We start from the raw sequence: 227,234 nt of genomic DNA on the forward strand, positions 1-227,234 counted from the left end.
ATGGCTGAAGCCATCCCAGCCAAGATAGCTTCTTCGAGTTCGTGCGCATTGAGATTCGGATAGCGATGTGCAAAATGTCGATCGTGAGTGGGCCTCTCATCACTGTCATAAGCCGTTGCTTCCATTACACGGAGCATGTAGGGCAGCAGTAGGCTGGCAAACGAATCAGGAGCGCCCTCGGCCCCGAGCCGCGCTAGTTCAATTGCGCTGTGCTCTCCACTTAGGAGGGCCGCAACCTTGTCATTCGAGCCCAGGGCCATAGAATTTGGACGATCAGCAAGGTAGGCGGCTAGGAGTTCAACCGCCCAAGCAGGCTGATGCTGCGCAAGGTCGTGGGATGAAAGCCAAAGATCGTGCTCTGCATCTCCGTCATAGTGTCCGTTGCGAACGGCATGCAGAACCAGATCGAATAGGGGGCGACTTTCGTGGATGTCAGAAAATCGAGTTACCCATCGCAGCCAGGCAGGAAAATCACTTTCAGTAATATGGGTCTGAAGGAGTGCGGCTAGACGGTCTGGGTTTGATTTCGCTGCCCCTCCCATTATTTCGAGCGCATGCCCCTTTTCGGCATCATTACCGCTGGTCAGCCATTCCCCAATGAGGCCTTCCGAATCGATGCGTTCAAACCACTCAGCCTTACGCAACGAGTGCCATAGCCGCTCCTCGAACGAGGGGTTTGTTTCTAGTACTTCAGTCACCATCTCCCATTCTTGCGACGTCGGTTGTGTTAGCGCACTCAAAAGAGTCAGGATGACGTCCTTGATATGAAACCGGACGTCGGGGCTTGTCAACGCCTCCGCTACTTCATTCGCAAACCGATCTGGCTCAAGTTCACGCAAGTGATTCAGGACCTGCCGCACTTGTGCGCGTCGGAATAGTTCCTGCTCTCCGCTCTTTAGGAAGTCGACGAGGGATTCGTTGCGATCGACCCATCCACGCGCGAATGCATAGTCGAAAAATGCCTCATGGAAGAATGCGATCTCTTGGCCGTCTCGAACCAACATGTGCTCCGATACCAGCACGCCAGCATCGATAGCAAGATTTGCCCGGTCAAGAACAGTCACGGGAACGGACAAGCGTTGCCGAGTACTAATCGCCTCTGCGAGCGTTGAAATTACCTCGGCAAATCTTACCGACTCCCGCCTTTGTGTACAGTCGGTCAGTTTGCGTTGCCAGAAAGCGTCGAATAGATTCTTGGTCGTCTGGAATGTGAGGGCCGCAGAATCAGCACCGGCCCCTCGCAACAAGACGAGGTTCAATGGTGATCGGAGGAGGTTCTTTTGGTGGGTGCTGAGAGCAGCCGCGTCCAGCCCCATAGCCTTGACAGCCTCAGTGACTTGAGTCTCGGAAAGCTCCTGGACTTCGACACGTTCACACCGCTTAGCGTCGACCAGCTCCCGAATGCGGTGATCATTCTCGACATCGAATTTCCGGCAGACCAGCAGTACCCGCATCTTCGGAAAGGCAGACGCCTCACGGACAAGGTCAGCCACTGAGTCAAAGTTTCTTGGCATACGTCCTGATACCAGGCTGACGGCATCAACCTGGTCCACGATAAGTACGCAGGGGCGTTCCCCAGCTACAGATGCCAGTGCTGCCACGGGTGAAATATCTAGCCCGATCCGCTGACCTAGCTCTGTGGTTGATGCAAAGGGCTCAAGTCTGTCAAGCCGAAAACTCAGGAGGGAGGTTTCTCGCTCCTTAAGGGTTTGAACGGCCTGAAGCAGAGTGGCGCTCTTTCCACCTCCTGCTGCCCCCATCAGAAGCGTCAGCTTGTCCGATTCCGTATCGAGAAGCTCAACAAGTTTGTCTGCTTCAGCACGGTGGATCGCAGGTTGAAGAAGCTCGCGCTCGACGCTGGCAGCCCATGCCGTTGTAATCTCACGAACCTTGTCGGAGATTGTATTGCCAAAGAGAATTGCTGAGCGGCGAAGGCCATACTCTTCTAGTCGAGATTCGATGGTTGCGGAATCTAGAGTAGAGCCAAGACCGTAGTAGTTATTAGCTAGATCCCCAAGTCCGACAGCTGCGAGACGTCCGGTCGCGCCGCTTAGAAGAAGCTCCGCAAGGGCCGCGTTCCCACGGACGAGATCATATTCGTCGGGCCAGGAAACCCAAAGACCTCGCAGTACTTTCCATGCGACCTGAGCCGAGCCGTAGATATTGGGAGAAGACAGTTCGGTAAACGGCCCTCTAAGCCCTTCAGTTAGCCAATCATTGATGAACTCGGCGAAATTATCCGCACTTCGTGCCCTCTCGGCCAGTTCCTGAATGGGGCGAACGGGGACCACCGAAACGAAATGGAAATTCCGCCCTTGCTCCACATGGAAGCGAGCGTTCTCCCAGATCTCCTTTTTGTGGAGCGACTTCACATTCCAGCTGTTGGCATTACCGTTTTGACGTTTAACCTGATGCACCTCGACGGTATCGCCGTGGCGGTATGTAAACTCGGCACCCTTGCCTAGGGCATCGATATCTTCAATCCTGATGGATTGGCCATTCCCAAGTAGTACATACAGCAAGTGTCGGACTGTCCAGACACCCTCGTATCTGTTGCCGAACTTGTCGGTTTCTCCTCCTGGGCGAGGGCTCACATTGTTCTCCCGTTTTTGTGGTGCACTACAAGGGCGGTCGTCGATTCTCTTCTACGGTGCGCCTCGCTTGATCGCCATGGTACTACTTGGCGTCGCTCGATGGCTACATGCTGTGAGGTCGTTGATGGAGCACTAGCTCGCTTAATCTGCGTCATGCGCCAACCACAATGAACGCCACCAGCCCGAGACGGATCCCAGCAGCTAAAAAGAAGTCCTCGGCTAGTCGTGGAGCTACGGTGATCGTCTGAATGGGAACGCGGCGCACGCTTACCTGACCGCCTTGCTTGTAAGTCCGCTTCGGTCGCCCCCAAATCAGTTGTGGAAGTAGTGGTTTTCGTGCTCGTCGTGCCATTTTCGTTTCCCTGTTTAATTCTATTTCTATTATAAATCTTCCACCCCTGTTTTCCTATACCTCCCACCTCTGTCGTCGCCGTACTAAACACAACGGCTCTAAAGCTCCAAAAGTCGGGGGATAAGCTCCGCGAACATGACCACCCTGACCATCTCCTGTTGCTCCTCGGGAAGCCGCTGGAAGATGCGCGTCAGCTCGGCCTTACGGGCCTGCTGAGCGACCACAAACACCACGTAGGGGAAGATGTCTTCCCTGCTCTGCTCGGCGACCTGCCAGTAGCCAACCAGCTTCTCCGCGATCCGCACCGGCCGTTCCGTGGCCAGGTCGATTTCCAAGAAATACTGACCGCTTCGGCGTTGAGTCGGATAGTCCACCACCACGAACAGATCAGCCCGCACCGGAGGAACGGAAAGCTCCACGTCCCACCGTGCCAGTGTGAGGACACCGAGCCTCTCAGCCCGCCGCAACTCCAAGTAGGTGTCAGCAATCATGAGGGCGTGGTTGTTGACGTTGGGCGACGGCCGCCCCTCGACACCTCGAAGAATCCGGCCGTATCTTCCGAGTTGGTAGGCGTACGCTCCCGCCCCGCCCTTTTCACCGCTCACCCGCCGCCCAACGCGCGAAAGGTAGCCACGGCGCACCAACCGGCCAAGAACGCGGTCCGGCACGCTATGCGACCTATCCGCAAAAACCAGTTCGCTTAGATGAGTCGAAGCAAGCTGAGAGAAGGTGTCGACAAGGGTGATGATTTCAAAGTCTCGGGTGGTGAGTTCCATGGTGCACGGCTCCTCGTGCTCACGCGGTTATAGCTACCGGTCTTCCAGCTGGTCAGAGGGTGCGTGGGTGTAGGTGTACGCCTACGGTCGGCCTACAGCTGACCTACGGGGTTCACCTACACCCGATGACTACTCGTTCCAGGCCCGACCACCGAACCGACGACGTCGGGTAGAAGGCTCCGGGGCCGGCTGCGTTCCGCGGCGCCGCTTGATCTCCGCTTCCACCTCGGCGACCGGTCGCCCATAGGTCTGACGGGAAAGCCGTCGAGCCTCGTCCCCAAAGCCACTCGGTTCTACTGGCGGCAGCGAAGTTGGGCTCGCTGAGCTTCGCCCGCAGGTCGTTGATCCGGTCGCGGTCGGGCCTGGACGCGAACCGTCGTCCGGGAAGAACCAACTCGCCCGCCTGCTGCGGTGGACGCTGCCGAAGTGCCGGTGACACGACCCATTGGAGAAGCAGCGCTTCACCCCGGCCGAGGCCGTGAAACGACGCGAGCAGGCTTGCGCTGGTGGCTTCGGCGTTCACGGTGCCGAGGCTGCGCCGTGGGTTCGTCTGGCCCAGCTCGACCGCGGCTGTCCATTGATTCGCACGGTCATCCGCGCCCGCCGGCGTGGCCGAAGAACCGGGCACCAACGCGCGCAGCTGGCCCGTCAGGAAGTCGGCCGTTTCATCCGGCACGACGAGCCGGTACGAGATGCCCAGCTCTCCGGCCTCGACCTCGAACACCATGGACGAGACGTCCAACAGCCGCCGCGGTCCGGTGGTAAGCGTGCCGGAACAAGCGCGCAGCCACGTTGCTACTTGGTCGGCGTCGAGGTCCGACGGGAAGTTGAGGCGGTAGGTGCGGGTGTTCATCGTCACCACCTCGTCATGCGGTGGTAGATAAATCCCAGGACGAGCAGCACCGCCAGGCCGCTGACGAGATAAGGAAGGATCGGCTCAACGGCCAGCCAGAGCACGCGAATCGTCAGCGCGGCCAGCAGCAGGAGCAGCAACAAATTCCGGGCCTTCGCCACGGTCGAACTCCTCGGGATGGTGCCGCCGACCTACGGGCCGTGGCCGGCGGAGGGTTGGTGGAGCGGTTCTACGACGCGGCCCCCTGCCGCGTGGAGCTGTCCGGCCGGGGTGGCCGTGGCCGAGCGAAGGTCTCGGCTGTCTTCCCCGGAGGACGTGCGGAGGGGGCCGGTCGGAATCAGCGGCGACGAGCGCGGCGCGTATACAGGTCGTCCAGCACTTCGCCGAACAGCTCGGCGTCAACGGAGTGCATGAGCACGGCCGTTTCAATCTGCCGCTTGCGCTTCTTGCGCAGCATGGCCGGGCCGTACCGCTTGCTGAGCCATGCCACGAGGACGATCGGCACTCCGAAGAAGATCAGGAGATAGATGCCGCCAAGGGTGGCGCTCTGGTCTTCGGCGATCGCTTGGTACACGAGGGTCACCTCCATTTCATTTGTTCGCGCCGAATCTCAGCGCGGGACCGGTCCGGTTTGACGGAGTGGGGATCGCGGGCGATCCGCCGTAGTTCCTGCTCGACGCGGCGCTTCCGCCGCCGCATGACGAGCCGCTGTTCAAAGGCGCTGCGCTTCCCCGGGGAGCTGAGCCGGGTATCAATCGCCGCGAACAGAAGAAGCGCGGCGTACATCCCCAGTGCGACGAGGATTCCGAGAAGCCACCCGGGCACTTAGAACCCGCGCCCGAACTCCCGGACGTCGCGCGCCGTAGTGCGCCCGAACTCCTGGACGATGGGGAGCAGTAGGCTCGCGATGAAAGCGTCACCGTTCGCCAGTTCGCGCGCTCGGTCGCCAAGGTAGGCCGCATCGGCCATGCCTTCTTCTGCGATATGGCGACGGATCATCCCTCGGGCCTCCGCCAGCCTGCCCGAGTTGGCAAGCTGCATGAGGTCGAGTTCGCCGCGCTCCTGAGTCCTCCGCGCTGCGCGGGAAGGACGACGGGCGACGGACCCGCGTCCTCCGCCGTCGTACCTGTCGAGTTCGCTCATCTTGACGTCCCTGTTCTTCCGTTGGTCGGCGCGTCAGGTGATCGCGCATGTCAACCGTCGGCCGACGAGGGGCATCTCGTCACTGCAAAAGTGCTGCTCACTTTGGGTGCAGCACTTTTGCAGTGGATGGGCCGGGCATACTGCTGTGCAGCGAACGGCGAGGAGGGCGAACGAGCGTGGGCCGCGAAGCGGAAGTGACCAAAGCCGTCATGGCAGTACGCAGCGATGAACTCGGTCTGCACTGGACGACGCTAGCCAAGCGATCGAAGCTCCTGGACGAGCTAGGTACTGATGATCCGCATGAGGGTGTAGCGCTGCTGACTGCACTGCTTCAACGGCTCGACGACGACGCAACCCCGAGACAGCAGCAGGACGCCACTGTTCTTCGCTGGGTTATGGCCGTTGACTGCCCGCCGATCAAGAACGTCACCGCGCGCCGTGAAGCGGTCGGTGCGCACCTCTTCATGAAGTCTCACAACACCGTGCTAGACGCAGAGAAACGAGCCATCTCACGACTAGTCGCGCTGATCCTTGAGGCAGCCGACAAACGCAATGTGAGTCGGGCGCAAGCCGACCCATTCACTGCCGCCTCCCCGGATGATCTTCTGCAATCACCCGTCATCACCCTGCCACCGGAACCCGACTGGTACGCGCTCGCCTTTGAGATGAATGGCAAGCGACTGAGTAGGCGGATGCAATGCGGCATGGCCGCCCAAACCTTAGTCATGCTTATCTGTTACGTGCTCACTGTCACTTACGTTCCGCATACTGCTTCGGATTATTTCTGGTTCTCCGCGCTAACAATCATCACCGAGGCATTTTTCATCGCGGTCATCATCGACTTGGGACGCTTGCCTGAAAGGCCGAGCCTGATTACTGCCGAACTGTTCACGATGTTCGGTGGGGTTCCCTCGTGGAAGTCGCCAGAATTGACCAAATCGTCGGTCAATGTTTAAATAGGTACGAATTTCCCGTTCGGAACGTACCTCGCCACTGCTCTTCGGATGCGGCACCCTGCTTGATTGACCTCAACCGGTGGTGTGCCCCACCCGAATCGAGAAAGAGGCACACCAATGTCGCAAGAGACTGGCGGCGGCTTGTCCGCCGACGAGAAGGTCGAACGCTTCAAGCGAATGCTCCGCGACCTCAAGAAGGGCGCTGGTCTCACACCGGAACGTGCGGGCGGTAATACCTTGCGGTTCATGCGCAGTCTGGGCGCACCCACGGCGAACGCCTCGTATAGGTTGCTTCGCTCCGCCCTGGATTCAATGGACGAGAACTACGACTACGTGAGGGCACTCCAGAACGCCTATGGCGGTGAAGGGCTGGCGGACGATCTCAACGCCCGTCGCGGAGTCTTCGCCGCTGAGCACGGGATCACCATGTCCCGGGTGAAGGATCTTGAAGAAGTCGGAATCCAAGAGTTCTACCACCTCCTGGTGACACCCACACAGGCGACCGAACCGACGACATCTGACGCCGACGCATCCATCAAGGAACTGCTGCTCGGTCTTACTGAGGCCGTCAAGGAGCACACAGCGGTTCTACGGGAGATCAGCGCCAAGCTCGATCGCCAGTAGTACCTATTGAACTTGAACTCGTGATGTCGGCCTGACCTCGGGTGTCGGCCGACATCAATCAACTTGCAGTAGCTGACTCGGCTTACCAGGCGGGGCGCTTGTCCTGACGGTCCGTCGAGAAGCCGGTGGGCACGGTCGCTTCGGTCCGCAACAGCAGGCCCGGGTCGGGCGGAAATTCATCGGTTGTCGGCGCTGGGCCGTGCAGGCGCCTATGGCCCGGGACCGGCAATTCGACCAGCACACCGTCGCGCATCATCCACAGCCCGAAGCAGTCATCTTCCTCGTCATGGATCAGCACCTGCACGCTCGCCGGATACGGCCACGCCAGGGATTCCAAGTGCCGCAGCAGACCTGACCGCGGACGCACGCGGTTGAACTCGATCATCCACCCGTCAACAAACATGTCCAGCCGCTCGAAGTGGCCCCGCCAGCTGCGCGAGTCATCCGGCCGTGTCAGTGGCTCCATCACATCGTCCGCGTACGGCGCCAGCACGATGACCTGCGCAATTCTGCTCATGCCGAAGTATCAGCGCACTCCATGGGCCGGTGGCAATCGAATTCCGAGGCGACGGGCGAGGGAGAAGACCCGCCTGGGCAGCGGCAGCACCCAGTAAGCCGACGGGACCACATCCGCGAAGCCGATCACTTGCTGAGGGTCAGGCCCGTGCCGGCCAGGCAGCCGTCGATGACCTCCGGCCGGTACTGAAGCATCTTGAGCTTGCGTTTCACGGCGCGGGTGATCTGACTGAGGTCCGCAGCGGCAAGGTTGCCGATGTCGCGTTTGACCAGCGACCAGATGCCCTCCTGCGGGTTCAGGTCCGGGGCATACGTCGGCAGCTGGAAGACGGTGAGCCAGTCGGCATTGGCCTCGAAGAACTCCCGCAACGGCGCGACCAGATGCATGCGCAGGTTGTCCCACACGAGGACGATCGGGCCGCCCAACTGCGTGCGGGCGCGGAGAATCAGGTCGCGGTAGTCCTTCCAGCCGAAGCCCTTCGGTTCGTCCTTGCGGCCCCGGTACTCACGGATCGCGTAGATCAGCCGGGACCGCTCACCGGGCTTGTAGCAGGTCATGCCCGCCATCGACACCCGGCCCGAGCCACGTCCACGCACGCGGACAACTGGGGTACTGCCTTGGCGGCCCCAGGTCCTGGCACGCGGCGGCGTCATCGACTGGCCGGCTTCGTCCTCGAAGACCACCCAGGCGCTGTTCGCCGCCGCGGTGCTCTTACCCGCGGCCAGACCTCCCGCTTCCACAGCTCCACCGCGTCGCCATCGCGCTCGATCGCGCGCCGAGCAGGCTGCTGCCAGGACCAGCCGTGCCTCCTCAGCAGCCGCCACGTGCCCTCCACGGTGTACGAGACGTGGAACAGCCGGCCGATCATCGTCTTCACCCGGGCCAGCGTCCACCGCTGATCGGTCCACCCATGGGCCAGCGGGCCACGCTCCAACTCCCGCTCCAGCCTGGCCATCTGCGTCTCCGACAGGCGAGGCCGCCCCGGCGATCCCTTCGACGCCACACCGGCCAGGCCCTCCTCGCGCCACTGGCGCCGCCAGCGTTCCACCGACCGCTCCGAGACCCGCAACGCGGCAGCAATCTCCCGATTCTTCTCCCTGCCCTCGAAGCACGCCACGGCCTGGACCCGGACCCGCTCCCGCGCGGCCCTCTCGGCGTCGGTCAAGCCACCACCCTGCGGATATCTCACCTCACCAGGGCTACCGAGCCCACCTGCACGCTGTCCGGCGAACAGCCCGACATCACCCGATCAAGTTCAGTAGCAGCACTCCGACAACCCCGCCCCGCCCCCCAACAGCGAAGAACGCCCCCGCGTCCGCGTCGGGGGCGTTCTTCATGCTCGGGATTTTTTTCTGTAGTTCAGCCACCGCAAGGAGGCTGCGCGACCAACTCTCCGACCCTGTCGGGGTGGGAACTGCAACTGCTCCAGTGGCCAGGCCCGACGCCTCAGTGCGAACCAATGCGACTGCTGCATCCGGAAGATGCACAGATGACAGGCGTACAGCGGTGACGGCTTGTCCTGCACGGTCATCTCTCCAACTACCGCCACGGGGACCCCGACCGCTTCGCAGCGAAAGCACGACCCGCGGAACCAGTCGAACAAGTCCCATATTCGCTCTGGCCTCATCGGGCGCCGACCGGCTCTTGGTCGGCACGTTCTACCGTCAGCCGGCCGCGGTGCTCAGATCGCATCGGTCATCCGCGCTGCCGAGTCCGCCAAGGTGGTCGTGGTCAGAAGACGGTCGAGGAGCGCACGGCGTGCTTGGTGTTCGTCTGCGCTGTACTTCGCTCGAAGTCCACGCGGCAGGATCAAGGGCGCGTGCTCGTAGATACAAGCGGACGGTTCCAGGGGGAAGCCGAGCGGAAGTTCAGCCCACACGATCTTGCCACCGACGCTCGGGCGGTAGACATTCCACTGCTTCGCCAACACATCGACGAGCAGCAGGCCGCGCCCGCCCTCGGCGTCTTGGTCGGGGTTCCTTCGTACAGGTGCCGCGCTTGTTCTGTCGTAGACCTCGACGAACAGGCTGGCTTCGATGGCACGGATCTGCGCTCCGATGACCACCTCGTCGGTGGTTTCCTCCGTCCCCGCCTGTGCGTCGGTGATGCTCGCCAGGACAGCATTCGTGGCCAGTTCGCTCATGATGAGCGCCACCGTTTCCACGTGCTCTTCCAGATCCCAGAGCGTCAAGGTGTGCCGTACGAACAACCGCGTCGCAGCGACGGCTTGAGGGATGGCGTTCAAGCGGACCGAGGATGCCAGCAGAGGAATCGGGGTCACGTCGGCGGCGCTCATGACGCGGTGCTCCTCTGCTGCGTGATCTTGTTTTGGATGACCCACAGCCGCGCACCGATCTCGCGCTCGATGTGGTCGCGCATGGCAGCTTGCAGACCGGGGAGTCGGGCGAAGTGCCAGAGAGACGGCACGATGACGTGCTTGACCTCAGCGGTCTTCAGGGCATCGACGAGGGCGAAGAAGGCGGATTCATCGCTGGCACCGAGCCGTTCGATAAACAACCGCTCCAACTCGAATCCTTCGCTGAGGGTGTAGCGCCTCAACTCCCCCTCGATTGCCGCGTTTTCATCTGGATCATCGCTTGCGGCGAGTCGCATGTATCCGAACATGAGCGGTCGCATCCGTTCCTCCTGGGGGACTGGAACGGCTGGCGAGCAGCGGCACGGGGATTCCATCTGCTCGCCAACCTGCCAGCTAGAGAAGCGGTTTGACCTGCAAAGACACCACAGCAAACGTGCGGCACTCTTGCCGCATCCATGGGGGATTCCTGGCGCTGGCCTGCACGGATGCCACCTGCACCGTTATGGTGAAGGCTCGCCCCCGCACGGAGGGATGGGCGATGGCAGCGAAGCGGATGAAGCTCGTCCGGCGTCGTAAAGCGGCAGGCCACACCCAAGAGAGCCTGGCCGAGTTTCTTGGTGTCGAGCGCTCGACAGTAGGACGTTGGGAGTCTGCCGAGACGGAGCCGCAAGCCTGGTTACGGCCAAAACTTGCTCGCGCGCTCAAGGTGTCGAACGAGGAGCTTCAAGCGCTGCTCGATGACATCATCGTCACCGACTCACGCCCCAGCGAGCGGATGACCTATGCCCTGGAGAATCCGGCGTCGGCCGATCTCATGGTGGTTGCCTACATCCATGAACGGCTGCGGAAGCTAGATGAGTTGTACGACCAAGAAGCATCGACGGCGCTGCTTGGTCGAGCCGGTCAACTGCACGGCCAGGTGCGCTTCCTCCGAGAGAACGCCGCCAACCCACGCGTGCGCCGAGCGCTGTACGAAATCGAAGCTGATTCAGCGATGATCATGGGGCAACTGGTCTGGGACGTTTCTCAACGCCGTGACCACCACGCGCCGGTTCAGTACTTCAAGGAAGCCGTCGAGGCTGCCCGTCATGCCCGCGACCCATCGACGGAGGCGTACGCCACTCTGCGAATGAGCTTCGTGGCGCTGTACGGAGAGAAGAACGCGGTTCGCGGTGTGACGCTCGCTGAACAAGCAGCCGACGCCGCCCGCATGGTCAGTCCGTCACTCACTGGGTTGAGCCTGCTTCACGTTGCCGAGGGGCACGCCATGACCGGCGCGCTCACCGACTGCGAAGCGGCGCTCAGGAAGGCGGAGGCCCAGTTCGACCGTGTCCACCCCGATGATCTGGCTGCGCCCTTCTACACGGTGAACGAGTTCAACCGGCTGGCAGGCTCGTGTTACTTGGCCCTCGACCTGCCTGAGCGCGCCGAGCCCATCTTGCGTATGACTTCACGGGCGTTGGCCAGCAAGAAGAAATCTCAGGCCATCACCCTCGGGAACCTCACCTTGGCGCTCATCCGTCAAGGAAAGCTCGACGAAGCCGCTGCAACCATGCACCGCACCATTGATGCCGTGGAGCTGACGCGTGGCGGGGGTGGTCTTAATCTGGCCTTCTCTGCCGGACGCGAGTTGCGGCAGTGGAGGACGGAGCCATGGGCGCAGGAGATCAACGATCGCTTGCTTGCCCTGATGTAGAACGGGTGAGGCGTTGACGGACATCGACCAGGCGAAGCAGGCCGTACGCGAGCGGGTGTGGCGGCGACTCATCGACGGCGGCGGTGCACCGGCCGATTCGTACGGGAAGATTCCGGGCTTCTACGGAGCTGAGGCGACAGCCGAGCAGCTGGCAACTCTGGATGAGTGGCAACGAGCAACCACCGTCAAGGCCAACCCGGATTGGGCGCAGCTTCCCGTCCGCGTCCGTGCCTTGAAGGACGGCAAGCGCGTCTACATGGCGGTTCCGAGGATGGCCAGTCCCGAACCCTTCTACCTGCTCGATCCCAAGAACCTGACGCTCTCGCCCGAGGAGGCCGCCGAGAAGAAGGGTGCGGCTCAGGTTGCCCGCCGCGTCGGCGTTGAAGAGGTCGAGCCGATCGACATCGTGGTGTGCGGCAGCGTGGCCGTGAACCGGTCGGGTGCCCGCATTGGGAAGGGCGCCGGGTACTCCGACCTTGAAGTCGCGCTTCTGATCGAAGCCGGCCTCGTCACTGAGTCGACCGTGATTGTCGCGCCCGTCCACGCGCTCCAGGTGATCGAGGACGACATCCCCGAGACCGAGCACGATTTCTCGGTGGACTACATCGTCACGCCCGACGAGGTGATCCCCTGCCCCAACCGCCGACGGCCGAGCGGCCTGGTGTGGGAGGACCTCACGGCCGAGAAGATCGCGGCGATTCCGGTGCTAGCGCGGCGGAGGGCTGCGCGGTAAGCGCAGCCCGTCACCCGTTCAGGCAGTCTTCCCCATGGAACGCTCGTCGAGCATGGGGTCTGCCTGCTTCGGCAAGGTGGTCACCTGCTTCAAGCGAGGGTCCTTGCCGAAGAATTTGCGGTACTTGTCGACCGTGCCGATCTCCTTGACGATCTTCGCTACCCAGGCATCGGTGTACAGGTAGGTGTTGACCGGCTCGTCGTAGATGCAGTAGCGCGCATCGGTGATGCACGGGTCGGCACTTCCCACAGCCGGACGGACGCCGAGTCGTCGCCACATCTCGGTGTGCTCACCATGGACACTGAAGCAGAACGGCAGCTTGGCCTCGACGCGCTCGGCGACGACCGATGCCCGGAGCTTCGCCGGGTTCATCGTCTCGACGTGCTTCACCTTGGTGATGACCGTCCCGGTACGCCCCGCCTTGGTCATGACCGCGCGCTCGCTGTCGGTCAACGCGTCCAAGTTGACGAAGTTGACCGCTAGGTCGGCATCGGTTTTCTTGCCGACGATGGGCACCAGCCGCACCCGGTAGTCGTACTTCAGATCATCCAGTACGTCCGAGTCGATGGCCGCCTCGAACTTCGCCACCAGGTCGCGGGTTTTCTTCGGCAGCTTCTTCGCCGCATCCTGGAGTTGCTCGCGACCTTCGGCGGTGAGCGTCTGGAGAGCGATCGGGAAGCGTAGCTGATCAGCGAGGCTGAAGGCGGGGCCGAAGTGGTCCACCATCTCCTGCTCGTAGTTCATGACGAGCGCCTGCGCCTTGCCGCCGGTCACGATCTTCAGGTTGTGCTCGTACCGGTGCTCCACCTTGTTGCGGAGCGCCACGAAGAGCTCGGCGTTCAAGCGCACCGGGTCGGCACTGTTGGTGTAGCGCTGCTTCAAGCACCACTCCAGATCCCACGCCTTCGGCTCGCCGTCGATCAGCTTGTACTGACCGGTCTGGGCGTCCTTGTAGTGGTAGTCGATCTTGGCCTCGTGGAACTCCGCATGAAGCAGGTAGTGCCACGCCTTGTGCATGTGGGTGAGGAAGTCGCTGTAGTTGCCGCTTGAACAGTTCCACTCGTCAACTGCTTTGAGGGCGTGCCGCTGCGACTCGATGAGGATGTGCTTCCAACGGGCGTATGCCATGTCGTGCGTCCTTCGCGTTCATAGGAAGGATCACACTTACGGCCACCTCAGGACAAGCGGGATTCCCACGACGCGTTAGGAGAGGCAGGGGCATCATGTGCCACAAGATCACTCGCGTGAACGAGCCGATCGCCCCTTGTGGTCGGACGCTTCTAACTTGCAAGATCACCCGATTGGATCGGCCACATTTTTCTGCGGCCCTGCGGGCTGCTCCTGGTGGTCGCTGGCCGAGTGGCGATCCGTGCGCCGTATGGCTCTGAGCTGCGGTTTTAGCGCTTCGTGCGCCCCTACTGCTGCCCTGGCGGCAGGGGTAGACTGGGGGCTGTCCCACTACTTCGTGGGTGCATTCGCTGCCCGAACACCGCGCCGATGTTACGGGCGTTGCGTTCGCGGTACGGGACGGTGCCGACGACCGAGGCCTCACCGGAGGTGGGGGTGAGGATGCCGGTCAGCATCTTGATCGTGGTCGACTTGCCGGCGCCGTTGGGGCCGAGCAGGGCCAGGAGTTGGCCCGCGGCGACGCTGAAGGAGACATCCCGGACGGCGGTGACCGTCACCCGCTCGGGGTCGACGAGCGAGCGCAGGGTGCCGCGAAGTCCGGGCCGCCGCTTGGTGGTCTGGAAGGTCCTGGTCAGTCCCCGGGCTTCGATCGCGGCCATACGGACGAGCCTGACGCGCCGCGCCGGGCCACTGCAAGCGATTTCTCCGGGGCCGGCCGCCCCACCCGGGCCCGGACGAGGGTCACTTGAGGGCGTCGTCGACCTTGAACCGTCCGGTGGTGCCGTCCTTGGCCCGCACGAGTACGACGGCGCTGTCCTTCGCCCGGCTCCCCAGACCGAGCCGCAGGCCGGTGTCGGACTTGCACACCACCACGGTGTAGCCGGCCCGCGGGTAGACCTTCAGCAGCCACATCTGGCTCTGCTCGCCGATCGCGCAGGGTCGCTGGACGACGGCGGTGCCCTTCTTGGGAGTCCGGCCGATGTCCAGGCACAGGCTGCTGGCCGCGTTGCGCAGCTTCACCGCGTCCCCCTCCACGTCGAGCACCTTCCACTGCTGTACCGCGGAGGAGTCGCAGCCGGCCTGGACCGGAATGGCGCCGAGGACGCCGGAGCCGCCGGTGATCTCCAGGCAGCGCTTCGTCGCCGAGCTGACCAGGGTGATCGTGGTGTCGGCCGTGACGGTGGACGGGCTCTCGGCCGGGGTGACGCCGGCCGGTGCCGCCGGGGCGGACCTGCTCGCGGCGCTCCGCCCGGTGGTGGCCACCGCGGTGGATCCGGCGCCGTCGGCCGCCCGGTCGTCGGACAGGGCCGGCACGATCGCGGCGGCCACCCCCGCCACGGCCGCCGTCGCCAGCACCGCCACCACCGCGACGGCGCCCGCCGGGAACCGCCGCCGCCGCGGCTCGTCGCGGCCCTGCCCGGAGACGTCGGCGTCGTCCTGCGGCCCGATCGGTACCGGCAGCGCCGAACGCAGCCGGGCGCACTCGGTGAGATAGGCGCGGTGGCCCCACATCAGCAGCCGGGCGGCCAGCGCGCCGCTGCGGCCGCCCTCGGCCCGGGTGATCAGCTGGAGGTCGCGGTAGCCGGCCGAGCAGGACGGGCAGATCGCCAGATGCTGTTCCAGGTCCTCACTGGTGCGCTGGTTGGTGCCCCGGACCACGGCCCCGAGCATCCGGCTGTAGTGGTGGCAGTCCGGTCCCGGCGCACGGTCCGTCAGCCGCCGCAGGCAGCTGTCGCGCAGCGCGTCGACGGCGGCCACCGCCTCGTCGTCGGGGCCCGGCTCGCCCTCGACGACCTGGTGCCACAGGGTGTGCCGGGCCCGGTCCGGCAGGGCGTTGAAGGCCTGGAGCACCAGGGAGGCCTCCTCGGCCCGGCGCATCGTCTCCACCGGGCCGAAGGAGGCGGTCAACTGCTCGTACCAGAGCCGGAAGTCCGGTGCCAGCGCCGCCGCCCGGTGGCCGGCCGCCCAGTCGGCGGCCGTGCGGCGCACCTCGGCCAGCAGGAAGGGCCGCCACGCGGTCTCGGGACGCTCGCCGTAGTACAGGCTCGACCGCCCGGCGCTGGCCAGTGCCTCCGTCACCAGGTCGGCGGCGGCCTCCGGGCCGGGGCAGCAGAGCCGCGCGTAGCTGTCCACCGCTGCCCGATGCTGCTGGACGACCGCATCGGTCTCGGCGTGGCTCATTTCGTTCTCCCCCAGGGCTGCGCGTGTGCTGTCACCTCGCAATGGGTTCATAACAGTCTGTTACTGACTAGTACCGCACGAATCCTGAAACATTCACAGCAGATTCTCATGAGGAGTGGAGAATGCCGGACCTGGACGTGGGGTAATCCAATGCGCCCGTCCGGCCCCGCTCGATCCTGTCCGCCCCCTGTCCGCCCCTGCCCGACCTCCCGGATCCCCGGCCGCGCGCGAGGAGTTCGGTGGGGCGATCCCCGGAGCCGCCCGCCCCCCGGTGGAACGGGGAGTTTCCCGCCCGGCACGGCGTCGCGGGCGTCGGGCGTAGATCATCCGCACCCCGGCGCACGCCGGAGCGCCCCCGCGCCGTAAGCTGGCACGGTACTCAATCGCCGCTTCTCGGGTGATACGTCCAGCCCTCTTCGGCTGATCGAACGAGCGGCGTGTCCGAAATAGTGTGTTATGGCCAATCGGTGTAGAACGGGGGATGTGACGGCAATGGCGGAGTGGACCCCTGGGAGACACGGTGCGCATGCCGCCCGTGTGCCGGGAAGCACCCGGTGACGGCCGCGCCAGACGCGCAGTCGCGCGCCGTGCTCGACAAGGCCGCGCGTGAGAACTTCCCCGTCGCGCCGTTCTTCGTGCCCCGCGCCTGGCGCGCCGACCTGATGGCGGTCTACGGCTTCGCCCGTCTCGTCGACGACATCGGCGACGGCGACCTCGCCGGCGGCGGCCGCGAGGACGCGATCCGCCTGGGCCTGCCGGCGGACGCCGCCGAGGACCGGCTCACCATGCTCGACGCCTTCGAGGCCGACCTGCGCAGGGTCTTCGGGGGCCCCGGCGGCGACCCCCGGCACCCCCTGCTCCGGGCCCTGGAGCCCACCGTACGGCGCTGCGGGCTCACCCCCGCGCCCTTCCTCGGCCTGATCGAGGCCAACCGCCAGGACCAGAGGGTGCGCCGCTACGCCACGTACGACGACCTGCTGGCCTACTGCGAGCTGTCGGCCAACCCGGTCGGCCGGCTCGTGCTCGGGATCACCGGCACCGCCACGCCGGACCGGATCCGCCGGTCCGACGCGGTCTGCACCGCACTGCAGATCGTCGAGCACCTCCAGGACGTGACCGAGGACCTCGGCCGCGACCGCGTCTATCTGCCCGCCGAGGACATGAAGCGTTTCGGCGTCTCCGAAACCGATCTCACCGCCCCGACCGCAGGCGCACCGGTGCGCGCGCTGGTGGCATTCGAAGCAGAACGCGCCCGTGACCTGTTGAATGAAGGCGCCCCCCTGGTGGGCAGCGTCCGCGGCAGACTCAGGCTGCTGCTGGCCGGCTTCGTGGGGGGAGGCCGTGCCGCTCTGCGAGCGGTCGCGGACGCGGGCCACGACGTGCTGCCCGGACCGCCGAAGGCCACCAGGTTCAGCCTGCTGCGTGAGGTGGGGTCGACATTGCGAAGAGAGGGGTGAGCCGTACGTGAACGGCTCCGACCACACGTCCGGCGCGGTGCTCGCCGCCTACCGTTACTGCGAGACCGTCACCGGCCACGAGGCCCGCAACTTCGCCTATGGAATCCGGCTCCTGTCCACCCCCAAGCGCCAGGCCATGTCGGCGCTGTACGCGTTCTCGCGCCGCGTCGACGACATCGGCGACGGCGACCTGGAACCCGCGGTCAAGCAGGACCGGCTCGACGGCATGCGCGCCTCGCTCTCCCGGATCCGGGCCGGCGAGGTGGCCGAGGACGACACCGACCCGGTGGCCGTCGCCCTCTCCGACGCCGCCCGGCGCTTCCCGATCCCCCTGGAGGGGCTCGACGAGCTCATCGACGGCGTCCAGATGGACCTGAGCGGTGACACGTACGAGACCTGGGACGACCTCGCCGCCTACTGCCGCTGCGTCGCCGGAGCCATCGGCCGGCTCTCGCTCGGCGTCTTCGGCACGGTGCGCGGAGCGCGGGACGCCGAACGGGCCCCGGAGTACGCCGACACCCTCGGCCTCGCCCTGCAACTCACCAACATCCTCCGCGACATCCGCGAGGACGCCGCCGACGGTCGCACCTACCTGCCCGCCAACGACCTTGCCAAGTTCGGCTGTTCGGCCGGTTTCCACGGGCCGGTCCCGCCGGCCGGCTCCGACTTCACGGGTCTGATGGAGTTCGAGATCCGGCGCGCCCGGTCCCTGTTCGCCACCGGCTACCGGCTGTTGCCCCTGCTCGACCGGCGCAGCGGCGCCTGTGTCGCCGCCATGGCCGGCATCTACCGCCGGCTGCTCGACCGGATCGCCGCCGACCCCCGGGCCGTGCTGCGCGGCCGGGTGTCGCTGCCCGGCCACGAGAAGGCGTACGTCGCCGCGCGGGGCCTGGCCGGTGTGGACTCCCGCCGGGTCGCCAGGGGGCGGGCGTGACCCGGGGCCCCGAATCGGCCGCACGGGCAACCATGCCCGCGCTGTGGGCGTCCCTCCCTGCGACGGTGCGTGGTGATATGCGTACCGCCGGTGGGGTTCCGCAGGCCAGAGGCTTGGGTAGGGAGGGCGCATGAACGTGCACGACGCCGCGGGCCGCCCCCAGGGGGCGGCCGCTGTGGTGGTGGGGGGTGGCCTGGCCGGCACGACCGCCGCCCTCGCCCTCTCCGACGCCGGCCTGCGGGTCACCCTGCTCGAAGGGCGGCCCCGCCTCGGCGGGCTCGCCTTCTCCTTCAACAGAGGCGGGCTGACCGTCGACAACGGCCAGCATGTCTTCCTCCGCTGCTGCGTCGCCTATCTGCGGTTCCTCGACCGTATCGGCGCCGCCGACCTCGTCACCCTCCAGGACCGGCTGGACGTCCCCGTACTCGACGCCGGACGTGCCAGGGGGCCGCGACTGGGCCGGCTGCGCCGCACCGCGCTGCCCGTGCCGCTGCATCTGGCGGCCGGTCTGGCCACGTATCCGCATCTGTCGCTGCGGGAACGGGCCTCGGTCGGCCGGGCCGCCCTGGCGCTGCGCGCCCTGGATCCCCGGGACCCGGCACTGGACGGCGTCGACTTCGGCAGCTGGCTGGGCCGGCACGGCCAGTCACCGCGTACCGTCGAGGCGCTGTGGGACCTGGTCGGCATCGCCACCCTCAACGCGAGGGCCGCCGACGCCTCGCTCGGCCTGGCCGCCATGGTCTTCAAGACCGGCCTGCTGTCCGACCCCGGCGCCGCCGACATCGGCTGGGCCCGCGCCCCGCTGGGCGAACTGCACGACGCCAGGGCCCGCGAAGCCCTGGACAAGGCGGGTGTACGCACCCTGCTGCGGGCCCGTGCGACGCGCGTCGCACGCGAGGGCGACGGCCCCTGGCAGGTCGAGGCCGAGACCGGTCCCGGCCGGGGCGAGCGCCTCACCGCCGACGTCGTCGTACTGGCCGTGCCGCAGCGCGAGACGTACGACCTGCTGCCCCCGGGCGCCCTGGCGGACCCGGAGGCGCTGCTGCGCATCGGCACCGCCCCGATCCTCAACGTCCATGTGGTCTACGACCGCAAGGTCCTGCGCCGGCCGTTCTTCGCCGCGATCGGCAGCCCCGTGCAGTGGGTCTTCGACCGCACCGGGCACTCCGGGGCGGCGGCGGTCGGCGAGGGCCAGTACCTCGCGCTGTCCCAGTCGGCCGCGCAGGACGAGATCGACCTCCCGGTCGCCGAGCTGCGCGACCGCTACCTCCCGGAGCTGGAGCGTCTGCTGCCCGCCGCGCGCGGCGCGACCGTACGGGACTTCTTCGTCACCCGGGAGCGGACGGCGACCTTCGCCCCCGCCCCGGGGGTCGGCGCCCTGCGCCCGGGTCCTGGCACCCGCGCGGACGGCGTGTACCTGGCGGGCGCGTGGACCGCCACCGGCTGGCCCGCGACCATGGAAAGCGCGGTGCGCAGCGGTCTGCAGGCCTCCCGGGCAGCTCTGACCGCGCTGGGCCGTCCCTACCTTCCCTTCGATCATCATCCCTTCGGCATCGAAGGTCTGGAGCCGGCATGAGCACCACCAGCGCAACGAGCACTACCAGCACCACCAGTTCGATCCAAGGAGAGAAAGTGACCGCTGCCAAGGAGCAGGCGAACGCGGGCGTCGACAAGGCGAGCGTCACCGCGCTGCTGGAGCGCGGCCGCACGCTGTCCACGCCCGTGCTGCGCGCGGCCGTGGACCGACTGGCACCCCCGATGGACACCGTCGCCGCCTACCACTTCGGCTGGATCGACGCCGAGGGCAACCCGACCGCGGGCGACGGCGGCAAGGCCGTACGTCCCGCGCTGGCGCTGCTGTCCGCCGAGGCGGCGGGCGCCCCGCCCGAGACCGGCATCCCCGGCGCGGTCGCGGTGGAGCTGGTGCACAACTTCTCCCTGCTGCACGACGACCTGATGGACGGCGACGAGCAGCGCCGCCACCGCGACACCGTCTGGAAGGTGCACGGCCCCGCCCAGGCCATCCTGGTCGGCGACGCGCTGTTCGCCCTCGGCAACGAGATCCTGCTGGAGCAGGGCACCGTGGAGGCCGGCCGGGCCACCCGGCGGCTGACCACCGCGACCCGCAGACTGATCGACGGTCAGGCCCAGGACATCTCCTTCGAGCACCGCGAGCGGGTCACCGTCGAGGAGTGCCTGGAGATGGAGGGCAACAAGACCGGCGCCCTGCTGGCCTGCGCCTCCTCCATCGGCGCGGTGCTCGGCGGCGCGTCGGAGGCCGACGCCGACGCCCTGGAGGAGTACGGCTACCACCTGGGCCTGGCCTTTCAGGCCATCGACGACCTGCTGGGCATCTGGGGCGACCCGGCCTCGACCGGCAAGCAGACCTGGAGCGACCTGCGGCAGCGCAAGAAGTCCCTCCCCGTGGTCGCGGCCCTCGCGGCCGGCGGTGAGGCCTCGGAGCGGCTGGCGGAGCTGCTCGCAGCGGATGCGAAGGCCGCCGATCCGTCGGACCGTAATGGTATCGAGTCCTTCGACGAGGAAGAGTTCGCGACAAGGGCCGCGTTGATCGAAGCGGCGGGCGGCCGGGAGTGGACCTCCCGGGAAGCCCGCCGGCAGTACGCCACCGCCATCGCCGCGCTCGACAAAGTGGACATGCGGGACGAAGTTCGCCGTAAGCTCGTGGGTCTGGCGGATTTTGTGGTGGTTCGCGAGAAGTAGCGAGAGCAGGACGTGGAGCGCAGTACGTCGCCGGCCGTGAGCGTGTAGCGGCCGACGGCAGCCCCAACACCGCAGACACAACGACTGTGCAAAGGGGAAGCCATGACAGCGACGACCGACGGAGGTCCCGGGGCGGGAGCCCACGGGACACCCTCGGCCAGCAGCACGACGACCACACCGTCACCCGACTCCGACGCGCCGAGCGCACCCCGTACGACCAGGCAGGCGGCACAGCGCGCCGCGCGCCGCGCCGCCGACCACCTGCTGGCCCGTCAGCACCCCGACGGCTGGTGGAAGGGCGACCTGGAGACCAATGTCACCATGGACGCCGAGGACCTGCTGCTCCGTCAGTTCCTCGGCATCCAGGACGACCGCACCACCGCGGCCGCCGCCCGCTGGATCAGATCCCAGCAGCGCGACGACGGCGCCTGGGCCACCTTCCACGGCGGCCCCGGTGACCTCTCGGCCACCGTCGAGGCCTATGTCGCGCTGCGGCTGGCCGGTGACACGCCCGAGGCGCCCTGGATGGCCGCGGCCTCCGCCTGGGTCCGCGAACGGGGCGGCATCGCGCGGGCCAGGGTCTTCACCCGGATCTGGCTGGCCCTGTTCGGCTGGTGGCTGTGGGAGGACCTGCCCGAACTGCCACCCGAGATGATCTTCCTGCCCAAGTGGGTCCCGCTCAACATCTACGACTTCGCCCAGTGGGCCCGCCAGACCATCGTGCCGCTGACCGTGGTCGCGGCCCACCGGCCGGTACGGCCCGCGTCCTTCGACCTCGACGAGCTGCACACCGACCCCGCCCGCCCCAACCCGCCCGCCGGGCGCGCCTCGCCCACCAGCTGGGACGGCTTCTTCCAGCGGCTGGACCGCGTCCTGCACGCCTACCGCAGGGTCCAGTTCAAACCGCTGCGCCGGGCCGCCCTCAAGGCGGGCGCCCGCTGGATCATCGAACGCCAGGAGGCCGACGGCTGCTGGGGCGGCATCCAGCCGCCCGCCGTCTACTCCGTCATCGCCCTGCATCTGCTCGGCTACGACCTCGACCACCCCGTGCTGCGGGCCGGACTCGCGTCGCTGGACCGCTTCGCGGTGTGGCCCGACGAGGACACCCGGATGATCGAGGCCTGCCAGTCCCCGGTCTGGGACACCTGTCTGGCCACCATCGCCCTCGCCGACGCCGGGCTCCCGGCCGCCCATCCGGCGCTGGTCAAGGCCGCCGGCTGGATGCTGGACCAGCAGATCACCCGCAGCGGCGACTGGGCCGTGCAGCGGCCGGGGCTGCCCCCGGGCGGCTGGGCCTTCGAGTTCCAGAACGACACCTACCCCGACATCGACGACACCGCCGAGGTCGTCCTGGCCCTGCTGCGTGTCGACCACCCCGACCCCGGCCGCCTCAAGGGCGCGGTCGAGCGCGGGGTCCGCTGGAACATCGGCATGCAGTCCAAGAACGGCGCCTGGGGGGCCTTCGACGCCGACAACACCAGCCCCTTCCCCAACCGGCTGCCGTTCTGCGACTTCGGCGAGGTCATCGATCCGCCGTCGGCCGACGTCACCGCCCATGTCGTGGAGATGCTGGCCGCGCTCGGCCTGCAGCACGACCCGCACGCCCGGCGCGGCATCGACTGGCTGCTCGCCGAACAGGAGCCCGGCGGCGCCTGGTTCGGCCGCTGGGGTGTCAATTACATCTACGGCACCGGCTCCGTCGTCCCCGCCCTCGTCACCGCCGGGCTGCCCGCCTCCCACCCGGCGATCCGACGGGCCGTCAACTGGCTGGAGTCGGTGCAGAACGAGGACGGCGGCTGGGGCGAGGACCTGCGCTCGTACTCCTCCCACGACTGGATCGGGCGCGGTGCCTCCACCGCCTCGCAGACCGCCTGGGCGCTGCTCGCCCTGCTGGCGGCGGGGGAGCGGGACGGCGCCGCCGCCGAACGAGGGGTGCGCTGGCTGACCACGACCCAGAAGGAGGACGGGTCCTGGGACGAGCCGTACTTCACCGGTACCGGCTTCCCCCGCGACTTCTCCATCAACTACCACCTCTACCGGATGGTCTTCCCGCTCACGGCGCTCGGGCGCTATGTGTACGGCGAGCCCTTCGGCGGAGCGGGGAAGGGGGACTGATGGGCCGCTCCGGCCCACCGCTGCTCATCGTCTGCGCCCTGCGCTTCGAGCGGTTCGCCCTGCGCTCGGGCCGCCGCACCGACGCGGGCGGCCCGGTGCGGGTGATCCGTACGGGCATGGGGGCGCAGGCCGCCCGGCGTGCCGTCACCGAGGCACTGCGCGCCCCGGAGCTGACCGGCGCCGCGGTCCTGACCACCGGCTTCTGCGCCGGGCTGGCGCCCGGCATGCGGCCCGGTGACGTCGTGGTCGCCGACGACCCCGCCGGGGAGCACGGCGACAGCCTGGCCGCCGCGCTCAAGGCGGCCGGGCACACCGTGCACTTCGGGCGGCTGGCCCAGTCCGACCATGTCGTACGAGGTGCCGAGCGGGCGGCGCTCCGCGCCACCGGTGCCATCGCGGTCGACATGGAGTCGGCCGCGATGATGCGCGCCGCCCTCGCGCGCGGCGCGCGCCCCGTCGCGGCAGCCCGCGTAGTGGTCGACACCCCGGAGCACGAACTGTTGCGTGTCGGCACGCTGCGCACCGGGATCACCGCCTTCCGCGTGCTAAAGGATCTTCTTCCTGCCTTTCTCGATTGGCACCGTTGCAACACGCTCCCCCGGAGGTGAGCCAGATGGCCATGCCGCTTCGTCAGACCATTCGGGTCGGTACCTATCTCGTCGAACAGAAGCTCCGCAAGCGCGAGAAGTTCCCGCTCATCGTGGAGCTGGAACCGCTCTTCGCCTGCAATCTCAAGTGCGAGGGATGCGGGAAGATCCAGCATCCCGCCGGTGTGCTCAAGCAGCGCATGCCGGTCGCGCAGGCGGTCGGCGCGGTCCTGGAGTCGGGGGCGCCGATGGTCTCCATCGCCGGTGGCGAACCGCTGATGCACCCTCAGATCCACGAGATCGTGCGGCAGCTGGTGGCGAGGAGGAAGTACGTCTTCCTGTGCACCAACGCGATGCTGCTGCGCAAGAAGCTCGCCGACTTCACCCCGTCGCCGTACTTCGCCTTCGCCGTGCACATCGACGGGCTGCGCGAGCGGCATGACGCGTCGGTCGCCAAGGAGGGCGTCTTCGACGAGGCGGTCGAGGCCATCAAGGAGGCCAAGAGGCGCGGATTCCGGGTCACGACCAACTCGACGTTCTTCAATACCGACACCCCGCAGACCATCATCGAGGTGCTCAACTTCCTCAACGACGACCTCCAGGTCGACGAGATGATGATCTCGCCCGCCTACGCCTACGAGAAGGCCCCCGACCAGGAGCACTTCCTCGGCGTGGAGCAGACCCGCGAGCTGTTCCGGAAGTCCTTCGCGGGCGGCAACCGCAAGAAGTGGCGGCTCAACCACTCGCCGCTCTTCCTGGACTTCCTGGAGGGCAAGGCCGACTTCCCCTGCACCGCGTGGGCCATCCCCAACTACTCGCTCTTCGGCTGGCAGCGCCCCTGCTACCTGATGAGCGACGGCTATGTGCCGACGTACCGGGAGCTCATCGAGGAGACCGACTGGGACAAGTACGGCCGCGGCAAGGACCCGCGCTGCGCCAACTGCATGGCGCACTGCGGCTACGAGCCGACCGCCGTCCTGGCCACCATGGGTTCGCTCAAGGAGTCCATCCGGGCCGCCCGCGAGACGATCTCCGGGAACCGGGCCAGGTAGCCATGGCCGCGGTGGACCTGGGCACCCCCGGGGTGCCCCTGACACTCGCCCCCCGCCGCCGGTCCCGGCAGATCCAGGTCGGGCCGGTCGCGGTGGGCGGCGGCGCCCCCGTCTCGGTGCAGTCGATGACGACCACACCGACCGCGGATGTCAACGCCACCCTGCGGCAGATCGCCGAACTGACGGCCTCGGGCTGTCAGATCGTGCGCGTCGCCTGCCCCACGCAGGACGACGCCGACGCGCTCGCCACGATCGCGCGCAAGTCGCAGATCCCGGTGATCGCGGACATCCACTTCCAGCCGAAGTACGTCTTCGCCGCCATCGACGCGGGCTGCGCCGCGGTCCGGGTCAACCCGGGCAACATCAAGCAGTTCGACGACAAGGTGAAGGAGATCGCCCGCGCCGCCTCGGCGGCCGGCACCCCGATCCGGATCGGCGTCAACGCCGGGTCGCTCGACAAGCGGCTGCTGGAGAAGTACGGCAAGGCCACCCCCGAGGCGCTGGTGGAGTCGGCGCTGTGGGAGTGCTCGCTGTTCGAGGAGCACGGCTTCCGCGACATCAAGATCTCGGTCAAGCACAACGACCCGGTCGTGATGGTCAACGCCTACCGCCGGCTCGCCGCCAAGTGCGACTACCCGCTGCACCTGGGGGTGACCGAGGCGGGTCCGGCGTTCCAGGGCACCATCAAGTCCGCGGTGGCCTTCGGCGCGCTGCTGAGCGAGGGCATCGGTGACACGATCCGGGTCTCGCTTTCGGCGCCGCCGGCCGAGGAGGTCAAGGTCGGCATCCAGATCCTGGAGTCGCTCAACCTGCGGCAGCGGCGTCTGGAGATCGTCTCCTGCCCCTCCTGCGGGCGGGCGCAGGTCGATGTGTACAAGCTGGCCGACCAGGTCACCGCCGGTCTGGAGGGCATGGAGGTGCCGCTGCGGGTGGCGGTCATGGGCTGTGTCGTCAACGGTCCGGGCGAGGCCCGCGAGGCGGACCTCGGGGTCGCCTCCGGAAACGGCAAGGGACAGATCTTCGTCAAGGGCGAGGTCATCAAGACCGTCCCCGAGTCCAGGATCGTCGAGACCCTCATCGAGGAGGCCATGAAGATCGCGGAGGAGATGGAAGCAGGGGGAACCGCATCCGGTGAGCCCCAGGTCACCGTGGGCTGAACCGGTGAGCTGAACCGAGCAAATCCCGGCAGGGGGAACGAGGTCCCAGCGTGTCGATGCTTGAGAACATCCGAGGCCCGAGAGATCTGAAGGCGCTGCCCGAGGAGCGGCTGCCCGAACTCGCCGGCGAACTCCGCCACTTCCTGGTCCACGCCGTCGCCCGTACCGGCGGCCACCTGGGCCCGAACCTCGGCGTGGTCGAACTGACCATCGCCCTCCACCGGGTCTTCGACTCCCCGGCCGACCGCATCCTGTGGGACACCGGCCACCAGTCCTATGTGCACAAACTGCTGACCGGCCGTCAGGACTTCTCCAAGCTGCGCCGCAAGGGCGGGCTGTCCGGCTACCCCTCCCGGGCCGAGTCCGAGCACGACGTCATCGAGAACAGCCACGCCTCCACCGTGCTGGGCTGGGCCGACGGCCTGGCCAAGGCCAACCAGGTCCTCGGTCGCGACGACCACGTGGTCGCCGTCATCGGCGACGGGGCGCTGACCGGCGGCATGGCCTGGGAGGCGCTGAACAACATCGCCGCCGCCAGGGACCGGCCGCTGGTCATCGTCGTCAACGACAACGAACGCTCCTACGCGCCCACCATCGGCGGGCTGGCCAACCACCTGGCCACCCTGCGCACCACCGACGGCTACGAACGCTTCCTGGACTGGGGCAAACAGGTGCTCCAGCACACCCCCGTCGTGGGCCGCCCGCTCTACGAGTCCCTGCACGGCGCGAAGAAGGGCTTCAAGGACGCCTTCGCCCCGCAGGGCATGTTCGAGGACCTCGGCCTGAAGTACGTCGGCCCGATCGACGGCCACGACATCGCCGCCGTCGAGTCGGCGCTGCGGCGCGCCCGGCGCTTCCACGGCCCGGTGCTCGTCCACTGCCTCACGCAGAAGGGGCGCGGCTACGCCTTCGCCGAGCAGGACGAGGCCGACCGGTTCCACGCCGTCGGCGCCATGGACCCGCTGACCTGTGAACCGCTCGCCCCGTCGGGCGGCCCCAAGTGGACCTCGGTCTTCGGCGACGAGATGCTCAAAATCGGCTCCGAGCGGCGCGATGTCGTGGCCGTCACCGCGGCGATGCTGCAGCCGGTCGGCCTGGAGAAGTTCGCCGGGGCGTTCCCCGACCGGGTCTACGACGTGGGCATCGCCGAGCAGCACGCGGCGGTCTCGGCGGCCGGTCTGGCCACCGGCGGACTGCACCCGGTCGTGGCGGTGTACGCGACGTTCCTCAACCGCGCCTTCGACCAGGTGCTGATGGATGTCGCCCTGCACAGGTGCGGGGTGACCTTCGTCCTGGACCGGGCCGGGGTGACCGGCGACGACGGTGCCTCGCACAACGGCATGTGGGACCTGTCGATCCTCCAGGTCGTCCCCGGCCTGCGCATCGCCGCCCCGCGCGACGCGGACGCGCTGCGCGCGCAGCTGCGGGAGGCGCTGGACGTGGACGACGCCCCCACCGTCATCCGTTTCCCCAAGGAGAGCGTCGGCGACCCGCTGCCCGCCGTCGGCCGGGTCGGCGGCTGCGATGTCCTCGCCCGCGGCGACCGTCCGGACGTCCTCCTGGTCTCCGTCGGCGCCCTCGCCCCCGTCTGTCTGGCCACCGCGGCCCTGCTGCGCGAACGCGGGGTCGGCGTCACCGTCGTCGACCCGCGCTGGGTCAAGCCCGTGGACGACGCGCTGCCACCGCTGGCGGCCGGCCACCGCATGGTCGCCGTCGTCGAGGACAACGGACGGGCCGGGGGCGTCGGCTCCACCATCGCCCAGGCGCTGCGCGACGCGGAAGTCGACGTACCCGTACGGGACTTCGGGATCCCCCAGCAGTTCCTGGCGCACGCCAAGCGCGGCGAGGTGCTGGCCGACATCGGACTCACCCCGGCCGAGATCGCCGGCCGGATCAGCGCCACGCTCGCCCGGATCGGCCCGGCATGAGCGAAGCCCTCGGCCGTGCGGCAGGCCCTCCCACCACCCGAAGGGAATCCCCCACCATGACAGCGGCGGAGCCGAAGGGCTTTGACCTCGGACGGCTGCTCGCGCAGCGCGGCGCGGAGCGTTACGAGCTGCACGCCAGGTACCTCAACCACCAGCTGCCGCGGATGCTGCGAACCATCGGCTTCGACAAGGTCTACGAGCGGGCCGAGGGCGCCTACTTCTGGGACGCCGAGGGCCAGGACTACCTGGACATGCTGGCCGGCTTCGGGGTGATGGGCCTGGGCCGGCACCATCCCGTCGTGCGCAAGGCGCTGCACGACGTCCTGGACGCCGGGCTCGCCGACCTCACCCGGTTCGACTGCCAGCCGCTGCCCGGACTGCTGGCCGAGAAGCTGCTCACGTACGCCCCGCACCTGGACCGGGTGTTCTTCGGGAGCAGCGGTACCGAGGCGGTGGAGACAGCCCTGAAGTTCGCGCGCTACGCGACGGGCAGACCGCGGGTGCTGTACTGCTCGCACGCGTTCCACGGGCTGACCACCGGCTCGCTGTCGGTCAACGGCGAGGACGGCTTCCGGGACGGCTTCGCCCCGCTGCTGCCCGACACCGCCGTAGAGCTGGGTGATCTGGCCGCCCTGGAAAGGGAGTTGAGGCGCGGGGATGTGGCGGCCCTGATCGTGGAGCCGATCCAGGGCAAGGGGGTGCACGCCGCGCCCCCCGGCTATCTGCTCGCCGCGCAGGAACTGCTGCACCGGCACAAGGCGTTGCTCATCGCGGACGAGGTGCAGACCGGGATCGGCCGGACCGGTGACTTCTTCGCCTACGCCCACGAGGCCGGCGTCGAACCGGACCTGGTGTGCGTGGCGAAGGCGCTCTCCGGCGGCTATGTGCCGGTGGGGGCCACCCTCGGCAAGGAGTGGATCTTCAAGAAGGTCTACTCGTCGATGGACCGGGTGCTGGTCCACTCGGCGAGCTTCGGCTCGAACGCGCAGGCCATGGCGGCGGGCCTGGCGACGCTGTCGGTCATGGAGGACGAGCGGGTGGTCGCCAACGCCCGCCGCACCGGCGACCTCCTGCGCACCCGGCTCGCGGCCCTCGTGGACCGCTACGAGCTGCTGCACGAGGTGCGCGGCCGGGGGCTGATGATCGGGATCGAGTTCGGCCGGCCGAGGTCGCTGGGGCTGCGCAGCCGCTGGACGGTGCTCCAGGCGGCCCGGAAGGGGCTGTTCGCGCAGATGGTGGTGGTGCCGCTGCTGCAACGGCACCGGATCCTCACCCAGGTCTCCGGCGACCGGCTGGAGGTGATCAAGCTCATCCCGCCACTGGTGATCGGGGAACCGGAGGTGGACCGCTTCGTGTCGGCGTTCACCGCCGTGATGGACGACGCGCACGAGGGCGGCGGGCTGATGTGGGACTTCGGGAGGACCCTGGTGAAGCAGGCGGTGGCCGACCGCTGACCGGGACCCGGTCCCGGAGCGGACCCGGTCCCGCACACGGACCGGGACCGGGACGGTTCACCGGGGCGCGTCCTCCAGGAACAGTTCGCGCAGCCGCTCGCGTCGCTCGGCGGTCAGGCCCAGGCCGTCCGTGAGGTAGGCGTCGACCGAGCCCCAGTGGCCCTCGATGGTGTCGAGGGCGCTGCGCAGGTACTCGGCGCGGGCCTCGAAGAGCGGGCTCAGCAGCTCCATGACCTCGGGGGTGGCGGCGGGCTCGGCGTGGGCCCCGCGGGTGACGCGGTAGCGGCGGTGGGCGGCGTTGCTGGCGAGGTAGTCGGCCTCGATGGCGTCGCGTTCCACGCCGAGGGCGAGCAGGATGATGGCGATCGCGGTGCCGGCCCGGTCCTTGCCCGCCGCGCAGTGCAGCAGCACGGGGGCCGACTCCTCGTCCGTCAGCAGCTCCAGCATCCGGGTGTGCTCCGCGGTGCGGTCCCGGATGATGCGTACGTAGGAGTGCTTCATGCGCTCGGCGGCCTTGCCGTCGCCGAGGATCTCGCGCAGCGCGTCGAGGTCGCCGTTGCGCACCACGCCCCAGAACTCCGCGCCGGAGGCCGGGTCGCTGAGCGGCATGTTGATGTTGCGCACGCCGGGGAGTGTGACGTCGGGGCCTTCGAGCCCGATGTCGGAGGCGTTGCGGAAGTCCAGGACGGTGTGCAGCCCCAGCGAGGCCAGGAACTCGGCGTCGCCGTCCGTGGTGTGCGCCAGGTGTCCGCTGCGGTAGAGCCGCCCGTTGCGCACCCGCCGGCCGTCGGCCGTCGGGAGTCCGCCCACGTCACGGAAGTTCCGTACGCCGGTGAGCGCGGGCTCGGTCGAGTCGGTCTGCGGCGTCTGCTGGGTCACCGGGGGGCTCCTTGGGATCGGGTCGGGCTCTGCCGACGATACGACAGGCCGCCGGCCGACGTACCGGCCGGTATGTGTCCGGGAGAGCATTGCCATCGGGGCCCGGCCCACGGATGATGTTCGGGCATGATCGGAAAAGGGGTATTTTGATGATTGACGTTGGTAGTGGTGGCCGGGTCTGGCTGCTCTCGGGTGCCGGCAGCAGCTACGCGCTGCACCTCACCGAACGGGACGAACTGCTGCATCTGCACTGGGGCCCGCGGATCACCCTCGCCGACGCCGAGGCGCTCGCCGCCCTGCCGGTGACCGGCGACCGGGGCTTCGAGTCGCTGCTCGACGGCCGGGAGGAGTACCCGGTCGAGGGCGGCCCCCGCTTCGCCCGCCCGGCGCTGAGCACCCGCACCCAGGCCGTGCGCGGCACCGAGTGGGTCTTCGAGGAGTACGAGATCCACGCCGGCGGCACCGGCACCGGCACCGACTCCGGGGCCGCGGGGCAGGAGCTGCGGCTGCACTTCCACGACTCCGTCCACCACCTCGACATCACGCTGCACTACCGGGTCCGCGAGGACACCGACGTCATCGAGCGCTGGACCACCCTCGCCCACGACGGCGGCGCCGGCACCGAGCCCGTCGAGCTGCTGCGCGCCGACGCCGCGGCCTGGTCCCTTCCGGTACGCGACACCTGGCGGCTGTCGCACCTGCACGGCCGCTGGGCCGGCGAGTCACAGCTCGCCCGCACCGACCTCAGCCACGGGGAGCACGTCCTCGGCAGCCGCCGCGGCCACACCAGCCACGCCCACCTGCCCTGGATCGCCCTGGACGACGGCGACGCGGGGGAGGAGCAGGGCCAGGTCTGGTCCGCCGCGCTGGCCTGGTCCGGGTCCTGGCGCATCGCCGTACAGCTGCTGACCGGCGGGCTGGTGCAGGCCACCGGCGGCGCCGGCCACGACGACGCCGGCCTGGTGCTGCTGGCCCCCGGCGAGTCCTACACCACCCCGGTCTTCGCCGGACTCTGGACCGACGGCGGCTTCGGCGCCTCCAGCCGGGCCTGGCACGCCTACCAGCTCGCCCATGTCATCCCCGGCGCCGAGCAGTCCCGGCCGGTGCTCTACAACTCCTGGGAGGCCACCTACTTCGAGGTCAGCGAGGCCGGGCAGAGCGCCCTCGCCCGCCGCGCCGCCGATGTGGGCGTCGAGCTGTTCGTCGTGGACGACGGCTGGTTCGGGGAACGTACGCACGACGCGGCCGGGCTCGGCGACTGGACACCCAACCCCGACCGCTTCCCGAACGGGCTCAAGCCGCTCGCCGACGACGTGCACGCCCTCGGCATGCAGTTCGGCATCTGGGTCGAGCCGGAGATGGTCAACCCCGACAGCGACCTGTACCGGGCCCACCCCGACTGGGTGCAGCACCACCCCGGCCGCCGCCGTACCGAGTTCCGCAACCAGCTGATCCTCAACCTGGCCCGCGAGGACGTCCGCGACTACCTCTGGGAGCGGCTGGACACCCTGCTCAACAGCGCGCCCGTCGACTACGTCAAGTGGGACTTCAACCGCTGCTTCACCGACGCCGGCTGGCCCGGCGAGGCCTATCCGCAGCGGCTGTGGGTCGACCACGTCACGGGGCTGTACACGCTGCTCGACCGGCTGCGCGCCGCCCACCCCGGGGTGGCCTTCGAGTCATGCTCGGGCGGCGGCGGCCGGATCGACCTCGGCGTCCTGTCCCGCACCGACCAGGTGTGGACCTCCGACAACACCGACCCGCTGGACCGCCTGGCCATCCAGGAGGGCTTCAGCCAGATCCACCCGGCCCGCGTGATGGCCGCCTGGGTCACCGACAGCCCCAACGAGCAGCTCAACGGCCGCGTCAGCTCGCTGCGCTACCGCTTCGTGTCCTCGATGGCCGGCGTGCTGGGGCTCGGCGGCGACCTGGTGAAGTGGAGCGAGGACGAACTCGCCGAGGCCCGCGAGTGGGTCGCCCGCTACAAGACGATCCGCCCTGTCGTCCAGCACGGCGAGCTGTACCGGCTCCGGCCGGCGAGCGAGGAGCTCAGCGCCGTCCAGTACGTCAGGGGGGACGAGACGGTGGTGCTGGCCTGGCTGCGGCACCAGCGGCACGGCGAGCACCAGCCCGCCCTGCGGCTGCGCGGCCTCGACCCGTCGGCGACCTACACCGACGTGGCCACCGGCGAGGTGCACCGCGGGGCGGTGCTGCTGCACCACGGACTGCGTACCGGACTCAAGGGCGATCTTGACGCCGCCGTATTCCACCTTCGCCGGAACTGACCGAGTGGGATACGTCACGGCACGTCAACCCCTGGTTACGGTGGCGTAGGTCACTTACCGAGGTGAAAGATGTGGTCCCGTGGCAGACGATTCGAAATCAAACAACACGGGTGCGATCGGGTCGTACGCGGCGATCGGTGACAGCTTCACCGAGGGGGTCGGCGACCCCGGTCCCGACGGCGCGTTCGTGGGCTGGGCCGACCGGCTGGCGGTGCTGCTCTCCGACCGCAGGCCCGAGCTCGACTTCCGCTACGCCAACCTCGCCGTGCGCGGCCGGCTCCTCGACCAGGTCGTCGAGGAGCAGGTCCCGCGGGCCAGGGAGCTCGCCCCGGATTTGGTGACCTTCTGCGCGGGCGGCAACGACATCCTGCGGCCCGGCAGCGACCCGGACGCCGTCGCGGAGCGCTTCGAGGCCGCCGTGGCCGACCTGACCTCCGCCGTCGGCACGGTGCTGGTCACCACCGGCTTCGACACCCGGGGCACCCCGGTGCTCGGCCTGCTGCGCGGCAAGATCGCCACGTACAGCGTGCATGTCCGGGCCATCGCCGACCGCTACGGGTGCCCGGTCCTCGACCTGTGGTCGCTGCGCTCGATCCAGGACCGCCGCGCCTGGGACGCCGACCGGCTCCATCTGTCACCCGAGGGCCACACCCGGGTCGCGCTGCGGGCCGGCCAGGTGCTCGGCGTGGACGTGCCCGCCGACCCCGACCAGCCCTGGCCCCCGGTGCCGGTCCGGGCCCCGGCCGCGGTGCGCCGCGACAACATCCAGTGGGCGCGCGAGTACCTCGTGCCCTGGATCGGCCGGCGGCTGCGCGGCGAGTCCTCCGGCGACCACGTCGAGGCCAAGCGCCCGGACCTGCTGCCGCTGGACTGAGCTTGTTCTTTATGGTCTGGCCTCGAACGATGCCCCGAATGTGATCGCTCGTACGGGGATTCCGGGGACGTGAACACTGAACCGCCCCGGCTCGAATGGAGACTCGATTTCATGAAAGGATCGAGTCATGGCACGACCTTCCCGTTACCCCCTTGAGCTCCGCCGTCGTGCGGTGCGCATGGTCGCCGAGGTGCGCGACGACCACGCGAACGAGACGGCCGCTTTGCAGGCGGTGACCGAGAAGCTCGGCATCGGGTCCGCGAGACGCTGCGGAACTGGGTGAAGCAGCACGAGATCGACGCGGGGACGCGACCGGGGACGACGACGGAGGAGTCCGCCCAGCTCAAGGCGTTGAAGAAGGAGAACGCCGAGCTGAAGCGGGCCAACGAGATCCTGAAGGCCGCGGCAAGTTTCTTCGCGGCCGAGCTCGACCGGCCACACACACGCTCGTAGCGTTCATCGACGAGCACCGGGACCGCTTCGGCGGCGTCGAGCCGATCTGCAGGACGCTCACCGAGCACGACTGCCAGATCGCCCCTTCCACGTACTACGCCCACAGGAAACGCCTGCAAACTCCCTCGGCCCGTTCCGTGCGCGACGAGGAACTCAAGGAGCGCATCAGGGAAATCCACACGTCCAACTACCGCGTTTACGGAGCCCGGAAGATCTGGCGCGAGCTGAACCGGCAGGAACACGCCGTGGCCCGCTGCACCGTCGAGCGCCTCATGCGCGAGATCGGCATCACTGGAGCCGTCCGCGGCAGGAAGGTGATCACGACGATCACCGATCCGGCCGCCGGGCGGGCCCCGGACCTCCTCGACCGCAAGTTCGTCGCCAGTGCCCCCAACCGCTGCTGGGTCGCCGACTTCACGCACGTCGCGACCTGGAGCGGGGTCGTCTACGTCGCCTTCGTAGTGGACACCTTCTCCCGTCGCATCGTCGGCTGGTCCGCCGCCACCACCAAGGAGACCAGGCTCGTCCTGGACGCCCTGGAGATGGCCCTGTGGCAACGCGACCGGGACGGATTCCCGTATGCACAGGGCGAGTTGATACATCACTCGGACGCGGGGTCGCAGTACACATCGTTCGCGCTGGCCGAGCATCTGGACCGAGCAGGTATCGCGGCATCGATCGGCTCGGTCGGCGACGCCTACGACAACGCCCTGATGGAATCGACGATCGGCCTGTTCAAGACCGAGCTGATCAAACCCGGCCGGCCCTGGAAGACGCTCTCCCAGGTCGAGCTCGCCACCGCCGAGTGGATCGACTGGTACTGCCACCGCCGACTCCACGGTGAAATAGGCCACGTCCCACCCGTCGAGTACGAGACCAACCACTACATGAAATCCACGAAACCCCAGGTCAAAACCACAATCTGAGATCTCTACCGAACCCGGGGCGGTTCAATATCGACCGCACCGGCAACACAGAAGCCAGCGTGCAGACCTACGCGCAGGGCAGGAAAACCACCGTCGCGAGCGGCAAGCTCACTGCGATGAACCTGCGCCAGGGCACCGACGGCACCGTCTATCTCACCGGAAAGGCCAGCCACGGCAAGGGTTTTGCGGCCAGCGGCATCAAGGCGCTGGCCGTGTCCCCCGACGCGGACCTGTCCACGCGTGGCCGCCTGGCCGTCGACCCGGTCGTCTCGCCAGCGGTGCAGTCAGGCGTCGCCACCATCAAGAACGCCGGCCGCGGCTTCACCGGTACCGCGACCAAAGAACCGGCGGCGGAGCCGACCACTGGCCGCACCAGCCATGCCCTGACCATCACCGGCTCGGTGCCGGGCACGGGCAAGCACACAAATCAGAAGGCCGCCGAGCCGGGCACCACCGCGGGCGGCAAGCCGTCGCCGGCGCTGACCGGTTCCCCGAAGCCGCAGATATCGACGACGAGTATGGCGACCACGGCCGACGACGACTCCAGGGCCAACGACCCTTTCGACACCGACCGTTGGTGTTCCGTGCCGCGCAACGACGTCGCCACCCAGGCTCTTCAGCCGACGCCGAACCAGGTCGAGTGGGCTGTGGACATGGCGGTGCAGGGAAAGCTGCGCTCCAATTACCTCACGCAGGGCGGCTGGCGGTCACAGACCGGGATCTCCACGATCGACCCGCAGGGCTTGTTCCCGAAGCCTGCGTTGACCGGTGGCGGAAGCATTCCCGCACAGGTCCAACTGGGCATCCTGGCCCAGGAGTCCAACCTGTGGCAGGCCGAATCCGGGGCCATCCCCGGCCAGATGGGTAGTCCGCTCGCGGCCGTCGACGGCTTCTACGGCCACCAGACCGGCGGCACCCTCGACGACTTCTGGACCATCCACTGGGACAAGTCCGACTGCGGTTACGGCGTCGGACAGGTCACCGACGGCATGCGCCTGGCGGGCCACGAGAAGGAGGGCGAGACTTCCCTCCCGGTCAGCACGCAGCGCGCGGTCGCCATCGACTACGCCACCAACATCGCCGCGTCGCTCTACATCCTCGCCGACAAGTGGAACGAGGTGCACGAGTCAGGCCAGACGATCGCCGTGAACAACGACGACTCGGCCAAGCCCGAGAACTGGTTCACGGCCGTGTGGAACTACAACCTCGGCTTCAACACGAAGGCGGACGAGGCAGCCAACGGCAACTGGGGCCTTGGCTGGTACAACAACCCCGCCAACCCCATCTACCCCGCATCCCGACTGGCCTTCATGAACACCGACCTCGACCCCCTGGCCAACAAGGACGCCGCTCACCCCCAGAACTGGCCGTACGAGGAGAAGGTGATGGGCTGGGCCTCCTGGTCCCAGGACACCGGCCACTCCTACGCCACCTCCGGCCGCCAGGACTGGCCAGGCGAGTCCGGCTTCTCCTCCGCCGGCTTCCGCCCCGCGTACTGGAACGGCACCACCGGGACCGTCATAGACCCGGCCAGCGCGAAATATCGCCGGGCCCACGCCACGCCGCCGCTCGACGCGTTCTGCAACACCAAGAACAACTGCGACACAGCCAACCCGCCCGACGCGGGCTGCTACACCCAGTACTGGTGGCACGAGTCCAACACCACATGGAAGTCCGACTGCTCCACCAGTTGCGGCTTCGAGAACATCAAGTACCAGACCGTGATCAGTGAGCCTGGACGCGGCACCCGCCTCCAGTACGGCACGCCCGTCTGCTCCGGCGCGCCCTCGGGTGCGAAGGTCGTCGAGTCCGTACCGGCAGGAACCAACACCTGGAGCGATTGCGGAACGACCGCGACAGACGGCTCGTTCCAGTTCACCTTCTACCCCGACCCGAACGCCACCGGACCGGGCCTGGGCCAGTACGACGCCAAGGCCGACCTGCACCAGATCGGCGGCGGCTACGACGGCCACTTCTGGTACACCCACACACGCGATGCCGACCACCTGGGCGGTGACGGTGGACGCATGACCATCCTCGGTGACTGGAAGCTCAGCAGCGCGATCGAGGGTGGCCAGGGCAAGGTCTACGTGCACATCCCCGATACCGGAGCGAACACCACGAAAGCTACTTATCAGGTCGTCACTAAGTACGGCACGTTCGACAGGACGGTCTCGCAGGACGCCAACGAGTCGAACACCTGGGTGTCCCTGGGCGGTTACCGGTTCGGTGACACGCCACCGGAGGTGAGGCTGTCCAACGCCACCAGCGACGGCACCGGGGACGACGACATCGCCTGGGACGCCATCGCGGTACTTCCCGGCGACTTCAGCGGCATGCCGGAGGTCGACTTCGCGGCGGAGAACCCGGACGCCCCGGACCCCGACGACATCGCCGTCCAGGAACCCGAGGACGCCCCGGCGCCCACAGACGAAGGCATCTCCGCCGCCATCGCCAAGAACACCGCACAGACCACCGACACAGCCGGTGACTCTGGTGGTTGCACCACGACCAGTGACGGAGTCCAGCTCTGCGCGGGCCCCTACAAGCCGTGGAGCGAGTTGTCGAAGAGCTCAGCCACAGCCGCCTCACCGAAATCCGTCGGCAGCCTCGCGGCAAGCTCCCAGCCGGTCCCCTGGTGCAAGACCGCTCCAGGATCAGACTTCCAGTACACCCGCACCCAGGGATGTCTGCGAGGCGGGTACGCCCTCTACGTCAGAGACAGCCACGGCGACGTCATCGGCGGCGGAAACGTCAAGATCGTCCAGGAGATCAAGCTCGAAACGAACTCGCAGCAGTTCACGACCTGGACGGAATTCTCCCTGCCGGACCTGACCGGCGTGGCCACCGCGACCCTGGACAACTACTTCGAGGACTGCTGGGCGATGAGCGACTGTACTGCGGACCCGCCAGGCGCCTGGGCCGGGAGCACCACCTGGACACAGGGGGACCAGCACACCGCCACCCGGACCGACACCTACAGCTGGAACAAGGTCGCCGGCGGCGAGGCCACGCTCGGCCTGGACTGGAACACCAGCTGGAGCTCTCCCGGGACCACCACCACAGCGAACAACCAATGGAAGGACACGGCCTTCGCCATCCGCTGCGACAACAAGGTCGGCGGCAACACCGGGTGTGTCTTCCCCAAGGCCACCCCGACCCTGCAGCTCACCAGGGCCAAGTACCCGGCCGCCGCGGCCTATTACTGGATCCTGATGGAGAAGCTGGCCTCCCACCCGGGGAGCAAGAAGTACAACTCGCCACTTCATCGCCTCGCGGACGCCGTGAAGGTGACGGACAACCGAAACAAGATGTGCGTACTTGCGGTGGCCGAGTGGGATCCGGTCCCGAACGCGATCGGGGCGAGCTGCGACGAGTACCCCTTCGCCAGGTCACGTGAAAGCGGCGGAATGACGCTGGCCTCGGGCAAATCGTGTGCGCAGATGTATGCGGTACAAAACGCCGACGACACCTACACGCTCAAGCTCGACCCGAACTACGCCTACCCGACCTGGAACGAGGTCTGCGGGCGTGCCGCCATCACAAGCAGCCAGAACTCGGCGGCCGGCGGCGCGTTGGGCCGGTTCACGACAAATGTGAGGCTGCTGGACAACGACGCGTACTACGTCCAGACCGGATACGAGTCCTGCGATCTCAGCGAGGTCTGCGACTTCAGCTGACCTGCTGTGGGGGGCGGATGTGCCACTCAAGCATCCGTCCCTCATACAGCACGGGGACTCGCGGCACGGAGGTCACCGGAGCGCCGGTCTCTACCGAGTAGCAGAGGTCAACGAGCATAAGATCCATGCGCGGCCACAGCATGCGGTACTCGGAATCGCCGAACGATATCTCCCCGATTTCTCCCGAGTGATGATGCCGGTGGTCGACGAACAGCAGATCACCGGAGATATTCTGAGCGAGGGGAACCCATCGCGTGTCGGCGATGCAGCCGATGACTAGGTCCTCCTCGCCCTCCTCGCGGGCATCTTCCACCATCGAGACGAGATCTCGGTGAGCTTCCAGGATTCCGTCGACACCAAGGAGGCTGTAGCCGAGGAGAAAGGCTCCCGGCTCTGCGCTGGCCCTCCGCATGGTGACGCCGTTGTGCAGTTCGAGGGTTGTACGCACGTCCTCATGGAGAGAGAAGCCCAGGCCGTCTTCCAGGCGCTTGATATCGCCACCCGGACAACCCTGCCTCAAGGACCCGTAGTCTCCGGGGGCATGCTCGGCCAACCAGTTCTCAAAACGGGACCACAACTCGGTGAGACCAGGTACTCCGGTAGTCATGAGGGCTTCCCTATCACGTGGAGGTTAACTCGACTCTGGACGCTCTGACTGGCCATCATGGCAAATCCACGCCGGCTGCGGCACAGGCCCGTGGACCGCGCGGATTCCTGGTGTCGGCGTACACCTGAAGATCCCCACCCGCGTACGGATGAACGTGGCCGGTTCCTGAGGCGGTGAGGAACGTTGGTCGGCACTCTGCTGCGTAGTCGGTGTGTGGCGGCAGGGGGTGGTCGGCGGTGGTCTTGGATCCGCGTCGCTGGTTGGAACTACGGCGGTTTCGGGGCTTGTTGGAGTCCGGGGCGATGAGTTTGTCGGAGATCGCCCGGGAGACGGGGCTGGACCGCAAGACGGTCCGCAAGTACCTCGCGGGTCCGGCGACTCCGCCGCGTCGCTCGGCCAGTGGGCAGGTGGTGCCCAGGAAGATCGACGAGTTCGCGCCGCTGGTTGATGCGATGTTGCGGGCCGAGATCCTGATGAAGGCGTCGGTGATCCACGAGCGGCTGGCCGCGGAGTACGGGTTCACCGGCAACTATCAGCGCGTCAAGCTCTACGTCCAGCAGGCCCGTCCGAGGATCGCCGAGGAACTCGGCATCACGCCCAAGGAGCTGGCGGGGCTGCACCGCCGCTTCGAGGTCGTCCCGGGAGCCCAGGCCCAGGTCGACTGGGGCGGTGCGACACGAGGTCGCGTATATGAGTGAACTCGCAGATTGGAGGCCGGTTATGCCGGTTGCGTAGTTCTCGGTCAGTGTTCGAGACCGATCTCCGCTCTGACGTGCGTTCGCGGGTCTTGCCCATGGAAGGTGCGAAGCTCAGCTTGTTCTTTATGGTCTGGCCTCGAACGATGCCCCGAACGTGATCGCTCGTACGGGGATTCCGGGGACGTGAACACGGCCTCCGTCTGATCCTGTGCTCCGACCAAAGAGGCACTTGACCAGCACGAAGGCCGTGGGGGAATGAGTCTGCTGCATCACGATGTCCGGCGGGAAGCGTTCGCTGTGGCGTCACACTTCCGGGACGACTTCTACGGATGTCTGACCGCTCGGCGTGACGAATTGTTCGAGCTGACCGACGCCTTGCTCTGTGCCGACGGGCCGGTGAGGACGCCGGTGGATCTGACGCTGCTGGCCGAGCACCGCCGCGGGCATGGCGCGCTCTATACTCCAGCTGTAGATGGTGATCTTCAGGCTTGAACGGCTTGTCGCCGGTAGTGGTTGGCCTGGGATCGGGCCTGGTGGCGCCGTCGCCAGTCGGACCAGCCGAGCTGATGGGCGGCATCGTGGACGGGCCGAATGACGAGGGCGATGAACAGGCGCTGGATCTCGTTGCAGGTGAGCGGTATGAGGCCGTTCGGTGCCGACTGCCGGGCGTGTTCATCGGCTCGGACGACAGCGAGGAAGGCATGGGCGAGCATGGCGAGGGTGACCCAGCGGGACCAGGACGCGTAGCGGCGGACCTGGTGCTCGTCCAGAGCGGCCAGGCCTTTTCCTGACTGAAAGAACTCCTCCACCCGCCACCTTGATCCAGCGACTCGCACCAACTCGGCCAGCGGCACTGCGGCGGGCGAGTAACAGCGGTAGTAGGCGAGTTCGCCAGTGCTGCGATTGCGGCGGATCAGCAGCTGGCTGCTTCCGGGGCGGGGGGCGGCGAGGTCGATGACGGCCCAGTCGTAGAAGCGGTGACCCTTCGCCCCGGTCCCAGCCGTCAGCTTCTGCCAAGCACGCTTGGGAACCTTCTTGGCCAGGGCATCCGCGCGGAACGTGCCAGCCCCCGTGGCGGCTTCGTGCGAGCAAGCCACCGCGAGGACGTAGCTGGTGCCGCGTTCCTCCAGCACAGCCCGAAGTTTCGGGTTGCCGCCGTAGACCTCGTCGCCCGCTACCCATGCAGCCCGGTGGCCAGCGTCCAGGAACCGGGCGACCATGCGCGCAGCCAGTTCCGGCTTGGTGGCGAAAGCGGTCTGCTCGCCGAGCCCGGCGGCGCGGCAGCGGTCAGGGTCAGCGGTCCAGGAGCGCGGGATGTACAACTCCCGGTCCACCGCGGCGTGCCCGCGCCGACCGGCGTAGACCATGTAGACGGCAACCTGGGCGTTCTCGATCCGGCCGGCAGTCCCGGTGTACTGGCGCTGGACGCCGACCGTGCCGACGCCCTTCTTCACGTCGCCGGTCTCGTCGACCACCAGCACCGCCCGCTCGTCGTGCAGATGTTCCACTACGTAGCCCCGCAGGGCGTCACGGACCGCGTCAGCGTCCCACTTGGCCCGGCTGAGCAAGTGCTGCATGCCGTCCGGGGTGGACTCCCCGGCCCACTCGGCGATGGTCCAGCAGTTCTTGCGAGGCAAGTCCGACAACAGTCCGAGCACCAACCGCCGGACCCGGCGTCGGGGTTCGACCCGGGCGAAATGGCCTGCGATCCGCGCCATCAGGCCCTCGAATGCCTCCTGCCAGTGGGCAGGATCTAGGCTGTGACCTGCGGCCATCGCGTGATCTTCAGTCTTCACACACCGATGATCAGCGGTGGCCGTACCCATTCCCGCACCGGCCCCTGCCAGTACGAACGCGGCTTGGGGTGATAGCACTGACCACTCACGAGCTGAACCAGCGCAGCCAGATGGGCACGTCCGTCCCTGCGTGCCAGCGGTCGCTTGCCGCACGACGCAGTTCCGGGGTTGTCAGCGGCTCCTCGCGGGTGAGCCAGTCCAGGTACCACTCGCCGAAGGAGGCGGGCTGTCCGTCGTCGTTCAAGAGCGGGTTGAGGCGATCGCAGGTCGCGCGTCCGTCGAACCACATGGCACCACGCATGGGTCCGCTGACCACGAGGAGGGTGTAGAAGCCGCAGCCGTCATCGCAGAGAGGAACGGCCCCGGAAGTCCGCGCGTCCTCGGCGGCATCGGCCGTCTCCAGCCACGCGTCGTGATCGGCTTGGTAGGCCGCAACAGAGGCGTAGTCCCCCTCCTGGGGTTCGGTCAGACAAAGATCTTCGCTCGCTGCGAGAGCGGTGTCGTGGTCCGGGAACGGCACATGCAGGTTCGCACGGTCCACAGGCTGGTCGCCGTCCCAGCGCCAGCCACGCTGATCGACCCGAAGCGTGCGAACCCGCCCGCCGGCACTGACGCGCAGCAGGTACTGGCGATAGTCGTCAGGGAACACCACACCGAACTGTTCCTCGGCCTGACGCACCTGAGCCTCACTTAGAACCGGCGGGAGAACGGCGCTGGCCTTCGATCCCCGCCGTGCGTAGAGAGCGATTGTCCGCTCCCGGACACCGCTCCAGTCCATAGTCTGCATGCCCGGCAAGATAGCCCGTCGGCCAAGGACCATTCAGGCGGCCCTTGTCGGATTCGCCGAGTTGCAGCTGGGGTGTCCCCGCAGTTGACCTCCCATCTCGCGGCGACAGGGAGATCACTGGAAAGCCCAAGATCACGATCTACGACTGGAGTATCTACGAGGCTCTCAACCGTGGCCGGATCGACGCCGGTCGGCTGCGGCGGACGCTGGCCGCGCTGCCCCAGCCGAAGGCGGCCGGCGGGCGGCTCGTGCTGGCCGTGGACGTGTCCAACTGGCTGCGGCCGGACGCAGAGTGCAGCGCGGACAGGTTGTTCTGCCACACCTACGGCCGTAGTAAGGATCAGCACCTGATGATTCCCGGCTGGCCGTACTCGTTCGTTGCCGCGCTTGAATCCGGGCGCACGTCGTGGTGCCAGCTGCTGGACGCGGTTCGCCTCGGGCCCGCCGACGACGTCGCCGAGGTCACCGCAGTCCAGGTCCGCCGCGTGGTGCAGGACCTGATCGCGGGCGGGCGGTGGTGCCGGGGCGATGCGGACATCCTCGTCGTCTTCGACGCCGGCTACGACGCCCCGCGCATGGCCCACCTCCTGCACGGCCTGCCTGTCGAGGTGCTCGGCCGGATGCGGTCGGACCGGGTGATGCGCAAACGCGTTCCGGTGCCGTGGATCTCACCGCCGCAGGGCGGTCGGCCCCCGAAGCACGGCAAGGAGTTCCGCTTCGCCAAACCGGAGTCCTGGGGTGAGCCGGACACGGCCACCACTCAGGTCACCGACCGCTACGGCACCGCGCAGACGATGGCCTGGGACAAGATCCACCCCCGGCTCACCACCCGTTCGGCCTGGATCGGACATGACGCTGAACTCCCCATCCTTGAGGGGACGTTGATCCGCCTGAAGGTCGACCACCTGCCCGGTGGCGGAGACCCGCTGCCGGTCTGGCTGTGGTCCTCGAAGACCGGGATGACCGGCCAGGACGTCGATCTGCGCTGGCAGGCATTCCTGCGCAGATTCGATCTGGAGCACACCTTCCGCATGATCAAGCAGACGCTCGGCTGGACCCGCCCGAAGGTCCGCACCCCCGAGGCGGCGGACCGCTGGACATGGCTGGTCATCACCGCTCACACCCAACTCCGGCTCACCCGCCCCCTCGCCGTGGACCTCCGCCGCCCCTGGGAGAAGCCCGCGGAACCCGGCCGGCTCACCCCAGCCCGGGTCCGCCGCGGGTTCAGAAACCTCCGCCCTGCCCTGAGCTGCCCCGCCCGTGCGCCGAAACCCACCCGGCCGGGCCCCGGCAGACCGCTCGGCTCCAAGAACCGGCAGCCCGCCACCCGCTACGACGTGGGCAAAACCGTGAAACGCCCCGAGACGATCACCGAACGAGACCAGGCCAGACCATAAAGAACAAGCTAAGCTTGTTCTTTATCTGCCGGCCTCGAACAGCACCTCGAACTGAGTCGCTCACCTGGGGATTCGCCGGACGTGCGGGCGGCCTTCGTCTGATCGTGTGTTCCGACCAAGGAATGCACGTGACCAAGACGAAGGCCGTGAGGGTGAGTCTGCTGCCTGATGCTGTCCGGCGGGAAGCGTTCGCGGAGGCGTCACGCTTCCGGGGTGAGTTCTACGAGTGTCTGACCGCTCGGCGCGATGAGTTGTTCGAGTTGGTGGACGCGGTGCTGTGTGCGGACGGTGCGGTGAAGTCCCCGGTGGACCTGACCCTGTTGCCCGAGCATCGTCGTGGGCACGGAGCGATGTACGGCGGCCTGAATCGCGGCCGGATCGACGTCGATCGGCTGCGGACGGTGCTGGCCGGGCTGCCGCTGCCGCGTTTCGAGGGCGGGCGCCTGGTCCTGGCGGTCGATGTGTCACCGTGGCTTCGTTCGGACGCGCCGTGCTCGGCCGAGCGGCTGTTCTGCCACGTCTACGGCAGGGCGAAGACGGCGTCGCAGTTCATTCCGGGCTGGCCCTACTCCTTCGTCGCCGTGTTGGAGTCCGGCGCCACGTCATGGACCGCGATCCTGGACGTGGTCCGGCTCGGCCCGGCGGACGACGCGACCGCCGTCACCGCCGGCCAGCTGCGAGGCGTCGTCGAACGGCTCATCACTGCGGGCCAGTGGAAACCCGGCGACCCGGACATCACCATCGTCGCCGACGCCGGCTACGACGTCACCCGCCTGGCCTGGGTGCTGCGGGACCTGCCCGTCGAGATGGTCGGCCGCGTCCGCTCCGACCGCGTCATGCGCCTGCCGAGGCCACCGCGGACGCACGGCGTCAACGGCCGGCCGCCCAAGCACGGCCCGGAGTTCCGCTTCGCCAAGCCGGAGACCTGGCCCGAACCCGCGATCACCACCGCCACCGCGACCACGAACTACGGGAAAGCCGAAACCCAGGCATGGGACCGGGTCCACCCCCGGCTCACACACCGCTCCGCCTGGCTCGACCACGAAGGCGAACTTCCCCTGATCGAAGGCACCTTGGTCCGGCTGAAGGTCGAGCATCTGTCGAAGGTACGGGACGCTCCGCCGGTGTGGTTGTGGTCCTCGAAGACCGGCGCCGCCCCGGACGACATCGACCGTTGCTGGCAGGTCTACCTGCGCAGATTCGACCTTGAGCACACGTTCAGGTTCGCAAAACAGACCCTTGGCTGGACGACCCCGAAACTCCGCACTCCGGAGGCAGCGGACCGCTGGACCTGGATTCTGATCGTCGCCCACACCCAGCTCCGGCTTGCCCGGCCGCTCGCCGCAGACCTCCGCCGGCCGTGGGAGAAACCCACCGCCTCCGACCGGATCACCCCGGCCCGGGTCCGCCGGGGGTTCAGGAACATCCGCGCTCACCTCGCCTGCCCGACCCGTGTTCCCAAACCCACAGGCACTGGGCCCGGACGGCCACCCGGCGCCAAGAACAAACGCAGGGCACCCCGCTACGACGTCGGCAAGACTGTCAAACGCCCCGAGACCCTCAAGGCCATCGGCAAGCCTGGAAGATCCTGGTAGATAAAGATCAAGCTAAGAGTCCGTGCCCGAACGGGCCGGACCCCCCCGTGACCCCGGCGGCGGCGCGCTCAGGCGGGCGGCCGGTCGCCGGACAGCTCGGCCCACACCGTGCGGCCGTGCCCGACGCCGGCGGGCCGTACGCCCCAGCCGGCGGCGAGCGCCCCGACCAGCAGCAGACCCCGGCCGCCCTCCTCGTCGAAGCCGGCCGTACGCGGCCTCGGTTCGGTCGGTGAACTTCCCTGGTCCGTGACCTCGACCCGCACCACCCGGCCCGTCACACGCAGTCCGCAGGCCACCCCCTCGCTGCTGGTGTGCCGCAGGGCGTTGGTGAACAGCTCGGACACCAGTATCTCGGCGTCCGCCACGACCTCGTCGTCGACTCCCCACTCCCGCAGGCGGGTCCGTACACGCCGTCGCGCCTCGGCGACGGAGGGGCCGATGGCGGGCAGCCGGAACAAGTCCTGGCGGCTGCGGGCGTCAAGGGCGCCGCGGCGCTCTAACCGGAGAGCGTCTTGGGAGGCAGGCACTCCGCAACTATGCGTGTCCGCTTCAAGCTTTGGCAAGGTGCGATCTGTAAATTACAGAATCGATGTGACAGGCTGTTCCCTGCGCTGATGACATGACAGACTGCCTTGCTGTGAAGGCAGTTGAGGGGAGCAGGTCGTGACCGACGGGCGGCCGGCGGCAGGCGGGGGAGCCCCCACCGTGCTGCGAGTGGTGCTCGGCAAGCGGCTCCAGGTCCTGCGGGAGAAGGCCGGACTCTCCTACGAGGAGGCCGCCCGGGCCCTGTACGTCACCCATGCCACGGTCCGGCGCATGGAGAAGGCCGAGGTCGGCCTCAAGGTCCCGTACGTCGAGAAACTCCTCCGGACCTACGCCGTCACCGACCCGCGCGAGACCGAGGTCTTCCTCGCCCTCACCCGCGAGGCCAACCAGCCCGGCTGGTGGCACCGTTACCGCGACGTCCTCCCGGAGTGGTTCAGCGCCTTCGTGAGCCTGGAGGGCGAGGCCTCCGTCATCCGCTCCTACGAACCGCACTACGTCCCGGGGCTGCTCCAGACCGAGGACTACGCCCGCGAGGTCCTGCGGGCCGGCCTCCCGCAGGCCTCCGACGCGGAGATCGAACGCGTCGTCGCCCTGCGCATGGAGCGCCAGTCGCTGCTCACCCGCGAGGACGCGCCCCTGTTCTGGGCCGTCATCGACGAGACCGTACTGCGAAGACCCATCGGCCGCCCCGGCATCATGCGCGACCAGACAGCCAGGCTCATCGAGGCCTGCGCACTGCCGAACGTACGACTGCAGATCATGCCCTTCACCGCGGGACCTCATCCCGCGATGTACGGGCCCTTCCACATCTTCCGTTTCCAGATCCAGGAACTGCCCGACGTCGTCTGCGCCGAGAGCCTGGTCGGCGCGGTGTACTTCGACGACCGCGACGACGTCACGGCCTTCCTGGAAGCCCTGGACCGGATGTGCGCGCAGGCCGCGCCGGGCCAGACCACCGAGGCAGTCCTCGGTGAGATCCACGGGGAGAGCTGAACCGATGAGTATCAGGATCAACAAGACCAACAAGACCAACAAGGCCGACATGACCAGCAGGAGGGTCTACAACGGCATGCCCGCCAAGGACCTCGGCACCGAGGGCTGGTCCAAGCCCTGGAGCGGCGGCAACGGCGGATCCTGCGTCGAGGCCCTCAAGCTGAACGACGGCCGGGTGGCGCTGCGCCAGTCCACCGATCCCGACGGACCGGCCCTGATCTACACCAACCACGAGATCACCAGCTTCATCCAGGGCGCCAAGGCGGGCGACGCGGACTTCCTGCTCTCCTGAATCGCCCGCCCGGCGGCCCGTGGACGGACGTCAGGCCGCTTCCAGCTCCGCCAGACCGATCAGCGCCGTGCTGCCCTCACCCGTGCAGGCATGGGCTCCGGCCACCGCGCCCAGCCGGGCGCACTCCAGGAGGTCCCGGCCGGTCCGCCAGCCGTGCAGAAAGCCCGAGAGGAAGGCGTCGCCCGCCCCGTTGGAGTCCACCACCGGTGCGGGCGGCCGGGTGGCCGGTACGTGCCGCGGCGTGTTCCCGCCGTCACGGGTGAGCAGGTACGAGCCGCCGGCCCCCGCCGTGGCGATCACCGCCTCGGCCCGGCCGTCGCGCAGGATGCCCCGCATCACGTCGGCGATCCCCTCGCCGGCCCCGGCCGCGCTGAGGAAGACCAGGTCGGAACGGAGCGCGAACTCCCGGTGGTGCTCGGCCGCCCCGTCCCAGTCGTGCAGATCCGTCGAGACGGGGACGCCCAGCGCCTCGATGTCGTCGTACAGAAAACGCGCGAAGTGCGTGATCGACAGATGGACATGGCGGGCCCTGCGCAGATGGGGGAGGTAGAACTCGCGCGGCATGCGCAGGTCCAGCGGGTCCCGCCCGTCGTAGAACGACATCCGGCGGCCCGACGCGTCCACCAGGTTGACGGCCCGCCGGGTGCCGGCGGCCGAGATCAGCGGCTCGAAGTCGACATCGCCCTTGGCCATCCGCTCGCGCACCATGGCCCCGATCCAGTCGTCCCCGATGTAGTCCAGGAACTTCACCGCGGCACCCAGCGCACGGGAGCCCAGGGCCACATTGCCGCCCGTCTGGCCCGCCCACTCCTTGATGGGCGGTGCCCACACCGAGTCGGCCGGCGGCACCGGCAGGGTGTCCACCCTGACGATCGTGTCGACTCCCGATCCGCCGACGACCAGCACGTCGTACCGCGGTTCCTGAGTGTTCATGTGATGCTGCCTCCGCTTCCACCCCGCGGTCGATCCTACGGGCTCAGGCGATGCGGTCGAGGTCGGCGCGCAGGACGCGGTGGCGCAGGGGTTCGCCGGACAGCAGCCGGGTCAGCTCGTCGACCACCACGGCGCCCAGCCGCTCCAGTTCGTTGCCCAGGGCGCCGGCGATGTGCGGGGTGAGCAGCACGTTGGGGAGCCGGTAGAGGGGCGAGCCGGGGGGCAGCGGCTCGGGGTTGGTGACATCCAGCACGGCGGACAGCCGGCCGCGGACCAGGGCGTCGGTGAGGGCGCAGGTGTCGACCAGGGCGCCGCGCGCCGTGTTGACCAGGGTGGCACCGTCGGGCATGAGGGCCAGCCGGCGGGCGTCCATCAGGTGCCGGGTCTCCGGGAGGGCGGGGGCGTGCAGGCTCAGCACGTCGCTGCGGGCGACGAGTTCGTCCAGCGGGAGGGCCGGTACGCCCAGCCCGGCCGCCCGGTCCACCGTCAGCAGCGGGTCGTGGACGGCGACATCGAGGTCGAACGGGCGCAGCAGGCCGAGTACCCGGCGGCCGATGTGCGAGGCCCCGACGATGCCGACCCGGCGGCGGTGGTTGCCCAGGTGCCCGGTCTCGGCGGCGCCGGGGTGGGCGTGCCGCTCGGCGTAGAGCGCGCGCATGCGCAGGGTGTCCTTGCCGGCGAGCAGGATCGCGCCGAGGGTGAACTCGGCGACCGGCAGGGCGTTGGCGGCGGCGGCCGAGGAGACCAGTAGGCCGCGGTCCCAGCAGGCCTGGGTGATGTGCGGCTTGACGCTGCCGGCCGCGTGCAGCACCGCGCGCAGCCGGGGCAGCCGTTCCAGGACGTCGGCGTCGAGCGGGGCGCAGCCCCACCCGGTGATGAGCACCTCCGCGCCGGGGTCCGCCGGGGGTACCGGTCCGGCCGTGCGGCCGATGGCGACCAGACCGTCCAGTCGCTCTAGAAGGGCGGGCGGGAAGAGGGCGGGCAGATGGACCGGGTCCATCGCGAACAGTGCGCCGGGTCGCTTGGCCGTCACGTGCAACAACCGCTTTCTGTGATCCTGCCGGATGTCTTGTCGGGAGTCGGTGGCACCCCTAGCATCCCCACGTCCCCTCCACGTAAGCCCCTTCTTCGAAGGGCTGTGAAATGTCCCCGCACGGCATGGGAGGAAACGTATGAGACCACGTTCCTGGGCTGCATGGGTGCTCGCCGCCTGTCTCGGCCTCGTCGCGCAGTTCTTCACCGCCGGGGCGGCGCACGCCGCCACCGTCACGGTCGCCAACGCCACCCAGTTCACCGCGACCAACGGCGATGTGGTGCACGCCCACGGCGGCGGCGTCATCAAGGTCGGTTCCTACTACTACTGGTTCGGCGAGGACCGTAACGCCGACAACACCTTCCGGTACGTCTCCGCCTACCGCTCCACGGACCTGAAGACCTGGGAGTTCCGCAACCACGTCCTCACCCAGGCCACCGACCCCGAACTGGCCACCGCCAACATCGAGCGCCCCAAGGTGATCTACAACAGCAGCACCGGCCGGTACGTGATGTGGATGCACAAGGAGAACGGCAGCGACTACACGCAGGCCCGCGCCGCCGTCGCCACCTCCGCCACCGTCGACGGCGACTACACCTGGCAGGGCAGCTTCCAGCCGCTGGGCTACATGTCACGCGACCTGACGCTCTTCAAGGACGACGACGGCACGGCGTACATGATCTCGGCCGCCAACAACAACGCGGACCTGCACGTCTACCGGCTCTCCGCCGACTATCTGAGCGTCGACAGCCGTGTCCAGCTGCTGTGGGCGGGCTCGTACCGCGAGGCCCCCGCGATGTTCAAGCGCGACGGGGTGTACTTCCTGCTCACCTCGGGCGCCACCGGCTGGAACCCCAACCAGCAGAAGTACGCAACCGCCGGCAGCGTCACCGGCACCTGGGGGTCCCTGACCAACGTCGGCGACTCGACCGCCTTCAAGTCGCAGACCGCGTACGTGCTCCCCGTGCAGGGCACCTCGGCGACCTCCTACCTCTACCTGGGGGACCGCTGGGGCAACTCCTTCGGCGGCACGGTCAACGACTCCCTCTACATCTGGCTGCCGCTGACCTTCCCGACCAACACCACGATGAGCATGGAGTACTACCCGACGGTCTCCGTCGACACCGCCGCCGGCACCGTGGCCGGCATCGGCGGCCCCTGGGAGAACGTGATCGCCCGCCACAGCTCCAAGTGCGCCGACATCCCGAGCGCCTCGCTCGCCGACAGCGCCGGAGGGATCCAGTACACCTGCAACGGCGGCCTCAACCAGCAGTGGTGGTTCAAGGACGCCGGCAGCGGCTACTACCAGCTCGTCGCCCGGCACAGCGGCAAGTGCCTCGACGTCACGGACGCCTCCACCGCCAACGCCGCCCGCGTCGTCCAGTACACCTGCGGCAGCGGCACCAGTCAGCAGTGGCAGGTCACGGACGCCGGCAGCGGCTACGTCCGGCTGGTGGCCCGGCACAGCGGCAAGTGCCTCGACGTCAACGGCGCTTCGACCGCCGACGGTGCCTATCTGATCCAGTACACCTGCGGCAGCGGTACGAACCAGCAGTTCACCCGCGGCACGGTGTGATCCCTGGTCCGTGCCGGTCCGTGTCGTCCGTGCCGGTCCGCGCCGGTCCGTGCCGGTCCGGTCGCGGCCCGGCATGCGGCGGTCCTTTCGGAGCGCCGCGTGCCGGGCCGCGGGATGTCCCCGGCTCGCGTTCAGCTGACGTTGAGCGCGGTGTCGTCGATGACGAACGAGGTCTGCAGGGTCGAGCCCTCGGTACCGGTGAACTTGACCGTGACGGTCTGGCCCGCGTAGCCGCTGAGGCTGAAGCTGCGCTGGGTGTAGCCGCTGGCGGCGTTGAGGTTCGAGTACGTCGCCAAGGTGCTCAGGACGGTGCCCGAGCTGTTGAGGACCTGGGCCTTGAGGGTGTCGTACGCGGTGCTGGTGCTGGTTTCGGCGGTGTCGATGTGCAGATAGAAGCTGAGCGTCGCCGTGGTGCAGCCGGACGGGATGGTCACCGACTGGGAGAGCGTGTCGGTGGTGGCGGTGCCGTAGCCGTCCAGCCAGGCCTTGTAGGAGCCGGTGCGGGCGGCCTCGCTGCTGGAGTTGGTGATGACGCCGCTGCTGGCGGTCCAGGTGGTGGCGCCGGACTCGAAGCCGTTGTTGCCGAGCAGCTGGGCGGCGGTGCAGGTGCCGTCGCCGCCGCCGTCGTCGCCACCACCGCTGTCGGTGGCGCCGGAGAGCCACTCGGTGGCGTTGAGGGCGAGGGCGGCGTTGGTGGCGCCGGTGTCGTTCCAGCCGTCGTACAGCGTGTTGCCGGACTGGCCGGTGCCGTCGTCGATCGGGGAGCTGTCGCCCCAGAACGCGACCCGGCCGCTGCCGAAGGTGCTGGTGGCGAAGAAGGCCCCGGTGTTGCCGGAGTAGCCGGTCCGGTACAGCAGGCCCTTGACGTTGGCGTTGTCGGCGGGCTTGAGGGTGGCGGTGGTACCGCTCGCGATGAGGCTCTTGGTGACCGTGCCGAACGAGCCGTGCAGCACCGCGTTGGTGCTGTCGCTGATCGCCGACGGGTAGTCGGAGCTGATGCTCAGCGTGTCGATGGAGAAGCCGAACGGGTCCGTGCTGTCGACGCTGTTGTTGGTCATCAGGTCGTTGAGGATCTCGAGCGCGTCCTCGCCGTCGCTGTTGCGGTCGGCGCCGGTGTGATCGGAGATCATGAACAGCCCGCCGCCATTGCTGACGAAGTTCATGATGGCGGTCTTCTCGGCGGTCGTGAACAGCGTGTTGGGCTCCGGCAGCACGAACGTGTCGAAGTTCGACAGGTCGGTCGCGGCCGAGGTGCCGTAGGTGATCGAGCTGCCCGAAGGCAGCGTCTTCAGGCTGTAGTTGCCCGTCTTCTGCAGGGCGACGCCCCACGAGGAGAGGGCGCCGGTCCAGCTGGTCTCCGAACTGGGCGAGGAGTTCTGGCCCAGCGGGTCCGGCTGGCTGGTGGAGATGATCCAGTCGGCGTTGCCGGCCGTCTCGGCGTGCGCGTTGTCGAAGAGCACGCGATTGGTGGTGGCGGCGGCCGCAACGGTGGGGGTGGTGGCCTGGACGGCCGCCGTCGCGGCGACCAGCAGGCCGAGTACGGCTGCCGCGCCGGTGAGGCGGGCGTGTCTGCCGCTGTATCTGGTGGATCCGAGCATCCGACATACCTCCTGGTGGGGGGTGGAAAGAGGCGGTGCGGGCGCCGAGTCTGCGCGCGTAGATTTACGGCTGCTCCACTGCGCGACGACAAGCGTTTGAACGGTACATGGCAACTTCGCGGCGTGGCAACGGTTCCGGGGGTGGTTGTGCACGGTCGCGGACGTGCGAGGCTGTCCCCATGACTCAATCGGACCAGGAGGCGGCCATGGAAGCGGAAGCTTCGGATCAGACGCGCGAGGTGCCCGAGGTCGAGGAGCAGACGGCGGAGGCCGACGTCCCCGAGGACGAGGTGAAGCGCAGGTTCCGGGAGGCCCTGGAGCGCAAGCGCACCCACGGCGCGGCAGCGGCGGCGGGAGGCGCGGCGGGCCGCGACGGCAAGATCCACGGAGCTCACGGCCGGGCGGGGGGCCAGCGGGAGTTCCGCCGCAAGAGCGGCTGACGCGTCACCGGACCGGCCGGACCGGCCGGACCGCCGACCACGGCTCCGCCCGCCTTCCCGGCGGGCGGGGCCGTTGTCACGTGGCGACGAAACGGGGCCCCGGGAGGCTCAACTTACCCACAGGTAACGGTGAATCCCCCGGATCGCCGGCCGTGGCTGCGATATTCGTAAGCCCCTTCGGAGGTGCTTGTGACGAGTATCGCGGAAACGGCCCGTGCCGACGGCACGAAGCAGCGCGTCGCCGATCTGGCACGACGCCGGGAGCAGGCCCTGGCCGTGGCACCGGACCGGGCGGTGGCACGGCAGCGGGAGCGCGGCCGGCTCACCGCGCGCACCCGCGTCGAGCGACTGGTGGACGCGGGTTCGTTCACGGAGACCGACGCCTTCGTACGGGCGAGAGCGAGCAGTTCCGCCGGTGGTCCCGGCACATCCGATGGGTCCGGAGGGGCCGGTGGGTCCGGAGGGGACGACACCCGGCGGCCGTACGGCGACGGCGTCGTCACCGGATTCGGCACGATCGACGGGCGCCCGGTGTGCGTCTTCGCCCAGGACGCGACCGTGTTCGGCGGGAGCCTGGGGGAGGCGTTCGGCGAGAAGATCGTCAAGATCATGGACCTGGCGCTGAAGACCGGCTGCCCGGTGATCGGCCTCAACGACTCCGGCGGCGCCCGTATCCAGGAGGGCGTGGCCTCGCTGGCCCTGTACGCCGAGCTGGTGCGGCGCAATGTGCAGGCCTCCGGGGTGATCCCGCAGATCTCGGTGATCATGGGGCCGTGCGCGGGCGGAGCCGCGTACTCGCCGGCCATCACCGACTTCACGGTGATGGTGGACGGCACCTCGCACATGTTCGTCACCGGCCCCGACGTCATCGAGGCCGTCACCGGGGAGCGCACGACCGCCGAGGAACTGGGCGGCGCGCGGGCCAGCAACACCGGCAACGGCAACGCCCACTTCCTGGCCGGCGACGAGGACGAGGCCCTGGACACCGTACGGGACCTGCTGTCCTACCTGCCGGCCAACAACCGTGAACGCCCGCCCGAGTACGCCCCGGCCCGCCCCGGCCTCGCGCCGACCGCCGCCGACCTGCGGCTGGACAGCCTGGTCCCGGACCGCCCCTCAGTGGCCTACGACATGGCCGAGATCGTCCGTACGGTTGTCGACGACGGCGAACTGTGCGAGGTGCACGCGCTGTTCGCGCCCAACGTCCTGTGCGCCCTCGCCCGCGTCGAGGGCCGGACGGTGGGCGTGGTCGCCAACCAGCCACTGCACTCGGCCGGTGTCCTGGACATCGACGCCTCCGAGAAGGCCGCCCGCTTCGTGCGCTTCTGCGACGCCTTCGGCATCCCGCTGCTGACCTTCACCGACGTCCCCGGCTATCTGTCCGGCGCCCGGCAGGAACGCGGCGGCATCATCCGGCGCGGCGCCAAACTGCTCTACGCCTACGCCGAGTCCACGGTGCCCAAGGTGACCGTCGTGGTGCGCAAGGCGTACGGCGGCGGATACGCCGTGATGGGCTCCAAACACCTCGGCGCCGACGTCAACCTCGCCTGGCCCACCGCCCGGATCGCCGTGATGGGCGCCGAGGGCGCGGTGAGCGTGCTGCACCGGCGCGAACTGGCCGCCGCCGCGGCCGGAGGCGAGGACGAGGCTGCGCGGCTGCGCGCCCGCCTCGTCGGGCACTACGAGACCACCGACGCGTACGCCACCCCGTACGCGGCCGCCGAACGCGGCTATGTCGACGCCGTCATCGCCCCGCACGAGACGCGGGAGCGGATCAGCCGCGCCCTGCGCGCCCTGCGCACCAAGCGTGTCGCGGTCCCCGACCGGCGGCACGGCAACATCCCGCTGTGACATGAGGAGCCGCCCCATGCCCGCGCACCCCCACACCCTGCCCGGACTTCTCCGCGACTGGGCCCGCGACACCCCGAACCGCCGCGCGTTCACCTTCGTCAGCCACCCCGCGTACGACTCGCGGGGCGTCCACCGCACCCTGACCTGGCAGCGCCTCGACCTGCGCACCAGGGCCGTCGCCGCCCGGATCGCCGCGAGCACCGCCCCCGGGGACCGGGTCGCGCTGCTCTGCCCGCAGGGCCCGGACTTCGTCATCGGCTTCCTGGCCGCGCTGACCGCCGGACGCGTCGCCGTCCCCATGTTCACCCCCGAACTGCCCGGACACGGCGACCGGCTGGCCGCCGTCCTGGAGGACGCGCGCCCCGCCCTGGTGCTCACCACCCGCGACAGCCTCGACGGCGTACGGGCCTTCCTCGGCGACCGGTCGATACCGGTGCCGGCGCAGGCCACCGATCTGATCCCGGACACCGGGACCGAGGGCCGGGAGGGCCGGGAGGGCCGGGAGAGCTGGGAGCCGCCGCGGGTGCCCGCGGACTCCCTCGCCTACCTCCAGTACACCTCCGGCTCCACCCGGGTCCCGGCCGGCGTCGAGATCTCGCACGCCAACGTCGTGGCCAACGCCCGTCAGGCCCTGAGCGTGTACGCCGCCGACGACGGCCGGCCCGTCACCACCGTCGGCTGGCTGCCGCTCTACCACGACATGGGGCTGGTCCTCAGCGTCGCCGCCCCCGTGGTGCGAGGGCTGCTGTCCGTGCTCATGGACCCCGCGGACTTCCTCCAGCGCCCCGTCCGCTGGCTGCGGCTGCTCACCGAGCACCCGGGAGCGATCAGCGCCGCGCCCAACTTCGCGTACGACTACTGTGCCTCGGCGATCGGCGAGGAGGACAAGGCCGGGCTGCGGCTCGACGGCGTCACCGCCCTCATCAACGGCAGCGAGCCCGTCCGCCCCGGGACCGCCGAGCGCTTCCACGCCGCGTTCGCCGCGCAGGGCCTGCAGGCCGGCGTGCACTGCCCCTCCTACGGGCTCGCCGAGGCCACCGTCTTCGTCAGCGCCGCCCGGCCGGGCGAGCCGCCGCGCGGCCACTGGCTCGACCGCGAGGCGCTGGCCGCCGGCAAGGCCCTGCCCGTTCCGCCCCACGCCCCCGGAGCCGTCCGCCTCGCCGGCTGCGGCGCCCCCGCCGGGCAGCGGATCCGGATCGCCGACCCGGCCGGCCGCACCGCCGTCCCCGACGGAGAGGTCGGCGAGATCTGGGTCCAGGGCCCCAACGTCGGCCGCGGCTACTGGAACCGCGACCCGCGGACCCGCCGGGTCTTCCACGCCGCCCTGCACGGCGCCACCGGCACCTGGCTGCGCACCGGCGACCTCGGCACGGTCCTGGACGGGCAGCTCCTGGTCACCGGCCGGCTCAAGGACCTGGTCATCGTCGACGGCCGCAACCACTACCCCCAGGACCTCGAAGCCACCGCCCAGGCCGCCCATCCCGCCATCCGCCCCGACCGCCTCGCCGCCTTCGCGGTCACCCTCGACGACGGCACCGAGGGCGCCGTCCTGGTCGCCGAGCACGGACGGGCCGTGGCCGCCGCCGACCGCGACCCGGACGAGACCGGCCGCGCGGTGCGTGCCGCCCTGTCCGCCCGCCACGGCCTGCGCCTGGCCGGCTTCGCCCTGGTCCCGCCGGGCACCGTTCCGCGCACCTCCAGCGGCAAGGTCTCGCGGTCCCTCACCCGGACCCGCTACCTGGACGGGGAGTACGCGTGAGGGGCCCCGACGCCGCGCTGCTGCGGCGGCTGATCAACGAACGCGTCGCCTCCTGGACCGGGGCGGACGCCGCCGGGGTCGCGGGGGACCGGCCGCTGGTGGACTACGGGATGTCCTCGCGGGACGCGGTCGCGCTCACCGGCGAACTGGCCCGGGCGGTCGGACGGGACCTGCCGGCGACCCTGCTGTGGGAGACCGGCACGGTGGACGGCCTGGTCCGGCGGCTCGGCACGGCGGCCCGGCCCGTCCACAGTGCCGAGCCGCTGATGATGCGGACCTCGCTGCCGGAGCCCTCCGACGAGCCGATCGCCGTGGTCGGTGTCGGCTGCCGGCTGCCCGGCGGCGTACGCGGCCCCGCCGACTACTGGCGGCTGCTCATGGACGGCACCGACGCCGTCGGCGCCGTGCCCGACGGCCGCTGGGCGGACTTCCCGGAGCCGCCGCCGGACACCCACCGGCGGGGCGGCTACCTGGGCCCGATCGACGAGATCGCCGCCTTCGACGCCGAGTTCTTCCGGATCAGCCCCAGCGAGGCCGCCGCCATGGACCCCCAGCAGCGGATGCTGCTCGAAGTGGTCCACGAGGCGCTGGACCACGCCGCCATCCCGGCCGCCTCCCTCGCCGGCACCGCCACCGGGGTCTTCGTCGGCATCTCGTCCAACGAGTACGGGCAGCTCACCGGCGCCGACCCAACCGCCGTCGACCCCCGGGCCCCCACCGGGGCGGCCCCCAGCATCGCCGCCGGACGGCTGAGTTACGTACTCGACCTGCGCGGCCCGAGCGTCGCCGTCGACACCGCGTGCTCGTCGTCGCTGGTCGCCGTCCACCAGGCGTGCGTCAGCCTGCGCACCGGCGAGAGCGACACCGCGCTGGCGGCCGGGGTCAACCTTCTCCTGACCCCCGCCGTCACCGTCGCCTTCGGGCGCGCCGGGGCGCTCGCGCCGGACGGCCGCTGCAAGGCGTTCTCGGCCGACGCGGACGGCATCGGGCGGTCCGAGGGCTGCGCGGTCGCCGTGCTCAAGCGGCTGCCGGACGCGCTGCGCGACGGCGACCGGGTGCTGGCCATGATCCGGGCCACCGCCGTCAACTCCGACGGGCGCTCCAACGGCCTGATGGCGCCCAGCCCCGGCGCCCAACGCGCCCTGCTGGAAGCCGCCTACGGCCGGGCCGGCGCCGACCCCGCCACCGTCGACCTCGTCGAGGCGCACGGCACCGGAACCCCGCTCGGCGACCCCATCGAGGCGGACGCGCTGGCCGCCGTGCTCGGCCGGGGCCGCGACCCCGACCAGCCGCTGCTGCTCGGCTCGGCCAAGAGCAACCTCGGCCACCTGGAGTCGGCCGCCGGCATCGCGGGCCTGGTCAAGGCGGTGCTCGCGCTGCACCACGACCGCGTACCGCCCTCCCTGCACTGCGACCGCCCGGCCCTGGACGACCCCCGGCTGCGCGTCGTCACCGAGCCCGAACCCTGGCCCCGGTACGGCGGCACCGCCGTGGCAGGGGTCTCCGCCTTCGGCTTCGGCGGCACCAACGCCCATGCCGTACTGGAGGAATGGCCCAGTACCCCGAGCACGCCCAGCACGCCGAGCACGCCGAGCACGCCCAGCTCGCCGAACACCCCGAGCACGCAGAGCACGCCCAGCACGCCGAACACGCCGCGTGCGCAGCGGGCGTGGCAGGGGCCGCCCGGTGCCGGCGCGCCGGCCGTCCTGCCGCTCAGCGACGCCGACACCGCCCGCCTGCGCGACACCGCCGGACGCCTCGCGGACTGGCTCGCCACCCCGGACGGCCGGGCCGTCCGCACCGCCGACCTCGCCCGCACCCTGGCCGGCCGCACCGGCCGGGGCCCCGCCCGCGCGGCGGTCGTCGCCCGCGACCGGGCCGGCGTCACCGCCTCGCTGCGGGCCCTGGCCGAGGACCGGCCCGACCCCGGAGTGGTCACCGGCGACCAGGACCGGATCGGCCCAGGAGTGGTCTGGGTCTTCTCCGGCCACGGCGGCCAGTGGCCCGGCATGGGCCGTGAACTCCTCACCGCCGAACCGGCGTTCGCCGCCGCCGTGGACCGGCTCGAACCCCTCCTCGCCGCCGCCTGCGACGGACTCTCCCTCCGTGCGAGCCTGGAGCACGGCACCGGGCTGGACCGCCTGGCGACCGCCCAGCCCGTGCTGTTCGGCATGCAGCTCGCGCTCGCCGCGCTCTGGCGCGCCCACGGCGTCGAACCCGCCGCCGTCATCGGCCACTCCATGGGCGAGGTGGCCGCCGCCGTGGCGTCGGGCGGCCTCGACCCGCGCGACGGCGCCCGCGTCATCGCCGAACGCTCCCGGCTGCTGGACTCCCTCGACGGCGGAGCCATGGCGGTCATCGACCTCGACGACACCGAACTCGCCGAGCTCACGGCCGACGTTCCCGGGGTGCATGTCGCCGTGCACTCCTCACCCACGCAGAAGATCGTGACCGGTGACGCCGCCGCCGTCACCCGCCTCGCCGACCGTCTGACCGCGCTCGGCCGCCCCGTCCGCACCATGCGCGTCCAGGGCGCCGGCCACTCACCCCAGGTCGACCCGCTGCTGCCGGAACTCACCGCCCGGCTCGCCGGCGTCCAGGGCAAGGCCCCCGCCGTACGCGGCTATTCGACGGTCCATGACGACCCGCGCACGCCGTCCGGCTACGACGTCGCGCACTGGGCCGCCAACCTCCGCCGCCCGGTCCGGCTCGACCGGGCCCTGGCGGCCGCCGCGCGGGACGGTCACACCGCCTTCGTCGAACTGTCCCCGCATCCCACCCTCCTGCATCCCATCGCCCAGACGCTCCCCGACGCCCTGGCCCTTCCCACGTTACGACGTACCACTGACACACCCCTGTCCTTCCGCACCAGCCTCGCCGCCCTGCACGCCGCCGGTCACCGCCTCCCGCTCCCGGCCGGCCGGGTCGTGGACCTGCCCGGCCCCCGCTGGCGCCGTACCCGCCACTGGTGGACCGACCGGCCGGCCGCCCCCGCGCCGGGCCGGCCGCCGGCCACGGCGAGCGGCGGCCCGCAGGAGCCGCCGCCGGCCGTACAGCGCCTCCTCCACCACATCGCCACCGTCACCGGCCATCTGCCCGGACAGCTCGGCCCCGGCACGGCCCTCGCCGACCTCGGCCTGGACTCCCTGATGGCGACCCGGATCCGGGCCGCCGTCGAGGCCGAGTCCGGGGTCGCCCTGCCGCTGCGCGACCTGCTGCGCGCCACCACCGTCCAGGACATCGCCGACCGCCTCACCGCCGACCGCCCGCAGCAACCGCGATCACAGCCACCGCCGCCACCGCCGCAACCGCCGCACCCACTGAGCCCGCTGCGCGCCGCCGGTCACCGGCCGCCGCTCTTCCTCGCGCACGCCGCAGGCGGCCGCACCACCGTCTACCGGGGCCTGGCCGCACTCCTCGGCCCCGGCCAGCCGGTGATCGGCCTGGAGCGGATCGAGGACGCCGGGACGGTCACCGCCAAGGCCGAGCGCTACGCCGACGCCATCCTGGCGGCGTACCCGCGCGGCCCGTACCGGCTCGGCGGCTGGTCCTTCGGCGGTTTCGTCGCCCAGGAGACCGCCCGCCTCCTCACCGCCGCCGGGCACGAGGTGGACACCGTCGTCCTCATCGACTCCGTACGCCCGCTGCCGGCCCGCGGCGACCGGACCCGCGCCCGCTTCGAGGGCTTCGCCGCCCATGTGGCCGACGTCTACGGCGTACGCCTCGACCTCCCGTACGACCTCCTGGCGGGCATGGACGAACGGGCCCGCATCGAACGGGTGCTGCGCGTCCTGCGCGAGGCCGCCGACATCCCGGCCGCCGCGCTGGAACACCAGCGCACCTCCTACCTCGACCTGCGCATCGGCGAGGCGCACGCCCCCGCCCCCCACAAGGGCCGGGTCATCCTCTACCGGGCCACCGAGCCCGCGCCGCACACCGTGCGCGACCCGGCGTACGAGCGCGAGGACGACGCGCTCGGCTGGGACGAGGTGTGCCCGGACCTGGAGGTCGTCCGGGTCGCGGGCCACCACCTCAACCTGCTCGACCCGCCCCACGTCGACGCCATCGCCGCACACCTGAACCGAGCACTCTGACCCGCACGCCGAGGAGCCGCACATGCACCGCCGCACCCTCATCAGAGCCGCCGCCGGCGCCGGTCTCGCCGGCTGCCTCGGCACCGCCGCGACCGGCCGCGCGGGCGCCGTGACCCAACTCGGCGACCGCACCTTCGACCTGTCGGTCCCCTCCGCCGCCCTGGGCCGCGACGCTCCGGTCCGGATCATCCTGCCCACCGCCCACGACACCCGTCCCGACCGCACCTGGCCGGTGCTGTACCTGCTGCACGGCGCCCACGACGACTACACCTCCTGGACCCGCGAGACCGCCGTCGAGGCCTTCACCGAGGACCTGGACCTCATCGTCGCCATGCCCGACGGCGGCCCCACCGGCATCCCCACCCGGTGGCTCGACGGCACCGACTACGAGACCTTCCAGCTCACCGAGGTCCCCGCCGTGCTGAGCGCCGCCTACCGGGCCTCCGGCGTCCGCGCCGTGGCCGGGGTCTCCACCGGCGGCTACGGCGCGATGGCCCACGCCGCCCGCCACCCCGGCGCCTTCACCGCCGCCGCCTCGTACAGCGGCGTCCTGGACACGACGCTGCTCGGGGTGCCGCCGATCGTCGACGCGATCGTCGCCCGGGAGAGCCTGGCCGCCTGGTCCCTGTGGGGCGACCCGCTCCTGCGGTACGCGACCTGGCGCGACTTCAACCCCCGGGCCCGCGCCTCCGGGCTGCGCGGCACGCCGCTGTACGTCTCGGCCGGCAGCGGCCTGGCCGGCAGCACCGGTGACCTGTTCCCCGAGGCTCTGGAGAGCGCGCTGTGGCCGGCCGCCCACAGCTTCACCACGACGCTGGGCCTGCTCGGTGTCGCGGTGACGACGCACTTCTACTCGGGCGGCGCCCACAGCTGGAAGTACTGGCAGGCGGAGTTCACCGCATCCTGGCCGATTCTCGCCTCGGCACTGGGGCTTTAGCGACGGCATTGTCACCTGAGGACAAAAACCGGCCGCCGGCTGTGCGACCGGCACGGGACCGGTGCGACCGGCAGCCGATACTGTTGACGGCCGAACGGCCAAGCGGAAAGGAGCGTCCGCCATGGTGATCCCCACGCCCCACCGCATATCGAGCGATGCCTTCACCGCCGTGCCCGACGATCTGGTCAAACTCCTGCGCGAGCGGCTGGAGGAGACCGCCGACGAGGTCGAACGCGAGGTACGCGTCAGCGTCCCGGAGTACGCCAGGCACGGTGACAACTACGTCAAGAACCTCAGAGCCGGCGTCGTACAGGCCCTCACCCTCTTCGTCGACCTGGTCGCCGACCCGCTGCGCGACTGGGAGTCGATCTCCGCCACCTACTACGAGATCGGCCGCGGCGAGGCCCTGGAGGGCCGCAGCCTGGACGCCCTGCAGTCCGCACTGCGGATCGGCGGACGGGTCGCCTGGCGTCTGATGAGCCAGCTGGCGGAGGAACAGAAACTCGACGCCGTGCTGCTGGCCGGACTCGCCGAAGCGGCGATGGTGGCCATCCACGAGGTCGCGGAGGCGGCGACCGCCGGATACACCGAGGCGCGGCTGCGCAGCACCGGCGAGCTGCAACGCCGCCGCAAACGCCTCCTCGACCTGCTGCTCACCGACCCGCCGGCCCCGGAGGAGGCGGTCCAGGACCTGGCACACAGCGCGCAGTGGCCAGTGCCGCGCTTCGTCGCGGCCGTCGCGTTCGCGGCCGCCCCGCAGGCGGACACCCCGGACCGCTTCCTGGTACCCGGCGGGGTCCTGGCCGACATGGACGCCCGGCCGCCCCGCATGATCCTTCCCGACCCCGAGTCGTCCGGCCGGCCACGCGGCCGCAACCTCTCCCTGGCGTTGCGGGGCCGGCCGGCCGCCGTGGGCCCCACCGTCCCGCTGGCGGAGGCCGCGGACTCACTGCGCCTCGCCACGCGCACGCTGGCCCTCATGGGACGCGGCGTCCTTCCCCCACGCGGGGTCGTGCGGTGCGCCGACCACTTGTCGACGCTGCTGCTGCACAGCGACGAGACCTTGCTGCGCAGGCTCTCCGAGCAGGTCCTCGCCCCGCTGGACGCCGCCTCCCGGCCCCAGCGCGACCGGCTCGCGGAGACCCTGCTCGCCTGGCTGCAGAGCGGCAGCAGCGTCGGCGACGTGGCCGCCCGGCTGCACGTTCATCCGCAGACGGTGCGCTACCGGCTGCGGCAGCTGGACAAGCTCTTCGGAGACCGGCTCCGCGACCCGGACACCCGCTTCGACCTCGAAGTCGCCCTGCGCGCGCGGGCCGACAGCCGCACCGGCACCTGACGCCGCCCCGCCCTGCCGCCACCCGGCGAGCAGCGGCAGCGCCCCGAAGATGTGGCCGCGCCACAGTACGCGGGTGGCCTCCTCCGGACAGGCCACGACGGCCGGCTCCGTGTCCCACACCCGGGTCAGCCGCCGGCCGTCCTCGTACGCGGGCCGGCCGGGATCGCCGTGGGCGGCGAAGGAGGTCCAGGCCGTGGGCGCCGGTCGGGCGACCCGGTCGAGCGGACCACGGTTGACGGGAGCACCCTCGATCTGCGCGAAACCTCCATGCCCACGCGGTAGTTGAAGGTCACCACGACCACGCCGTGCCGTGCGGGCACCGCCCCGTCGTACGCGGCGTCGGCCGCCTCCCGTATGCCCTCCCGCGGCGGTACGGGCCGGGGTGCGGCGAAACACAACGTGCCGACCGGAGGCTGCGCGAAGGGTATGCCCCGGAAGACGGCGAGACCGTCCACCTCCCGTCCGCGCAATGCCCCGGCGGTGGCGCGTACTTCCATTCCGGCAGAGCGCATCGGGTTTTCCCGCCTTCCTGCGCACAGGGCCACTCACCTGTGACAACTCTGCCGAATCCGAGGCGGTTCCCCTACTCGGATTCGGAGCGGAAAAGGGATCCGCTTTGTCATTCCCGTCACTAACACCTTCGAATGCGGCCGCGTTACTTTCGGGCCACCCCATTCGGCGCGCTGTCGTGCGCATCATCCGCGGAGGATTCCCCCACATGTTCCCCCACGTGTTCCCCCACATGAAATCCCGGCTGTTACGGCTGACCGTCGCGGCCGCGACGCTCGCCGCCGGCGGAGGACTGGTCGCGCTGGCCGCGCCCACCGCCTCGGCGGCCTGCGCGGACCTCGATGTCGTCGCGGCCCGCGGCACCTTCGAGCCCGGCACCCTCGGCGCCATCGTCGGTGACCCGGTCCTCGCCGCGCTCCAGAAGAAGATCACCGGCAAGACCCTCAGCGGCTACCGCGTCGACTACCCGGCGGACCTGTCCCTCACCTCGGCCGCGCAGGGCAACGCCAAGCTCGTCGACCACGTCAGGAGCCAGGCGGCCTCCTGCCCCAACCAGCGTTTCATCCTGGTCGGCTACTCGCAGGGCGCCAACGTCGTCGACAACTCGATCGGCATCAGCAGCGCGGGCGCGACCGTCGGCAGCCCCATCGTCGCCACCATCCCCGACGCCCTGGAACCGAGGGTGGCCGCGGTGCTGCTCTTCGGCAACCCCATCCGGGCGCTGGGCAAGAGTGTCACCGGCACCTACCAGGGCCGCACCATCGACTTCTGCGCGGACGGCGACCCGGTCTGCGAGAACGGCGGTGACGACGTCCTCGCCCATCTCGGCTACACCGCCGACGCCGACCAGGCGGCCGCCTTCGCCGCCGGGAAGGTGTGACCGCCGGTACTGAGCCGCGTCCGAGGGGCCCGGGGAGCTGTGACTCCCCGGGCCCCCTGGTGTCCGTGCCGGTCAGTGCCGCGCCGCGAACTCCGCGAGATGGGTGGAGACCGTCTCCGGCTCGCCGTTGTTCTGTTCCGGCGCGGCGGTCAGCACGTCGAGGTGCTGGTAGCCGGGTGCGATGACCGGATCGAGGTCCTCGGGCGGGTTGTCGCTCAGCAGGCCGTCGCCGGCCAGCAAGGTGACCGTGGGGTTGGCGGTCAGCCCGCCGGGATGGACCACGAACCTGCTCACCTGCGGTGACGTACCGAGTTCGATATCGGTGACCAGCTTGGTGGGAAAGTAGTCCTCGGTGAAGTCCAGCGGCTGCTCGGACAGGCTGCGCGCGAGTTCCCCGATGTCGGTGACCTCCTTGGTGGCGTCGGTGAAGGGCGTCCCGTCGGACGAGCGGTACCCCGGGTCGTCGGCGTCGCCCACCCGGTCGTAGTCGCGCCAGGTGTACAGCGGACCGTGCGGCTCGGCCGGGATCGCCTTGTACTCGGTGCCGGTGAGGGCCCGCGAGCTGTCGTCGCCGTTGGCCACCGGGAAGTTCTTGTCGACGATCCTGCCACCGTCGTAGAAGCCCACGCTGGACTGGATGAACGACAGCGGTACCGAGTTGTCGTCCGTCAGCGTGCCGAGCGCGGCCGCGTTGGTGAGCCGGTAGTCCTCCACCGTGGGTGTGCCCAGGAGGAAGGTGGCGGCGTCCTTCGAGAACAGCAGCCGGTTCGTGGTGTCGACATTGGTGTTCGGCGGCACCGAGGCGGCGAGGTCGGACTCGCCGTCCGGGCTGACGGCGGCCCACAGTCCGGCGATCGAGAGCAGGGTCATCGTCTCGGCGTTGACGACGGAGGGCGCCTCGACCGCGCGCGGCAGCAGACCGCTGTCGAGACCTGCCTGTACGGCGGCGTAGCCGATGCCGACGTCCGGGATGTCCATGTCGGCGGGCATGCTGCCCTGCAGGTCGCCGAGCGAGGTGGAGATGGTGGTGTCGAGGGCGAAGTAGCCGGCGCACTGGTTGTACCCGGCGTCGGCCGTCGTGGCCGCGTTCCCGTCGAAGTCCCAGGCGGCGAAGTAGCCGGTGAGCACCCCGCCGAGCGAGTGGCCGCCGCACAGCACCTTGCTCCTGCGCAGGGCCGGCGACGGCAGTTCGGCGGTCAGCAGGTCGTACTCGTCGCGTACGGTCTGCTCCAGGCCGAGCTTCGACAGCCAGCCGTACTGGCTGTTGTCCAGGAAGCCGGCGAACTTCCGCCCGCCCACCGACGCGCCGTTGTAGTAGTAGTCGACCGCCCGGTGCGGGTCGCCGGAATCCAGCCCGGCCTGGATTCCGCTGCGGTCCTCAAGGCAGTTCGAACGCCGGTCCAGGGCCCAGAACTCGATGTGCTCGCCCAGCTTCGCGGCCTGTGCGACGGTGTTCCGGGCGACACTGTCGAAGGCGCCCGCACCTTCCAGGATGCCGGGCTGCGCGACCAGGATCCGGTCGGCGTCGGACGAGAGCACCGGGCCGTCGCCGGCCCGGTAGCGCAGGTACGACAGCCAGTCGCAGGCGGCGGGACGGCTGCCCACCGACGCCGGCAGCGGCACCTTCACCTTCACCACGGACTCGGTGACGCCGGTGACCGGTGACCCGGACGCGACGGGAGTCTCCACGCGGGCCGGGGTCGCGTGCGCGGTCGGAACGCCGGCCAGCGACCCGACGGCGAGCGCGCTCGCGATCACCGTGCTCCGCCACCTCGGACATCTCTTACGGCTCGTAGTCATGTCCCGGACAGTAGGACCGCGCCGGCCCGGGTCTCAGGCGGCGCTGAGGAGATTTCGTACACCCTGCCGCGCCTTTGTCAGCCACGGACAGTCCGCGCCCGCGGGCCGCTTTCCATGAGAGCTTTCCCATGATTATGAGATCTTCCCAAGAAAGAGCACGCAGTAGTTCTGGGCGCAACATTCCGCACCTAAGTTCGTCCGCATGACCGAAGACCACACGGCGCCGCCGGCCGACGAGCCCGGCAGCGCTCCAACTCGACGACGCAGATCCCGCGTCCTCATAACGGCCGGTATCGCCCTCGGCTGTGCACTCGTCCTCGGCGGTACCGCCGCGGGCATCGCCTACTGGAACCTCGACAACAACATCAAGAGCGTCGACATCAACAGCGCGCTCGGCACCGACCGGCCCACCAAGGCGGCCACCACACCGTCCGCCTCGGCCTCGGCCTCGGCCTCCGCCTCCGAAACCCCCGTCGCCACGGGCGCGATGAACATCCTGGTCCTCGGATCCGACTCGCGCAGCGGCGCCAACGCCGCACTCGGCGGCGGCGACACCAGTGGTGCCCGCTCCGACACCGCGATGATCGTGCACATCAACGAGGCCCACACCGGGGCCACCGTCGTCAGCATCCCCCGCGACACTCTCGTCTACCGGCCCTCCTGCCCCACCAGCGGCGGCGGTACGACCTCGGCCGCGTACGGCGTGATGTTCAACAGCGCGTTCTCGGTGGGCGGTGCGGCCTGCGCGGTCAAGACCGTGGAGACCCTCACGAACGTCCGCATGGACCACTACGTCGAGATCGACTTCACCGGCTTCGCCGAACTCATCGACGCCCTGGGCGGGGTGACCGTCACCACCACCCAGGACATCGACGACGACAAGAGCCATCTCAAGCTCGCGGCCGGCACCCACCACCTCAACGGCAAGAAGGCCCTGGCGTTCGCCCGCACGCGGCACGGCTACGGCGACGGCAGCGACCTCGGGCGCATCAAGCTCCAGCAGCAGCTGATCAAGGCCCTGACCGAGCAGATCGCCTCCGCCGACCTGCTCACCAACCCCGCCAAGCTCTACTCGGTCGCGGCGACCGCCACCAGCGCCATCACCACCGACACCGATCTCGACTCCCTGAGCGAGCTGATGAGCCTCGGGTCGAGCCTGCGCGAGATCGGCTCGGACGATCTCACCTCCATCACCATGCCGGTGACGACCGCCCCCTCCGACCCGAACCGGGTGGTCGCCACCAGCGCGGCGAGCAAGGTGTGGGCGGCGCTGCGCAACGACACCGCACTACCCAAGAGCCTCACCCAGGACGAGGACTGACCGCACCGACCGGACCGACCCGACCGACCGCCCCCGGCTCACCGGGCGGCGGCGGGCTCGGCCCCCTCGTAGGCCGCGGTGAGGATGGCGCGCAGATCGTCCGGGGAGGCCTCGCGGGGGTTGGCGTACGGCGTGGCGGCGGCCAGCCGGACCGCGCGGGCGATGCCGTCGCGGGGCATCCCCAGCGCGGCGAGTGAACGCGGGGCGCCGAGGCGGCGGCCGAGCTCCCACAGCCCGGCCACCGCGTCGGCGGCGCCGAGCGCCCTGCGCAGCGCCGCCGATGTCTCCGGCACGGCGGGGGTGTTGAAGGCCAGGACGTACGGCAGGACGACCGTGTGGGTGTCGGCGTGCGGGAGTCCGAAGGTGCCGCCGAGCACATGGCAGAGCTTGTGGTGCAGGCCCATGGTGGTGGAACCGAGGCAGGCCCCGCAGAGCCAGGCACCGTACAGGGCCTGGCTGCGCGCGTCGGGGTCGGCCGGATCGGCGCCGATCGCGGGCAGGGCGGCGGCGAGCGCGCGTACCCCCTCCTCGGCCATCAGCGCGATGACGGGGGAGGCGTCGGGGGCGTAGAGCGCCTCGACGGCGTGCGCAAGGGCGTTCATGCCGCTGGTGGCGGAGAGCGCGGGCGGCATGGACGTGGTCAGCCCGGGGTCGTAGACGACACTGCGCGGCAGGACCGCCGGGTCGCGGCCGGTGCGCTTGACGCCGTTCTCGGTCAGGCCCCACACGGGGGTCATCTCGGAGCCCGCGTAGGTCGTCGGCACGGCGATCAGCGGCAGACCCGCGCGCAGCGCCAGCGCTTTGCCGAGGCCGATGGCGGAGCCGCCGCCGACCGCCACGCAGCCGTCGGCACGCAGTTCGCGGGCCACCTCGGCCGCCTTGTCGGCGACCTCGACCGGGACGTGCATCACCGCGCCGGGATGCAGACCCACGCACAGTTCGCCGAGCGGACCGGCCACCGCCCGCGCCACGTCGCGGCCCCGGGAGCCGGACAGGACCAGCACGCGGCGCAGCCCGAGCCGCCCGGCCTCGTCCGCGACGGCGGTGGTCGAGGCGCCGGGCCGGAAGACGACCCGCACGGGCAGGGTCTCGTGGACGAACTCGCGCTTCACGGCGGGTGCGGGACGAGGCCGCGGTGCGCGTGCCGCGTCCGACGCGGCGGTCGGGGCCTGCTCGGTGGAATCGGTGCCCATCGTCGGTAACCTCTCGTCCTTCCGGTCGGTCCCCGTCCCAGGATGCGCTTCGGAGCGGCCGTCCGAGGTGGACCCGAGCCGGCGGAATATAGTTCGATATTCAACATGTTACGTTGGTGCAGGTCACCACCACAGGCAAGGAGAGCCATGAACACCCAGCTGGACGTGCGCCGCGCGGACGACCGCTTCCACACCCGCGCCGGCTGGCTCGACTCCCACCACTGCTTCTCCTTCAGCCGGCACTACGACCCGGGCAACACCCACTTCGGGCTGCTGCTGGTCTCCAACGACGACGTGGTCGCACCCGGTACCGGCTTCGACACCCACCCGCACCGCGACATGGAGATCGTCACCTGGGTCCTCGACGGCGGCCTGGTCCACCAGGACTCCGAGGGGCACAACGGCGTCATCTACCCCGGCCTCGCGCAGCGCATGAGCGCCGGCACCGGCATCCTGCACAGCGAGAAGAACGACTCCTGGAAGCTCACCGGCGAGCCCGAGCACGCCGAGCCCGTCCACTTCGTGCAGATGTGGATCCCGCCGGACGAGCAGGGCATCCAGCCCGGTTACGAGCAGCTCGACATCAACGACGAGCTGGCGAAGGGCGGCTGGACCACGGTCGCCTCCGGGATGGCCAAGCACCGCGACCACCGGGCCATCTCCATCCGGCAGAAGCACGCCGCCCTCCAGGCCGCCCGGATGGGCGCGAACGAGACGCTGGCCGTTCCCTCGGCCCCCTTCGTCCACGTGTACGTCGCCAAGGGCGAGGCCGCCCTCGAAGGCGCCGGCCTCCTCAAGGCGGGTGACGCCGTCCGGATCACCGGTGCCGAGGGTCAGCAGCTCACCTCCGGCGCCGAGGGCGCGGAAGTGCTGCTGTGGGAGATGGACGCCACGGTCCGGTTCAGCTGATCCCCGGCCATCCGGGAACGGGCGGGTCGGGTCGGGCGGGTCGGGTAGGGCGGGTAGGGCGGGTAGGGCGGGTCGGGTAGGGCGGGTGGGGGCGGGAAAACAACTCGCCCTGCCCCGCCCCGCAGTTGATAACGTCCGGAGGATGTCGTCACTGCATGCCGGAGTGATCCTCTTCCACGACGGACGGCTCGCCGTCCAGGATTCCTGCACCCTGCCCGCGGCCCCCGTCCCCCCGGGCGGCGACGCCGCGGCCACGGCCGTCCGGGTGGCCCGCACCGCCCTGGGCAGCGAGATCGAGATCGAGATCGAACCCGGGCCCCGGCTGGAGGTGCGCACCGCCGACGCCACCCATCTGTACTTCCGCGCCACCGCCCGGGACGCCGGCCGGGCCCGGCTGCTCACCCGGGACGAGGCCGTCCACCTGCCGATCACCCCCTGGACGGCGGGGGAGGCGATCCTGCGTTCCTGGGCCGCCGAGCCGTGGTGGGAGGGCCGCCTGGTGGTGGAGGACCCCGACGGCCGCCCGCCGAAGCGCTCCCGGGCCGGCGCCGTCGTCATCCGGGACGGCAGGATACTGCTGATCCGCTACTGGGACCGGCCGCAGGAGACGTACGAGATCCCCGGCGGCGGCATCGAGGCGGGGGAGACCCCGCAGGACGCCGTGCTGCGCGAGCTCACCGAGGAGACCGGGATGACCGGCACCGTGATCCGGGAGATCGCCCGCGTCGACCGGAACCTGTGGGGCGGTTCCCATCCCGGTCACTACTTCCTGGTCGAGGCGGCCGGCGAGATCGGCCCGCGCGCCACCCTCGACCTCGACGTGGAACAGGCGTCGCCGGTCTGGGTCCCGGTCGCGGACCTGCCGGGGCTGCCGCTGTGGCCCAAGCGGCTCGGCTGGCGCATCGCCCACTGGTACCGCCTGGGCTGGCCCGGCACCCCGGCCGTGCTGTGCGACTCGATCAAGGATCTGACCGTGCCCTGCGACTGGTAGGCCCGCGATGGCAGGATCGGGGACATGGTGCACATCACGCTGGTCCGCGGGGACATCACCGAGCAGGCCGTCGACGCCGTCGTGAACGCGGCCAACTCCTCCCTGCTGGGAGGCGGTGGCGTGGACGGCGCGATCCACCGACGGGGCGGCCCGGAGATCCTCGCCGCGTGCCGCGGGCTGCGCGACTCCCACTACGGCCGGGGCCTGGCGACCGGCCAGGCCGTCGCCACCACCGCCGGGCGGCTGCCCGCCCGCTGGGTGATCCACACCGTCGGCCCGGTCTGGTCCCGCGAGGAGGACCGCTCCGCCCTCCTGGCCTCCTGCTACCGCGAGTCGCTGCGCGTCGCCGCCGGACTGGGGGCCCGCACGGTCGCCTTCCCCGCCGTCTCCACCGGCGTCTACGGCTGGCCGATGGAGGACGCCGCCCGGATCGCGCTGGGCACCGTATCGGAGGAGGGCTCCGGGGAGGCCTCCGGGAAGGCCTCCGGGGACCGGTTCGACGAGCTGCGCTTCGTACTGTTCGACGAGGCGGCCCACCGCGTCTTCGAGGCAGAGCTGAGCAGGGTGTAACCGGAAGCGGACCGAACGGGTCCGCGCGATGGCGCGCGGCGACCACGGGGCGTAGGACGGAGGTACCGGGGCTGCCGGAGCGGCCGCCCCCGTTCCCGAGGAGGCATCATGACCCAGTCCGCGTCGATGACCCCGATGAGCAAGGACATGCAGGCCTGCGTCCAGGCGTGCATGTCGTGCCACAGCATGTGCGAGGAGACGATGAGCTCCTGCATGTCGTCCATGGGCGGCCACGAGCAGATGCAGATCATGCGCGCGCTCATGGACTGCACCGAGCTGACCCGCATGTGCGCCGACATGATGATGCGCCGGTCGCCACTGTCCGCCGAGATGTGCGCGATGTGCGCACGCGCGTGCGACATGTGTGCCGAGGCCTGTATGTCCATGCCCGACGATCCCCAGATGATGCGCTGCGCCGAATCGTGTCGGAGCTGCGCCGAGATGTGCCGCACGATGGCCGGCGCCGCCGCCTGACGTGACCACGGAGCGCCGTCGGCCCGCTGCCGGCGGCGCTCCTGGCGTACCTGGCGGATCTCCACAGACGGAGTGTTCCCTTCCCCGGTCGCCGGGGCCCTCGGCCGCCTAGCCTGTGCGTCATTGTCCGGGCGATCTAGGAGAGTCCATGGAGCCCACGGAGATCCTGCCGATCGCCTCGATCCTGTCGATCGTCACCGTCGAGTTCGGCGGCCATGCGCTGCTGCGCTTCATCACCACCGACCATGGCAGACTCGGCGAGCTGCGCGAGCGTTTCTTCCGCGCCGGCCACGCGCACGCCGGCGTCCTGCTGGTGCTGTCCCTGGTCTATCTGCTCTACCTGCCGCGGGCGGGGTTCTCCGACGGCCTGGAATGGCTGTACGGCGTGATGCTGCTGGCCGGTGTGCTGGCCCAGTCCGGCGGCTTCTTCGTGCATCTGGGCGTCGGCCGGGAGGGCGCCGGCTCGGTCGGCACCACGCTCACCAGGATCGGCGGGCTGCTCATCGCCGTGGCGCTGGTCGCGCTGGCGGTCGGACTGATCCGGGCGGCGTGACGGGCCTGACGGGCCTGACGGGCGTGATGGGCGTGGCCGTCGGCGGGCGCGGGTGAGAAATTGCGATCAGGGGAGTGCGCACCTAGCGTTGATCAAGTGAACGCCACCGTTCACTGACGCTCGGCACCAGGCAGAGGCCGGTATGACGACCGCAACCCCGAAGTCGCGGAAGACGGCACGCAACGGCATCGCCCTCGTCGTGATCGCTTCCTGCCAGCTGATGGTGGTCCTCGACATCACCATCGTCAACATCGCGCTGCCGCACATCCAGACCGCACTCGACTTCTCCACCACCAGCCTGGCCTGGGTCATCAACGCCTACACACTGACCTTCGGCGGGCTGCTGCTCCTGGGCGGCCGGACCGGCGACATTCTCGGCCGCAGACGGGTCTTCGTCTTCGGCGTGCTGCTCTTCGGACTGGCCTCGCTGCTCGGCGGTTTCGCCCAGAACTCCGGCGAACTGCTCGCCGCGCGTGCCCTCCAGGGCGTCGGCGGGGCCATCGCCTCGCCGACCGCGCTGGCGCTGATCACCACGACCTTCACCGAGGGACCGGCCCGCAACCGGGCCTTCGGTGTCTTCGCCGCCGTCTCGGCCGGCGGCGGTGCCATCGGGCTGCTGGCGGGCGGGATCCTGGTCGAATGGCTCAACTGGCGCTGGATCTTCTTCGTCAACGTACCCATCGCCGTCCTCATCGCCCTCGCCACCCCCCGCGTCATCAGGGAGTCCGCCCGCCATCCCGGCCGCTTCGACCTCGCCGGGGCGCTGACCTCCACCCTCGGCATGACCTCCCTGGTCTACGGGTTCATCCGCGCCGCGCAGGAAGGCTGGCGCGATCCGCTGACGATCGGCGCCTTTGTGCTGGCCGTGGCACTGCTCGCCGCCTACGTCACCATCGAGCGGCGTACGGCGCAGCCGATCACCCCGCTGCACATGTTCGCTGACCGCAACCGGGCCGGCACCTACGGAATCATGCTCAGCCTGGCCGCCGCGATCTTCGGCATGTTCTTCTTCCTTACGCTCTTCGTGCAGGACATCCTCGACTTCAGTCCGATCCAGGCCGGCCTGGCCTTTCTCCCGGTGAGCGTGGTCATCGCCGTCGGAGCCGGGATCTCGTCCAGGCAACTGCCCCGGCTGGGCCCCAAACCGCTGATGGTCGGCGGCGCGCTGCTGGCGGCCGGCGGGCTGACCTGGCTGACCTTCACCGACATCCACAGCACCTACGCGGGCAGCATTCTCGGCCCCATGCTGCTGTTCGGCCTGGGCATGGGCCTGCAGTTCGTGGCGCTGACCCTGACGGCGGTCTCCGGGGTCGCCCCGTACGAGACCGGAGCCGCCTCCGGACTGCTGAACGCCACCCAGCAGGTCGGCGGCTCGCTCGGCCTGTCCATCCTGGTCACGGTCTTCGGCACCGCCAGCCGCAACGAGGCCGTCGACCAGCTGCCCTCCTTCCTCGCGCAGGCGACCCCGGGCGAGCGGCTGTTCCTGCGGCGCACCGGTCAGCTCCCGGGCACCTGGGGCGACCAGGTGCTCACCACCGGGATCACCACGGCCTTCCTGGTCGCGGCCGCCTTCACCGTCATCGCGGCGCTGATCGCCCTGCTGGTGATCCAGGTGCGCCCCGCCGACCTCGCGCGTCTCCAGGGCACGGCCCCGGCGCCGGCCTCCTCGGCGACCGACTGAGCACCGTCCGAGCGCTGCCCGAGCGCCGGCCGAGCCTTCCGCCCGCGCACCACCGACAGTATTGACCTCCTTGACAAAAAAAGTTGTCGGTGCGACGGTGGGTCCATGCTTGACGTCACAGTGATCGACGACCCGGCCGCCGCCGAGGCGACGCTGGACCCGGTGCGGGCCCGCCTGCTGGCCGCCCTCGCGGAGCCGGGCTCCGCCAGCACGCTGGCCGCGACGGCCGCCCTCGGCCTGACCCGGCAGAAGGCCAACTACCACCTCAAGGCGCTCGAACGGCACGGCCTTGTCGAGCTCGTGGAGGAACGCCGCAAGGGCAACTGCACGGAACGCGTCCTGCGGGCCACCGCCGCCTCGTACGTCATCTCCCCGGCCGCCCTGCCCCTGGTCGCCCCCGACCCCTCCCGTTCCCCCGACCAGCGCTCCGCACGCTGGCTGCTGGCGCTGGCCGCCCGCCTCGTCCAGGAGGTCGGTCAGCTGATCACCGGCGCCGCCGCGGCCCGCCAGAAGCTGGCCACGTACGCCATCGACAGCGAGGTGCGCTTCGCCTCGGCCGCCGACCGGGCCGCCTTCGCGGCCGAACTGACCGACGCGATGGGCACGTTGATCTCCAAGTACCACGACGAGAGCGCGGCCGGCGGCCGAGGTCACCGCCTGGTCGTCGCCCTGCACCCGAGTCTCAGGAAGTCAGAGGAGTAGTCATGTCCAGGGAATTCGAGATCAGCCGTGAAGGCGAGATCCCCACCACGCCGCAGGAGTACTGGGACGCCGTCACCACCGGCACCGGGGGCTGGCTCTGGCCGATGGACTTCGAACCGCGCGTCGGCGGGGCCGCCGCGTTCGGCGGCAAGGTGACGGTCTGGGATCCACCGCACCACTTCGTCACCCGTGTCGAGGGCGAGGACGGCTTCTTCAACCAGCTGGAACACGTCATCGAGGGCCGTGAGGGCGGCACCACCTGGTTCCGTTACGTGCACAGCGGCATCTTCACCGACGACTGGGACAACCAGTACGACGGCGCCGCCAAGCACACCGACTTCTACCTGCACACCCTCGCCCAGTACCTCACCCACTTCAGCCGGCGCCCCGTCACCTACCTCTCCGCGAACGCCCCCGCGGCCTCCAGCGCGCCGGACGGCTTCCGTGTCCTGCGCAGCGCGCTCGGCATCACCGACGCCACCGGGCGGGACGACACGCTGCGCGTCGGCCTGCCCGGCGCGGACCCGCAGGACGCGGTGGTCGACTACCTCAACCCCGACTTCGTCGGCCTGCGCACCGACGACGCCCTCTACCGCTTCTTCGGCCGCAACGCGTTCGGCGCCCCGGTCGGCATCGCCCTCCATGTCTTCGACGGGACGGCCGACCCCGACAAGACCCTGCACGCCTGGCAGTCGTGGCTGGACGGCCTGTACGCGGCGTAGCGCGCGTACAGGCGGGGCACCGCGCCCGCCCGGGGTTCACCGATCGGCTCGGTCAGGCGGTCCGGCGGTCAGGCGGTCAGCGCCGCAAGCTCCGCGTTGGCGCGCTCGGTGACCAGGGCGAGGACGCGGCCGGCGGCGGCCAGGTCCTCTGCGGGTATCCCGCCCCAGATGCGGGCGCTGATGGGGGCGGTCTCCGCGCCGACGGCGGCCATCAGCTCGCGCCCCGCGTCCGTGGGGCGAAGGTGCGCGCCGTTCGCGACGAGCAGGTGCTTGACCAGCAGCTCGTCGACAGTGGCGCGGATGTCGGCGGGATCGGCCTTGAGGGAGTCCTGGACCTGGGTGACGAGATCGTCCGGCGTCTGTGAGGTGTCGGCGGTGAGGGCGGCGCGCAGGGTGATCTGCTGCCGGAACGTGATGCCGTGCCGGGCCAGGACGTGCTCCAGGACGCCACGGGCGGCGTAGTGGGCCAGGCCGAGGTCGCGGGCGCCGGCGACGGGTGCGGTGGTCGTGGCGGTGGATGCCGTCGTGGTCATGGTGTTGTCCCCTGAGTGCTCTCGTCGTTCGGTACGGATGGAGTGAGAGGTGCGTCAAGCAGGGTCGTCAGCTCGTCGGTGAACGCGCGCGTCCGCGGGGCGTCGAGGCCGCCGAGCGGCTCCAGCAACTGCTGAAGCAGTTCCTGGACCACCGAGATGGCCTGCCGCGTGACGGCCTGGCCCTGCTCGGTGAGGGCGAGCTGTACGGCGCGGGGGTCGCGGGGGTCGCGGGTGCGCTCGATCAGACGGGCCGACTCCAGGGCGCGCGCCAGCTTCGAGACGTACAGCGCCTCCAGGCCGGTGTGGTCGGCGAGTCGGCGCTGGCTGGGCCGCTCGCCGGTGCGCTGCATGCCGTACAGCGACGCGACCAGTGAGTACTGCGCGTGGGTGAGACCCAGCGGAGCCACCGCGCGATCGACCGCGACGCGCCACTTGTTGGCGAGCCGCCATACCAGGAAGCCGGGCGTGGGGCCCGGTGAAACCTTGCTCATGTCGAATAGAGTACATGGCTACTATGTACATGGCTACTATTTTGCGGACGCGACGGCGCACCCCGAACAGACCGGCGACGCCGGCATGTGAGCACGCGATCTGGGGTCAGCCGTATCGACCTGTTCGTCCTCGGCGTCCCCGGCGTCCTCGGCGGGTCCGGGAGGTTGATGTGCCGGTCCTTGGGCGGGGAGAGCCGGGCGACGTCCTCGTCGCGGATCTCGTGACCTTCGGCGCGGAGTTGGGCGATGGCGGCGTCCTGGTATCGGATGTTCCGCAGGACCACGGCGTTGAGGACCAGGCCGAGGGCGGCAAGCTGCCCCCTGGTCCTCGCGGTACCGGCGGCGGTAGGTGTCGTCGACCGGGTCGATCAGGGCGAGCGGGCACATGGTCTTGTCGATGCGGCCGTACCCGGCGAACGCGGCACCGGGCGGGGTGGGGTGGCCCTCGTGGCCGAACATCCGCAGCGGGTTGCAGGTGCGGACCTGGTTGGTGATGGGCGGTCCGGCGACGCGGAGCATGTCCGGCCGGTGCGTGGCGATCCGCTTGAGGCCGACATTTTCCCAGCGTGTCACGCCCCTTGTGGGAGCGCTCCCACAAGGGCAGGCTGGCCTTCATGACTTCACGAGCCGTCATCCGTCCCTACGCCCCCGCGGACCGCGCCGCGCTGTACGACATCTGCGTACGCACCGGCCACGAGGGCGGCGACGCCCGCCATCTGTACCCGGAGGCCCCCGCTCTGCTGCCGGACATCTTCGCCGGGCCCTACGCCGAGCTGGAGCCGGAACTCGCCTTCGTGGCCGACGACGGGGGGCGGGCGGTGGGGTATGTCGTGGGGACGGCGGACACGGCCGTGTTCGTGAAGCGCTTCCGAGAGGAGTGGCTGCCGGCGGCGGGGGCCCGCCATCCGGCGCCGCAGGGGGAGCCGGGCACGCCGGCCGAGGTGATGGCCGGGCTGCTGCACCGCCCGGAGCGGATGATCGTGCCGGAGCTGGCCGGGTATCCGGCGCATCTGCACATCGATCTGCTGCCGGACTACCAGCGTCGCGGGTACGGACGGGAGTTGATGCGGGCGCTGCTGGCGGCGCTCGCCCGGCAGGGCGTCGGGGCGGTCCACCTGGGCATGGTGACGGTGAACACCCCGGCGCGCGCCTTCTACGACCGCGTGGGTTTCCACGAGATCGCGGTCGCCGCCGCCGGGCCGCTGACCTATCTCGGGCGGGATACGGGGGTCCCGATTCCATGAACCGTTTCAAAATTCGGTGACGGAGTCTAGAAAGCGCTTGCTCCAGGGCGGTAGGGTCCCCGACGGCCGACCATCCGCCCGAGAGGAGCCGCACCATGAGCCGCGCCGGTATCGCACTGCTCGCCGCTGTCGCCTGCGTCGTGGGACTGTCCGCCGCCCCGGCCCACGCGGGTGACGGCCCGCCGCCCCCGTACGGAACCGGCGCCGGGCTCGACCACTGCGCCACCGACGTCGTGCCGATCGTCTGCCACTTCGACGTGGCGCCCGGCGACTACGACGTGTCCGCCGTGCTCGGCGGTGCGACCGAGGGCAGTACCGCGGTGACCGCCGAGACCCGGCGCGCGGTGCTGGCGCAGACGGCGACCGGCGCCGGGGAGCACGTACGCCGCGGCTTCACCGTCAACGTACGCACCCCGGAGGGCGAGCCGACCGGGGCCGTCGGTACGCCCGGCCTGGACCTGTACTTCGGCGGGACCGCGCCGCGGCTCGCCGCGCTGCGCATCACGCCCAGCCGCGCCCCGCACCTCTTCCTCGCCGGCGACTCGACCGTCTGCGACCAGCCGGGCGAGCCCTACACCGGCTGGGGGCAGGAGCTGCCGCAGTTTCTGCGCCGCGGCCTCTCGGCGGCCAACTACGCCGACTCCGGGGAGAGTTCCGGCTCCTTCCTGACGACGCAGGAGCTCTTCCCGACCATGCGGCCGCTGATCCGGCGCGGCGACCTGGTGCTCATCCAGTTCGGGCACAACGACAAACAGACCACCGCCGCCGACTACCGCGCCAACCTCGCCGCGCTCGTCGAGGGCGTCCGCGAGCGCGGTGGCCGCCCGGTCCTGGTCACCCCGGTGGTGCGGCGCTGGTTCAACTCCGACGGGACGCTCGACAACGGCACCGCGCTGCACGTCAACGGCCTCGGCGTCGACCTGCCCGCCGAGATGCGCGCCCTCGCCGCCGACGAGGACGTGCCGCTGATCGACCTCACCGCGCTCACCAAGGCCCTGGTCGAGTCGTACGGACCCGAGGCGTCCAAGGCGCTCTACCTGTACAACGAGAAGCGCGACAACACCCACTTCGGCGTCACCGGCGCCACCGAGGTCTCCAAGCTCGTCCTCGGTGAGCTGACGGCCCGGCACCTCGTCAAGGAAAGGGCGGTACGCCAGCCATGATCCCCTTCCCCATGCCGCCCGAGGACCGGGTGCTCAGCCCCCGCACCGGCTGGACCCGCGCCCACTGGGAGGCGGCGGCCGACGGACTTCTGGCCGCCGTCGCCCCGTACGCGACCCCCGGCCGGGCCCTGTACCACCTGCCCGGCGGCCGCCCGAGCTGGTCCGGGGTCCGCTCCGACGGCCTGGAGGGATACGCCCGCACCTTCCTGCTCGCGGCCTTCCGGGTCGCGGGCGCCGGAGGTGAGGACCCGTCAGGTCTGCTGGAGCGGTACGCGGACGGCCTCGCCGCCGGGACCCGCACCCCCGGCGGCGACGGTCCCGAGGACTGGCCGGTCGTCGCCGACCGCTCCCAGCCGCTGGTCGAGGCCGCCTCGATCGCGCTGTGCCTGCGGCTCACCCGGCCCTGGCTCTGGGACCGGCTCGACGACTCCGTACGCCAACGGGCCACCGCCTGGCTGGGCGACGCGGTCACCGCGAAGGCCTGGCCCTGCAACTGGGAGCTGTTCCCGGTGACCGTGGCCGGCTTCCTCGGGGACCGCGAGACCGTCACCGCCGGCCTGGAGGGCATCGAACGCTGGTACCGGGGCGACGGCTGGTACACGGACGGCGACCTGCCCGCGTACGACTACTACAACGGCTGGGCCATGCACCTCTACCCGGTCCTCCAGGCCTGGCTCTCCGCCGACCCGGAGCTGCTGGCCCGCTACGGCGACCGTCTGCGGCTCCATCTCACCGACTACGCACGCCTGTTCGGCGCCGACGGCGCCCCCCTGCACCAGGGCCGCTCCCTCACCTACCGGATGGCCACCACCGCCCCCCTCTGGCTCGGCGCCCTCACCGGCCACACCCCCCTCACCCCGGGCACCACCCGCCGGATCGCCTCCGGCGCGCTGCGCCACTTCCTCGACCGGGGCGCGGCGGGCCCCGACGGACTGCTCTCACTGGGCTGGCACGGCCCGTACGAGGGCGTCCTGCAGGGCTATTCGGGCCCAGCCTCCCCGTACTGGGCGAGCAAGGGCTTCCTCGGGCTGCTCCTCCCGCCGGAGCACGAGGTGTGGACGGCCGTGGAGGAACCCGCCCCCGCCGAGCGCGAGGACGCGGTCACCGCCGTGGCGGCGCCCAACTGGCTGCTCCAGTCGACGGCCGCCGACGGCGTCGTACGGCTCCACAACCACGGTAGCCAGGACGCCCGTTACGACCCCCACTACTCGCGGCTCGCCTACTCCACGGCCACCGGCCCGGCCCCCGAGGACAACAGCTTCGGGCCGCCCGGCACCGAACGCACCGCCCTGCGGCCCCTCGGCGCCGGCGACGGCTGGGCCGCCTCCCGCTCCCGGGCCGGCGAGGCCGACGTGGTCGGCCTGGTCCTGGCGCGCGGCGCCGTCGAGGTGCGGGTCCACCGGGTGACCGGCGCCCCGCCCGGCACGCCCCTGCGGCAGACCGGCTGGGCCGCGCCGAAGGGCCTGAGCTCCGAACTGCACCCCGTGCACGGCCTGGTCGCCGCCCCGGGCCTGCCGCCCGCCCCGACCGCGTACGGTCCCGCCGCCGTGCCCGTCCTCACCGGTACGGCCGGCGAGGCCCCCGGCGGGCTCTTCGTGTGCCTGGCCCGGCTCACCGCCGACGGGGCGCCGCCGCCGCTGCACACCCTCGCGTCGGTCACCGTCGACGGCGACCGGGTGACCGTCGACTGGCCCGACGGCGCCGTCCACGACGCCCGCGTCACCCCGGTGGGGGTCACCGTGGAATCCCTTCCGCCCGGCGCTCGTTGATCCCGGCATGAGTGAAACCGAGCAGACCCAGGACGCCCTTCTCCAGCTCCTCGCCGGCACCGACGGCGGTGTGCTGGTGACCATCAAGCGCGACGGCCGCCCCCAACTGTCCAACGTCACCCACCACTACGACCCGCAGCGGCGCGTCATCCGGGTCTCCCTCACCGACGACCGCGCCAAGACCCGCAACCTGCGCCGCGATCCCCGCGCGAGCTACCACGTCACCAGCGCCGACCGCTGGTCCTGGACCGTCGCCGAGGGCACCGCCGAACTCACCCCGGTCGCCGCCGGCACCCATGACGCCACCGTGGAGGAACTCGTCGACCTCTACCGCAGCGTGCGCGGCGAGGAGCATCCCGACTGGGACGACTACCGCCGTGCGATGGTCGAGGACCGGCGACTTGTGCTGAAGCTTCACGTGGAGCGCGCATACGGCCAGCCCGCGCGTGGTTGAATCGTCGGTGTGGGAACCAGCCGCGGAATGGACGTCTCCGTATACCAGGGACCGCAGGACTGGTCCGCCCACAGAGCCGACGGCGTGGACTTCGCCTTCGCCAAGGCCAGCGAGGGCCGGCACACCCGTGATGCCCGCTTCACCCAGCACATCAAGGGGATCATCGCCGCCGGGCTGGTCCCGGGCGCGTACCACTACGGGTGGCCCAACCAGGACGTGACGGACGAGGCGGCCAACTACACGGCCGCCGTGAAGCCCTGGGCGGGCCCCGGCTTCGTGCACTGGCTCGACCTCGAACGGCGCAGCGACGGCGCCAACTACGCGGGCCGCGGCCACGCGCAGATCGCCGCCTGGGCGAAACGCTGGATCCAGCTGGTCTCCGACGCCTTCCCCGGCCAGCGGGTCGGCGTGTACACCTCGGGCGACGACATCGCCCAGGGTCACGCCCCCGCCGGCGCCCCCCTGTGGTACCCGCGCTACCCCTGGACCAGCGGCGCCACCTACGCCAGGGCCGAGGCCGCCGCCCGCCCGCACCCCTCCGGGCGCGACCCGCTGTTCTGGCAGTTCACGTCCGAGCCGGTCGACCGCTCCATCTGCTATCTGACCGCCGCCGGCCTGCGGGCCTGGGCGAGCGGCCCGGACTCCGAGGAAGACGACATGCCGATCCGCACCAGCCTGGGCAGGACCACCGCCCAGACCCTCGCCTGGGACGCGTGGACCGCCATCAGCTGGGACACCGAGTACGCCGACCCCGAGGGCGCGCACGCCGACGGCGACCACCCCGGCTACGTCTCCCCGCTCGGCTCCTGGGCCGACTTCAACGGACGTCTCGTGCTGTCCGGCCTCCCCGGGGGAACCCGGCTCCAGATCCGCTACGAGGTCCACGACTGGGCGGACGGCGCCTCCACCGGCTCCTGGACCGAGGTCGTCGCCGACATCCTGGCCACCCCCGGCGGGCAGATCGTCTCCGTCCCCTTCTCCAAGGGCCTGGACAAGGGCCAGCACGTCTATGTGTCGGTCCTGCCCGTCACCCCCGACGGCTCCGCCGGCCTCCCCGCCCCCACCGCCGACGGCGGCCGGTGGGCGATCCGCCAGGACCGGTAGCCGGATGGCCTGGACCGTCACCGGCGACCTGGAGGTCTTCCTCGCCGCCGCGGGCGCCTTCCTGCGCTCCCGGCCGGACGAGCACACCGTACTGCTCACCGTCACCGGGACACTGCGGCACGGCGCGGGCGTCCACGAAGGCGCCCTCGGCGAATCCGCGCTGTTCGGCTGGTGCACCGCCCCCGGGGGTGCCGTCGAGGGCGCCTTCGCGCACACCCCGCCCCGTCCCGTAGTGCTAGCCGCTCCCAGGGGCGACGCGGCCGCCTCACTGGCAGGGTCGTGGGACCAGGACCGGCCACTGCCCGGGGTGGTCGCCGAACCGCTCATCGCCGAGGCCTTCGCCGGCGCCTGGCGGGCCCGAACCGGAACCGGAATATCGGCCGGCCGGCGCAGCCGGCTGCACCGGCTGGAGCGACTGCGGCCACCCGAGCCGATGCCCGCCGGCCGGGCCCGGCCCGCCACCGCCGCCGACCGGGAACTGCTGGTCGGCTGGTACGCGGCCTTCGCAGCCGAGACGGACGACCCCGGAACACGGCCGCACCGGCAGGTCGAGGACCGCCTCGGCTACGGCGGGCTCACCCTGTGGGAGGACGGCGGCACCCCCGTCTGCCTCGCCGGGATCTCCCGCACCGTCGCCGGCAGCGCCCGCGTGACTCCCGTCTACACCCCACCCGGCCTGCGCGGACGCGGTTACGCCGGGGCCGCGGTGGCCGCCGTCAGCCAGGCCGCCCTGAACGCCGGCGCCGAGTGGGTGCTGCTCTTCACCGACCTCACCAACCCCACCAGTAACGCCCTGTACCGGCGCCTGGGCTATGTGCCGGTCAGCGACCGGATCACCCTTGACTTCGGGACATGACGATCCGGGGCGCGGAACCGGAATGCCGGTTGTAGGAGTTGTCGCTGTACATACTGTTTCCGCCGGGGCCGCACGGCTCGCGGCGACCGTGACCGCCGACTACCGGGAGGTGCCGTGACCGGCTCCAGTCCGAAGCGTTCTCCGCTCGCCGCTCTCATCCCCGCCTTCGGCGACAACCCCTCCGGGGAACGGATGGAGCGGATCCGGCGGTCGCCGAACTTCGCGGACGGCGTCTTCACCAACCCCGTGGGTGCCCGTACGGTGCCCACCGGCTCGATGCTGAAGTTCGCGCGGAGCTACTTTCGCAAGGAGGAACGGGTCCGCCGCGCCCCGGCCGGCCGGATCCCCCTGTACGGTGCCGAGGCGACCCTCGCCGCCCTCGCGGCCCCGCCCGCGTCGGGGCTGCGGCTCACCTGGATGGGCCATTCGAGCGTGCTCGCCGAGATCGATGGCCGCCGGGTGCTGTTCGACCCCGTCTGGGGCGAGCGCTGTTCGCCGTTCGGGTTCATCGGCCCCAAGCGGCTGCACCCGGTGCCCGTGCCCCTGGCGGAGCTGGGCGAGGCCGACGTGATCGTCATCTCCCACGACCACTACGACCACCTCGACATGCCGACCGTCCGTGCCCTCGCCGGCACCGGCACCAGATTCGTCGTACCGCTGGGCGTCGGCGCCCACCTCGAACGCTGGGGCGTCCCGCAGGACCGGATGACCGAGCTGGACTGGCACGAGTCCACCCAGGTCCAGGGGCTCACCCTCACCGCCACCCCGGCCCGCCACTTCTGCGGCCGGGCGATCCGCAACACCCAGCACACCCTCTGGGCCTCCTGGGTCGTCGCCGGCCCCGAGCACCGCGTCTACCACAGCGGCGACACGGGATACTTCCCGGGCTTCGAGGAGATCGGCGCCTCGCACGGGCCGTTCGACGCGACCATGATCCAGGTCGGCGCCTACAGCGAGTTCTGGCCCGACATCCACATGACGCCGCAGGAGGGCGTGCGCACCCACGTCGACCTCCAGGGCGGTACGGCCGCCGCGGGCGTCATGCTCCCCATCCACTGGGGCACCTTCAACCTGGCCCCGCACCCCTGGGAGGCGCCGGTCGAGGGCACCGTCGCCGCGGCCCTCACCTGCGGTGCCACCGTCGTGGCGCCACGCCCCGGCGAGCCCTTCGAGCCCTCGGCGGGGCTGCCCCTCGACCCCTGGTGGCGTGCCGTGGCCCGTTCGGCGGAACGCGCCTGGCCCCCGGTCGCCGACGCCCCGGGCACCCCGGCTGCCCCCGGGGCCCCCGGCAGCCCGTCCCCGGGACAGGGCGCCGCGGAGCCCGACAGCGCCCGGGCGTAGTACTCCCGCGGCCCTACCGGGGGGCCGCCCGGGCGAGCCACAGTGTCGTGGCCAGGGCGGCGGCGGAGAGGCCGAGCAGGAGCAGCGGGACGGCGCCGACGCCGGACCACTCGATGCCCTTGCCGAGGGCGGGCGGGGCGGCGACCCCGCCGATCATGGAAGCGGCGATGACCCAGGCACCCGCCCGCCGGGCACCGGGCACCGCGCGGGCCAGCCAGGGCAGTCCGGTGGGGAAGACGGGCGCGATGAACAGGCCGACCCCGGCATACGCGTACGGGGCCAGCGCGGGGATACCGGCCAGGGCCAGGCACGCGGTCATCCCGGCGCCGCAGCCGGTCAGGATCCGCCGGGTGGACCAGCGCAGCGTCAGCGGCACGACGAGGAAGCGGCCGAAGGTCATCATCAGCCAGTACGTGGAGGTGGCCGAGGCCGCGAGCGTGGCGGAGCGGCCCAGGGCCTCCAGATGGCTCGGCTCCCAGCCGCCCACCCCGGCCTCGACGCCGACATTGAGCACATACAGGACCACGAAGCCCAGCAGCACGGGGGACAGCGTCCGCCGTCCGCCCCCGGGCCCGGCGGTCCCGGGGCGCTGCGGCGTGTCGTCCGTGGCGACGCCCCGGGTGCTCAGGGCCAGCACCGCCGCGAGGACGGCCAGGCCCGCGAAGGCGTACGGATAGCGGGCGGGCCCCAGGACCGCGAGGAGCGCGGGGCCGGCCACCGCCCCGATGCCGAAGTGGGCGTTGAGGACATTGAGCATGGCGGCGCCGCGGTCGCCGAACCCGACGGCGAAGAGCTGGTTGAGGCCGTAGTCGATACCGCCGAAGCCCAGACCCGTCAGCAGCGCCGCGACCAGCGCCAGGGGCCAGTTCGGCGCGGCGGCGAAGGCGGCGCCGCCGACGGCCATCAGGCCGTAGGAGAGGGTGAGCAGGGTGCGGTTGCCGATCCGGCCGTGGATGGCGTTGAAGCCCAGGACACCGGCGACACCGCCGGCGAAGTGGGCGCTGAGGCCGAGGCCGGCGGCCGACGGGGACAGGCCGAAGTCCGCGCGCAGGGCGGGGACCGCGGGCCCGTACAGCGCCTGCAGGGCCCCGATGAGGACGAATCCGACACAGGACGCGGCCACGGCCGGGCGGCTGAAGAGCCGTCCGGCCGTGGCGGGTGCCTGTGTGGTGGTGGTCAACGACCGGCCAGGGTGGAGAAGGTGAAGCCGAAGGAGGCCGGGGCGGCGTCCAGCTGGTACTGCGGCAGTACGCCGGGGCCGCAGGACTGGCTGCCGATGCCCTGCTGGCCGTGGTCGAGGTTGACCCACAGGATGTCGCCCGCGACCAGGTCGTGGGTGTGGGCGGCGGCGTCGAGCTGCTCGCCGGTCCAGCGGCGGGCGGTGAACCAGAAGGGCGGCGCGCCCTCGATCGCGATGCCCGTGCCGTCCTCGCGGCGCAGCCGCACCCAGCGGACGTCGGCGCGGGCGCCGTTCTCCTGGGGCCGGACGTACGGGGTCTGGAGCGCGTCGACCGTCGATGTCCAGCGTCCGATGCGGGAGGCCGCCCGGGTGTCGGGGTAGGCCTCGCCGGGGCCGCCGCCGTACCACTCGGTGTCGCCGAGCGTGCCGCAGAGCCCGAGCCGTACGCCGAGCCGGGGGAGCGGCACCTTCCAGTCGCCGTCGGGGGTGACCTCGACGGCGAGGTGCAGCCGGTCGCCCTCCGCCGTCCATCGGTATACGGTATGCAATCCCAGATCGGAGGCGGCGGGGGCGACCCGGGTGGTCACCGTCACCCCGTCACCGGTGACCGAGACATCCGCGACGCGGTGCCGCATCCGGTGCAGGCCCAGCTTGCGCCAGGCCAGTCCGGAGCGGGTTTCCGGCACCGAGAGGGCGGCCTCGTCGTTGTCGGTCGGCGCCCGCCAGACGTCGAGGCGGGGGCCGGCCACCTGGAAGCCGTCCAGATACCGCAGCTCGCCCGTCGCCGCGTCGAAGGTGCCGGGGCCCAGCACCACCACGCCGCCCTCGCCGGCCCGCGGGGTGCGCGCGGTCCCGTACGCGGCGGGTGCTGCCGCGCTGTCCGCCGCGCTGTCCGCCGCGCTGTCCGCCGCGACGTCCGCCGTGCTGTCCGCCGCGACGCCCGCCGGCCACTGGCCCCAGGCCACCTCGTGACCGGCCTCCGCCCACGGGGTGTCCTCGCGCAGCACCGCCCGCACCAGCCAGTGGGCATCGCCGTGCTGGCCGGCCGCCTCCGGCACCGGCAGCTTCAGTTCGGCGCTCTCCCCGGCGGCGAGCGGCGGCACGGTCAGCGCGTCCTGGGCGACGCCGGTGCCGTCGATCTCGTAGACCCAGGTGAAGCGCAGATGCGAAAGGTCCGTGAAGTCATGGATGTTGGTGATCCGCACGGTGCCGCTGCCCGGATCGCCCGCGATCCGGACCGGCTCGACGACCTTCTTGTACTCGACCAGGCCGGGCGAGGGCGTCCGGTCGGGGAAGAGCAGGCCGTCGCAGACGAAGTTGCCGTCGTGCAGCTCCTCGCCGAAGTCGCCACCGTATGCGAAATACGGTGTACCGTCCTGCGTCCACTGCTTGATGCCGTGGTCGATCCACTCCCAGACGAAGCCGCCCTGCAACCGCTCATGGGTCTCGAACAGCCGCTGGTACTCGCTGAGTCCGCCGGGGCCGTTGCCCATCGCGTGCGCGTACTCGCACAGGATGAACGGCAGCGCGCGCCGCTTGGCGTCCAGCTCCGGGTCGGCCAAGGGCTCTTCCTCGCGCCGGCCGATCAGCTCGACCTCGGCGTGGTCGGCGTACATCCGCGAGTAGAGGTCGGTGTCGGCGCAGGACCAGTCGCCCTCGTAGTGGATGGGGCGGTGCGGGTCGCGCCCGCGGATCCAGCGGGCCATGGCGGACAGGCCGCGTCCGGTGCCGCACTCGTTGCCGAGCGACCAGATGACCACCGACGGATGGTTCTTGTCGCGCTCGACCATCCGGGCCGCCCGGTCGAGCAGCGCGGGGGTCCAGCGGTCGTCGTCGGCGGGATTGCCCTTCCAGCCCTCGAACTCGACGAATCCGTGGGTCTCCAGGTCGCACTCGTCGACGACCCACAGCCCCAGTTCGTCACAGAGCGCCAGGAACGCCGGGTGCGGGGGATAGTGGCTGGTGCGCACCGCGTTGATGTTGTTCCGCTTCATCAGCAGCACGTCCGCGCGCATCGTCTCCGGGTCGACGGCCCGGCCGTGCTCGGGGTGGAACTCGTGCCGGTTGACGCCCCGGAACAGGATCCGCCGCCCGTTGACCTTCAGCACGCCGTCCTCGACCAGGACGGTACGGAAGCCGATACGCAGCGGCACCCGCTCTCCGTCGGTGGCCAGTTCGCCGTCGTACAGCCGCGGCGTCTCGGCGGTCCACGGCCGTACGGGTACGGTGACGGACTCGCCGGTGGCGATGTCGATGCCCAGCTCCGGCACCGTCACGCGGCCGCCCGGCTCGGCGTCGACGCGCAGTGTGCCCTCGCCGGTGCTGTGGTCGAAGCCGGAGTGCACGAAGAAGTCCGTCACGGCCCCGGCCGGCCGGTGCAGCAGCGTGACGTCCCGGAAGATGCCCGGCAGCCACCACTGGTCCTGGTCCTCCAGGTAGCTGCCGGAGGACCACTGGTGCACCCGGACGGCCAGTACGTTGCCCTCCGGGCGCAGCAGGTCGCCGACCGGGTACTCGGCGGGCAGCCGGCTGCCCTTGAAGACGCCCAGCTCCTCACCGTTGAGCCAGATCTTCGCGCAGGACTCGATGCCCTCGAAGCGGAGCACCGCCTCGCCCCGCTCCGGCCACTCCTGCGGCAGGGCGAAGGTGAAGCGGTGGTCGCCGGTGGGGTTCTCGGTGGGCACGTACGGCGGCTCCACCGGGAAGGGGTAGAGCGTGTTGGTGTAGGCGGGCGAGCCGTGACCGTGCAGTACCCAGTGCGCGGGCACCGGCAGCCGGTCCCAGCGCGAGTCGTCGAACTCCGGCCGGGCGAAGGACTCGTCCTGCGCGGTGGCCGTCGGTGAGAGCCGGAAGTGCCACGACCCGCTCAGGTTCAGCCGGGCCGCGTCCGACCCGGCGTACCAGGCACGTGGCGGCAGGGCGCCGGTGCCGGGCGACGGGTCGAGGTAGTACGGCAGGTCGGTGCTCAAAACAGCTCCTGTGATGAATCAGCCCTTGATACCGGTCTGTGCGATCCCCTGGACCAGCCAGCGCTGGAGGAAGAGGAACACGAACACCAGGGGCAGGATGGAAATCGCGGTGGCCATGAAGATCAGATGGAAGTTGACAGTCTGGTTGGTCATGTACGAGGAGAGCGCGACCTGGACCGTCCATGCCTCCGGGTCCTGGCCGATGACCAGCGGCCACAGGAAGGCGTTCCAGCCGCTGATGAAGGTGATGGTCGCGATCGCGGCGAAGAAGTTCAGCGAGTTGGGCACGACGATGCGCCAGTACGCGCCCCAGTAACCGAGCCCGTCCACGCGCGCCGCCTCCTCCAGCTCCTTGGGGAACCCCAGGAAGTACTGCCGGAAGAGGAAGCAGGTGAAACCACTGAAGAGACCCGGGATGATCAGACCGCGCAGACTGTCCACCCAGCCGAGCGACGAGACCAGCACGAAGCTGGGCACGAAGGTGACGGCGGACGGGACCATCAGGGTCACCAGGACGGCGTAGAAGACCTTGTTGGCGTGCCGGTACGGGATGCGGGCCAGGCCGTAGCCGGCCAGCGAGCAGACCAGCAGCGTGCCGAGCGTGTGCAGGACGCCGACGACCGTGGAGTTCCACAGGGACCGCGCGAACGGGACCGTCGGGTCGTCGAACAGCTCGCTGATGTTGCCCCACTGGAGGTGGGTGGGGAAGAACTGCCAGTTCTCGCCGGTGATCTCCGCGTCGGTGGACAGGGAGTTGCGGACGAGCAGATAGAAGGGCACGAGGAAGAGCACGGTGGCCACGCCGGTGGCGATCCACAGGCCGGTGGAGCCGATGACAGCCCGCCGGTCGCGCCCGCGCTCGGGCTGCCGCGGGGGCGCGGCGTCGGCCTGGTGGTTTTCGAGGACGGTCGTCACTTGGCCTCCTCCGCCCTTCCGAATCCCATGAACTTGCCCTGGAGCAGGGTCACCATGCAGATCAGCAGGGTCAGGATGACCGCTCCCGCGCTGCCGGCGCCGTAGTCCTGGGCCTGGCCGAGGGCCGTGTAGTACAGCTCGACGAGCGGCGGACGGCCCCAGGTGGTCTTCGACAGGAGGTTGAAGAACTCGTCGAAGGCCTGGTAGGCGGCCACCAGGAGGAGCAGGATCACGGCGGTCGAGGTCGCCCGGAGCTGGGGCAGGGTGATGTACCAGAAGGTCTGCCACCCGGGCCTGGCGCCGTCGATGGAGGCTGCCTCGTACAGGTCCGGCGGGATGTTCTGCAGGGCCGCCAGGAACAGGATCATGTAGAAGCCGGCCTGGAGCCACAGCCGGGCCGAGACGATGACCAGCCAGTACCAGGGCGGACTCGGGTTGGCCAGCCACGCGATGTTCTCGATCCCGAACCAGCCGAGGACGGTGTTCATCAGGCCGAAGCGGACCCCGCTGAAGATGGACATCTTCCAGATCAGCGAGGCGGCGACGTAGCTGCACGCGGTCGGCAGGAAGAAGACCGACCGGAAGAACGCCCTCATGAAGCGCAGCCGGTTCACCATCAGGGCCAGTCCCAGCGAGAACGCCCAGGTGGTGGGCACGATGATCGCGGCGAAGACGGTGAAGGTGAGCAGGGCGCCGGTGAAGTTGCTGTTCGTCAGCATCTGTTCGTAGTTGTCGAAACCGACGAACTTGCTGGGCGTGACGGTGAAGCGCGCCTCGAAGAAGCTCAGCCAGAGGCTCCAGCCGATCGGGATGTAGACGAAGACCAGCAGGCCGATGAGGAAGGGGCTCGTGAAGAGCCAGAAGTTGAACGTGCTGCTGCCCCGCACGCCCCGCCGCGGCCTGGCCTGGGAGGCCTTGGCCGGGGCGGGGTGCGCGACACCGCGCGTGGTGGTGCTCGACATGTCGTTACCCGTCCGTCGGTCTATCCGAAGAGCTTCTTGAGCTCGCGGTTGACGGTCTTGTCGGCCTTGTCGAGAGCGGCCTCCGGATCCCCGTTCTTGCGGACGCTGTTGGCGAAGACGTCCTCCAGCGCGGTGATCATGCTCTGGGTCCAGCCGATGTTGTCGAAGTGCCCGTACTCGCTGAAGAGCTTGACGCCCTCAGCGGGCAGGCCCGTCTTGAGCTTGGTGGCGGACGCCGCGAGCGAGGCGCGCGGCGGGATGTGGAAGCCGTACGCGAGCGACCAGTCCTCCTGGTACTTCTTCTGGTCGATCCAGAGCCACTTCACGTACTCCTTGGCCAGGTCGACGTTCTTGCCCTTGGCGTTGACGAACATCGACCAGCCGCCGTTGTAGACGGAGGGCTTGCCGGAGTCGGTGACCTTCGGGAAGGGGAAGACCCCGAGGTCGTCGCCGAGGGCCTTCTGCATGACCGGCATGGCCCACATGCCGCAGAACTGGATGGCGGTGAGACCCTGGACGATCGCGGACGGGTCCCAGTAGTCGGCCGGGGCGTCGAGGAGCAGGTGGCCGCTGGTGAACAGCTTGCGCATCGTCTTGAGGCCCTCCTTGACTCCCTCGGTGTGGTATGCGATCTGGTTCTTGTCGTCGAGGGTGTCGGCGCCGGCCGACCAGATCAGCGGGTTGATGACCGCGTGCAGGTCGTTGCCGAGGAACAGGCCCTTGACCTTGCCCGTGGTGAGCTTGGCCGCGGCCTCGACCAGCTCGTCGAGCGTGGTCGGCGGCTCGATGCCCGCGGCCTTGAGCAGGGACTTGCGGTAGAAGAAGAACTGCGGGTCGTCGATCATCCGGACGCCGTAGATCTTGCCGTCCACCGTGTGCGACTTGATGTCGGCCGGGTTGAAGTCGTCCTTGACCGGATCGATGATGTCGTCCAGCGCCGCCACCTGACCGCTCTTGACGAGCTGGATCTGCGGGTGGAACTCGAAGAGGTCGGGGGCGTTCTTGGTGAGCAGCGAGGAGAACAGCTTGCTCTCGAAGTCGGAGCCGGTGATCCACTGCGTGGTCACGTCGGCCTTGGTGTAGGCCTTCGCGTAGCGCTTGATGGCCTGCTCGGTGCCCGCCTCGCCATAGGCGTGGAAGTACTGGGTGAGGGTCTTGCCCGAACCCCCGCTGCTGCGCCCGGTGTTGCTGCCGCAGGCGGCCAGGCCGCCCAGCGCCGCCATGCCCGCTGCCGCCCGCAGCACGCTCCGACGGTCCCAATCCCTGCTCATTGCCGACATGTTGACTTCCTTGTCTCGTCGTCATGGCTCAGTGGTGCAGCGGGACGCTATTAATAGAAAAGTACTTCGTCAAGGACTTGGACGAAGGTGGAAGGAAGGGGCTGGGACATGTCATCGAACTGTTATGACGCCGGTTCGAGAGATCGAACGGACAGCGCCCGTAGCCGGGTTGGGCTCCGGGCATCGCTGCCGCCCCCGCCACGGACCGGCGAGGGTGGGTACGCCTTCGGCGAGGGCGGCCTCGGCCGCACTCAGGAAGGCAGGCTGCGGGTCCTCGCCGTCGCGGTGCCGCCGATGCCGGTCCGGCGGACCGGCTTGGGGGTCTTCTGTCCCACCGACGCGAGCGAACCCTCCAGGGCGAAGGTCGCCGCGCCGAGACTGACGGGGTTGGAGGGGATCGGGCACAGTACGATCCGCGTGCTCTCCAGCGGCCGGCGCAGCGCGTGCCGGGCGACCGCCTCGCGGACCTCCTCCAGCAGCGGTGCCCCGAGCTTGCGGGCCACCCAGCTGCTCAGCACGATCACCTCGGGATTGAGCAGATTGACCAGGTCGGAGACGGCCGCGCCCAGATAGCGCGCCGTGTCGCGGACCACCTTCACCGCGACCGGGTCGCCCGCCGCGACGCCCCGGGCCAGGGCCTCGATGGTCGCCGTCTGGTCCTCCGGATGCAGCAGCGGGCTGTCCGGGGCGAGTTCGCGCAGGTTCTGCATGATGCCCGGGGCGCCGACATAGGTCTCGACGCAGCCGTGGTTGCCGCAGTGGCAGAGCCGGCCGTCCAGTACCAGGGTGGTGTGGCCCCACTCCCCGGCGCTGTTGGTCACTCCCCGGTGCAGCGCGCCGCCCAGGGCGAGGCCCGCGCCGACACCCGTGCCCAGATTGACCACCACCGCGTCGTCGCAGCCGCGGGCGGCGCCGAACCACAGCTCGGCGACCGTGCAGGCCCGCAGCGGGTTGTCGAGGTAGAGCGGATACGGGATGTGCTCGGCCAGCAGGCCCAGCAGCGGCACGTCGTGCCAGTCCCAGTTGGGCGCGAAGACCGACACCCCGCCCTCCCGGTCCACCATCCCCGGCATGCTCACCCCGACGCCCAGCACCCGGTCGGCCGGGATGCCGGCCTCACCGACCACCGTCGACACGGCCGAGACGATATGGGCCAGCACCTGGGCGGGTTCGTTCTCGCCGGGGCGCAGCTCCTCCTCGGCGCGGGCCAGTACGGTCAGCGCGAGGTCGTAGAGCTCCACATGGATGTACGTCTCCGCCACGTCGACGCCGATCAGCGCCCCGCCCTCGGCGTTGACCGCGACCAGGCCGCGGGGGCGGCCCCCGTCGGAGTCCTCGTAGCCCACCTCGACCAGCAGGCCCAGCTCCAGCAGCTCGCCGACCAGGTTGGCCACCGTCGCCAGGCTGAGGCCGGTCGCGGCGGCCAGCTCCTGCCGGGAGACGGGGGATTCGGCGACGATGTGCCGCAGCACGCCGTAGCGATTGGCCGTGCGAATATCCCGGGACGTCCGCTTCATGGCAGAGACCCCCTCCGTCCCGCGTCTTCCTCCGACGAGCGGACAGGCTATTGCTTCCGGAAGGGGTTGAACAACCCCTTAGGAAAAGCACTATCGAAAGTCGGCGGCGGAGGCGATCCGCAAGGCCAGCGACGCCACGTCCACCTTCCGTGTCGTATCCACGTAGTGCACCGCTCCCAGGCCGAGCGGCTCGGCCACGCCGCTCCAGAAACGCCACTGGTCGTCGAAGAACACCGTCCCCTCCGCGTGCACCGCGTGCCGGCTGCCGGCCCGCTCGGTGAACCTGCGGCGCGCGGTCTCCAACGGCACGTCGCACCAGACCTCGTGCACCTCGTCCGCACCCGCCCGGGCCAGCCCCGCGGCCACCACCGACCGCAGATGTGCCAGCCACGGACTCTCCAGTACCGCCCCGACCGGCGCGTCCGCCAGCAGTGTCCACAGGCTCTCCGCCGCCGCCACCCCGAGCACCCGGCTCCACTCCAGCGCCGTGCAGCCCGCCGGACGCACCCCGGCCAGGGCGTCCGCGAGGGTCTCCTTCACCGCGTCCTTGCTGAACAGCGGCAGCTCCAGCTCGTACGCGAGGGCCTTCGCCAGGGTCGTCTTCCCCGCGCCCGGCAGGCCGTTGACCAACACAGCTAACATGCCCGCGACCTTACGGCCACCGGGCGTTGTCAGTGGCCGGCGCCACCGGGAGAGACGCCCGGGTGAGCCGACCGGTCACGACACGATGTCCTTGCCGCGGAAGCCGCGGAAGGCCAGCGCGAAGAAGACCACCGCGAAGGACACCGACACCGAGGTGCCCTTGATCATTCCCGCCCACTCGACGTGCCCGGGCTGCAGCAGGTCGGCCCAGGCGTACTGCCAGTGCGTCGGCAGGATGTCGCGCAGCGAGCCCAGAGCCGTGATGGCGTCCAGGATGTTGCAGATGATCACCAGGCCGACCGCGCCGCCGACCGCCCCGAGCGGGGCGTCGGTGACGGTGGAGAGCCAGAGCGCGAAGCCCGCCACCGCGAGCTGGCTGACGTAGACGTACAGCGCGATGACCGCCAGCCGGCCCAGCGCCGTGCCCGGCGCCAGCGAACCGGCCGTGGTCAGCTCCAGAGCGCCCCAGCCGTACGCGGCCGTGCCCACCGCCAGCGCCACGGCCGGCAGGGTCAGCACGGCGGCCGCGCTGAAGCCCAGCGAGACCAGCAGCTTGCTGGCCAGCAGCCGGGCCCGGGGCACCGGCGCGGCCAGCAGATAGCGCAGCGAGGACCAGTTCGCCTCGGAGGCCACCGTGTCGCCGAAGAACAGGGCGACGGGAATGGTGAGGAGGAAACCGGAGGAGACGAAGAGCACGGCGAGCGAGAAGTTCAGCCCGGAGGCGGTGGCCACATCCATCAGCGTCACCGAGGAGTTCCGGCCGCCCGGGGTGCCGCCGATCGCGAAGGCCGCCCACACCACCACCGGCAGCCCCGCCACCACGGCGAAGGCCACCAGGGTGCGCCGGCGCAGCAACTGGCGTACCGCCTCGACGCGCAGCGGGAGCGTACGGCGCGGGCGGTACCCCGGCGCGCCGGAGTGAACGGTGTCCGTACCGGCGGTCATGCCGGGCCTCCGATCAGGGTGAGGAAGGCGTCCTCCAGGCGGCGGTGCGGACCGACCCGCTCCACCGGCACCTCCAGGCGCAGGAGTTCGGCCAGCAGTTCGGGCACGCCCAGGCCGTCGAGCCGGACCAGCAGACCGCCCTCGGCGGCGTCGGCCGCCCCGAGGCCGGGCAACCCGGACAGCTTGCGGGCGGTCTCCGCCAGGGCGTCGGCCGGCATGCCCGGCGCGCCGACGAACAGGATGTCGCCGCTGCCGGTGATCTCGTCGACCGGCCCGGCGGCGACCAGCCGGCCCTTGTCCATGACCACCAGATGCGTACAGCTCTGCTCGACCTCGGACAGCAGATGGCTGGAGACGATCACGGTCCGCCCGGTCGCCGCGTACTGGGTCACCACCGCCCGCATCTCGCGGATCTGCGGCGGGTCGAGACCGTTGGTCGGCTCGTCGAGGATCAGCAGATCGGGCAGCCCCAGCATGGCCTGGGCGATGGCCAGGCGCTGCCGCATGCCCTGCGAGTACGTCCGTACCGCCCGGTCCAGCGCTTCGCCCAGGCCGGCGATCCGCAGGGCCTCGTCGGTGTGGGCGTCCGGGGCGGGCCGGCCGGTGGCCCGCCAGTACAGGTCGAGGTTGGCCCGCCCGGTGAGGTGCGGCAGGAATCCGGCGCCCTCCACGAAGGCGCCCACCCGCGACAGCACCGGCGCGCCGGGCACGATCTCCTGCCCGAAGATCCGCACGTTCCCGGCGTCGGGCCTGATCAGGCCCATCAGCATCCGCATGGTGGTCGTCTTGCCCGCCCCGTTGGGCCCGAGCAGGCCCAGCACCTGGCCCCGCTCCACCCGGAACGACAGCTCCCGTACGGCATACCGGTCGGCGGAGCCGCGGTAGCGCTTGGACAGCCCCGAGATCTCCAGCGGCACCTCGGCGGAGCCCTCCTGCGGGGCCCGGCGGCCCGCGCGGAACCGGCTGCGCCCGGTGAGCAGCAGCCCGGCGGCCAGCACGACCGCGCCCAGCGGCAGCCCCCACGTCCAGGCCGGCAGGCCCGTCTGCCCGGCCGCCAGCGCGCCGTCCGTGGGCACGGTCAGACCGGAACCCTCCGGCAGCGAGACGCTGTACGTGGCCGGAGCGGCCGGCGAGGCATAGCCCAGGTCGGTGCTGGCCAGCACCAGCCGCAGCCGGTGCCCGGCGGCGAACTCGTGGTCCAGCGCCGGCAGCGTCACGGTGACCGTGGTGGAGGCCCCCGCGCCGCCGACCCGCAGCGGGGCGACCAACTGGTGGGGGAGCGAGGCGCTGCCGCCCGGCCCGACGTCGTAGACCTTGGCGAAGAGCACCGCTCCGGCCGCCGCGTCCGTCGTCACGGTGATCCGGGTGCGGGCCGTGCCGGTCATCCGCAGCGCCGAGCCCAGCGGCGCGGAGTCGAAGACCGCCTGCTGTCCGGGGAAGTCCAGCGACAGCCCCTGCCCGAGGCTGCTGAGCTGCGACAGCGCGCCGATGCCGGGCACCGACGAGATCGCCGGCGGTGAGCCGCCGGCCGGGTTCGACACCGTCTGGGTCCGGCCGGTCAGCGTGACCGTGCGGCTCCCGGTGCCCTTCAGCCCCGGGTAGGCGCCGGCGCTCGCGCCGCGCTGCACGGTCTGCCCGTCCGTGGTGTCCAGTCCGCCGGTCCGGGTGACCCGGAAGGCCGGGCCGGTGCCGGCCCCCTTGTCCTTCTTGAGGTACCGGTCGAACCACGCGACCGTACGCGACTCGGTCCGCGAGGCCTCCTGGTCGCCGCCGTCATGACCGCCCGACGTCCAGTCCACGGAGACCGGCGCGCCGTTGGCGGCCACCGACCGCGCGATGGAGTCGCCCTGGTCCAGCGGGAAGAGCGAGTCGTTCTGGCCCTGGACGACCAGGGTCGGGACCTTGATCCGGGCGGCGACCGACGAGGGGCTGGAACGCTCCAGCAGCTTCACGGTGGCGGCGTCCGCGCGGCCCGAGACGGCCGCCGAGTCGTACATCGCGCACAGCGCGGCGGTGAAACGGCAGCCGGCCGCCGAAGCGGTCCCGGTCCCGGTCCCGGTCCCGGACCCGGTCCCGGTCCCGGTCCCGGACCCTGCGCCGGTACCCGTGCTGCCCGTGGTGAAGAAGATCCCGGCCCACAGCTTCTTGAAGACCCCCGACCCGGCCGGCTGCCCCGAGGCGTTCTGCGGGAAGAGCGCGTCGGCCAGATTCCACCAGGTGATCTGCGGGGCGATGGCGTCGACCCGCTGGTCGTAGCCGGCCGTCAGCAGCGAGATCGCGCCTCCGTAGGACGCGCCCGCCATGCCGACCCGGGGGTCGTCGGGGCCGTCGAGCAGCACGTCGTCCTGCTTGCCGAGCCAGTCGATCAGCCGGCTCACGTCGGCGACCTCGCGGTCCGGCGCGTCGAGCCCGATCCGGCCCGTGGAGGAGCCGAAGCCGCGCGCCGACCAGGTCAGCACCGCGTAGCCGTCCCGCGCCAGGCGCTCCGCCTCGGCGCGCATGTCGTCCTTGCTGCCGCCGAAGCCGTGCGCGAGCAGCACCGCGGGACGCCGCCCGGGGCCGCCGGAGGTGAAGTACGAGGTGTCGACGCGGACACGCCCGGCACTGCCGGGGGTTTCCGGCATCGAGAAGACCCGGTCCGCGCGGTGAACGGAAGCCGGGCTGTCGGCGGCGGCGACCGTGACGACGCCGGTTCCGGCCAGCACCGCGAGCACGGCCGCCGCGGCCGCGATCCGGTGCCGGCGCGGCCGTTGACGCCAGTGCCTGCCAAGGGCCAGTCGCATGCAGATGGTCCTCTGGTGCTGAAAACGGAGTGGACCTCCTACTCTGCCCTACGGTGATCACCGGCACGTCACCCTGGGGGCCCGGATCCGCGTACTACCCCGGGAGTACGGTGCTGACCATGTCCCACGCGTCCTTCTCCCGTATCGCAGCCGCCCCCACCCCCAGGATCGGCCTCGGCCTCGCCGCCGTCGGCCGCCCCGGATACATCAACCTGGGCCGTGCCGCCGACCTGCCCGCGCCCGCCGAGCGGACCGTCGACGCGATGCGCGAGCGCGCGTACGAGGTGCTCGACGCGGCCTACGCGCACGGCGTGCGCTACCTGGACGCGGCCCGCTCCTACGGCCGGGCCGAGGAGTTCCTGGCCGGCTGGCTGGAACGGCGCCCGGAGGCCGCCGCCGAGGTCGTGATCGGCAGCAAGTGGGGCTACACCTACACCGCCGGCTGGCGGTCCGACGCCGAGGTCCACGAGGTCAAGGACCACAGCCCGGCCACCTACGACCGGCAGATCGCCGAGAGCCGCGCCCTGCTCGGCGAGCGGCTGGACCTCTACCAGATCCACTCCGTCACCCCCGACAGCCCGGCCCTGACCGACCGCGTCCTGCACGACCGGCTGGCCGAACTCGCCGCAGACGGCGTGAAGATCGGGTTCTCCACCAGCGGCCCGGCCCAGGCCGACGCCGTCCGCGCCGCGCTGGCCGTCACCGTGGACGGCCTGCCGCTGTTCACCTGCGTCCAGTCCACGTACAACCTGCTGGAACCCTCCGCCGGGCCCGCGCTGGCCGAGGCCCACGCGGCCGGCTGCACGGTCATCGTCAAGGAGGGCATGGCCAACGGCCGCCTCGCGCACCCCGGTTCCGACACCGGCTCCGGCCCCGCGTCCGTCCTGCTCCGGGTCGCCGAGGAGACCGGCGCCACACCCGACGCGGTCGCGCTGGCCGCCGTCCTGCACCGCCCCTGGGCGGACGTCGTGCTCTCCGGCGCCGCCACCGCGGAGCAGGTCGTGAGCAACCTCGCCGCCGCCTCGGTGCAGCTCACCCCCGAGCAGCTCGCCCGCCTCGCCGCACTGGCCGGACCGGCGGCCGCCTACTGGTCCAACCGCGCTGCCCTGCCCTGGAGTTGAGCGCATCCGACGTATACCGCCAGGGCGCCGGGCAGGGCACACTTCAGGTTCCACGGCGAACGGGGGAGCGGCGGACGTGGCCGTCATCGGCACCCGGAGGGCGGCGCCGCCGCCGTGCGGAGGCCGTACGGCATCTCCCACGGGACCGTTCGCGCCCGCGACCACCTGCCGGTACCCGCCCGGCCGCGCTACCGAGAGACGGACCCGGAACCGGACATGAACTCCACCAGAACCCTTGTCTTCGTCGCGGCGGTGGCGGTGGTCGTCGCCGTCATCGCCGTCGTGCCGCTGGTCATCGACACGGTCGCCGCCGCCCGCTGGCGCCGGGACGTCACCAAGGAACTGATCGGCCGCGACTGGTCGAACGCCGAGACCCGCGCCCTCCTCACGGACCTGCGCGAACCGCGCGGGGCCCGCGGCCTCACCCGCAGCCTGATCGCCATGCTCGTGATCGTCCTGATCGGCTTCGCCCTCGCCTACGCCACCACCGCCACCGGCGGCGGCGCCGACGACCTGCGCAAGACCATCGTCACGTCGCTGCTGACCGTCCTGGCCACCGTCGCCGGCTTCTACTTCGGCGCCCTCGGCGCCCAGAACAGCGCCGAGGCCGCCCGTGGCAGCGAACCGGTCGCTCCGGCCCAGGCCCCGCCGGAGCGAGCCCCTACAGACCCTCGGCCCTGAACGGATCATGCTCGGCCAGCAGCTTGTCCAGCCGGGCCTGATCCACCCGGCTCACCACCTGTCCCACCTCCTGCCGGTCCCGTACGCACTTGGCCAGCGTGAACGCCGAGGTCACCAGGTACAGCACCCCCAGCCCCAGGAACGCCCGCACCCACGGACCCACGGGCAGGTACGCCACCCCCACGGCGGTCGCCGTCAGCGCCGCCCCGAACGAGATCACGGCCTGTGCGTAGTACGCCGCCGTCGTCTGCTGATGGATCGGATTCGTCATAACGGCAGCATCGGCCGCTGTGGCGGGCGCCACATGAGTACGCCTACTCATTTCGGGTGCGCGCGGGCACCGCACCGGGTGCGGTATTGTTCTCGTGCGCGGTCAGCCAGGGGCGAATCCCCGAATGGCCGAGCACCGGGACGTGGCGCAGCTTGGTAGCGCACTTGACTGGGGGTCAAGGGGTCGCAGGTTCAAATCCTGTCGTCCCGACGGTGCGAAGGGTCTTCACGGACGAGAGTCCGCGGAGGCCCTTCTTTCGTACGGCGGAACAGCGCGGTCCACAGGAACGGCTCACCGAAGTGCGGGGACCCGGGCGGCTCGTCGCGCATACGGCGCAGCTCGACCTCCGTCAGGTCGGAGAAGATCCAGCGCAGTGACTCCGGGGTGTAGCCGAGCCCGCCGTGCAGCCGGGGCTGACGGTAGAAGGCCGCGTCGGGGAGCTCGGAGCCCATCGCTCCGGCCGCGAAGCAGGTCAGGGCGAGGTGGCCGCCGGGGGCCAGTACACGGTCGAGGAGGGCGAGATAGCTGATCCGGCGGTGGGGCGGCAGATGGTGGAAGCAGCCCGAGTCGTAGATGAGGTCGTACGGGCCGTCCAGCCCGGTCCCGGCGGGGCCGAAGGCGTCGCCGCAGTGGAACCGGATGTCGGCGCCCGCCTCCCGGGCGCGTTCCCCGGCCCAGGCGACCGCCGCGGGCGACAGGTCGACGGCGTCCACCCGGAAACCGAGCGCCGCCAGTCGCAGCGCGTTGCGGCCCGGACCGCAGCCCAGGTCGAGCGCCCGGCCCGGAGCGATCAGGCCCCGGTCGAGGTACGAGACCAGATTCTCGTCCGGCTTCGGCACGAAGAACGGCACCGGCCTGGAGCGGTCGCTGTAGAAGCCGTCCCACCAGGTGGCCGCCCCGGCCGTCCAGCGGTCGGCGTCCGGCGCGAACAGGTCGTCCAGGAGTCTCATCACGTCGTCCACAGTGCGTATGCCGCGGTCCATCCGATCCCCTTCCACGATGGGTTTCACGATGGGGAAATGCTAGGCCCGAACGCCATGAAAGCCCAGGTCGGAGGGGCTGCGGTGAGGTCGTGCGCGGCCGCCGGGGAGCCCCGGACCGGGCCACCGGGCCACCGGGGCCCCTTGTCCCGACCGGGCCGGCCCGTCGGCCCAGCCCCCGTGGAAGTCCGCCACGGGGCCGTCGCGGCGGGCGCCCGGGCGGGTTTCCACGGGAGTGGCCGCGGCATCCGGGTGCGGCGGCGGGCCGGGGAGGATGTGGATGACGGTCACCCGCCCGAGCGCCGCGGAGCGCCCGTGCGGGCGGTCCCGCCGGCGGTCGGGGGAGGGGGCGTGGCCGGGGTCGGGCGGGGAGGGGGATCATGGGGGGCATGAAATCGCGCCCGCATGTGCTGTTGTCGGTGGCCGCGTCGCTGGACGGTTACCTCGACGACACGAGCACCACCCGGCTCCTGCTGTCGAACGAGGAGGACTTCGACCGGGTCGACGAGGTCCGGGCCGGCGTCGACGCCATCCTGGTGGGCGCCAACACCATCCGGGCGGACGACCCGCGGCTGCTGGTGTGCTCGCGGGAGCGCAGGGAACGCCGGATCAAGGACGGGCTGCCCCCGACCCCGGTGAAGGTCACCCTGACGGAGAGCGGGAAGATCGACCCGGCGGCGAGGTTCTTCACCACCGGCGAGGGCGACAAGCTCGTGTACACCAGCACCCGGGCGGTGGCCTCGGTGCGGGAGCGGCTGGAAGCGGTCTGCTCGGTCGTCGACGCCGGCGATCCGCTGGATGTGCGTACCGTACTGGCCGATCTGGCCGGCCGGGGCATCGGGCGCCTGATGGTCGAGGGCGGGGGAGCGATCCACACCATGTTCCTGGCGGCCGGCGTCGTAGACGAACTGCACCTGGTCTACGCCCCGTTCTTCGTCGGCCAGGCGGACGCCCCGCGGCTGGTCAATCCCGCGGTGCTCCCGCAGGGGCCGGAGCACCGTATGAGACTGGCAGAGGCCAGGCAGATCGGAGACGTGGTGCTGCTGCGGTACCTGCCGCGCCACGACGACTGACGCCGGCGCCGGCGGCGACGGCCACGGTGACCGTGGCGGTGGCGGCCCTGGTGACGGGCCGGCCGGCGCGCCACAGCCACCGGATGTCGCGGCCGAAGGACCAGGTGAGGGAGGCCAGCGCCAGCGCGGTGATCAGCCCCGCGACCGGGCGGGGCAGCAGCCCCGAGCAGGCCGCGACCAGGACGATGCCCTGCAGCGCGGCCACGGTCTTGCGGGCGAAGCTGGGCGGCAGCGCCCCGCGCAGCCAGGGAGCGGCCCAGGCGGCCGCGACGAAGAGGTAGCGCATCGCGCCGATCGCCAGCACCCACAGCCCCAGATCCGACGCCAGCCGGACGCTCAGTACGAGGATCAGGAAGGCGTCGACCTCCATGTCGAAGCGGGCACCCAGCGCCGAGGCCGTCCCGGTGCGCCGGGCGACCTTGCCGTCCACCGCGTCGAGGACCAGCGCCACCGAGGCCAGCGCGGTCAGCGGTACTCCGTGTCCCGCGCCGGCCGCCACCAGCGCGGTGACACCCCCGACCAGCACCGCCCGGGCCAGCGTGACGCGGTCGGCCGGCCCCAGCACCCGGGTGCCGTAGCGGCGCAGGGAGGCCGCCAGCACCACCCAGATCGCCGCGGCGTGGACGGCCCCGGCCAGCAGGCCCGCCGGGTCCAGGCCGGCGAACGCCCACAGCACCGCCAGCAGGCCCAGCTGGGCCGCCGCCGCCACGGCCTGCTCGCGGCCTGCCGAGCCCTTGTCCGCTCCGGATCGTACGGTCATCACGTCCCCAGTTGTCGATCGCGCGGAACCGCCGCGTACGGTACGGGCCCGGAACCGCCTGCTCGGCGGGGTCGCGTGGCCGTCATCAAGCAATACGGAGGAAAACGGTGAAGCGTTCGGCGCGTGCTTTCTGGTTGCGGGCCCCGGGCGAGGGGGAGCTCCGTTCCGTGGCCCTCCCCGAACCCGGCCCGGACGAGGTCCTGGTGCGCACCCTGTACTCGGGCATCAGCCGGGGGACCGAGACCATCGTCTTCCGCGGCGGTGTGCCCGAGAGCCAGCACGGGTCGATGCGGGCGCCCTTCCAGGAGGGCGACTTCCCGGCGCCGGTCAAGTACGGCTACCTCAACGTGGGAGTGGTCGAGCACGGCCCCGCGGAGCTGCTCGGGCGTACCGTCTTCTGCCTCTATCCGCACCAGACCCGGTTCGTGGTGCCGGCCACCGCGGTCACCGTGGTGCCGGACACCGTGCCCCCGGAGCGGGCGGTGCTGGCGGGGACGGTGGAGACCGCGGTGAACGCCCTGTGGGACGCCGCGCCGCTGGTCGGCGACCGGATCGCGGTGGTGGGCGCCGGAATGGTCGGCAGCTCCGTGGCCGCCGTGGCCGCGGGGATCCCCGGGGCCCGGGTGCAGCTGGTGGACGTCGATCCGGCGCGGGCGGCCGTCGCCGAGGCGCTGGGCATCGGCTTCGCCCTGCCCGACCGGGCGGAGGGCGGCTGTGACCTGGTGATCCACGCCAGCGCCACCGAGGCGGGGCTCACCCGCTCCCTGGAACTGCTCGATCCGGAGGGGACCGTCCTGGAACTGAGCTGGTACGGCGACCGGCGGGTCAGCCTGCCGCTCGGCGAGGCGTTCCACTCCCGCCGGCTGGTCGTGCGCAGCAGCCAGGTCGGGATGGTTTCCCCGGCCCGCCGCTCACGCCGGGGCTTCGGCGACCGGATGGCACTGGCCCTGCGGCTGCTGGCCGACGCCCGCTTCGACGCGCTGATCACCGGTGAGAGTGACTTCGAGGATCTGCCCGCCGCGATGAGCCGCGTCGCCGCAGGTGAACCATCCGGGCTGTGTCACCGTATTCACTACCGTCCCGCATAGTGCCGAAGGGCGGCCCGCCGCCCTGGAGGGTCGTTCCTGTGTTCAGTATCACCGTTCGCGATCATCTGATGGTCGCCCACAGCTTCCGCGGCGAGGTCTTCGGCCCCGCACAGCGATTGCACGGGGCGACGTTCGTGGTGGACGCCACTTTCCGCCGCCCGGAGCTCGACGCCGACAACATCGTCGTCGACATCGGACTGGCCACCACCGAGCTCGGTGCCGTGATCGCCGAGCTCAACTACCGCAATCTCGACGACGAGCCCGTCTTCGCCGGGGTGAACACCTCGACGGAGTTCCTGGCCAAGGTCGTCGCCGACCGGCTCGCCGACCGGGTGGCCGCCGGATCACTCGGGGAGGAGGCGCGCGGCCTGACCGCGATCACCGTCACCCTGCACGAGTCGCACATCGCCTGGGCGAGTTACGAGCGGACGCTGTGAGCGCCGCCGGCGCCACCGCCGCGGCCCTGCGGCCGCTGCATGTCGTGCTGCCGGGCGACGTCCACGACCTGACCACCCCCAGCGGGGGCAACGTCTACGACCGCCGGGTCAACCAGTGCCTGGCCGCGGCGGGGCGTCCGGTGCGCGAGATCGCCGTACCGGGGGCCTGGCCGCGGCCGGACGCCGCCGCGCGCGAGCGGCTCGCCGGTGAGCTCGCGGCACTGCCCGACGGCGCCGTGGTGCTGCTCGACGGGCTGGTGGCCTGCGGCGTTCCCGAGGTCGTCGTCCCGCAGGCGGGCCGGCTGAGGCTGGCGGTACTGGTCCATCTGCCGCTCGCCGACGAGACGGGCCTGACGCCCGCCGACGCCGCCGAACTGGACGCCGGGGAGCGGGAGACCCTGCACGCCGTGAGCCTGGTGGTGGTCACCAGCCCCTGGGCCGCCCGCCGGCTCACCGCGCACCACGGGCTTCCCGCGAACCGGGTGCGGGTCGTCGCCCCGGGCACCGATCCGGCGCCGCTGGCCACCGGCACGGACGGCGCGACACGGCTGCTGTGCGTCGCCTCCGTGACCCCGCGCAAGGGCCAGGACCTGCTCGTCGAGGCCCTGGCGGCCGTCGCCGACCTGTCCTGGAACTGCGTCTTCGTCGGGCCGCCGAGCCGGGACCCCGGGTACGCGGCCCGGCTGCGTGACCTCGTCGGGGAACACGGCCTCGGGGACCGGGTGGCGTTCACCGGACCGCTGACCGGCGAACCGCTGGCGGCCCAGTACGACGCCGCCGACCTGTTCGTACTGCCGTCCCGGGCCGAGACGTACGGGATGGTGGTGACCGAGGCCCTGATGCGCGGGACGCCCGTACTGGCGACGGCCGTCGGCGGCGTACCGGACGCCCTCGGGCACGCCCCCGACGGCCGGCTGCCCGGCATCCTGGTCCCCCCGCAGGACAGCGCGGCCCTCGCGGGCGGCCTGCGCCGCTGGCTCGGGGACGCCGAACTGAGGGACCTGCTGAGGACCACTGCCCGGCACCGGCGGGACACCCTGCCGGGCTGGGAACGAGCCGCGGAACGTCTGGACGCGGCCCTGCACCTGCTACGGGAGGAATCCGCGTGAGCGCGTCACAGGCACCCGCCTTCACCCCGCAATGGCTGACGCTGCGCGAGAGCGCCGACGCCGCCGCCCGGTCGGCCGCACTCCTCGACCCGCTCCGGGACGCCCTCGCCGGGCCACTGGTCGTACGTGACCTCGGCTGCGGCACCGGATCCCTGGCCCGCTGGCTCACCGGCCGGCTGCCCGGTCCGCAGTCCTGGATCCTGCACGACCGCGATCCCGCGCTCCTCGCCCTCGCGGGCGCGAGCACCGCCGGGCTGGCCGACGGCGACGGCAACCGCGTCACGGCCGAGACCCGGGAGGGCGACCTCACCCGGCTGAGCGCCGCCGACCTCGCCGGGACCTCGCTGGTCACCGCCTCGGCCCTGCTCGACCTGCTCACCCTCGGCGAGATCGACGCGCTGGCCGCCGCGTGCGCCGGGGCGCGCTGCCCGGCGCTGCTGACCCTCTCCGTGGCGGGGCAGGTGGAACTCGCCCCGGCCGACCCGCTGGACGCCGAGATCGCCGCCGCCTTCGACGCCCACCAGCGCCGGGAGACCGCCGGCCGCCGGCTGCTCGGCCCCGACGCCGTCGCCGCCACCACCGAGGCGTTCGAACGCCATGGCGCCACGGTGACCGGTGCCCCCAGCCCCTGGCGGCTCGGGCCGGACCAGGCGGCGCTGGCCCAGGAATGGCTGCGCGGCTGGGTGGCCGCGGCCTGCGAACAGCGGCCCGATCTCGCCGACCGGGCCGAGCCCTATCTGCGCCGCCGGCTCGCCGAGGCCGCCGCCGGCGAACTGCGGGTGGTGGTCGGCCACACCGACCTGCTGGCGCTGCCCGGACCGTCCGGAGGTGGGGAGCTGTGATGCGACGGGTCTGGCCCTGGCTGAGGCTGCTGATCGGGGCGGGCATCCTCGGCGCGCTCATGTGGCGGATGGGCAGCGCCGCGTTCGTCGAAGGACTGCGCGTCATCAACGGCGCCTCGGTGCTCGCGGCGCTGGCGATCGGCCTGCTCACCACGGTCTTCAGCGCCTGGCGCTGGTGCCTGGTGGCCCGCCGCCTCGGCCTGCGGCTGCCGCTCGCCAAGGCCGTCTCGGACTACTACCGGGCACTGCTGCTCAACGCGGTGCTCCCGGCCGGTGTCCTCGGCGACGTCGACCGCGCCGTCCGGCACGGCCGGGACTCCGGCGACGTCGGCCGGGGCGTACGCGCCGTGGTCCTCGAACGGTGCGCCGGCCAGATCGTCGTCCTCGTCCTGGGCGGTACGGTGCTGCTCACCCGGCCCGCCCTCCTCACCTCGCTGACCGGCGGCTTCCGGCCGGGCCCGGCGACCGGGTGGGCGGTGCTGGGCGCGCTCGTCGTGGCGGCCGTCCCGGCCGTGTGGTTCTGGCGCGGGCGGGGCACCGTGCGCGGGGGCCGGGCCCTGGCCACCGGCCTGGCCGACGTACGTCAGGGCCTGCTCGCCCGTTCCGCCTGGCCGGGTGTGGTCCTGCTGTCGGCGGCCGGACTGGTGGGCCATGTCACCCTGTTCCTCGTCGCGGCCCGCGTCGCGGGATCCACGGCGCCGCTCGCCGCGCTCGTCCCGCCGGCCGTGCTGGCGCTGCTGGTGATGGGCCTTCCGGTCAACATCGGCGGCTGGGGCCCCCGGGAGGCCGCCTCGACCCTCGCCTTCGGCGCGGCGGGCCTGGGCGCCTCCCAGGGTCTGGCCACCGCCGTGGTCTACGGGGTGCTCACCCTCGTCGCCAGTCTCCCCGGCGTGGTGGTCCTGGTCCTGCCCGGGGTACGCGCGTTCGCCCTCCGGCGACGCCGCCCGGTCCGGGGCGGACTGCCGGCGCACCCGCTCCGTACGTCCGTTCCCGACGCGGCCCTCACGCGGTCCTGACCCTCCGTACGCGGTCCCGGTACCGGCCCCCGGGAGCGGGCGACGGCACCGGGGCACGGGCCCGCCGGGCCGTCGGGCACGATGGACGGCATGAACTCCCCTCACTCCGACGGGCCGGCCGCTCCGGTACGGTCCGTCCTCCGGCTCCCGCACGAGCGGGACGTCTACACGCGGATGCGCGGCACGCAGGACAGGTTCGCGGACGCGATCACCGCCTTCGCGGGGAGGATGGAGTTCGTCTATCTTCACGCCCTGTGGTTCGCGGTCTGGATCGTGCTGAACGAGGGCCTGTTGGGCAGGCGGGCGGTCTTCGACCCGTACCCCTTCGGTCTGCTGACCATGATCGTCAGCCTGGAGGCGATCTTCCTCTCGACGTTCGTCATGGTCAGCCAGAACCGGCAGGCGACCCGGGAGAACGTCCGCGCCGACCTGGACTTCGAGACGAATCTGCGCTCCGAGGTGTGGTCGGTGCACATAGGCAAGGCCCTGGGGCTGGACCCGGAGGGGATCGAGCGGCACGTCCAGGAGATCCTCGCGCAGAGCCGGGCGACCATGGAGGGGAGCCGTTCGTCGGCCCCGGTCGATCCGCGGAGCCTGTGAGACAGAGCCGGTGAGACGGAGACGGTGAGACGGAGCCCCTGAGGCCGGGCCGGTGACGCCGGCCCTGTGACTTCGGGCCGCCGCGCGGCGGTTCACGAAAGAATTGGCCCTTCCGGGGGAGGGGCCCGGCCTGCGAGACTCCTGAAGTGCGCGATTTCGACATGCTTGTCATCGGATCCGGTCCGGGCGGCCAGAAGGCCGCCATAGCCGCGGCCAAGCTCGGCCGCCGGGTCGCCGTGATCGACCGCCCCGACATGGTCGGCGGGGTCTCCATCCATACCGGGACCATTCCCTCCAAGACCCTGCGCGAGGCGGTGCTCTACCTCACCGGCCTCACCCAGCGGGATCTGTACGGTCAGAGCTACCGCCTCAAGGAGGACATCACCGTCGCGGACCTGACCGCCCGCACCCAGCACGTGGTGAGCCGCGAGGTCGACGTGATCCGCAGTCAGCTCTCCCGCAACCAGGTCTCGGTCTTCGGCGGCACCGGCCGTTTCGTGGACGACCACACCGTCGCCCTGAGCGAGGCGAACGGCAACGAACGGCTGCTGAGCGCCGAGCACATCGTGATCGCCACCGGCACCCGGCCGGCCCGTCCCGCCACCGTCGAGTTCGACGAGCGGACGATCATGGACTCCGACAACGTCCTCAACCTTGAGCGGGTACCGCGCTCCATGGTCATCGTCGGGGCCGGCGTGATCGGCATGGAGTACGCCTCCATGTTCGCCGCCCTCGGCAGCAAGATCACGGTGGTCGAACAGCGCGCCGGAATGCTCGACTTCTGCGATGTCGAGGTCATCGAGTCGCTCAAGTACCACCTGCGGGACCTCGCCGTCACCTTCCGTTTCGGCGAGACCGTCGCCGCCGTCGAACGCCATCCCCGGGGCACCCTCACCATCCTGGAGAGCGGCAAGAAGATCCCCGCCGACGCCGTGATGTACTCCGCCGGCAGGCAGGGTCTCACCGACGACCTGGACCTGGACAAGGCCGGCCTGTCCGCCGACGGCCGCGGCCGGATCACGGTCGACGAGCACTACCGCACCGCCGTGCCGCACATCTACGCCGTGGGCGACGTGATCGGCTTCCCGGCGCTGGCCGCGACCTCGATGGAGCAGGGACGTACGGCGGCGTACCACGCCTGTGGCGAGCCGGTGCACCGGATGTCCGACCTGCAGCCGATCGGTATCTACACCATCCCCGAGATCAGTTTCATCGGCCGGACCGAGGACCAACTGACCGAGGAGTGCGTGCCCTTCGAGGTCGGCATCTCCCGCTACCGCGAGCTGGCCCGGGGACAGATCATCGGCGACTCGCACGGCATGCTCAAGCTGCTGGTCTCCCCGGACGACCGGCGGCTGCTCGGAGTGCACTGCTTCGGCACCGGGGCCACCGAACTCATCCACATCGGGCAGGCGGTGATGGGATCCGGCGGCACGGTCGACTACCTGGTCGACGCGGTCTTCAACTACCCGACGCTCGCCGAGTCCTACAAGGTCGCGGCGCTGGACGCGACCAACAAGATCCGTCAGATCGACCGCCTCCAGGACTGATCCGGGCCGCCGTTCGCGGTATAGCAGGGAAGGGCCGGAACCGTAGGCGGATTGAGGAATTCCGGCAGAACCGGGCCAGGACCGCTACTCTCGGCCGCCCACAGCGATCTGCTGGGAACGTACGAGGAGGACCGGGTTGAGACCCGAGGAGCACGGCCGCGAATCAGAGGAACTGGATGTATTCCGGCCGCAGCGGCCCCTGCCGCTGAGTCCGGACGCCGCACAGCAGTTGTTCCAGGAGCAGGAACCGGGACCGGCCGGCCCGGCGGATCCGTACGCGCGGCACGACGGGTACGACGGGTACCAGGGGCATGACGGGTACGAAGTACCCCAGGGCTACCAGGAGTTCGAGGGGTACGAGGAGTACGAGACCACCACCCACACGGAGAACACCCGCCCGCCGTACACCGGGAGTCTGCTGCCGGTGCTGTTCGAACCGGCCGGTGCCGTCCAGCACACCCGGCCGGTCCGGTCACGCCCGCTTGGCCTGCTGGTGGGCGCGGCCGTCCTCACCGCCTGCGGCCTGCTGGTGATCGCGGTCGTACGGGAGGGGCCCGGCGCGTCCGGTGACGCCGACGCTTCGAGCACCGCGCCCAGCACAGACTCGGCGGCACTGCCCGCGCTCCCCAGGATCCCGGCGGACACCGCCGCCCCCTCCCTGACGCCCTCGCCGGAGCAGGAGCAGGCCGGCAACAAGGCGGGTCTGGACACCGCCGCCTCCCGGATCCCGGCCTCCGCCTCCGCCTCGGCCTCCGCCTCCGACCACCGGGCCGCCGGCGCGGGGAAGAGCGAGGCCGGCACCTCCGGCGGCAAGACCACCAAGAAGCCCACCGCCAAGCCGTCGCCCGACGTGACGCAGTGGTCGGTGCGCTCGGTGAACTATCCCGACCGCTACTGGGCCTACCGCGACGGCCTCGGCCGGCTCGACCCGGTCAGCGGTTCCTCCTCCTCGCAGACCCGCGACTCGGCGACCTTCACCGTCGTACCCGGCCTCGCCGACTCCAGCTGCTTCTCCTTCAAGGTGAGCGACGGCCGTTACCTGCGGCACTACGACTTCAGGATCAGGGCCGACGCCTCCGACGGCACCCGCCTGTTCCGTGAGGACGCCACCTTCTGCCGGCACCAGGGCGCGGCCGGTGCGGACTCGGTCTCCTTCGAGTCGTACAACTACCCCGGCCGTTATCTGCGGCACCGCAACTTCCAGCTGCGGATCGACCCCTACGAGAACAGCTCCGGGTACCGGGCGGACATCAGTTTCCGGATCGTCTCGCCCTGGGCCTGAAAGTCCGTGCCCTGAGCCCCTGTCAGGTCTCCCAGACCAGCGGCAGGGCCCGGGGGGACCGGTGGATCATCGTCGGCAGCATCTCCACCGGTCCGCCCGGCGCCGGCCGCAGCCCCGGCAGCCGCCGGGTCAGGATCTCCAGGGTGATCCGCAGCTGCTCCCGGGCCAGTCCTGCGCCGGGGCAGCTGTGGACCCCGTGCCCGAAGGCCAGATGCCGGGCCGGAGCACGGCCGGTGTCGAAGTCCCCCGCGCCCTCGTGGGCCGCCTCGTCCCGGTTCGCGGAGCCGTACGCCACGAACAGCGCCTCCCCGGCGGTCAGTCGCACCCCGGCGAGGGTGACCGGCCGGGTGGTGACCCGGCGGAAGCCCTGCAGGGGGCTGTCGTGGCGGGCGGCCTCCTCGATCGCGGCCGGGATCAGCGAGGGGTCGGCGCACAGCCGCTCCCACTGCGCCGGGTGCCGCAGCAGATGGAGCACGCTGGTGCCGATCAGCGCGGTGGTGGTCAGATGCCCGGCGATCAGCAGGTTCTGCAGACCGGACACCACCTCGCCCCGCTGATCCGGCGTCAGCGGGCCGTCGCCGGGGGCGGCCGCCCGCACGATCCGCGAGCACAGGTCGTCGCCCGGACTGCGCCGCCGCCGCTGCGCGTGGTCCAGCAGCAGCAGTTGCAGCGCGACGACATCGCGGGCGGCGTGGATCTGCTCCTGCACCGGCAGCGGCCGGAACAGCAACTCCTCGGCCCGGTGGCTGCCCTGGACCGCCGCCGGCACGTCCGCCGGGTCCAGACCGAGCAGATGACCGATCACCTCGCCGGGCAGCCGTCTGGCGTACTGCCGCATCAGCTCGGCCCGCCCGTCGGCGGCGAAGGCGTCCACCAGGGCCGTCGCGCGCTCGGTGATGTACGGCAGGGCCGCCGTCACCCGTGACGCGGACAGCCCCCGCACCAGCGGGGCGCGCAACCGCAGGTGCGGCGCCCCGTCCGAGGTCACCACGACGGGGCCGCCGCCCGGGCCCTTGGCGAGTTCCGCGAGGGCCTCCGGGGCCGGCAGTACGTCGGGCAGCAGGGCGTTGGCCGAGGAGAAGTCCTCCGGCCTGCGCAGCACTTCGATGACGTCCGCCTGCCGGGTGACCAGCCGGGCGCCCAGTTCCGGCGAGTACCTCAGTCCCGGTTCGGCCCGGGCGCGCGCGTACAGCGGATACGGATCGCGCTGCACCGCGGTGAGCCTGGCGTACGTGTCCTGGTCCATGAGTCGCCCCCCGGCCCATGGTGCGGCATGGCGGCCGTGCGGGAAAGGGGTGTGCGGCCGTTACGGAGCCAGCCCGGCGGCCACCGTGGCCCCCAGTTCCCAGCAGGCCTCGATGTCGGCCCGGCCCGGCTCGCCGGTGACCGTGACGGGCACAGCGGCCTTCTGCCAGCCCAGGCCGGTGGTGATCGACTCGATGCCGCGCACCGTCCCGGTCACGTCGTTGCCGCCGTGCACGTAGTAGCCGAACGGCCGGCCGCGGGTCGCGTCCAGGCACGGATAGTAGATCTGGTCGAAGAAGTGCTTGAGGGCGCCGGACATGTAGCCGAGGTTCGCCGGGGTGCCGAGCAGGAAGCCGTCGGCCGCCAGGACGTCGGCCGCCGTCGCGCCCAGGGCGGGCCGCCGCACCACCTCGACGCCCTCGATCTCGTCGGTGGTGGCTCCGGAGAGCACGGCCTCGAACATGGCCTGGGTGTTGGGTGACGGAGTGTGATGGACGATCAGCAGGGTGGGCACGTCCGCTGAGCCTACCCACTCGGTGGCAGGCGTGGACGAGGGCCGCGCGACCCGGTGCCCGGTACGTCAGGCCGGGGACACCGTGAGCACGATCTTGCCGGTGACGTGGCCGCCCTCGCTGCGTTCGTGGGCCTTGGCGGCCTCGGTCAGCGGGAACTCGGAGTCGACGGTGACGGTCAGGCCGCCCGCCTCGAAGAGCCGGGCGGCCCGGGGCAGGGCGTCGTACCGCTGGGGGTCGGTGCCGGCGCCGGTCACCCGGGCACCGTACTGCCCGGCGGAGAAGTCGGCGATGGTCACCACCCGGGCCGGGTCGCCGACGATCGCGATCAGTTCGGGGACCGATCCCTTGCCCGCCGTGTCCAGGGCGAAGCCGACGCCGCCGGGGGCCAGGGCGGCCACCCGCTCGGTGAGCCCGGGGCCGTAGGTGGTGGGCACCACGCCCAGGGAGCGCAGATAGCCGTGGTTGGGCTCGCTCGCGGTGCCGATGACCGTGGCGCCGTCGGCGATGGCGAACTGGGCCGCCACGGTGCCCACCCCGCCCGCGGCGCCCTCGATCAGCAGGGTCTGCCCGGCGGCGGGCCCGCCCAGCAGGTCCAGCAGCCCCAGGGCCCGCTGGGCGGTCTCGGCGGGCACCGGCAGCGCCGCCGCCTGCGACCAGCTCATCGTGGCGGGCTTGGCCGCGAAGTGGTCCAGGACCGCGAACTGGGCGGACACGCCGTTGCCGGAGCCGAACACCTCGTCCCCGGGGCTCACGCCCTCGACGCCCTCCCCGACCTCGTCGACGACCCCGGCGGCGTCCATGCCGGCCACGCAGGGCAGTTCCACCGGGAAGTCGTCCTTCATGAACCCTGAGCGGATCTTCCAGTCGACCGGGTTCACCCCCGCCGCCCGGACCGCGATCCGTACCTGGCCGGGCCCGGCGTGCGGCTCGGGTACCTCGGCCACCCGGAGTACGGACGGATCCCCGTACTCGGCGAATGTCAACGCGAACATCTCAGCACCCTTCGACGTCGGTGACTTCCGGTCCGGGGAACCGGGCCCGACGGTGATTGATTCCCCCATGACGGCCGACCACAGCGCGAATGTCGACAGTGCGAACGGCGGATAGCCGAGGTAGCCGGCCAGCGGCATCCGGAACAGATGGGGCGTCCCGTCGAACCAGGGGATCGTGTACACCCAGTGGTAGCCCGCCGCGCCGCCGTTCCACATCTCCCAGAAGAAGCCGGTGACCGGCCCCGCCAGCGCCAGTGCCGTGATCGTGTCCCAGCGGCCCGCTTCGGCCTGCCGCAGCAGACTGGGGCGCCCCGTACGGCGGTTGAGCGGATCGAGGAGCAGGAAGGGTACGAACCACAGCAGCCAGAAGGCCTGCCGCGGGAACAGCAGCGCCAGCGCCAGCGCCGCGAGGCCGGCCGGCGGCAGCAGCAGCGCGGGCAGCACCGGCCGCGCCCGGCCGCCGTCTCCCCGGCCCGCCCGGCCGCCCCGGGGCCGGTCCCGGGGCCCGCGCGGCCGCGGCAGGCTCAGCATCAGCTCGGCCGTCACCCACAGGGCGGGGATGACCACGCTGTACGTGGCCGCCTGGACCACGTCCCACCACAGCCGCCCGTGCCGGCCGCCCGGGGCCGCGTAGTACCAGTTGCCGATGACATGGTTGGCCAGTTCGAACAGCGTCCAGCAGGCCGAGGACAGCGGGAACAGGGCCAGGAACAGCCACCGGCCGCGGCTCATGGGGGACGTACCGGTGCGCAGCAGCACCAGGCCGTCGCCGACCAGGACGTAGCCCAGCCACAACGGCAGGAAGACGTCCTCCGACCAGGGGCCGGCCAGCGTCCAGTGGAGCGGCCAGAAGACGGCGACGAGCAGCAGTCCCGCCACCAGCCGTACGGGGAGCGCCCTGGCCATGTGCCCATGGTGCCCCGCGGCGGGGCGGGGCGCGCTCCGAGTTGCGGGCCGGGGCCGCAGACCAGAGATTCGAAGGGCGACCGGCACACACAAGGAGGCGCCCTTCCATGGACTCCGAGGCAGGTCACCCGGACATCAGCGTCGTCGTCATCGTCTACAACGACGCGCGGCGGCTCCCCGCCGCCGTACGGTCCGTGCTGGACCAGACGCTGCGCAACGTCGAGGTGGTCATCGCCGACGACTGCTCGACCGACGGCTCCTACGAGGCCGCCGAGGCCTTCGCCACCGCCCACCCCGGCCGGGTGCGGGTGATCCGGCTGCCGGTCAACAGCGGCGGCTGCGGGGAACCCCGCAACCAGGGCGTCGCCGTGGCGCGGGGCCGCTACGTGATGTTCCTCGACAGCGACGACACCCTGCCCCGCAACGCCTGCCGCACCATGCTGGAGGCCGCCGAACGCACCGGCGCCGACCTGGTCTCCGGGCTCTGCGTACGGGTCCACACCGACAGCCGGCACCACCGCCGGGACCCCTGGTACCCGTGGCTGTACCGGCGCACCCGCACCATCGACTCCATCACCGAGCTGCCGGACCTGATGGTCTTCGACACCCTGTCCACCAACAAGTGCTACCGGCGCGACTTCCTCACCGCGGCCGGCCTCATCTTCCCCCGGGGCATCCACTACGAGGACCTGCTCTTCTCCGCCCGGGCCTATCTGGCGGCCCGCCGGATCACCCTCGTGCCGGACACCGTCTACCTCTGGAACGTCGTGGACAAGGCCCGGGTCAAGTCCATCAGCAACCGCCGCCACGAGCTGGACAACTTCTCCGCCCGGGTCGAGATCCACCGCCGGATCGACGGCATCCTCGACCACCGCCCGGCCGGCGACGACCCCGCCATGGACGCGCTCAAGCTCGCCAAGGACATCAAGTTCCTCAAGCACGACCTCGTCCTGTACCTGCGCGAACTGCCCTTCCTCGACGACGACTACCGCCGCCGCTTCGCCCGGATGGCCGACGACTACATCGCCGGCTTCCCCCCGGCCGCGTACGCCGCCCTCGATCCCATCCACGCCATCTGCGGCTATCTGCTGCTCAAGGAGGACTGGGACCAGCTGATGCCGGCCATCGACACCCTCATCAACCGGCACAAGATCTCCTCCCCGCTCGCCGAGCGCGACGGCCGGATCTACTGGTGCGCCGACCACCTCGACGACCCGCAGGGCCGCGAGGTCCTCGACGTCACCGCCCTGGGCCACCACACCCGCCCGCTGGACCGGATGGCCCCGCGCAACCGCCTCACCGGCTACGCCGTTCGGGACGGCCTGGTGATCCTGGACGGCGCGATCGTCAACCCCCTCGGTGTCGTCCCGCCCGGAGCCGAGCTCTCCGGCGAGCTGGAGTTCCGCGCCCGCCGCCGTTCCTGGCGGGCCTTCCGCTTCCCGGTGGACACCCCGCGCCACGCCGGTGAGCACCTGCTCTGGCACGCCGAGGTGCCGCTCGCCCGGCGGCTGCGCCCGCTCGGCGTGGTCGACGAGGTGTGGGACGTACGGCTGCGCCTCACCGCCGACGGCCGGCGCACCACCACCCGGCTCACCGCGGGCAACACCGACCTGTCCGCGGCCCCGCCGCCGCGGATCCGGCCGCTGCTGACCCGCCTGGTCGCCGACCGCCTCGAACCCCAGGTCTCCGCCAAGGGCCACCTCGCCTTCCGCCTCACCCAGCACAGCACCGTCGCCCGCCGCACCCACGCCGTCGTCGAACGCCACCTCGGCGGCCCCGCCGCGACCGCCGGCAAACGCGCCTACCGGCGCTCCCGGACCGCCTGGCGGGACCTCAACTCCGGCGAGCGCAAGATCCAGGTCTACCACCGCATGATCGCGCTCCTCCCGGTCCGCCGCGGCACCGTCGTCTTCGAGAGCCACCTCGGCCGGCAGTACAGCGACAGCCCCCGCGCCCTCTACGAGGAACTGCGGCGCCGCGGCCTGCGCTTCACCGCCTACTGGTCGTACGCGGGGGACCGGCCCGACGGTTTCCCCGACGACGCCGAACTGGTCCGCCGCTGGTCCTGGCGGTATCTGCGGGCCCTCGCCCAGGCCGAGTTCTGGATCGACAACCAGGGCTTCCCGCTCAGGCTCGCCAAGCGCCCCGGCACCACCTACATTCAGACCTGGCACGGCTCGGCCCTCAAGCACATGGGCTTCGACGAACCCGGCTACCGCATGATGTCCGAGCCCCAGCAGGCCGCCTACCAGCGGGCCCTGGACCGCTTCGACCACTTCGTGGTGCGCGGCGAGCACGATGTGCGCACCCTCGCCCGCGCCTACCGCGTCCCCGACGAGAAGCTGCTGCGCACCGGCTACCCGCGCAACGACGCCCTCGTACGGGCCCGTGAGCGCGCCGCCCCCGCCCCGGCGGCCGAGCGGCTCGCCGCCCGCCTCGGGCTGCGCCGGGACCGCCCCGTCGTGCTGTACGCGCCCACCTTCCGCGCCCATCCGGGCGGCCGGGTCCGGGAGTTCGAGTTCCCCTTCGACGTCGACCGCTTCGCGGACCGCTTCGGCACCGAGCTGACCCTGCTGGTCCGTACCCACTACCTCAACCGGATCGCCCTGCCGCCCTCGGTCGCCGGCCGGGTCGTCGACGTCAGCGGCGAACCGGACATCACCCCGCTGCTGCTGCTGGCCGACGCCGTCGTCACCGACTACTCCTCGCTGATGTTCGACTACGCGCTGCTGCAACGCCCCATGATCTTCCTCGCCCACGACTGGGAGGAGTACTCCCAGGACGTCCGGGGCGCCTACTTCGACCTCCTGGACCAGGCCCCCGGCCCGGTGGTGCGCACCGAGGAGGAGCTGTTCGCCGCGCTGGCCGACCTCGGCGGCATCCGGGAGCGCCACGCCACCGGGCTCAAGGAGTTCGCCGACCGCTACGGGGAGTACGACCGGGGCGACGCGGCCACCCGCATCGTGGACCGGTTCTTCGGGACTCCCCGGCACCGGGAGGGCCGATGACCGGACGTGAGCGTGACATCTTCTTCGTCGCCAACGAGGTCAACGAGCTGGGCGGCGTGGCCCGTTGGCAGAACCAGCTGGCCCGGCTGCTGTCCGGCCGCGGACACCGGGTCCGGATCGTCGGCATCGCCCCGCCCGAGGTGCCGATGGACCTGGGCGAGGACCTCCCGTTCGAGACCCTCACCCTGTACGCGCGGCGCCCGCCCGCCCCGCGCTCCCTGCGGAGCCTGGCCGTCCGCGCCGACCTGGCCGGGATCCGCCGGGAGGCGACCCGCCGGGCCGTCATGCGCGAGGCCGCCGGGCGGCTGTCCGCCCTGCTGCGCGCCGCCCGGCCGGGCGCGGTCGTCATCGTCACACAGGTGTGGGCGATGGAGTGGGTGGCCCTCGCCGACACCTGCGGACACACGGTGATCGGGATGAGCCACGAGTCGTACCTCTACTCCCGCCAGTCCTCGCGCTTCCGGCGGGTCCGCACCCACTTCGCGGGCGTCGACCGGCTGCTGCTGCTCACCCAGGAGGACGCCGACCTGTGGACCGGCCAGGGACTGGACAACACCGGTTTCATGCCCAACCCGCTGCCCTCGGAGCCCGCCACCGCCTCGCCCCGCACCGAGAAGACGGTGGCCAGCATCGGCCGGCTCAGCCACCAGAAGGGCATCGACATGCTGCTCGACACCTGGGCCGAGGTGGCGCCCCGCCAGCCGGGCTGGCGGCTGCGGATCCACGGCGCCGGAGAGCTCGCGGAACCCCTCAGGCGGCAGTGCACCGCCCTGGGGCTGGACGGCTCGGTGGAGTGGGCCGGGCAGACCGCGGACGTGACCGGGGCGCTGCACCAGGCCTCGGTCTTCGTGCAGTCCTCGCGCGGCGAGGGCTTCCCGCTGGCGATCCTGGAGGCGATGGCCTGCGGTGTGCCCTGCGCGGCCTTCGACTGCGCCCCCGGCGTACGGGAGATCATCCGCGACGGCGAGGACGGACTGCTGGCCAGGCCCGGCAACACCTCGGAACTGGCCCGCCGGCTCGACCTGCTGATGGCCGACGCCGAACTGCGCGACACGATGGGGCAGCGGGCCCGGGAGAACGTCCGCCGCTACGCCCCGTCCGCCGTCACCGACCGCTGGGAGGAGCTGTTCGACTTCCTGGAACGGTAGTGACCGGTACACCGCCCGGTACGGCGGACGCCTCCGCCGCCGGTCCGGGGACCAGGCGGCGGAGGCGCGTGGGGGTGTGCGGGAGGGGGGACCGGTGCGGCGGTCACCCTCGGGCTCAGTAGCCGTTGTCGGAAGCGTCGCCGCTGTCCTCGCTGCTGGCGGACGAGGAAGCGGTGGCCGAGGAACCGGCCTTGGCCTTCGCGGCCGGGATGGTCTTGCCCCGGTCGACCGTGATGTCCTTCTTGATCGCGAACCAGACACCGCCGACGCCCTGGCCGTTGGTCTGGCCGGCTTCCTTGTCACCCTTGAAGGTGTAGGCCGCCCAGCAGTTGAACGCCTCCTGCTTGGTGCCGTTCGGCGTGGTGAAGGTGAACAGCGCGTCCGAGGGGAGCCCCGCCGCGGCGGCATCCTTGGCGGTGACCAGACCGGCCGGCGTCCACTTCGTCAGGCAGGTGGCGTCGCACGCGGTCTTCATCGGCCACGGCGTGTCCTTGGTGAACAGGTACAGCGTCTTGCCGTTCTTGTCCTGCAGGATCTTGCCCAGCTCGGGGCTGTCGAGCACATTGAGCGAGGCCCGCGTCACACCCGACTTCTTGCCGTCGGGAGCCGCCGCGAACCACTTGTCGCCGACGCCCTGGCCGTTGGTGTCACCGGCCTTGGCGTCCTTGGCGTAGTGGTAGAGCGGCCAGCCGGACAGGGTCAGCTGCTTCGAACCGTCCGCGCGGGCGACCCAGCCCAGCAGATCGGGGTTGAGACTGTCCGACGCCGAGGCGTCGTCGGCGGAGACCGGCGGCCAGGTGGTGGCGCAGTCCCCCTCACAGTTGGACTTCGAGGGGCTCGGGGTGTCCGCGTCGAAGCGGTAGAGGGTGTTGCCCTCGCTGTCGGTGACGAGCGCCCCCAGCTTGGAGTCGTCCCGTACTGCCAGCACACCCGCGGTCTTCAGCCCGGAGGTGCCACTCGACCCGGAGGGACTGGCCGACACCGACCCGGCGGCCGGCTGCACCACTGCCGTGTTGGTCGGCTGTGTACTAGCCCCACAGGCCGTGGCCAGGAGCATCGTCGCGGCCACTCCGGCGAGTAGGAAATTTCGCCACGTTCCCATTTCGGTTCCTCACGTTTCGCGTCCGCACCGGCATCCTCGCCCGGCACTTGGCCCTAACTACGGGCGAAGACGCTCTACGGTTCATGCGTATCTCATAAAGTTTTCGAACGCCGAGGTCCGGGGGTTTGAATTGCGGTCCGCGTTGAGCAGACCGGCCACCCCGGCCGTACAGCTCGGCAGTGGATGTGTCGGGGAAGTCGCAGGTTCGCAGCAGGGGATGACCATGACCATGGCCGATGCCAACACAGAGCGTTCCCCCGGGCAGTTGCTCGCCGGGCGTTACCGGCTGACGGACGTCGTACGGCAAGGGGACGGCCAGACCGCCTGGCGGGCGGAGGACACCGAACTCGGCCGGCAGGTCACCGTCACCGAACTACGCGCCGAGAAAAGGCACTCCGAACCCACCGCGCGGCGCCGGCTGGTGGCCCGCATGCTGCGGGAGGCCGAGGTGATGGCGCTGGTCTGTCCCGACCGGGTGCTCACCTGCCTGGACATCGTCGAGGACGACGACCGGCTGTGGACGGTCACCGAGATCGCCGAGGCCACCCCGCTGGACGAACTCCTGGCCACCGCCGGCACCCTGGACGCGATCCGGGCCGCCCGGATCGGCCTCGAACTGCTCGCCGTCCTCACCGCCGCCCACGGGGAGGGCATCACCCACGGCGACGTACGCCCCAGTTACGTCCTGGTCCGCCCGGACGGGCACATCGTGCTGGGCGGCTTCGGTGTGACCGCAGCCCAGGACGCCGCGCCCTCCTTCGCCTCACCGGAACGGGCCCGCGGCGAACGGCCCGGCCCCTCCTCCGACCTGTGGTCGCTGGGTGCCGTCCTCTACGCCATGGTCGAGGGCCGCCCCCCGTTCCGTGAACTGGAGACCCCCGCCGCCACCCTGGCCGCCGTCCTCAACGAGCCCGTGGTGCCCCCGCGGCACGCCGGGCCGCTGGCCCTGGCCATCAACGGGCTGCTCCGCAAGGACCCGCTGGAACGCACCGACGATCCCGTGGTGCGCAAGGTCCTCAACCGCATCATCGGCGAGGCGCAGTTCCGCGGCGATCCGAGCGGACTGCTGGGCTCGGTCACGGGCTCGGGCTCGGTCACGGCGTTCGCCGAGCAGTCCGGTCCCGTGGAGCCGTCAGGACCGGCCGGTTCCGGCGCCGCCGAAGGCACCGCCCGCACGGAACGCGCCCCGCGCCCGCCGCGTGCCGGCCGCCCGCCGCGCCCCGCCCGCCCCGCGAAGACGGCGCCCCAGGTGCGCAAGCGGGCGGCGGTGCCCCTGTGGCGCCGGCCGCTGTGGCGGACGACGGTACGGGACCGCACGGTGTCCTGGACGCCGGCCGGGCTCGCCCTGGCGGCGGTCGCCCTGCTGGCCGCCTTCGCCACCATGGTCACCGTCGTCACCCTGAACGGACGGTCGGCGGCGACCGCCGGCGCACCCGGGCCCGAACCCACCAGATCGGGGACGCGGTCGCCGTCCTCCTCCGCATCGGCCCCGTCCTCGTCCTCGTCCTCCGGGCCCTCCTCGTCCTCGACCGGTGAGAACACCGCGGCGATCCCCAAGGACTTCTCCCAGCGCGACGACCCCGAGGGCTTCAGCATCGCGCTGCCCGACAGCTTCGGCCGTATCGGCGACAACGGCCACGGTGCCGGATCCCTCTTCGGCGCCTTCGACGACCCGCGCTCGGTGCTGGTTGACTGGACCCACACCCCGGGTGACGATCCCGTCGCCGCCTGGAAGACCCTGGAGAAGAAGGTGCGCGGCACCATCGACGACTACGAGCGTCTCGGCGCCATCCAGTCCGTCGACTACCGGGGCTGGAAGGCCGCCGACTGGGAGTGGAACTCCACCGTCAACGGGGTGCGTTACCACACCCTCGACCGCGGGTTCGTGGTCGACTCCAAGCACGGTTACGCGATCCGCTGGAGCGTCCCGGCGTCCGTCTGGTTCAGCCAGGAGAACCAGCAGGCGCTGCACACCTTCCTCGACAGCTTCCGGCCCGCCGGGTGAGACCGCTCGGACACCGGCTCTCAGGCACCCTTGGCGAGGCCGGACGCGTAGTCCGGTGAGAAGGTGCCGGCCGGTCCCGCGCACCCGTCGACCTCGCCGGGGGGCTTGACCCACAGGAAGGCGTCGATCGCCGGGTCGCCGGTGGCGGTGGTCGGCGCGGTCCCCGTCGCCCGGCCGGACGGATCGCACCACACGCCCCCGGCCGGTGCCCCGTTGCCGTTGCGGCCGGTGTCGATCACGGCGTGCAGTCCGGAGCCCAGGATGCCCAGCACGGTCTTGGCGTAGGTGATCTCCGCCGGGGTCCGCTGGAAGTTCGACACATTGGTGAAGATGCCGTCCGAGGCGGTGAGCACACCCGCCTCGCGCAGCCGGGCCGCCTGGTCGGCCGCGCTGTTCCAGTCGGAGTGGCCGGCGTCGAAGTAGACCCTGGCCCGGGGGTCGGCGGCGTGGATCGCGGCTCCGGCGCGGGCCAGCGAGGCGTAGCGTCCGCTCAGCTGCGACGCCGACAGGCAGCTGGTCAGCGCCACCGAGTCCGGCTCCAGGATCACGATCACCTCGCCGCCGCCCAGCCCGGCGGCGAACTTCCTCACCCACGCGTCGTAGCTCGCCAGGTCCGGTGCGCCGCCCGCCGAGGCGCCGCCGCAGTCGCGGTCCGGCAACTGGTAGGCCACCAGCACCGGCACCGTGCCCGCACCCGCCGCCGCCGAGGTGACCCGCCGCACGTCCGCCGTTACCGTCGACGGCCGGTAGGACGCGAACCACACGCCCTGCGGCCGGGCGGCGATCTTCGACGCGATCAGCGGCTCACGGCTGTCGTCCGGGTGGGCGTTCACCCACTGGTTCACCTGCGACCGCGGGTCGTTGAAGAACCGCGACGTGGACGCCCGGTTGCTCCCCGAGGCCGCTCCGGTGGCCCCCGCCGTGGAGGAACGGGACGCCGAGGGGGCCGCCGAGGACCGCGCCCGTGCGCCCGCCGCGCTGCTCCCCGCCTGCGGCGAGGACCGGCCCACCGGGGGCAGCCGGGGCAGCGACGTCGATGCCTCGTCGACCCGGCCGGCCGAGGAGCGGTGCGGCTCGGCCGCCGAGGACAGCATCACTCCGCCGGTGACGGCGCTTCCGACGAGGACTACCGAAAGCGTCACGGTCAGCAACTTCATACGGGCCATACGTCACAGTCGCCGCCGGCCGCCCAAAGGTTGCCGTCGTGCCGTCAACTCCGTCAGCTCCGTCAGCTCCGTCAGCTCCGTCAATTCACAGCCGCCTCGAAGTCCTCCCTGCTCAGAAAGACCAACCGGGCCCGCTTTTCCGGCAGTTCGATCTCCGGCCCGAGGACGAACCCGGCCCGGACGAAGCGGGCGATCGCCTTGTTGTTCCGGGCGTCGGGCTCGGCCACGATGCGCCGCCGGGCGGGATCGACGTCCAGCACCCAGGTGAGGAAGGCGGTGAGCAGCGCACCGGTGAAGCCCGGCTCGGTGCCGGCGGCGTCCGCTCCGGCGTCCGCTCCGGCCGGGGGGCCGACGAGGATGTGGACGCCGAAGTCCCCGGGCAGCACCTCGTAGCACTCGCCCACCGGGTCCGCCTCGGGCCGGTAGGTCTGGAAGAGGGCGACCGGCCGGTCCCCGCGGTGGACGAGGTAGGCGTGGTGGGTGTCCAGGGAGTCCACGAACGCGTAGATCTCCCGGACCTGTTCGAGGGTGTGGTGGCGCATGCCCCAGAAGCGCGCGCGGTCCTGGGTGACCCAGGAGTGGATGAGCGGGGCGTCCTTCGCCGGGTCGAGGGGGACGATCCGAACGGTGCCGGAACCGGCGGCCTCCTGGTCAGCTGTGACGGTCAAGGGGTATCTCCTCGGTCAGGCGCAGGCGGGTGAAGTCGGTGATGACGGGGGCGAGTTCACCGCGCAGCCACAGCGGGAGCTGGTCGCGGTGGTGGGGGTGGCCGGGGATGCCGGAGGCGCCGAAGGGGACCACCCACGAGCTGTCGTCGCGCCGGGCGAGGTCCCAGACGTAGCGGGCGGCGGGGCCCCGGGCGCTGAGGTCGGTGAGTCCGGGGACGCTGCTGGTGGACAGGACGCAGTCGTGGTCGCCGGACAGCTCGGGCCACTCCTCGGCCTGGTCGCCCGGCAGTGCCTGCCAGGGGGCGAGCCGGTGCGTGGCGCCCCAGCCGGCGGTGGGCGGCCCGGCCGCCGCGACCTCCTCGGCGGCGGCCCGTACGAGACCGGCGACCGGCAGCAGCCCGCAGCCGAGCAGGTTCTCCAGCGCGTAGCCGACCCTGGGGACAAGGGCCAGCCAGGGCCGGAAGACCGCCGGGTACGACGGGTCGCCCACCGGCTCCGTCAGCCCGGCCAGGGCGGGGTCGGCGGCGATGCGCCGGACGACGGCGTGCCGCAGCCGGGCGTAGGCGGCGGCGTCGGTGCTCCCGGCCGCCATCCGGCGGTCCCAGCGCAGCAGCCGGTCGCGCAGCCCGGCGGCTTGCGGGCCGAGCCCTTCCAGGCCGGCCAGCTCCGACAGCAGCGGCCCGGCGGAGTCCAGCCGGGTGTCGGTGTGGACCCGGGCCATGTCCTCGGCCGCCCACAGCTCGGAGGCCTCCAGCAACTCCCGTATCCGCTCCGCCCGGTGCGGCGGGGCGAACTCCACGCCCAGCGGTGCGGCGAGGCCGCGCTGGTTGGCCATCACCGCGATGCCCTCGACCGGCTCGCGCGGCAGCGGATCGTGCAGGCCGGTCCAGGCGTGGCCGGGTTCCCAGGCCGGCACGACACGCAGCAGGTTGTCCCGGTGCCGGACGGGGACGACGCCCGCGACGCGGTGCAGCAGCCCGCCGGCGGTGTCGGCGGCGTGGACGACGTTGACCGGCTCCACCCACAGGTCCAGGGCCAGGTCGACATCGGCGACGGTGGTCGCGGCGAGCAGCGCGGGCAGCGCGGCGAAGCCGAGGTCGTCGCGGACCCGGGGCGGGTAGCGCAGGCTGACGGTGAGCGGCTCGCCGGGGCCGCCGATGACGACCGGGCCGCGTTCGGTCTCGATGACCTCGACGGTGACCGGCCCGGTGCCGCCGGCCACCTCGATCGTCTCGGTGTGGACGGAGGTGGGCCGCCAGCCGTCCGGTCCCAGGGCCTCCACCGCCCCGTCGTGGCGCCGCAGCCGTTCGCGGTAGAGGTCCTGGTAGTCGGCCATGGCGTTGGTGATCGCCCAGGCCACCGATCCGGTGTGGCCGAAGTGCGGCAGTCCCGGGACGCCCGGCACGGCCAGCCCGACGACGTCGTACTCCGGGCAGGACAGATGGACCTGCTGGTAGAGCCCGGGGTCCTCGATGTAGCGGTGCGGGTCGCCCGCGACGAGGGCGGCGCCGGTGACGGTACGGTCGCCCGCGACGAGCCAGCCGTTGCTGCCGGCGGTGCCCGGACCGTCGGTGGCGAACAGCCCGACGGCGTCCTCACCCATCCGGCGGGCGACCTCCTCGCGCCACAGCTTGGTGGGGAAGCCGGCGAACAGGATGTGGGTGGACAGCCAGATCCCCAGCGGGGTCCAGGGCCGCCACAGGCCGGGGGCCGCCCCGGTGGCGGCGAACTGCGGTGCCCGGCGCGCCCCTTCGGCCAGGCCGGCGTTCACCCCGGCCACGTACCGTCTGATCCAGGCGGCGGTCCTGCGGTCGAGGCGGGCGAAGCACCGGCGCGCGGTGTCGTCGAGCCGGGCCTGCCGGGCGAAGCGGTCCCAGTCGACGGCGTCGGCGCCGAGGAAGGCGGCGCTGGTGCCCTGCGACCGGTGGCGATCGACCTCGATCTGCCAGGCGCGGTCGGTGGCGGCGTTGTGGCCCTGCGCGAAGGCGAGTTCATGGGCGTCGGACGCCCGCAGGTGCGGGATGCCCCAGTCGTCGCGGTGGACCTCGATGCTCACGGCGTCACCCGCCGGGCGGCGGCCGGCACGACCAGTGGGGTGCCGGTCTCCGGGTCGTCGATCACCCGGCACGGGAGCCGGAAGACCTCCTCGACCAGTTCGGCGGTCACCACCTCCTCCGGCGGCCCGGAGGCCACCACCCGTCCGTCACGCATCGCGATCATGTGGGTGGCGTAGCGGGCGGCGTGGTTGAGGTCGTGCAGCACCGCCACGAGGGTGCGGCCCTGTTCCCGGTGCAGCCGCGCGCACAGGTCGAGGATCTCGATCTGGTGGGCGATGTCGAGATACGTCGTGGGTTCGTCCAGCAGCAGCAGCGGTGTCTCCTGGGCCAGGGCCATGGCGATCCACACCCGCTGGCGCTGGCCGCCGGACAGCTCGTCCACCGGCCGTTGGGCGAGGTCGGCGACGCCGGTGGCGGTCATCGAGGCGGTGACCACCCGTTCGTCGTCGCGGGACCACTGGCGCAGCAGTCCCTGGTGCGGGTACCGGCCGCGCGCCACGAGTTCGGAGACCGTGATGCCGTCGGGCGCGATGGACGACTGCGGGAGCAGCCCGAGGGTCCTGGCGACCTGCTTGGCGGGCAGTGTGCCGATGTCCTGCCCGTCCAGCAGCACGCTGCCGGTGACCGGCTTCAGCATTCGCGACAGCGCGCGCAGCAGGGTGGACTTGCCGCAGGCGTTGGGTCCCACCACGACCGTGAAGGACCGGTCGGGGATGGGCACGGTCAGGCCCTCGGCGATCGTACGGCTGTCGTAGGCGAGGGTGAGGTCGTTGCCGCTGAGGCGGGTGGTCATCGCGTCCCGGACTTCCTGTGCGGTGGGTGCTTCCTGCGCCTGCGCCTGCTGGGTCCGCGGCTGCGTCTGCTGCTGCGCCTGCGTCCGTGTCACGTCACTCATATCCGTCCCGCCCTGCGTTCGGTGGCCAGCAGCCACACCAGGTATCCGCCGCCCAGCACTCCGGTGACCACGCCCACCGGCAGCTGGTGGCCGGTGATGACCCGCTGCGCCGCCCAGTCGGCGGTGACCAGCAGGGCCGCGCCGGTGCACATCGCCGGCAGCAGGTTGGGGCCGGGGGCCCGGGTGAGCCGCCGGGCCAGCTGGGGCGCGGTGAGCGCCACGAACGACACCGGTCCGGCCGCGGCGGCGGCGAAGGAGGCCAGCACCACGGCGGCGGCCAGCAGCACCAGCCGTACCCGTTCGACCCGGACGCCCAGGGCGCTCGCCGCGTCGTCCCCCATCTCGATGACCGCCAGGGGCCGCGCGCAGCCGAGCAGCACCACCGGCACCAGCACCGCCATGGTGACGGCCGGCGGCAGCGCGTCCTCCCAGCCCCGGCCGTCCAGGCTGCCGGTGAGCCAGAGCACGGCGCGGGCCGCGTCCATCAGCTGGGCCCGGGTCAGCAGATAGCCGTTGACGCCGGAGAGGACGGCCGAGACCCCGATGCCGATCAGTACCAGGCGGTATCCGTGCACCCCGTTCCGCCAGGCCAGCGCGTAGATCAGTACCCCGGTGGCGAGTCCCCCCGCCACCGCGCCGCCCGCCAGGGCCAGGCTGCTGCCGCCGGCGACGACCACGACGAGGGCCCCGGCCGCCGCGCCCTGGGTGAAGCCGAGGACGTCGGGGCTGCCGAGCGGATTGCGGACCAGGGACTGGAAGAGCGCGCCGGCCAGTCCGAGGGCGGCGCCGACCAGCAGGGCGGTGACCACCCGGGGCAGCCGCAGTTCGTTGACGACGAAGTCCTGTGCGGGGGAGCCGTTTCCGGCCAGGGTGCGCAGCACCTCGGCCGGGCTCAGCGGGTAGTCGCCGCTGCCCAGGGCCAGTACGGCGACGGCCAGGGCCAGCAGCGCCGCGAGGGCGCCCACCACCAGGGCGCGGGGGCGGAAGGTGACCGACCGTCCGCCCGCGACACGTATGACGCTCATGCGCCGGCCCCCTTGCCGCGCCGGACGAAGTACAGGAAGAGCGGTCCGCCCAGCACGGTCGTCACGATCCCCACCTGCAGTTCCCCGGGCCGGGCCACGATCCGGCCGGCGATGTCGGCGCCGAGCAGCAGCACCGGCGCGAGCACCGCGCAGTACGGCAGCATCCAGCGCAGGTCCGGCCCGGTCAGGGCCCTCACGAAGTGCGGAACCATCAGGCCGACGAAGACGATCGGACCGCAGGCCGCCGTGGCCGCCCCGCACAGCAGGGTCACCGCCACGATGGCGCCGGTCCGGATCCGGGCCGGGCGGGCGCCCAGCGCGGTGGCCGAATCGTCGCCCAGCGCCAGGGCGTTGAGCGGCCTGGCCAGGGTCAGGGCCAGCAGCAGCCCGGCCACGACGAAGGGTGCCAGCGCGGTGACGGTGGCGGGGTCCGCCGAGGCGAGCGAGCCGACCGTCCAGAAGCGCATCCGCTCCAGGGAGGTGCTGTCCAGCAGCATCACGGCGCTCACGTACGAGTAGAGCGTGGCGTTGAGGCCGGCTCCGGCCAGCGCCAGCCGGGCCGGGGTGGCGCCGCGTCCGCCGCCGACCGCGTAGACCAGTACCGAGACCACGGCGGCGCCGAGCAGCGCGAACCACACATAGCCGTGGAAGGTGGCGACGCCGAAGACGGAGATGGCGGTCGCCACGGCCGCCGAGGCACCGGCGTTGATGCCCAGCAGCCCGGGGTCGGCGAGCGGGTTGCGGGTCAGTGCCTGCATCATCCCGCCGGCCAGCCCCAGCGCGGTGCCGGCGAGCAGTCCGAGCAGGGTGCGGGGGAGCCGCATCCGGTGCACGACGGTGTAGGCGGGGGAGCCGCTGTCGAAGAGGCCGTGCCACACCTCGGCGGGCGTGAGCTGCCTCGCGCCGACCCCGATGCTGAGCGCGAGGACGGCGGTCAGTACCAGCAGGGCGACGGCCAGTCCGGCTCCCCGGACCGCGCCCGGTGCCGGCCGAGTGCTGAAGTCCGGGGGTGAACTGCGCTGCACCGGTGGTGACTTGGTGAGGAACACGTAGCGACTCCGGTGCGGGCCGGGGGTGTGGGGTGACGCCCCATTGGACAAAGACTTAGGTTAGGTTAACCTAACGGCCGTTGGTTGTCCCAGTGCCCCCTGCGTACCCAGTGAGAGAAAGACACCGCTATGCCGCAGCCCGGAATCCCCGCTCCTCTCTCCCGTCGTGGCCTGCTCGCCGCGGGCGGCGTCGCCGGTCTCGGCGCCCTGATCACGGCATGCGCAGGCAGCGGCGGGTCGGACTCGGCCGCCGCCAAGGAGAGCGGCGGCGGCAGCTGGTCGTTCACCGACGACCGCAAGAAGAAGGTCACGTCCAAGAGCACGCCGCAGCACGTCGTCGCGTTCACCGGCACCGCCGCCGCCCTGGTCGACTTCGGGCTCGACGAGCAGATCGTCGGAGTCTTCGGCGAGACCAAGCTCAAGAACGGCAAGGCCGATCCGCAGGCCGGCGACCTCGACATCGACAAGGTGACGATCCTCGGCAACGTCTGGGGCGAGTTCAACATCGAGAAGTACGCCGCCCTCGACCCCGACCTGCTGATCACCCACCAGTACGAGGCGGACCAGCTCTGGTACGTGCCCGAGGAGAGCAAGAAGAAGATCCTCGCCCTCGCGCCCAGCGTGGCCGTCACCGTCGCCCGCGTGCCGCTGACCGAGCCCATCCAGCGCTACGCCGAGCTGGCCGAGTCCCTGGGCGCCGACCTGAAGGCCAAGAAGGTCACCGACGCCAAGGCGCGCTTCGAAAAGGCCGCCGCGACCCTGCGTTCGGCCGCCAGGGCGAGCGGGGGCGTCAAGGTCCTGGCGGCCTCCGCCAGCGCCGACATCTTCTACGCCTCCAACCCCGAGGTCAGCACCGACCTCCTGTACTTCAAGTCCCTCGGCGTCGACTTCGTGGTCCCCAAGAAGCTCGACAACGGTGACTACTACGAGAGCCTCAGCTGGGAGAACGCGGACAAGTACGACGCGGACCTGATCCTGCTGGACAACCGCGGCACCACCCTGCAGCCCAAGGCGCTGGCCTCCAAGCCGGCCTGGACCCAGCTCCCCGCCGTCAAGGCCGGCCAGGTCACCGGCTGGGACGCGGTGCCCCGCTTCTCGTACGCCGGCGCCGCCCCACTGCTGGAGAACCTCGCCGAGGCCATCACGAAGGCCAAGAAGCTCGGCTGACCCGCCACCCCCGCAGCCTCACCCTTCGGAGGGACCGCATGACCACCGCCGTCGCCGGAGCGTTCCGGTTCTTCGACGCCCATGTCGTACGCAGTGAACGCCTCGGGCGGTCCATCGTGCGGATCACCTTCGGCGGTGAGCGGCTGCGGGAGTTCGCCGGGGGCGGCCGGGACCAGAGCTTCTCGCTCTTCCTGCCGCACCCGGGGCAGTCCGCCCCCCTGGTCCCGACCGACGCCGGGGACGAGTGGTTCGCCCGCTGGCGGGCCATGGACCCGGCCGTGCGGGCCGTGATGCGTTCGTACACCGTGCGGGAGCAGCGCCACGAACCGGCCGAGGTGGACGTGGACTTCGCGCTGCACGGCGACGCGGGCCCGGCCTGCCGCTGGGCGGCGCGGGTCCGGCCGGGGGACCGTGTGGTCCTGCTCGGTCCGGCAGTCCCGGACAACAAGAGCGTCGGCTTCCGCCCGCCGCCCGGCACCGACTGGGTGCTCATCACCGCCGACGTGACCGCGCTGCCCGCCGCCGCGGCCATCCTCGACTGGCTGCCGGCCGGGGTGCGGGCGCGGGTGTGGATCGACGTCCCCGACGCCGGGGACATCCAGCACCTGCCCTGCCGGGCCGACGCCGAGGTCACCTGGCTGGTCCGGGGCGACCTGCCGGAGGCGGTGCGTGCCGCCGAACTGCCCTCCTGCGGCAACGCCTATGCCTGGATCGCGGGCGAGGCCGGCTGTGTGAAGGCGCTGCGCCGTCATCTGGTCGGCGAACGCGGCTTCGACCGCGGGCGCGTGGAGTTCTCGGGCTACTGGCGCCGGGGGGCCAGCGAGGAGCAGTTGCGCGAGGAGGCGCTTTCCGGTGCGGCTACTTCCGCCGTTACTTAGGTTAGGCTAACCTAAGTAGACGCAATCAGCGTTCGCGACGGAAAGGACAGTTGCATGAGTCTCCAGGGACAGCCGGTTGCCGCCCCCAGGGTGCCCAGGGCCGAGAACGCCAGGGACCACCTGTTCAACGACCGTACGGTGGACGGCTATCGGCGCTCCCTGACCGCGGGTGTCGAGCGGGTGGCCTCCCGGGTCACCGGCACCCGGCGCCCCTTCACCGGGATCTCCCCGGACCGGCTGGCCCCCCAGATTTCGGCGATCGACCTGGAGCAGCCGCTGAGCGACCCGGCCGCCGCCCTGGACGAACTGGAGGACGTCTACCTGCGCGACGCGGTCTACTTCCACCACCCGCGCTACCTCGCCCACCTCAACTGCCCGGTCGTCATACCGGCGTTGCTCGGCGAAGCCGTACTGACCGCGGTCAACTCCTCCCTCGACACCTGGGACCAGAGCGCCGGCGGCACCCTCATCGAACGCCGGCTCGTCGACTGGACCGCCAAGCGCCTCGGCCTCGGCCCGGACGCCGACGGGGTGTTCACCAGCGGCGGCAGCCAGTCCAACCTGCACGCCCTGCTGCTGGCCCGCGAAGAGGCCTGCGCCCTGGCCGCGAAGAACTCCGCCACCCCGCTGACCAAGCACGACATCCTGCCCCGGCTGCGGATCCTGGCCTCCGAGGCCGGACACTTCAGCGTCCAGAAGTCGGCGAAACTGCTCGGCCTGGGCGGGGACGCCGTCATCACCGTGGAGACCGACCGCGACCGCCGGATGCGCCCCGCCGCCCTGGCCCGCGAGATCGAGCGCTGCAACCGCGAGGGCCAGGTCGTCATGGCCGTCGTCGCCACCGCCGGCACCACCGACTTCGGCACCATCGACCCGCTGGAGAAGATCGCCGACCTGTGCCAGTGGGCCGGGCTGTGGCTGCACGTCGACGCGGCCTACGGCTGCGGGCTGCTGACCTCCCGGACCCGCCGCCATCTCCTGAACGGCATCGAGCGCGCCGACTCGGTCACCGTCGACTACCACAAGTCCTTCTTCCAGCCGGTCAGTTCCAGCGCCGTCCTGGTCCGCGACCGCTCCGTGCTGCGGCACGCGACCTACCACGCGGACTACCTCAACCCGGCCCGGATGGCCGAGCAGCGGATCCCCAACCAGGTCGACAAGTCGCTCCAGACCACCCGGCGCTTCGACGCCCTCAAGCTCTGGCTGACGCTGCGCATCATGGGCCCGGACGCGGTCGGCGAGCTCTTCGACGAGGTCGTGGACCGCGCCGCGCAGGCCTGGGAACTGCTCTGCGGCGACCCGCGCTTCGAGGTCGTCACCAAGTCCCAGCTCAGCACCGTGGTCTTCCGCTACCTGCCGCCGGCCGGCCCCGCCCGCGAACTGGCCGACGAGGCCAACCTGTACGCCCGCCAGGCCCTGGCCGACTCCGGCGAGGCCGTCGTGGCCGGCACCAAGGTCGACGGCGCCCACTTCCTGAAGGTCACCCTGCTCAACCCGGAGACCACCCTGGACGACATCGACCACGTCCTCGACCTCCTCGCCGAGCACGCCGGCCGGTATGTGAACGAGCGGCTCACCCCCGAACTCCGCCACCTCGCCGGCTGAGCGTCACCTCGCCGGCCGACCATCACCCTCACGAGAGACCGATCCCCCCTCATGCCGACACAGCCACAGCCCGTCCGTGACTTCATCGCCATCGGCCTCGGCCCGTACAACCTGGGCCTGGCCTGCCTGACCGAGCCGATCGGTGAGCTCGACGGCCTCTTCCTGGAGAGCAAGCCCGACTTCGACTGGCACTCCGGGATGTTCCTCGAAGGCGCCCACCTCCAGACGCCGTTCATGTCCGACCTGGTCACGCTGGCCGACCCGACCTCCCCGTACTCCTTCCTCAACTACCTCAAGGAATCCGGGCGGCTGTACTCCTTCTACATCCGCGAGAACTTCTATCCGCTGCGGGCCGAGTACAACGACTACTGCCGCTGGGCCGCCGGCCGGCTCACCTCGGTCCGCTTCGACCACGAGGTCACCGCGGTCGAGTACGACGAGGACGACGAGCACGGCGCCACCTACACCGTGCACACCACCCACACCCGCACCGGTGAGCGCACCGCCCACCGCGCCCGCCGCCTGGTGCTCGGCACCGGTACGCCCCCGTACATACCCGACTTCTGCGAGGACCTCGGCGGCGACCTGCTGCACAACTCGCGCTACATGGACCGCAAGGCCTCCCTCCAGGCCAAGGAGAGCATCACCGTCGTCGGCAGCGGCCAGAGCGCCGCCGAGATCTACTACGACCTGCTCTCCGAGATCGACACCCACGGATACCAGCTCAACTGGATCACCCGCTCCCCGCGCTTCTTCCCGCTGGAGTACACCAAACTCACGCTGGAGATGACCTCCCCGGAGTACGTCGACTACTTCCACGCGCTGCCCGAGGACACCCGCTACCGCCTCGAATCCGAGCAGAAGGGCCTGTTCAAGGGCATCAACTCGGAACTCGTCGACGCGATCTTCGACCTGCTCTACCAGAAGAACTTCGGTGCGCCCGTCGCCACCCGGCTGCTGACCAACACCGCCTTCACCGGCGCCTCGTACGACGAGGCCGGCGGCACCTACACCCTCGGGCTGCACCACACCGAGCAGGACCGGCACTTCACCCTCGCCACCCAGGGCCTGGTCCTGGCCACCGGCTACAAGTACCGGCCGCCCGCCTTCCTGGAACCGGTCCGCGACCGCATCCGCTGGGACGGCCGGGGCCGCTTCGACGTCGCCCGCAACTACAGCATCGACACCACCGGACGCGGCATCTTCCTGCAGAACGCCGGCACCCACACCCACAGCATCACCTCACCCGACCTGGGCATGGGCGCCTACCGCAACTCCTGGATCATCCGCGAGCTGCTGGGCCGCGAGGTCTACCCGGTCGAGAAGTCCATCGCCTTCCAGGAGTTCGGCGCACCCGAGGGCGTCGCCCGGTGAACGGCCACGGGATCGTCTTCAGCCGCATGGACTCCGTCCTCGGCGAGTTCGCCGTCCGCCCCCTCGACCCGGACGCCGACGCCGGCCTGCTGCACGGCTGGGTCACCCACCCCAAGGCCGCCTTCTGGCTGATGGGTGACGCCGACGTCGACCAGGTCGCCTACGAGTACCGCAAGATCGCCGAACACCCGCACCACGAGGCGTACATCGGGCTGCACGAGGGCCGTCCCGCCTTCCTCGTCGAGCGCTACGACCCCGCGAAGCTCGAACTCGTCGGCCTGTACGACCACCAGGACGGCGATGTCGGTATGCACTTCCTGTGCGCCCCGGCCGGCACCCCGGTGCACGGCTTCACCCGGGCCGTCATCACCACCGTCATGCAGATGCTGTTCGACGACCCGGCCACCCGCCGGGTCGTCGTCGAGCCGGACGTACGCAACACCGCCGTCCACGCGCTCAACGCGGCAGTCGGCTTCGAGGCCCTGGAGAAGATCACCAAACCGGAGAAGGAGGCGCTGCTCAGCGTCTGCACCCGTGACCAGTTCCGCACCGCCGCCGGAGTGACCCCGTGACCCACCGGAATCCCCAGCACCCCCACCCGACGGCCACCACCGCCCCCGCGGCGGCCGTCGCCCACCTGACGCCCGCCACCTGGGCCCGCGCCAACCGGCTCCTGGTCCGCAAGGCCCTCGCCGAGTTCTCCCACGAACGCCTGCTCACCCCCGAGCCCGACGGCGACCGCCATGTGGTGCGCAGCGACGACGGCACCGTGGAGTACCGCTTCGCCGCCCGCGTCCTGACCCTGGACCACTGGCACATCGACGCCGACAGCATCACCCGGCACCACGCGGGCGCCGAACTGCCGCTGGACGCCGTCGACCTGATCATCGAACTGCGCGGCACCCTGGGCCTGAGCGACGCGATCCTGCCGGTCTACCTGGAGGAGATCAGCTCCACCCTGTCCGGCACCGCGTACAAACTCACCGCCGAACCGGTCACCGCCGCCCAACTCGCCGGCGCCGGCTTCCAGGCCATCGAGACGGGCATGACCGAGGGCCACCCCTGCTTCGTCGCCAACAACGGCCGGCTCGGCTTCGGCGTGCGCGAATACCACGCCTACGCCCCCGAGGCGGCGGCCCCCGTCCGGCTGATGTGGCTGGCCGCCCACCGCGACCACTCCACCTTCACCTGTTCCCAGGACACCGACTACGACCGTCTCGTACGCGCCGAGCTGGGCGACGCCACCCTCACCCGCTTCGCGGACACCCTCGCCGCCCTCGGCCTCGACCTCGCCGACCACCACCTCATCCCCGTCCACCCCTGGCAGTGGTGGAACAAGCTGTCGGTGACCTTCGCCGCCGAGATAGCCTGCCGTCGCCTGGTCCCGCTCGGCCCCGGCGACGACGAATACCTCGCCCAGCAGTCGATCCGCACCTTCTTCAACACCAGCGACCCGTCCCGGCACTACGTCAAGACGGCCCTGTCGGTGCTCAACATGGGCTTCATGCGCGGACTCTCGGCCGCCTACATGGAGGCCACCCCCGCCATCAACGACTGGCTCGCCGACCTCATCGCCCGCGACGACATCCTCAAGGCCACCCGGCTGACGATCATCCGCGAGCGGGCCGCCGTCGGCTACCACCACCGCCAGTACGAGGCCGCCACCGACCGCTACTCCCCGTACCGCAAGATGCTCGCCGCCCTGTGGCGCGAGAGTCCCGTCCCGTCGCTGGAACCGGGGGAGCGGCTGGCCACCATGGCCTCGCTGCTCCACACCGACCGCGAGGGCCGCTCGCTGGCCGCCGCGCTGATCGAACGTTCGGGCCTGGACCCGCAGGAGTGGCTGCGGCGCTACCTCCACGCCTATCTGACGCCGCTGCTGCACAGCCTCTACGCCTACGACCTGGTCTTCATGCCGCACGGCGAGAACGTCATCCTGGTCCTGGGCGCCGACAGCACCGTCGAGCGGGCGATCTTCAAGGACATCGCGGAGGAGATCGCCGTACTGGACCCGGACGCGGCACTGCCGCCGGCGGTCCGGCGGATCCGCGCCGACGTCCCGGAGGAGGAGAAGATCCTGGCGATCTTCACGGACGTCTTCGACTGCTTCTTCCGCTTCCTCGGCGCGATCCTGGCCACCGAGGACGTCCTGGACGAGGACACCTTCTGGCGGACCGTCGCGGACTGCGTGTCCGACTACCAGCGGTCGGCGCCCCACCTGGCGGAGAAGTTCCAGCGGTACGACATCTTCACGCCCGAGTTCGCGCTGTCCTGCCTCAACCGGCTGCAACTGCGGAACAACCAGCAGATGGTGGACCTCGCCGACCCCAGCGCGGCCCTGCAGTTCGTCGGCACCCTGAAGAACCCCCTCGCCCCCTTCGCCCGGCGGTGACCCGGCACCCGCGCCGGTGGCTGATCCTGGCGGTGATCTGCCTGGCGCAGCTCGTCGTCGTCCTCGACAACACCGTGCTCAACGTGGCCGTGCCCTCGCTGACCCGGGAACTGGACGCCTCCACCGCCGACATCCAGTGGATCATCAACTCCTACTCGCTGGTGCAGGCAGGGCTGCTGCTCACCGCGGGTGGCGCCGCCGACCGCTACGGCCGCCGCCGCATGCTGCTGACCGGACTGGTGCTCTTCGGCGCCGGATCGCTGGCGGCCGGACTCGCCCGCTCCACCGGCGAACTGATCGCCGCCCGGGCCGGGATGGGGATCGGCGGCGCACTGCTGCTGACCACCACCCTGGCGGTCGCCATGCAGATCTTCGACGCCGGGGAACGCCCCCGGGCGATCGGCGTCTGGGCCGCCGCGAACGCCCTCGGCTTCGCGACCGGCCCGCTGATCGGCGGAGTGATGCTGGCCCACTTCTGGTGGGGGGCGATCTTCCTGGTCAACCTGCCGGTGGTGCTGGTCGCCCTGGTCGCGAGCGTCGCCCTGATCCCCGAGTCCCGCGACCCCGCGGGGGCACGGCCCGACCTGATCGGCGCGGCGCTGTCCACCGCGGGCGTCACCGCCGTCGTCCACGCCGTCATCTCCGGCCCCGAGGACGGCTGGGGATCGGGCCGGGTGCTGCTGTCGGCGCTGACCGGTGCCGTGGTGCTGGGCGCCTTCGTGCTCTGGGAACGCCGCATCCCGTACCCCATGCTGGACCTGCGGTTCTTCCACGACCGCCGGTTCGCCGGGGCGGTCACCGGCGTCGTACTGATCACCTTCGGCAGCGGCGGCGCGCTCTTCCTGCTCACCCAGCAGCTCCAGTTCGTCCTCGGCTGCACCCCGCTGGAGGCGGGGCTGCGCACCGCGCCGTTCGCGCTGACCATCGTCGTACTCAACTTCAGCGGGCTCTGCGCACGCCTGACCCGGCGTCTGGGACTGCCCACCGCCATCGCGCTGGGCATGGCCCTGCTGGCCGGCGGACTCGCGGTCGTCGCCACGGTCGGCTCTGACGGCTACGGGAGGATGCTGCCCGGCCTGCTCCTGATGGGCACCGGCTGCGCGGTGGCCAACCCCGCCATCGCGGAGGCCGTCATGGGCTCCATCCCGCCCGAGCGGGCCGGCGCCGGTGCCGGCATCGACGGCACCATGTCCGAGCTGGGCACCAGTCTCGGCGTCGCCGCCCTCGGCGCCGTGCTGAACTCCCGGTTCGCCGCGCTCCTCCCGGCCGGCCTCGCGGCGGCCGGTGCCGCCTCGCTGCCCGCCGCCCTCGCCGAAGCGCCCACCGCCGCCGCCCGGTCGGCCGTTCGAGAGGCCTTCTCCTCCGCCGTACGCACCGGCCAGCTGGCGGGCGCCGCCGCCGTCCTGCTCGGCGGCTGTCTGACGGCGCTGCTGCTGAGCCGGGCCGGGCGGCCGCGACCGCGCGCGGCCGAAGGCCACCCGTGGGACGATCACGCCAGACAGGTGTCCAGCACCGGCCCCCACCGCAGCCACCAGGAGCACGACGTGTCCGCATCGCAGCCGGAAGCCCGACAGAACGTGTCCTTCCCCAGCGCGGGCGGGACCGCCCACGGCTATCTGGCCGTGCCGCCGGCGGGACACGGCCCGGGGGTGATCGTGATCCAGGAGTGGTGGGGCCTGACCGACCACATCGCCGGCATCGCCGACCGGCTCGCGCAGGCCGGCTTCGTGGCCCTGGCCCCCGACCTCTTCGGCGGCGCCGTCGCGCACGACTCGGCGGAGGCCTACCGCATGATGTCCGAACTGCCCACCGAGCGCGGCGTCGAACTGCTGTCCGGTGCGGTGGACCATCTGCTGGGCCGGGACGAGACCACCGGCGCCGCCGTCGGCACCGTCGGCTTCTGCATGGGCGGCGGCTTCGTGCTGGCCCTGGCCGCGCGCGACCCGCGGGTCGGCGCCGCCGTCCCGTTCTACGGTGTCGTGCCCGGCCCCCTCCCGGACTTCTCCGGTCTCAAGGCCGAGATCCTGGGCCACTACGGCGAGCAGGACACCACCGTCCCGCCCGAGTCCCTCGACCAGCTGCGCGCCGCCGTCCAGGAACAGTCGGGCATCGTCCCGGAGCTGCACCTCTACCCGGCCGGCCACGCCTTCTTCAACGACGGCCGCCCCGAGGCCCACGACCCCGCGTCCGCGGCGCTCGCCTGGCAGCGCACCCTGGACTTCCTCCACGCCCGGCTCGGCTGAGACCGCCGCCCCTCGCCTCCGGGCCCCCGGGTCCGGGAACTGCCCGACCAACGATGCCGGGCGGTCCCGGGTCGGAGGAAGAGCGGACGCCGGAGGCAACGGCAGCAGCGGCTCCGGCTGCCCGAGCCCACCGGATGATCAGTTGTCGGACGCCTGCAGCGGTCCGGAGACCATCGCCCACACCGACTTGCCCGCCGCGTCCGGCGGGGTCCAGCCCCATGACTCGCTGACCGAGTCGATGATGTGCAGCCCGCGCCCGTTCTCCGCGAGGTAGTCCGGCTCCCTGACCACCGGGACCTCACTGCCCGGGTCGGAGACCGTGCACAGCACGCAGGCGCCCCGGCGCAGCAGCCCGAGCCAGAGCGGCCGTGTCGGGAGGGGAAGGTCAGCCGGGCTGTCCAGTCCGTGACGGACGGCGTTGGCCAGCATCTCCGAGACGACGATGGACGCGTTGTCCACCACCTCGGGCATGCCCCACTGACGGAGTGTGGAACGGGTGAACTCCCGTGCCGCGCAGGCCGCGTGAAGGTCACCGCCCAGGGCGCAGGCCGCGAAGCGTGTCCCGGGGCCTTCCAGCAGGGCAAGTCCCGGTGGGAGCGCCGGGTATGTGGTCATCGCTGACTCCGCAGAGCTGTCGGACGGGCGGCACGTTGTGTTCTGCGCGCTCCACTATCCCCGTCCAATCCCTACCCGTGCAAGCACATCTGCAATTACAGTCGTAAGTACAGCTGCACTTACGGCTGCAAGTACAGATGCACGTGCACGCGGCAAGAAGGAGCAGTCATGCAGGAGTTGGAGAACGGCATGCGGGCCACGGACCTCGAAGGGGTGGTCTGGAGGAAGGCCGGACGCAGCAACCCGAGCGGCAACTGCGTGGAGCTCGCGGCGCTGCCCGGCGGCGCGTTCGCGGTGCGCAACTCCCGTCACCCCGGGGGCCCGGCGCTCATCTACACCCGCGAGGAGATCGCGGCCTTCATCGGGGGCGCCAAGGACGGCGACTTCGACGACATGGCGGACTGACCGCGGAGCCGGCCCCTGATCCGGCCCCGGATCGGGCCGGTCCCCGCACCATCAGCACCTTTTCTGAGTCCAGCCAACTTCCGCCGGTGGCACGCCAAGGGCGCGCAACTGTACTTCAAGCGCCCCTGGATGGGAGACTGGCTGTTCACCCAGTCACTCACGGGAGCACCGGATGACCGCGACGCGGCCCAACAGCCAACCGTCGATAAAGCGCTATCTGGAGTACCCGCGCGGTGGTCCGACGGTTCTGCGCATCGTGCTGGGCACCCAGTTGCGCAGGCTGCGGGAGGCGCGGGGGATCACCCGCGAGGCGGCCGGCGACGCGATCCGCGGTTCCCACGCCAAGATCAGCCGGCTGGAACTGGGCCGCGTCGGATACAAGGACCGTGACGTCGCCGACCTGCTCACCCTCTACGGGGTCCACGACGAGTCGGAGCGGGCGGACTTCCTCGCCCTGGCCCGGCAGGCCAGCACCCCCGGCTGGTGGCAGCGCTTCGGCGACGTCCTCCCGCCGTGGTTCGAGACGCTGCTCGGCCTGGAGGAGGCCGCGTCCGTGATCCGCACGTACGAGGTCCAGTTCGTGCCGGGCCTGCTCCAGACCGAGGACTACGCCCGCGCCGTCACCCGGCTCGGCCATCCCCGGGCCTCGGCGGTCGAGATCGAGCGCCGGGTCGCCCTACGGATGGAGCGTCAGAAACTGTTCCTCGCCCCCGAGGCCCCGCGGGTGTGGGCGGTCATGGACGAGGCCGCGCTGCGCCGTCCGCTGGGCGGCCCCCGCGTGATGCGGGCTCAGCTGGAGCACCTGATCGTGACCGCCGCGCGGTCCAACGTGACGTTGCAGATCGCCCCGTTCAGCGTCGGCGGACTCGCCGCGGCCGGCGGCCCGATCACCATCCTGCGCTTCCTGGAGCCCGATCTGCCCGACATCGTCTACCTGGAGCAGCTCACCAGCGCGCTCTACCTCGACAAGGAGGACGACGTCGACAACTACCTGGCGGTGATGGACCGGCTGTGCGCGGAGGCGGAGCCGCCCGCGAAGACGGCCCCCTTCCTGCGGACGATCCTGTCCGAACTGCCGTAACGCGGCCGCCCGGTCAGGATGTGCGGGCCACGCCGCCGAACTCGATCCACTCCTTGGTGCGCTGATGGGGCGTCAGTGAGTCGTCCGGCCGCCAGGTCGAGACCTCCACCAGTCCCGGCTCCAGGATCTCCAGGCCGTCCAGGAAGTCCGCCACATCCCGTTCCTGGCGCACCCGGCCCCAGTTGCCGTGGGTGCTGGTGTCCATGAACCCGGTGACGAAGTCGCGCACCGACGCGTCCTCGCTGACCAGTTGGCAGACGACCAGGAAGCTGCCGGGCGCGAGGCGGCCGGCGACCCGCCGGATCAGCCCGGCCGGATCGTCGGTGTCGGGTACGCAGTGCAGTACGGAGACGAACAGCGCGGCGACCGGCAGGTCGAAGTCGATCAGCCGCTCCACCTCGGGGTGGCCCAGGACACCGTCCGTGTCGCGGAAGTCCGCCTGGATGACCGCGGTGTTCTCGTTCTCCTCCAGCAGCGCGCGCCCGTGGGCCAGCACGATCGGGTCGTTGTCGACGTAGACCACCCGCGAGGCAGGGTCCACCGCCTGCGCGACCTGGTGCACATTGTTCTGCGTCGGCAGGCCGGAACCGTGGTCGAGGAACTGGCGGATCCCGTACTCCCGCGCGAGCACGCCCACCACCCGCTGGAGGAACCTGCGGTTGTTGACCGCGAGTTCCCTGGTGCTGGGCACCACCTTCAGCAGCTCGTCCGAGGCCTCACGGTCGACGGCGTAGTTGTCCTTGCCGCCGAGGAGATAGTCGTACATACGCGCCACGCTCGGCACCCCGATGTCGATCCCACCGGTTAACGCCTCGTCGCCCTGGTTCATCGGACCCCTTTCCGTCTCCGCCAGTCTAGGCGCGGTCCGGGCCGTGGCCGGGGGGTTTCGGCCCGGGGGCCGGCCCGCCCGGGACTGCGCCGGGCGGCGGCGCGGGTCACGATGGAGGCATGCTGTTCGCCGAGGTCGCCCGTACGTCCCGTGAGGTCGCCGCCACGTCGGCACGGTCGGAGAAGACCGCGCTGCTCGCCGGACTGTTCCGGGACACCGAACCCGCCGAGGCGCCCACCGTGATCACCTATCTCGCCGGGCGGCTCCCGCAGCGCCGTACCGGCATCGGCCGGCGGGCGCTCGGCGACCCGGTACCCCCGGCCCCCGCGCCGGGCCTGGCCGTCCTGGAGGTGCACGCGGCCCTGGACCGGATCGCGGCCGTCTCCGGCCAGGGCGCCCAGACCGAACGCAGACGGCTGCTGCACCAGCTGATGGCCGCCGCCACCGAGGGGGAGCAGGCCTTCCTCACCGGCCTGATCAGCGGCGAGGTGCGCCAGGGCGCCCTGGACGCGGCCGCCGTCGAGGCGCTGGCGGTGGCGGCCGGAGCCGAGGCCGCCGACGTACGCCGCGCGGTGATGCTCAGCGGCTCCCTCGGCACCGTCGCCGCCGCCCTGCTCGGCCGCGGGCCCGCGGCCCTCGCCGACTACCGGCTGGAGGTGGGCCGCCCGGTGCAGCCGATGCTCGCGCACACCGCCAAGGACGTCGACGAGGCCCTGGACCGGCTCGGCCCCTGCGCCGTCGAGGAGAAACTCGACGGCATCCGGGTCCAGGCCCACAAGGACGGCGGCTCGGTCCGGCTCTACACCCGCACCCTCGACGACATCACCGACCGGCTGCCCGAAGTGGCCACCGCCGTGGGCGGCCTGCCCGCCGGCCGGGCCGTCCTCGACGGCGAGGTCATCGCGCCGGGCCCGGACGGCCGCCCCCGCCCCTTCCAGGAGGTCGCCGGCCGCACCGCCTCCCGCCTGGACGTCGCCGGGGCCCGGGCCACCGTGCCGCTGTCGGCGGTCTTCTTCGACCTGCTGTCCGTGGACGGCCGTGATCTCCTCGCCCACTCCGCCGCAGACCGCCACACCGAGCTGGCCCGGGTCGTCCCCGAGCCGCTGCGGGTCCGCCGCCTCACCGTCGCCGACCCGCAGGACGCGGCGGCCCGCGCCGCCGCCCGCGACTTCACCGCCGCCACCCTCGCCCGGGGCCACGAGGGCGTGGTCGTCAAGGCCCTGGACGCCCCCTACAGCGCGGGCCGCCGGGGCGCGTCCTGGCTCAAGGTCAAACCCGTCCACACCCTCGACCTGGTCGTCCTGGCCGCCGAGTGGGGCCACGGCCGCCGCACCGGCAAGCTCTCCAACCTCCACCTGGGCGCCCGCCGCCCCGACGGCACCTTCGCCATGCTCGGCAAGACCTTCAAGGGCCTCACCGACGCCATGCTCGGCTGGCAGACCGGCCGCCTCCGGGAACTGGCCGTCAGCGACGACGGGCACGTGGTGACCGTACGCCCCGAACTGGTCGTCGAGATCGCCTGCGACGGCGTCCAGCGCTCCCCGCGCTACCCCGAGGGCGTGGCGCTGCGCTTCGCCCGGGTGCTGCGCCACCGCGAGGACAAGACCGCCGGCGAGGCCGACACCGTCGCCGCGGTGCTGGCCCTGCGGCTGCCGACCTGACCGGGCGAGGCCGCGATGAAGGCGTGGGCACGTCCCGGGAGACACCCCCGTCCGCACGAGCCGGCTGATGCCGGCGCTCGTGACGGTGCCGAACCTGCCGGACCGTTCAGCGCTGACGGATACGCCGGCGCAGCCGGTGGACCAGCGTCGGCGAGGGCCGGGCGGCGTCGAGCTGGGCGGCGAGCCAGCGGGACCGCTTCTCGACGTCCAGCTCGTCCAGCAGCCGGTCGATGTTGGCGAGCAGGGCACCGTGCAGCTCCCAGCTGAGCCACTCGCCGCCGGCGTTGATCTCGTCCCGCAGCAGGGCGGCGATCCGCTCCCGGTCCTCCCGCCCGTCGAGCAGCGCCTGCTCCAGCTCGGCCTCGGCCCGCTCGGCCCCGGCGCTGACCTGGGCGGTGATCAGCCGGCCGAAGCTGTCGACGGCGTCGGCGATATGGGTGAGCAGATCGTCCAGTACGGCGGAGACCGGGGCGTCGTACACCGACTCCTGGTGGGCACGGTCCTCCGACAGGTCGGCCAGCGAGCGGCACAGGGTGCGCAGGACGACGGCGCACACCTCCAGGGTGTCCAGGCCGCTGCGCAGGATCAGCCGGGTCATGGCGCCCTCGGCCCGCCGGACCCGGGGATTGAACTTGGTGCTCTCCTCGGCACGGCGCAGCGCCTCGTCGAAGCGGGCGATCTCGTTGTCCAGCCGGCGCGCCTCGTGCAGCCACGACAGGGTCCGCTCGCGTGAGGCGCCCTCCCGCAGTTCCCGGCCGATCCGCAGCAGCAGCCCGCGCAGCCGCCGGGCCAGCTCCTCCACCGCCTCACCGGCCGGCCGCACGAAGACCGGCGGGGCGACCAGCGCGTTGAGCAGCACCCCGACCACCGCGCCGATCAGGGTCTCCAGCACCCGGTCCAGGCCCTCACCGCCGTGGTCGGTCACCCCGAGGATCAGCATGCCGCTGATGGCGACCTCCGCGACGAACTCGTCGACCCGGATGATGTGACCCACCACCAGCGAGGCGAGGATGATCAGCCCCAGGCTCCACCAGGTGAGCCCCATCAGATCACCCAGGGCCACCGCGATCAGCACCCCGGCCACCACGCTCACCACCCGGCGGATCCCGGTCGTCACCGTCGTGTAGAGCGTGACCTGGACGACCAGCAGCGCCGTCAGCGGAGCCGTCAGCGGCACCGGGTTGGGCGACAGTTCCAGCGCCACCACATACGCCAGCACCCCGGCCAGCGCGGAGCGCACCGACTGCACCACGACCGGGTCGTTACGGCGCCGAAGGATTCCGGTCAGGGCTGCGGGGACTGTGGACACCCTGCGAGTGTTCCCGGTCCCGAGCCCGCCACCCGGGTGAATTCCGCGGCCCCGCAAGCGCGTCGCCGCCCGCCCGGCCGCCGGCCGCGATCTCCTGCCCTCTCCAGCCACCTGACACCTCAGAGCCTGAGGAGCGAAATGGACGGGCCCCGGACGCGGCGTCCACTCGCCGTCGCGGTGCTGCTCCTGCTGGCGGCGCTCCCCACCGGCTGCGGTGGGAGCACCTCCACGGAGCCGGGCCGGGCCACCCTCAACTGGTACAACTTCCCCGACGACTCCGGCGCTCTGCAGAAGGCCGCCGACAACTGCGGCAGGGCCTCGGGCGGCCGCTACGTCATCCGGTACAACAAGCTGCCGCGCGCCGCCGACGGCCAGCGCCAGCAGCTCGTCCGGCGTCTCGCCGCCCACGACAAGGGGCTCGACATCCTCGGGCTCGACGTGACCTGGGCGGCGGAGTTCGCCGAGGCCGGCTGGATCCGGCCCTGGACCGGCGCCGACCGCGCGCGGGCCACGGCGGGCACCCTGACCGCCTCGCTGCGGACGGCGACCTGGAAACACCGGCTCTACGCGGTCCCGTACAACGCCAACACCCAGTTGCTCTGGTACCGCGACGACCTGGTGCGCCGGCCCCCCGCCACCTGGGCGCGGATGCTGGCCGCCTCCCGGGCGCTGGCCAGGGCGGGCAGACCTCACCGGGTGGAGATCCAGGGCGCGCAGTACGAGGGCCTCACCGTCTGGTTCAACACCCTCGTCGAGAGCGCGGGCGGCTCGATCCTCGACCCGGCGGCCACCAGACCCTCGCTGGGGGCGCCCGCCGTGGTGGCGGCCGGCATCATGCACCGGCTGGCCACCTCACCGGCCGCCGATCCCTCGCTGGCCAACCAGATGGAGGACCAGAACCGCCTGGCCATGGAGTCCGGAAGCGCGGCCTTCGAGCTCAACTACCCCTTTGTGTACCCGTCGATGAAGGCCAACCGGCCCGACCTGTTCAAGCACTTCCGCTGGGCGCCCTATCCCCGGGTGTACGCCGACCGGCCCGCCCGGCCCACCATCGGCGGCATCGACCTGGCAGTCGGCGCCTACTCGCGGCATCCCGCGACGGCCCACGAGGCGGCCCTGTGCCTGCGCGACCGCGACAACCAGCTGACCGCCGCGCTGACCGGCGGTCTGCCGCCCACCCTGCGCGCCCTCTACACCAGCCCGGAACTCGTCAGGAGCTACCCCTTCGCCGCCGACATCCTCAGCGCCCTGGAACACGCGAGCATCCGCCCGCAGACCCCGGCCTACCAGAACGTCTCCATCGCGGTCTCCCACACCCTGTCGCCACCCGCCGGGATCGATCCGGTCGGCGCGGTCCGCGACATGCGCGGGCAGATCGACGACGCCCTGCGGTCCAGGGGGCTGATCCCATGACCCGCCCGGCCCGCCCCGAGCGCCCGCCCCGCCCCGAGCGCCCGCCCCGCCCCGAGCGCAGCCTCTCCGAGGGCGCCCGGCAGGAACGCCGGCTCGGCTGGACGCTGTGCGCCCCGGCCGTGCTCGTGATGGTCGCCGTGACGGCCTACCCGGTGGCCTACGCCGTCTACCTCTCCCTCCAGCGCTACGACCTGCGCTTCCCCCAACTCGCCACCTTCGTCGGCCTCAGCAACTACGCGGCCGTGCTGAGCTCGCCCCTGTGGTGGGAGGCGTTCCGGGTGACGGTGCTGGTCACCGCGGTCTCCGTCACCGTGGAGCTGATCCTCGGGATGGGCCTGGCGCTGGTCATGCACCGGGCCCTCCTCGGCCGCGGCACCGTACGCACGGTGATCCTGGTCCCGTACGGCATCGTCACCGTCGTCGCCGCCTTCTCCTGGCAGTACGCGTGGACCCCCGGCACCGGCTATCTGGTGGACGCCGCCGGCACCGCGCCGCTGACCGGCCACTGGCAGGCCATCGGCATCATCATCCTCGCCGAGGTGTGGAAGACCACGCCCTTCATGGCCCTGCTGCTGCTCGCCGGGCTCGCCCTGGTACCCGACGAGACGCTGCGCGCCGCCATGGTCGACGGAGCGACGCGCGCGCAGCGCTTCCGGCTGGTCACCCTGCCGCTGATGAAGCCGGCCATCCTGGTGGCGCTGCTGTTCCGGACCCTGGACGCGTTCCGGGTCTTCGACAACATCTATGTGCTCACCCAGGGGTCCAACGGCACCGGATCGCTGTCGGTCCTCGGCTACGACAACCTCTTCACGGCGCTCAACCTCGGTATCGGGTCGGCGATCTCGGTACTGATCTTCCTCTGTGTGGGGATCATCGCCGTCATCTTCGTCAAGCTGTTCGGCACGGCCGCACCCGGCTCCGGGACGGGACGCTGAGACGCCGATGACCACCGCCCGGACCAAGCGGATCGCCGGCTGGAGCGCGGCCGACCTGCTGGTCGTGCTGTACGCGCTGATCCCCGTGGTGTGGATCGCGTCGCTGTCCTTCAAGGACCCCGGCACCCTGTCGGACGGCTCGTTCCTCCCCCGGAAGTGGACCTGGGCGAACTACCGGGGCATCTTCGAGACCTCGGAGTTCACCCGCGCCCTCGTCAACTCGATCGGCATCGCGCTGATCTCCACCGTGATCGCCGTGGTGCTGGGCACGATGGCGGCCTACGCGGTGGCCCGGCTGCGGTTCCCCGGCAAACGGCTGCTGATCGGGATGTCGCTGCTGATCGCGATGTTCCCGCCGATCTCGCTGGTGTCGCCGCTGTTCGACATCGAGCGTCTGCTCGGCCTGTTCGACACCTGGCCGGGGCTGATCATCCCGTACATGACCTTCTCGCTGCCGCTGGCGATCTACACCCTGTCGGCCTTCTTCCGGGAGATCCCCTGGGACCTGGAGAAGGCCGCCAAGGTCGACGGCGCGACGGCCGCGCAGGCGTTCCGGCTGGTGATCGCACCGCTGGCGGCGCCGGGGGTGTTCACCACCGCCATCCTGGTCTTCATCTTCTGCTGGAACGACTTCCTCTTCGCGATCTCCCTGACCTCCACGACCGCGGCGCGCACCGTGCCGGCCGCCATCGCCTTCTTCACCGGCAGTTCGCAGTTCCAGCAGCCCACCGGGTCGATCGCCGCCGCGGCGGTGGTCATCACCATCCCGATCATCGTGTTCGTCCTGCTCTTCCAGCGCAGGATCGTCGCCGGACTGACCTCCGGAGCAGTCAAGGGCTGAGAGGAACGGACCCACCAGCATGGCCGAGATCATCCTCGAAGGGATCACCAAGCGGTATCCCGACGGCGCCCTCGCCGTCCGGGACGTCGACCTGCGCATCGCGGACGGCGAGTTCGTGATCCTGGTCGGCCCCTCCGGCTGCGGCAAGTCCACCACCCTCAACATGATCGCGGGGCTGGAGGACATCACCGAGGGCACGCTGCGGATCGGCGGCCGGATCGTCAACGACAAGGCCCCCAAGGACCGTGACATCGCCATGGTCTTCCAGAGCTACGCCCTCTATCCGCATATGACGGTCCGGGAGAACATGGGGTTCGCCCTGCGGCTGGCCAAGGCCGACAAGGCGACGATCACCGAGAAGGTGGAGGAGGCGGCGCGGATTCTCGACCTGACCGCACACCTGGACCGCAGACCCGCCCATCTCTCGGGCGGCCAGCGGCAGCGCGTCGCGATGGGCCGCGCGATCGTCCGCGACCCGCAGGCCTTTCTGATGGACGAACCGCTGTCCAACCTCGACGCCAGTCTCCGGGTGCGGATGCGCACCCAGATCTCCCGGCTGCAGAGGCGGCTGGGCACCACCACGGTGTACGTCACCCACGACCAGACCGAGGCGATGACCCTGGGCGACCGGGTCGTCGTACTGCGAGGCGGGCTCGTCCAGCAGATCGGCTCGCCCCAGCATCTCTACGACGAGCCGCGCAACCTGTTCGTGGCCGGTTTCATCGGCTCACCGGCCATGAACTTCCTGCGCGGCACCCTGGAGAACGGCGTGCTGTCCACCTCGCTGGGCGCGCTGCCGCTCCAGGACCGGGTCCGGCGGAGCCTGGAGCGGCAGAACGCGCCACGTGAGCTGATCGCCGGCTTCCGGCCCGAGGACTTCGAGGACGCCGCGCTGGTCGACGCCGCGCGCACCGGCTTCACCTTCACGGTGACGGTGGACATCCTGGAGTCCCTCGGCTCCGACGTCTTCGTGCACTTCACGGAGGAGGGCGGCCCTGCCTCCTCCTTCGAACCGGACGAGCCGGCCGCCGGCTCCGGGCTCGCCGGCACCGGCCGCGGCGGCCACCAGATCGTCGCCCGGCTCGCCACCGCGACCCGGGCCCGCGAGGGGCGGCCGGTGGAGCTGTGGCTCGACACGGGGAAAGGGCATCTCTTCGACCCCGCCACCGGTACCAACCTCACCCATCCGGAGATCGTCGACCGCGAAGCCCCGTGACGGCCCCGGCACCGCTCCCGGGGCCGCTGGCCCAGCTGGCCCCGCTGCTGGAGGAGCACGGGTACCTGGCGGTCGGTGTCCTGGTCTGCCTCGACAACGGCGGTGTCCCCGCGCCGGGGCAGACGATCCTGGTGGCCGCCGCCGTCTATGCCGGCACCGGACGGCTGGACTTCGCGGCCGTGCTGGCCGTGGCGGTGACCGCGGCGGTCGTCGGGGACTGTCTGGGCTACCTGGCCGGCCGGGCCGGCGGCCACGCCTTCGTGACCCGCTGGGGCCGCTATGTGCTGCTGACCCCCGCCCGGCTGGCACGGGCCGAGGAGTTCTTCGCACGGCACGGCGGGGCCGTGGTGACCTGGGCGCGGTTCGTGGACGTACTGCGGCAGACCAACGGCATCATCGCCGGCACGGCCGGCATGCCGTGGTGGCGGTTCCTGGCCTTCAACGTCCTCGGGGCGGTGCTGTGGACCGGGGTCTGGGGCGGACTCGGCTACGCGGCCGGTGCCCACATCGGGGCCGTCTACGCGGCCGTGGCCCGCTCCCAGATCCTGTTGACGGCGGTGCTCGGGGTGCTGGCCGCCGGCCTGGTCATCCGGTATCCGACGCGGCGGCGATCCGGCCGGCCCGGACGGCGTCGCCGAGAGCGCGGTGGTCGTCCTCGTTGAGGTCGGCGTAGGTCTCGGCGAACCGGACCAGGGCACGGTCGAAGACGTCCTTGCCGCCCAGGTAGGCGGCGATCGCGATCCGGTCCCCGGAACGGGCGTGGGCGCGCGCCAGGGTGGCGCCGCACAGCTCGCCGAAGACCCGCATCCCGGTGGGAATCATGCCGGCCGGGTCGACGATGCCCTTCCAGTCACGCAACTGGCGTACGTAGAAGTCGCGTCGGCGGCCGTCGATGCCGTCGACGCGGTCCCAGCCGAGGAAGATGTCGCTGGCGGCCTGCATCATCCGCTGCCCGGCCACCACCCGTTCGCCCTCGGAGCCGTACTCGGTGGCGCCGGCCCGCGCGGCCAGCACGGACTCACCGGCCTCCTTGGCCTGGAGCAGCAGCGGGTCGTCGTCGTCCCGGCCGAGCAGCAGTAGGATCCAGCAGCGGGTACCGACGCTGCCGACCCCGACCACCTTGCGGGCCATACCGGCGATCCGGTACTGGCCGAGCAGGGCCTGCCGGTCGGACTGCAGGCTGCGGGCGTAGCGGCCGAGCAGGTCACCCAGCCGGGTCTCCAGCTCCTCGCGCTCGGTGTCCGGCAGCAGTTCGTGCACCGGGACGAGCAGCGGCGGGTCGGAGACGATCCGGCGCGCGCCGTCGGTCACCCGGGTGAGCCTGGAGAAGGCCTGGAGGGTGTCGCGGCCGCGGGCCTTGGCCAGGGCCCGGGAGACCTGGCGGCGGCCCCGGCTGCGGAGCTGGTCGGCGGCGATCTCGTTGAGCCGGTCGGCATCCGCGCGGTCGTACCAGACGTCGAGGTTGCGCATCCGCGCGTACGCCCGCATCCGCTCGCGGTACGCGCGCACGGCGGCCGCCACGATGTCCGCCCGCTCGGCGTCGGCGAAGCCGTTCTCGCGGGCGGCGATGACCAGACTGGCGGCCAGGCGTTTGACGTCCCACTCCCACGGGCCCGGCAGGGTCTCGTCGAAGTCGTTGATGTCGAAGACCAGTTGCCGTTCGGGGGAGGCGAGCAGCCGGAAGTTCAGCAGATGGGCGTCGCCGCACAGCTGGGCGCGGATGCCGGAGACCGGGGTACCGGCCAGGTCGCCGGCCATGATCGCGGCGGCTCCCCGGTAGAAGCGGAACGGTGACTCCAGCATCCGGCCGTAGCGGATGGGCACCAGCTCGGGCACGCGGACCGCCGACTGGGCCTCGATGACGTCCACCGGATCGGGACGGTCCCGCGACGGCTCGAACTCGCCGTGGGAGGAGCGCGGGGCGTGGCTGCGGGCCGCCCGGCCGAGGGCCGCCCGCTCGGCGGCGGTGAGGTGGCGTGCGTACGGGGTCGTCATCGTCAGTGCTCCGAGAAGACCTCGCGCAGCCTGGCCTCCTCCTCCTTGGACAGATTGGTGCTGAGCAGCTCGGCCTCGGCGGACCCGAAGGCGTCCCCGACCCGGTCCAGTACGGCGTCCGAGGACAGCAGGAAGAGCGCGGAGCTGCCGGGGGTCACCTGCTTGCGCACCGACCGGATGAAGTCGTCGTCGATGCCGACGTCCGCCATCGAGCCGCTCAGCGCGCCCACGGCCGCGCCGACCGCCATGCCCAGCAGCGGTACGAAGAACAGCATGCCGAAGAGCAGCCCCCAGAAGCTGCCGGAGAGCGCGCCGACCCCGGCGATATTGTGCAGCTGCTTCGTCCTGGGCTGCTTCCTGTCCGGCGGCCAGTTCACCACCGCCGCGTCGTGGACCTTGATGAGCTGCTGCTTCTGCAGGGACCGCAGCGTGCCGACGGCCTCGTCGGCGCCCTCGGGCACGGGGAACTTCCAGACGGTGAGCGTTGCCACAAGATCTCCTCGGACGGGACAGCTCGGTGATCCGTACAGTAGGCGAACAGGTCAAAACCGGCATTTCGGTCCAGTGGTGAGCAGGAGTGCCGACGGTGGGTGGTGGCGTGGCGCGCTGCCGTCGCCGCGGTCGAGTCATCGGATGAATGCTCGGACCCGGGTCTTGTCCGCCGGGTTCTGAGGCGATTAGAGTCCGCTTCCGTCAGGCAGAGATCCGAGGTGTCGTCAGGTCGTAGAGGAAGGCGGATCATGCGGAGCACGCGACTCACGCAACGCACGCGACTGGGCCACAGCGCGGTCGCGGTCACGCGGCTGTCGCTGGGAGCGGCGGCCATCGGCAACCTGTTCACCCCGGTCACCGACGAGGCCGCCACCGCCACCGTCGACGCCGCCTGGGACGCCGGTGTCCGCTACTTCGACACCGCACCGCACTACGGACTCGGCCTGTCGGAGCGACGGCTCGGCGCGGCCCTGCGCGACCGGCCGCGCGCCGAGTACGTGGTGTCCACCAAGGCCGGCCGGCTGCTCAGGCCCGGCACCGACCCCGACACCGGCTCCGGAGCCGTCGCCGGGGACGACCTCGCCAACGGCTTCGCCGTGCCCGCGACCCACCACCGGGTCTGGGACTTCAGCGCCGACGGCGTCCGGCGCAGCATCGAGGACAGCCTGAGCCGCCTCGGCCTGGACCGGGTCGACATCGTCTATCTGCACGACCCCGACGACCACGCCGACCCCGCCTTCCGGCAGGCCTACCCCGCCCTGGAGCGGCTGCGCGCCGAAGGCACCGTGGGCGCGATCGGCGCGGGCATGAACCAGACCGCCATGCTCACCCGCTTCCTGCGCGACACCGACGTCGACGTCGTCCTGTGCGCCGGCCGCCACACCCTCCTGGACCACCGGGCCCTGGACGACCTGCTCCCCGAGGCCGCCGCGCGCGGCCGCGGCGTCGTCGTCGGCGGGGTGTTCAACTCCGGGCTGCTGGCCGACCCCCGTCCGGGCGCCACCTTCGACTACGCCCCCGCCCCCCGAGCCCTCCTCGACCGCGCCCTGCGCGTCAAAGCGGTCGCCGAGCGGCACGGCGTCCCCCTGCGCGCCGCCGCGCTCCAGTACCCGCTGCGCCACCCCGCCGTCGCCGCCGTGCTCGTCGGCGCCCGGTCCCCGTACGAGATCCGGGACGCGGCGGCGATGCTGTGCCACCACGTCCCGGACGCCCTGTGGGAGGAACTGCGGGCCCAGGGCCTGCTGCCCGCGTGACGGACCCGGCCCCCGGGCTACGCGTCCGGTCCCTCCAGGCGGAAACCGACCTTCAGACCGACCTGGAAGTGCGCGACCTGACCCTCCTCCAACTGCCCCCGGATCTGCACCACCTCGAACCAGTCCAGATTGCGCAGGGTCTCCGACGCGCGGCTGATCCCGTTGCGGATCGCCGCGTCGATGCTGTCGGGCGACGAGCCCACGATCTCGGTGATCCGATAGGTGTGGTTGGTCATGGCGACTCCTTCGAAGGGCTCGGCTGACCTCCACCGTGCCCCATGGCGCCGCGCCCCGCGAGAGGAGCGCACCTCCCGGTGCGGATTGCCGCCCGCGGTCAGGGGCAGACGGACGGATGGGCCCGCTCCCGGCCCGCGGCGGCCACGAACGCCCTCGGCCGGCCGCACCGCTCCTCCCGACGAAGGGTGTGACCGACATGCTGCTCCTGGGACTCGTCCTGCTCGGCGCCACCGGCGCCTTCACAGGGCTGCTGATCTCCGAGAACCACTCCGGTGGTCCCGACTACGCGGTGACGATGTTCGGCAACGACCTCGGCACCGTCGACACGCTCGGCGCCTTCCTCGCCGGGATCGCGCTGACCCTGGTGTTCTGCCTGGCCCTGGCCATGACGGCGAGCGGCTCGGCCCGACAGCGCCGCCGTAACGCGGAGCTGCGCGCCATGCGCCGCGAGCGCCGCGAGTACGCCCGGACCGCCGACGCGGGCGGCGCCGCGAGCGCCACCCGTACGGCCGACACGGCCGGCACGCCGGAGCCCACCGGCACGCCCGGTACGACCGGCACGGAACCCGCCGCCGGCACGGAACCCGGGACCACCACCACGACCACCACCCGCCACCGCCGGACGCACCTGTTCGGGCACTGAGCCCGCGCCGGAGATGCCCTCCGGTGACTGTGACCCCATGCTGGAACGCGACGGCTGCGAGGAGACCGAAGTGACCACCGCGAGAATCCGCTGCGTTCCCGGCGCCCCGTGCTGGGTCAGCCTCATGGCGCGCGACCTCGATGTCGCGATGGCCTTCTACGGACCCCTGCTGGGCTGGAGCTTCGAGCGTGGGCCGGACCACTGGGGCCCGTACGTACGGGCCGTCGTGGACGGCACCGAGGTGGCCGGGATCGGAGCCGTCGCCCGCGACTGGGAGACCTCGGTCGCCTGGACCACGTACTTCGGCGTGGAGAGCGCCGACGCCACCGCCTCCGACATCCGCGACCGGGGCGCCACCGTCGCCGTCGGCCCGCTGGAGTTCGAGGCCGGCCGCCTCGCCCTGGCGGCCGACCCCCAGGGCGCGGCGTTCGGCATCTGGGAGGGCCTGCCCGGCCCGGCCCGCGACCTCCGCCTCCCCGGGGCGCCCGCCTGGATCGAACTGCGCACCCGGGACGCCTTCGCCTCGGCCATGTTCTACGGCGAGATCTTCGCCTGGGACCGCCGTGACCCCGAACGCTACGTCGTCGAGTGGGAGAACGACCGTGTCGTCCTCTACCTCGACGGCCACCCCGTCGCCGGACTGCGCGGTGGCGGCGTCGAGGCCGCCGCCGACCCCCGGGTCCGGCCCCGCTGGCATGTCTTCTTCGCCGTCGAGGACATCGACGAGGCCGTCCAGCGGGCCAAGGAACTCGGCGGCGAGATCACCGGCGAACCCATGGACAGCGCCTACGGACGCGTCGCGGGGCTGCGCGACCCCGAGGGCGGACTGCTCTCCCTGATCAGCGACCACCCGTAGGGCGGGCCGGCGGGCCGGCAGCCCGGCAGCCCGGCGGGCCGGTCCCGGGCGGCGTACGGCCAAACGGCGCCGCGGGCGGTAGGCCGCGCCGCCCGGTGGTACAGAAGCCGTCATGGACTGGTTCACAGCGCCCGACTACTGGCTCAGCAGGCTGGTCATCCAGCGGGGCCTGGCCGCGGTGTACCTGGTCGCCTTCCTGACCGCGGCCAACCAGTTCCGGGCCCTCATCGGCGAGCGGGGGCTGCTGCCGGTCCCGGCCTTCACCCGGCAGGTGCCGTTCCGCAGGGCGCCGAGCCTGTTCCATCTGCGCTACTCCGACCGGCTGTTCGCCGCCGTGGCGTGGACCGGCGCGGCGGGGGCGGCGGCACTGCTGGCCGGGGCCGCCGACCGGGCGCCGCTGTGGGTCGCGATGGCGGCGTGGGCCGTGCTGTGGGCGCTGTACCTGTCCATCGTCAACGTCGGCCAGACCTGGTACTCCTTCGGCTGGGAGTCGCTGCTGCTTGAGGCCGGCTCCCTCGCGGTCCTGCTCGGCAACGAGCGCACCGCGCCGCCGGTGACGGTGCTGTGGCTGATGCGCTGGCTGGTCTTCCGGGTCGAGTTCGGCGCCGGGCTGATCAAGATGCGCGGGGACGCCTGCTGGCGCGATCTGACCTGCCTGTACTACCACCACGAGACACAGCCCATGCCGGGCCCGCTGAGCTGGTACTTCCACCATCTGCCCCGGCCGCTGCACCGGGTCGAGACGGCGGCCAACCACTTCGCCCAACTCGTCGCCCCCGTCGCGCTGTTCACCCCGCAGCCGGTCGCGAGCGCGGCGGCCGCGATCATCGTCGTGACCCAGCTGTGGCTGATCCTGTCCGGCAACTTCGCCTGGCTCAACTGGCTGACCGTCGTCCTCGCCGTCTCCGCCTTCGACGGCTCGCTGATCGCGGCGCCGCCCGCGCTCCCGGCCGCCCCCGCCGGGTTCGAGGCCGTGGTGCTGGCCTTCACCGCCCTGGTGCTGGTGCTCAGCTACTGGCCGGCCCGCAACCTGCTCTCCCGCCGGCAGCTGATGAACGTCTCCTTCAACCGCCTCCACCTCGTCAACGCCTACGGCGCCTTCGGCAGCATCAACCGCGTCCGCCTAGAAGTGGCCGTCGAGGGCACCGACGAGCCCGAGATCACCGCCCACACGGTGTGGAAGGAGTACCCGTTCCGCGGCAAGCCCGGCGACCCCGGGCGGCTGCCGCGCCAGTTCGCCCCGTACCACCTGCGGCTGGACTGGATGATGTGGTTCGCCGGGATCTCGTCCTCGTACGCCTGGCCCTGGTTCACGCCGTTCGTCGGCCGGCTGCTGGAGAACGACCCGGCCACCCTCGGGCTCCTGCGGGGCAACCCCTTCCCCGACGCCCCGCCGACCTATGTACGCGCCCGGCTCTACCACTACCGCTTCACGGACCGGGCGACCCGGCGCGCCACCGGGGCGTGGTGGCGGCGCACGCTGGTCCGCGAGTACCTGCCGCCGGTCAGCCTGCGGACCCTGGAGATCATGGGCCGCCGGTTCTAGAGGTGCGATCCCGGGGTAGGGGATCTGTGCGCTGGGGGTGATCCCATGCAGTTCATCGACCGCGCGGATGCCGGGCGGCGCCTCGCGACCCGTCTGCGGCACCTGCGATCCGCGGACCCCGTCGTCCTGGGCCTGCCGCGTGGCGGCGTCCCGGTGGCCTACGAGGTGGCCCTGGCCCTGCACGCCCCGCTGGACATCGCCGTGGTGCGCAAGCTCGGCGTCCCGTTCCACCGGGAGCTGGGCTTCGGTGCCATCGGCGAGGGCGGCGCGAGGGTCGTGAGCGAGGACATCGTCCGCATGACCCATGTCGGCCGGGACGACCTCGAGAGGGTCGAGCGGCAGGAGGAGGCCGAGCTGGCCCGGCAGGCCCACCGCTTCCGGGCCGGCCGGCACCGGGTCGGCCTCGCCGGCCGCACGGTGATCGTGGTGGACGACGGGGTGGCCACCGGCGCGACCGCGCTGGCCGCCTGCCAGGTCGTACGGTCCCAGGGCGCCGCCAGGGTGGTGGTGGCCGTGCCCGTCGCGGCGCCGGACGCGCTGGAGATCCTGCGGTTCGAGGCGGACGAGGTGGTCTGCCCCAACGCGCCCCGGTTCTTCTGCGCGGTCGGCGAGTGGTACGGGGACTTCTCGCAGACCGCCGACGAGGAGGTGTCCGCGCTGCTGGCGCGGGCCGCCGCCCGGGCGCCCCGCACCGTCGAGACCGCGTACGAGGCGGACGGGGTGCGCCTGACCGGGGACCTCACCGTGCCCGACGGCGCCGAGGAGGTGGTGGCCTTCGCACACGGCACCGGCAGCAGCCGGCACAGTCCCCGCAACCGGGCGGTGGCCTCGGTGCTGAACGAGGCCGGGCTGGCCACTCTTCTGCTCGACCTGCTCACCCCGGAGGAGGAGACCGACCGGGACAACGTCTTCGACATCGGACTGCTGGCCGCCCGCCTGGCCGGCGTCACCCGCCGGCTGCGGGCCGCGGAGGGCCTGCCCGTCGGATACTTCGGGGCCAGTACGGGGGCCGCCGCCGCCCTGTGCGCCGCCGCCGAAGCGGCCGGGGCCGGGGAGGAGATCGTCGCCGTGGTCTCCCGCGGCGGCCGCGCCGACCTCGCCGGGGCCGCGCTGGGCCGGGTACGGGCGCCGGTGCTGCTGGTCGTCGGCGGCGCCGACACCGCCGTCCTGGGCATGAACCGCCGGGCGCAGGAGGAGCTGTGCTGTCCGAACCTGCTGCATGTGGTCCCCGGGGCCGGCCACCTCTTCGAGGAGCCCGGGGCCCTGGATCAGGTGGCCCACCTGGCACGGGACTGGTTCCTCGGACACCTCCCGGAGCGATCCGCGCCTTACCCTGAGGGGAAGGGGTAGCCGACCCGGAGGTTCCGGAGGTTCTCGATGAGCAGTAGCTCGACCGCCATGCTGGACGCTCTCCCCACCCATCACCGCCGTACGTTCCTGGAACACGCGACCAAGGTGAGTTTTCCGCAGGGGTGGCGGATCTTCGACGAGGGCCGGTTCGCCGACCGGTTCTGGATCGTACGGTCGGGCGCGGTCTCGCTCGACATGGATATTCCCGGCCGCGGAGTGGTCAGCGTCGAGACCCTCGGTCCCGGCGAACTGCTCGGCTGGTCCTGGCTGTTCGCCCCCTACCGCTGGCAGCTGGGCGGCCGGGCCCTGGGCAGCGTGGACGCCTACGAGTTCCCGTCCGCCGAGATCCGCGACCTGTGCCGGGAAGACCCGGCACTGGGCCACGCGATCGTGCTCGCCGCCGCCGAGACCATCGCCCGCCGGTTGAACTCCGCGCGCAACCGGATGATCGACATCTACGGGCCCCGACTGCAGGAACACGCATAGCGCGCCCCGGCCCGCCCCGCCCCGCCGCGCCCGGGCCGGCTCACGCTCACGAGCCGGACGGGCTCGGGGTGCTGGGCGTGACAGTGGGTGTGGGTGTGGGTGTGGGGGTGGGCGAGACGGGCGTCGGCGACGTGCCCGGGGTGCGTGTCGCGGTGCCGGACGGGGCGGGGGTCGAGCCGGTGGAGGACACGGCGCGGTCGGCGGCGCCGGTGGTGCCGGGGGGCCGCAGGAACGACGTGCCGGACTCCGGGTCGAACAGGACGAACCCCGTCAGGGGTTCGGCGGCGGCCGACACGGCGATGACCCGCGAGGCCCGGAACCCGGCCCAGGACGGCCCGGTCCAGGTCTCCGGGTCGCCGGTGGCCGGCGGGGGCTGGAGCGGGTTGCCGCCGGCGCAGCGCACCCGGGGCAGCCCGTGCGGGCCGGCCAGTACGGCACTGCCCGCCTGGAGGACCGCCGGGAAGGCCTTGGCGGAGCCGTCGTGGAAACCGTGGTCGGTGACCCGGGTGTCCGCCCGCAGCAGGACCGGGGTCAGCCCCCCGACGTACGAGCCGATGCCCGCGGGCTTGATGCCGACGACCCCGGCGAAGGCCCGGGCCCTGGCGGAGTCGCCGGTCAGGCCGGCGACGAGCCGGCCCACGTCGCAGCTCGACCTGCCGCGGTGGCCCCCGTAGAGCCGCGGCACGGCGCCGGAGACGGCGGGGGCGCCCAGGGTGGAACCGGCGGGGGAGGCGCTCGCGGTGGGCGTGGGGGCGTCGGCCGGCAGGGAGTCCACGGCCACCGACGCGGTGAACGGGTCGCGCCCCGCCGCGCCGGCCGGCTGGCGCACGATCGCCTGCCCGGAGCCCTTCTTCCCGCCACCGCCCCCGCCCCCGCCCCCGCCGCCGCCGACGGCCAGGGCCACCGCCACGGCGATCACCGCCACCGTCACGACACCGAGCAGTGCCAGGCCCCGGGGGGAGCGCCACCACGGACCGCGGGGCGGGGGCTGCGGGGACGGGCTGGACAGCGGGCCGGACGGCGGGCCGGACGGCGGACCGGGGGAACTGCCCGGGGGAGGGGTGGTCACCCTGCATTGTGTGTCCGGCGCACACCGAGGCCGCAAGCCGGGGCAATCCGGACAGGCGGTGTGCCCGGACGCTGCTTAGCCTGGGCCCGTGAGCCAAGACACGACCGCCCCCGGCGCGCTGCGCGGCTGGCTGGACGCCCTCGCCGTGGTGCTGGCCGGGCTGATCGCGATGGCGCTCGTGGCGGCCGTGGGGCTGTGGCTGGCCGGTGCCTCGCAGCTGCCGGGACCGGCGTTCGTGCCGGTGGTGGCGGCGACGGTGGTGATGGCGGTCGGCGGCCGCACCGAGATCAGCGGCGGTGCCGGGGTCATCGCCCGGTCGGAGGCCGGCATCACCGTGATACCGCTGTCGGTGAGCCTGGCCGGGGCGCTGGTGATGGCGGCGATCTTCGTGCGCCCGCTGCGCTTCCGGGCGGTCACCTCGGGCGCCGAACTCGTCCGGCGGTTCGCCCGCACGGCGGTGCTCTGGGTGATCGGGCTGCTCGGCTTCGTACTCGCCGGCCGGCACACCTTCACGATCTCGGTCGGCGACGACCTGGTCGACCAGCTCGGGTCGCTCTTCGGCGCGACCCCCACCGTCGGCTTCCGGGCACTGGCCGGACCGACGGCCGGCTTCGGCCTGCTGTGGCTCCTGGTGGTCCTCGCCCTGGCCCTGGCCGTCTCCCGCAGGGCGCCGCTGCCCGCCCGCCTGCTGCCGTACGCGGGCTCGGGGCGTCCCGCCGTCCGGGTCATGGTGCTGGTGCTGCTCGGCTACACGGGCGCCGGGCTGGTCGGCGCCGTCGTGGTCGCCGCCACCGGCTCGGGGGGCGCCGACGCCGGTGATGTCTTCGCGGTGGTCTTCCTCGGACTGCCCAACCTGGTCTGGCTCGCCTTCGGGCTGGGGCTGGGGGCCACCTGGGAGGGCGGCCTCAAGGGCGGCCTCGGACTGCCCATGCCCGAGGCGCTGGCCTCCGTGCTGCGGACCTCCGGCACCGGCGACGCTGCGGTGAACGTCAGCTCACTGGCCCAGTACGACGGGAGGGTCTGGCTGCTGCCGGTGCTGGCGGCGGTCGCCGTGCTGGCCGCCGGTTTCGTGAAGGCGTGGCGGACCCCGCCGGGCGCCGGCCACGGGCGCAACGCCCTGCACCTCGCGCTGGCCATGGCGGTGACCATGCTGGCCGTCGGCCTGCTCACCCGGGTCGAGGCGCACTACGGCCTGGCCCTGTTCGGTATCGGCGACGCCTCGGGCGCGGCCGGCGGCCTCGGCGGGAGCATGTCGCTGCGCTGCCGGCTGCTGACGGCGGTGCCGATCGCCGCCGGCTGGGGCCTGGTCGCCGGCCTCGTCGGCAGTCTGCTGGCGTCAGGGCTGCGGAAACACCGGTAGCGCCCAGCCCGGCGGTTCCGGCGGCGGCGCCACCGGCGCCACGGCGGCCGCGGACGTGGCGCTTCCGGCGGTTCCGGCAGTCCCGGCAGTCCCGGCGGCCACCGGCGCCGCGGCGGGTACGGCGGCCACCACCCGGGTCGGCGGATGCTCCAACGAGGGCCGGGACGGCGGCACGTCGTCCCGTACGTTCCAGGCGGTGCGCAGCGCGGTGACGAACAGCAGGCAGCTGTCGTGCCGGTCCCCGGGGGACTTGGCCAGCGCCTGCCCGATCACATCGTCGACGACGGCGGGGAGTTCGGGCCGCAGCGGCGTCAACCGGGGCGGTTCGGAGTACAGATGGGCCCAGAGCAGCGCCAGGTCGTCGTCGCGCCGGAAGGGCGCGGCGGCGGTCAGCATCTCGAAGACGACGCAGCCCAGGCTGTACACATCGCAGCGGCCGTCCACCGGATGGCCGGAGATCTGCTCGGGCGCGACATAGTCCAGCGTCCCCACGAACTGCCCGACGGTGGTGAATCCGGTCAGCGACAGGGACTTCTTCGTCAGCCCGAAGTCGGTGAGATAGACATGCTCGGGGTGGTCCTCGTCGGTGCCCTCCGCGATCAGGATGTTCCCGGGCTTGACGTCCCGGTGCACCAGGTCGTGGGCGTGCGCGGCGTCCAGCGCCGAGGCGATCTGCACGGCGATCCGCCCCGCCGTGTCCAGCGGGAGCGGCCCCTCCCGGTCGATGAGGCCGCGCAGATCGCTGCCCTGTACATAGCGCATGGCGATGTAGAGGATGCCGTCGGTCTCGCCGGCCTCGAAGATCGGCACGATGTGCGGGTGGTCGATGGCCGCCGCGACCTCGGACTCGTGCACGAAACGCTTGCGGAAGACGTCGTTGCGGGCCAGCTCGGGGGCGAGCACCTTGAGCGCCACCGTACGGCCCAGCCGCAGGTCCCTGGCCCGGTAGACCACGGCCATGCCGCCGCGGCCGATCTCCTGCTCGACGCGGTAGCCGGCGATCCGGCGGCCCGCCATCTCGGTCGGCGTGGTCATCGCAGGTCCTGGACCCGGGTGGGCGCGTGCTGCTGCTCCACCGCGGTGACGGGCTCGGTCGCGGGCGGCTCGACCGCCGCGTACGTCGACAGCCGGCCCGGCGCCGTCCCCTCGCCGTAGACCCAGCGTCCGCGCTCGCTGTCGAAGATCCAGATCGCCTCCCCGTCCACGACCGCGCCGATGCGCGTCCCCTCCGTACGCCGCCGGAAGGTGTCCCCGTCGATGCGGCCGGCCGCCAGCTCCTCCGTCAGATGCCGGTAGCGGCTCAGCGCCCGCTCCAGCTCGGCCAGCAGCGGCCGTACGTCGGCGGTCCGGTCCGGCGGCCCCGAGGCGGCGGGCGGGTCCGGGGGCACGGCGACCAGCAGCCGCGCGTCCACCCACGCCGACCAGCCGTTGGAGCACAGGATGTGGCCCCAGTCGCCCCTGCGGCCGGTCAGCCGGAGCGGGAGCAGCGGGTCGAGCCGGGCCGCCGGGCGGGCGTCGCCGGGTGCCGCCCAGGCCGGCAGACCGGCCGCCGGGGCGACATGGGTGGGGCGGAAGGTCTCGGTGCCCATGGCCTCAGCTCCGCATGATGGCCGGTTCGTGCCGCCGCAGCAGCCGGGCCACCACGAACGCCAGCACCGCGGAGAGCACCAGCATCATGGCCATGTTGAGCAGCCAGACCCCCGCGGAGTGCCGGAACAGCGGGTCGGCCGCGGCGGCGCCCGGCACGATCCGGTGCAGGTCGACCGTGCCGGCCATCGCGCCGAGCGCCCAGCGCGAGGGCACCAGCCAGGCGAACTGTTCGAGTCCCCACACCCCGTCGAGCGGCAGCAGGGCGCCGCAGAAGACCACCTGCACGATGGCCAGCAGCACCAGCAGCGGCATCGTGACCTCCTCCTTGCTCACCAGCGCGGAGACCAGCAGTCCCAGCATCATCGCGGTGAAGGACAGCAGGGCCACGGCCAGGGTGATCTCGGCCAGCGGCGGCAGGAACACCCCGCTCCCGCCCCGCGGCCCGAGTCCGACGCCGAACAGCCCGACCATGGTCAGCACGACCGACTGGACGACGGTGATCGCCCCGAGCACCACGATCTTCGAGCACAGATACGCCGACCGGGACAGCCCCACCGCCCGTTCCCGCTGGTAGATCACCCGTTCCTTCACCAGCTCGCGCACCGCGTTGGCGGCGCCGGTGAGCACCCCGCCCACGCACAGGATCAGCAGCACGTTGAGGGCGTTCTCGCCGGTCAGTTTCGACCCGGCGAGCGCGTGGGCCATCGCCCCCATCACGAACGGCAGCGCGATCATGATGGCCAGGAAGGTGCGGTCGGCGACCAGCGAGGCCGCGTACCGGCGGACCAGCGTCCGCAGCTGCGCGCCCCAGGCCTGCGGTTTGGGCGGCTTGACGCCGTGCTGCGCGGAGTCCGGCGTGGGTTCCGCGCGGTCGTCGGCCGAGGCGATGTACTCATGGTGCAGCGCCGACTCCCGGTACTGCCCGGCCCAGTCGCGCTCCCGGTCGTTCTCGAACGCCTCGAAGGCCTCGGGCCACTGCGGGAAGCCGAAGAACCCCAGGGTGCCCTCCGGCGGCCCGTAGTAGGCCATCCGGCCGCCGGGCGCCATCACCAGCAGCCGGTCGCAGATGTCGAGGCTGAGCACGCTGTGGGTGACGACGATGACCGTGCGGCCGTCGTCGGCGAGGCCGCGCAGCATGTTCATCACCGAACGGTCCATCCCCGGGTCCAGGCCCGAGGTCGGTTCGTCGAGGAAGAGCAGCGAGGGCTTCGTCAGCAGTTCCAGGGCGACGCTGACCCGCTTGCGCTGGCCGCCGGACAGGCTGTGGATGGGCTGGTCGACCCGGGCCTGCAGGCCGAGCTCGCCGATCACCTCGTCGACCCGGGCCTGCCGCTCCTCCTTCGCCGTGTCGCCGGGGAAGCGCAGCTCGGCGGCGAAACCCAGGGCCCGGCGGACCGGCAGCTGGAGGTGCAGGATGTCGTCCTGCGGCACCAGCCCGATGCGCTGGCGCAGCTCGGCGTACTCGCGGTACAGGTCGCGGCCGTCGTAGAGGACCGTCCCGTGGTCGGCCGGGCGCAGCCCCGTCAGGGCGTTGAGCAGGGTGGACTTGCCCGAGCCGCTGGGTCCGACGACCGCGAGCAGGCACTTCTCGCCGACGGGGAAGGAGATGTGGTCCAGCAGGGTCTTGGGGCCGGCCGGTCCGCCGTCGACCTCCACCGTCAGATCCCGTACCAGCAGCGAGACCTCGCCGGTGTCGGTGAACTCCACCAGCTTGCCGTCGAGCAGCCGGAAGACGGAGTGCCCGATACCGACGATGTCCCCGGGGCGCACGGCCGCCCGGGTCACCGGCCGGCCGTTGAGGTAGGTGCCGTTGTGGCTGCCGAGGTCGACGATCTCGTAGCCGCCGCCGGGGACCACGCGCAGCTCGGCGTGGTGCCGGGATACCACCAGGTCGTCGACGACCACGTCGCTCTCGGCGGCCCGGCCGATCCGGACCGTCCGGGCGGGCAGCGGCCGGACCGAGGTCGGCTGCCGGAAGGTTCCGGTGGCCACCGGCCCGGCCGGCGCGGGCCGGGGTCTGCCGTCCTGCCTGTCGCGCCCGTCCTGCCCGGCGGGGCGGGCGACACCGGTCAGCCGCGCACAGGGGCCGTCGGCCGGATGCCCGAAGTGGATCACGCTGCCGGCTCCCACGCCCCACTGGCGGACGCTCTTGCCGTCGGCGTACGTACCGTTGGTGCTGCCCTCGTCCTCCAGGATCCAGCCGTTGACGTCCGCCCGGATCACCGCGTGGTGCCAGGAGACGCGGGGGTCGTCGCAGACCACCTCGCTCAGCGGATCGCGTCCGACATGGTAGGAGTGCCCCGGGACGATGACCTGACTGCGGCCGTCGGTCTCCAGGACCAGCTCGGGCGCGGAGGGCGCGAAATACCTCTCACCCATGATCCACAGCTTACCGTCGGCGCACCGGTCCCGCCCGGTGGCGGATCCGGCCCGGCGGCCGGTGCGGCCGGCCTACCAGGCGGAGGGCGCGTAGTCCTTGAGGAAGCAGCCGTACAGGTCCTCGCCGGCCTCGCCGCGCACGATCGGGTCGTAGACCCTGGCCGCGCCGTCGACCAGGTCGAGCGGGGCGTGGAAGCCCTCGGCGGCCAGCCGCATCTTGTCCGGGTGCGGGCGCTCGTCGGTGATCCAGCCGGTGTCGACCGCGGTCATCAGGATGCCGTCGGACTCCAGCATCTCCTGGGCGCTGGTGCGGGTCAGCATGTTCAGCGCGGCCTTGGCCATGTTGGTGTGCGGGTGGCCGGGGCCCTTGTAGCCGCGGCTGAACTGTCCCTCCATGGCGGAGACGTTCACGACGTACTTACGGCGTGCGGAGGCGGCGGCCATCGCCGGGCGCAGCCGGCTGATCAGCACGAAGGGCGCCGTCACATTGCACAGCTGCACCTCCAGCAGCTCGACCGGGTCGACCTCGTCGACCTTCTGGATCCAGGTGTTGACCGGGGCCAGGTCCGGCACCAGGCCGCCCGCGTCGATCGCCGTACCCGCCACGATCCGGGCCGGGGTCGCCGAGCCGGTGGTCAGGGCCAGCGCGGTGATGTCCTGCGCGGTGAGCGTGTCGTCCCGGCGGGGGCCCGGCAGCGCCGTCTGCGCGCCGCTGCCGAAGGAACCGAAGACCTCTGACGCCGGCAGTTCCCCGGCCGGCAGCGGCGCCGACTCGGCGGCGACCAGCTCCGCGTAGGCCTGCGGGGAGCGGCGGACGGTCTGCGCGGCGTTGTTGATCAGGATGTCCAGCGGGCCCTGCGCGGCGACCGAGTCGGCCAGCGCCACGACCTGGGCCGGGTCGCGCAGGTCGATCCCGACGATCTTGAGGCGGTGGATCCACTCGTCGCTGTCCGGCATCGCCTTGAAGCGGCGGATCGCGTCAGTGGGGAAGCGGGTGGTGACGGTGGTGTGGGCGCCGTCGCGCAGCAGCCGCAGCGCGATGTACATGCCGATCTTCGCCCGGCCGCCGGTGAGCAGCGCGCGCCGGCCGGTCAGGTCCGTACGCGCCTCGCGCCGGGCGCGGTTCTCGCGCGCGCAGTTCTGGCAGAGCTGGTGGTAGAAGGCGTCGACCTCGACATAGCGGGTCTTGCAGACGTAGCAGGACCGGGGCCGCTGGAGGATGCCGGCGATCTCACCGGCCACCGACGAGCTGGGCAGCAGCCCCTCGGTCTCGTCGTCGATCCGCTCGGCGGAGCCGGTGGCGGTGGCCTCGGTGACGGCCTTGTCGTTGGCGGTCTTGGCGGCCCGGCGCTCCTGGCGCCGGCGCTGCTTCACCGAGCGGTAGATGCCCGCGGTGGCCAGCCGGACGGCGATCGCGTCCGGGTGGTCGACGGGCAGTCCGTCGAGTTCGCCGAGCACGCTGAGACACAGCTCCAGCCGCGCCGGGTCGATGCCGGGGCCTGCGGCCTGCTGCTGCTGTGCTGTCGTGCCGTGGCCGTGGTCGATCGCCGTCATGCCCGCCGTCGTTTCCTGGATGGTGTGTTTTATCTGCGTGTCGGCGGCAACTTTACGTAGCGGACGGCGCCCCGGCCAAACGCGAGTCTCATTCCAGCGGGGCGGTGGCCTCGCTCTCGTACGCGTAGTCCCAGGGCTCGTCGGCGACGTGCTCGACGCGTTTGTAGTACGCGGCGCTCTCGGGCCAGGCCTGGTGCGCACCGGCGTCCTGCACGGTGATCGCCAGTGGGTCGTACAGGATGCCGTCGGGGGGCTGTCCGCCGACTGCCACGACGATGCCCAGGGTGAGACCGTCGCCGGGGCCGCCGTGCAGCCGGATCCTGGTGGTCATGGCGATCACCTCCACTGTCAATGATCGCGCTCGGCAGTCGAACACGCAGTGAAGATCCCCGCTCATTCGCGGTTCCCCTGGTTCTACCCGCCGACAGTGCCCGGGAGATGGGCTAATTTACGCACTCACGCTCCGATTCCCCCACTAGGAGCACGCGTGCGCGAGTTCACGGTGCCGGCCCTGGCGGCAGGCCCCCCTGTCGGTGGTCTGGCCGATGTCGTGTTCGAAAGCGCATCCGAAGCGCCGGACCGGATCCGGCTCAGCCGCAAGGACGCGGACGGCCGGTGGCAGGACGTGACGGCCGCCGGGTTCCGCGACGAGGTGACGGCCCTGGCCAGGGGGCTGCTCGCGGAGGGCATCCGGTTCGGCGACCGGGTCGTGATCATGTCCCGCACCCGGTACGAGTGGACGCTCTTCGACTTCGCCCTGTGGGCCGTGGGCGCCCAGCCGGTGCCGGTCTACCCGACCGCCTCGGCGGAACAGCTCGGCTGGATCCTGCGGGACACCGGGGCCGTCGCCTGTGTGGTCGAGGACGAGGACCACGCGATGACGCTCGGCTCGGTCCTCGGCAGCGGACCGGACACCCTCAGCCGGGTCTGGCAGCTGGACGCGGGCGCCGTCGCCGGGCTCAACGGGGCCGGACTGCGGATCCCCGAGCACCTGGTGCACCGGCACCGGCTCGCGGTCACCCCGGACGCGGTGGCCACCGTGATCTACACCTCGGGCACCACGGGCCGTCCACAGGGCTGCGTGCTCACCCACGCCAACTTCATGGCCGAGTGCGACAACCTCATCGCCGGTATGCGCGCCGTCTTCGACCCGCAGGGCGGCGAGCCGCCCTCGACCCTGCTCTTCCTGCCGCTGGCCCATGTCTTCGGCCGGATGGTCGAGGTCGCCGCCCTGCGCTCGGGCGTACGGCTCGGCCACCAGCCCGACATGTCCGCCGGCGCCCTGCTGCCGGACCTGGCCACCTTCCGGCCGACCTTCGTGCTGGGCGTCCCGTACGTCTTCGAGCGGGTCTTCGGCGCGGCCCGGGCCAAGGCGGAGCACGAGGGCCACCTGGAGATCTTCGACCGGGCCGTGGAGGTGGCGGTGCGCTTCGCCGAGGCGAAGGAGCGGCGGGCCTTCGGTGAGGGCCCCGGGCCGGGCCCGGCCCTGCGGCTGAGCCACCGCTTCTTCGACCGCCTGGTCTACGGCAAGGTCCGTGAGGCCATGGGCGGCAAGGTGCGCAACGCGGTCAGCGGCGGCTCCACGATGGGGCGCCGGCTCGGCCTGTTCTTCGCCGGGGCCGGGGTGCCGGTCTACGAGGGCTACGGGCTCACCGAGTCCACCTCGGCGGCCACCGTGAACCCGCCCGGCAAGGTGCGCCACGGCACCGTGGGCCGTCCCGTCCCGGGCAGCGCGCTGCGGATCACCGACGAGGGCGAGATCCTGCTGAGCGGCGGCGGGGTCTTCGCCGGCTATCTGGGCGACCCCGACGGCACGGCGGCGGTGCTGCGCGACGGCTGGCTGCACACCGGGGACCTCGGCAGCCTCGACGACCAGGGCTATCTGACCATCACCGGCCGCACGAAGGAACTCATCGTCACCGCCAGTGGCAAGAACCTCTCGCCGGCCCTGCTGGAGGAGCGGGTGCGCGAACATCCGCTGGTCGAGCACTGCATCGTGCTCGGCAACGACCGGCCGTACGTCACCGCGCTGGTGACCCTCGACACCGAGGCGGTCAGGCACTGGCAGAAGCTGCGCGACAAGCCGGTGGCCGACCCGGCGGAGCTGGTCGGCGACCCCGACCTGGAGGCCGAGGTGCGGCGGGCGGTGAGCGCCGCCAACACCCAGGTCTCCAAGGCCGAGTCGATCCGTGCCTTCCGGGTGCTGCCCTTCGGTTTCACCGAGGAGCGCGGCCTGCTCACGCCTTCCCGCAAGCTCAGACGCAGGTCCATAGAGCAGGCCTGCCACCCGGAGATCGAGGCCCTGTACGGAAGGTGACGCCCGGCGTCACGGCTTGGGCAGGGCGCACCCGCTCAGGGTGAGGTCGAGCTGGTTGCCGGTGGTGAAGCAGGCGGCGATCCCGTAGGTCTCCTCGGCGTAGTTGATGCCCTCCCGGACGGTGACGGTGCCGTTCTCGGACACCTCGCACGGGTTGTCCACGGTGCAGGTCTCCCCGTCCTCGTTGCCCGTGTTGTTGATCGCCACCACCTTGCCGGTGGAGGTGTCGATCACGGGTGAGCCCGAGGTGCCGCCGATGGTGTCGCAGGCGGAGGTGTAACGGACCGAGTCCTTCCAGGTCCAGTCACCCTCGCGCAGCCGGTAGACGAACCCGTCGATGTTGCAGGTGTAGATGGTCTTCCAGTACCCGGAGACGACCTTGATGGCGGTGCCGGCCACCGGGTGGGTGACGGACAGCTCCAGCGGCGCGATCCCGTACGAGGACTGGATCTGGGCGTACGTCCGGTTGAGCTGGTAGATCGAGATGTCGGTGTCGGTCATCGTCGCGTACGAGATCTTGGTGGCCCGCAGCGTGGCGACCTTGGTGCCCGAGGAGTTGAGCAGCCCGAAGGTGCGGGTGGAGGCGCTGTTCACCACGACCTCGCCCGGGTCGAGGAAGCCGCTGGTCAGACAGTGGCCGTTGGACATCACCAGGCCGGGGTCGGTGGATGCCGAGGAGGGGAACTTCACCAGTGAGCCGGAGCAGTTGCTCAGTGACACGGTGCCGGCGAAGTCCACCGTGACCGCGGCGGCCGCGGGGGCGGGGGCGGGGGCCGCCGAGGCCGGCTGGACGCTGAAGCCCGCGACGGCGGCCACGGCCACAAGAACGGTCGTCAGTACGCCGAAGAGAGGTCGTTTCATAGGTGGGGGGTCCTCTCAGACCGAAGGTCTTCCGGTTATTGTCATGTACATTCTCATGACCTGAGAGGTGTCCGGCAAGAGGGCCTGTGCGCCCGCTGTGCGCACGGGTGAGCCGGACGCGCTCCGGCGCGGGGCACGCCGGGTGCCCCGCGCCGGAACGCGGTGGGAAGAACTCCTTCTCGGCCGCTTGTGCTTCCGCTCCTGTTCCTGGCTACTTCGCCTTCGCGTACTCCGCGGCGCCGCCGGCGAAGTCGAACGCGGTGAACTGTTCGTCGCCGACGACCCATGCGTCGTGTCCCGGCGGAATGACGAAGACGTCGCCCGGACCGATCTCGGCCTCCTCGCCGTCGTCCATGCGGACGTGCAGCGTGCCGTGCAGGGCGTAGCCGTTGTGGTGGGTCATGCAGCTGTCCGTACCGGCCAGTGCGCGCAGCGACTCCGACCAGCGCCAGCCGGGGTCGAACGTCGCGACGCCGAAGGTGAGTCCGGTGAGGTCGAGGACGTCGATGTGGCCGCGGGGGAAGTCGCGGCGCTCGTCGGGTTTGCCGGTGTTCTTGACTTCGATCATGGGGCACTCCGTCCTGGCGTGACTGCCCGGATTATTGGCCTATGTCCATAGTGCGCCCGGGTGGGCGCCGGGGGCACGGGCCACGGCCCCGCGATGTGCGGCTCAGCGGCACACGTTGCGGTGGGAGATGTCGACCACGAGGCGCTCGGGGTGGTGCAGCCGCTGCGAGGTGTACGCGGGCCTGCTGTTGAAGGCGGCGCCGAAGGTGACGACACCCTCGAAGTCGCCGGTCAGGGCGAAGCCCTTGAGCTTGGGCAGATCCGGCCTGGACAGACGCGGTCCCGTGTAGACGTTCTTGCCCGCGTCGTTGTGGGCGGCGGCGGGGGAGAGCCTGATCGCCAGGAAGTGCCTCCCGCGCAGCGGGACCTTCTTCCCGGAGCCGTCGTAGCGCAGTTCCTGGACCCGCTTGACCGTGGTCGACGGCAGATGACCCCTGACGTTGACGGTGATCCGGTCGAAGGAGCAGTGGCCGGCTGTGCGGGCGTTGACGACGAGGCTCGTCATCGGCGCGGCCGGAGCGGCCGGCGCGGCCGGAGCGGCCGGCGCGGCCGGAGCGGCTGGAGCTGCCGATGCGGAGGTCGAGGCCGCGGCGCCGGCTATGAGGAGGGTCGTGACGGTGATGGCTGTGAGGCGTGTGGGTGTGTGCATGGTGTGTCCCTTGTGAGACGTAGGGGACGAGTAGTCACTGTATGAGACATATGTGGGGCTCATACGGTTGCACGGCTTATGCGAAATGCGAACGGACGTCACCATGTGCTGGAGCGCCACCGCCGACCTGGTCGCGGGCGGCGCCGTGACGGCGGTCGGTGTGGTCTGTGTCGGCTGCGTGCTGCGCGGGCGGCGCCCGCGGGATCTGCCGCTCGCGGCACTGCCGTTGCTGCTGGGGGCGCACCAGCTGACCGAGGCCGTGGTGTGGGGTGGCGGACGGGGGTCGGGGGTGGCCCGTACGGTCTGGGCCGTTGTCGCGCTGTCGGTGCTGCCGGCGCTCGTACCCCTGGGGGTGCTGCTCGTGGTGGCTCCGCCGCTGCGGGCGCGCGTGGCGCCGTTCTGCCTGGCGGGGCTGGTCGCGGCCGCTGTCCTGGCCGCCGGACCGGCCTCGGGACCGGTCACCGCCGAGGTGCGCGGCCACACCCTCGGCTACGGGGTGGGTCTGCCCGGCGGGGTCGCGGGACCGCTGCTGATCGCCGGGTACCTGGTGGCCACGGTCGGCGCGCTGCTGGCCGGCGGGGACCGGCTGCTGCGGCTGCTGGGGGTCGTGGTCGCGGTGGGCGCGGTGCTGTGCGCGGCGTTGTGGCGGCTGGAGTTCATCTCCACCTGGTGTGCCTTCGCGGCGGTCGTCAGCGGGGTACTGCTGGCCTGGGTGAGGGATAGGATGAGAGAGCAAATCATCTCATAATGCGCTTATGGGAGTTAGTCATGCGCAAAGTAGCCGACTGCCGGGATCACCCCAGCGTCACGAACTGCACTCTCACCATCACCGGCGAGGAGGAGGAGGTCGTCCGCGCGGCCGCCGAGCACGCCGTCTCCGTGCACAGCCACGAGGACAACACGGAACTGCGCCGGATGATCCGTGACGACCTCAAGGACGAGGTGCCGGCACACGCCTGACGGCACCGGCGAGCGCGCGCCGGTCGGCGTGTGCGCCGGCCGGGATCTCGCGGTCCACGGTCACCTCGGCGGTCAGCCCCCGGGCTGCCACCACCCGCCGCAGGGACGCCGTCAGCGTGTCGTCACCCACGAACGCGGGGACCGTCGTCGGTTCCCCGCCGGCCAGGCGGTAGCGGATCGCCACCGGGCGGACCGGGGCGCCCGCGTCCAGCGCGGCCTGGAAGACGGCCGGCCGGAAGCGGCCCGCCTCCCGGCCGCACCAGGTGCTGCCCTCGGGGAAGGCCACCACCGTCTCGCCGTCGCGCAGCGCCCGGGCGATCGCCGCCACGGTGCCGGGCAGTGACCGGATCCGCTCCCGGTCGATGAACAGGGTGCCGCGGCTGCGGGCCAGCCGCCCCACGACCGGCCAGCCGGACACCTCGTGCTTGGCCAGCATGCGGCCCGGGCAGACGGCGGCCACCAGCAGGACGTCCAGCCAGGAGACATGGTTGGCCACCACGAGCACGCCCCCGCCCGGCCGGGACCGCGGCACCGGGACGGCGACGCTGATCCGCACCCGTACCCCGAGGGCCGCCGCCAGCGCCCGCATCCAGCACCGCGTCAGTGCCTCCTGCCGGGCCGGCCCGCACCACCACCGGGCCGGTACGGTCAGGGCCGCCCCGGCCAGCAGCACCACCAGGCCGGCCGCGTACCGCAGCAGCCGCCGCACCGCGCCCACCGAGGGCACCTCGCCGGTGACGCACGCCTGCGGGGTGCAGGGCGCGACCGGCGACCACCAGGCGGCCGTCATCAGGCCGCCGCCGCCCCGCCCGGCGCGCCGAAGTGCCGCAGATAACGCGGGTCGGTGCGCTCCAGCGACAGCAGTACGAACAGATCGGCGACCCCGAAGTCCGGGTCGTGGGCCGGCTCGCCGCACACCCATGCCCCCAGCCGCAGATAGCCGCGGAGCAGTGCGGGCAGCGGTGTCCGGGCGGTCCGCCGGATCCCGGCGGGGTCCCACGGGCGGTGCGGGACGACCCGGTACTCCGGCGGAGCCAGGTGCCTGGCCGACACCCGGTCCCACACACCCGCCGCCAGCGCCCCGCCGTCGCCCAGCGGCACCGAGCAGCAGCCGGCGACCCAGCTGTGGCCGGTCGCCGTCAGGTACCGCACGATGCCGCCCCACATCAGCGAGACCACGGCGCCGTCGCGGTGGGCGGGGTGCACGCAGGAACGGCCCACCTCGACCATGTCGTCGCGGACCCCGGCCAGCCTGCCGAGGTCGAACTCGGAGTCGGAGTAGAGCCGGCCGGCCCGGCGGGCGTTCGCGGGGGAGAGCAGGCGGTAGGTGCCGACCACCGCGCCGGTGCTCTCGTCCCGTACGAGCAGGTGGTCGCAGTAGGCGTCGAGCGGATCGATGTCCAGGCCGGGCACGGGCGTGTCGAGCACGGCCCCCGTCTCCCCGGCGAACACCTGGTGGCGCAGCCGCTGCGCGGCCCGTACGCCGGCCTCGTCCTCGGCCAGGCCGACCGAGTAGCGCGGGCGCCCGGAGGCGGGCGCGGGACCCGGACCGGGTACGGGTACGGGGACGGGAACGGGCGGCAGGGTGGGTGAAGGGGCCGGGGGCGTGAGCAGTTCGTGCGGTGCGGTCATGGCGGACTTCCCGGAGCGGGGGGACGGTGACATCCCTATCTCTTCCGTCGTCCGCTTGCCGGGGCATGACCGTCGCGGAGCGCGCAGATGTGCGCTCGCTGAAGCCTGGACCCCCGGAGCCCGTCAGTCGGTGGGCTCGTCCGGGACCGGCTCGTCGGGCGGATCCGCGTCGGGCCCGGTCCGCTCCTGGTCAGGGTCCTCGCGCGGGGGCCGCGCCTGCTGGTCGGGGAGGTCGCGGGGGACGGCGCCGGGGCGGTGATGATCGTTCATGGAGGGGCGGTTACCCGGGCGGCCCGGCGGCACACCAGGGCACACCCGTCCGGCGGTATCAGCCGGAGAAACCGCCGAGGCGCCCTTCGAGGAGCAGCAGAAGGTCCCCCAGGATGGTGGCCAGGTCCTCGCGGCGCTCGTCGGGCAGGCCGGAGAGCAGGGCGTTCTCGTAGTCGAGCTGCTCGGGCAGGAGGCGGTCCACCAGTTCGCGGCCGGTGTCGGTGAGCGACAGATGGGAGACCCGGCGGTCGCGGCTGTCGGCGCGGCGGGCGACGAGACCGCGCTGTTCGAGGACCTTGATCCGTTTGGTGACGGCGGCGCCGGAGGCGAAGGTCTCGCGGGCGAGGCGGCCCGGGGTGAGCTCGCCGCCGACCCGGCTGAGCGCGCAGAGGATCTCGTACTCCGGGCGGGTGAGGTCGGCCCGGCCCAGCGGGGCGTCGGCGACCTGCTGGAGCAGGGCGGTGCAGCGGTTGAGCCGTCCGATCACGGCGACCGGCGCGAAGTCCAGCCGGGGGTGCCCCTGCTGCCACTGCCGCAGCACTGCGGCGACGGCGTCCTCGGCTTCCGAGGCGCCCGCAGCGTCCTTCACGCGTGGTCCTTCCTTCCTGCTTTTCTAGATCGTACGCGCCGTGAGCGTCGCCAGCGCCCGGTGGCCCCGGCGCTCGGCGGTGGCTATGCGCTCCTCCGGCAGGGTGCCGCTCCACCACTCGCCGGCCGCCGTGTCGGCGGCCTCGCGCAGTTCCACCAGGGCCGGGGCGAGGCGGTCCCGGGCCCCGGAGCCGATGGCGGCGTCGAGGTGGTCCAGGGCGGCGCCGACGCGGTCGGCGGCGCGCCGGTTGGGGACCAGGCAGCAGGCCAGCAGGCCGGCGGCGACCCCGACGCAGGTGTCGAGCCAGCGGTCGGCGACCAGCCGGCCGGCCGGCTGGGAACCCGCGAACTGGACCATGATCATGGCCATCGGGGTGACGAAGACGGTGCCGAGCCAGTAGTTCCGGGCGATGGTCGCCTCGGCGCCGAACTGGCAGGCCAGGGCCACCGCCACCAGTGCCACCCGGCCGGTGCCGGTCAACGGCAGCAGGGCGGTGAACAGCAGCACCCCGAGCAGGCTGCCGAGCGCGCGCTGCAGGGCGCGGTGCCAGGACAGGGTGGTGTTGGCCTGGAAGACCGCGGCGGCGGAGACCACGGCCCAGTACGGGCGGTCGACGCCCAGCGCCATCGAGGCCCAGCCCGCGAGGGTCCCGCCCAGCGCCACCCGTGCGGCGACCGGCAGCAGGGGCGAGCCGGGGGCGAAGGCCCGCAGCACGGTGAACCGCCGTCCGGCGGGTGCCCGGTCCGCGTCGACGCCGGCCGGCTCGGCGGCCTCCTCGGCCGGTACGAAGCCGGGGTCGGGCAGCGTGCGGTCCTTGCGCAGCTCGCGCGCCCAGGAGGTGAGGCGGTCCGCCTGCCGGGCGGTGTCGCGGTCGGCGCCGTCGGGGGACGCGGCGGAGGCGGCGGCGGAGGCGGCGACGGACTCGGCGCGCACCAGCAGCCGCCGCAGGCCGGTGAGGTGGTCGCCGCGGCGGGCCAGCCGCAGGGTGTGCCAGGCGGCGTTGACGGCCGAGGCGGCGTCGTGCCGGGAGGCGTTGCCGCGCAGCAGCCGGGCGGTGGCCTCCAGGGCGCGGGCCACGGCGATGCGCTCGGGGCCGTACGGCCGGACCAGGGCCGGGGCCATGCAGACCAGCCAGGCGAGGGCGCCGCCCAGCAGGCCGAGCCCGAGGTGGGCGGGGACGTCGGCGAGCCGCTGGGGCAGGAAGGCGGCACTCGCGGCGACGAAGGTGAAGATGACGTTGGCCGGCGGGCCGATCCGGGTCGCGTCGCAGACCGTCTTGTGCGCGCAGGCCAGCAGGGCGGCCACCACGACCCGCACCGCGGTGGAGTCGGTGAGCGCCGCCGTGGTCAGCGCGGCGCCGGTGCCGGCCAGCATGCCCAGGATCACCCGGAGCAGGGTGCGGGCGCGGGCCGCGTACGGCAGGCCGTGCGCGTACAGGGCGCACAGCCCGCCGGCCGCGATGTAGAAGGCCAGATCCAGCCTGCCCGCGAGCAGCAGCGCCACCTCGGGGACGGCGAGGGTGATCACCACGCTCAGCGCCGGCTTGTGCCAGATGTCGGCACCGGGGCGCAGGGCGAAGGCTCCGCGGACGGGCAGGGCTGGAAAGGTCATACGAGAAGTTTAGCGGATGTTTTACTCGTGAAGAATCTCCGCCGAGGACAGTGACAGCGCGAAGCGGCCCGCCCGGTCCGTCCACCAGTGCCGCAGCCGCAGCCCGGCCGCCGCCAGCTCCGCCCGTACGCCCTCCTCGCGGAACTTCGCGGAGACCTCGGTGCGCATCTCCTCGCCCGGCGCGAAGTCGGCCGCCAGATCGAGCGCGGGGATCTTGACGGTGAGACCCCGGCCGGCCCGCAGCCGCATCTCGATCCACTCCCGGTCCGGGTCCCAGACGGCGACATGGTCGAAGTCGTCCGGGTCGAAGTCCGCGCCCAGCTCGCGGTCGATGACGCTCAGGACGTTCTTGTTGAAGGCGGCCGTCACCCCCTGGGCGTCGTCGTACGCGGCGACCAGGGTGGCCTCGTCCTTCACCAGGTCGGTGCCCAGCAGGAAGGTGTCCCCGGGCGCCATGGCGGCCCGTACGGAGGCCAGGAACGAGGCCCGTTCGGCGGGCAGCAGATTGCCGATGGTGCCCCCGAGAAAGGCCACCAGGCGCGGCCCCGGCGAGGGCGGCAGCTCCAGTCGGCCCTGGAAGTCGGCGACCAGGGCCCGGACGGTCAGCCCGGGACGGTCCGCGAGCAGGGCCGCACCGGCCTGTTCGAGGGCGGACTGACTGACGTCCACCGGGACGTACGTCAGCGACGGGCCCAGGGCGTCGATCAGCAGCCGGGTCTTCTCCGAGGAGCCCGATCCCAGCTCCACCAGGGTGCGGGCGCCGGACACGTCCGCGACGGTCCCGGCACGTTCCTCCAGGATCTCCCGCTCGGCGCGGGTCGGGTAGTACTCGGGCAGCCGGGTGATCTCCTCGAACAGCTCGCTGCCCCGGGCGTCGTAGAACCACTTGGGCGGCAGCTGCTTGGGATCACGGGTCAGGCCGTCCGCCACATCGGCGCGCAGCGCGGCGGCCGTGGCGTCGGCGGGCAGGGTGCGGGTCAGATCGAACGGGCTCACAGGTGCGGCTCCTTGAGCGGGATGAGCAGGACGTCCGCCGGATCACCGGCCAGCAGATGCCGGTCGGGGACCTCGGTCCAGCGGGAGTCGTCGTCGTACGGCTCGGACGCGACGACCAGTGAGCGGCCGGGCTCGGTGAGATACCAGAGCGAGTCGCCCCAGGCGGTGGCGGCGATGGAACGGCCGTCGGTGAGAAGGAAGTTGAGCCGGGAGTCGGGGGTCAGTGCGGCCAGCCGGCCGGTCGTGTCGGCCAGCGCCTCGTCCGGGGTCGCCCCGGCCCGCAGCCGGTGCAGGGCCAGCGCCCAGGCCAGCGCCGAGTCGCAGCGTGCCTCCAGGTCCAGCAGCTCGGCCGCGGGCAGGGTGTCCGCGGCCTCCGCCACCGAGGCGGGCCAGTCACGGATCGCCCCGTTGTGGCTGAACAGCCAGGGTCCGGCCGTGTACGGGGCCGTCGCCGACTCGTCCGCCGCGCAGCCGTCGGTGATGTCCCGGACGGCCCCCAGCACGGCGCCCGAGCGCACGACCCGGGCGACATCGGCGAACGAGCGGTCCGCCCAGACCGGCCCCGCCCGCCGGTACCTGGCCGGCACCGGGTCGCCCGGGGCGTACCAGCCGACGCCGAAGCCGTCCGCGTTGACCGTCCCGTAGCGCTGCCGGCGCGGCGCCCAGGACTGGCGGTACAGCGAGTGCGGCGGCTCGACGAAGACACTGCCCAGCGGCACGGCGGGGCCGAGGTAGGCCAGGTGCCGGCACATCAGGCGGACTCCGGACCCGCGTCGCGGGCGGTCCGGAACCCGGAGAAGATCTGCCGCCGCACGGGATAGTCCCAGTTGCGGAACGTCCCCCGGCAGGCGACCTCGCCGACGGCGAACGAGCCGCCGCGCAGCACCTTGTGGTCCGGCCCGAAGAAGACCTCCGAGTACTCCTTGTACGGGAACGCGGCGAAGCCCGGGTAGGGCAGGAAGTCGCTCGCCGTCCACTCCCACACGTCACCGATCAGCTGCCGCACCCCCAGCGGTGAGGCGCCCTCGGGGTACGAGCCCACCGGCGCCGGGCGCAGATGCCGCTGCCCGAGATTGGCGTGCCCGGGGGTGGGATCGGCGTCCCCCCACGGATAGCGCAGCGAACGGCCGGTGGCCGGGTCGTGGCGGGCCGCCTTCTCCCACTCGGCCTCCGTCGGCAGCCGGCGGCCGGCCCAGCGGGCGTAGGCGTCGGCCTCGTACCAGCTGACGTGCAGCACCGGCTCGTCCGGGGGCACCGGCTCGGTCACGCCGAACCTGCGGCGCAGCCACAGCCCGCCCTCGTGCCGCCAGAACAACGGCGCGCGCAGGCCCTGTTCGCGTACGTACGCCCAGCCCGCCGGATCCCACCACCGGGGGTCGTCGTAGCCGCCGTCCTCGATGAAGCGGGCGTAGTCGGCGTTGGCGACCGGCACCGTGTCGATGAAGTACGCGCCGACCTCGCGCACATGGCCGGGCCGTTCGTTGTCCAGCGCCCACGGCTCCGTCGACGTCCCCATCGTGAACGGGCCGCCGGGGACCAGGACTTCCGCCGGCAGCAGCGCGGCATCGGCGGGCGCCGGCGGCGGGGCGGGCGCGGTGAGCGCGGCCGGGCCGCGCCGCAGCTGATGGGTGATGAGCATGGTCTCGTCGTGCTGCTGCTCGTGCTGGGCGACCATCCCGAAGGCGAAACCGGCGTCGGTGAGCGGCCCGCCGCCCTCCAGCGGACTGCTCTGAAGGATTTCCAGCACCCGGCCGCGTACGTCGGCCGCGTAGCCGTGCGCCTCGGCCGGCGGCAGCAGCGGCAGGTTCGGCCGCTGCGCGCGCGGATGCTCGAAGGCGTCGTAGACCGTGTCGATCTCCGGCCGCAGCGCCTGCCGGCCGCCCACGGTACGGAGCAGCCACTGCTCCTCCTGGTTGCCGATATGGGCCAGGTCCCAGACCAGCGGGGACATCAGGGGGGAGTGCTGAGCGGCGAGTTCGTGGTCGTCGACGCAGGTCGTGAGGGCCCGGGTACGGTCACGGGCGGTCAGCAGGGCATCGAGGGCGCGCCGGCGCAGCGCCTCGGTGTCCACGGCGGGGGCGGTCACGTGGTGCTCTCCTTACGTGCGTACGCGTCGAGCATGTCGTCGGCGGGACATCGGCCCCGCAGTACATAGCGGTCGGTGAACGCCGCCACGGCGGCCCGCACCGCGTCGTCCGCGCCGAGCCGGGGCAGTGCCTCCAGGGCGGCGGAGAAGCAGACGGCGGCCGTCGCCCGCAGCTCGGGGTCGGTGAGCCCGCGGCGGGCGGCCCGCCGCCACAGCGGATTGCGGGGCGCGGCCGCGCCGCCCGCCGTGTCGGCGAGCGGCTTGACGGCCCGGTACGCGATCTCGGCCGCGCCGGGGTCGTCGAACAGGGCCATGGTGACGGCGAGCGGCACGATCCAGCCGTCGTCACCCGACTGCGCGTCGATCATGCGCAGTTCGAGATGGCCGTGCGGGCGCACCGGCGGGAACAGCGTGGTCAGGTGGTAGTCCAGATCGGCCGTACCGGGCCGGCGTGGCTGCCCGGTACGGATCCACTCGCGGAAGGTCAGCCCGGCCGGCGGCACCGCCCAGGGCTGCTCGCGCCCCGGCTCTCCTTGTTGGTCGGGGTCCTGCGGGGTCTGCGCGGTCTGCGAGGTCTGCGGCCGTACGCACAGCACGGGCGCGTCCAGCGCGTGCGCGGCCCACGCCGCACGCGGGTCGGGACCGGCGGGCGGGGCGTCGGTGCGCGCGGCGTCCAGATCCGCCCACACCGCCTGCCGCGTCGAACGCCAGCCCGTCGGCCGGCCCTCCCACAGGGGCGAGTTGGCGAACGCCGCGACCAGGACCGCGCCCAGCAGATGCGCCAGCAGCCACCGTCTGCCGATCCCGAACGGGCCCGGCTCCTCGGTGCCCGCGTCCAGACAGACCTGTACGGAGGCGGAACTGCCCATCATGACGCGGCCGGCGCGCCCGTCCCGGTCGAAATAGGCCTCCATCGCGCGGTACCGCGGATGGTCCAGCAGACGGCGCGGGGGCAGCCACGGGTCCAGGCCGTACCCCTCCAGGCCCAGTCCGTGCTCCCGCAGCAGCCCCCGTACGGCGGTCAGCTCGGCGTCCGTACGCTCCACACACGCGGTGAGCGACTCCGCCGGCAGTGAACTCAGCTCCAGCTGGCCGCCGGGCTCCTGCGTCAGCGCCGACCCCAGGGGCAGGCCCCGCAGCGCCGTCACGGCCCCGGCGAGCCGGCCGGGGTCGACCGGGGCGGTCGGGTCGCGCAGATCGCGCACCAGCCATTCCAGCTCGACACCCACCTTCGCGGGTGGGCCGTTCTTGAAGCAGATGCCGTGGATATGGGCCTCGGCCTCGTCCTCGGTTATCGGTTCCGCCATGATCCGGGTCCTCCTGTTCGCAGGCGGCTTCCGTACCACCTAAGCCGTCCGGCGCCGGGCCCTCAAGAGCGCCTCCTGCCAACAGCGGGGTTGCACGGGGTGACGAATGGGACGTCAGGGTCCCCGTGGGCCGTTGCTCCCAGCCTGCCGCGCGTCGGCCGCCCCCGCATCTCCAGCCGGTCCGGGGGCGTCACCGGCCCGGCCCGACGCGGGGGCGGCCCGTCGCCGCGGCGGCGCGACGCGGGGGCGGCCGTACGGGGGCGGGCGGGCGGCCCCGTCAGCTCCGCGCGCCGCCGACCAGATCGCGTGCGGCCGCCACGATCGCCCCGGCGTCGATGCCCGCCTCGCGGAGCTGCTCCTCGGGCGAGGCGGAGCCCGGCATGGTGTCCACGGCGAGCCGGGTGAGCAGCGGCGGACGGGGGCCGCCGGAGAAGGCTCCGAGTACGGCGTCGGCCAGACCGCCCTCGGGACGGTGGTCCTCCACGGTGACGAAGCGCCCGGTGGCCTCGGCGGCGGCCCGCAGCGTCCCGGCGTCCACCGGCTTGACCGAGTACAGGTCGATCACGCGGGCCGTGATCCCCTCCTCGGCGAGCCGGTCGGCGGCGGTCAGCGCCTCGTGGACGGTGGTGCCCGCGGCCACCACGGTCACCTGGTCCTGGTCGCCGCCGCCCCGCAGCACCTTGCTGCCGCCGACCGGGAAGTCCTCGTCGGGCCCGTAGACCACCGGGCCGGCGCCGCGGCTCGTCCGCAGATAGCGGATGCCGTCCAGGCCGGCGGCGGCCGCGGTCAGCCGGGCCGTCTGGTTGGCGTCGCACGGGGAGAGCACCGTGCTGCCGTGCACGGCACGGAAGGCGGCGAGGTCCTCCAGGCCCATCTGCGACGGGCCGTCCTCGCCGATGGCCACCCCGGCGTGCGAGCCGTTGACCACCAGACCGGCGCCGCTGACCGCGGCCATCCGTACGAAGTCCTGGGCCCGCGCGAGGAAGGCCGCGAAGGTGGAGACGTACGGGATCCAGCCGCGGGCCTGCATGCCCACGGCGGCGGCCACCAGCTGCTGCTCGGCGATGTAGCACTCGAAGAACCGGTCGGGGTGCGCCTTGGCGAAGAACTCGGTCCTGGTGGAGTCGCCGGTCTCGCCGTCCAGGGCCACCACGTCGGGCCGGGCGGTGCCCAGGGCGGCCAGCGCCTCACCGTAGGCGTCGCGGGTGGCGACCTTGTCGCCGAGGTCGTAGCGCGGCAGCTCCACGGAGCCGGTCAGGACGTGGTGCGGGGCCCGTACGTCGGTCGGCGGGTGCACATGCACCGGTACGTTCCGTTCGCCGCCGAGCTCCTCGATCGCCTCCCGTGGGTCGGCCAGCGGCTTGCCGTGCTTGCCCTCGCGGTCCTCGACGGCGGCCACGCCCCGGCCCTTCATGGTGCGGGCGATGATCGCGGTCGGGCGGTCGGAGGTGGCCTGGGCGGCGGCGAAGGCACCGTCGACAGCGGCCACGTCATGGCCGTCGACCTCGACGGTGTGCCAGCCGAACGCCTCGATCCGGCGGGCGTAGGCGCCGGTGTCCCAGCCGTGGCGGGTGGGGCCGCGCTGCCCGAGCCGGTTGACGTCGATCACCGCGGTGAGATGGTCCAGCCGCTCGTGGCCGGCGTGCTCGAACGCCTCCCACATGGAGCCCTCGGCCATCTCGCCGTCCCCGCACAGCACCCACACCCGGTAGGGCGCGCGGTCCAGGTCGCGGGCGGTCAGCGCCAGGCCGACGCCGACGGGCAGCCCCTGGCCCAGCGAGCCGGTGGCCACGTCCACCCACGGCAGCCGGGGCGTGGGATGGCCCTCCAGCCTGCTGCCGAGCCGGCGGAAGGTGAGCAGCTCCTCGTCGGTGACCGCGCCGGCCGCCCGGTACATCGCGTACAGCAGGGGCGAGGCATGGCCCTTGGAGAAGATCAGATGATCATTGCCGGGATGACCGGGCTGCTCGAAGTCGTAGTGCAGGTGGTTCGCCAGCAGGACGGCCATGAGGTCGGCCGCCGACATCGAGGACGTCGGATGCCCCGAGCCCGCCGCGTCCGCCGCCCGTACGGCGTCGACGCGGAGCTGCTGCCCCAGTTCACGCAGTTGGTCGTGTCGCATGTCGCTCCCTCCGGTGAGGGTCGCCTGCCCGAGCCCGCCGCCACGAAACGGCTGCCGCCGTCGGCGCCCGGCGCCCGGCGCTCGGCGCCCGGCGCCCGGCGCCCGGTGGCCGCGTCCGGCGCGGTCAGGGGCCGAGCAGGCCCTCGCGGCCCTGGGCGCGGTAGCGGGCCAGCAGCCCGGTGAGGTCGTCCGGGGTCAGCGGCCGGTAGACGGTGCCGCAGGCCCCGGTGCCCGGCGGCGACCACCACACGGGGTCGGCGCAGCGGAAGCCCTCGCGGCGCAGCAGCACCCGGTGCACCTTGTTGGTGGCGGTCACCGGCATCCGCCGTACGATCCGCAGGAACCGGGGGGCCATCTTCGTCCCCAGGTCCGCCCGGCCGGCCAGGAAGCCGCTGAAGGCGGCCGGGTCGAAGGCCGCGGTGTCGTCCCGCAGCGCGAGGGAGGCCATGACCTGGTCGCCCGAGACCGGGTCGGGCACCGCGTGCACGGCGACGGCGGCGGCCGGGGGGAAGGCGGCGAGGATGTTCTCGATGAGCGCGGCGGCCAGGTTCTCGCCGTCGACCCGGATCCTGTCGTCCGAGCGCCCGGCGAAGTGGAAGTACCCCTCGGTGTCCCGGAAGAACAGATCGCCGGTCCAGTACCAGCCGCGCCGGGTGCGTTCCGCGACGGCCGGGTCGTTCTTCCAGTAGCCCTCGAAGTGGCCGTGGCCCCGGTTGACCAGCTCGCCGATCGCCTCGTGGCCGTTGAGGAGGCGCCCGGTGCCGTCCAGCACGGCCGGTGGCCGCTCCCGGCCGCTCGCCGGGTCCACGACGGCCAGGTCCGCGCCGGGGGCGGCGCGCCCCACCGCCCCCGGGGGTGTGCCGGGGGAGTGCTGTATCGCCGCGCCGCCCTCGGAGGATCCGTAACCCTCGGTGAGCGGCACCCCGAAGCGGGCCGCGAAGCGGGTGGCGTCCACCGTGCCCGCCTCGGTGCCGAAGCCCTGGCGCAGGGGGTGGTCGCGGTCGTCGGGCCGTTCGGGGGTGGCGAGCAGGTACTGCACGGCGCGTCCCACGTAGGTGAAGTACGTGGCCCCGTAGGCCCGTACGTCGGGCAGGAAGCGCGAGGCGGAGAATGTCCGGCGCAGCGCCACCGCCCCGCCGCCGGCCAGCGCCGGGGCCCAGTTGGCCATCACGGCGTTGCCGTGGAAGAGCGGCATGCAGATGTAGTGCACGTCGTCCGGGCCGAGGCCGAAGCGCGCCGCCAGCGACTGTCCGGCGCCGGCGAGCCGGCCCTGCGAGCAGACCACCGCCTTGGGCGCGCCGGTCGAGCCGGAGGTGAAGTACAGCAGCAGCCGGGTACGGGGGCCGGGGCCGGGGCGGCCGCCGCTGCCGGGCGGGGGCGGCCCGGCCCCGGCGTACGGTGCCAGCAGCTCCCCGTACGCCGGATCGTCCACGACCAGCAGCCGTTCGGGGGCCAGGCCCAGGGAGAGGTTGGCCAGCAGCGGCAGATACGCCCGCTCGGTGACCAGCACCGCGCACTCGGTGTGCGTGATGTCGCGGGCGAGTTCCGGGCCGCGCCGGGTGGGGTTGACGCCGACGACGGTGGCCCCGGTCAGGGCCGCCGCGCCCAGCCAGAGCGGGTACTCCGGCACATTGCCCAGCAGCAGCCCCACATGGGGCTCGCGTCCGGCCGGCAGCAGATCGGCCAGGAGCGCGGAACGGGCGGCCGCTTCCGCGGTCGCCCGGTGGTGGCTGAGGACGTGACTGCCGTACTTCAGGCCGGGGCGGTCGTCGCCCCACCGCGCCCGCACCAGCTCCGCGACGGTCTCCATGCCGACGTACGGTAGTTGACGCACCGTCAGATGTCAGCGGGGTGGTGGGCCCGGGTGGTTCAGGACTGCTGCGAGGCCTCGCTGACCGAGGTGCGCACCTCGTCCATGTCCAGGGCGCGGGCCTGCTCGATCACGCTCTCCAGCGCCTGCTCGGGCAGCGCCCCCGGCTGGGCGAAGACCGCGATGCGGTCGCGCACGACCATCAGGGTCGGGATGGACTGGATCTCGAAGGCGGCGGCCAGCTCCGGCTGGGCCTCGGTGTCGACCTTCGCGAAGACCAGGTCCCCGTGGCGCTGCGACGCGGCGTCGTAGACCGGGGCGAACATCCGGCACGGACCGCACCAGGAAGCCCAGAAGTCGATCAGTACGAAGTCGTTGCCCGACACGACCTCGTCGAAGTTGTCCTTGGTGAGCTCAACGGTGCTCATGCGTCGCTTACCTGCTTCCGGTTGTGCCGGTCGGATACTCACTGGCGGGAACGAAAGCCACCGGCCGGCTATTCCGCCGTGTCCAGCCGCGCGCCCGTCAGGGGGCACGCCGGGGAGCACGGTCAGGGGACCACCGTCACCGGCCAGCGGCCGGCCTTGACCAGGCGGACGGCGACGGAGCCGATGATGCGGTGGCCGGCCTGCTCGGAGGCGCCGACCACGACGGCGTCGGCCTTGAGCTCGTCGGCGGCCCTGGCGAGGCCGTTGAAGGGGTCGCCGGGGAAGGTGTGGAACTCCCAGCGCAGCTGGAAGACCCCTTCGAGCCGGGCGGTGGCGCGGCGGATCTCGGCGATCAGCTGGTCCGCGATCTCGCTGGTCGCCTCCGCGACCGGAGCGCCGAACGCCGCGCCCGCGATGATCAGCGGCTGGACGTAGACGATCGCCAGCAGTGCCCGCTGGCGGCGGGCCAGCCCCGCGGCGTAGGCCACCGCCCGCCAGGACGAGTCGGAGCCGTCGACGCCGGTCACGATCACCTTCGGGCCGTCCGTGCCCCGCTCGAACGGCGCCGGGTCCCGTTGCCTGTCGCTGTGCATGCCGCTTCGATCCTCCACGTTCCGAGGCTATCGCGGGAGCTCCGCGCGCCGGTCAGTGCCGGCGTGCCTGCCGCGCCCGCCGCACCGGTCGCCCGGATTCCACCGGTTCGGCCAGGTGGGTTCCCACCAGCCGCACCAGGGCCGAGGTGAAGGCCTCCCGCTCATCCGGCGGCAGCGCGCCGAGCACGTCGCCGTGTACGTGGGCGGTGATCTCCTGGCCCGCCGCCACGGCCGTGCGGCCCTCCTCGGTGACGCGGATGATCCGCGCCCGGCGGTCGGTGGGCGAGGGCACCCGCTCGGCCAGACCGGCCTTCTCCAGTTCGTCCACGGTCACCACCATCGTGGTCTTGTCCAGCCGGGACCGCTCCGCCACCTGGGCCTGTGTCAGTTCGCCGGGCAGCGCGTGCAGCAGCACGCGGAAACCGCGCGGTGAGAGGTCCAGGTCACCCAGCGCCGCCGTCGTACGGGTGGTCAGCACATGCGCGGCGTGCTGCAGCAGGCCGGTGAGGTCCGGTGGGGTCGTCATGGGATCGAGCCTAACAAAACGGTTTTGCACCGGACTGTTTGTGAACGGGACGACTTCATCATGTGCCGCGCCAGGACGTGCCCAGGTGCCGCCGGCCGCCGGCCGCCGGCCACCGACCCCGACGCGAAAATCGTCAGGTCCATCGCTGCGCACCCGGGCCTGTCCGAAGCACGGTTGCGCGCCATGGTCGACCGGCACGGAGCCCGGGTCGTCGCCAGGGTGGCGGCCAACCCCGACGCGACTCCGCCGCTGCCGGAGTCCGCCCGTGTTTGCATGATCATGCATAGTGGTGCATAGTCTTGCTATGTCCAAGGTCCTCACCTCCCTCCCTGCCGGCGAGCGCGTCGGCATTGCCTTCTCCGGCGGGCTCGACACCTCTGTCGCCGTCGCCTGGATGCGCGACAAGGGCGCCGTCCCGTGCACCTACACCGCCGACATCGGTCAGTACGACGAGCCCGACATCGCGTCCGTGCCCGGCCGCGCCTCCGCGTACGGCGCCGAGATCACCCGGCTCGTCGACTGCCGCGCCGCGCTGGTCGAGGAAGGGCTCGCGGCGCTCGCGTGCGGCGCGTTCCACATCAGGTCGGGCGGACGCCCGTACTTCAACACCACACCGCTGGGGCGTGCCGTGACCGGCACGCTGCTGGTGCGGGCGATGCTTGAGGACGGGGTGCAGATCTGGGGTGACGGCTCCACGTTCAAGGGCAACGACATCGAGCGGTTCTACCGGTACGGGCTGCTCGCCAACCCGCACCTGCGGATCTACAAGCCCTGGCTGGACGCGGACTTCGTCACGGAGCTCGGCGGCCGCAAGGAGATGTCGGAGTGGCTGGTCGCGCACGAGCTGCCGTACCGGGACTCCACCGAGAAGGCGTACTCCACGGACGCCAACATCTGGGGCGCCACCCACGAGGCCAAGACCCTTGAGCACCTCGACACCGGTATCGAGACGGTCGACCCGATCATGGGTGTGCGGTTCTGGGACCCGTCGGTGGAGATCGCGACGGAGGACGTGACGGTCGGCTTCGACCAGGGCCGCCCGGTCACCGTCAACGGCAAGGAGTTCGCCTCCGCGGTCGACCTCGTCATGGAGGCCAACGCGATCGGTGGCCGGCACGGTCTGGGCATGTCCGACCAGATCGAGAACCGGATCATCGAGGCCAAGAGCCGCGGCATCTACGAGGCGCCCGGCATGGCGCTGCTGCACATCGCCTACGAGCGCCTGGTCAACGCGATCCACAACGAGGACACCGTGGCCGCGTACCACAACGAGGGCCGGCGCCTCGGCCGGCTGCTCTACGAGGGCCGCTGGCTGGACCCGCAGGCGCTGATGGTCCGCGAGTCGCTGCAGCGCTGGGTCGGCGCGGCGATCACCGGGGAGGTGACCGTGCGGCTGCGGCGCGGCGAGGACTACTCGGTCCTCGACACCCGGGGCCCGGCGCTCAGCTACCACCCGGACAAGCTCTCCATGGAGCGGACCGAGGACTCGGCCTTCGGCCCGGTGGACCGGATCGGCCAGCTCACCATGCGGAACCTGGACATCGCGGACTCGCGGGCCCGGCTGGAGCAGTATGTGGGGCTCGGCCTGCTCGGCACCGCCCACCCGGCGCCGATCGGCGCCGCGCAGGCGGCCTCGACCGGTCTGATCGGCGCGATGGACACGGGCGGCGCGGAGGCGATCGCCTCGCGCGGCGAGGGGACGGCCGAGGAGACGATGCTGGACCGGGCGGCGATGGAGTCCGGCACGGACTGAGGCTCCGAGACCGGTCACCGGTCGCGCACACCCGGGCAGCGGGCCCCGGCGGATTCGTTTCCGCCGGGGCCCGCTGCCGCGGGCCGCGCCCAGCGGCGCCACCGGCTGTCGGGTCCCGGCCTGGGCCGCCGCGACCTCCTGGCACTCCGACCGGGTTGCCGACGAGCACCGCGACCGGGCCGCCGGTACCGGACCGTCGGTCAGCAGGGCCTGGCCGGGCGGTCGGAGCGTTCGTGAGGGGCGGCGCAGGTGAGCCGCCCGCGTACGCCCCGCCCCGGCGCGGCCCCCCGCCGCTACACCGTCGGGTACGTCAGCCCGTGACCCAGGGGGAACAGCGGGTCAGCACTCTCCTGCGGGACGTCGGGGCGGCCGGCCTCGACCTCGGCCATGGAGCGCGGGAGCTGGAAGGGCAGCCGGCCCTCCGGACGGGCGCCGCCGAACAGGACGTCGAACAGCGGGCCGTCCCCGGTGCCGTAGACGGCCACCAGCGCCGCCGCGCGTTCGGCGATCTCGGGGATGACCGCCGGGCGTTCCAGGTGGATCGCCACCACGGTCGGGACGGTGCCGAGCAGCGCGAGGATCTCCTTCAGCCGCCCGGGCGCGAAGTCCAGCCGCCCCGCGTGGAAGTGCGCCTCGAACCCGCCGGGACGCGGCTCGTACGGGGTGCCGAGCCGCAGCACCGCCAGGTCGGCCGCCGCCGGGTCGGCCGCCGCCGGGTCGGCCGCCGCCGGGTCGGCCGCCGCCGGGTCGGTGACCACGTCGGCGTACCCGGCGATCCGTTCCGGGGCCACGCCCTCCAGGTACAGCCGGGGCCGGGCGGCCAGCGGCAGCCGCCCGCCGGCATCGGTCAGAACGGTGACCGAGCGGCGCTCGTCCTGGAGGCCACCCGCGAGCTGACCGTCTACAACCTGGCCCGCCCGGGGCTGCTCCAGCTCTTCATCAAGCTCTCCGCCGAGGCCGGGAACCCCGACCACCCCGCCCACGAGTACTTCGTCCGGCGCTACCGCGAGGCCGCGGAGATGATGTCGGAGGTGCTCTCGGCCGCGGTCGCCTCGGGGGAGATCCGGCCGGACACCGATGTGCGCGAGGTGGCCCGGGAACTGCTGGCGGTCTCCGACGGCCTCCAGGTGCAGTGGGCCCTGGCCGACGGCCCCTTCGACCTGCCCGGCGCCCTCGACTCCTACCTCGCCCGGCTGTCGCGGGCCCTGGCGGCGGGCTGACGGCGCGCCGGTCGCCCCGGCGGCGGCGGTCCGGGATCGGTGAGGGCGCCGGGACCCCGCGGTGCCACGGCCCCCGCCGTGATCCTCAACTCCTCCGGGGCGGGGGCCGGGCCGCCCCGCCCGCGGGTCACCACCGGCTGACCGGCGGCGGCCTCAGAGCACCCGCCGGCGCACCAGCGCCGCCAGCACCAGCACCCCGGGCAGCAGCGGCAGCCAGACGGTGACGATGCGGTACGCGAGCACCGCCGAGGTGGCGGCGACCGCCGTCGCCCCGGCCGTCACCAGGGCCAGCCCCAGCGCCACGTCCAGCGAACCCAGACCGCCCGGTGTCGGCAGCAACGCCGCAGCCGCGCTGCCCGCCAGATAGGCCACCGCGACATGGGCGGCCGGCACCGGCGCGTGCAGCGCCCGTACGACCGCCATCAGTACCGTGGCGTGCATGACGGGGAAGGCCACCGAGCCCGCCCACAGCGCCGCCGCCCGGGCCGACCGGCCGTGCACGGCCCGTACGTCGGTCGCCACGGTGCCCAGGAAGGAGCGCAGCGCGGTCCGTACCCGCCGGACCCCGACGAGTCCCGCCACCACCGCGCACACCAGCACGGCGCCGCCGATGACCAGCGAGTCGTCGGGCCGGCCGTGCACCACCCGGTCCGGGGCGAGCGCGTGCGGGAAGGCCACCAGCAGCGCCAGCAGCAGGGCCACCCGCACCACGGCGGCGGCCAGCGCGCGCACCGTGAGCGCGGCGGCCGACCGGCTGGGGGACAGCCCGCAGCGCACCAGGAACCGCAGGTTGACGGCGTTCCCGCCGACGCCCGCCGGGAGGATGTGGTTGGCCGCCGACGCGGCGAACTGCGTCGCCAGCAACCGTCCGCGCGGCAGTCGCTCCAGTACGGCGCCCTGCTGGGCGGCGGCCGCGCAGACCCAGGTCAGTACCGCCGCGCCGGCCGCGGTCAGCAGCCACGCGCGGTCGGCGGAGCCCAGTTGGTCGGTGCCGGAGTCCACCATCGGCCACTGCCGGAAGGCGAGTGCGGCGAACAGCAGCAAAGGGGCCACCGCGCATATCCGGCGCACCGGGAGCCGACGCCACATAGGTTTCCGCCTTCGGGTCCGCGCGGTCGCCCGCGCCGCCGCGAGTCGCTCCCCACCGCAAGTCCCGGCTCCAGCACTACACACGACCATACGGGCGCCGGGCCACCGCCGCTCAATCGTCCCCGGCGCCCGGGTGGGACCGCGGCTCCTCGGACCGCCGCCCCCGAGGTCACAGCTCCAGCAGACCGCCCCGGTCGTCCACGCGGTCCGCGCCCTCGTCGTCGAACCAGACGTCACCGGTCGCCAGATAGCGGAAGCGGTGCACCCCGGCCGGCAGGATCACCGAGACCGTACGGGTGCCGTCCCGGCGCGCCACGAGGGCGTGGCGGCCGGGCTCCCAGCCGTTGAAGTCGCCGACGACGCTGACGGTTCCGGCCGGCCGGGCGGCGGGCAGCGCGAAGGTGACGCGGGTCTTGCGGCCGAAGAGCTTGGTACGCCTGAGCATGGGCAACTCCCTGCGAGGGGTGAGCGGCGGGCCGGTTCACCACATTCTTCCGGTGCGGCGGCGGATGTCACATACCGACTGGTCGGTGTTGCCGGTAGCGTGTCCTCCGTACGAGTGTGAACAGCAAGACGATGGAGGGAGTCGCGGTGCGCGCGATTCAGATCACCGAGTTCGGCGGGCCGGAAGTGCTGCGGGAGACGGAGCTGCCCGATCCGGTGGCCGGACCCGGCCAGGTGCTCGTGGACGTCACCTCGGCGGGCATCAACTACGCCGACACCCACATGGTCGAGAACTCCTATCTCTCCGCCAGTTCGCTGCCCCTCGTGCCGGGCGCCGAGGTCGTCGGCCGCACTCCCGACGGCCGCCGGGTGGTCGCCCTCGCGGACAACGGCGGCTACGCGCAGAAGGCCGTCGTCCAGGACTTCCTGGCCCACGAGGTCCCCGACCAGGTCACCGACGGCCAGGCCCTCGCCCTCATCGTCCAGGGCCTGACCGCCTGGCACCTGCTGCGCACCTCGGCCCGGATCGCCCCCGGCGAGTCGGTCGTCGTCCACGCGGCGGCGGGCGGCACCGGCTCGCTCGCCGTACAGCTGGCCCAGGCCTTCGGCGCCGGCCGGGTGATCGCCACCGCCTCCTCCAAGGACAAGCGCGACCTGGCGCTGGAACTGGGCGCCGACATCGCGGTCGAGGCCGATGCCGAAGGGCTCAAGGAGCGCCTGGAAGAGGCCAACGGCGGCAAGAAGGTCGACATCGTCCTGGAGATGACCGGCGGCCCGGTCTTCGACGCCTCGCTCGCCGCCCTCGCGCCCTTCGGCCGCCTGGTCACCTACGGACTCGCCTCCCGAGTACCACCCACCCCCGTCCAGGCCGCCCAGCTCATGGCCCGCTCCCGGGCCGTCGTCGGCTTCTGGCTGATGCACTGCCTCAGCCGCCCGGGCATGTACCGCGAACCCATGGCGGAACTGCTCGCCATGACCGCCGAGGGCCGGCTCAAGCCGCAGCTCGGCGGGGTCTACCCGCTCTCCGAGGTGGCCCGCGCCCACGAGGACCTGCGCTCCCGCCGTACTTACGGCAAGTTGATCCTCGACGTGTCACGCTGACCACCCCCGGGCGGCACTCGTCGTACCCGTCGAAGCAGGAGCACAATCGACAGCGACAGCGGAGTACGACGAGCCGCCCCCGGGGGCAGCCCGCAGGACCGGGAGGGGCCCATGGCCACCGACAGGACTCGATTCGCCCCCGACCGGGGCCTCACGGCCCGGATGACGGTCACGATGTTCCTGATCGGGCTGCTCTACGTGGTCTTCGTCGGCACCCTGCTGGCCCTGCTGCGCGGCGCCTGGCCGATCATCCTGATCTGCGCGGGCGGACTGTTCGTCGCCCAGTTCTGGTTCAGCGACCGGATCGCCGCCTTCAGCATGGGAGCCCGCGAGGTGACCCCCGAACAGGCCCCCGAGCTGCACGGCGTCATCGACCGGATCTGCGCCCTCGCCGACATGCCCAAGCCCCGGGTCGCCGTGGCCGACAGCGACGTGCCCAACGCCTTCGCCACCGGCCGCAGCCGGAAGACCGCCGTCGTCTGCGCCACCACCGGCCTGCTGCGCCGCCTGGAACCGGACGAACTGGAGGGCGTCATCGCCCATGAGCTCTCCCATGTGGCGCACAAGGACGTCGCGGTGATGACCATCGCCTCCTTCCTGGGCATCCTCGCCGGGCTCATCACCCGGATCGGCCTGTGGGGCGGCCTCGGCCGCAGCCGCGATCCCGGCACCCAGGTGGCCGTCATCCTGATCCCGCTGGTCAGCGCCGTCGTGTACGCCATCAGCTTCCTGCTCACCCGGCTGCTGTCCCGCTACCGCGAACTGGCGGCCGACCGCGCCGCCGCGCTGCTCACCGGCCGCCCCTCCTCGCTGGCCTCGGCGCTGACCAAGGTCACCGGCCAGATGGCCCGGATCCCGACCCGTGACCTGCGCAAGGCCGAACCCTTCAACGCCTTCTACTTCGCGCCCGCGTTCTCCTCCGGCGAGTCCCTGTCCCGGCTGCTGTCCACCCACCCCACCCTGGAACAGCGCCTGGAGCAACTGGGCCGCCTCTCCGTCGAACTGGGCCGCCGCTGATGGGCCTCCTGGACGTACTGCTGGGCCGCAGCAAGCCCGTAAAGCCCGACCTGGACCAGCTGTTCGGGCTGCCGTCGGCCGCGATCACCCTCGAAGCCGCCGCCGGCTTCCGGCCGACCGGCCTGGGCTCGGTCTGCTTCGCCGCCGTCGAGGGCGGCGCCTTCGCCGAGGTGCAGCAGGACGTGAGGGCGCTGCTCGACCTGGACGCCGGTGAGAACGACGCCCCCGTGGAGTCCACCCGCGACGCCTACGGCTACACCTGGCTGCTGCTGCGGCACGCCCCCGACGCCATGCCGACCCTCGTCAACGACCTGCACGCGGTCAACTCCGCCCTGGAAGGCCAGGGCTTCGGCCCGCAACTCCTGTGCTCCCTGGCCGGCTTCCGCGACGACCGGGGCCGCCCACTGGCCCTGGTCTACCTCTACAAACGCGGCGCGTTCTACCCTTTCGCCCCCCTGCCGGGCGAGGGCGAGAAACGTGACAGCGCCCTGGAACTCCAGGTCAAAGCCCTGATCGGCAACGATCTACGGGTCGAGGAGGACCTGTCACGCTGGTTCCCGGTCTGGGGCGCCCCCGGACTGTGACCCCCCGACTGTGACCCCCCGACTGCGACCGCCGGGCGGGGGTCAGCCGCGGGAGAACACACCGATCGCGTTCGGCACCGGCCGTTCCGCCCCGCCCGAGGGGTGGTTGCGCACCGTCACGCGCGCCGCCCCCGGGATGCGGGAGACCAGGGTCGAGGAGCCGCCGCCGTCCAGATCGACGGCACCGGTCGCCCCGATGCCGGCCAGCAGGGAGGCGAGTTCGCGCACCGTCAGTCCGGCGCCGGACTCCGCGCCACCGTCCAGCGCCAGCAGGTAGAGGGTGCGGCCGGCGTCGCCGAAACCGGCCGCCGTACGGGTCGCGGCGGTGCGGTCGTCCAGGCCGGTCAGCGGACGGCCGGCGCGCAGCACGGGGAACCCGCCGACGGCGAAGCGGTACGGGATGCGGCTCCGGTCGGCGACCAGCCGCCGGCCGACCCGGACCCGGTCGCCGGTCCGCAGCCTGCGCAGGGCGTCCGCGCCGGCCTCCCGCCCGAGCAGGACCACCGTTCCGTTCGTGATCGCGCCGCGCCCCGGGGCGCCGGCCACCCGGGTCACCCGGCCGCCCCGCACCGTGACCTCGTACGTGTCGCGGGTGCAGGGCGCAGCACGGTCGCTGTCGGTGCCGCAGGCCGCCCGGAGCCGGGAGGCGCTACCCCACGCGGAGGTGTACGCGCCGACCCCGCCGACCGGGACCGCGTACTGGTTGAAGCCGCCCAGCCGCAGCGCTCCGAACTCCGAGAGCACGGTGCCGGTGAGGGCGAGCCGGTCGAGGCGCGCGACGCGGTCGGTGCCGACACCGAGCACGTCCTCGGTGGAGGTGCCGGGCGGCAGGGCCGGCCCGAAGCGCTGGCCGTCCGGCACGGCGGCCTTCAGCAGCCGCCCGGCGGCGATCTCCGGGCCGACGGAGGCGCCGGTCGCCTCCACCCCCGGGTGCTGGGTCTCGCTCATGTGGAAGAAGTCCGCGTTGACCCCGGCCACCGCCCCGCCCGCGTCGGCGAGCCGGGACACCCGCGCCCGCGAGGCGACCGTGCCCGGCGTCAGCAGGTCCACCCCGGTGCGGGGATCGCGCAGATCCACCGTCAGCAGATGCCCGTGCGCCCGCCCGTGCGAGGCGGCGAACCAGAACTCCCGGTACCGCACACCGTGCGCCAGCCGGGTCGCCGCGTCGCCGTACCGCAGCGCCGGCGGCTCGGCGGCGGCCGTACCGCCGCCGCTCAGCGCCGTACCGGCGGCCAGCAGCGCCGCCAGCGCCGCGCGTACCACCCGTCCCCGGTGCCGTCGGGTCACAGTGCCCCCAGAGATCGGTCGGAGTTGACGGAGCATCACTATGGAACGCCGTCCGCCGGACAGGTGTGCGCGCCACGCCGCATCCGGCCCCGCAGGGTCGTACGGTGGGCGTATGGCTGATTACGATCCGGACAACGTGAAGCCCAGCCCGAGCGACTGGGTGGCCGACCAGGCCCGCCGCTACGAGGAGTCGGGCGGCACGGAGGGAACCGACCTGCAGGGCGCGCCCTGCCTGCTCCTGGACTACCGGGGCCGCCGCAGCGGCGAGTGGAGCCGCACCGTGCTCATCTACGGGGTCGACGGTGCCGACCAGCTCATCGTGGCGTCGCGGGGCGGCGCCGACGAACACCCGCAGTGGTTCCTCAACATCGAGGCCAACCCCGAGGTGTGGCTGCGCGTCGGCACCGAGCGCTTCGCCGCCCGCGCCGAGACCCTGTCGTCGCAGGAGAAGGCCCGGGTCTGGCCGCACCTGGTCGAGGTCTTCCCGCCTTACGCGGACTACCAGAAGAAGACCGACCGGGACATCCCGGTGGTGCGCCTGCGCAGGATCTGACGCTCTGCCACCGCCGCGCAGGGACAGGCCGCCGGGACAGGCCGCCGCGACGCTCGCCAGGGGCCCGGCGGGATGCCACGCTGTGGTTGCGGGAGAGCGCGGCGGCGCCTCACGCCGGAGCCGAGCCAGGAGGTCGCAGATGGTCGCGGTGCGCGGCAACACGGTCGACGGGGTGCTGCGGCGCAGCGCCGGGCGGGTTCCGGCGAGGACGGCGTTGCGCTACGGCGACCGGGTGTGGAGCTATGCCGAGCTGGACGAGGCGGTGTCGGGGGCGGCGGCCGTGCTGCTGGCCGAGGGGCTGCGACCCGGCGACCGGGTCGCGGCCTACGGCCACAACTCCGACGCCTATCTGATCGGTTTCCTCGGCTGCGCGCGGGCCGGACTGGTGCACGTCCCGGTCAACCAGCACCTCGACGGCGACGATCTGCGCTATCTGGTCGAGCAGTCGGGCAGCTCCCTGGTCCTGGCCGACCCCCGGCTCGCCGACCGGCTGCCGCCGGAGGTGCGGGCCCTGCCGCTGCGCGACAGCCCGGACTCGCTGCTGGAGCGGCTGCGCACCGCGGCCCCGCCGGCCGTCTGGCCCGCGGTGGTCGACGAGGACCTGGCGCAGCTGCTCTACACCTCCGGTACGACGGCGCTGCCCAAGGGCGCGATGATGACGCACGGCGCGCTGGTCCACGAGTACGCCAGCGCCATCGTCGCCCTGGACCTGACGGAGCGGGACCGTCCGCTGCACTCGCTGCCGCTGTACCACTCGGCGCAGATGCATGTCTTCCTGCTGCCCTACCTGGCGGTCGGCGCCGAGAACACGATCATCCCGGCGCCCGAGCCGACCGCCGTCTTCGACCTGGTCGAGGCCGGCCGGGCGGACAGCCTGTTCGCGCCGCCGACGGTGTGGATCGGGCTGTCCAACCACCCGGACTTCGCCGTCCGGGACCTGTCCGCGCTGCGCAAGGCGTACTACGGCGCGTCGAGCATGCCGGTGCCCGTCCTGGAGAGGCTGCGCGAGCGGCTGCCGGACCTGGCCTTCTACAACTGCTTCGGGCAGAGCGAGATCGGTCCGCTGGCGACCGTACTGGGTCCGGACGAGCACGAGGGCCGGATGGACTCCTGCGGCCGGCCGGTGCTCTTCGTCGAGGCGCGTGTCGTCGACGACACGGGCAAGGACGTGCCCGACGGCACGGCGGGCGAGGTCGTCTACCGCTCGCCGCAGCTGTGCGAGGGGTACTGGGACAAGCCCGAGGAGACCGCCGAGGCCTTCCGTGACGGCTGGTTCCACTCCGGCGACCTGGTGGTCCGCGACAGCGACGGCTACCTCACGGTCGTCGACCGGGTGAAGGACGTGATCAACTCCGGGGGTGTGCTGATCGCCTCCCGTGAGGTCGAGGAGGCCCTGTACGGCCATCCGGCGGTCGCCGAGGTCGCGGTCGTGGGGCTGCCCGACGAGTTCTGGATCGAGGCGGTCACGGCCGTCGTCGTGCCGCGCGGCGGGGTCAGCGCGGAGGAACTGGTGGCCTTCGGCCGCGACCGGCTGGCGCACTTCAAGGCACCCAGGCGGGTGGTTCTGGTCGAGGGGCTGCCGCGCAACGCCAGCGGCAAGATCCTCAAGCGGGAGCTGCGGGACCGGTACGCCGCCAAGGGGGTATAGGGAGGATTTTGCCCGGCGCCCACGCCTCCCGGGCCGCCGGGGTCGTACCCTCACGATTGTGACGGAACCGGCGGTGGCGGTGTGCGGGCTGCGGAAGACCTACGCGGAGGTCGAGGCGGTCCGGGGGATCGACTTCGAGGTCGCGGCGGGCGAGACCTTCGGCTTCCTGGGCCCCAACGGCGCGGGCAAGTCCACCACCATCGGCATGCTGTGCACGCTGGTCACCCCCACCGGCGGCTCGGCGAGAGTGGCCGGCCACGACGTCGTACGCGACCGGGGCACGGTCCGCCGCAACATCGGTCTGGTCTTCCAGGACACCACCCTCGACGGTTATCTCAGCGCCGAGCAGAATCTGCGCTTCCACGCCGAGCTGTACGGCGTCCCGCGCGCGGTGGTCGGCCCGCGCATGGACCGGGTCCTGGAGATGGTCAACCTCGACGACCGGCGGCGGAGCAAGGTGATGACCTTCTCCGGCGGGATGAAACGCCGCCTGGAGATCGCCCGCGGACTGCTGCACTCGCCGCGCGTGCTGTTCCTGGACGAGCCGACGGTGGGTCTGGACCCGCAGACGCGCAGCTCGATCTGGGAGTACATCGACGAGCTCAAGCGCACCGAGGACATCACCATCTTCATGACCACCCATTACATGGACGAGGCCGAGTACTGCGACCGGATCGCGATCATCGACCACGGCACGGTCGTGGCGATCGACACGCCCGAGGCGCTCAAGGCCGGTGTCGGCGAGGACCGGGTGCGGGTGACGACGAGCGACGACACGGCCGCGGTCGAGCGGCTGCGGGACCGTTTCGGGATCGAGGGGCGGGTCAGCGAGGGCCAGTTGACCTTCTCCGTCGCCTCGGGCGAGCAGTTCGTGCCCAAGCTGTTCGAGGGCCTGGGGGTACCGATCCGGTCGGTCAGTGTCTCGCGGCCCTCGCTGGACGACGTGTTCATGGCCTACACCGGCAAGACCATCCGGGACGCCGAGTCCTCCCACGGATCCGGCGACTACATGCGGGCCGTGATGGCCCGGGGGAGGCGATGAGCATGGTGACCACGACGGTTCCCCTGGTGCCCGCGGTGGCGGTGCCGCGTGGCGGCCTCAGCAGCGGGGTGCGGGCGGCGAAGATCGTCTGGCAGCGTGAGCTGCTGCGGTTCTGGAACGACCGGCTCCGGATCTTCACCGCGCTGATCCAGCCGCTGCTCTTCGTCTTCGTCCTGGGGACCGGTCTGGGCTCGCTCACCAAGGGCGTGCCGGGGGTCGACTTCAAGACCTTCGTCTACCCGGGCGCGCTGGCCATGTCGGTGCTGTTCACCGCCGTCTTCTCGGCCGGGTCCATCGTCTGGGACCGGGAGTTCGGCTTTCTGCGGGAGATGCTGGTGGCCCCGGTCAGCCGGACGGCGCTGGTGATCGGCAAGTGCTGCGGCGGGGCGACGACGGCGACCGCGCAGGGGGTGGTGGTGCTGGCCCTGGCCGGGCTGGTCGGCGTCCCGTACGACCCGCTGCTGCTGCTCGAACTGCTGGGCATGATGGCACTGCTGGCCTTCACCCTCACCGCCTTCGGCGTGATGATGGCGGCCCGGATCTCCACCTTCCAGGGCTTCATGGGCCTGACCCAGATGCTGCTGATGCCGCTGTTCTTCACCTCCGGTGCCATGTTCCCGCTGTCCGGGCTCCCCGGCTGGCTGACCTGGGTGACCCGGCTCAACCCGCTGACGTACGCCGTCGACCCGATCCGCCGAGCCGTCTTCGCCCACCTGGACATCAGCGCCGCCGCCCGGGCCGCCTACGCGCCGGGGGTGAGCTGGGGGAGCTACCACGTGCCGGTGTGGCTGGAGCTGCTGATCGTGGCGGTGTCCGGGCTGTTCATGCTGGCCGTGGCGAGCCTGGAGTTCCGGCAGGCGGAGTGAGGCCGCCCGGGGGCGGGACCGCCCGAGCCCGAGGCGCTGCCCGACCCTGCTGAGACCGGCCGAGACCGGCCGAGCCTGGCAGAGACCGGCCGAGCGGCCGAGCCGGCCGAAGCCCGTTGGTCCCGGGATCAGCCCGCCTGCGCGGCCGCCTCCGGCTCCGGCGCCGCCTCCAGGCGGCGCAGCCGCTCGGCGTCGCCGGTGCGCGGGCAGGTCAGGCACGCCTCGGCCGGACGGACGGCGTAGAACAGGCAGCAGCCGGCCCTGGTCCGGGTCGGGTACGAGCGGCCGGAGGGGCCGCGCAGGCTGCGGAAACCGGCGCCGGAGGTCAGCGGCGGCGTGTCGCCGGGCAGCAGGGCGGTGGCCTCGCGGACCGCCCGCTCCTCCTCGCCGAGGGCGCGGCCGAGGTACCACAGGGCGGAGACCAGGTCGTCGGCGGCCATCCCCCACAGGGCCCTGGGCCCGCGCCGGACCTCGGGCCGGAAGGCGGTCAGCAGCGGGGCCACCAGCTCCTCGTACGCCACCCGCAGCTCGGTGTACGAGGCACGTGCGCCGGCGGGGGTGGCGAACTCCCCGGGGGCGATGGCCAGCGCGCCGGTGCGCGGCTCGATCCACAGCCGGTCGGGCCGGACGACCGGGATCCGCCGCAGCAGGTACCAGGGCCCGGCCAGGAGCAGCCCGGCCGACCACAGCCAGCCGTGCAGGGCGCGGGAGGCGGCGACGTCGGGGCGGGCGGTGTGCGCGTAGTCGTCCCGGATCCGGTCGGCCTCGCCCCGCACCAGGGCGCGCAGCGCGTCCGGGCGGCCGGCCAGCTCCGCCGCGTCCCACCAGACGCCGCCAAGGGTGTCCGCCGGGTGGCCGCCGTCGGTCAGCGACAGGGGCAGCGCGTCGCACACTCCGGCGAGGTGCCGGAAGACGCGGGCCGCCGGGGCGGGCAGCGTGAGCATGGTTCTCCGTACTCGGAACGCAGACGTGGGGAGGCGGATCAAGTTGGTTAAGGCAAGGCTTACCTTAATCATCTGGTGAGCGGAAGCAACTTGACACCCTGAGGTATGGCAACCCTAAGTTGATCTCGTGTCAAAGCCCCCGCAGCGGCTGTACCTCCTGGCCCTGAACCCCACCGACTCGGTCACGGAAGGCTTCCTTCCGGCAGCCTCCCGGCTCGGCCTCGACGTCACCGTCCTCACCGAGCCCGGCCGGGCGGACGCGCACCGCCGCACCGGCGCGCCGGAGGTCCTGGAGTGCGACGTCCGGGACTTCCGGGAGCTCGTCGGCCGGATCTCCCGGCACCACCCACCGGACGCGGTCTTCTCCAACAGCGACCATCTGCAGACCCAGGCTGCGCTCGCCGCCGACTACTTCGCCCTGCCCGCCAAGGACTGGAAGGCGGCCCTGCGCACCAAGAACAAGGCCCAGATGCGCCGCCACCTCGCCGCCACCGGGACGGACACCGTCCGCTCGGCCGAGCTCGGCCCGGACGAGGACCCCGCCACCCTGCTGGACCGGGGCCTGCCCTGGCCCGTCGTCCTCAAGCCGCGCGAAGGAGTGGCCAGCGAGGACGTCGTCCTGGCCGCGGACCCCGGCGAACTGCTCCGGCACTGCGCGCTGATCCGCGCCCGCCGGCCCGGAGCGGCCCTGGTCGCCGAGGAGTTCCTCGCCGGCGAGCTGCACACCCTGGAGACCCTCGGCGACGGCGGCACCCTGCACGTCCTCGGCGGCTTCCGGACCCGGCTGTCCGCCCCGCCCCACTTCATCGAGGAACAGCTCGACTTCGTACCGGCCGCCGAACGGGACCCGGACGTGGTCGCCGATCTGCTCGCACAGCTCGCCGCCCTGGGGGTGGGATTCGGCGCCTGCCACACCGAGTTCGTGCACCGGCCCGGCGGCCGCCCGCGCATCGTCGAGGTCAACTACCGCGCCATAGGCGACCAGTGCGACCTGCTCCTCGCCGACCTCCTGGGCATCCCGTACTTCGAGACCGTACTCCGCACCCACCTGGGCGAACCCCTTCCCGCCGACCTCGGCGCGCGCACCGACGGCCGGGCCCGGCTGGACTACCCCTGCGCGGACCGCGCCGGCACCCTCACCGCCGCCCCCGCCGCCCAGGAACACCGCACCGGCGGCGTACGTCTGACGTATCGTCCGCTGCGCGGCGTCGGTGAACGGCACGAACTCCACCACACCAACCGTGACTTCCTCGGCGTGGTCCGCGCCACCGGCACCGACCAGGAGGCCGTCAACCGGGCCGTCGCCGAGTTCGTCGCCGCCCAGCGCTGGGAGATCGCACCGTGAACACGACGTCCGAGGACCGGCTGGTACTGCGGGTGCTCAGCACCTTCCTGCGCGAGGACGTCGCCGGGCTGCGCACCCGCGGCATCCCTGTCCGGCGTGGCGACGGGCCCTGGCTGCGGCTGCCGCTCCCCGCCCCGGCCGGCGGCGCCCTGCTGCTGCCGGTCACCGAGGACGGATTCCAGTGCGAGTACGCCGCCCGGCTGCCGTTCCTGGAACGTGAGCCTGACGGCGCCCTGCTCAGCGGGGCCGACCGGGTCATCGGCGCGTTCGGCGAGCTGGCCGACCCCCAGGACCGGGACGGCTATCTGGCCTTCGCCGCCGAGTGCCGCCAGGCGCTCACCGAGACCCGGTTGCGGGCCGGGTCCGAAGCACCGGTACACCAACGGCTGGCGGCACTGCACGGCGACGACGTCGCGGACTGGACCGGCTGGGCCGCGTCCCTGGCCTTCGACACCCTGGCCGCCCACCACGACCACCCCGTCTATCCGGCCTCCGGCTCACGGATCGAGCTGGACGAGGAGCAACTGCGCTCCTACGCACCCGAGTTCCATCCCTCCTTCGAGCTCCGCTGGGCCGCCGTGCCCCTGGACGCCCTGACGCCCCGGCCCCGGGACGCCGTCCCCGAGTGGTGGCCGGCCCCCGGCGACCTCGGGCTGCCCCGGCTGGACGGCAGCCACCTCGCGCTCCCCGTCCACCCCCTGACCCACCCCCGGCTCGCCGCCGCCCCAGGTGCGGTGCCCGCCGGCCCGGCCCGGCTCGGGGTCGTGCCCACCCTGTCCATGCGCACCGTCGCGCTGGCCGGCCGGCCGGCGGTGCACCTGAAACTGCCACTGCCCACCGCCACCCTCGGCCTGCGCAACCGCCGCACGATCAAGCCCGGCACGCTGGAGGACGGCGCCACCACCGAACGGCTGCTGCACGCCGTCATCGCCCGTGAACCGCGCTTCAAGGACCTCGTCCTGCTCGCCGACGAACAGCACCACCTCCACGCCGGCCATGAACTCCTCGCCGTCCTCGTCCGGCGCTGCCCGCCCGGCCTCGACGACGCGGTCATCGTCCCGCTCGCGGCGCTGCTCGCCGGGGCGCCGGGCGGCCGGCGCGTCGTCGACCGGCTCGCCGACCGCTTCTACGGCGGCGACGTACCGGCCCTGCTCGACGGCTTCTGGACCCCGCTGATCGACTGGCAGGCAACCTTGTTCGGCTACGGCATCGCCCTGGAGTCGCACCAGCAGAACGTCTCGCTCGTCCTGGACCGTCACCGGGGCCGCACCCGCGCCCGCCTGCTCCTCAAGGACAACGACGGCCCCCGGATCAACCCGCGGCGGCTGGAGCACGCCCTCGGCCATGTACCCGGCTACGCCGACCCGCGCACCTTCACCGACGGCGACGCGGCCCTGGCCGACCTGTTCACCACCATCACCGTCCATCTGTGCGCGGCGGCCTTCGCCTTCGGCCTGCCCGAGCACCGCGAACGGCTGCTCGACCTGATACACGACCGCCTGCGCACCCTGGCCGGCCCGCACCTGCGGGCCCGGGTCCTGGACGCCGAGCGCCTGCCGGTCAAGGCGATGGTCACCGCCGGAACGCTGCTCAGCAAGGAACGCTCAGGAGCGGCCGACATCAACAAGCACTACACCACGGGCCCCAACTACCTGCGGCGTCGGTCATGAGCGCCACCCGGGCGGCCGGGCTGCCCGCCGCCGGCCACGCCGTCGCACACACCCTCCTCAACTGCCTGCTGCGCGAGGTGTGCGGCCCCGAGCACCGCACCGCCGTCGTCGACGGCCGGCTGCTGCTGCGGCTGCCCGCCCACGGGGTCGTACTGCGGGTCGCGCTGCGCAGGACGTCCCTCACCGGTGCGCACCGGTTCACCGGCCCCGTCTGGGAACGGGAACCCGGCGGCGGCTGGCGGGAGCTGGACTGGCGGGAACTCGCGGAACGGGTCCGTGCCGAACTGACCGCCCGTACCGGCGTGGCCAACGACGAGTTCCTGGAACAGGTCGCCGCCAGCCACGAGGGGGTCAGCGCCGCCCTGGCCGCCGCCCCGGCCCCCGGCCGGCCCGCCCCCGCCCCCCACGCCCGCTATCCCGAATCCGAACAGGCCCTGGCCTTCGGGCACCGCTTCCACCCCACGCCCAAGGCCCGCACCGGCGGCCGGGACGCCTGGGCGGCGTACGCCCCCGAAGCCCGCGCGGTCTTCCCGCTGCGCCATCTGGCGGTGCGGTCCCGGCTCGTCGCCCAGGACGGCGCCGAGCCGTGGGCGGCGGCCGCCCTCGACCGGCTCCACCCGGTGCCCGAGGGGTACCGGCTGCTGCCCGCCCACCCCTGGCAGTACGAACTGCTCGGCGGCCACCCCCGGCTGCGGGCCGCCCTCGCCGCCGGGGACATCCTCGATCTGGGAGTCGCCGGCGAGCCGTTCACCCCCACCGCGTCGGTGCGCACGCTGCACGGGGAGGGGATGTTCCTGAAGTTCAGCCTCAACATCCGCATCACCAACTGCCTGCGCAAGAACGCCGCGTACGAACTGACCGGCGCCGTCGCCCTCACCCGGGCCCTCGCGCCCGTCCTGGACCGGCTGGCCGACCGCTTCCCCGGCCACGCGGTGCTGCGCGAACCCGCCTACCGCAGCCTGGGCCTCGGCCTCGACCTGTTCGAGGGACTGGGGGTGATCGTCCGCGAGGGGCCGGGCCGCAGACTGCCGGCCGGGGTGACACCGCTGCTGGCCGCCGCCGTGGCCGACGAGTACCCGACCAGCTCGGCGCACATCTCCCGGCTGCTGGAAGGCGCCGGAGCGGGCGCGGCGCTTCGGTGGTGGTCGGCCTATCTGCGGCTCCTGGTGCCCCCGGTGCTGGCGGCCTACTTCGACCACGGTGTCGTCCTCGAACCCCATCTGCAGAACGTGCTGATCGGCGTGGACGGCGACAACCACCCCGTACGGGTGCTCTTCCGCGACATGGAGGGCACCAAGCTGCTGCCCGGCCACCACGCCGCCCTGCTGGGGTCGCTGCCCGCCGAGGTGGCCGGGCCGATGACCTACGACGCCCGGCGCGGCTGGGACCGCGTGCTGTACTGCCTGGTCGTCAACCACCTGGCGGAACTGGCCGCGGCCATCGCCGACCTGCACCCGCACCTGGAGCCCGCCCTGTGGCAGCGGGTCCGCGCCACGCTGCGCGAGCACGCGGCCGGGCACGGCTGCCCGCCCCCGCTGCGTGCCCTGCTCGACGGCGCCCCGCTGCCCGCCAAGGCCAACCTCCTCACCCGCTGGCGCCGCCAGGCCGACCGGGACAGCGGCTACGTCCGCATCCCCTCGCCGCTGGGCCCCGCGCGGCGGGTCTTCCCGCACCCGCACCCGCACCCGCGCCCGCGCCCGCGCCCGCACTCGCATCCGCACCCCGCCGCCGCCCGGAGCCGCGGCCCCGCCCCCGATCCGGTGCCGTCGAGCGCCGGACGCGCCGAAACGAGCGACGACCAGTGATCACCACCGCGGTCCGTGACCGCATCGCCGGACTGGCCCCCGACGACCTCCCGGCCTACCTGTACGACCTGACCGCGCTGCGCGCGCACGCCTCGGCCGTACGGGCCGCGCTGCCGGAGCGCGTCGAGCTGTACTACGCAGCCAAGGCCAACCCCGAGCAGCCGGTCCTGGCCGCGCTGCGCACCGTCGTGACCGGCTACGAGGTCTCCTCCGGCGGCGAGCTGGCCCATGTGCGGCAGGCCGTGCCCGACGCCCGGCTGGCCTTCGGGGCCCCGGGCAAGACGCCAGGCGAGATCGTCACCGCGCTGCGGCTGGGCGTCGGGCGCTTCCACGCCGAGAGCGGGCACGAACTGCGCATGCTGGCCGCGCTCGCCGCGCGGCACGCGCCGGGCAGGCAGGTGGACGTCCTGCTGCGGGTGAACCTGCCAATGGCCCCGGAGACGCTGGACGGTGTGGCGCTGGCGATGGGCGGCCGGCCGTCCCCGTTCGGCATCGACCCCGACGGTGTGGCGGAGTGCCTGCGGCTGCTGGCCGGGCCGCAGGGCGCGCCGCTGCGGCTGCGCGGTATCCACGCCCACCTGGCCAGCGGACTGGACGCCGCCGCGCAGGTGGCGCTGGCCGGGCGGATCACCGACTGGGCGGCACGGCTGTCGGCCCGGCACCGCGTCCCGCTGCCCGAGGTCAACATCGGCGGCGGCATGGCCGTGGACTACGCCGACCCGGCGGCCCGTTTCGACTGGCCGGCTCTCGGCGCCGGCCTCGGCCGGATCCTGGACCGCAGTCCCGGGCTGACCCTGCGCATCGAGCCGGGGCGTGCCCTGACCGCGTACTGCGGCTGGTACGCGACCGAGGTGCTGGATGTGAAGGCCAGCCACGGCGAGCACTTCGCCGTGCTGCGCGGCGGCACCCACCATCTGCGGACCCCGGCGGCCAAGCAGCACGACCAGCCCTTCACCGTGCTCCCCGCCGACGGCTGGCCGCACCCCTGGCCGCGCCCGGCCGTTCGGGGGGCGAAGGTCACCCTGGCCGGCCAGCTGTGCACGCCCAAGGACGTGCTGGCCCGGCGGGTGCCGGTGACCGAACTGAGGGCGGGGGACCGGGTCGCCTTCGCGCTGGCCGGGGCCTACGCGTGGAACATCTCGCACCACGACTTCCTGATGCATCCCCGCCCGGGGTTCCACTTTCTCGGGCCGTGACGGTGCTCGGCCCGTCCGGCGCTCGCGGACACGCCCGCGCCCGCCCACGCACGCCCGCGCCCACGCACGCCCATGCCCGCCGACGGCGCTAGCTCTTGTAGCCGACGCCTCCGTAGAAGTGCACCTTCTCCAGCTCGGTCGCGGAGGGCTGCTCGCCGTCCGGGCGCCACAGCGGCACCTGGACGACTCCGGGGTCGACCAGGTCGAAGCCCTTGAAGAGCGCCTCTACCTCGGAGTGGGTGCGCAGGGTGAGGTGGGCGGTGGCGTTCTTGTACACCTCGCGGGCGTCGCCGTGCTCCTCGCGCCGGAAGTCGGTGGTGCCGTGGGTGAGGATGAGGGCGCTGCCCGCCGGGAGGGCGTCGGCGAGGGTGGCGATGATGCCGGCCGGGTCCTCCTCGTTCTTGATGAAGTGCAGGACGGCGACCAGCATCAGGGCCACCGGCCGGTCGAAGTCGATGAGCCCGCGTATGAGTTCGTCGCCGAGGATCGTCTGCGGCTCACGGATGTCGGCCAGGACGAAGGCCGCGTTGCCGGCGCTGGTGAGCTTGGCACCGGCGTGGACGGAGACGATGGGGTCGTTGTCGACATAGGCCACCCGGACGCCGGGGTCGGAGTCCTGCGCCACCTCGTGGGTGTTGGGGGAGGTGGGGATGCCGGTACCGATGTCGATGATCTGCCGGATGCCGCCCGCGACGACCGTGCGGACGGCGCGGCGCATGAAGGCCCGGTTCGCCCGGGCGCTGGCGGGCGCGTCGGGGACCATCTTGATGACCTGGTCCGCGGCCTCGCGGTCGACCTCGTAGTTGTCCTTGCCGCCGAGGTAGTAGTCGTACATCCGGGCCGGGTGCGGGCGGCTGGTGTCGATCTGCTCGGCGGAGAAAGGCCGGTCGGTCATGGTGCTGGTCCTCCGTGCTGGCGGGGTGGTCGGGGTCAGAGTTCCTTGCGCCGGTCGGCGAGGAAGTCCTGGGTGCGGTTGGCCGGCGGCGCCTGGGCGCTCATGCGGTCCAGTGCCTCGCGGAAGGCCGATACGTCGTTGCGTTCGTCGAGGTAGATGGCACCGACCAGGTTCTCCACGTAGACCACGTCGGGCAGTTCGGGCTGCGGGAAGCGGAAGATGTGGAACGGCCCGTACATGGCGGGGTGCGGGCCGAGGGAGAACGGCAGCACCTGCAGTCTGATGTGGGGCGTGTCGCAGACCTCGATCAGCCGGTCGATCTGGGCGCGCATCACGGGGGCGCCGCCGATCGGCCGCCGCAGGACGGTTTCGTCCATCACCACCCACAGCAGGGGCGGTTCCTCGCGCGTCAGCAGGGCCTGCCGCTCCCTGCGCAGCGCCACCGAGCGGTCGATCTCCTCCTGGGAGGCCTGCGGGCGGCCCGCGCGCAGCACGGCGTGGGCGTACTCGTCGGTCTGCAGCAGCCCGGGGACGTAGTGCGGCTCATACGCGCGGATCTGCTCGGCCGAGCCCTCCAGGCTGACGAAGGCGCTGAACCACTCGGGCAGGACGTCGCGGAAGCGGTGCCACCAGCCCGGCTTGTTGGCGTCCTTGGCGAGGTCGAGGAACTTCTCTATCTCGCAGACCTCGGTGATGCCGTAGACCTGGAGCAGCTTCTCGACGTACGGCAGCCGCAGACCGACCTCGGCCTTCTCCATGCGGCGGATGGTGGCGTGGGTGACATCGAGCGCGCGGGCGGCCTGTTCGTACGACAGACCCGCGCCTTCCCGGAGTTGCTGGAGCCGTTTGCCGAGTACGACTCTCATCACGGTCGGCGCCGCACCCGCCGGACGCGCTTCGTTCACAGCTGTCCTCCAACACCCCTGGCCCCGAGGCAGTCTGTCATGACGTCAGTTCGGATCGCATCCTGTGCTTACGATTCTGCAAATTGCAGATCGCACCTTGCCATGCGTTCCGCGCGACGCGCATAGTAGCGGAGTGGCATCCTCCCATGACGCGTTCCGGCTGGCCGCGCAGAACGCCGCGGTCGCCGAGGCGCGACGGCGCGTCCGGGCGCGGCTGTGCGAGTGGGGTGTCGCAGGCGAACTCTGCGACGACGCCGGGCTGATCGTCTCCGAGCTGTTCACCAACGCCCTGCGCTACGGCGACAGCGAGAAGATCGCCTGCGCGGTCCGGCTGCTGGACGGCCTGGTGCGCGTCGAGGTCGCCGAACAGGGACACGGCCTGACGGTCCCCCAGCCCCGCGTGGCCGGGGTCGACGAGGAGGGCGGACGCGGACTTCTGCTGGTCAGCGCGCTGTCCGAGGCATGGGGCGTCATGGCGGGGGAGAGCGGCTGCGGACGAGTGGTCTGGGCCGAGTTGGGACCTGCGGCCGATCGTCACTAGGATCCGCCAATGATCATCAGAAAACGGCTGGCGGCGGGCCTGTGCGCCCTGCTCGCCGCCCTGGGGACCGGTCTGTTCCCGGCCGGCGCCGCAGCGGCCGAGCCGCAGCAGGAGTCTCCCAAGGTCGAACTGGTCCTGGACGTCAGCGGATCGATGCGCACCCGCGACATCGACGGACAGTCCCGGATGACCGCCGCCAAGCAGGCCTTCAACGACGTCCTGGACACCGTCCCCGAGGACGTCCGGCTCGGCATACGCACCCTGGGGGCCAACTACCCCGGCAAGAGCAAGACCGAGGGCTGCAAGGACACCGAACAGCTCTACCCGGTCGGTGAGCTGGACCGCACCGAGGCCAAGACCGCGGTCGCCACCCTGGCCCCCACCGGCTGGACGCCGATCGGCCCCGCGCTGCGCGCCGCGGGCCAGGACCTCAAGGGCGGTGAGGCCACCCGCCGGATCGTCCTGATCACCGACGGCGAGGACACCTGCGCCCCCCTCGACCCCTGCGCCGTCGCCCGTGAACTCGCCGCCGACGGCACCAGCCTGGTCATCGACACCCTCGGCCTGGCCTCCACCGACAAGATGCGCAAGCAGCTCACCTGCATCGCCGAGGCCACCGGCGGCACCTACACCTCGGTCTCCCACAAGGACGAACTCGCCGACCGCACCAAGCAGCTGATCGACCGCTCCGCGGACGACACCACCGTGACCCCCACGGCCACCGAGGGCTCCGCGAAGTGCTCCACGGCGCCGCTGCTCGGCGCCGGTGTCTACAGCGACCGCGAGGAGTTCGCCGAACACCGCTGGTACCGCGTCAACGTGGCCGACGGCCAGGAACTGCGGGCCTCGGCCGGCGTCGGCGCCGACCGCGCCGTCAACAACGACTACGGGGTGCTGCTGCGGGCGGTCGTCGGCGACCGCGAACTCGTACGCGGCAGCGACGCGGACAGCGGACGCACCGACGTGATCTCGACCGGCCTGCGCTACGCCTGGCCGGAGAGCGACGAGGACACCCCCGCCTCGCGCACGGTCTGCCTGGAGCTCAGCAACTCCTTCTCGGCCCCGGCCTCCGTCAAGACCACCCCCGGCCTGCCCGTCGAGCTGACCGTCAACCTGGTCTCCTCCCCGGACAACGCCTCCGACGTGGCCTCGTTCGGCCTCGGACGCGGCTGGATCCTGCTCGTCGTCCTGACGCTCACCGGCCTGGTCGCCGGACTGCTCTGGGGCTGGCTGGCCCGCTGGCGCGTCGCCGTATGGAGGACCAACTGATGCGTACGACACGTCTCCTGGCCACGGCCCTCGCCGCCGTCGCCGCCACCGGAGCAGCCGTCCTGGGCGGCGCCGGTACGGCCGCGGCCGACACCGCGAGCCCCGGTCCCAGCGGCAGCGCGAGCGCGCCGACCGAGGCCGGCACCGGCTTCCGGACCGCCACCGCGCTCCAGCAGGGCCAGACGGCCACCGCCAGCGGCTCCACCGGTGACTACCTGTACTGGATGTTCCCCGCCACCGCCGGCCAGAACGCCACCGTCGAGGCCACCGTCACCCTCCCCGACGCCTCGGCCCGGCACGGCTCCGCCACCTGGCGGATCGACCTGTACGACGGGCTGCGCCGCCGCCAGGCCTGCGCCGCCGGCCACCCCTCGCGGACGGCGGCGGCCGACGCCGCCGAGGTGACGCTGCGCTGCACGCTGCGCACCGTACGCCCGTGGTCCGAGGCCTGGGCCAACGATCCGCTGCCCGGGGCGTACTACGTGCGGCTCACCGTCACCGACCTGCCGGACCAGGACCTCGGCCTGGCGGTGAAGACCGAGATCACCGCCACCGCCGAGGACGCGGGCGGCTCGAAGGCCGGCGACGGCGAACTGGCCGCCCCGCTGACCCCGGTGGACCAGGCCGGCGCCACGCTCGACCCGGCCGCCGACCCGAGCGCGTCGGCCACCGCCACCGACGGGGCGTCCCCGCGGCCCGCCTCCCTGGCGGCCCCCGACGGCGGCTGGTCACCGGGCTGGTGGTCCGACCGGTGGATCTGGACCGTCGCCGGGGGCGTGCTGGGCGCGCTGGCCGCGGTGGCCGGCTACAGCCTCACCCGCCACCCGCGCCGGCGTGCCGGTCAGGCCAGCAGGTCGATCGCGTCGACGGAGAGTCCGGGACTGAGATAGCCGGTCCCGGTCGATCCGCTGGCGACGTAGATCTTCAGGACGTTGTACTGCGTGGTGTCGGTCAGCCAGGCGCTGGCCGGCACCGCGTAGCCGAACGTCACGTTGTTGCCCCGGTACGAGCCCACCGTCAGCGTGCGCGTGCCCGGCTCGGTGGGGGCCGCCGGGACGGCGGACGACCAGCTGTTGACCGTCACCTGCGGGCGGCCGTTGATGTAGTTGGTGGTGATACCGATCCGCAGCGCGTGGGCCGCCGCGGCCTGGGCGGCGGTGAGTTTGAAGTAGACCGTCAGTCCGTTGTTGACGTCCTTCCACAGGTAGGCGGGGAAGCTGCTCGCCGCCGACGAACCCACGACGTAGTTCCCCGTCCAGGCACTCGCCCGGACGTCCGACGGGTGCGCGTAGGTCATCAGGCCGGCGTTCTTGAAGCCGGCCGGGGTGCCGTTCCAGTCGCCGATGCGCCAGATCGCGGAGGCGGTGGCCGGGTCGCCCGCGACGGCGATCGTGTTCAGGGTGGTGGTGGCGCCCGCCGTCACGGTCACGGTGGTGGTGTGGACGGCCAGTTCGCCCTTGAACACGGTCAGGGTGTAGGTGCCGGGCAGCACCCTCGGGACGGAGAAGTAGCCGCTGCTCGCGTCGGCCGTCCCCCAGTACTGGGCCGAGGCGTTGGCCAGCCCCACGGTGTAGGGGTACGCGCTGTCACGGCCCGTGATGCCGACGCCCGCGACCCTGCCGCGACCGGCGTCGCCGGTCCAGCCGGACAGGCCCAGGCCGTCGACCCACGAGGTGTCGATGTTCCCGGCGTGCAGCGCGGAGGACGGGGCCCCGCCGTCGGTGAAGGCGATCACGTACGGGCCCTGCAGACCGAAGCGTTCGGCCTCGGTCTGGTTCTCGCCGTAGTGCAGGATCTCGTACAGCCCCCCGCCGCCCTCGTTGTGGTGCCGCAGCAGTGAGCGGTAGAAGGGACCGCCGGACGCCTTCTCGTGGTTGCTGCGGACCATCCACAGGCCGACGGAGCCGGTGGTCCAGCCGATGTGGTCGTAGTCCATGACGCGGAGCCCGGAGTAGTGCTTGGAGCGGGTGGTGCCGTCGGGTTCGACGTACACGTCGGCCGCCTCGATGACGGTGTCGGTGGTCGAGTCCCAGGCGTCGGGGTCGGTGTTGGGGAACAGCCCGGCTTTGACGCGGACGATGTAGCGGGTCGCGGTGAAGGACGTGTCGGCCTTGTTGGTCCACAGGTAGACGTTGTTCTCACCGCTGCGCACCGCGTAGTAGTGGACCAGCGTCCCGTGGACCACCTTGACCAGGATCGTCGTGCCCGACTGGGAGAGGGTCACCGTCGAGGCGCCGAGCCCGGACTCCACATGGGAGTTCTTGCCGTCGTAGCCCTGGTACTCGGTGCCCCGGTAGACCAGGGAGGTCAGGTCGCCGTTGACGTGGCTGATCTTGAGGACCAGATCGGCGCCCGTGTCGATCACATAGTTGGTGCCGTCGTCGGTGTACCCGAAGGTCGCGGCGGACGCCCTCGGGGCGAGCGCCGTGTCGACGGCGACGGCGGCGCCCAGCGCCCCGGTGGCGGCCAGGAACGCCCGCCTGCGCAGGCGGTGCCGGCCCTGCTCGTGCCGGATCTCGTGTTCGGTCATGCTGCGGCTCTCCTTCGCGGTCGGCCCCCTCCGCACCAGCAGTGGCCGCGCGCGCCCGAAAGGTTGCCGGTCCGGGCCCGGCGTGGTGGCCGCGATCGTTCACCGGACGGTGAACCAATCCGGTCACAGCCCTCAGCCGAAGGAGACCACCAGCCGCGCGGCCCGTCCCTGTTCCCCGGCGGCCCAGCAGCTCCGGTCGGCGGCACAGTCCACCGTGTCGTACGAACCCGTGTCGAAGGTCCGCCAGTTGAGACCGTCGTCCGTGCTCAGGTCGCTGCCCGTCGGCCCGACCGCGATCGCCCAGGACCGTCCGTACGCCGGCCGGCTCACCCCCGAGCGGTAGCCGGGCGGGGGCGTGCCGGCGGTGGTCCAGGTCGCCCCGCCGTCCCGGGTGACGGCCGCCGCGTCGGGGGAGGGCTGGTCGGCCCGGTAGTCGCCGCCGACCGCGATGCCGTGCCGCCGGTCACGGAAGGTCAGCGCGAAGACGCCCCTGGCCGGGTCGCCGGCCGGGACGGTGGTGGCGGACGCGGTCCAGGTCAGGCCCCGGTCGCCGGAGTGCAGGACCCGCGCGGCCGGGGCGCCGCCGGTCGCCAGCCACACGTCGTGCCCGCCGGAGGTGGTCAGGCACTGGCCGCTCGCGGCGAAGGACGCCTCACCGTCCAGCGCGTCCGGCATCCCGGCGGACGGCAGCACCGTCCAGCTGCGGCCGCCGTCGCTGGTGGAGATGATCCGGTACCGGCCGTCGACCGGGTCGCTCACCGCCAGGCCGTGCCGGGCGTCGAAGAAGGCGACGCAGTCGTAGAACGCCCGGGGGTCGGCATTGCGGAAGGCCTCGGTCCAGGTGGCGCCGCCGTCCTCGGTCCGGTAGACCCGGGAGGCCTCGCCCTCGCCGATCGCCAGCACCACGGCCCGCCGTGCCCCGAACGCCTCGATGTCGCGGAACTGCAGGTCGCCCGCGCCGGGTGGCGACACGTCCTGCCACGACCGGCCGCCGTCGACCGTGCGCAGCACCGTGCCCAGCGAACCCGACGCCCAGGCGGTGCTGCGGCTCACCGCCGACAGCCCGCGCAGCCGCGCCGTGCTGCCGGTCGCGGTCGGCTCCCAGGACGCTGCCGGGGTGGTCCGGCCGTGCGCCTGGGCGGGGACCGACGGCAGCGCCGTCACAGCCGCAAGTGCCGCCCCGCACAGCCCGATTGACATCGCCCGCCGCATCATTCCCATGGCCGCCATGGCGCAGGAACCTAGCCGACCGGCGATCCGGCCGCCAGGTCGCGTGCCGCCAGGTCGGGTGCCGCCAGGTCGGGTGCCGCCAGGTCGGGTGCCGTCCGTCGGGTGCCGTCCGGTCGCGGACTCCCGCCGGCCGGTCAGTGGAAGCCCGGGGTCCAGATGCGGGCCTTGTAGAACTCCGCGCCGGGGCGGGTGCGGGAGAAGGACTTCTTCCCCGCGGCGTCGAAGAAGTCGATGGTCGGCCCTGCCCAGTCCCGGGTCCCGGCGTAGTCGGCCTTGGCGCGGACCCGGATGCCCGAGGGCTGGCTGACGTACGCCTTCACATGGTTGGTGTCGTCGACCAGCCGGTGGGTGCCCTTCTCGGCGTTCAGCCGGTAGACCCCGTACGAGTCGGTGAACCACAGCGCGTCCGGATCCCCGTACACCGGCTGCAGATCGTGCCCGGTGCCCTTGAGCGCCACCTGGCTGTGCACGTTGACCTTGGTTTTCGCGCCCTTGCCGGAGACCGAGTAGCGGACCAGCCGCTTGTCCCCGATGGCCCACAGCGAACTGCGCACCGGATCCCACAGCACCCCGTGCGCCTTGGCCAGGGCGATGGTGCGGAACGGGGCGGTGTGGGTGGAGTCCGCGTAGAACCGCAGCCGCCCCGGGTGGGTGGTCGCGGTGACGATCACACCGCCCGGGATCCGCTCGACGGCGTGCGGATTGTCGCCGGGCGTACTGACCTGCCAGACGATCTTCCGGGAGTTCCGGAGCAGCATCGCCGCCCGCCCGCCGGACGCCGCGACCAGCACCACCACTCCATGGGCCTGCGTCCTGCGCAGCCGTACGTCGGACAGGTTGTACCAGGACGTCCCCGCCCCGCCCGGCGCGCTCCAGCGCCAGAGCACCGACGAGGACTTCGACCACTCGGTGTCCTGGTCGAAGACGATGACATCGTTGGTCGTCTGCTCCGTCGTGGCTATCGGATAGTTCTTCGCCATTGTTCCCCCGTGCTCCGAACCGGCCCGAACAAAGTGGAGGATAGACTCGGCGCCCCCTGCCAGGATGGGCCTGTGAACATATCGAGCCACCAGCCCGGGGGCTGGCGCGTCGAGCCGCTGCCGGTCGGCCACCCGGTGTCAACGGGTCTGGTCCGGCAGTACTTCGAGGACATCGTCGGCCGGTACCACAACCGCTCCATGACGACGGCCGAGATCGACGACATCCTCGCCGAGTTCACCAGCGACGAACTCGCCCCGCCCACCGGCCTCTTCCTGGTCGGCTACCTCGACGGGGCCGCCGCCGGATGCTGCGGCGTCTTCACCCTCGGCCCCGGCACCGCCGAGCTGCGGCGGGTGTTCGTGCACGCCCGCGCCCGGGGCACCGGCGGCGGCCCCGCCCTGGTCGGCGCGGCCGAGCGGGCGGCGCGCGAGGTGCTCGGAGCGAACGTGATGCGCCTCGACACGCGCAAGGACCTGGTGGAGGCCCGGGCGCTGTATGCCAGGCTGGGATACCGGGAGATCCCGGCGTACCACGACGATCCGTACGCCGACCACTTCTTCGAGAAGCGGCTGGACTGACCGGACCGGGCGATAATGCCCGGGTAGTCCAGCGAGAAAGCAGGTCAGCACATCGTGACGACATCGGTGTCGGTGGAGCGCAGGATCGCCGAGGAGCTCGGCGTACGGGAAGGCCAGGTGCGGTCGGCCGTCGACCTGCTCGACGGCGGGGCGACGGTGCCCTTCATCGCCCGCTACCGCAAGGAGGCCACCGGCACCCTCGACGACGCGCAGCTGCGCACCCTGGAGGAGCGGCTGCGCTACCTGCGGGAGCTGGACGAGCGGCGGGCCGCGATCCTGGAGTCGATCGAGTCGCAGGGCAGGCTCGACGACGCCCTCAGGGCACAGATCCACGCCGCGGACTCCAAGGCCCGGCTGGAGGACATCTACCTGCCCTTCAAGCCCAAGCGGCGCACCAAGGCCCAGATCGCCCGCGAGGCCGGCCTGGAACCCCTCGCCGACCGGCTGCTGGCCGACCCGGCGCTGGACCCGCAGACCGAGGCCGCCGGGTTCGTGGACGCGGACAAGGGCGTCGAGGACGCGGCCGCCGCGCTGGACGGCGCCCGCGCCGTCCTCACCGAGCGGTTCTCCGAGGACGCCGACCTCGTCGGCGAGCTGCGCACCCGGATGTGGGAGCGGGGCCGTATGGTCGCCCGGGTCCGCGACGGCAAGGAGGAGGCGGGCGCCAAGTTCGCCGACTACTTCGACTTCTCCGAGCCCTTCACCAAACTGCCCTCCCACCGGGTGCTGGCCATGCTGCGCGGTGAGAAGGAGGAGGTCCTCGACCTCACCCTGGAGCCCGAGGAGCCGGCCGAGGGGCCCACCAGCTTCGAGCGCAGCATCGCCCGCAGGTTCGGCGTCGCCGACCGCGGCCGCCCCGGCGACAAATGGCTCGCCGACACCGTCCGCTGGGCCTGGCGCACCCGCTTCCTGGTGCGGCTCGGCATCGACCTGCGCGTGCAGCTGCGCCAGCAGGCCGAGGACGAGGCCGTACGCGTCTTCGCCGCCAACCTCCGTGACCTGCTGCTCGCCGCCCCGGCCGGCACCCGCGCCACGATGGGGCTCGACCCCGGCTTCCGTACCGGGGTGAAGGTCGCCGTCGTCGACGCCACCGGCAAGGTCGTGGCCACCGAGACCATCTACCCGCACGTCCCGCGCAACAAGTGGGACGAGTCCCTCGCGACCCTGGCCAGGCTCGCCGCCGCCCACCGGGTCGACCTCGTCGCCATCGGCAACGGAACCGCCTCCCGCGAGACCGACAAGCTCGCCGCTGACCTGATCGCACGCCATCCCGAACTGGCACTCACCAAGGCCGTCGTCTCCGAGGCCGGCGCCTCGGTCTACTCCGCGTCCGCCTACGCCTCGGCGGAACTGCCCGAGCTGGACGTCTCGCTGCGCGGCGCGGTCTCCATCGCGCGGCGGCTCCAGGACCCGCTGGCCGAGCTGGTCAAGATCGACCCCAAGTCGATCGGCGTCGGCCAGTACCAGCACGACCTGTCCGAGCTGAAGCTCTCCCGGTCCCTGGACGCGGTGGTCGAGGACTGCGTCAACGGCGTGGGTGTCGACGTCAACACCGCCTCCGCCCCGCTGCTGCGCCGCGTCTCGGGCATCACCGAGGGCCTCGCCGGCAACATCGTCGCGCACCGCGACGCCAACGGCCCCTTCCGCACGCGCAAGGCGCTCAAGGACGTGGCCCGGCTCGGCCCCAAGGCGTACGAGCAGTGCGCCGGCTTCCTGCGCATCCCCGGCGGCGACGACCCCCTGGACGCCTCCAGCGTGCACCCCGAGGCGTACCCGGTGGTCCGGCGGATCAGCACCGCCGCCGGTACGGACATCAAGGCCCTGATCGGCAACGGCCAGGTGCTGCGGACCCTGCGGCCGCAGCAGTTCGTCGACGACAGCTTCGGGCTGCCGACCGTCACCGACATCCTCGCCGAGCTGGAGAAGCCGGGCCGCGACCCGCGGCCGGCCTTCCGGACGGCGACGTTCAAGGAGGGCGTGGAGGAGCTGAAGGACCTGCGCTCCGGCATGGTGCTGGAGGGGGTCGTGACGAATGTGGCGGCCTTCGGGGCCTTTGTGGACGTCGGCGTCCACCAGGACGGGCTGGTCCATGTGTCCGCGATGTCGAAGACCTTCGTCAGCGATCCGCGTGAGGTCGTCAAGCCCGGCGACATCGTCCGGGTCAAGGTGCTCGACATCGACATCCCGCGCAAGCGGATCTCGCTCACCCTGCGGCTGGACGACGAGGCCTCGGCCCCGGCCCCGGCCGGGCCCAGGGGCGGCGGTGAACCGCGTGGCGACCGCGGCGACCGCGGCGAGCGCGGCGGCCGGGAGCGCCGGGGCAACCCGCCCCGGCAGTCCCGTGGCGGAGCCTCCAAGCCGCCGGCCGGCGGCGCCATGGCCGAGGCACTGCGGCGCGCGGGCCTGGGCGGCAACGGCCGCTGACCGTGCCCCGTGGCGGGGTGGGTTGGGGGCGTGCCCCGGCCCCACCCCGGCACGGCCGCCCCACCGGTCGCGCAACATGACCGGTTACCCACTTTTGGCATGGATCCGCCAACCGCTAGCGTCCGCCCGTGCTCACACACGCGCGGGGGACCCGCACCCAGTGGATATCCGTCGTGGCGGCCCTGGTCGCCGCCCTGATCACCGTCATGACCCTGCCGGCCACCGCCCGGGCAGCCGCCGGCGCGGCCGGGACCGTACGCGCCGGGGCCAGCCGACCCGACTACTCCTACGCCGACGCCATCCGCGAGGCGGTGTGGGTGGACACCGGCCTGGACGGCGACGGCGACGGCAGAACCGACCGGGTGGCGGCGGACATCGTCCGCCCGAGTGAGCCCGCCCGGGCCGGCCGCAAGGTGCCGGTGATCATGGACGCGAGTCCGTACTACGCGTGCTGCGGGCGCGGCAACGAGAGCCAGCGCAAGACCTACGACGCCAACGGCGACATCGCGCAGGCCCCGCTGTTCTACGACAACTACTTCGTGCCGCGCGGCTACGCCTCGGTCCTGGTCGACCTCGCGGGCACCAACCGCTCCGACGGCTGTACGGACGTCGGCGGCCGCTCCGACATCGGGTCCGCCAAGGCCGTCGTGGACTGGCTGAACGGCCGTGCCAAGGCCTACCGCACCCGCACCGGGAACACGGCGGTCAGGGCCACCTGGTCCACCGGCGCCGTGGGGATGATCGGCAAGAGCTACGACGGCACCATCGCCAACGGCGTCGCCGCGACCGGCGTGAAGGGCCTGCGCACCATCGTGCCGATCGGCGGCATCAGCTCCTGGTACGACTACTACTTCGCGCAGGGCGCCGCCCTGTTCGACTCCGGCCCGGACTGGCTGTCGGACTACGTCGAGAGCGCCGGCGCCCGCACCCGCTGCGCCGCGGTCCAGCAGGAGATCACCGACGGTGCGCCGCGCAACGGCGACTGGACGAAATTCTGGGCGCAGCGCGACTACACGCGCAACGCCGCCAAGGTCCGCGCCAGCGTCTTCGCCGTCCACGGCATGCAGGACCTCAACGTCCGCACGAAGCATTTCGGACAGTGGTGGGACGCCCTGGCGTCGAACGGCGTCACGCGCAAGGTGTGGCTGTCCCAGACCGGACACGTCGACCCCTTCGACTACCGGCGTACCGAGTGGGTGAACACCCTGCACCGCTGGTTCGACCACTACCTGCTCGGCGTGCGCAACGGCATCGACCGTGAACCCGGCGCCGACATCGAGCGCGCCCCCGGCCAGTGGACGCAGGACGCCGCCTGGGAGCCGGACGGCACCACCCGGACCCGGCTGAGTCTGCGGGCCGGCGCCACCGCGGGACTGGGCAGCCTCGGCACGGGCGCCGCGAGGCCCGGCGGCACGGAGTCCTTCACGGACGATCCCGCACTGTGGGAGGAGGACTGGGCGGCGGCGGCCGACACCGCGACACCGTCCAAGGTCGTCTTCACCACCGGCACGCTCACCCGGGACCTGCGGCTGTCCGGCAGCGGCACCGTCACCCTCGCGGCGGCCTCCTCCACCACCAGCGCCCATCTGTCGGCGGTCGTGGTGGACCTGGGCCCGCAGACCATCCGCGACTACCTGGGCGCGGGGGAGGGCATCACCACCCTCACCACCCGCTCCTGCTACGGGGACAGCACGGCCGCCGACAGCGCCTGCTTCCTGGACACCGGCGCCGACTCCGAGACCGTGGACCACCAGGTGGTCAGCCGCGGCTGGGCCGACCTCGGGCACGCCGTCCGGACCGGCCGCGGCACGGCACTGGTGCCCGGCCGGACGTACCCGGTGAAGGTGCGGCTGGCCGCCACCGACCATGTCTTCGCCGCCGGACACCGGCTCGCGCTGATCGTGGCCGGCACCGACGCCGGGCTGATCGAGCCGGCCGGCACCACCCCGGCCGTCACCCTCCACCTCGCCCGTTCCTCGGCCAGTCTCCCGCTGGTCGGCGGCCCGGGCGGCCCGGGCGGCCTGCGCACGAGCGGGAGCACGGCCGCTGTCGCGCCGCCGTCGGTGCCTTCGGTGCCGGCGCTGCTCTCCGGATCAGTCGCGCCCCCACACCTCCTCGGCCGTCTCGACGATCAGCGCTAGCTTGGCGACCTGCTCCTCGTACGTGAGGACGTTGCCCTCCGAGGTCGAGGAGAAGCCGCACTGCGGGGACAGGCACAACTGGTCGATGTCCACGTAGGCCGCGGCCTCCTCGATGCGGCGCTTGAGCGTGTCCTTGTCCTCCAGGGCGCCGCGCTTGGTGGTGACCAGGCCGAGCACCACCTGCTTGCCGGGCGGCACGAAGCGCAGTGGCTCGAAGCCGCCCGAGCGGGCGTCGTCGTACTCCAGGAAGAAGCCGTCGACGTCGAGTTGTGAGAACAGGGCCTCGGCGACGAAGTCGTAACCGCCCTCGGCGGCCCAGGAGGAGCGGAAGTTGCCCCGGCACAGGTGGGTGGTGACCGTCATGCCCTCCGGCCGGCCGGCGAGGGCCTCGTTGATCTGCCGGATATAACGCTCGTGCTGGTGCTCGGGGTCGCCGCCCTGTCCGGCGACGAGTTCGCGCTGCCGGGGATCGTTGAGGTAGGCCAGGCTGGTGTCGTCGAACTGCAGGTAGGCGCAGCCCAGTTCGCCCAGCCGCCGGACCTGCTCGGCGTAGGCGGCGCTCAGGTCGTGCCAGAAGGGCTCCAGGTCCGGGTAGACCTCGGGGTCGATCGCGGCCCGGCCGCCCCGGTAGTGCACCATGCTCGGCGAGGGGATGGTCAGTTTGGGCACGGCGGAGGTGACCGTGTCCCGGAGGAAGCCGAAGTCGTCGGCGAAAATCGTCTCGCGCAGCGAAACGCGGTCGTGCACGCGCAGCGCGGCCGAGGAGAAGTCCAGTTCGCCCCGCTCGTTGTAGAAGTGCACGGCGAGTTTCTCGTCGGTCGGCCGGATCCCGCCCAGCCGGTAGATGAAGTCCATGTGCCAGGACGCCCGGCGGAACTCCCCGTCGGTCGCCGACCGCAGGCCGGCGTCCTCCTGCATGCGCACCGCCCCGCGCACCGCTTCGTCCTCCAGCCCGCGCAACGCGGCGTCGGAGAGACCGCCCTTGGCGTGTTCCTCGCGGGCGCGCAGCAGCCGCCGCGGTCTGAGCAGGCTGCCCACGTGGTCGGCTCGGTACGGGGGACGGGTCCGGGCGGTCATGGCGCCTCCTGCGTCGACACGAACGGCTGGGATGGTCGGTGCCCTGTCGGCTCCGACCGTAGGACCGTGCGCGCTGAACGTGAAGGGACCCGCCGGGTGTTCGGCCGAGCGGGGGCGGGGGTACTGTCTGCGGGGTCAGCGAATAGGTGTAAGAGGAAGCAAAGCTGCTCAGTGGACATCGCGAAGGAAACCGCGGAGGCCTCCGCGACGTCGGACGACAACAGCGCCCCGGAGAACACGAGCAGCACGGACAGTACAGGCGCCGCCGGCGTCACGGACGTCACGGATGTCACGGACAGCAGGGACAGCGCGGACGCGACGCCGCAGCGGACCGGATGGCGCCGGCTGGTGATGGACACCCGGCCGCTGCGGCACCCGGCCTACCGCCGGCTGTGGTCCTCGACCACCGTCACCGCTGTCGGCAGCCAGCTCACCGCCGTGGCCGTGCCCAAGCAGATCTACGACATCACCGGCTCCTCGGCCTGGGTCGGCTACGCGAGCCTCGCCGGACTGATACCGCTCATCGTCTTCGCCCTGTGGGGCGGGGCGGTCGCGGACAGCGTGGACCGGCGCAAGCTGATGCTGGTCACAAACGCGGGCCTCGCCGTCACCGCCCTGCTGCTGTGGGCGCAGGCGCTCGCCGGGGCGCGGTCGGTGGCCCTGCTGATGGTGCTGCTCGCCGCACAGCAGGCCTTCTGGGGCATGAACGCCCCTGCGCGCAGCGCCTCCATCGCCCGGCTGGTGCCCGCCTCCGAGCTGCCCGCCGCCAACGCGCTGGGCTCCACCGTGATGCAGACCGGGCAGATCGTCGGCCCGCTGCTCGCGGGTGTGCTCATCCCCGTCATCGGTCTGGCCGAGCTGTATCTGATCGACTCCGTCGCGCTCTGCGTCACCGTGTGGGCCGTCTGGAAGCTGCCCGCGCTCCCGCCGCTCGTCGAGGGCGCGGGCGGACGGCGGGCCGGATGGCGTGAGGTCGCGGACGGTTTCCGGTACATCACCGGCCACCGCATCCTGCTGCTGTCCTTCCTCGCCGACATCGTCGCCATGGTCTTCGGCATGCCGCGCGCGCTCTTCCCGCAGCTCGCCGACACCGCGTACGCGGGCTGGGGGGAGGGCTTCTCCCTCGGTCTGCTCTATGCCGCCATCCCGATCGGCGCGGTGGCCGGCGGCCTGTTCTCCGGCACCTTCTCCCGGGCCCGGCGGCACGGGCTCATGGTCATCGCCGCCGTCGTCGGGTGGGGCGCGGCCATCACCGGCTTCGGCCTCAGCGCGAACCTGTGGTGGGCGGCCGGGTTCCTCGCCCTCGCGGGTGTCGCCGACATGGTCTCCATGGTCTTCCGCGGGGCGATCCTGCAGTCCGTGGCCACCGACGACATGCGCGGCCGGATGCAGGGCGTCTTCACCGTGGTCGTCGCCGGCGGCCCGCGTATGGCCGACCTGCTGCACGGCACCACCGGCTCCGCCCTCGGCGCCCGGCCGGCCGTCACCGCGGGCGGCCTGCTGGTCGTCGTGACCATGCTGGGCCTGGCCGCCGCCGTGCCCGCCTTCCGCCGCTACCGGGCGGCGTGACCCGGCAGCCGGTGTCCGTGTGCCGGTTCGTGTGCCGGTCCGTGGGCCGCTTCGTCTGCCGGTCCGCGTTGCGCCGATGCGGTGAACGCTCCCCGCGATCGGCGTAATGCCCGGCGGGTCGCGGGGCCCGCCCGGATATGGGTGAAGGGTGCCGCCCACCGTCCTCGCCCGCCGAGCCGTGCTGCTCGCCGCCCTGCTGTGCCTGCTGCACGCGCTGTGCGGCAGCGCGGCGGCCGGGTCCTCGGCATGGCATGCGCAGGGCCAGGCGCGGGGGCATGCGCACAGTGATGCGAGGGGCGCCGTCGGCGTCACGGGGGCCGTGGCGGACGACCCGGTACCGGCCCCCGGGCCGCATCCGCATCCTGCCTCGCCGGCGCGGCGCGCGGGCAGCCACGCCGGGCCGCAGCAGCGGACGCTGTCGTTCACCGGGCGCTCCTGCTCCGACACCGGGCTCCCGCACCCGCTCGCCGGCGCGCCGCACGGCCCGCACCGGGCGGACGCCCGGCCTCCGGCGGGCCCGGCCCTCGCGCACACCGTCCTGCGCTGCTGAGGGCGCCGTCAGGCCGCACGGCCCGACTCGGCAGCCCGTGTACGTACGCAGGACGAGACCGCAGGAGATACCCCATGCCCCTGGACATCTACGCCGCCCTGGGCGCGCTCGTGCGCGCCCAGGCCACCCGTGACGCCGACGGGACGGCCATCGACGCCGCCTCCCCGTCGGCCGGGACGCAGGACATCCGCTTGGCGGACACCCGCCGTACGGACCCCGGGGAGGTGACGACCGAGGGCGCCGGGAACCGGGATGTGCCGGGCGGCGTTCAATGAAGTGAGCGCGGCGCCGGCCGCGGACGGAGGCCTGGAGATGTCCAATCGCGCGAAGTACGCAGTGGGCGGTCTGGCGATCGCGATCGTGCTGTTCGTCCTGCTTCCGAACTGGCTGGCGCTTCTGATCGTCGTCGGCGTCCCGGTCGTCGGCTACCTGGCCCTGGACCCCTCGCAGCGCCGCCGGCTGCGCAAGGGCGGCCGTAAGCAGATAGGCCGCTGACGGGCCGGGCTCCGCGCGCGCTCAAGCCGAGCCGAGCGCGGAGCCCGGTGCCGCCGCCGGTGCCGGGCGGGGTCAGGTCACGGAGCCGGCCGCCGCGCCGGTGGCCAGGTCGGCACCCCAGCGGGCGACGGCCTCCTGGAGGTCCAGCGGCTGCGGCCGCAGGTCCTCCGGGCTCTCGGCGGTGGGCCAGTCCTGGCGCGGGACACGCCACATGATCTCGAACTCGTTGCCGTCGGGGTCCTTGGCGTACAGGGACTTGGACACCCCGTGGTCGCTGGCGCCCACCAGCGCGCCCCGCTCGGTGAGCCGGCGCGCGGTGTCGGCCAGCTCGCCGAGCGTGCCGACCTCCCAGGCCAGGTGGTACAGCCCGACGCGGCCCTGCTCGGGCCCCGGGGCGTCCTCGCCGAGGGCGAACAGGCCGAGGTCGTGGTCGTTGAGGGTCTCCCGGGAGCTCAGGAAGGCCGCCCGGCCGGGGATCTCGACGCTGACCTCGAAGCCGAAGACATCGGTGTAGAACTCGACCGAGCGGGCCACGTCGCGGATGTAGAGGACCGCGTGGTTGAGGCGGCGGACAGGCATGGTTCAGCTCCTTGGCGTGTGTCTGGCCTCCAGCTTAGGAGGGATTGCTTGAATATTCAAGAAGTGTGCGATCGGTCCGATAGGATGACCACACGGGGCTCCGGCCGTGATTCCGACGAGGGGAGTGCTGCTGTGGGCGGCACGGTCACCGCGGTCAGCCGCGACGAGGGGCACCACTTCACCAAGCCCAACCGGGACAGCATCCGGCTGCTCGCCGGCCTCGGCGTCGAGGGTGACGCGCACCTCGGGGTGACGGTCCAGCACCGCTCGCGCGTCGCGCAGGACCCCACGCAGCCCAACCTGCGGCAGGTCCACCTCATCCATGGCGAACTCCACGACGAGCTGCGCGAGGCCGGCTTCGAGGTCGCCCCCGGCGAGCTGGGGGAGAACGTCACCACCCGTGACATCGACCTGCTCGCCCTGCCCGTCGGCACCCGGCTGCGGCTCGGCGCGCAGGCCGTCGTCGAGGTGACCGGCCTGCGCAACCCCTGCCTCCAGATCGACGGATTCCGGCAGGGACTGCTCAAGCAGGTGGTCGGCCGCGACGACGCCGGGAACATCGTGCGCAAGGGCGGCATCATGGGGGTCGTCCTGGCCGGCGGCGAGGTCCGCCCCGGCGACCCCGTCTCCGTCGAACTGCCGCAGGGCCCGCACCGGCCCCTGGAGCGGGTCTGAACCTCCGGTCACCGGCGGAACCGCGCCGTCGGCATCCCGGTCGGTGTGCCCGCCCGGTATTCCCCGTACCGCCGGTGACCTCGGTTACGGACGGTGCTCACGCAGCGCAGTATCCTGGGCCCATGCTTCTGCTCGTACGCCGCCGCCACGTGGACTTCGTCCGCGTCACGAGCATGTCCTGTCGCCGCAGCGCCTGAACTCCGGGCATCCCGACGTCCCGACATCCTCCCGTTCCTCGTCACCCTGCGGATACCTCATGACAACGCTCCAGCTTCCCGTGATCGACCTGTCGGCGGCCGATCGCGGCCCCGAGGCCCGTGCCCGGCTCCACGCCGAACTGCACTCGGCCGCCCACGACGTGGGCTTCCTCCAGCTGACCGGCCACGGCGTCACCCCCGAGGAGACCGACGCCCTGTGGAGCGTCATACGGGCCTTCTTCGAGCTCCCCGAAGCGGACCGGCTCGCCATCGGCAATCTGGAGTCCCCGCACTTCCGCGGCTACACCCGCATCGGTGACGAGCACACCGGCGGCAGCCCCGACTGGCGGGACCAGCTCGACATCGGCGCCGAGCGGCCCGCGCACGTCCCCGGCCCCGGCGAGCCGCCGTACTGGTGGCTGGAGGGTCCCAACCAGTGGCCGGCCGCCCTGCCGGAGTTGCGCGAGCGCGCGCTGGCCTGGATCGAGCGGCTCAGCGAGGTCGCCAGGCGGCTGCTGCACGAACTGCTCGCCGCCATCGGCGCGCCCGAGGACTTCTACGACGACGCCTTCGCCGCGGAGCCCCATCTGCACCTGAAGATGGTCCGCTACCCCGGGACCGCCCCCAGCGGCGACGGCCAGGGCGTCGGGGCCCACAAGGACTACGGCTTCCTCACCCTCCTGCTCCAGGACGAGGTGGGCGGCCTCCAGGTCGAGCGGACCAGTCCCGACGGAAGCGTCGCCTTCCACGAGGTGCCGCCGCTGCCCGGCGCCTTCGTCGTCAACCTCGGCGAGCTGCTGGAGGTCGCGACCGACGGCTACCTCAAGGCCACCAACCACCGCGTGGTCAGCCCGCCCGGCGCCCGCGAGCGCTTCTCGGTGCCGTTCTTCTACAACCCCCGGCTCGACGCGAGAATCGCCCCGCTGCCCTTCGAGCACGCCCACCACGCGCCGGGCGCCACCCAGGACCCGGCCAACCCGCTGTTCGCCGAGTTCGGCTACAACGAGCTCAAGGGATATCTGCGGGCCCACCCCAGGACCGCCCGCAGGCATCACGCGGAGCTTCTGGAGGCCGAGGCCGTGCCCACGGCGTAGCGTTCAGCCATGGGCACCACGGACAGCGCGCCGAACCCACCGGAAACCGCCGGTGAGCTGAGGAGAGCGGGATCCTCCGGCTGGCTGCGGGCGCTCCCGGTCGTCCTGCTCGTCGTGCTCATCGCCGCCCAGGCCTTCATCCCGGGGGACACCGACCTCGGCGCCTACTACGCCGCCGTACCCCCGCTGGCCGCCCTGGCCTACGGTGCCGCCGGTACCGCCGTCACGGCGGCCACCGTGCTGGTCGTGATGCAGCTGCCGCTGATCGGCGCGGGTGCCCTGGCCCTCAGCGACTCCGGGGCCGTCGCCCTCATCGGTGCCCTGAGCGTGGTCACCGCCGAGGTCCGGCGCCGCAGCATCGGCCGGCTGGTCCGGGTCAGCACCGTCGCCGAGGCCGCCCAGCTCGCCGTGCTCGCCCCGCTGCCCGCCGCCGTGGGGCCGGTGCGCTGCTGCGCGCTCTACCGCGCCGCGCAGCGCGGCACCCTGGTCGGCGGTGACCTGTACGACGTACGGGCCGGACCGTACGGGGTGCGGGCCCTGGTCGCCGACGTACAGGGGCACGGAGTGGCGGCCGTCGGCTCGGTGGTGGCGCTGCTCGGCGCCTTCCGTGAGGCCGTACTCGACCTTCCCGACCTCGGACAGGTCGCCGGGCGGCTGGAGCGCAGGCTCGCCCTCGACGCACTGGCCGCCGGAAACGGGGACGGCGAGCTGTTCGCGACCGTGCTGCTGCTGGAGTTCCCGGCCGACGGCTGCGAGGTCAGGGTCGCCAGCTGCGGCCACCCGCCCGCCCTGCTGGTGCGGGACGGCCGGGTCCGCGAGATCGGCTGCGATGCCGCCCCGCCCGTCGGCATGGGGCTGCCCGGCTACGCGAGCCCGGTGGTGATGGCCGAGGCGCTGCTCCCCGGGGATCTGGTGCTGGCCTACACCGACGGGGTGATCGAGGCGCGTGACGACTCCGGGATCTTCTACCCGCTGGCCGAACGCCTCGCCGCCCGCCTCAAGGACGGCACACCGGCCACTCCGGAGGCGGTCGTGGACGCGGTGTGGGAGGACCTGACGGCCTACGCCGGCGCCGTCGGCGACGACGTGGCGCTGCTGGCGCTCGCTCCGCGCTGACCGGGCCGCCTTGCCGCCCGCCGGGGCGCCTCGCCGCCGGGCCGGCCCCGCGCCCGGGGTCAGCGGCCCCGCGCCCGGGGTCAGCGGCCCTGCAGCCGGGCCGCCTCCGCGCGGATCGCCGGGAGCCGGGCGTACAGATCGTCGCCGGGGCAGTCGGTGAAGAAGCTGTCGCGATGACCGACGATGGCCTTGAACTGCGCCCGGGTGCCCTTGCGGAAGCGGCTCTTGTCGTTGGAGGACACCAGGGTCTGGGTACTGCGCGGATCCACCCCGGCCAGCCCCAGCTTCCAGGCCGCGAGCCGCGAGATGGCCCGGGTCATGGCCCCGGTCACGGTCCCGGCGGCGTCGTAGTTGCCGATCGCGGCGATGCCCATCGTGTCGGTGTTGAACCCCACCGACTGCGCCCCGGTCACCGGTCTGGCCACGCCGCCGGCCCGGCCCTCGTAGATCGTGCCGCACTTGTCGACGAAGAAGTTGTAGGCGACGTCGTCCCAGTCGTGGTCCTTGACGTGGCCGGCGTAGATGGCCCGGATCAGCTCGGGCGCCCGGGCGCAGTCGTAGCCGTTGCCGTTGTCGGTGTGGTGGAGGAAGACCACCCGCACGGCGTGCCCGTAGCGCGGGGCCTCCTTGCGCAGCGACTCGTCCGCGTCCCACTGCGCGCGCATGACGATCGCGGGGCGCGGCGCGTCGTACACCGAGACGCGGTGCACGGAGGCGCGCTGCGCGAGTCCCGGCAGCGGCAGCGGGCGGAACTGGGGGCTGGGGCGCGGCAGCGGACCGGCGGCCTGCGGCCGGTACGACGCGACGCCGGCCACACCTCCGGCGGCGACGGCTGCGAGACCGACGATCCCGGCACCCGCGGCCCACAGGGAGGCCGCATGAAAGGAACGCATAAACGCATCGTCAGGTCATATGAGGGACGGTCACAGCGACACGCCGGGTGAGGCCGGAGCCTCACCCGGTCGTACGCCTCCCCTCCCGGGGTCTGCTCGCGACGGGGCCCGTCGTAGTCGTGACCCGAGCGGTCAGCGCGACCGGAGTGATCCGGATCGGCGGGAAGCCGAGCGCCTGGACGTACTCCAGCTTCTCGGCCAGGCCCTTGAATCGCCCCGGAACGCGAGGTCGTTGCCGGCCGCGTTGCCGGACTTCAGGTCCTGGCCGCCGCCGCGGTTGTCGCCGCTGTTGCCCTCGTGGAAACGGGTGGTGACCGCTCGCGGCCGTCTGCCGCCCCGGCCCCGAGCGGTCCCGGGATCCGCTGTTCCCGGCGGCGCCGGAACCACTGCTGGCCCTGCTGCCGGCAGCGGAGCGGCTCCGCCTCGTACGACAGCGCATCGCCGCCCGGCGCGGGCCGCTCCGCCTTCCGGTGCGCGCGGTCACCGCCCTCGAACCGCGTCAGCGCGCCGAGATCGTCCGCGCCTACCTGGAGCGGCACGGCAGGCGGGCCCTCGTACGGGCCCGCCTCGCGCCACTTCTCCCGCTGCACGAGGCCGAACCGCTGCTGCGCGGGATGACCGAGGCCCACTGGGTGCGCGAACGGGTCCTCGCCGACAGCCACGTCTCCCGGCCCGCCCCGGCCCTCGACGCCCTCACCGACCCCCTGGACAGTGCCGGGCTGCGGCGCGCCGCCACCCGTACGTCCTTCGACGCCGCCCTCGCCGCGCTGCGCGACGGCGATCCCGGACCCGCCGGCTGGGACCGCTGCCTCGCCCTGGCCGCCGACCACCCGCACGCGCTCGAACTCACCGGCCGCAGCTACCTCGCCCACGACGCCGTCGATCCGCCGCCGGCCCACCGGCAGGTCGTCGCCGCGCTGCGCGAGCGTGGCACCTCCACCGCAGCCCTCATCGCCGTCATGATCGTCGGCGCCTGCTGCACCCGCACCCAGTGGGCCGCCCCTGGCCGGACGAACTGGCCGCGCTGGCCGGCCACCCGTCCCCGGGCGTCGCCGAGGCCGCCCTCGTCACCGGGCTGGGGTGACCCCCGGCCGCGTCAGGTACCGCCCGCCGACCCGGCCGCCGGTGCGGGCGACGCTGCCCGGTGCCGTGGCCGCGACCCGGTCACCGCGCCAGGCACGTGGCCGCGACCCCGTCATCGCGCTAGGCGCAGGACGGGCACAGTCCGCGGTAGGTGACCTCGACCTCGGCCACCGTGAAGCCGAACCGTTCCTCCGCCGGGAGGTCGGCCAGCGGATCGCGGGTCGGGTGGACATCGCGGACGGTGCCGCAGCTGGAGCACACCAGGTGCTGGTGCGGGTGGTGCGCGTTGGGGTCGTAGCGCTTGGCGCGGCCGTCCGTGGAGACCTCTATGACCTCACCGAGGGAGACCAGTTCGCCCAGGGCGTTGTAGACGGTCGCCCGGGAGATCTCGGGCAGCCGCTGTGCCGCGCGGGCGTGCACCTCGTCGGCGGTGAGATGCACATGGTCGCCGTCGAGGACCTCCGCAACGACGCGTCGCTGGGAGGTCATCCGCCAGCCACGCCCCCGCAGTCGCTCCAGCAGGTCACTCATGGGTTCACCTATTCAGGTTCGGTGGGATGTCCGAAGTTTACCGGTGGACGTCCGGGTTCCGATTGGATATGGGCTTGGCACACTTCTTGACTTGGACTCTGTCCATCGTAGGATCGGTTCCGGCAATAGCCAAGGGACAGGAAGACTCCAGTACGGCAGGAGACAGAGACGTGACGGGACCACCGCCGAGCTGCGCGGGGCCGGCGCGCGGGTGACGGCCGCCCGCGTCGCCCTGTGCGAGACCGCCCGGGTCGGTGACCGCCCCGGCGTCGGGGCCGTGTCTGAGGCCCTCCTGGTCCGATGGGCGCGTCGTGTCGTCGCTGACGTCGCCCGCGCGGCCGGCGAGGGCCCCCTGCCCGACCGCCTGCCGCCACCGCGTACGACGACCTCGGTCTCCCGATCGACGAGACCGACGAGACCGAGGTCATGCACTGGGGCCTGTGCCTCGACTGTTCCACCGCCCGTAGTTCCTGAGCACCGTGATCCGCCTGGTCCGGAAGGATTTTTATGTCTGAGAACCATGATGCAATCGTC

General features: G+C 71.9%; 202 protein-coding genes, 1 tRNA gene and 5 pseudogenes (2 of these 208 only partly in view). 116 read left to right on the plus strand and 92 right to left on the minus strand.

The window, feature by feature from the left end:
• The 6 genes from RWE79_RS33390 to RWE79_RS33415 all read right to left on the minus strand — a co-directional run.
• A protein-coding gene (locus tag RWE79_RS33390) for an NACHT domain-containing protein (protein WP_475943811.1) crosses the window boundary here: on the minus strand, window positions 1–2,522 show its 5' portion. 1,864 nt of this gene lie to the left of the window's left edge; the window shows 2,522 of its 4,386 coding nt (coding positions 1–2,522); its start codon is at window positions 2,520–2,522; its stop codon lies beyond the left edge, outside the window.
• A gap of 522 nt (window positions 2,523–3,044) precedes the next feature.
• Window positions 3,045–3,722: a replication-relaxation family protein gene (locus tag RWE79_RS33395; RefSeq protein WP_475943812.1), complete on the minus strand. Its 678-nt coding sequence runs from the start codon at window positions 3,720–3,722 to the stop codon at window positions 3,045–3,047.
• Between the two features lie 112 nt (window positions 3,723–3,834).
• The gene (locus RWE79_RS33400; protein ID WP_475943813.1) at window positions 3,835–4,575 is read right to left on the minus strand and encodes a hypothetical protein; all 741 of its coding nucleotides are present in this window, start codon (window positions 4,573–4,575) and stop codon (window positions 3,835–3,837) included.
• 2 nt (window positions 4,576–4,577) lie between these two features.
• The gene (locus RWE79_RS33405) at window positions 4,578–4,736 is read right to left on the minus strand and encodes a hypothetical protein (RefSeq protein ID WP_475943814.1); all 159 of its coding nucleotides are present in this window, start codon (window positions 4,734–4,736) and stop codon (window positions 4,578–4,580) included.
• 176 nt (window positions 4,737–4,912) lie between these two features.
• Window positions 4,913–5,158, minus strand: a complete 246-nt coding sequence (locus RWE79_RS33410; RefSeq protein ID WP_475943815.1) for a hypothetical protein — start codon at window positions 5,156–5,158, stop codon at window positions 4,913–4,915.
• Window positions 5,159–5,400: 242 nt separating this feature from the next.
• Entirely contained in the window at window positions 5,401–5,718 is a 318-nt protein-coding gene (locus RWE79_RS33415; RefSeq protein ID WP_475943816.1) for a hypothetical protein, read from the minus strand.
• 176 nt (window positions 5,719–5,894) lie between these two features.
• Between RWE79_RS33415 and RWE79_RS33420 the strand changes: the two genes are divergently transcribed.
• Both RWE79_RS33420 and RWE79_RS33425 read left to right on the plus strand, forming a co-directional pair.
• On the plus strand, window positions 5,895–6,674 hold the full coding sequence (locus RWE79_RS33420; protein ID WP_475943817.1) for a hypothetical protein: 780 nt from the start codon (window positions 5,895–5,897) through the stop codon (window positions 6,672–6,674).
• Window positions 6,675–6,791: 117 nt separating this feature from the next.
• Entirely contained in the window at window positions 6,792–7,298 is a 507-nt protein-coding gene (locus RWE79_RS33425) for a hypothetical protein (protein WP_475943818.1), read from the plus strand.
• Between the two features lie 82 nt (window positions 7,299–7,380).
• On the opposite strand, the gene RWE79_RS33430 is transcribed toward RWE79_RS33425, so the two are convergent.
• The 4 genes from RWE79_RS33430 to RWE79_RS33445 all read right to left on the minus strand — a co-directional run bounded on the left by RWE79_RS33430 (window position 7,381) and on the right by RWE79_RS33445 (window position 10,428).
• Window positions 7,381–7,815, minus strand: coding sequence for a hypothetical protein (locus RWE79_RS33430; RefSeq protein WP_475938094.1), 435 nt, complete (start codon window positions 7,813–7,815; stop codon window positions 7,381–7,383).
• 125 nt (window positions 7,816–7,940) lie between these two features.
• Window positions 7,941–9,004, minus strand: a protein-coding gene (locus tag RWE79_RS33435; protein ID WP_475938095.1) for an IS630 family transposase whose coding sequence is annotated in 2 segments (ribosomal slippage) — window positions 7,941–8,537 and window positions 8,540–9,004 — 1,062 coding nt in all. Because the reading frame shifts where the segments join, the coding sequence is not laid out codon by codon here.
• A 492-nt stretch (window positions 9,005–9,496) separates the two neighbouring features.
• The gene (locus RWE79_RS33440; protein WP_475943819.1) at window positions 9,497–10,111 is read right to left on the minus strand and encodes an ATP-binding protein; all 615 of its coding nucleotides are present in this window, start codon (window positions 10,109–10,111) and stop codon (window positions 9,497–9,499) included.
• Window positions 10,108–10,428: a hypothetical protein gene (locus RWE79_RS33445; protein WP_475943820.1), complete on the minus strand. Its 321-nt coding sequence runs from the start codon at window positions 10,426–10,428 to the stop codon at window positions 10,108–10,110. Before RWE79_RS33445 ends, RWE79_RS33440 begins: the two co-directional genes overlap by 4 nt.
• 242 nt (window positions 10,429–10,670) lie before the next feature.
• Here RWE79_RS33445 and RWE79_RS33450 point away from each other — a divergent pair, with 242 nt between their 5' ends.
• Together RWE79_RS33450 and RWE79_RS33455 are read left to right on the plus strand one after the other, a co-directional pair.
• The gene (locus RWE79_RS33450) at window positions 10,671–11,828 is read left to right on the plus strand and encodes a helix-turn-helix transcriptional regulator (RefSeq protein ID WP_475943821.1); all 1,158 of its coding nucleotides are present in this window, start codon (window positions 10,671–10,673) and stop codon (window positions 11,826–11,828) included.
• 13 nt (window positions 11,829–11,841) lie between these two features.
• Window positions 11,842–12,561: a 5-formyltetrahydrofolate cyclo-ligase gene (locus tag RWE79_RS33455; protein WP_475943822.1), complete on the plus strand. Its 720-nt coding sequence runs from the start codon at window positions 11,842–11,844 to the stop codon at window positions 12,559–12,561.
• An 18-nt stretch (window positions 12,562–12,579) separates the two neighbouring features.
• Here RWE79_RS33455 and RWE79_RS33460 read toward each other — a convergent pair whose 3' ends face one another.
• The 3 genes and pseudogenes from RWE79_RS33460 to RWE79_RS33470 form a co-directional block, all read right to left on the minus strand.
• Entirely contained in the window at window positions 12,580–13,689 is a 1,110-nt protein-coding gene (locus tag RWE79_RS33460; protein ID WP_475943823.1) for a DUF3644 domain-containing protein, read from the minus strand.
• Between the two features lie 347 nt (window positions 13,690–14,036).
• Window positions 14,037–14,348: pseudogene (locus RWE79_RS33465) on the minus strand (ATP-binding cassette domain-containing protein); the annotation flags it as partial.
• An 82-nt stretch (window positions 14,349–14,430) separates the two neighbouring features.
• Window positions 14,431–15,870, minus strand: coding sequence for an RICIN domain-containing protein (locus tag RWE79_RS33470; RefSeq protein WP_475943824.1), 1,440 nt, complete (start codon window positions 15,868–15,870; stop codon window positions 14,431–14,433).
• A 587-nt stretch (window positions 15,871–16,457) separates the two neighbouring features.
• Between RWE79_RS33470 and hpnC the strand changes: the two genes are divergently transcribed.
• The 10 genes from hpnC to RWE79_RS33520 all read left to right on the plus strand — a co-directional run bounded on the left by hpnC (window position 16,458) and on the right by RWE79_RS33520 (window position 29,275).
• The gene (hpnC, locus tag RWE79_RS33475) at window positions 16,458–17,327 is read left to right on the plus strand and encodes a squalene synthase HpnC (protein ID WP_475946264.1); all 870 of its coding nucleotides are present in this window, start codon (window positions 16,458–16,460) and stop codon (window positions 17,325–17,327) included.
• A gap of 7 nt (window positions 17,328–17,334) precedes the next feature.
• Window positions 17,335–18,261 (plus strand): presqualene diphosphate synthase HpnD, encoded by a 927-nt coding sequence (gene hpnD, locus RWE79_RS33480; protein WP_475943825.1) that lies wholly within the window; start codon window positions 17,335–17,337, stop codon window positions 18,259–18,261.
• A gap of 130 nt (window positions 18,262–18,391) precedes the next feature.
• The gene (gene hpnE / locus RWE79_RS33485) at window positions 18,392–19,837 is read left to right on the plus strand and encodes a hydroxysqualene dehydroxylase HpnE (RefSeq protein WP_475943826.1); all 1,446 of its coding nucleotides are present in this window, start codon (window positions 18,392–18,394) and stop codon (window positions 19,835–19,837) included.
• Complete coding sequence (locus RWE79_RS33490; RefSeq protein WP_475943827.1) at window positions 19,834–20,982, plus strand: polyprenyl synthetase family protein; 1,149 nt, start codon at window positions 19,834–19,836, stop codon at window positions 20,980–20,982. The genes hpnE and RWE79_RS33490 overlap by 4 nt, the downstream gene beginning before the upstream one ends.
• Before the next feature lie 102 nt (window positions 20,983–21,084).
• Window positions 21,085–23,097, plus strand: coding sequence for a squalene--hopene cyclase (shc, locus tag RWE79_RS33495; RefSeq protein ID WP_475943828.1), 2,013 nt, complete (start codon window positions 21,085–21,087; stop codon window positions 23,095–23,097).
• On the plus strand, window positions 23,097–23,705 hold the full coding sequence (locus tag RWE79_RS33500; RefSeq protein ID WP_475943829.1) for a phosphorylase family protein: 609 nt from the start codon (window positions 23,097–23,099) through the stop codon (window positions 23,703–23,705). The genes shc and RWE79_RS33500 overlap by 1 nt, the downstream gene beginning before the upstream one ends.
• A 5-nt stretch (window positions 23,706–23,710) precedes the next feature.
• Window positions 23,711–24,736, plus strand: coding sequence for an adenosyl-hopene transferase HpnH (gene hpnH / locus RWE79_RS33505; RefSeq protein ID WP_475943830.1), 1,026 nt, complete (start codon window positions 23,711–23,713; stop codon window positions 24,734–24,736).
• A gap of 2 nt (window positions 24,737–24,738) precedes the next feature.
• Window positions 24,739–25,893, plus strand: coding sequence for a flavodoxin-dependent (E)-4-hydroxy-3-methylbut-2-enyl-diphosphate synthase (ispG, locus tag RWE79_RS33510; protein ID WP_475943831.1), 1,155 nt, complete (start codon window positions 24,739–24,741; stop codon window positions 25,891–25,893).
• A gap of 50 nt (window positions 25,894–25,943) precedes the next feature.
• On the plus strand, window positions 25,944–27,821 hold the full coding sequence (dxs, locus tag RWE79_RS33515) for a 1-deoxy-D-xylulose-5-phosphate synthase (RefSeq protein WP_475943832.1): 1,878 nt from the start codon (window positions 25,944–25,946) through the stop codon (window positions 27,819–27,821).
• A 56-nt stretch (window positions 27,822–27,877) separates the two neighbouring features.
• Window positions 27,878–29,275: an aspartate aminotransferase family protein gene (locus RWE79_RS33520; RefSeq protein WP_475943833.1), complete on the plus strand. Its 1,398-nt coding sequence runs from the start codon at window positions 27,878–27,880 to the stop codon at window positions 29,273–29,275.
• 57 nt (window positions 29,276–29,332) lie between these two features.
• Here the strand turns inward: RWE79_RS33520 and RWE79_RS33525 are convergent, their stop codons facing one another.
• Window positions 29,333–30,154 (minus strand): tyrosine-protein phosphatase, encoded by an 822-nt coding sequence (locus tag RWE79_RS33525; protein ID WP_475943834.1) that lies wholly within the window; start codon window positions 30,152–30,154, stop codon window positions 29,333–29,335.
• 149 nt (window positions 30,155–30,303) lie between these two features.
• Between RWE79_RS33525 and RWE79_RS33530 the strand changes: the two genes are divergently transcribed.
• From RWE79_RS33530 to RWE79_RS33545, 4 genes and pseudogenes are all read left to right on the plus strand, one after another.
• Window positions 30,304–32,439: an alpha-galactosidase gene (locus RWE79_RS33530; protein ID WP_475943835.1), complete on the plus strand. Its 2,136-nt coding sequence runs from the start codon at window positions 30,304–30,306 to the stop codon at window positions 32,437–32,439.
• 79 nt (window positions 32,440–32,518) lie between these two features.
• Window positions 32,519–33,313, plus strand: coding sequence for an SGNH/GDSL hydrolase family protein (locus RWE79_RS33535; RefSeq protein ID WP_475943836.1), 795 nt, complete (start codon window positions 32,519–32,521; stop codon window positions 33,311–33,313).
• A 127-nt stretch (window positions 33,314–33,440) separates the two neighbouring features.
• Window positions 33,441–34,692 (plus strand): annotated as a pseudogene (locus RWE79_RS33540) (IS3 family transposase).
• A gap of 59 nt (window positions 34,693–34,751) precedes the next feature.
• On the plus strand, window positions 34,752–38,372 hold the full coding sequence (locus RWE79_RS33545) for a golvesin C-terminal-like domain-containing protein (protein ID WP_475943837.1): 3,621 nt from the start codon (window positions 34,752–34,754) through the stop codon (window positions 38,370–38,372).
• Here the strand turns inward: RWE79_RS33545 and RWE79_RS33550 are convergent.
• Window positions 38,365–38,979 (minus strand): SMI1/KNR4 family protein, encoded by a 615-nt coding sequence (locus RWE79_RS33550; protein ID WP_475943838.1) that lies wholly within the window; start codon window positions 38,977–38,979, stop codon window positions 38,365–38,367. The two genes, RWE79_RS33545 and RWE79_RS33550, sit on opposite strands and share 8 nt — an antisense overlap.
• Before the next feature lie 302 nt (window positions 38,980–39,281).
• On the opposite strand from RWE79_RS33550, the gene RWE79_RS33555 reads away from it, so the two are divergent.
• Window positions 39,282–39,677, plus strand: a complete 396-nt coding sequence (locus RWE79_RS33555) for a hypothetical protein (RefSeq protein ID WP_475943839.1) — start codon at window positions 39,282–39,284, stop codon at window positions 39,675–39,677.
• Between the two features lie 255 nt (window positions 39,678–39,932).
• Window positions 39,933–40,136, plus strand: a pseudogene (locus RWE79_RS33560) (transposase); the annotation flags it as partial.
• Window positions 40,137–40,159: 23 nt separating this feature from the next.
• Here the strand turns inward: RWE79_RS33560 and RWE79_RS33565 are convergent.
• Entirely contained in the window at window positions 40,160–41,452 is a 1,293-nt protein-coding gene (locus tag RWE79_RS33565; RefSeq protein ID WP_475946266.1) for an IS701 family transposase, read from the minus strand.
• Between the two features lie 106 nt (window positions 41,453–41,558).
• Entirely contained in the window at window positions 41,559–42,293 is a 735-nt protein-coding gene (locus tag RWE79_RS33570) for an SMI1/KNR4 family protein (RefSeq protein WP_475943840.1), read from the minus strand.
• Between the two features lie 116 nt (window positions 42,294–42,409).
• On the opposite strand from RWE79_RS33570, the pseudogene RWE79_RS33575 reads away from it, so the two are divergent.
• Window positions 42,410–43,657: pseudogene (locus RWE79_RS33575) on the plus strand (NF041680 family putative transposase); the annotation flags it as partial.
• A gap of 122 nt (window positions 43,658–43,779) precedes the next feature.
• Entirely contained in the window at window positions 43,780–45,252 is a 1,473-nt protein-coding gene (locus RWE79_RS33580; RefSeq protein WP_475938232.1) for an NF041680 family putative transposase, read from the plus strand.
• Window positions 45,253–45,320: 68 nt separating this feature from the next.
• Here the strand turns inward: RWE79_RS33580 and RWE79_RS33585 are convergent, their stop codons facing one another.
• On the minus strand, window positions 45,321–45,779 hold the full coding sequence (locus RWE79_RS33585) for an ATP-binding protein (protein WP_475943841.1): 459 nt from the start codon (window positions 45,777–45,779) through the stop codon (window positions 45,321–45,323).
• Between the two features lie 136 nt (window positions 45,780–45,915).
• On the opposite strand from RWE79_RS33585, the gene RWE79_RS33590 reads away from it, so the two are divergent.
• A complete protein-coding gene (locus tag RWE79_RS33590; protein WP_475943842.1) occupies window positions 45,916–46,791 on the plus strand; it encodes a helix-turn-helix domain-containing protein in 876 nt (291 codons plus the stop codon).
• 4 nt (window positions 46,792–46,795) lie between these two features.
• The gene (locus RWE79_RS33595) at window positions 46,796–47,083 is read left to right on the plus strand and encodes a DUF397 domain-containing protein (RefSeq protein WP_475943843.1); all 288 of its coding nucleotides are present in this window, start codon (window positions 46,796–46,798) and stop codon (window positions 47,081–47,083) included.
• Window positions 47,084–47,113: 30 nt separating this feature from the next.
• Here the strand turns inward: RWE79_RS33595 and RWE79_RS33600 are convergent, their stop codons facing one another.
• Together RWE79_RS33600 and RWE79_RS33605 are read right to left on the minus strand one after the other, a co-directional pair.
• Window positions 47,114–48,016 carry a carbohydrate kinase family protein gene (locus tag RWE79_RS33600; protein WP_475943844.1) on the minus strand — a complete coding sequence of 301 codons (903 nt, stop codon included), beginning with the start codon at window positions 48,014–48,016 and terminating at the stop codon, window positions 47,114–47,116.
• Window positions 48,017–48,059: 43 nt separating this feature from the next.
• Window positions 48,060–49,016, minus strand: a complete 957-nt coding sequence (locus tag RWE79_RS33605; protein WP_475946268.1) for a hydroxyacid dehydrogenase — start codon at window positions 49,014–49,016, stop codon at window positions 48,060–48,062.
• 172 nt (window positions 49,017–49,188) lie between these two features.
• Here RWE79_RS33605 and RWE79_RS33610 point away from each other — a divergent pair, with 172 nt between their 5' ends.
• Window positions 49,189–50,625, plus strand: coding sequence for an RICIN domain-containing protein (locus RWE79_RS33610; RefSeq protein WP_475943845.1), 1,437 nt, complete (start codon window positions 49,189–49,191; stop codon window positions 50,623–50,625).
• Between the two features lie 131 nt (window positions 50,626–50,756).
• On the opposite strand, the gene RWE79_RS33615 is transcribed toward RWE79_RS33610, so the two are convergent.
• Window positions 50,757–52,223, minus strand: a complete 1,467-nt coding sequence (locus tag RWE79_RS33615; RefSeq protein ID WP_475943846.1) for a hydrolase — start codon at window positions 52,221–52,223, stop codon at window positions 50,757–50,759.
• Window positions 52,224–52,429: 206 nt separating this feature from the next.
• Here RWE79_RS33615 and RWE79_RS33620 point away from each other — a divergent pair, with 206 nt between their 5' ends.
• The 6 genes from RWE79_RS33620 to RWE79_RS33645 all read left to right on the plus strand — a co-directional run bounded on the left by RWE79_RS33620 (window position 52,430) and on the right by RWE79_RS33645 (window position 62,640).
• On the plus strand, window positions 52,430–52,663 hold the full coding sequence (locus tag RWE79_RS33620; protein WP_475943847.1) for a DUF5302 domain-containing protein: 234 nt from the start codon (window positions 52,430–52,432) through the stop codon (window positions 52,661–52,663).
• Between the two features lie 189 nt (window positions 52,664–52,852).
• On the plus strand, window positions 52,853–54,514 hold the full coding sequence (locus RWE79_RS33625; RefSeq protein WP_475943848.1) for an acyl-CoA carboxylase subunit beta: 1,662 nt from the start codon (window positions 52,853–52,855) through the stop codon (window positions 54,512–54,514).
• Window positions 54,515–54,530: 16 nt separating this feature from the next.
• Window positions 54,531–56,273 (plus strand): fatty acyl-AMP ligase, encoded by a 1,743-nt coding sequence (locus RWE79_RS33630; RefSeq protein ID WP_475943849.1) that lies wholly within the window; start codon window positions 54,531–54,533, stop codon window positions 56,271–56,273.
• Window positions 56,270–60,367, plus strand: coding sequence for a beta-ketoacyl synthase N-terminal-like domain-containing protein (locus tag RWE79_RS33635; RefSeq protein ID WP_475943850.1), 4,098 nt, complete (start codon window positions 56,270–56,272; stop codon window positions 60,365–60,367). Before RWE79_RS33630 ends, RWE79_RS33635 begins: the two co-directional genes overlap by 4 nt.
• A 22-nt stretch (window positions 60,368–60,389) precedes the next feature.
• Window positions 60,390–61,304: an alpha/beta hydrolase gene (locus tag RWE79_RS33640; protein WP_475943851.1), complete on the plus strand. Its 915-nt coding sequence runs from the start codon at window positions 60,390–60,392 to the stop codon at window positions 61,302–61,304.
• Between the two features lie 121 nt (window positions 61,305–61,425).
• Window positions 61,426–62,640, plus strand: coding sequence for a PucR family transcriptional regulator (locus RWE79_RS33645; RefSeq protein ID WP_475943852.1), 1,215 nt, complete (start codon window positions 61,426–61,428; stop codon window positions 62,638–62,640).
• A gap of 125 nt (window positions 62,641–62,765) precedes the next feature.
• On the opposite strand, the gene RWE79_RS33650 is transcribed toward RWE79_RS33645, so the two are convergent.
• Window positions 62,766–63,152 carry a carboxylesterase family protein gene (locus RWE79_RS33650; RefSeq protein WP_475943853.1) on the minus strand — a complete coding sequence of 129 codons (387 nt, stop codon included), beginning with the start codon at window positions 63,150–63,152 and terminating at the stop codon, window positions 62,766–62,768.
• Between the two features lie 206 nt (window positions 63,153–63,358).
• Between RWE79_RS33650 and RWE79_RS33655 the strand changes: the two genes are divergently transcribed.
• Entirely contained in the window at window positions 63,359–64,030 is a 672-nt protein-coding gene (locus RWE79_RS33655; RefSeq protein ID WP_475943854.1) for a cutinase family protein, read from the plus strand.
• A 72-nt stretch (window positions 64,031–64,102) separates the two neighbouring features.
• Here RWE79_RS33655 and RWE79_RS33660 read toward each other — a convergent pair whose 3' ends face one another.
• Window positions 64,103–65,830, minus strand: a complete 1,728-nt coding sequence (locus tag RWE79_RS33660; RefSeq protein WP_475943855.1) for a hypothetical protein — start codon at window positions 65,828–65,830, stop codon at window positions 64,103–64,105.
• 202 nt (window positions 65,831–66,032) lie between these two features.
• Here RWE79_RS33660 and RWE79_RS33665 point away from each other — a divergent pair, with 202 nt between their 5' ends.
• Window positions 66,033–67,151 carry an LCP family protein gene (locus RWE79_RS33665; RefSeq protein ID WP_475943856.1) on the plus strand — a complete coding sequence of 373 codons (1,119 nt, stop codon included), beginning with the start codon at window positions 66,033–66,035 and terminating at the stop codon, window positions 67,149–67,151.
• A gap of 38 nt (window positions 67,152–67,189) precedes the next feature.
• On the opposite strand, the gene RWE79_RS33670 is transcribed toward RWE79_RS33665, so the two are convergent.
• Window positions 67,190–68,344 carry a maleylacetate reductase gene (locus RWE79_RS33670; RefSeq protein ID WP_475943857.1) on the minus strand — a complete coding sequence of 385 codons (1,155 nt, stop codon included), beginning with the start codon at window positions 68,342–68,344 and terminating at the stop codon, window positions 67,190–67,192.
• Between the two features lie 147 nt (window positions 68,345–68,491).
• Between RWE79_RS33670 and RWE79_RS33675 the strand changes: the two genes are divergently transcribed.
• From RWE79_RS33675 to RWE79_RS33710, 8 genes are all read left to right on the plus strand, one after another.
• The gene (locus RWE79_RS33675; RefSeq protein WP_475943858.1) at window positions 68,492–69,253 is read left to right on the plus strand and encodes a pirin family protein; all 762 of its coding nucleotides are present in this window, start codon (window positions 68,492–68,494) and stop codon (window positions 69,251–69,253) included.
• 142 nt (window positions 69,254–69,395) lie between these two features.
• Window positions 69,396–70,244 (plus strand): NUDIX hydrolase, encoded by an 849-nt coding sequence (locus tag RWE79_RS33680; protein WP_475943859.1) that lies wholly within the window; start codon window positions 69,396–69,398, stop codon window positions 70,242–70,244.
• Between the two features lie 24 nt (window positions 70,245–70,268).
• A complete protein-coding gene (locus RWE79_RS33685) occupies window positions 70,269–70,814 on the plus strand; it encodes an O-acetyl-ADP-ribose deacetylase (RefSeq protein ID WP_475943860.1) in 546 nt (181 codons plus the stop codon).
• A 108-nt stretch (window positions 70,815–70,922) separates the two neighbouring features.
• Window positions 70,923–71,288, plus strand: a complete 366-nt coding sequence (locus RWE79_RS33690; RefSeq protein WP_475943861.1) for a four-helix bundle copper-binding protein — start codon at window positions 70,923–70,925, stop codon at window positions 71,286–71,288.
• A 148-nt stretch (window positions 71,289–71,436) separates the two neighbouring features.
• Window positions 71,437–71,841 carry a hypothetical protein gene (locus RWE79_RS33695; protein WP_475943862.1) on the plus strand — a complete coding sequence of 135 codons (405 nt, stop codon included), beginning with the start codon at window positions 71,437–71,439 and terminating at the stop codon, window positions 71,839–71,841.
• A gap of 142 nt (window positions 71,842–71,983) precedes the next feature.
• Window positions 71,984–73,522 carry an MFS transporter gene (locus RWE79_RS33700; RefSeq protein ID WP_475943863.1) on the plus strand — a complete coding sequence of 513 codons (1,539 nt, stop codon included), beginning with the start codon at window positions 71,984–71,986 and terminating at the stop codon, window positions 73,520–73,522.
• Between the two features lie 105 nt (window positions 73,523–73,627).
• A complete protein-coding gene (locus RWE79_RS33705; protein WP_475943864.1) occupies window positions 73,628–74,224 on the plus strand; it encodes a winged helix-turn-helix domain-containing protein in 597 nt (198 codons plus the stop codon).
• 2 nt (window positions 74,225–74,226) lie between these two features.
• Complete coding sequence (locus tag RWE79_RS33710) at window positions 74,227–74,946, plus strand: SRPBCC family protein (protein WP_475943865.1); 720 nt, start codon at window positions 74,227–74,229, stop codon at window positions 74,944–74,946.
• Window positions 74,947–75,014: 68 nt separating this feature from the next.
• Here the strand turns inward: RWE79_RS33710 and RWE79_RS33715 are convergent, their stop codons facing one another.
• The 3 genes and pseudogenes from RWE79_RS33715 to RWE79_RS33725 all read right to left on the minus strand — a co-directional run.
• Entirely contained in the window at window positions 75,015–75,479 is a 465-nt protein-coding gene (locus RWE79_RS33715; protein ID WP_475943866.1) for a MarR family transcriptional regulator, read from the minus strand.
• Window positions 75,476–75,970 carry a MarR family winged helix-turn-helix transcriptional regulator gene (locus RWE79_RS33720; RefSeq protein ID WP_475943867.1) on the minus strand — a complete coding sequence of 165 codons (495 nt, stop codon included), beginning with the start codon at window positions 75,968–75,970 and terminating at the stop codon, window positions 75,476–75,478. The genes RWE79_RS33715 and RWE79_RS33720 overlap by 4 nt, the downstream gene beginning before the upstream one ends.
• Window positions 75,971–76,131: 161 nt before the next feature.
• Window positions 76,132–76,525 (minus strand): annotated as a pseudogene (locus tag RWE79_RS33725) (Tn3 family transposase); the annotation flags it as partial.
• 59 nt (window positions 76,526–76,584) lie between these two features.
• Between RWE79_RS33725 and RWE79_RS33730 the strand changes: the two are divergent.
• The 7 genes from RWE79_RS33730 to RWE79_RS33760 all read left to right on the plus strand — a co-directional run bounded on the left by RWE79_RS33730 (window position 76,585) and on the right by RWE79_RS33760 (window position 83,901).
• Window positions 76,585–77,214 carry a GNAT family N-acetyltransferase gene (locus RWE79_RS33730; RefSeq protein WP_475943868.1) on the plus strand — a complete coding sequence of 210 codons (630 nt, stop codon included), beginning with the start codon at window positions 76,585–76,587 and terminating at the stop codon, window positions 77,212–77,214.
• A gap of 95 nt (window positions 77,215–77,309) precedes the next feature.
• Window positions 77,310–78,377, plus strand: coding sequence for a rhamnogalacturonan acetylesterase (locus RWE79_RS33735; RefSeq protein ID WP_475943869.1), 1,068 nt, complete (start codon window positions 77,310–77,312; stop codon window positions 78,375–78,377).
• Complete coding sequence (locus RWE79_RS33740; protein ID WP_475943870.1) at window positions 78,374–80,146, plus strand: DUF2264 domain-containing protein; 1,773 nt, start codon at window positions 78,374–78,376, stop codon at window positions 80,144–80,146. The genes RWE79_RS33735 and RWE79_RS33740 overlap by 4 nt, the downstream gene beginning before the upstream one ends.
• Before the next feature lie 7 nt (window positions 80,147–80,153).
• Window positions 80,154–80,600 carry a PPOX class F420-dependent oxidoreductase gene (locus RWE79_RS33745; protein ID WP_475943871.1) on the plus strand — a complete coding sequence of 149 codons (447 nt, stop codon included), beginning with the start codon at window positions 80,154–80,156 and terminating at the stop codon, window positions 80,598–80,600.
• A gap of 9 nt (window positions 80,601–80,609) precedes the next feature.
• On the plus strand, window positions 80,610–81,704 hold the full coding sequence (locus RWE79_RS33750) for a glycoside hydrolase family 25 protein (protein WP_475943872.1): 1,095 nt from the start codon (window positions 80,610–80,612) through the stop codon (window positions 81,702–81,704).
• Between the two features lie 4 nt (window positions 81,705–81,708).
• The gene (locus tag RWE79_RS33755; protein WP_475943873.1) at window positions 81,709–82,560 is read left to right on the plus strand and encodes a GNAT family N-acetyltransferase; all 852 of its coding nucleotides are present in this window, start codon (window positions 81,709–81,711) and stop codon (window positions 82,558–82,560) included.
• 114 nt (window positions 82,561–82,674) lie between these two features.
• A complete protein-coding gene (locus tag RWE79_RS33760; RefSeq protein ID WP_475943874.1) occupies window positions 82,675–83,901 on the plus strand; it encodes an MBL fold metallo-hydrolase in 1,227 nt (408 codons plus the stop codon).
• A 13-nt stretch (window positions 83,902–83,914) separates the two neighbouring features.
• On the opposite strand, the gene RWE79_RS33765 is transcribed toward RWE79_RS33760, so the two are convergent.
• The 9 genes from RWE79_RS33765 to RWE79_RS33805 form a co-directional block, all read right to left on the minus strand.
• Window positions 83,915–85,081, minus strand: a complete 1,167-nt coding sequence (locus RWE79_RS33765) for an MFS transporter (protein WP_475943875.1) — start codon at window positions 85,079–85,081, stop codon at window positions 83,915–83,917.
• A complete protein-coding gene (locus RWE79_RS33770; protein ID WP_475943876.1) occupies window positions 85,078–88,050 on the minus strand; it encodes a glycoside hydrolase family 2 TIM barrel-domain containing protein in 2,973 nt (990 codons plus the stop codon). Before RWE79_RS33770 ends, RWE79_RS33765 begins: the two co-directional genes overlap by 4 nt.
• Before the next feature lie 18 nt (window positions 88,051–88,068).
• Window positions 88,069–88,884: a carbohydrate ABC transporter permease gene (locus RWE79_RS33775; protein WP_475946270.1), complete on the minus strand. Its 816-nt coding sequence runs from the start codon at window positions 88,882–88,884 to the stop codon at window positions 88,069–88,071.
• Window positions 88,885–88,961: 77 nt separating this feature from the next.
• On the minus strand, window positions 88,962–89,927 hold the full coding sequence (locus tag RWE79_RS33780) for a carbohydrate ABC transporter permease (protein ID WP_475943877.1): 966 nt from the start codon (window positions 89,925–89,927) through the stop codon (window positions 88,962–88,964).
• Window positions 89,928–89,947: 20 nt separating this feature from the next.
• Entirely contained in the window at window positions 89,948–91,207 is a 1,260-nt protein-coding gene (locus RWE79_RS33785; protein WP_475943878.1) for an ABC transporter substrate-binding protein, read from the minus strand.
• Window positions 91,208–91,458: 251 nt separating this feature from the next.
• Window positions 91,459–92,724: an ROK family protein gene (locus RWE79_RS33790; protein WP_475943879.1), complete on the minus strand. Its 1,266-nt coding sequence runs from the start codon at window positions 92,722–92,724 to the stop codon at window positions 91,459–91,461.
• A 90-nt stretch (window positions 92,725–92,814) separates the two neighbouring features.
• Window positions 92,815–93,366: a P-loop nucleotide/nucleoside kinase family protein gene (locus tag RWE79_RS33795; RefSeq protein ID WP_475943880.1), complete on the minus strand. Its 552-nt coding sequence runs from the start codon at window positions 93,364–93,366 to the stop codon at window positions 92,815–92,817.
• Window positions 93,367–93,441: 75 nt separating this feature from the next.
• On the minus strand, window positions 93,442–94,311 hold the full coding sequence (locus RWE79_RS33800) for an ABC transporter permease (protein WP_475943881.1): 870 nt from the start codon (window positions 94,309–94,311) through the stop codon (window positions 93,442–93,444).
• Entirely contained in the window at window positions 94,308–97,094 is a 2,787-nt protein-coding gene (locus RWE79_RS33805) for an alpha/beta fold hydrolase (protein ID WP_475943882.1), read from the minus strand. Before RWE79_RS33805 ends, RWE79_RS33800 begins: the two co-directional genes overlap by 4 nt.
• A gap of 119 nt (window positions 97,095–97,213) precedes the next feature.
• Here RWE79_RS33805 and RWE79_RS33810 point away from each other — a divergent pair, with 119 nt between their 5' ends.
• Window positions 97,214–98,215, plus strand: coding sequence for an aldo/keto reductase (locus tag RWE79_RS33810; RefSeq protein WP_475943883.1), 1,002 nt, complete (start codon window positions 97,214–97,216; stop codon window positions 98,213–98,215).
• 216 nt (window positions 98,216–98,431) lie between these two features.
• Entirely contained in the window at window positions 98,432–98,896 is a 465-nt protein-coding gene (locus RWE79_RS33815) for a hypothetical protein (protein WP_475943884.1), read from the plus strand.
• Here RWE79_RS33815 and RWE79_RS33820 read toward each other — a convergent pair.
• On the minus strand, window positions 98,877–99,167 hold the full coding sequence (locus RWE79_RS33820; RefSeq protein WP_475943885.1) for a YiaA/YiaB family inner membrane protein: 291 nt from the start codon (window positions 99,165–99,167) through the stop codon (window positions 98,877–98,879). The two genes, RWE79_RS33815 and RWE79_RS33820, sit on opposite strands and share 20 nt — an antisense overlap.
• A gap of 136 nt (window positions 99,168–99,303) precedes the next feature.
• Between RWE79_RS33820 and RWE79_RS33825 the strand changes: the two genes are divergently transcribed.
• Window positions 99,304–99,377, plus strand: a tRNA-Pro gene (locus tag RWE79_RS33825).
• Here the strand turns inward: RWE79_RS33825 and RWE79_RS33830 are convergent.
• Window positions 99,359–100,150, minus strand: coding sequence for a class I SAM-dependent methyltransferase (locus tag RWE79_RS33830; RefSeq protein WP_475943886.1), 792 nt, complete (start codon window positions 100,148–100,150; stop codon window positions 99,359–99,361). The two genes, RWE79_RS33825 and RWE79_RS33830, sit on opposite strands and share 19 nt — an antisense overlap.
• 386 nt (window positions 100,151–100,536) lie before the next feature.
• Between RWE79_RS33830 and RWE79_RS33835 the strand changes: the two genes are divergently transcribed.
• On the plus strand, window positions 100,537–101,220 hold the full coding sequence (locus RWE79_RS33835; RefSeq protein WP_475943887.1) for a RibD family protein: 684 nt from the start codon (window positions 100,537–100,539) through the stop codon (window positions 101,218–101,220).
• Here RWE79_RS33835 and RWE79_RS33840 read toward each other — a convergent pair.
• Entirely contained in the window at window positions 101,111–101,980 is an 870-nt protein-coding gene (locus RWE79_RS33840; protein WP_475943888.1) for a CDP-alcohol phosphatidyltransferase family protein, read from the minus strand. The two genes, RWE79_RS33835 and RWE79_RS33840, sit on opposite strands and share 110 nt — an antisense overlap.
• A 107-nt stretch (window positions 101,981–102,087) precedes the next feature.
• On the opposite strand from RWE79_RS33840, the gene RWE79_RS33845 reads away from it, so the two are divergent.
• From RWE79_RS33845 to RWE79_RS33880, 8 genes are all read left to right on the plus strand, one after another.
• Complete coding sequence (locus tag RWE79_RS33845; protein ID WP_475943889.1) at window positions 102,088–103,068, plus strand: zinc-dependent alcohol dehydrogenase; 981 nt, start codon at window positions 102,088–102,090, stop codon at window positions 103,066–103,068.
• Between the two features lie 38 nt (window positions 103,069–103,106).
• The gene (locus RWE79_RS33850) at window positions 103,107–103,505 is read left to right on the plus strand and encodes a 6-pyruvoyl trahydropterin synthase family protein (RefSeq protein ID WP_475943890.1); all 399 of its coding nucleotides are present in this window, start codon (window positions 103,107–103,109) and stop codon (window positions 103,503–103,505) included.
• On the plus strand, window positions 103,502–104,614 hold the full coding sequence (locus tag RWE79_RS33855; RefSeq protein ID WP_475943891.1) for a glycosyltransferase family 4 protein: 1,113 nt from the start codon (window positions 103,502–103,504) through the stop codon (window positions 104,612–104,614). Before RWE79_RS33850 ends, RWE79_RS33855 begins: the two co-directional genes overlap by 4 nt.
• Entirely contained in the window at window positions 104,611–105,456 is an 846-nt protein-coding gene (locus RWE79_RS33860; protein WP_475943892.1) for a class I SAM-dependent methyltransferase, read from the plus strand. The genes RWE79_RS33855 and RWE79_RS33860 overlap by 4 nt, the downstream gene beginning before the upstream one ends.
• Window positions 105,456–106,472, plus strand: coding sequence for a lysylphosphatidylglycerol synthase transmembrane domain-containing protein (locus RWE79_RS33865; protein WP_475943893.1), 1,017 nt, complete (start codon window positions 105,456–105,458; stop codon window positions 106,470–106,472). The genes RWE79_RS33860 and RWE79_RS33865 overlap by 1 nt, the downstream gene beginning before the upstream one ends.
• A gap of 90 nt (window positions 106,473–106,562) precedes the next feature.
• Complete coding sequence (locus RWE79_RS33870) at window positions 106,563–107,072, plus strand: DUF1003 domain-containing protein (protein WP_475943894.1); 510 nt, start codon at window positions 106,563–106,565, stop codon at window positions 107,070–107,072.
• Between the two features lie 146 nt (window positions 107,073–107,218).
• Entirely contained in the window at window positions 107,219–108,622 is a 1,404-nt protein-coding gene (gene sthA, locus RWE79_RS33875; RefSeq protein ID WP_475943895.1) for a Si-specific NAD(P)(+) transhydrogenase, read from the plus strand.
• Window positions 108,623–108,758: 136 nt separating this feature from the next.
• The gene (locus tag RWE79_RS33880; protein ID WP_475943896.1) at window positions 108,759–109,904 is read left to right on the plus strand and encodes an AbfB domain-containing protein; all 1,146 of its coding nucleotides are present in this window, start codon (window positions 108,759–108,761) and stop codon (window positions 109,902–109,904) included.
• Window positions 109,905–109,926: 22 nt separating this feature from the next.
• Here the strand turns inward: RWE79_RS33880 and RWE79_RS33885 are convergent, their stop codons facing one another.
• The 3 genes from RWE79_RS33885 to RWE79_RS33895 form a co-directional block, all read right to left on the minus strand.
• Complete coding sequence (locus tag RWE79_RS33885) at window positions 109,927–111,150, minus strand: cytochrome P450 (RefSeq protein ID WP_475943897.1); 1,224 nt, start codon at window positions 111,148–111,150, stop codon at window positions 109,927–109,929.
• A 60-nt stretch (window positions 111,151–111,210) separates the two neighbouring features.
• Window positions 111,211–111,663, minus strand: a complete 453-nt coding sequence (locus tag RWE79_RS33890; protein WP_475943898.1) for a flavodoxin family protein — start codon at window positions 111,661–111,663, stop codon at window positions 111,211–111,213.
• A 66-nt stretch (window positions 111,664–111,729) separates the two neighbouring features.
• Complete coding sequence (locus RWE79_RS33895) at window positions 111,730–112,656, minus strand: NADP-dependent oxidoreductase (RefSeq protein ID WP_475946272.1); 927 nt, start codon at window positions 112,654–112,656, stop codon at window positions 111,730–111,732.
• A gap of 1,013 nt (window positions 112,657–113,669) precedes the next feature.
• Here RWE79_RS33895 and RWE79_RS33900 point away from each other — a divergent pair.
• The gene (locus tag RWE79_RS33900) at window positions 113,670–116,570 is read left to right on the plus strand and encodes a bifunctional glycosyltransferase/CDP-glycerol:glycerophosphate glycerophosphotransferase (protein WP_475943899.1); all 2,901 of its coding nucleotides are present in this window, start codon (window positions 113,670–113,672) and stop codon (window positions 116,568–116,570) included.
• Window positions 116,567–117,718, plus strand: coding sequence for a glycosyltransferase (locus tag RWE79_RS33905; RefSeq protein ID WP_475943900.1), 1,152 nt, complete (start codon window positions 116,567–116,569; stop codon window positions 117,716–117,718). Before RWE79_RS33900 ends, RWE79_RS33905 begins: the two co-directional genes overlap by 4 nt.
• Window positions 117,719–117,833: 115 nt before the next feature.
• On the opposite strand, the gene RWE79_RS33910 is transcribed toward RWE79_RS33905, so the two are convergent.
• Window positions 117,834–118,820 (minus strand): SCO0930 family lipoprotein, encoded by a 987-nt coding sequence (locus RWE79_RS33910; protein WP_475943901.1) that lies wholly within the window; start codon window positions 118,818–118,820, stop codon window positions 117,834–117,836.
• 223 nt (window positions 118,821–119,043) lie between these two features.
• Between RWE79_RS33910 and RWE79_RS33915 the strand changes: the two genes are divergently transcribed.
• Window positions 119,044–120,825 (plus strand): serine/threonine-protein kinase, encoded by a 1,782-nt coding sequence (locus RWE79_RS33915; protein ID WP_475943902.1) that lies wholly within the window; start codon window positions 119,044–119,046, stop codon window positions 120,823–120,825.
• A gap of 20 nt (window positions 120,826–120,845) precedes the next feature.
• Here RWE79_RS33915 and RWE79_RS33920 read toward each other — a convergent pair whose 3' ends face one another.
• The 6 genes from RWE79_RS33920 to RWE79_RS33945 all read right to left on the minus strand — a co-directional run bounded on the left by RWE79_RS33920 (window position 120,846) and on the right by RWE79_RS33945 (window position 127,685).
• A complete protein-coding gene (locus tag RWE79_RS33920; protein WP_475943903.1) occupies window positions 120,846–121,967 on the minus strand; it encodes a glycoside hydrolase family 6 protein in 1,122 nt (373 codons plus the stop codon).
• A gap of 104 nt (window positions 121,968–122,071) precedes the next feature.
• Complete coding sequence (locus tag RWE79_RS33925) at window positions 122,072–122,659, minus strand: GNAT family N-acetyltransferase (RefSeq protein WP_475943904.1); 588 nt, start codon at window positions 122,657–122,659, stop codon at window positions 122,072–122,074.
• Complete coding sequence (locus RWE79_RS33930; RefSeq protein ID WP_475943905.1) at window positions 122,643–124,715, minus strand: penicillin acylase family protein; 2,073 nt, start codon at window positions 124,713–124,715, stop codon at window positions 122,643–122,645. Before RWE79_RS33930 ends, RWE79_RS33925 begins: the two co-directional genes overlap by 17 nt.
• Window positions 124,712–125,509, minus strand: coding sequence for an ABC transporter ATP-binding protein (locus tag RWE79_RS33935; protein ID WP_475946274.1), 798 nt, complete (start codon window positions 125,507–125,509; stop codon window positions 124,712–124,714). The genes RWE79_RS33930 and RWE79_RS33935 overlap by 4 nt, the downstream gene beginning before the upstream one ends.
• 98 nt (window positions 125,510–125,607) lie before the next feature.
• Window positions 125,608–126,636, minus strand: a complete 1,029-nt coding sequence (locus tag RWE79_RS33940) for a FecCD family ABC transporter permease (protein ID WP_475943906.1) — start codon at window positions 126,634–126,636, stop codon at window positions 125,608–125,610.
• Window positions 126,633–127,685: a FecCD family ABC transporter permease gene (locus RWE79_RS33945; protein ID WP_475943907.1), complete on the minus strand. Its 1,053-nt coding sequence runs from the start codon at window positions 127,683–127,685 to the stop codon at window positions 126,633–126,635. The genes RWE79_RS33940 and RWE79_RS33945 overlap by 4 nt, the downstream gene beginning before the upstream one ends.
• Before the next feature lie 129 nt (window positions 127,686–127,814).
• Between RWE79_RS33945 and RWE79_RS33950 the strand changes: the two genes are divergently transcribed.
• Genes RWE79_RS33950 through RWE79_RS33980 form a run of 7 tightly spaced genes read left to right on the plus strand, consistent with a single transcriptional unit; the run spans window position 127,815 to window position 137,344 of the window.
• Complete coding sequence (locus RWE79_RS33950) at window positions 127,815–128,852, plus strand: ABC transporter substrate-binding protein (protein WP_475943908.1); 1,038 nt, start codon at window positions 127,815–127,817, stop codon at window positions 128,850–128,852.
• 38 nt (window positions 128,853–128,890) lie between these two features.
• On the plus strand, window positions 128,891–129,730 hold the full coding sequence (locus RWE79_RS33955) for a siderophore-interacting protein (RefSeq protein WP_475943909.1): 840 nt from the start codon (window positions 128,891–128,893) through the stop codon (window positions 129,728–129,730).
• Window positions 129,731–129,784: 54 nt separating this feature from the next.
• Window positions 129,785–131,335: a pyridoxal phosphate-dependent decarboxylase family protein gene (locus RWE79_RS33960; protein WP_475943910.1), complete on the plus strand. Its 1,551-nt coding sequence runs from the start codon at window positions 129,785–129,787 to the stop codon at window positions 131,333–131,335.
• A 51-nt stretch (window positions 131,336–131,386) separates the two neighbouring features.
• Window positions 131,387–132,709 (plus strand): lysine N(6)-hydroxylase/L-ornithine N(5)-oxygenase family protein, encoded by a 1,323-nt coding sequence (locus RWE79_RS33965; RefSeq protein ID WP_475943911.1) that lies wholly within the window; start codon window positions 131,387–131,389, stop codon window positions 132,707–132,709.
• Between the two features lie 26 nt (window positions 132,710–132,735).
• Window positions 132,736–133,281 (plus strand): GNAT family N-acetyltransferase, encoded by a 546-nt coding sequence (locus RWE79_RS33970; RefSeq protein ID WP_475946276.1) that lies wholly within the window; start codon window positions 132,736–132,738, stop codon window positions 133,279–133,281.
• Entirely contained in the window at window positions 133,278–135,101 is a 1,824-nt protein-coding gene (locus RWE79_RS33975; protein WP_475943912.1) for an IucA/IucC family protein, read from the plus strand. Before RWE79_RS33970 ends, RWE79_RS33975 begins: the two co-directional genes overlap by 4 nt.
• Window positions 135,098–137,344, plus strand: a complete 2,247-nt coding sequence (locus RWE79_RS33980) for an MFS transporter (RefSeq protein ID WP_475943913.1) — start codon at window positions 135,098–135,100, stop codon at window positions 137,342–137,344. Before RWE79_RS33975 ends, RWE79_RS33980 begins: the two co-directional genes overlap by 4 nt.
• A 138-nt stretch (window positions 137,345–137,482) precedes the next feature.
• Here the strand turns inward: RWE79_RS33980 and RWE79_RS33985 are convergent, their stop codons facing one another.
• Window positions 137,483–137,959: an ATP-binding protein gene (locus RWE79_RS33985; protein WP_475943914.1), complete on the minus strand. Its 477-nt coding sequence runs from the start codon at window positions 137,957–137,959 to the stop codon at window positions 137,483–137,485.
• Window positions 137,960–138,127: 168 nt separating this feature from the next.
• Between RWE79_RS33985 and RWE79_RS33990 the strand changes: the two genes are divergently transcribed.
• Both RWE79_RS33990 and RWE79_RS33995 read left to right on the plus strand, forming a co-directional pair.
• Window positions 138,128–138,364 (plus strand): DUF397 domain-containing protein, encoded by a 237-nt coding sequence (locus tag RWE79_RS33990; protein ID WP_475943915.1) that lies wholly within the window; start codon window positions 138,128–138,130, stop codon window positions 138,362–138,364.
• A 172-nt stretch (window positions 138,365–138,536) separates the two neighbouring features.
• Window positions 138,537–139,445: a helix-turn-helix domain-containing protein gene (locus RWE79_RS33995; RefSeq protein ID WP_475943916.1), complete on the plus strand. Its 909-nt coding sequence runs from the start codon at window positions 138,537–138,539 to the stop codon at window positions 139,443–139,445.
• Between the two features lie 13 nt (window positions 139,446–139,458).
• On the opposite strand, the gene RWE79_RS34000 is transcribed toward RWE79_RS33995, so the two are convergent.
• On the minus strand, window positions 139,459–140,274 hold the full coding sequence (locus RWE79_RS34000) for an SAM-dependent methyltransferase (RefSeq protein ID WP_475943917.1): 816 nt from the start codon (window positions 140,272–140,274) through the stop codon (window positions 139,459–139,461).
• 119 nt (window positions 140,275–140,393) lie between these two features.
• On the opposite strand from RWE79_RS34000, the gene RWE79_RS34005 reads away from it, so the two are divergent.
• Window positions 140,394–141,935 carry an ATP-dependent DNA ligase gene (locus RWE79_RS34005; protein ID WP_475943918.1) on the plus strand — a complete coding sequence of 514 codons (1,542 nt, stop codon included), beginning with the start codon at window positions 140,394–140,396 and terminating at the stop codon, window positions 141,933–141,935.
• Between the two features lie 106 nt (window positions 141,936–142,041).
• Here RWE79_RS34005 and RWE79_RS34010 read toward each other — a convergent pair whose 3' ends face one another.
• A complete protein-coding gene (locus RWE79_RS34010) occupies window positions 142,042–143,244 on the minus strand; it encodes an FUSC family protein (RefSeq protein WP_475943919.1) in 1,203 nt (400 codons plus the stop codon).
• A 138-nt stretch (window positions 143,245–143,382) separates the two neighbouring features.
• Here RWE79_RS34010 and RWE79_RS34015 point away from each other — a divergent pair, with 138 nt between their 5' ends.
• Genes RWE79_RS34015 through RWE79_RS34035 form a run of 5 tightly spaced genes read left to right on the plus strand, consistent with a single transcriptional unit; the run spans window position 143,383 to window position 148,311 of the window.
• The gene (locus tag RWE79_RS34015; RefSeq protein WP_475943920.1) at window positions 143,383–144,657 is read left to right on the plus strand and encodes an ABC transporter substrate-binding protein; all 1,275 of its coding nucleotides are present in this window, start codon (window positions 143,383–143,385) and stop codon (window positions 144,655–144,657) included.
• Window positions 144,654–145,592, plus strand: a complete 939-nt coding sequence (locus RWE79_RS34020; protein ID WP_475943921.1) for a carbohydrate ABC transporter permease — start codon at window positions 144,654–144,656, stop codon at window positions 145,590–145,592. The genes RWE79_RS34015 and RWE79_RS34020 overlap by 4 nt, the downstream gene beginning before the upstream one ends.
• Window positions 145,593–145,599: 7 nt before the next feature.
• On the plus strand, window positions 145,600–146,433 hold the full coding sequence (locus RWE79_RS34025) for a carbohydrate ABC transporter permease (protein WP_475943922.1): 834 nt from the start codon (window positions 145,600–145,602) through the stop codon (window positions 146,431–146,433).
• 19 nt (window positions 146,434–146,452) lie between these two features.
• Window positions 146,453–147,649: an ABC transporter ATP-binding protein gene (locus RWE79_RS34030; RefSeq protein ID WP_475943923.1), complete on the plus strand. Its 1,197-nt coding sequence runs from the start codon at window positions 146,453–146,455 to the stop codon at window positions 147,647–147,649.
• Window positions 147,646–148,311 carry a DedA family protein gene (locus RWE79_RS34035; protein ID WP_475943924.1) on the plus strand — a complete coding sequence of 222 codons (666 nt, stop codon included), beginning with the start codon at window positions 147,646–147,648 and terminating at the stop codon, window positions 148,309–148,311. Before RWE79_RS34030 ends, RWE79_RS34035 begins: the two co-directional genes overlap by 4 nt.
• Here the strand turns inward: RWE79_RS34035 and RWE79_RS34040 are convergent.
• Together RWE79_RS34040 and RWE79_RS34045 are read right to left on the minus strand one after the other, a co-directional pair.
• On the minus strand, window positions 148,235–149,644 hold the full coding sequence (locus RWE79_RS34040) for a DUF2252 domain-containing protein (RefSeq protein WP_475943925.1): 1,410 nt from the start codon (window positions 149,642–149,644) through the stop codon (window positions 148,235–148,237). The genes RWE79_RS34035 and RWE79_RS34040 overlap by 77 nt on opposite strands.
• Before the next feature lie 2 nt (window positions 149,645–149,646).
• Window positions 149,647–150,135 carry a DUF1269 domain-containing protein gene (locus tag RWE79_RS34045; protein WP_475943926.1) on the minus strand — a complete coding sequence of 163 codons (489 nt, stop codon included), beginning with the start codon at window positions 150,133–150,135 and terminating at the stop codon, window positions 149,647–149,649.
• Between the two features lie 249 nt (window positions 150,136–150,384).
• Here RWE79_RS34045 and RWE79_RS34050 point away from each other — a divergent pair, with 249 nt between their 5' ends.
• Entirely contained in the window at window positions 150,385–151,389 is a 1,005-nt protein-coding gene (locus RWE79_RS34050; protein ID WP_475943927.1) for an aldo/keto reductase, read from the plus strand.
• 17 nt (window positions 151,390–151,406) lie between these two features.
• Here the strand turns inward: RWE79_RS34050 and RWE79_RS34055 are convergent, their stop codons facing one another.
• On the minus strand, window positions 151,407–151,625 hold the full coding sequence (locus RWE79_RS34055; RefSeq protein WP_475943928.1) for a dodecin: 219 nt from the start codon (window positions 151,623–151,625) through the stop codon (window positions 151,407–151,409).
• A gap of 197 nt (window positions 151,626–151,822) precedes the next feature.
• On the opposite strand from RWE79_RS34055, the gene RWE79_RS34060 reads away from it, so the two are divergent.
• The 5 genes from RWE79_RS34060 (at window position 151,823) to RWE79_RS34080 (ending at window position 156,507) form a co-directional block, all read left to right on the plus strand.
• On the plus strand, window positions 151,823–152,269 hold the full coding sequence (locus tag RWE79_RS34060) for a hypothetical protein (RefSeq protein ID WP_475943929.1): 447 nt from the start codon (window positions 151,823–151,825) through the stop codon (window positions 152,267–152,269).
• Window positions 152,270–152,306: 37 nt separating this feature from the next.
• Window positions 152,307–153,125, plus strand: a complete 819-nt coding sequence (locus tag RWE79_RS34065; protein WP_475943930.1) for a VOC family protein — start codon at window positions 152,307–152,309, stop codon at window positions 153,123–153,125.
• A 112-nt stretch (window positions 153,126–153,237) separates the two neighbouring features.
• Window positions 153,238–154,671: a lipase maturation factor family protein gene (locus RWE79_RS34070; protein WP_475943931.1), complete on the plus strand. Its 1,434-nt coding sequence runs from the start codon at window positions 153,238–153,240 to the stop codon at window positions 154,669–154,671.
• 45 nt (window positions 154,672–154,716) lie between these two features.
• Entirely contained in the window at window positions 154,717–156,021 is a 1,305-nt protein-coding gene (locus tag RWE79_RS34075; RefSeq protein WP_475943932.1) for a phosphoribosyltransferase family protein, read from the plus strand.
• 27 nt (window positions 156,022–156,048) lie between these two features.
• Window positions 156,049–156,507 carry a Crp/Fnr family transcriptional regulator gene (locus RWE79_RS34080; RefSeq protein WP_475943933.1) on the plus strand — a complete coding sequence of 153 codons (459 nt, stop codon included), beginning with the start codon at window positions 156,049–156,051 and terminating at the stop codon, window positions 156,505–156,507.
• Window positions 156,508–156,553: 46 nt separating this feature from the next.
• Here the strand turns inward: RWE79_RS34080 and RWE79_RS34085 are convergent, their stop codons facing one another.
• Window positions 156,554–157,576: a DUF6777 domain-containing protein gene (locus tag RWE79_RS34085; protein WP_475943934.1), complete on the minus strand. Its 1,023-nt coding sequence runs from the start codon at window positions 157,574–157,576 to the stop codon at window positions 156,554–156,556.
• An 88-nt stretch (window positions 157,577–157,664) separates the two neighbouring features.
• On the opposite strand from RWE79_RS34085, the gene RWE79_RS34090 reads away from it, so the two are divergent.
• The gene (locus RWE79_RS34090; RefSeq protein WP_475943935.1) at window positions 157,665–158,936 is read left to right on the plus strand and encodes a streptophobe family protein; all 1,272 of its coding nucleotides are present in this window, start codon (window positions 157,665–157,667) and stop codon (window positions 158,934–158,936) included.
• Here the strand turns inward: RWE79_RS34090 and RWE79_RS34095 are convergent.
• From RWE79_RS34095 to RWE79_RS34115, 5 genes are all read right to left on the minus strand, one after another.
• A complete protein-coding gene (locus RWE79_RS34095; RefSeq protein ID WP_475943936.1) occupies window positions 158,913–159,971 on the minus strand; it encodes a serine/threonine-protein kinase in 1,059 nt (352 codons plus the stop codon). The two genes, RWE79_RS34090 and RWE79_RS34095, sit on opposite strands and share 24 nt — an antisense overlap.
• On the minus strand, window positions 159,968–160,525 hold the full coding sequence (locus RWE79_RS34100) for a hypothetical protein (RefSeq protein ID WP_475943937.1): 558 nt from the start codon (window positions 160,523–160,525) through the stop codon (window positions 159,968–159,970). The genes RWE79_RS34095 and RWE79_RS34100 overlap by 4 nt, the downstream gene beginning before the upstream one ends.
• 4 nt (window positions 160,526–160,529) lie before the next feature.
• Entirely contained in the window at window positions 160,530–162,905 is a 2,376-nt protein-coding gene (locus tag RWE79_RS34105; protein WP_475943938.1) for an ABC transporter ATP-binding protein/permease, read from the minus strand.
• Window positions 162,906–162,977: 72 nt separating this feature from the next.
• Window positions 162,978–164,459 (minus strand): SDR family NAD(P)-dependent oxidoreductase, encoded by a 1,482-nt coding sequence (locus RWE79_RS34110; RefSeq protein WP_475943939.1) that lies wholly within the window; start codon window positions 164,457–164,459, stop codon window positions 162,978–162,980.
• Between the two features lie 88 nt (window positions 164,460–164,547).
• Window positions 164,548–164,790 (minus strand): hypothetical protein, encoded by a 243-nt coding sequence (locus tag RWE79_RS34115; RefSeq protein ID WP_475943940.1) that lies wholly within the window; start codon window positions 164,788–164,790, stop codon window positions 164,548–164,550.
• A gap of 156 nt (window positions 164,791–164,946) precedes the next feature.
• Between RWE79_RS34115 and RWE79_RS34120 the strand changes: the two genes are divergently transcribed.
• On the plus strand, window positions 164,947–166,776 hold the full coding sequence (locus RWE79_RS34120; RefSeq protein ID WP_475943941.1) for an AMP-dependent synthetase/ligase: 1,830 nt from the start codon (window positions 164,947–164,949) through the stop codon (window positions 166,774–166,776).
• Between the two features lie 9 nt (window positions 166,777–166,785).
• On the opposite strand, the gene RWE79_RS34125 is transcribed toward RWE79_RS34120, so the two are convergent.
• The 3 genes from RWE79_RS34125 to RWE79_RS34135 all read right to left on the minus strand — a co-directional run bounded on the left by RWE79_RS34125 (window position 166,786) and on the right by RWE79_RS34135 (window position 168,853).
• The gene (locus RWE79_RS34125) at window positions 166,786–167,637 is read right to left on the minus strand and encodes a S1 family peptidase (protein ID WP_475943942.1); all 852 of its coding nucleotides are present in this window, start codon (window positions 167,635–167,637) and stop codon (window positions 166,786–166,788) included.
• Window positions 167,638–167,848: 211 nt separating this feature from the next.
• A complete protein-coding gene (locus RWE79_RS34130) occupies window positions 167,849–168,205 on the minus strand; it encodes a cupin domain-containing protein (protein ID WP_475943943.1) in 357 nt (118 codons plus the stop codon).
• A 102-nt stretch (window positions 168,206–168,307) separates the two neighbouring features.
• Window positions 168,308–168,853, minus strand: a complete 546-nt coding sequence (locus tag RWE79_RS34135) for an AMIN-like domain-containing (lipo)protein (protein ID WP_475943944.1) — start codon at window positions 168,851–168,853, stop codon at window positions 168,308–168,310.
• Window positions 168,854–168,938: 85 nt separating this feature from the next.
• On the opposite strand from RWE79_RS34135, the gene RWE79_RS34140 reads away from it, so the two are divergent.
• Together RWE79_RS34140 and RWE79_RS34145 are read left to right on the plus strand one after the other, a co-directional pair.
• Window positions 168,939–169,601, plus strand: coding sequence for a DUF6629 family protein (locus RWE79_RS34140; RefSeq protein WP_475943945.1), 663 nt, complete (start codon window positions 168,939–168,941; stop codon window positions 169,599–169,601).
• A 20-nt stretch (window positions 169,602–169,621) separates the two neighbouring features.
• Window positions 169,622–169,813 (plus strand): DUF1059 domain-containing protein, encoded by a 192-nt coding sequence (locus RWE79_RS34145; protein WP_475943946.1) that lies wholly within the window; start codon window positions 169,622–169,624, stop codon window positions 169,811–169,813.
• Here RWE79_RS34145 and RWE79_RS34150 read toward each other — a convergent pair.
• From RWE79_RS34150 to RWE79_RS34215, 14 genes are all read right to left on the minus strand, one after another.
• On the minus strand, window positions 169,785–170,603 hold the full coding sequence (locus tag RWE79_RS34150; RefSeq protein ID WP_475943947.1) for a lysophospholipid acyltransferase family protein: 819 nt from the start codon (window positions 170,601–170,603) through the stop codon (window positions 169,785–169,787). The genes RWE79_RS34145 and RWE79_RS34150 overlap by 29 nt on opposite strands.
• Window positions 170,603–171,445 (minus strand): GNAT family N-acetyltransferase, encoded by an 843-nt coding sequence (locus RWE79_RS34155; RefSeq protein ID WP_475943948.1) that lies wholly within the window; start codon window positions 171,443–171,445, stop codon window positions 170,603–170,605. Before RWE79_RS34155 ends, RWE79_RS34150 begins: the two co-directional genes overlap by 1 nt.
• A 123-nt stretch (window positions 171,446–171,568) precedes the next feature.
• Entirely contained in the window at window positions 171,569–171,715 is a 147-nt protein-coding gene (locus tag RWE79_RS34160; protein WP_475943949.1) for a hypothetical protein, read from the minus strand.
• Between the two features lie 58 nt (window positions 171,716–171,773).
• Complete coding sequence (locus tag RWE79_RS34165; RefSeq protein ID WP_475943950.1) at window positions 171,774–172,304, minus strand: MarR family winged helix-turn-helix transcriptional regulator; 531 nt, start codon at window positions 172,302–172,304, stop codon at window positions 171,774–171,776.
• Window positions 172,305–172,328: 24 nt separating this feature from the next.
• On the minus strand, window positions 172,329–173,915 hold the full coding sequence (locus RWE79_RS34170; protein WP_475943951.1) for an FUSC family protein: 1,587 nt from the start codon (window positions 173,913–173,915) through the stop codon (window positions 172,329–172,331).
• A gap of 21 nt (window positions 173,916–173,936) precedes the next feature.
• Entirely contained in the window at window positions 173,937–174,911 is a 975-nt protein-coding gene (gene egtD / locus RWE79_RS34175; RefSeq protein ID WP_475943952.1) for an L-histidine N(alpha)-methyltransferase, read from the minus strand.
• The gene (gene egtC / locus RWE79_RS34180; protein WP_475943953.1) at window positions 174,908–175,663 is read right to left on the minus strand and encodes an ergothioneine biosynthesis protein EgtC; all 756 of its coding nucleotides are present in this window, start codon (window positions 175,661–175,663) and stop codon (window positions 174,908–174,910) included. The genes egtD and egtC overlap by 4 nt, the downstream gene beginning before the upstream one ends.
• Window positions 175,663–176,997, minus strand: coding sequence for an ergothioneine biosynthesis protein EgtB (gene egtB, locus RWE79_RS34185; RefSeq protein WP_475943954.1), 1,335 nt, complete (start codon window positions 176,995–176,997; stop codon window positions 175,663–175,665). The genes egtC and egtB overlap by 1 nt, the downstream gene beginning before the upstream one ends.
• The gene (gene egtA / locus RWE79_RS34190) at window positions 176,994–178,304 is read right to left on the minus strand and encodes an ergothioneine biosynthesis glutamate--cysteine ligase EgtA (RefSeq protein ID WP_475943955.1); all 1,311 of its coding nucleotides are present in this window, start codon (window positions 178,302–178,304) and stop codon (window positions 176,994–176,996) included. The genes egtB and egtA overlap by 4 nt, the downstream gene beginning before the upstream one ends.
• Window positions 178,305–178,581: 277 nt before the next feature.
• A complete protein-coding gene (locus RWE79_RS34195; RefSeq protein WP_475943956.1) occupies window positions 178,582–180,426 on the minus strand; it encodes a transketolase in 1,845 nt (614 codons plus the stop codon).
• Between the two features lie 124 nt (window positions 180,427–180,550).
• Window positions 180,551–182,236: an AMP-binding protein gene (locus tag RWE79_RS34200; RefSeq protein ID WP_475943957.1), complete on the minus strand. Its 1,686-nt coding sequence runs from the start codon at window positions 182,234–182,236 to the stop codon at window positions 180,551–180,553.
• A gap of 59 nt (window positions 182,237–182,295) precedes the next feature.
• Complete coding sequence (gene trxA, locus RWE79_RS34205; RefSeq protein WP_475943958.1) at window positions 182,296–182,664, minus strand: thioredoxin; 369 nt, start codon at window positions 182,662–182,664, stop codon at window positions 182,296–182,298.
• A gap of 122 nt (window positions 182,665–182,786) precedes the next feature.
• Window positions 182,787–183,257 carry a universal stress protein gene (locus tag RWE79_RS34210; RefSeq protein WP_475946278.1) on the minus strand — a complete coding sequence of 157 codons (471 nt, stop codon included), beginning with the start codon at window positions 183,255–183,257 and terminating at the stop codon, window positions 182,787–182,789.
• A gap of 52 nt (window positions 183,258–183,309) precedes the next feature.
• Window positions 183,310–183,783 (minus strand): MarR family winged helix-turn-helix transcriptional regulator, encoded by a 474-nt coding sequence (locus tag RWE79_RS34215; RefSeq protein WP_475943959.1) that lies wholly within the window; start codon window positions 183,781–183,783, stop codon window positions 183,310–183,312.
• A 304-nt stretch (window positions 183,784–184,087) separates the two neighbouring features.
• On the opposite strand from RWE79_RS34215, the gene argG reads away from it, so the two are divergent.
• Window positions 184,088–185,536, plus strand: a complete 1,449-nt coding sequence (argG, locus tag RWE79_RS34220) for an argininosuccinate synthase (protein WP_475943960.1) — start codon at window positions 184,088–184,090, stop codon at window positions 185,534–185,536.
• 293 nt (window positions 185,537–185,829) lie between these two features.
• Here argG and RWE79_RS34225 read toward each other — a convergent pair whose 3' ends face one another.
• Complete coding sequence (locus RWE79_RS34225) at window positions 185,830–186,519, minus strand: glycoside hydrolase family 3 C-terminal domain-containing protein (RefSeq protein ID WP_475946281.1); 690 nt, start codon at window positions 186,517–186,519, stop codon at window positions 185,830–185,832.
• Here RWE79_RS34225 and RWE79_RS34230 point away from each other — a divergent pair.
• Window positions 186,475–186,756, plus strand: a complete 282-nt coding sequence (locus tag RWE79_RS34230) for a TetR family transcriptional regulator C-terminal domain-containing protein (RefSeq protein WP_475946283.1) — start codon at window positions 186,475–186,477, stop codon at window positions 186,754–186,756. The two genes, RWE79_RS34225 and RWE79_RS34230, sit on opposite strands and share 45 nt — an antisense overlap.
• Before the next feature lie 153 nt (window positions 186,757–186,909).
• Here the strand turns inward: RWE79_RS34230 and RWE79_RS34235 are convergent, their stop codons facing one another.
• On the minus strand, window positions 186,910–187,845 hold the full coding sequence (locus RWE79_RS34235; RefSeq protein WP_475943961.1) for a lysylphosphatidylglycerol synthase transmembrane domain-containing protein: 936 nt from the start codon (window positions 187,843–187,845) through the stop codon (window positions 186,910–186,912).
• A gap of 169 nt (window positions 187,846–188,014) precedes the next feature.
• The gene (locus tag RWE79_RS34240) at window positions 188,015–188,290 is read right to left on the minus strand and encodes an isoamylase early set domain-containing protein (RefSeq protein WP_475943962.1); all 276 of its coding nucleotides are present in this window, start codon (window positions 188,288–188,290) and stop codon (window positions 188,015–188,017) included.
• A 146-nt stretch (window positions 188,291–188,436) separates the two neighbouring features.
• On the opposite strand from RWE79_RS34240, the gene RWE79_RS34245 reads away from it, so the two are divergent.
• From RWE79_RS34245 to pspAB, 3 genes are all read left to right on the plus strand, one after another.
• Window positions 188,437–189,390, plus strand: coding sequence for a quinone oxidoreductase family protein (locus RWE79_RS34245; protein ID WP_475943963.1), 954 nt, complete (start codon window positions 188,437–188,439; stop codon window positions 189,388–189,390).
• Window positions 189,391–189,501: 111 nt separating this feature from the next.
• Complete coding sequence (htpX, locus tag RWE79_RS34250; RefSeq protein WP_475943964.1) at window positions 189,502–190,407, plus strand: zinc metalloprotease HtpX; 906 nt, start codon at window positions 189,502–189,504, stop codon at window positions 190,405–190,407.
• On the plus strand, window positions 190,407–190,991 hold the full coding sequence (gene pspAB / locus RWE79_RS34255) for a PspA-associated protein PspAB (protein ID WP_475943965.1): 585 nt from the start codon (window positions 190,407–190,409) through the stop codon (window positions 190,989–190,991). The genes htpX and pspAB overlap by 1 nt, the downstream gene beginning before the upstream one ends.
• Before the next feature lie 42 nt (window positions 190,992–191,033).
• Here the strand turns inward: pspAB and RWE79_RS34260 are convergent, their stop codons facing one another.
• Complete coding sequence (locus tag RWE79_RS34260) at window positions 191,034–192,278, minus strand: phosphodiester glycosidase family protein (protein ID WP_475943966.1); 1,245 nt, start codon at window positions 192,276–192,278, stop codon at window positions 191,034–191,036.
• Between the two features lie 112 nt (window positions 192,279–192,390).
• Here RWE79_RS34260 and RWE79_RS34265 point away from each other — a divergent pair, with 112 nt between their 5' ends.
• The 4 genes from RWE79_RS34265 to RWE79_RS34280 all read left to right on the plus strand — a co-directional run bounded on the left by RWE79_RS34265 (window position 192,391) and on the right by RWE79_RS34280 (window position 196,387).
• Window positions 192,391–192,831 carry a nitroreductase family deazaflavin-dependent oxidoreductase gene (locus RWE79_RS34265; protein WP_475943967.1) on the plus strand — a complete coding sequence of 147 codons (441 nt, stop codon included), beginning with the start codon at window positions 192,391–192,393 and terminating at the stop codon, window positions 192,829–192,831.
• Between the two features lie 139 nt (window positions 192,832–192,970).
• Window positions 192,971–194,479 (plus strand): acyl-CoA synthetase, encoded by a 1,509-nt coding sequence (locus RWE79_RS34270; protein WP_475943968.1) that lies wholly within the window; start codon window positions 192,971–192,973, stop codon window positions 194,477–194,479.
• Window positions 194,480–194,537: 58 nt separating this feature from the next.
• A complete protein-coding gene (locus RWE79_RS34275; protein ID WP_475943969.1) occupies window positions 194,538–195,521 on the plus strand; it encodes an ATP-binding cassette domain-containing protein in 984 nt (327 codons plus the stop codon).
• 2 nt (window positions 195,522–195,523) lie between these two features.
• Window positions 195,524–196,387 carry an ABC transporter permease gene (locus tag RWE79_RS34280; protein WP_475943970.1) on the plus strand — a complete coding sequence of 288 codons (864 nt, stop codon included), beginning with the start codon at window positions 195,524–195,526 and terminating at the stop codon, window positions 196,385–196,387.
• A 128-nt stretch (window positions 196,388–196,515) separates the two neighbouring features.
• Here the strand turns inward: RWE79_RS34280 and RWE79_RS34285 are convergent, their stop codons facing one another.
• Window positions 196,516–197,331 (minus strand): (2Fe-2S)-binding protein, encoded by an 816-nt coding sequence (locus RWE79_RS34285; RefSeq protein ID WP_475943971.1) that lies wholly within the window; start codon window positions 197,329–197,331, stop codon window positions 196,516–196,518.
• Between the two features lie 127 nt (window positions 197,332–197,458).
• Between RWE79_RS34285 and RWE79_RS34290 the strand changes: the two genes are divergently transcribed.
• The 4 genes from RWE79_RS34290 to RWE79_RS34305 are packed head-to-tail and all read left to right on the plus strand — an operon-like array spanning window position 197,459 to window position 203,347.
• Window positions 197,459–198,676, plus strand: a complete 1,218-nt coding sequence (locus RWE79_RS34290; RefSeq protein ID WP_475943972.1) for an ATP-grasp domain-containing protein — start codon at window positions 197,459–197,461, stop codon at window positions 198,674–198,676.
• The gene (locus tag RWE79_RS34295) at window positions 198,673–200,346 is read left to right on the plus strand and encodes an IucA/IucC family protein (protein ID WP_475943973.1); all 1,674 of its coding nucleotides are present in this window, start codon (window positions 198,673–198,675) and stop codon (window positions 200,344–200,346) included. The genes RWE79_RS34290 and RWE79_RS34295 overlap by 4 nt, the downstream gene beginning before the upstream one ends.
• A complete protein-coding gene (locus RWE79_RS34300) occupies window positions 200,343–202,151 on the plus strand; it encodes an IucA/IucC family protein (protein WP_475943974.1) in 1,809 nt (602 codons plus the stop codon). The genes RWE79_RS34295 and RWE79_RS34300 overlap by 4 nt, the downstream gene beginning before the upstream one ends.
• Window positions 202,148–203,347, plus strand: coding sequence for a type III PLP-dependent enzyme (locus RWE79_RS34305; protein WP_475943975.1), 1,200 nt, complete (start codon window positions 202,148–202,150; stop codon window positions 203,345–203,347). Before RWE79_RS34300 ends, RWE79_RS34305 begins: the two co-directional genes overlap by 4 nt.
• An 88-nt stretch (window positions 203,348–203,435) precedes the next feature.
• Here the strand turns inward: RWE79_RS34305 and RWE79_RS34310 are convergent, their stop codons facing one another.
• Window positions 203,436–204,242 carry an SAM-dependent methyltransferase gene (locus tag RWE79_RS34310; RefSeq protein WP_475943976.1) on the minus strand — a complete coding sequence of 269 codons (807 nt, stop codon included), beginning with the start codon at window positions 204,240–204,242 and terminating at the stop codon, window positions 203,436–203,438.
• Window positions 204,243–204,277: 35 nt separating this feature from the next.
• Window positions 204,278–205,147: a helix-turn-helix domain-containing protein gene (locus RWE79_RS34315; protein WP_475943977.1), complete on the minus strand. Its 870-nt coding sequence runs from the start codon at window positions 205,145–205,147 to the stop codon at window positions 204,278–204,280.
• 133 nt (window positions 205,148–205,280) lie between these two features.
• Here RWE79_RS34315 and RWE79_RS34320 point away from each other — a divergent pair, with 133 nt between their 5' ends.
• The 3 genes from RWE79_RS34320 to RWE79_RS34330 are packed head-to-tail and all read left to right on the plus strand — an operon-like array spanning window position 205,281 to window position 207,847.
• Window positions 205,281–205,688, plus strand: coding sequence for an ATP-binding protein (locus tag RWE79_RS34320; RefSeq protein WP_475943978.1), 408 nt, complete (start codon window positions 205,281–205,283; stop codon window positions 205,686–205,688).
• Between the two features lie 9 nt (window positions 205,689–205,697).
• Window positions 205,698–206,957 carry a VWA domain-containing protein gene (locus RWE79_RS34325; RefSeq protein WP_475943979.1) on the plus strand — a complete coding sequence of 420 codons (1,260 nt, stop codon included), beginning with the start codon at window positions 205,698–205,700 and terminating at the stop codon, window positions 206,955–206,957.
• Window positions 206,957–207,847 (plus strand): hypothetical protein, encoded by an 891-nt coding sequence (locus tag RWE79_RS34330; protein WP_475943980.1) that lies wholly within the window; start codon window positions 206,957–206,959, stop codon window positions 207,845–207,847. Before RWE79_RS34325 ends, RWE79_RS34330 begins: the two co-directional genes overlap by 1 nt.
• Here the strand turns inward: RWE79_RS34330 and RWE79_RS34335 are convergent.
• The 3 genes from RWE79_RS34335 to RWE79_RS34345 form a co-directional block, all read right to left on the minus strand.
• Window positions 207,799–209,487, minus strand: coding sequence for a rhamnogalacturonan lyase B N-terminal domain-containing protein (locus tag RWE79_RS34335; RefSeq protein WP_475943981.1), 1,689 nt, complete (start codon window positions 209,485–209,487; stop codon window positions 207,799–207,801). The genes RWE79_RS34330 and RWE79_RS34335 overlap by 49 nt on opposite strands.
• A 132-nt stretch (window positions 209,488–209,619) precedes the next feature.
• Window positions 209,620–210,717: a WD40/YVTN/BNR-like repeat-containing protein gene (locus RWE79_RS34340; RefSeq protein ID WP_475943982.1), complete on the minus strand. Its 1,098-nt coding sequence runs from the start codon at window positions 210,715–210,717 to the stop codon at window positions 209,620–209,622.
• A 134-nt stretch (window positions 210,718–210,851) separates the two neighbouring features.
• Window positions 210,852–211,697: a DUF6528 family protein gene (locus RWE79_RS34345; RefSeq protein WP_475943983.1), complete on the minus strand. Its 846-nt coding sequence runs from the start codon at window positions 211,695–211,697 to the stop codon at window positions 210,852–210,854.
• 72 nt (window positions 211,698–211,769) lie between these two features.
• Between RWE79_RS34345 and RWE79_RS34350 the strand changes: the two genes are divergently transcribed.
• The 3 genes from RWE79_RS34350 to RWE79_RS34360 all read left to right on the plus strand — a co-directional run bounded on the left by RWE79_RS34350 (window position 211,770) and on the right by RWE79_RS34360 (window position 216,841).
• Window positions 211,770–212,276, plus strand: coding sequence for a GNAT family N-acetyltransferase (locus RWE79_RS34350; RefSeq protein ID WP_475943984.1), 507 nt, complete (start codon window positions 211,770–211,772; stop codon window positions 212,274–212,276).
• Window positions 212,277–212,330: 54 nt separating this feature from the next.
• Window positions 212,331–214,700: a Tex family protein gene (locus RWE79_RS34355; RefSeq protein ID WP_475943985.1), complete on the plus strand. Its 2,370-nt coding sequence runs from the start codon at window positions 212,331–212,333 to the stop codon at window positions 214,698–214,700.
• 206 nt (window positions 214,701–214,906) lie between these two features.
• Complete coding sequence (locus tag RWE79_RS34360; protein WP_475946285.1) at window positions 214,907–216,841, plus strand: Xaa-Pro dipeptidyl-peptidase; 1,935 nt, start codon at window positions 214,907–214,909, stop codon at window positions 216,839–216,841.
• Here RWE79_RS34360 and RWE79_RS34365 read toward each other — a convergent pair.
• Complete coding sequence (locus tag RWE79_RS34365) at window positions 216,794–217,918, minus strand: 5-methyltetrahydropteroyltriglutamate--homocysteine S-methyltransferase (RefSeq protein ID WP_475943986.1); 1,125 nt, start codon at window positions 217,916–217,918, stop codon at window positions 216,794–216,796. The two genes, RWE79_RS34360 and RWE79_RS34365, sit on opposite strands and share 48 nt — an antisense overlap.
• Window positions 217,919–218,089: 171 nt before the next feature.
• Between RWE79_RS34365 and RWE79_RS34370 the strand changes: the two genes are divergently transcribed.
• The 4 genes from RWE79_RS34370 to RWE79_RS34385 all read left to right on the plus strand — a co-directional run bounded on the left by RWE79_RS34370 (window position 218,090) and on the right by RWE79_RS34385 (window position 220,532).
• Window positions 218,090–219,487, plus strand: coding sequence for an MFS transporter (locus RWE79_RS34370; RefSeq protein ID WP_475943987.1), 1,398 nt, complete (start codon window positions 218,090–218,092; stop codon window positions 219,485–219,487).
• A 148-nt stretch (window positions 219,488–219,635) separates the two neighbouring features.
• Entirely contained in the window at window positions 219,636–220,037 is a 402-nt protein-coding gene (locus tag RWE79_RS34375) for a hypothetical protein (RefSeq protein WP_475943988.1), read from the plus strand.
• 74 nt (window positions 220,038–220,111) lie between these two features.
• Window positions 220,112–220,312 (plus strand): hypothetical protein, encoded by a 201-nt coding sequence (locus RWE79_RS34380; RefSeq protein WP_475943989.1) that lies wholly within the window; start codon window positions 220,112–220,114, stop codon window positions 220,310–220,312.
• A 37-nt stretch (window positions 220,313–220,349) separates the two neighbouring features.
• Window positions 220,350–220,532 (plus strand): hypothetical protein, encoded by a 183-nt coding sequence (locus tag RWE79_RS34385; RefSeq protein WP_475943990.1) that lies wholly within the window; start codon window positions 220,350–220,352, stop codon window positions 220,530–220,532.
• A 72-nt stretch (window positions 220,533–220,604) separates the two neighbouring features.
• On the opposite strand, the gene RWE79_RS34390 is transcribed toward RWE79_RS34385, so the two are convergent.
• Window positions 220,605–221,111 carry a VOC family protein gene (locus RWE79_RS34390; protein WP_475943991.1) on the minus strand — a complete coding sequence of 169 codons (507 nt, stop codon included), beginning with the start codon at window positions 221,109–221,111 and terminating at the stop codon, window positions 220,605–220,607.
• Between the two features lie 84 nt (window positions 221,112–221,195).
• Between RWE79_RS34390 and RWE79_RS34395 the strand changes: the two genes are divergently transcribed.
• From RWE79_RS34395 to RWE79_RS34405, 3 genes are all read left to right on the plus strand, one after another.
• The gene (locus RWE79_RS34395; RefSeq protein ID WP_475943992.1) at window positions 221,196–221,786 is read left to right on the plus strand and encodes an MOSC domain-containing protein; all 591 of its coding nucleotides are present in this window, start codon (window positions 221,196–221,198) and stop codon (window positions 221,784–221,786) included.
• A 256-nt stretch (window positions 221,787–222,042) separates the two neighbouring features.
• Window positions 222,043–223,077, plus strand: a complete 1,035-nt coding sequence (locus RWE79_RS34400) for an isopenicillin N synthase family dioxygenase (RefSeq protein WP_475943993.1) — start codon at window positions 222,043–222,045, stop codon at window positions 223,075–223,077.
• A 9-nt stretch (window positions 223,078–223,086) separates the two neighbouring features.
• Window positions 223,087–224,193, plus strand: coding sequence for a PP2C family protein-serine/threonine phosphatase (locus RWE79_RS34405; protein ID WP_475943994.1), 1,107 nt, complete (start codon window positions 223,087–223,089; stop codon window positions 224,191–224,193).
• Window positions 224,194–224,273: 80 nt separating this feature from the next.
• Here RWE79_RS34405 and RWE79_RS34410 read toward each other — a convergent pair whose 3' ends face one another.
• On the minus strand, window positions 224,274–225,086 hold the full coding sequence (locus tag RWE79_RS34410; RefSeq protein ID WP_475943995.1) for a peptidoglycan recognition protein family protein: 813 nt from the start codon (window positions 225,084–225,086) through the stop codon (window positions 224,274–224,276).
• Between the two features lie 470 nt (window positions 225,087–225,556).
• Here RWE79_RS34410 and RWE79_RS34415 point away from each other — a divergent pair, with 470 nt between their 5' ends.
• A complete protein-coding gene (locus RWE79_RS34415) occupies window positions 225,557–226,324 on the plus strand; it encodes a hypothetical protein (protein ID WP_475943996.1) in 768 nt (255 codons plus the stop codon).
• On the opposite strand, the gene RWE79_RS34420 is transcribed toward RWE79_RS34415, so the two are convergent.
• Entirely contained in the window at window positions 226,290–226,700 is a 411-nt protein-coding gene (locus RWE79_RS34420) for a Fur family transcriptional regulator (protein ID WP_475943997.1), read from the minus strand. The two genes, RWE79_RS34415 and RWE79_RS34420, sit on opposite strands and share 35 nt — an antisense overlap.
• A gap of 507 nt (window positions 226,701–227,207) precedes the next feature.
• On the opposite strand from RWE79_RS34420, the gene katG reads away from it, so the two are divergent.
• Window positions 227,208–227,234, plus strand: partial view of a catalase/peroxidase HPI gene (gene katG / locus RWE79_RS34425; RefSeq protein WP_475943998.1) — the beginning only. The gene runs 2,202 nt beyond the window's last position; 27 of the gene's 2,229 nt are visible here — the first part of the coding sequence; the start codon lies at window positions 227,208–227,210; its stop codon lies off the right edge, out of view.

Source organism: Streptomyces sp. RLA131, assembly GCF_056270125.1.

What these genes read in the sequence shown, in the direction of transcription:
- RWE79_RS33395 (WP_475943812.1), bottom strand. Translation starts at nt 3,722, where the DNA reads ATGGAACTCACCACCCGAGACTTTGAAATCATCACCCTTGTCGACACC.
- RWE79_RS33400 (WP_475943813.1), bottom strand. Translation starts at nt 4,575, where the DNA reads ATGAACACCCGCACCTACCGCCTCAACTTCCCGTCGGACCTCGACGCC.
- RWE79_RS33415 (WP_475943816.1), bottom strand. Translation starts at nt 5,718, where the DNA reads ATGAGCGAACTCGACAGGTACGACGGCGGAGGACGCGGGTCCGTCGCC.
- RWE79_RS33425 (WP_475943818.1), top strand. Translation starts at nt 6,792, where the DNA reads ATGTCGCAAGAGACTGGCGGCGGCTTGTCCGCCGACGAGAAGGTCGAA.
- RWE79_RS33430 (WP_475938094.1), bottom strand. Translation starts at nt 7,815, where the DNA reads ATGAGCAGAATTGCGCAGGTCATCGTGCTGGCGCCGTACGCGGACGAT.
- RWE79_RS33440 (WP_475943819.1), bottom strand. Translation starts at nt 10,111, where the DNA reads ATGAGCGCCGCCGACGTGACCCCGATTCCTCTGCTGGCATCCTCGGTC.
- RWE79_RS33445 (WP_475943820.1), bottom strand. Translation starts at nt 10,428, where the DNA reads ATGCGACTCGCCGCAAGCGATGATCCAGATGAAAACGCGGCAATCGAG.
- RWE79_RS33450 (WP_475943821.1), top strand. Translation starts at nt 10,671, where the DNA reads ATGGCAGCGAAGCGGATGAAGCTCGTCCGGCGTCGTAAAGCGGCAGGC.
- RWE79_RS33460 (WP_475943823.1), bottom strand. Translation starts at nt 13,689, where the DNA reads ATGGCATACGCCCGTTGGAAGCACATCCTCATCGAGTCGCAGCGGCAC.
- RWE79_RS33470 (WP_475943824.1), bottom strand. Translation starts at nt 15,870, where the DNA reads ATGAGCCACGCCGAGACCGATGCGGTCGTCCAGCAGCATCGGGCAGCG.
- hpnE (WP_475943826.1), top strand. Translation starts at nt 18,392, where the DNA reads ATGAACGTGCACGACGCCGCGGGCCGCCCCCAGGGGGCGGCCGCTGTG.
- RWE79_RS33490 (WP_475943827.1), top strand. Translation starts at nt 19,834, where the DNA reads ATGAGCACCACCAGCGCAACGAGCACTACCAGCACCACCAGTTCGATC.
- shc (WP_475943828.1), top strand. Translation starts at nt 21,085, where the DNA reads ATGACAGCGACGACCGACGGAGGTCCCGGGGCGGGAGCCCACGGGACA.
- RWE79_RS33500 (WP_475943829.1), top strand. Translation starts at nt 23,097, where the DNA reads ATGGGCCGCTCCGGCCCACCGCTGCTCATCGTCTGCGCCCTGCGCTTC.
- hpnH (WP_475943830.1), top strand. Translation starts at nt 23,711, where the DNA reads ATGGCCATGCCGCTTCGTCAGACCATTCGGGTCGGTACCTATCTCGTC.
- ispG (WP_475943831.1), top strand. Translation starts at nt 24,739, where the DNA reads ATGGCCGCGGTGGACCTGGGCACCCCCGGGGTGCCCCTGACACTCGCC.
- RWE79_RS33520 (WP_475943833.1), top strand. Translation starts at nt 27,878, where the DNA reads ATGACAGCGGCGGAGCCGAAGGGCTTTGACCTCGGACGGCTGCTCGCG.
- RWE79_RS33530 (WP_475943835.1), top strand. Translation starts at nt 30,304, where the DNA reads ATGATTGACGTTGGTAGTGGTGGCCGGGTCTGGCTGCTCTCGGGTGCC.
- RWE79_RS33550 (WP_475943838.1), bottom strand. Translation starts at nt 38,979, where the DNA reads ATGACTACCGGAGTACCTGGTCTCACCGAGTTGTGGTCCCGTTTTGAG.
- RWE79_RS33555 (WP_475943839.1), top strand. Translation starts at nt 39,282, where the DNA reads ATGAGTTTGTCGGAGATCGCCCGGGAGACGGGGCTGGACCGCAAGACG.
- RWE79_RS33565 (WP_475946266.1), bottom strand. Translation starts at nt 41,452, where the DNA reads ATGGCCGCAGGTCACAGCCTAGATCCTGCCCACTGGCAGGAGGCATTC.
- RWE79_RS33570 (WP_475943840.1), bottom strand. Translation starts at nt 42,293, where the DNA reads ATGGTCCTTGGCCGACGGGCTATCTTGCCGGGCATGCAGACTATGGAC.
- RWE79_RS33580 (WP_475938232.1), top strand. Translation starts at nt 43,780, where the DNA reads ATGCACGTGACCAAGACGAAGGCCGTGAGGGTGAGTCTGCTGCCTGAT.
- RWE79_RS33595 (WP_475943843.1), top strand. Translation starts at nt 46,796, where the DNA reads ATGAGTATCAGGATCAACAAGACCAACAAGACCAACAAGGCCGACATG.
- RWE79_RS33600 (WP_475943844.1), bottom strand. Translation starts at nt 48,016, where the DNA reads ATGAACACTCAGGAACCGCGGTACGACGTGCTGGTCGTCGGCGGATCG.
- RWE79_RS33605 (WP_475946268.1), bottom strand. Translation starts at nt 49,016, where the DNA reads ATGGACCCGGTCCATCTGCCCGCCCTCTTCCCGCCCGCCCTTCTAGAG.
- RWE79_RS33610 (WP_475943845.1), top strand. Translation starts at nt 49,189, where the DNA reads ATGAGACCACGTTCCTGGGCTGCATGGGTGCTCGCCGCCTGTCTCGGC.
- RWE79_RS33615 (WP_475943846.1), bottom strand. Translation starts at nt 52,223, where the DNA reads ATGCTCGGATCCACCAGATACAGCGGCAGACACGCCCGCCTCACCGGC.
- RWE79_RS33620 (WP_475943847.1), top strand. Translation starts at nt 52,430, where the DNA reads ATGGAAGCGGAAGCTTCGGATCAGACGCGCGAGGTGCCCGAGGTCGAG.
- RWE79_RS33630 (WP_475943849.1), top strand. Translation starts at nt 54,531, where the DNA reads ATGCCCGCGCACCCCCACACCCTGCCCGGACTTCTCCGCGACTGGGCC.
- RWE79_RS33640 (WP_475943851.1), top strand. Translation starts at nt 60,390, where the DNA reads ATGCACCGCCGCACCCTCATCAGAGCCGCCGCCGGCGCCGGTCTCGCC.
- RWE79_RS33645 (WP_475943852.1), top strand. Translation starts at nt 61,426, where the DNA reads ATGGTGATCCCCACGCCCCACCGCATATCGAGCGATGCCTTCACCGCC.
- RWE79_RS33650 (WP_475943853.1), bottom strand. Translation starts at nt 63,152, where the DNA reads ATGCGCTCTGCCGGAATGGAAGTACGCGCCACCGCCGGGGCATTGCGC.
- RWE79_RS33655 (WP_475943854.1), top strand. Translation starts at nt 63,359, where the DNA reads ATGTTCCCCCACGTGTTCCCCCACATGAAATCCCGGCTGTTACGGCTG.
- RWE79_RS33660 (WP_475943855.1), bottom strand. Translation starts at nt 65,830, where the DNA reads ATGACTACGAGCCGTAAGAGATGTCCGAGGTGGCGGAGCACGGTGATC.
- RWE79_RS33665 (WP_475943856.1), top strand. Translation starts at nt 66,033, where the DNA reads ATGACCGAAGACCACACGGCGCCGCCGGCCGACGAGCCCGGCAGCGCT.
- RWE79_RS33670 (WP_475943857.1), bottom strand. Translation starts at nt 68,344, where the DNA reads ATGGGCACCGATTCCACCGAGCAGGCCCCGACCGCCGCGTCGGACGCG.
- RWE79_RS33675 (WP_475943858.1), top strand. Translation starts at nt 68,492, where the DNA reads ATGAACACCCAGCTGGACGTGCGCCGCGCGGACGACCGCTTCCACACC.
- RWE79_RS33680 (WP_475943859.1), top strand. Translation starts at nt 69,396, where the DNA reads ATGTCGTCACTGCATGCCGGAGTGATCCTCTTCCACGACGGACGGCTC.
- RWE79_RS33685 (WP_475943860.1), top strand. Translation starts at nt 70,269, where the DNA reads ATGGTGCACATCACGCTGGTCCGCGGGGACATCACCGAGCAGGCCGTC.
- RWE79_RS33690 (WP_475943861.1), top strand. Translation starts at nt 70,923, where the DNA reads ATGACCCAGTCCGCGTCGATGACCCCGATGAGCAAGGACATGCAGGCC.
- RWE79_RS33695 (WP_475943862.1), top strand. Translation starts at nt 71,437, where the DNA reads ATGGAGCCCACGGAGATCCTGCCGATCGCCTCGATCCTGTCGATCGTC.
- RWE79_RS33700 (WP_475943863.1), top strand. Translation starts at nt 71,984, where the DNA reads ATGACGACCGCAACCCCGAAGTCGCGGAAGACGGCACGCAACGGCATC.
- RWE79_RS33705 (WP_475943864.1), top strand. Translation starts at nt 73,628, where the DNA reads ATGCTTGACGTCACAGTGATCGACGACCCGGCCGCCGCCGAGGCGACG.
- RWE79_RS33710 (WP_475943865.1), top strand. Translation starts at nt 74,227, where the DNA reads ATGTCCAGGGAATTCGAGATCAGCCGTGAAGGCGAGATCCCCACCACG.
- RWE79_RS33715 (WP_475943866.1), bottom strand. Translation starts at nt 75,479, where the DNA reads ATGACCACGACGGCATCCACCGCCACGACCACCGCACCCGTCGCCGGC.
- RWE79_RS33720 (WP_475943867.1), bottom strand. Translation starts at nt 75,970, where the DNA reads ATGAGCAAGGTTTCACCGGGCCCCACGCCCGGCTTCCTGGTATGGCGG.
- RWE79_RS33730 (WP_475943868.1), top strand. Translation starts at nt 76,585, where the DNA reads ATGACTTCACGAGCCGTCATCCGTCCCTACGCCCCCGCGGACCGCGCC.
- RWE79_RS33735 (WP_475943869.1), top strand. Translation starts at nt 77,310, where the DNA reads ATGAGCCGCGCCGGTATCGCACTGCTCGCCGCTGTCGCCTGCGTCGTG.
- RWE79_RS33740 (WP_475943870.1), top strand. Translation starts at nt 78,374, where the DNA reads ATGATCCCCTTCCCCATGCCGCCCGAGGACCGGGTGCTCAGCCCCCGC.
- RWE79_RS33745 (WP_475943871.1), top strand. Translation starts at nt 80,154, where the DNA reads ATGAGTGAAACCGAGCAGACCCAGGACGCCCTTCTCCAGCTCCTCGCC.
- RWE79_RS33755 (WP_475943873.1), top strand. Translation starts at nt 81,709, where the DNA reads ATGGCCTGGACCGTCACCGGCGACCTGGAGGTCTTCCTCGCCGCCGCG.
- RWE79_RS33780 (WP_475943877.1), bottom strand. Translation starts at nt 89,927, where the DNA reads ATGTCGAGCACCACCACGCGCGGTGTCGCGCACCCCGCCCCGGCCAAG.
- RWE79_RS33785 (WP_475943878.1), bottom strand. Translation starts at nt 91,207, where the DNA reads ATGTCGGCAATGAGCAGGGATTGGGACCGTCGGAGCGTGCTGCGGGCG.
- RWE79_RS33790 (WP_475943879.1), bottom strand. Translation starts at nt 92,724, where the DNA reads ATGAAGCGGACGTCCCGGGATATTCGCACGGCCAATCGCTACGGCGTG.
- RWE79_RS33795 (WP_475943880.1), bottom strand. Translation starts at nt 93,366, where the DNA reads ATGTTAGCTGTGTTGGTCAACGGCCTGCCGGGCGCGGGGAAGACGACC.
- RWE79_RS33800 (WP_475943881.1), bottom strand. Translation starts at nt 94,311, where the DNA reads ATGACCGCCGGTACGGACACCGTTCACTCCGGCGCGCCGGGGTACCGC.
- RWE79_RS33805 (WP_475943882.1), bottom strand. Translation starts at nt 97,094, where the DNA reads ATGCGACTGGCCCTTGGCAGGCACTGGCGTCAACGGCCGCGCCGGCAC.
- RWE79_RS33810 (WP_475943883.1), top strand. Translation starts at nt 97,214, where the DNA reads ATGTCCCACGCGTCCTTCTCCCGTATCGCAGCCGCCCCCACCCCCAGG.
- RWE79_RS33815 (WP_475943884.1), top strand. Translation starts at nt 98,432, where the DNA reads ATGAACTCCACCAGAACCCTTGTCTTCGTCGCGGCGGTGGCGGTGGTC.
- RWE79_RS33820 (WP_475943885.1), bottom strand. Translation starts at nt 99,167, where the DNA reads ATGACGAATCCGATCCATCAGCAGACGACGGCGGCGTACTACGCACAG.
- RWE79_RS33830 (WP_475943886.1), bottom strand. Translation starts at nt 100,150, where the DNA reads ATGGACCGCGGCATACGCACTGTGGACGACGTGATGAGACTCCTGGAC.
- RWE79_RS33835 (WP_475943887.1), top strand. Translation starts at nt 100,537, where the DNA reads ATGAAATCGCGCCCGCATGTGCTGTTGTCGGTGGCCGCGTCGCTGGAC.
- RWE79_RS33840 (WP_475943888.1), bottom strand. Translation starts at nt 101,980, where the DNA reads ATGACCGTACGATCCGGAGCGGACAAGGGCTCGGCAGGCCGCGAGCAG.
- RWE79_RS33865 (WP_475943893.1), top strand. Translation starts at nt 105,456, where the DNA reads ATGCGACGGGTCTGGCCCTGGCTGAGGCTGCTGATCGGGGCGGGCATC.
- RWE79_RS33870 (WP_475943894.1), top strand. Translation starts at nt 106,563, where the DNA reads ATGAACTCCCCTCACTCCGACGGGCCGGCCGCTCCGGTACGGTCCGTC.
- RWE79_RS33885 (WP_475943897.1), bottom strand. Translation starts at nt 111,150, where the DNA reads ATGGACCAGGACACGTACGCCAGGCTCACCGCGGTGCAGCGCGATCCG.
- RWE79_RS33895 (WP_475946272.1), bottom strand. Translation starts at nt 112,656, where the DNA reads ATGTTCGCGTTGACATTCGCCGAGTACGGGGATCCGTCCGTACTCCGG.
- RWE79_RS33900 (WP_475943899.1), top strand. Translation starts at nt 113,670, where the DNA reads ATGGACTCCGAGGCAGGTCACCCGGACATCAGCGTCGTCGTCATCGTC.
- RWE79_RS33905 (WP_475943900.1), top strand. Translation starts at nt 116,567, where the DNA reads ATGACCGGACGTGAGCGTGACATCTTCTTCGTCGCCAACGAGGTCAAC.
- RWE79_RS33910 (WP_475943901.1), bottom strand. Translation starts at nt 118,820, where the DNA reads ATGGGAACGTGGCGAAATTTCCTACTCGCCGGAGTGGCCGCGACGATG.
- RWE79_RS33915 (WP_475943902.1), top strand. Translation starts at nt 119,044, where the DNA reads ATGACCATGGCCGATGCCAACACAGAGCGTTCCCCCGGGCAGTTGCTC.
- RWE79_RS33935 (WP_475946274.1), bottom strand. Translation starts at nt 125,509, where the DNA reads ATGACCACCCGCCTCAGCGGCAACGACCTCACCCTCGCCTACGACAGC.
- RWE79_RS33940 (WP_475943906.1), bottom strand. Translation starts at nt 126,636, where the DNA reads ATGAGCGTCATACGTGTCGCGGGCGGACGGTCGGTCACCTTCCGCCCC.
- RWE79_RS33950 (WP_475943908.1), top strand. Translation starts at nt 127,815, where the DNA reads ATGCCGCAGCCCGGAATCCCCGCTCCTCTCTCCCGTCGTGGCCTGCTC.
- RWE79_RS33955 (WP_475943909.1), top strand. Translation starts at nt 128,891, where the DNA reads ATGACCACCGCCGTCGCCGGAGCGTTCCGGTTCTTCGACGCCCATGTC.
- RWE79_RS33960 (WP_475943910.1), top strand. Translation starts at nt 129,785, where the DNA reads ATGAGTCTCCAGGGACAGCCGGTTGCCGCCCCCAGGGTGCCCAGGGCC.
- RWE79_RS33965 (WP_475943911.1), top strand. Translation starts at nt 131,387, where the DNA reads ATGCCGACACAGCCACAGCCCGTCCGTGACTTCATCGCCATCGGCCTC.
- RWE79_RS33970 (WP_475946276.1), top strand. Translation starts at nt 132,736, where the DNA reads ATGGACTCCGTCCTCGGCGAGTTCGCCGTCCGCCCCCTCGACCCGGAC.
- RWE79_RS33985 (WP_475943914.1), bottom strand. Translation starts at nt 137,959, where the DNA reads ATGACCACATACCCGGCGCTCCCACCGGGACTTGCCCTGCTGGAAGGC.
- RWE79_RS33990 (WP_475943915.1), top strand. Translation starts at nt 138,128, where the DNA reads ATGCAGGAGTTGGAGAACGGCATGCGGGCCACGGACCTCGAAGGGGTG.
- RWE79_RS33995 (WP_475943916.1), top strand. Translation starts at nt 138,537, where the DNA reads ATGACCGCGACGCGGCCCAACAGCCAACCGTCGATAAAGCGCTATCTG.
- RWE79_RS34000 (WP_475943917.1), bottom strand. Translation starts at nt 140,274, where the DNA reads ATGAACCAGGGCGACGAGGCGTTAACCGGTGGGATCGACATCGGGGTG.
- RWE79_RS34005 (WP_475943918.1), top strand. Translation starts at nt 140,394, where the DNA reads ATGCTGTTCGCCGAGGTCGCCCGTACGTCCCGTGAGGTCGCCGCCACG.
- RWE79_RS34015 (WP_475943920.1), top strand. Translation starts at nt 143,383, where the DNA reads ATGGACGGGCCCCGGACGCGGCGTCCACTCGCCGTCGCGGTGCTGCTC.
- RWE79_RS34020 (WP_475943921.1), top strand. Translation starts at nt 144,654, where the DNA reads ATGACCCGCCCGGCCCGCCCCGAGCGCCCGCCCCGCCCCGAGCGCCCG.
- RWE79_RS34025 (WP_475943922.1), top strand. Translation starts at nt 145,600, where the DNA reads ATGACCACCGCCCGGACCAAGCGGATCGCCGGCTGGAGCGCGGCCGAC.
- RWE79_RS34030 (WP_475943923.1), top strand. Translation starts at nt 146,453, where the DNA reads ATGGCCGAGATCATCCTCGAAGGGATCACCAAGCGGTATCCCGACGGC.
- RWE79_RS34040 (WP_475943925.1), bottom strand. Translation starts at nt 149,644, where the DNA reads ATGACGACCCCGTACGCACGCCACCTCACCGCCGCCGAGCGGGCGGCC.
- RWE79_RS34050 (WP_475943927.1), top strand. Translation starts at nt 150,385, where the DNA reads ATGCGGAGCACGCGACTCACGCAACGCACGCGACTGGGCCACAGCGCG.
- RWE79_RS34055 (WP_475943928.1), bottom strand. Translation starts at nt 151,625, where the DNA reads ATGACCAACCACACCTATCGGATCACCGAGATCGTGGGCTCGTCGCCC.
- RWE79_RS34060 (WP_475943929.1), top strand. Translation starts at nt 151,823, where the DNA reads ATGCTGCTCCTGGGACTCGTCCTGCTCGGCGCCACCGGCGCCTTCACA.
- RWE79_RS34065 (WP_475943930.1), top strand. Translation starts at nt 152,307, where the DNA reads ATGCTGGAACGCGACGGCTGCGAGGAGACCGAAGTGACCACCGCGAGA.
- RWE79_RS34070 (WP_475943931.1), top strand. Translation starts at nt 153,238, where the DNA reads ATGGACTGGTTCACAGCGCCCGACTACTGGCTCAGCAGGCTGGTCATC.
- RWE79_RS34075 (WP_475943932.1), top strand. Translation starts at nt 154,717, where the DNA reads ATGCAGTTCATCGACCGCGCGGATGCCGGGCGGCGCCTCGCGACCCGT.
- RWE79_RS34080 (WP_475943933.1), top strand. Translation starts at nt 156,049, where the DNA reads ATGAGCAGTAGCTCGACCGCCATGCTGGACGCTCTCCCCACCCATCAC.
- RWE79_RS34095 (WP_475943936.1), bottom strand. Translation starts at nt 159,971, where the DNA reads ATGACCACGCCGACCGAGATGGCGGGCCGCCGGATCGCCGGCTACCGC.
- RWE79_RS34100 (WP_475943937.1), bottom strand. Translation starts at nt 160,525, where the DNA reads ATGGGCACCGAGACCTTCCGCCCCACCCATGTCGCCCCGGCGGCCGGT.
- RWE79_RS34105 (WP_475943938.1), bottom strand. Translation starts at nt 162,905, where the DNA reads ATGGGTGAGAGGTATTTCGCGCCCTCCGCGCCCGAGCTGGTCCTGGAG.
- RWE79_RS34110 (WP_475943939.1), bottom strand. Translation starts at nt 164,459, where the DNA reads ATGACGGCGATCGACCACGGCCACGGCACGACAGCACAGCAGCAGCAG.
- RWE79_RS34115 (WP_475943940.1), bottom strand. Translation starts at nt 164,790, where the DNA reads ATGACCACCAGGATCCGGCTGCACGGCGGCCCCGGCGACGGTCTCACC.
- RWE79_RS34125 (WP_475943942.1), bottom strand. Translation starts at nt 167,637, where the DNA reads ATGAAACGACCTCTCTTCGGCGTACTGACGACCGTTCTTGTGGCCGTG.
- RWE79_RS34130 (WP_475943943.1), bottom strand. Translation starts at nt 168,205, where the DNA reads ATGATCGAAGTCAAGAACACCGGCAAACCCGACGAGCGCCGCGACTTC.
- RWE79_RS34135 (WP_475943944.1), bottom strand. Translation starts at nt 168,853, where the DNA reads ATGCACACACCCACACGCCTCACAGCCATCACCGTCACGACCCTCCTC.
- RWE79_RS34140 (WP_475943945.1), top strand. Translation starts at nt 168,939, where the DNA reads ATGCGAACGGACGTCACCATGTGCTGGAGCGCCACCGCCGACCTGGTC.
- RWE79_RS34145 (WP_475943946.1), top strand. Translation starts at nt 169,622, where the DNA reads ATGCGCAAAGTAGCCGACTGCCGGGATCACCCCAGCGTCACGAACTGC.
- RWE79_RS34150 (WP_475943947.1), bottom strand. Translation starts at nt 170,603, where the DNA reads ATGACGGCCGCCTGGTGGTCGCCGGTCGCGCCCTGCACCCCGCAGGCG.
- RWE79_RS34155 (WP_475943948.1), bottom strand. Translation starts at nt 171,445, where the DNA reads ATGACCGCACCGCACGAACTGCTCACGCCCCCGGCCCCTTCACCCACC.
- RWE79_RS34160 (WP_475943949.1), bottom strand. Translation starts at nt 171,715, where the DNA reads ATGAACGATCATCACCGCCCCGGCGCCGTCCCCCGCGACCTCCCCGAC.
- RWE79_RS34170 (WP_475943951.1), bottom strand. Translation starts at nt 173,915, where the DNA reads ATGACCTTTCCAGCCCTGCCCGTCCGCGGAGCCTTCGCCCTGCGCCCC.
- egtC (WP_475943953.1), bottom strand. Translation starts at nt 175,663, where the DNA reads ATGTGCCGGCACCTGGCCTACCTCGGCCCCGCCGTGCCGCTGGGCAGT.
- egtA (WP_475943955.1), bottom strand. Translation starts at nt 178,304, where the DNA reads ATGGCGGAACCGATAACCGAGGACGAGGCCGAGGCCCATATCCACGGC.
- RWE79_RS34195 (WP_475943956.1), bottom strand. Translation starts at nt 180,426, where the DNA reads ATGCGACACGACCAACTGCGTGAACTGGGGCAGCAGCTCCGCGTCGAC.
- RWE79_RS34200 (WP_475943957.1), bottom strand. Translation starts at nt 182,236, where the DNA reads ATGGAGACCGTCGCGGAGCTGGTGCGGGCGCGGTGGGGCGACGACCGC.
- trxA (WP_475943958.1), bottom strand. Translation starts at nt 182,664, where the DNA reads ATGAGCACCGTTGAGCTCACCAAGGACAACTTCGACGAGGTCGTGTCG.
- RWE79_RS34210 (WP_475946278.1), bottom strand. Translation starts at nt 183,257, where the DNA reads ATGCACAGCGACAGGCAACGGGACCCGGCGCCGTTCGAGCGGGGCACG.
- RWE79_RS34215 (WP_475943959.1), bottom strand. Translation starts at nt 183,783, where the DNA reads ATGACGACCCCACCGGACCTCACCGGCCTGCTGCAGCACGCCGCGCAT.
- argG (WP_475943960.1), top strand. Translation starts at nt 184,088, where the DNA reads ATGTCCAAGGTCCTCACCTCCCTCCCTGCCGGCGAGCGCGTCGGCATT.
- RWE79_RS34235 (WP_475943961.1), bottom strand. Translation starts at nt 187,845, where the DNA reads ATGTGGCGTCGGCTCCCGGTGCGCCGGATATGCGCGGTGGCCCCTTTG.
- RWE79_RS34240 (WP_475943962.1), bottom strand. Translation starts at nt 188,290, where the DNA reads ATGCTCAGGCGTACCAAGCTCTTCGGCCGCAAGACCCGCGTCACCTTC.
- htpX (WP_475943964.1), top strand. Translation starts at nt 189,502, where the DNA reads ATGGCCACCGACAGGACTCGATTCGCCCCCGACCGGGGCCTCACGGCC.
- pspAB (WP_475943965.1), top strand. Translation starts at nt 190,407, where the DNA reads ATGGGCCTCCTGGACGTACTGCTGGGCCGCAGCAAGCCCGTAAAGCCC.
- RWE79_RS34265 (WP_475943967.1), top strand. Translation starts at nt 192,391, where the DNA reads ATGGCTGATTACGATCCGGACAACGTGAAGCCCAGCCCGAGCGACTGG.
- RWE79_RS34270 (WP_475943968.1), top strand. Translation starts at nt 192,971, where the DNA reads ATGGTCGCGGTGCGCGGCAACACGGTCGACGGGGTGCTGCGGCGCAGC.
- RWE79_RS34280 (WP_475943970.1), top strand. Translation starts at nt 195,524, where the DNA reads ATGGTGACCACGACGGTTCCCCTGGTGCCCGCGGTGGCGGTGCCGCGT.
- RWE79_RS34285 (WP_475943971.1), bottom strand. Translation starts at nt 197,331, where the DNA reads ATGCTCACGCTGCCCGCCCCGGCGGCCCGCGTCTTCCGGCACCTCGCC.
- RWE79_RS34300 (WP_475943974.1), top strand. Translation starts at nt 200,343, where the DNA reads ATGAGCGCCACCCGGGCGGCCGGGCTGCCCGCCGCCGGCCACGCCGTC.
- RWE79_RS34310 (WP_475943976.1), bottom strand. Translation starts at nt 204,242, where the DNA reads ATGACCGACCGGCCTTTCTCCGCCGAGCAGATCGACACCAGCCGCCCG.
- RWE79_RS34325 (WP_475943979.1), top strand. Translation starts at nt 205,698, where the DNA reads ATGATCATCAGAAAACGGCTGGCGGCGGGCCTGTGCGCCCTGCTCGCC.
- RWE79_RS34330 (WP_475943980.1), top strand. Translation starts at nt 206,957, where the DNA reads ATGCGTACGACACGTCTCCTGGCCACGGCCCTCGCCGCCGTCGCCGCC.
- RWE79_RS34335 (WP_475943981.1), bottom strand. Translation starts at nt 209,487, where the DNA reads ATGACCGAACACGAGATCCGGCACGAGCAGGGCCGGCACCGCCTGCGC.
- RWE79_RS34340 (WP_475943982.1), bottom strand. Translation starts at nt 210,717, where the DNA reads ATGGCGGCCATGGGAATGATGCGGCGGGCGATGTCAATCGGGCTGTGC.
- RWE79_RS34345 (WP_475943983.1), bottom strand. Translation starts at nt 211,697, where the DNA reads ATGGCGAAGAACTATCCGATAGCCACGACGGAGCAGACGACCAACGAT.
- RWE79_RS34360 (WP_475946285.1), top strand. Translation starts at nt 214,907, where the DNA reads ATGACCCTGCCGGCCACCGCCCGGGCAGCCGCCGGCGCGGCCGGGACC.
- RWE79_RS34365 (WP_475943986.1), bottom strand. Translation starts at nt 217,918, where the DNA reads ATGACCGCCCGGACCCGTCCCCCGTACCGAGCCGACCACGTGGGCAGC.
- RWE79_RS34380 (WP_475943989.1), top strand. Translation starts at nt 220,112, where the DNA reads ATGCCCCTGGACATCTACGCCGCCCTGGGCGCGCTCGTGCGCGCCCAG.
- RWE79_RS34385 (WP_475943990.1), top strand. Translation starts at nt 220,350, where the DNA reads ATGTCCAATCGCGCGAAGTACGCAGTGGGCGGTCTGGCGATCGCGATC.
- RWE79_RS34390 (WP_475943991.1), bottom strand. Translation starts at nt 221,111, where the DNA reads ATGCCTGTCCGCCGCCTCAACCACGCGGTCCTCTACATCCGCGACGTG.
- RWE79_RS34395 (WP_475943992.1), top strand. Translation starts at nt 221,196, where the DNA reads ATGACCACACGGGGCTCCGGCCGTGATTCCGACGAGGGGAGTGCTGCT.
- RWE79_RS34400 (WP_475943993.1), top strand. Translation starts at nt 222,043, where the DNA reads ATGACAACGCTCCAGCTTCCCGTGATCGACCTGTCGGCGGCCGATCGC.
- RWE79_RS34405 (WP_475943994.1), top strand. Translation starts at nt 223,087, where the DNA reads ATGGGCACCACGGACAGCGCGCCGAACCCACCGGAAACCGCCGGTGAG.
- RWE79_RS34410 (WP_475943995.1), bottom strand. Translation starts at nt 225,086, where the DNA reads ATGCGTTCCTTTCATGCGGCCTCCCTGTGGGCCGCGGGTGCCGGGATC.
- RWE79_RS34420 (WP_475943997.1), bottom strand. Translation starts at nt 226,700, where the DNA reads ATGAGTGACCTGCTGGAGCGACTGCGGGGGCGTGGCTGGCGGATGACC.